The 221,281-nt window shown below is 68.8% G+C and carries 220 protein-coding genes, 2 tRNA genes, 1 pseudogene and 1 riboswitch (2 of these 224 only partly in view); of the genes and pseudogenes, 112 read left to right on the top strand and 111 right to left on the bottom strand.

Annotation, left to right across the window (positions count from 1 at the left end; genetic code table 11):
• The 3 genes from E3U26_RS09055 to E3U26_RS09045 all read right to left on the bottom strand — a co-directional run.
• On the bottom strand, window positions 1–810 hold the 5' portion of the coding sequence (locus E3U26_RS09055; protein WP_072461376.1) for a 3'(2'),5'-bisphosphate nucleotidase CysQ. Its footprint begins 12 nt before the window's first position; the window shows 810 of its 822 coding nt (coding positions 1–810); its start codon is at window positions 808–810; the stop codon falls past the left edge of the window.
• A complete protein-coding gene (locus E3U26_RS09050) occupies window positions 797–2,149 on the bottom strand; it encodes a TldD/PmbA family protein (RefSeq protein WP_499104748.1) in 1,353 nt (450 codons plus the stop codon). The genes E3U26_RS09055 and E3U26_RS09050 overlap by 14 nt, the downstream gene beginning before the upstream one ends.
• Before the next feature lie 97 nt (window positions 2,150–2,246).
• Window positions 2,247–3,815, bottom strand: coding sequence for a DUF2125 domain-containing protein (locus E3U26_RS09045; RefSeq protein WP_243784712.1), 1,569 nt, complete (start codon window positions 3,813–3,815; stop codon window positions 2,247–2,249).
• Window positions 3,816–3,901: 86 nt separating this feature from the next.
• Between E3U26_RS09045 and E3U26_RS09040 the strand changes: the two genes are divergently transcribed.
• Entirely contained in the window at window positions 3,902–4,519 is a 618-nt protein-coding gene (locus E3U26_RS09040) for an enoyl-CoA hydratase/isomerase family protein (protein ID WP_243784717.1), read from the top strand.
• Window positions 4,520–4,579: 60 nt separating this feature from the next.
• On the opposite strand, the gene E3U26_RS09035 is transcribed toward E3U26_RS09040, so the two are convergent.
• From E3U26_RS09035 to ahcY, 3 genes are all read right to left on the bottom strand, one after another.
• Window positions 4,580–4,921 (bottom strand): DUF2853 family protein, encoded by a 342-nt coding sequence (locus E3U26_RS09035; protein ID WP_499104747.1) that lies wholly within the window; start codon window positions 4,919–4,921, stop codon window positions 4,580–4,582.
• Window positions 4,922–5,000: 79 nt separating this feature from the next.
• Window positions 5,001–5,435 (bottom strand): HIT family protein, encoded by a 435-nt coding sequence (locus E3U26_RS09030; RefSeq protein ID WP_243784711.1) that lies wholly within the window; start codon window positions 5,433–5,435, stop codon window positions 5,001–5,003.
• A 58-nt stretch (window positions 5,436–5,493) separates the two neighbouring features.
• Window positions 5,494–6,885: an adenosylhomocysteinase gene (gene ahcY / locus E3U26_RS09025; RefSeq protein ID WP_243784710.1), complete on the bottom strand. Its 1,392-nt coding sequence runs from the start codon at window positions 6,883–6,885 to the stop codon at window positions 5,494–5,496.
• 187 nt (window positions 6,886–7,072) lie between these two features.
• Between ahcY and E3U26_RS09020 the strand changes: the two genes are divergently transcribed.
• The 7 genes from E3U26_RS09020 (at window position 7,073) to E3U26_RS08990 (ending at window position 18,776) form a co-directional block, all read left to right on the top strand.
• Window positions 7,073–7,996 carry a glucokinase gene (locus tag E3U26_RS09020; RefSeq protein ID WP_243784709.1) on the top strand — a complete coding sequence of 308 codons (924 nt, stop codon included), beginning with the start codon at window positions 7,073–7,075 and terminating at the stop codon, window positions 7,994–7,996.
• 91 nt (window positions 7,997–8,087) lie between these two features.
• Window positions 8,088–9,989 carry an autotransporter assembly complex protein TamA gene (locus tag E3U26_RS09015; RefSeq protein ID WP_243784708.1) on the top strand — a complete coding sequence of 634 codons (1,902 nt, stop codon included), beginning with the start codon at window positions 8,088–8,090 and terminating at the stop codon, window positions 9,987–9,989.
• Window positions 9,989–14,494 (top strand): translocation/assembly module TamB domain-containing protein, encoded by a 4,506-nt coding sequence (locus E3U26_RS09010; RefSeq protein ID WP_243784707.1) that lies wholly within the window; start codon window positions 9,989–9,991, stop codon window positions 14,492–14,494. Before E3U26_RS09015 ends, E3U26_RS09010 begins: the two co-directional genes overlap by 1 nt.
• A gap of 117 nt (window positions 14,495–14,611) precedes the next feature.
• Entirely contained in the window at window positions 14,612–15,043 is a 432-nt protein-coding gene (locus E3U26_RS09005; protein ID WP_036751520.1) for a MarR family winged helix-turn-helix transcriptional regulator, read from the top strand.
• Entirely contained in the window at window positions 15,040–16,713 is a 1,674-nt protein-coding gene (locus E3U26_RS09000; RefSeq protein WP_243784706.1) for an efflux MFS transporter permease, read from the top strand. The genes E3U26_RS09005 and E3U26_RS09000 overlap by 4 nt, the downstream gene beginning before the upstream one ends.
• Window positions 16,710–17,792, top strand: coding sequence for an HlyD family secretion protein (locus E3U26_RS08995; protein WP_036751524.1), 1,083 nt, complete (start codon window positions 16,710–16,712; stop codon window positions 17,790–17,792). Before E3U26_RS09000 ends, E3U26_RS08995 begins: the two co-directional genes overlap by 4 nt.
• 105 nt (window positions 17,793–17,897) lie before the next feature.
• Window positions 17,898–18,776: an alpha/beta hydrolase gene (locus tag E3U26_RS08990; RefSeq protein WP_243784705.1), complete on the top strand. Its 879-nt coding sequence runs from the start codon at window positions 17,898–17,900 to the stop codon at window positions 18,774–18,776.
• A gap of 60 nt (window positions 18,777–18,836) precedes the next feature.
• Here E3U26_RS08990 and E3U26_RS08985 read toward each other — a convergent pair whose 3' ends face one another.
• The 3 genes from E3U26_RS08985 to E3U26_RS08975 form a co-directional block, all read right to left on the bottom strand.
• Window positions 18,837–21,539 (bottom strand): DNA translocase FtsK, encoded by a 2,703-nt coding sequence (locus E3U26_RS08985; RefSeq protein WP_243784704.1) that lies wholly within the window; start codon window positions 21,537–21,539, stop codon window positions 18,837–18,839.
• A 3-nt stretch (window positions 21,540–21,542) separates the two neighbouring features.
• The gene (locus E3U26_RS08980) at window positions 21,543–22,736 is read right to left on the bottom strand and encodes an aminotransferase class I/II-fold pyridoxal phosphate-dependent enzyme (protein ID WP_243784703.1); all 1,194 of its coding nucleotides are present in this window, start codon (window positions 22,734–22,736) and stop codon (window positions 21,543–21,545) included.
• A 128-nt stretch (window positions 22,737–22,864) separates the two neighbouring features.
• A complete protein-coding gene (locus E3U26_RS08975; protein ID WP_036751532.1) occupies window positions 22,865–24,190 on the bottom strand; it encodes an amidase in 1,326 nt (441 codons plus the stop codon).
• 132 nt (window positions 24,191–24,322) lie between these two features.
• On the opposite strand from E3U26_RS08975, the gene E3U26_RS08970 reads away from it, so the two are divergent.
• Complete coding sequence (locus E3U26_RS08970) at window positions 24,323–25,546, top strand: UbiH/UbiF/VisC/COQ6 family ubiquinone biosynthesis hydroxylase (protein ID WP_243784701.1); 1,224 nt, start codon at window positions 24,323–24,325, stop codon at window positions 25,544–25,546.
• 89 nt (window positions 25,547–25,635) lie between these two features.
• Window positions 25,636–26,232, top strand: coding sequence for a LolA family protein (locus E3U26_RS08965; RefSeq protein WP_036751537.1), 597 nt, complete (start codon window positions 25,636–25,638; stop codon window positions 26,230–26,232).
• Window positions 26,233–26,246: 14 nt separating this feature from the next.
• On the opposite strand, the gene E3U26_RS08960 is transcribed toward E3U26_RS08965, so the two are convergent.
• From E3U26_RS08960 to E3U26_RS08940, 5 genes are all read right to left on the bottom strand, one after another.
• The gene (locus E3U26_RS08960; protein ID WP_036751539.1) at window positions 26,247–26,825 is read right to left on the bottom strand and encodes a transglycosylase SLT domain-containing protein; all 579 of its coding nucleotides are present in this window, start codon (window positions 26,823–26,825) and stop codon (window positions 26,247–26,249) included.
• A 74-nt stretch (window positions 26,826–26,899) separates the two neighbouring features.
• Window positions 26,900–27,955, bottom strand: a complete 1,056-nt coding sequence (gene modC / locus E3U26_RS08955) for a molybdenum ABC transporter ATP-binding protein (protein WP_116223295.1) — start codon at window positions 27,953–27,955, stop codon at window positions 26,900–26,902.
• On the bottom strand, window positions 27,955–28,671 hold the full coding sequence (modB, locus tag E3U26_RS08950; RefSeq protein WP_036751541.1) for a molybdate ABC transporter permease subunit: 717 nt from the start codon (window positions 28,669–28,671) through the stop codon (window positions 27,955–27,957). The genes modC and modB overlap by 1 nt, the downstream gene beginning before the upstream one ends.
• Window positions 28,668–29,408: a molybdate ABC transporter substrate-binding protein gene (gene modA, locus E3U26_RS08945; RefSeq protein WP_243784699.1), complete on the bottom strand. Its 741-nt coding sequence runs from the start codon at window positions 29,406–29,408 to the stop codon at window positions 28,668–28,670. The genes modB and modA overlap by 4 nt, the downstream gene beginning before the upstream one ends.
• A 66-nt stretch (window positions 29,409–29,474) precedes the next feature.
• Complete coding sequence (locus E3U26_RS08940; RefSeq protein WP_036751642.1) at window positions 29,475–29,831, bottom strand: winged helix-turn-helix domain-containing protein; 357 nt, start codon at window positions 29,829–29,831, stop codon at window positions 29,475–29,477.
• Window positions 29,832–29,937: 106 nt separating this feature from the next.
• Here E3U26_RS08940 and E3U26_RS08935 point away from each other — a divergent pair, with 106 nt between their 5' ends.
• Window positions 29,938–31,119 carry an acetyl-CoA C-acyltransferase family protein gene (locus E3U26_RS08935; protein WP_243784698.1) on the top strand — a complete coding sequence of 394 codons (1,182 nt, stop codon included), beginning with the start codon at window positions 29,938–29,940 and terminating at the stop codon, window positions 31,117–31,119.
• Between the two features lie 402 nt (window positions 31,120–31,521).
• Here the strand turns inward: E3U26_RS08935 and E3U26_RS08930 are convergent, their stop codons facing one another.
• The 6 genes from E3U26_RS08930 to E3U26_RS08905 form a co-directional block, all read right to left on the bottom strand.
• Complete coding sequence (locus E3U26_RS08930; RefSeq protein ID WP_243784697.1) at window positions 31,522–32,136, bottom strand: queuosine precursor transporter; 615 nt, start codon at window positions 32,134–32,136, stop codon at window positions 31,522–31,524.
• A 97-nt stretch (window positions 32,137–32,233) separates the two neighbouring features.
• Window positions 32,234–33,367 carry a serine hydrolase domain-containing protein gene (locus E3U26_RS08925; protein WP_499104745.1) on the bottom strand — a complete coding sequence of 378 codons (1,134 nt, stop codon included), beginning with the start codon at window positions 33,365–33,367 and terminating at the stop codon, window positions 32,234–32,236.
• Entirely contained in the window at window positions 33,364–34,332 is a 969-nt protein-coding gene (locus E3U26_RS08920; RefSeq protein WP_036751549.1) for an esterase-like activity of phytase family protein, read from the bottom strand. Before E3U26_RS08920 ends, E3U26_RS08925 begins: the two co-directional genes overlap by 4 nt.
• Complete coding sequence (gene mepA / locus E3U26_RS08915; protein ID WP_243784695.1) at window positions 34,305–35,177, bottom strand: penicillin-insensitive murein endopeptidase; 873 nt, start codon at window positions 35,175–35,177, stop codon at window positions 34,305–34,307. The genes E3U26_RS08920 and mepA overlap by 28 nt, the downstream gene beginning before the upstream one ends.
• Window positions 35,174–36,532, bottom strand: coding sequence for an MFS transporter (locus tag E3U26_RS08910; protein ID WP_243784694.1), 1,359 nt, complete (start codon window positions 36,530–36,532; stop codon window positions 35,174–35,176). Before E3U26_RS08910 ends, mepA begins: the two co-directional genes overlap by 4 nt.
• Before the next feature lie 67 nt (window positions 36,533–36,599).
• Entirely contained in the window at window positions 36,600–37,172 is a 573-nt protein-coding gene (locus tag E3U26_RS08905) for an acyl-CoA thioesterase (protein ID WP_243784693.1), read from the bottom strand.
• Between the two features lie 142 nt (window positions 37,173–37,314).
• On the opposite strand from E3U26_RS08905, the gene E3U26_RS08900 reads away from it, so the two are divergent.
• On the top strand, window positions 37,315–37,608 hold the full coding sequence (locus E3U26_RS08900; RefSeq protein WP_036751557.1) for a YggT family protein: 294 nt from the start codon (window positions 37,315–37,317) through the stop codon (window positions 37,606–37,608).
• On the top strand, window positions 37,608–39,641 hold the full coding sequence (gene recQ / locus E3U26_RS08895; protein WP_243784692.1) for a DNA helicase RecQ: 2,034 nt from the start codon (window positions 37,608–37,610) through the stop codon (window positions 39,639–39,641). The genes E3U26_RS08900 and recQ overlap by 1 nt, the downstream gene beginning before the upstream one ends.
• 489 nt (window positions 39,642–40,130) lie before the next feature.
• On the opposite strand, the gene E3U26_RS08890 is transcribed toward recQ, so the two are convergent.
• From E3U26_RS08890 to fliF, 7 genes are all read right to left on the bottom strand, one after another.
• The gene (locus E3U26_RS08890) at window positions 40,131–43,226 is read right to left on the bottom strand and encodes an efflux RND transporter permease subunit (protein WP_243784691.1); all 3,096 of its coding nucleotides are present in this window, start codon (window positions 43,224–43,226) and stop codon (window positions 40,131–40,133) included.
• Window positions 43,223–44,323 carry an efflux RND transporter periplasmic adaptor subunit gene (locus E3U26_RS08885; protein WP_499104744.1) on the bottom strand — a complete coding sequence of 367 codons (1,101 nt, stop codon included), beginning with the start codon at window positions 44,321–44,323 and terminating at the stop codon, window positions 43,223–43,225. The genes E3U26_RS08890 and E3U26_RS08885 overlap by 4 nt, the downstream gene beginning before the upstream one ends.
• Window positions 44,320–45,375 (bottom strand): efflux RND transporter periplasmic adaptor subunit, encoded by a 1,056-nt coding sequence (locus E3U26_RS08880; RefSeq protein ID WP_276241772.1) that lies wholly within the window; start codon window positions 45,373–45,375, stop codon window positions 44,320–44,322. Before E3U26_RS08880 ends, E3U26_RS08885 begins: the two co-directional genes overlap by 4 nt.
• Window positions 45,376–45,510: 135 nt before the next feature.
• The gene (gene fliP, locus E3U26_RS08875; RefSeq protein WP_243784688.1) at window positions 45,511–46,239 is read right to left on the bottom strand and encodes a flagellar type III secretion system pore protein FliP; all 729 of its coding nucleotides are present in this window, start codon (window positions 46,237–46,239) and stop codon (window positions 45,511–45,513) included.
• The gene (locus E3U26_RS08870; protein ID WP_036751570.1) at window positions 46,236–46,493 is read right to left on the bottom strand and encodes a FliM/FliN family flagellar motor switch protein; all 258 of its coding nucleotides are present in this window, start codon (window positions 46,491–46,493) and stop codon (window positions 46,236–46,238) included. Before E3U26_RS08870 ends, fliP begins: the two co-directional genes overlap by 4 nt.
• Before the next feature lie 2 nt (window positions 46,494–46,495).
• Window positions 46,496–47,056 carry a hypothetical protein gene (locus E3U26_RS08865; RefSeq protein ID WP_243784687.1) on the bottom strand — a complete coding sequence of 187 codons (561 nt, stop codon included), beginning with the start codon at window positions 47,054–47,056 and terminating at the stop codon, window positions 46,496–46,498.
• Window positions 47,053–48,621 (bottom strand): flagellar basal-body MS-ring/collar protein FliF, encoded by a 1,569-nt coding sequence (gene fliF, locus E3U26_RS08860; RefSeq protein WP_276241773.1) that lies wholly within the window; start codon window positions 48,619–48,621, stop codon window positions 47,053–47,055. Before fliF ends, E3U26_RS08865 begins: the two co-directional genes overlap by 4 nt.
• A 114-nt stretch (window positions 48,622–48,735) precedes the next feature.
• Between fliF and E3U26_RS08855 the strand changes: the two genes are divergently transcribed.
• From E3U26_RS08855 to kynU, 12 genes and pseudogenes are all read left to right on the top strand, one after another.
• A complete protein-coding gene (locus E3U26_RS08855; RefSeq protein WP_243784685.1) occupies window positions 48,736–49,218 on the top strand; it encodes a flagellar basal body-associated FliL family protein in 483 nt (160 codons plus the stop codon).
• Window positions 49,215–49,562 carry a hypothetical protein gene (locus tag E3U26_RS08850; RefSeq protein WP_036751577.1) on the top strand — a complete coding sequence of 116 codons (348 nt, stop codon included), beginning with the start codon at window positions 49,215–49,217 and terminating at the stop codon, window positions 49,560–49,562. Before E3U26_RS08855 ends, E3U26_RS08850 begins: the two co-directional genes overlap by 4 nt.
• Window positions 49,555–50,097 carry a MotE family protein gene (locus E3U26_RS08845; protein WP_243784684.1) on the top strand — a complete coding sequence of 181 codons (543 nt, stop codon included), beginning with the start codon at window positions 49,555–49,557 and terminating at the stop codon, window positions 50,095–50,097. The genes E3U26_RS08850 and E3U26_RS08845 overlap by 8 nt, the downstream gene beginning before the upstream one ends.
• An 8-nt stretch (window positions 50,098–50,105) precedes the next feature.
• Entirely contained in the window at window positions 50,106–50,972 is an 867-nt protein-coding gene (gene motA / locus E3U26_RS08840) for a flagellar motor stator protein MotA (protein ID WP_116223175.1), read from the top strand.
• The gene (locus E3U26_RS08835; protein ID WP_243784683.1) at window positions 50,969–51,250 is read left to right on the top strand and encodes a hypothetical protein; all 282 of its coding nucleotides are present in this window, start codon (window positions 50,969–50,971) and stop codon (window positions 51,248–51,250) included. Before motA ends, E3U26_RS08835 begins: the two co-directional genes overlap by 4 nt.
• Window positions 51,247–53,328, top strand: a complete 2,082-nt coding sequence (locus E3U26_RS08830; protein WP_243784682.1) for a flagellar biosynthesis protein FlhA — start codon at window positions 51,247–51,249, stop codon at window positions 53,326–53,328. Before E3U26_RS08835 ends, E3U26_RS08830 begins: the two co-directional genes overlap by 4 nt.
• Window positions 53,325–53,660: pseudogene (locus E3U26_RS08825) on the top strand (flagellar biosynthetic protein FliR); the annotation flags it as partial. The gene E3U26_RS08830 and the pseudogene E3U26_RS08825, both read left to right, overlap by 4 nt.
• Window positions 53,661–53,742: 82 nt before the next feature.
• On the top strand, window positions 53,743–53,994 hold the full coding sequence (locus E3U26_RS08820; protein WP_425025414.1) for a TetR/AcrR family transcriptional regulator C-terminal domain-containing protein: 252 nt from the start codon (window positions 53,743–53,745) through the stop codon (window positions 53,992–53,994).
• A 120-nt stretch (window positions 53,995–54,114) separates the two neighbouring features.
• Entirely contained in the window at window positions 54,115–54,453 is a 339-nt protein-coding gene (locus tag E3U26_RS08815; protein WP_024842717.1) for a hypothetical protein, read from the top strand.
• 2 nt (window positions 54,454–54,455) lie between these two features.
• Window positions 54,456–54,743, top strand: coding sequence for an I78 family peptidase inhibitor (locus E3U26_RS08810; RefSeq protein WP_243784681.1), 288 nt, complete (start codon window positions 54,456–54,458; stop codon window positions 54,741–54,743).
• Between the two features lie 324 nt (window positions 54,744–55,067).
• A complete protein-coding gene (locus E3U26_RS08805) occupies window positions 55,068–56,117 on the top strand; it encodes a substrate-binding domain-containing protein (RefSeq protein WP_243784680.1) in 1,050 nt (349 codons plus the stop codon).
• Window positions 56,114–57,358 carry a kynureninase gene (gene kynU, locus E3U26_RS08800; RefSeq protein WP_243784679.1) on the top strand — a complete coding sequence of 415 codons (1,245 nt, stop codon included), beginning with the start codon at window positions 56,114–56,116 and terminating at the stop codon, window positions 57,356–57,358. The genes E3U26_RS08805 and kynU overlap by 4 nt, the downstream gene beginning before the upstream one ends.
• Before the next feature lie 31 nt (window positions 57,359–57,389).
• Here the strand turns inward: kynU and E3U26_RS08795 are convergent, their stop codons facing one another.
• Genes E3U26_RS08795 through surE form a run of 3 tightly spaced genes read right to left on the bottom strand, consistent with a single transcriptional unit; the run spans window position 57,390 to window position 60,047 of the window.
• On the bottom strand, window positions 57,390–58,562 hold the full coding sequence (locus tag E3U26_RS08795; protein WP_243784678.1) for a LysM peptidoglycan-binding domain-containing protein: 1,173 nt from the start codon (window positions 58,560–58,562) through the stop codon (window positions 57,390–57,392).
• Between the two features lie 31 nt (window positions 58,563–58,593).
• Window positions 58,594–59,244, bottom strand: a complete 651-nt coding sequence (locus E3U26_RS08790; RefSeq protein WP_243784677.1) for a protein-L-isoaspartate(D-aspartate) O-methyltransferase — start codon at window positions 59,242–59,244, stop codon at window positions 58,594–58,596.
• 8 nt (window positions 59,245–59,252) lie between these two features.
• Window positions 59,253–60,047, bottom strand: coding sequence for a 5'/3'-nucleotidase SurE (gene surE, locus E3U26_RS08785; RefSeq protein WP_243784676.1), 795 nt, complete (start codon window positions 60,045–60,047; stop codon window positions 59,253–59,255).
• 190 nt (window positions 60,048–60,237) lie between these two features.
• Between surE and E3U26_RS08780 the strand changes: the two genes are divergently transcribed.
• Window positions 60,238–61,161, top strand: a complete 924-nt coding sequence (locus E3U26_RS08780; RefSeq protein ID WP_036751604.1) for a sulfite exporter TauE/SafE family protein — start codon at window positions 60,238–60,240, stop codon at window positions 61,159–61,161.
• Window positions 61,158–61,955, top strand: coding sequence for a TIGR02186 family protein (locus E3U26_RS08775; RefSeq protein WP_036751606.1), 798 nt, complete (start codon window positions 61,158–61,160; stop codon window positions 61,953–61,955). The genes E3U26_RS08780 and E3U26_RS08775 overlap by 4 nt, the downstream gene beginning before the upstream one ends.
• Here E3U26_RS08775 and E3U26_RS08770 read toward each other — a convergent pair.
• Genes E3U26_RS08770 through E3U26_RS08750 form a run of 5 tightly spaced genes read right to left on the bottom strand, consistent with a single transcriptional unit; the run spans window position 61,942 to window position 68,266 of the window.
• Window positions 61,942–63,087, bottom strand: coding sequence for a GNAT family N-acetyltransferase (locus E3U26_RS08770; RefSeq protein ID WP_243784675.1), 1,146 nt, complete (start codon window positions 63,085–63,087; stop codon window positions 61,942–61,944). The two genes, E3U26_RS08775 and E3U26_RS08770, sit on opposite strands and share 14 nt — an antisense overlap.
• Window positions 63,088–63,118: 31 nt before the next feature.
• Entirely contained in the window at window positions 63,119–63,874 is a 756-nt protein-coding gene (locus E3U26_RS08765; protein WP_243784674.1) for a glycerophosphodiester phosphodiesterase family protein, read from the bottom strand.
• Window positions 63,874–64,314 (bottom strand): RidA family protein, encoded by a 441-nt coding sequence (locus E3U26_RS08760; protein ID WP_072461421.1) that lies wholly within the window; start codon window positions 64,312–64,314, stop codon window positions 63,874–63,876. Before E3U26_RS08760 ends, E3U26_RS08765 begins: the two co-directional genes overlap by 1 nt.
• Before the next feature lie 9 nt (window positions 64,315–64,323).
• Window positions 64,324–64,776, bottom strand: coding sequence for a YbjN domain-containing protein (locus E3U26_RS08755; RefSeq protein ID WP_036751647.1), 453 nt, complete (start codon window positions 64,774–64,776; stop codon window positions 64,324–64,326).
• A 46-nt stretch (window positions 64,777–64,822) separates the two neighbouring features.
• Window positions 64,823–68,266 carry an AAA family ATPase gene (locus E3U26_RS08750; protein ID WP_276241786.1) on the bottom strand — a complete coding sequence of 1,148 codons (3,444 nt, stop codon included), beginning with the start codon at window positions 68,264–68,266 and terminating at the stop codon, window positions 64,823–64,825.
• 153 nt (window positions 68,267–68,419) lie between these two features.
• On the opposite strand from E3U26_RS08750, the gene E3U26_RS08745 reads away from it, so the two are divergent.
• Together E3U26_RS08745 and E3U26_RS08740 are read left to right on the top strand one after the other, a co-directional pair.
• A complete protein-coding gene (locus E3U26_RS08745; RefSeq protein ID WP_036751614.1) occupies window positions 68,420–68,773 on the top strand; it encodes a CidA/LrgA family protein in 354 nt (117 codons plus the stop codon).
• On the top strand, window positions 68,770–69,486 hold the full coding sequence (locus E3U26_RS08740) for an LrgB family protein (protein WP_036751616.1): 717 nt from the start codon (window positions 68,770–68,772) through the stop codon (window positions 69,484–69,486). The genes E3U26_RS08745 and E3U26_RS08740 overlap by 4 nt, the downstream gene beginning before the upstream one ends.
• Before the next feature lie 63 nt (window positions 69,487–69,549).
• Here E3U26_RS08740 and E3U26_RS08735 read toward each other — a convergent pair whose 3' ends face one another.
• Both E3U26_RS08735 and E3U26_RS08730 read right to left on the bottom strand, forming a co-directional pair.
• The gene (locus E3U26_RS08735) at window positions 69,550–69,975 is read right to left on the bottom strand and encodes a VOC family protein (RefSeq protein WP_036751618.1); all 426 of its coding nucleotides are present in this window, start codon (window positions 69,973–69,975) and stop codon (window positions 69,550–69,552) included.
• A gap of 254 nt (window positions 69,976–70,229) precedes the next feature.
• A complete protein-coding gene (locus tag E3U26_RS08730; RefSeq protein ID WP_024842734.1) occupies window positions 70,230–70,550 on the bottom strand; it encodes a DUF6280 family protein in 321 nt (106 codons plus the stop codon).
• Window positions 70,551–70,896: 346 nt separating this feature from the next.
• Here E3U26_RS08730 and efp point away from each other — a divergent pair, with 346 nt between their 5' ends.
• The 11 genes from efp (at window position 70,897) to E3U26_RS08675 (ending at window position 80,962) form a co-directional block, all read left to right on the top strand.
• Window positions 70,897–71,460, top strand: coding sequence for an elongation factor P (gene efp / locus E3U26_RS08725; protein ID WP_036751620.1), 564 nt, complete (start codon window positions 70,897–70,899; stop codon window positions 71,458–71,460).
• Between the two features lie 106 nt (window positions 71,461–71,566).
• Window positions 71,567–72,316 carry a hypothetical protein gene (locus tag E3U26_RS08720; protein WP_243785013.1) on the top strand — a complete coding sequence of 250 codons (750 nt, stop codon included), beginning with the start codon at window positions 71,567–71,569 and terminating at the stop codon, window positions 72,314–72,316.
• Window positions 72,317–72,355: 39 nt separating this feature from the next.
• A complete protein-coding gene (locus E3U26_RS08715; RefSeq protein WP_346428981.1) occupies window positions 72,356–72,715 on the top strand; it encodes a GNAT family N-acetyltransferase in 360 nt (119 codons plus the stop codon).
• 239 nt (window positions 72,716–72,954) lie between these two features.
• Window positions 72,955–74,019, top strand: a complete 1,065-nt coding sequence (gene chvE / locus E3U26_RS08710) for a multiple monosaccharide ABC transporter substrate-binding protein (protein WP_243785010.1) — start codon at window positions 72,955–72,957, stop codon at window positions 74,017–74,019.
• Between the two features lie 62 nt (window positions 74,020–74,081).
• Window positions 74,082–75,656, top strand: coding sequence for a multiple monosaccharide ABC transporter ATP-binding protein (gene mmsA, locus E3U26_RS08705; RefSeq protein WP_243785009.1), 1,575 nt, complete (start codon window positions 74,082–74,084; stop codon window positions 75,654–75,656).
• Window positions 75,649–76,833 carry a multiple monosaccharide ABC transporter permease gene (mmsB, locus tag E3U26_RS08700; protein ID WP_243785008.1) on the top strand — a complete coding sequence of 395 codons (1,185 nt, stop codon included), beginning with the start codon at window positions 75,649–75,651 and terminating at the stop codon, window positions 76,831–76,833. The genes mmsA and mmsB overlap by 8 nt, the downstream gene beginning before the upstream one ends.
• A 68-nt stretch (window positions 76,834–76,901) precedes the next feature.
• A complete protein-coding gene (locus tag E3U26_RS08695) occupies window positions 76,902–77,747 on the top strand; it encodes a 2-dehydro-3-deoxygalactonokinase (protein WP_279578014.1) in 846 nt (281 codons plus the stop codon).
• Window positions 77,744–78,346 (top strand): 2-dehydro-3-deoxy-6-phosphogalactonate aldolase, encoded by a 603-nt coding sequence (locus tag E3U26_RS08690; RefSeq protein ID WP_243785006.1) that lies wholly within the window; start codon window positions 77,744–77,746, stop codon window positions 78,344–78,346. The genes E3U26_RS08695 and E3U26_RS08690 overlap by 4 nt, the downstream gene beginning before the upstream one ends.
• Window positions 78,343–79,188 (top strand): SMP-30/gluconolactonase/LRE family protein, encoded by an 846-nt coding sequence (locus tag E3U26_RS08685; protein ID WP_243785005.1) that lies wholly within the window; start codon window positions 78,343–78,345, stop codon window positions 79,186–79,188. The genes E3U26_RS08690 and E3U26_RS08685 overlap by 4 nt, the downstream gene beginning before the upstream one ends.
• The gene (locus E3U26_RS08680; protein ID WP_243785004.1) at window positions 79,185–80,195 is read left to right on the top strand and encodes an aldose epimerase family protein; all 1,011 of its coding nucleotides are present in this window, start codon (window positions 79,185–79,187) and stop codon (window positions 80,193–80,195) included. The genes E3U26_RS08685 and E3U26_RS08680 overlap by 4 nt, the downstream gene beginning before the upstream one ends.
• A gap of 44 nt (window positions 80,196–80,239) precedes the next feature.
• The gene (locus tag E3U26_RS08675) at window positions 80,240–80,962 is read left to right on the top strand and encodes a GntR family transcriptional regulator (RefSeq protein WP_036758671.1); all 723 of its coding nucleotides are present in this window, start codon (window positions 80,240–80,242) and stop codon (window positions 80,960–80,962) included.
• A 115-nt stretch (window positions 80,963–81,077) separates the two neighbouring features.
• Here the strand turns inward: E3U26_RS08675 and E3U26_RS08670 are convergent, their stop codons facing one another.
• The 3 genes from E3U26_RS08670 to E3U26_RS08660 all read right to left on the bottom strand — a co-directional run bounded on the left by E3U26_RS08670 (window position 81,078) and on the right by E3U26_RS08660 (window position 84,229).
• Entirely contained in the window at window positions 81,078–81,923 is an 846-nt protein-coding gene (locus E3U26_RS08670; RefSeq protein WP_116223189.1) for an ureidoglycolate lyase, read from the bottom strand.
• 29 nt (window positions 81,924–81,952) lie between these two features.
• Window positions 81,953–82,690: an SDR family oxidoreductase gene (locus E3U26_RS08665; RefSeq protein ID WP_036758666.1), complete on the bottom strand. Its 738-nt coding sequence runs from the start codon at window positions 82,688–82,690 to the stop codon at window positions 81,953–81,955.
• 87 nt (window positions 82,691–82,777) lie between these two features.
• Window positions 82,778–84,229 carry an aldehyde dehydrogenase family protein gene (locus tag E3U26_RS08660; RefSeq protein ID WP_243785002.1) on the bottom strand — a complete coding sequence of 484 codons (1,452 nt, stop codon included), beginning with the start codon at window positions 84,227–84,229 and terminating at the stop codon, window positions 82,778–82,780.
• A gap of 161 nt (window positions 84,230–84,390) precedes the next feature.
• Between E3U26_RS08660 and E3U26_RS08655 the strand changes: the two genes are divergently transcribed.
• The gene (locus E3U26_RS08655; protein ID WP_243785001.1) at window positions 84,391–85,047 is read left to right on the top strand and encodes a peroxiredoxin; all 657 of its coding nucleotides are present in this window, start codon (window positions 84,391–84,393) and stop codon (window positions 85,045–85,047) included.
• A 34-nt stretch (window positions 85,048–85,081) separates the two neighbouring features.
• On the opposite strand, the gene E3U26_RS08650 is transcribed toward E3U26_RS08655, so the two are convergent.
• The 10 genes from E3U26_RS08650 to E3U26_RS08605 form a co-directional block, all read right to left on the bottom strand.
• Window positions 85,082–85,846 (bottom strand): glycosyltransferase family 25 protein, encoded by a 765-nt coding sequence (locus E3U26_RS08650; protein WP_243785000.1) that lies wholly within the window; start codon window positions 85,844–85,846, stop codon window positions 85,082–85,084.
• Between the two features lie 44 nt (window positions 85,847–85,890).
• Entirely contained in the window at window positions 85,891–86,529 is a 639-nt protein-coding gene (locus tag E3U26_RS08645; protein ID WP_499104743.1) for a hypothetical protein, read from the bottom strand.
• A gap of 112 nt (window positions 86,530–86,641) precedes the next feature.
• On the bottom strand, window positions 86,642–87,538 hold the full coding sequence (locus E3U26_RS08640) for a hypothetical protein (protein ID WP_243784998.1): 897 nt from the start codon (window positions 87,536–87,538) through the stop codon (window positions 86,642–86,644).
• Window position 87,539: 1 nt separating this feature from the next.
• A complete protein-coding gene (locus E3U26_RS08635; protein WP_166435619.1) occupies window positions 87,540–88,286 on the bottom strand; it encodes a glycosyltransferase family 25 protein in 747 nt (248 codons plus the stop codon).
• A 78-nt stretch (window positions 88,287–88,364) separates the two neighbouring features.
• Window positions 88,365–90,509, bottom strand: a complete 2,145-nt coding sequence (gene pnp / locus E3U26_RS08630) for a polyribonucleotide nucleotidyltransferase (RefSeq protein ID WP_036758720.1) — start codon at window positions 90,507–90,509, stop codon at window positions 88,365–88,367.
• A gap of 241 nt (window positions 90,510–90,750) precedes the next feature.
• Entirely contained in the window at window positions 90,751–91,341 is a 591-nt protein-coding gene (locus E3U26_RS08625; protein ID WP_499104742.1) for a hypothetical protein, read from the bottom strand.
• Between the two features lie 245 nt (window positions 91,342–91,586).
• Window positions 91,587–91,856, bottom strand: a complete 270-nt coding sequence (gene rpsO / locus E3U26_RS08620; RefSeq protein WP_024842753.1) for a 30S ribosomal protein S15 — start codon at window positions 91,854–91,856, stop codon at window positions 91,587–91,589.
• Window positions 91,857–92,000: 144 nt separating this feature from the next.
• Complete coding sequence (locus tag E3U26_RS08615; protein WP_279578012.1) at window positions 92,001–92,912, bottom strand: calcium-binding protein; 912 nt, start codon at window positions 92,910–92,912, stop codon at window positions 92,001–92,003.
• A gap of 110 nt (window positions 92,913–93,022) precedes the next feature.
• Window positions 93,023–93,676: a YggS family pyridoxal phosphate-dependent enzyme gene (locus E3U26_RS08610; RefSeq protein WP_243784995.1), complete on the bottom strand. Its 654-nt coding sequence runs from the start codon at window positions 93,674–93,676 to the stop codon at window positions 93,023–93,025.
• 70 nt (window positions 93,677–93,746) lie between these two features.
• Entirely contained in the window at window positions 93,747–94,739 is a 993-nt protein-coding gene (locus E3U26_RS08605) for a porin (protein ID WP_243784994.1), read from the bottom strand.
• 305 nt (window positions 94,740–95,044) lie between these two features.
• Between E3U26_RS08605 and E3U26_RS08600 the strand changes: the two genes are divergently transcribed.
• The 5 genes from E3U26_RS08600 to E3U26_RS08580 all read left to right on the top strand — a co-directional run bounded on the left by E3U26_RS08600 (window position 95,045) and on the right by E3U26_RS08580 (window position 100,899).
• Window positions 95,045–95,557, top strand: a complete 513-nt coding sequence (locus tag E3U26_RS08600) for a DUF3576 domain-containing protein (protein ID WP_052096154.1) — start codon at window positions 95,045–95,047, stop codon at window positions 95,555–95,557.
• Between the two features lie 75 nt (window positions 95,558–95,632).
• The gene (gene leuS, locus E3U26_RS08595) at window positions 95,633–98,167 is read left to right on the top strand and encodes a leucine--tRNA ligase (protein WP_276241777.1); all 2,535 of its coding nucleotides are present in this window, start codon (window positions 95,633–95,635) and stop codon (window positions 98,165–98,167) included.
• Entirely contained in the window at window positions 98,154–98,639 is a 486-nt protein-coding gene (lptE, locus tag E3U26_RS08590; protein WP_036758638.1) for an LPS assembly lipoprotein LptE, read from the top strand. Before leuS ends, lptE begins: the two co-directional genes overlap by 14 nt.
• Window positions 98,636–99,664 (top strand): DNA polymerase III subunit delta, encoded by a 1,029-nt coding sequence (holA, locus tag E3U26_RS08585; RefSeq protein WP_036758634.1) that lies wholly within the window; start codon window positions 98,636–98,638, stop codon window positions 99,662–99,664. The genes lptE and holA overlap by 4 nt, the downstream gene beginning before the upstream one ends.
• Window positions 99,665–99,717: 53 nt before the next feature.
• On the top strand, window positions 99,718–100,899 hold the full coding sequence (locus tag E3U26_RS08580) for a TIGR03862 family flavoprotein (RefSeq protein ID WP_499105791.1): 1,182 nt from the start codon (window positions 99,718–99,720) through the stop codon (window positions 100,897–100,899).
• Here the strand turns inward: E3U26_RS08580 and E3U26_RS08575 are convergent.
• A complete protein-coding gene (locus E3U26_RS08575; RefSeq protein ID WP_036758630.1) occupies window positions 100,875–101,462 on the bottom strand; it encodes a glutathione S-transferase family protein in 588 nt (195 codons plus the stop codon). The two genes, E3U26_RS08580 and E3U26_RS08575, sit on opposite strands and share 25 nt — an antisense overlap.
• A 121-nt stretch (window positions 101,463–101,583) precedes the next feature.
• On the opposite strand from E3U26_RS08575, the gene E3U26_RS08570 reads away from it, so the two are divergent.
• The 6 genes from E3U26_RS08570 (at window position 101,584) to E3U26_RS08545 (ending at window position 108,616) form a co-directional block, all read left to right on the top strand.
• Complete coding sequence (locus E3U26_RS08570; RefSeq protein ID WP_036758622.1) at window positions 101,584–102,840, top strand: MFS transporter; 1,257 nt, start codon at window positions 101,584–101,586, stop codon at window positions 102,838–102,840.
• A gap of 76 nt (window positions 102,841–102,916) precedes the next feature.
• On the top strand, window positions 102,917–104,110 hold the full coding sequence (locus E3U26_RS08565; RefSeq protein ID WP_036758620.1) for an MFS transporter: 1,194 nt from the start codon (window positions 102,917–102,919) through the stop codon (window positions 104,108–104,110).
• Window positions 104,103–105,149, top strand: a complete 1,047-nt coding sequence (locus tag E3U26_RS08560) for a glycosyltransferase family 4 protein (RefSeq protein ID WP_036758617.1) — start codon at window positions 104,103–104,105, stop codon at window positions 105,147–105,149. The genes E3U26_RS08565 and E3U26_RS08560 overlap by 8 nt, the downstream gene beginning before the upstream one ends.
• Window positions 105,146–105,760, top strand: coding sequence for a glycosyltransferase family 29 protein (locus tag E3U26_RS08555; RefSeq protein WP_243784990.1), 615 nt, complete (start codon window positions 105,146–105,148; stop codon window positions 105,758–105,760). The genes E3U26_RS08560 and E3U26_RS08555 overlap by 4 nt, the downstream gene beginning before the upstream one ends.
• A 101-nt stretch (window positions 105,761–105,861) precedes the next feature.
• Entirely contained in the window at window positions 105,862–106,884 is a 1,023-nt protein-coding gene (locus E3U26_RS08550; protein WP_114536283.1) for an aspartate-semialdehyde dehydrogenase, read from the top strand.
• Window positions 106,885–106,990: 106 nt separating this feature from the next.
• The gene (locus E3U26_RS08545; RefSeq protein WP_276241779.1) at window positions 106,991–108,616 is read left to right on the top strand and encodes a DUF4139 domain-containing protein; all 1,626 of its coding nucleotides are present in this window, start codon (window positions 106,991–106,993) and stop codon (window positions 108,614–108,616) included.
• A 296-nt stretch (window positions 108,617–108,912) separates the two neighbouring features.
• On the opposite strand, the gene E3U26_RS08540 is transcribed toward E3U26_RS08545, so the two are convergent.
• From E3U26_RS08540 to E3U26_RS08530, 3 genes are all read right to left on the bottom strand, one after another.
• Complete coding sequence (locus tag E3U26_RS08540; protein ID WP_116223204.1) at window positions 108,913–109,578, bottom strand: 5'-methylthioadenosine/S-adenosylhomocysteine nucleosidase; 666 nt, start codon at window positions 109,576–109,578, stop codon at window positions 108,913–108,915.
• A 60-nt stretch (window positions 109,579–109,638) separates the two neighbouring features.
• Window positions 109,639–111,234, bottom strand: coding sequence for a PAS-domain containing protein (locus E3U26_RS08535; protein WP_243784988.1), 1,596 nt, complete (start codon window positions 111,232–111,234; stop codon window positions 109,639–109,641).
• 75 nt (window positions 111,235–111,309) lie between these two features.
• The gene (locus tag E3U26_RS08530; RefSeq protein WP_139293963.1) at window positions 111,310–112,653 is read right to left on the bottom strand and encodes an ActS/PrrB/RegB family redox-sensitive histidine kinase; all 1,344 of its coding nucleotides are present in this window, start codon (window positions 112,651–112,653) and stop codon (window positions 111,310–111,312) included.
• Window positions 112,654–112,742: 89 nt separating this feature from the next.
• Here E3U26_RS08530 and E3U26_RS08525 point away from each other — a divergent pair, with 89 nt between their 5' ends.
• The 3 genes from E3U26_RS08525 (at window position 112,743) to E3U26_RS08515 (ending at window position 114,375) form a co-directional block, all read left to right on the top strand.
• Entirely contained in the window at window positions 112,743–113,384 is a 642-nt protein-coding gene (locus E3U26_RS08525; protein WP_243784987.1) for an SCO family protein, read from the top strand.
• A 52-nt stretch (window positions 113,385–113,436) separates the two neighbouring features.
• The gene (locus E3U26_RS08520) at window positions 113,437–113,985 is read left to right on the top strand and encodes an ActR/PrrA/RegA family redox response regulator transcription factor (protein ID WP_036758606.1); all 549 of its coding nucleotides are present in this window, start codon (window positions 113,437–113,439) and stop codon (window positions 113,983–113,985) included.
• 81 nt (window positions 113,986–114,066) lie between these two features.
• Window positions 114,067–114,375, top strand: coding sequence for an H-NS histone family protein (locus E3U26_RS08515; RefSeq protein WP_036758604.1), 309 nt, complete (start codon window positions 114,067–114,069; stop codon window positions 114,373–114,375).
• A gap of 44 nt (window positions 114,376–114,419) precedes the next feature.
• On the opposite strand, the gene E3U26_RS08510 is transcribed toward E3U26_RS08515, so the two are convergent.
• From E3U26_RS08510 to E3U26_RS08500, 3 genes are all read right to left on the bottom strand, one after another.
• Window positions 114,420–115,028, bottom strand: coding sequence for an HD domain-containing protein (locus tag E3U26_RS08510; protein ID WP_243784986.1), 609 nt, complete (start codon window positions 115,026–115,028; stop codon window positions 114,420–114,422).
• A gap of 147 nt (window positions 115,029–115,175) precedes the next feature.
• Window positions 115,176–115,700, bottom strand: a complete 525-nt coding sequence (gene secB / locus E3U26_RS08505) for a protein-export chaperone SecB (protein WP_243784985.1) — start codon at window positions 115,698–115,700, stop codon at window positions 115,176–115,178.
• Window positions 115,701–115,749: 49 nt separating this feature from the next.
• Window positions 115,750–116,319, bottom strand: a complete 570-nt coding sequence (locus E3U26_RS08500) for an FxsA family protein (protein WP_243784984.1) — start codon at window positions 116,317–116,319, stop codon at window positions 115,750–115,752.
• Between the two features lie 113 nt (window positions 116,320–116,432).
• Between E3U26_RS08500 and E3U26_RS08495 the strand changes: the two genes are divergently transcribed.
• Together E3U26_RS08495 and E3U26_RS08490 are read left to right on the top strand one after the other, a co-directional pair.
• Window positions 116,433–117,089 (top strand): Tim44/TimA family putative adaptor protein, encoded by a 657-nt coding sequence (locus E3U26_RS08495; RefSeq protein ID WP_072462134.1) that lies wholly within the window; start codon window positions 116,433–116,435, stop codon window positions 117,087–117,089.
• A gap of 3 nt (window positions 117,090–117,092) precedes the next feature.
• The gene (locus tag E3U26_RS08490; protein ID WP_072462135.1) at window positions 117,093–117,689 is read left to right on the top strand and encodes a Smr/MutS family protein; all 597 of its coding nucleotides are present in this window, start codon (window positions 117,093–117,095) and stop codon (window positions 117,687–117,689) included.
• Here the strand turns inward: E3U26_RS08490 and E3U26_RS08485 are convergent.
• Genes E3U26_RS08485 through hslU form a run of 3 tightly spaced genes read right to left on the bottom strand, consistent with a single transcriptional unit; the run spans window position 117,686 to window position 120,355 of the window.
• On the bottom strand, window positions 117,686–118,759 hold the full coding sequence (locus E3U26_RS08485; protein WP_243784983.1) for an alpha/beta hydrolase: 1,074 nt from the start codon (window positions 118,757–118,759) through the stop codon (window positions 117,686–117,688). The two genes, E3U26_RS08490 and E3U26_RS08485, sit on opposite strands and share 4 nt — an antisense overlap.
• Before the next feature lie 60 nt (window positions 118,760–118,819).
• Window positions 118,820–118,996, bottom strand: a complete 177-nt coding sequence (locus tag E3U26_RS08480) for a PLD nuclease N-terminal domain-containing protein (RefSeq protein WP_072462136.1) — start codon at window positions 118,994–118,996, stop codon at window positions 118,820–118,822.
• Window positions 118,997–119,050: 54 nt separating this feature from the next.
• Complete coding sequence (gene hslU, locus E3U26_RS08475) at window positions 119,051–120,355, bottom strand: ATP-dependent protease ATPase subunit HslU (protein ID WP_243784982.1); 1,305 nt, start codon at window positions 120,353–120,355, stop codon at window positions 119,051–119,053.
• 129 nt (window positions 120,356–120,484) lie between these two features.
• On the opposite strand from hslU, the gene E3U26_RS08470 reads away from it, so the two are divergent.
• Window positions 120,485–121,102 carry a WYL domain-containing protein gene (locus tag E3U26_RS08470; RefSeq protein WP_116171031.1) on the top strand — a complete coding sequence of 206 codons (618 nt, stop codon included), beginning with the start codon at window positions 120,485–120,487 and terminating at the stop codon, window positions 121,100–121,102.
• A gap of 97 nt (window positions 121,103–121,199) precedes the next feature.
• On the opposite strand, the gene hslV is transcribed toward E3U26_RS08470, so the two are convergent.
• Complete coding sequence (hslV, locus tag E3U26_RS08465) at window positions 121,200–121,754, bottom strand: ATP-dependent protease subunit HslV (protein WP_036758586.1); 555 nt, start codon at window positions 121,752–121,754, stop codon at window positions 121,200–121,202.
• Between the two features lie 103 nt (window positions 121,755–121,857).
• On the opposite strand from hslV, the gene E3U26_RS08460 reads away from it, so the two are divergent.
• Entirely contained in the window at window positions 121,858–122,778 is a 921-nt protein-coding gene (locus E3U26_RS08460) for a hypothetical protein (RefSeq protein WP_243784170.1), read from the top strand.
• 2 nt (window positions 122,779–122,780) lie between these two features.
• Here E3U26_RS08460 and trxA read toward each other — a convergent pair whose 3' ends face one another.
• From trxA to dapB, 6 genes are read right to left on the bottom strand one after another with little or no spacing between them, the layout of a single operon-like run.
• Window positions 122,781–123,104, bottom strand: a complete 324-nt coding sequence (trxA, locus tag E3U26_RS08455; protein ID WP_011749068.1) for a thioredoxin — start codon at window positions 123,102–123,104, stop codon at window positions 122,781–122,783.
• Between the two features lie 52 nt (window positions 123,105–123,156).
• Window positions 123,157–126,531: a double-strand break repair helicase AddA gene (gene addA, locus E3U26_RS08450; protein WP_243784169.1), complete on the bottom strand. Its 3,375-nt coding sequence runs from the start codon at window positions 126,529–126,531 to the stop codon at window positions 123,157–123,159.
• Entirely contained in the window at window positions 126,521–129,463 is a 2,943-nt protein-coding gene (gene addB / locus E3U26_RS08445) for a double-strand break repair protein AddB (RefSeq protein WP_243784168.1), read from the bottom strand. The genes addA and addB overlap by 11 nt, the downstream gene beginning before the upstream one ends.
• On the bottom strand, window positions 129,456–130,127 hold the full coding sequence (locus E3U26_RS08440) for a nucleotidyltransferase family protein (RefSeq protein WP_243784167.1): 672 nt from the start codon (window positions 130,125–130,127) through the stop codon (window positions 129,456–129,458). The genes addB and E3U26_RS08440 overlap by 8 nt, the downstream gene beginning before the upstream one ends.
• Entirely contained in the window at window positions 130,124–131,542 is a 1,419-nt protein-coding gene (tsaE, locus tag E3U26_RS08435) for a tRNA (adenosine(37)-N6)-threonylcarbamoyltransferase complex ATPase subunit type 1 TsaE (RefSeq protein WP_243784166.1), read from the bottom strand. Before tsaE ends, E3U26_RS08440 begins: the two co-directional genes overlap by 4 nt.
• Before the next feature lie 24 nt (window positions 131,543–131,566).
• A complete protein-coding gene (dapB, locus tag E3U26_RS08430; RefSeq protein WP_243784165.1) occupies window positions 131,567–132,373 on the bottom strand; it encodes a 4-hydroxy-tetrahydrodipicolinate reductase in 807 nt (268 codons plus the stop codon).
• A 69-nt stretch (window positions 132,374–132,442) separates the two neighbouring features.
• On the opposite strand from dapB, the gene rbfA reads away from it, so the two are divergent.
• The 3 genes from rbfA to truB are packed head-to-tail and all read left to right on the top strand — an operon-like array spanning window position 132,443 to window position 134,502.
• Complete coding sequence (gene rbfA, locus E3U26_RS08425; protein ID WP_024842789.1) at window positions 132,443–132,859, top strand: 30S ribosome-binding factor RbfA; 417 nt, start codon at window positions 132,443–132,445, stop codon at window positions 132,857–132,859.
• Window positions 132,849–133,604, top strand: coding sequence for a phosphodiester glycosidase family protein (locus E3U26_RS08420; RefSeq protein ID WP_116223216.1), 756 nt, complete (start codon window positions 132,849–132,851; stop codon window positions 133,602–133,604). Before rbfA ends, E3U26_RS08420 begins: the two co-directional genes overlap by 11 nt.
• Window position 133,605: 1 nt before the next feature.
• Window positions 133,606–134,502: a tRNA pseudouridine(55) synthase TruB gene (gene truB / locus E3U26_RS08415; RefSeq protein WP_243784164.1), complete on the top strand. Its 897-nt coding sequence runs from the start codon at window positions 133,606–133,608 to the stop codon at window positions 134,500–134,502.
• 16 nt (window positions 134,503–134,518) lie between these two features.
• Here the strand turns inward: truB and E3U26_RS08410 are convergent, their stop codons facing one another.
• The 9 genes from E3U26_RS08410 to E3U26_RS08370 all read right to left on the bottom strand — a co-directional run bounded on the left by E3U26_RS08410 (window position 134,519) and on the right by E3U26_RS08370 (window position 141,760).
• A complete protein-coding gene (locus E3U26_RS08410) occupies window positions 134,519–135,211 on the bottom strand; it encodes an aspartate/glutamate racemase family protein (RefSeq protein WP_243784163.1) in 693 nt (230 codons plus the stop codon).
• Between the two features lie 124 nt (window positions 135,212–135,335).
• Complete coding sequence (locus tag E3U26_RS08405) at window positions 135,336–136,274, bottom strand: MBL fold metallo-hydrolase (RefSeq protein WP_243784162.1); 939 nt, start codon at window positions 136,272–136,274, stop codon at window positions 135,336–135,338.
• Between the two features lie 71 nt (window positions 136,275–136,345).
• Window positions 136,346–136,993 carry an RluA family pseudouridine synthase gene (locus E3U26_RS08400; RefSeq protein ID WP_036753763.1) on the bottom strand — a complete coding sequence of 216 codons (648 nt, stop codon included), beginning with the start codon at window positions 136,991–136,993 and terminating at the stop codon, window positions 136,346–136,348.
• Window positions 136,990–137,616: a LysE family translocator gene (locus tag E3U26_RS08395; RefSeq protein ID WP_036753760.1), complete on the bottom strand. Its 627-nt coding sequence runs from the start codon at window positions 137,614–137,616 to the stop codon at window positions 136,990–136,992. Before E3U26_RS08395 ends, E3U26_RS08400 begins: the two co-directional genes overlap by 4 nt.
• Before the next feature lie 49 nt (window positions 137,617–137,665).
• Window positions 137,666–138,061, bottom strand: a complete 396-nt coding sequence (locus E3U26_RS08390) for a GFA family protein (protein ID WP_036753757.1) — start codon at window positions 138,059–138,061, stop codon at window positions 137,666–137,668.
• Window positions 137,988–138,491, bottom strand: coding sequence for a free L-methionine (R)-S-oxide reductase MsrC (locus tag E3U26_RS08385; RefSeq protein WP_243784161.1), 504 nt, complete (start codon window positions 138,489–138,491; stop codon window positions 137,988–137,990). The genes E3U26_RS08390 and E3U26_RS08385 overlap by 74 nt, the downstream gene beginning before the upstream one ends.
• Before the next feature lie 382 nt (window positions 138,492–138,873).
• Window positions 138,874–139,695, bottom strand: a complete 822-nt coding sequence (locus E3U26_RS08380; protein ID WP_243784160.1) for an NAD-dependent epimerase/dehydratase family protein — start codon at window positions 139,693–139,695, stop codon at window positions 138,874–138,876.
• Window positions 139,692–140,546, bottom strand: a complete 855-nt coding sequence (locus tag E3U26_RS08375; protein WP_243784159.1) for a glycosyltransferase — start codon at window positions 140,544–140,546, stop codon at window positions 139,692–139,694. The genes E3U26_RS08380 and E3U26_RS08375 overlap by 4 nt, the downstream gene beginning before the upstream one ends.
• Complete coding sequence (locus E3U26_RS08370; protein ID WP_036753747.1) at window positions 140,543–141,760, bottom strand: NAD-dependent epimerase/dehydratase family protein; 1,218 nt, start codon at window positions 141,758–141,760, stop codon at window positions 140,543–140,545. Before E3U26_RS08370 ends, E3U26_RS08375 begins: the two co-directional genes overlap by 4 nt.
• Before the next feature lie 153 nt (window positions 141,761–141,913).
• On the opposite strand from E3U26_RS08370, the gene E3U26_RS08365 reads away from it, so the two are divergent.
• From E3U26_RS08365 to E3U26_RS08340, 6 genes are all read left to right on the top strand, one after another.
• On the top strand, window positions 141,914–142,360 hold the full coding sequence (locus E3U26_RS08365; protein ID WP_024842801.1) for an RrF2 family transcriptional regulator: 447 nt from the start codon (window positions 141,914–141,916) through the stop codon (window positions 142,358–142,360).
• A 155-nt stretch (window positions 142,361–142,515) separates the two neighbouring features.
• Window positions 142,516–143,364: a shikimate dehydrogenase gene (locus tag E3U26_RS08360; protein WP_036753744.1), complete on the top strand. Its 849-nt coding sequence runs from the start codon at window positions 142,516–142,518 to the stop codon at window positions 143,362–143,364.
• Window positions 143,361–143,957, top strand: a complete 597-nt coding sequence (gene coaE, locus E3U26_RS08355) for a dephospho-CoA kinase (RefSeq protein ID WP_116223226.1) — start codon at window positions 143,361–143,363, stop codon at window positions 143,955–143,957. The genes E3U26_RS08360 and coaE overlap by 4 nt, the downstream gene beginning before the upstream one ends.
• Window positions 143,950–144,669 carry a DNA polymerase III subunit epsilon gene (dnaQ, locus tag E3U26_RS08350; RefSeq protein ID WP_036753738.1) on the top strand — a complete coding sequence of 240 codons (720 nt, stop codon included), beginning with the start codon at window positions 143,950–143,952 and terminating at the stop codon, window positions 144,667–144,669. The genes coaE and dnaQ overlap by 8 nt, the downstream gene beginning before the upstream one ends.
• Window positions 144,670–144,745: 76 nt before the next feature.
• Window positions 144,746–145,624: a YihY/virulence factor BrkB family protein gene (locus tag E3U26_RS08345; protein WP_499104741.1), complete on the top strand. Its 879-nt coding sequence runs from the start codon at window positions 144,746–144,748 to the stop codon at window positions 145,622–145,624.
• Window positions 145,625–145,659: 35 nt separating this feature from the next.
• Entirely contained in the window at window positions 145,660–146,052 is a 393-nt protein-coding gene (locus E3U26_RS08340; RefSeq protein WP_243784156.1) for a GFA family protein, read from the top strand.
• A 5-nt stretch (window positions 146,053–146,057) separates the two neighbouring features.
• On the opposite strand, the gene E3U26_RS08335 is transcribed toward E3U26_RS08340, so the two are convergent.
• The 4 genes from E3U26_RS08335 to E3U26_RS08320 all read right to left on the bottom strand — a co-directional run bounded on the left by E3U26_RS08335 (window position 146,058) and on the right by E3U26_RS08320 (window position 149,601).
• A complete protein-coding gene (locus E3U26_RS08335) occupies window positions 146,058–146,690 on the bottom strand; it encodes a LysE family translocator (protein ID WP_072462152.1) in 633 nt (210 codons plus the stop codon).
• 374 nt (window positions 146,691–147,064) lie between these two features.
• A complete protein-coding gene (locus E3U26_RS08330; RefSeq protein WP_243784155.1) occupies window positions 147,065–148,846 on the bottom strand; it encodes a histidine kinase dimerization/phosphoacceptor domain -containing protein in 1,782 nt (593 codons plus the stop codon).
• A 9-nt stretch (window positions 148,847–148,855) separates the two neighbouring features.
• Window positions 148,856–149,449 (bottom strand): RNA polymerase sigma factor, encoded by a 594-nt coding sequence (locus E3U26_RS08325; RefSeq protein WP_036753724.1) that lies wholly within the window; start codon window positions 149,447–149,449, stop codon window positions 148,856–148,858.
• Between the two features lie 5 nt (window positions 149,450–149,454).
• A complete protein-coding gene (locus tag E3U26_RS08320; RefSeq protein WP_019352327.1) occupies window positions 149,455–149,601 on the bottom strand; it encodes a NepR family anti-sigma factor in 147 nt (48 codons plus the stop codon).
• Between the two features lie 93 nt (window positions 149,602–149,694).
• On the opposite strand from E3U26_RS08320, the gene E3U26_RS08315 reads away from it, so the two are divergent.
• Entirely contained in the window at window positions 149,695–150,498 is an 804-nt protein-coding gene (locus tag E3U26_RS08315; protein WP_114536055.1) for a response regulator, read from the top strand.
• A 121-nt stretch (window positions 150,499–150,619) separates the two neighbouring features.
• Here E3U26_RS08315 and E3U26_RS08310 read toward each other — a convergent pair whose 3' ends face one another.
• The 11 genes from E3U26_RS08310 to E3U26_RS08260 form a co-directional block, all read right to left on the bottom strand.
• On the bottom strand, window positions 150,620–151,585 hold the full coding sequence (locus E3U26_RS08310) for an NAD(P)H-dependent flavin oxidoreductase (protein ID WP_116223228.1): 966 nt from the start codon (window positions 151,583–151,585) through the stop codon (window positions 150,620–150,622).
• Window positions 151,586–151,669: 84 nt separating this feature from the next.
• Window positions 151,670–152,725, bottom strand: a complete 1,056-nt coding sequence (locus E3U26_RS08305; RefSeq protein ID WP_036753716.1) for an aldo/keto reductase — start codon at window positions 152,723–152,725, stop codon at window positions 151,670–151,672.
• A gap of 20 nt (window positions 152,726–152,745) precedes the next feature.
• Window positions 152,746–152,841, bottom strand: a tRNA-Sec gene (locus E3U26_RS08300).
• Entirely contained in the window at window positions 152,842–154,773 is a 1,932-nt protein-coding gene (gene selB, locus E3U26_RS08295) for a selenocysteine-specific translation elongation factor (RefSeq protein WP_243784154.1), read from the bottom strand.
• A gap of 19 nt (window positions 154,774–154,792) precedes the next feature.
• Window positions 154,793–155,701, bottom strand: a complete 909-nt coding sequence (fdhE, locus tag E3U26_RS08290) for a formate dehydrogenase accessory protein FdhE (RefSeq protein WP_243784153.1) — start codon at window positions 155,699–155,701, stop codon at window positions 154,793–154,795.
• A gap of 24 nt (window positions 155,702–155,725) precedes the next feature.
• Window positions 155,726–156,412, bottom strand: a complete 687-nt coding sequence (locus E3U26_RS08285) for a formate dehydrogenase subunit gamma (protein ID WP_072462159.1) — start codon at window positions 156,410–156,412, stop codon at window positions 155,726–155,728.
• Window positions 156,412–157,410: a formate dehydrogenase subunit beta gene (gene fdxH, locus E3U26_RS08280; RefSeq protein ID WP_276241780.1), complete on the bottom strand. Its 999-nt coding sequence runs from the start codon at window positions 157,408–157,410 to the stop codon at window positions 156,412–156,414. Before fdxH ends, E3U26_RS08285 begins: the two co-directional genes overlap by 1 nt.
• Window positions 157,407–159,842, bottom strand: a complete 2,436-nt coding sequence (fdnG, locus tag E3U26_RS08275) for a formate dehydrogenase-N subunit alpha (protein WP_240540291.1) — start codon at window positions 159,840–159,842, stop codon at window positions 157,407–157,409. The genes fdxH and fdnG overlap by 4 nt, the downstream gene beginning before the upstream one ends.
• A gap of 48 nt (window positions 159,843–159,890) precedes the next feature.
• Complete coding sequence (locus E3U26_RS08270; RefSeq protein ID WP_084197005.1) at window positions 159,891–160,490, bottom strand: twin-arginine translocation signal domain-containing protein; 600 nt, start codon at window positions 160,488–160,490, stop codon at window positions 159,891–159,893.
• Window positions 160,491–160,642: 152 nt separating this feature from the next.
• Window positions 160,643–161,719 carry an FAD-binding oxidoreductase gene (locus tag E3U26_RS08265; RefSeq protein ID WP_072462161.1) on the bottom strand — a complete coding sequence of 359 codons (1,077 nt, stop codon included), beginning with the start codon at window positions 161,717–161,719 and terminating at the stop codon, window positions 160,643–160,645.
• The gene (locus E3U26_RS08260; RefSeq protein ID WP_036753699.1) at window positions 161,719–162,957 is read right to left on the bottom strand and encodes an aromatic ring-hydroxylating oxygenase subunit alpha; all 1,239 of its coding nucleotides are present in this window, start codon (window positions 162,955–162,957) and stop codon (window positions 161,719–161,721) included. Before E3U26_RS08260 ends, E3U26_RS08265 begins: the two co-directional genes overlap by 1 nt.
• A 568-nt stretch (window positions 162,958–163,525) precedes the next feature.
• Here E3U26_RS08260 and E3U26_RS08255 point away from each other — a divergent pair.
• The 7 genes from E3U26_RS08255 to E3U26_RS08225 all read left to right on the top strand — a co-directional run bounded on the left by E3U26_RS08255 (window position 163,526) and on the right by E3U26_RS08225 (window position 170,746).
• Complete coding sequence (locus E3U26_RS08255) at window positions 163,526–163,972, top strand: CopD family protein (RefSeq protein WP_243784152.1); 447 nt, start codon at window positions 163,526–163,528, stop codon at window positions 163,970–163,972.
• A 123-nt stretch (window positions 163,973–164,095) separates the two neighbouring features.
• Window positions 164,096–165,367, top strand: coding sequence for a transcription termination factor Rho (rho, locus tag E3U26_RS08250; protein ID WP_024842822.1), 1,272 nt, complete (start codon window positions 164,096–164,098; stop codon window positions 165,365–165,367).
• 16 nt (window positions 165,368–165,383) lie between these two features.
• Window positions 165,384–166,640 (top strand): tRNA uridine-5-carboxymethylaminomethyl(34) synthesis GTPase MnmE, encoded by a 1,257-nt coding sequence (mnmE, locus tag E3U26_RS08245; RefSeq protein ID WP_243784151.1) that lies wholly within the window; start codon window positions 165,384–165,386, stop codon window positions 166,638–166,640.
• Between the two features lie 8 nt (window positions 166,641–166,648).
• The gene (gene mnmG, locus E3U26_RS08240) at window positions 166,649–168,508 is read left to right on the top strand and encodes a tRNA uridine-5-carboxymethylaminomethyl(34) synthesis enzyme MnmG (RefSeq protein ID WP_243784150.1); all 1,860 of its coding nucleotides are present in this window, start codon (window positions 166,649–166,651) and stop codon (window positions 168,506–168,508) included.
• On the top strand, window positions 168,508–169,089 hold the full coding sequence (gene rsmG, locus E3U26_RS08235; protein WP_499104740.1) for a 16S rRNA (guanine(527)-N(7))-methyltransferase RsmG: 582 nt from the start codon (window positions 168,508–168,510) through the stop codon (window positions 169,087–169,089). Before mnmG ends, rsmG begins: the two co-directional genes overlap by 1 nt.
• Complete coding sequence (locus E3U26_RS08230) at window positions 169,082–169,858, top strand: ParA family protein (RefSeq protein WP_243784148.1); 777 nt, start codon at window positions 169,082–169,084, stop codon at window positions 169,856–169,858. The genes rsmG and E3U26_RS08230 overlap by 8 nt, the downstream gene beginning before the upstream one ends.
• Before the next feature lie 9 nt (window positions 169,859–169,867).
• The gene (locus E3U26_RS08225) at window positions 169,868–170,746 is read left to right on the top strand and encodes a ParB/RepB/Spo0J family partition protein (RefSeq protein WP_243784147.1); all 879 of its coding nucleotides are present in this window, start codon (window positions 169,868–169,870) and stop codon (window positions 170,744–170,746) included.
• Between the two features lie 107 nt (window positions 170,747–170,853).
• Here the strand turns inward: E3U26_RS08225 and E3U26_RS08220 are convergent, their stop codons facing one another.
• Together E3U26_RS08220 and hrcA are read right to left on the bottom strand one after the other, a co-directional pair.
• A complete protein-coding gene (locus E3U26_RS08220) occupies window positions 170,854–171,396 on the bottom strand; it encodes a nucleotide exchange factor GrpE (protein ID WP_114536069.1) in 543 nt (180 codons plus the stop codon).
• Between the two features lie 7 nt (window positions 171,397–171,403).
• The gene (gene hrcA / locus E3U26_RS08215; RefSeq protein ID WP_036753675.1) at window positions 171,404–172,459 is read right to left on the bottom strand and encodes a heat-inducible transcriptional repressor HrcA; all 1,056 of its coding nucleotides are present in this window, start codon (window positions 172,457–172,459) and stop codon (window positions 171,404–171,406) included.
• Between the two features lie 85 nt (window positions 172,460–172,544).
• Between hrcA and rph the strand changes: the two genes are divergently transcribed.
• The 13 genes from rph (at window position 172,545) to E3U26_RS08150 (ending at window position 183,714) form a co-directional block, all read left to right on the top strand.
• On the top strand, window positions 172,545–173,267 hold the full coding sequence (gene rph, locus E3U26_RS08210; protein WP_036753672.1) for a ribonuclease PH: 723 nt from the start codon (window positions 172,545–172,547) through the stop codon (window positions 173,265–173,267).
• Window positions 173,255–173,860 (top strand): RdgB/HAM1 family non-canonical purine NTP pyrophosphatase, encoded by a 606-nt coding sequence (gene rdgB, locus E3U26_RS08205; protein ID WP_036753669.1) that lies wholly within the window; start codon window positions 173,255–173,257, stop codon window positions 173,858–173,860. The genes rph and rdgB overlap by 13 nt, the downstream gene beginning before the upstream one ends.
• A complete protein-coding gene (locus E3U26_RS08200; RefSeq protein ID WP_214273481.1) occupies window positions 173,853–174,227 on the top strand; it encodes a RidA family protein in 375 nt (124 codons plus the stop codon). The genes rdgB and E3U26_RS08200 overlap by 8 nt, the downstream gene beginning before the upstream one ends.
• Before the next feature lie 8 nt (window positions 174,228–174,235).
• Window positions 174,236–175,429 (top strand): radical SAM family heme chaperone HemW, encoded by a 1,194-nt coding sequence (gene hemW / locus E3U26_RS08195; protein ID WP_243784146.1) that lies wholly within the window; start codon window positions 174,236–174,238, stop codon window positions 175,427–175,429.
• A gap of 1 nt (window position 175,430) precedes the next feature.
• Window positions 175,431–175,784 (top strand): YbaN family protein, encoded by a 354-nt coding sequence (locus E3U26_RS08190; protein ID WP_036753660.1) that lies wholly within the window; start codon window positions 175,431–175,433, stop codon window positions 175,782–175,784.
• Window positions 175,785–175,874: 90 nt separating this feature from the next.
• Complete coding sequence (gene gfa / locus E3U26_RS08185) at window positions 175,875–176,459, top strand: S-(hydroxymethyl)glutathione synthase (protein WP_114536074.1); 585 nt, start codon at window positions 175,875–175,877, stop codon at window positions 176,457–176,459.
• 99 nt (window positions 176,460–176,558) lie between these two features.
• Window positions 176,559–177,686, top strand: coding sequence for an S-(hydroxymethyl)glutathione dehydrogenase/class III alcohol dehydrogenase (locus E3U26_RS08180; protein ID WP_036753653.1), 1,128 nt, complete (start codon window positions 176,559–176,561; stop codon window positions 177,684–177,686).
• Between the two features lie 75 nt (window positions 177,687–177,761).
• Window positions 177,762–178,397 carry an ATP-dependent Clp protease proteolytic subunit gene (locus E3U26_RS08175; protein ID WP_214273483.1) on the top strand — a complete coding sequence of 212 codons (636 nt, stop codon included), beginning with the start codon at window positions 177,762–177,764 and terminating at the stop codon, window positions 178,395–178,397.
• A 398-nt stretch (window positions 178,398–178,795) separates the two neighbouring features.
• The gene (gene fghA / locus E3U26_RS08170; protein WP_036753647.1) at window positions 178,796–179,635 is read left to right on the top strand and encodes an S-formylglutathione hydrolase; all 840 of its coding nucleotides are present in this window, start codon (window positions 178,796–178,798) and stop codon (window positions 179,633–179,635) included.
• Window positions 179,636–179,811: 176 nt separating this feature from the next.
• Entirely contained in the window at window positions 179,812–181,614 is a 1,803-nt protein-coding gene (locus tag E3U26_RS08165) for a methanol/ethanol family PQQ-dependent dehydrogenase (RefSeq protein WP_072462173.1), read from the top strand.
• A gap of 101 nt (window positions 181,615–181,715) precedes the next feature.
• Window positions 181,716–182,378: a c-type cytochrome, methanol metabolism-related gene (locus tag E3U26_RS08160; protein WP_036753643.1), complete on the top strand. Its 663-nt coding sequence runs from the start codon at window positions 181,716–181,718 to the stop codon at window positions 182,376–182,378.
• A complete protein-coding gene (locus E3U26_RS08155) occupies window positions 182,375–183,187 on the top strand; it encodes a substrate-binding domain-containing protein (RefSeq protein ID WP_036753642.1) in 813 nt (270 codons plus the stop codon). The genes E3U26_RS08160 and E3U26_RS08155 overlap by 4 nt, the downstream gene beginning before the upstream one ends.
• On the top strand, window positions 183,184–183,714 hold the full coding sequence (locus tag E3U26_RS08150) for a PQQ-dependent catabolism-associated CXXCW motif protein (RefSeq protein WP_499104739.1): 531 nt from the start codon (window positions 183,184–183,186) through the stop codon (window positions 183,712–183,714). Before E3U26_RS08155 ends, E3U26_RS08150 begins: the two co-directional genes overlap by 4 nt.
• 9 nt (window positions 183,715–183,723) lie before the next feature.
• Here the strand turns inward: E3U26_RS08150 and E3U26_RS08145 are convergent, their stop codons facing one another.
• A complete protein-coding gene (locus E3U26_RS08145) occupies window positions 183,724–184,275 on the bottom strand; it encodes an SRPBCC family protein (RefSeq protein ID WP_499104738.1) in 552 nt (183 codons plus the stop codon).
• Window positions 184,276–184,278: 3 nt separating this feature from the next.
• Entirely contained in the window at window positions 184,279–184,800 is a 522-nt protein-coding gene (locus tag E3U26_RS08140; protein ID WP_036753807.1) for a DUF3280 domain-containing protein, read from the bottom strand.
• A gap of 192 nt (window positions 184,801–184,992) precedes the next feature.
• Between E3U26_RS08140 and E3U26_RS08135 the strand changes: the two genes are divergently transcribed.
• The 7 genes from E3U26_RS08135 (at window position 184,993) to mobA (ending at window position 190,494) form a co-directional block, all read left to right on the top strand.
• Window positions 184,993–186,141: an ABC transporter substrate-binding protein gene (locus E3U26_RS08135; RefSeq protein WP_240540293.1), complete on the top strand. Its 1,149-nt coding sequence runs from the start codon at window positions 184,993–184,995 to the stop codon at window positions 186,139–186,141.
• A gap of 8 nt (window positions 186,142–186,149) precedes the next feature.
• Window positions 186,150–187,121, top strand: a complete 972-nt coding sequence (locus tag E3U26_RS08130; protein WP_036753629.1) for a YVTN family beta-propeller repeat protein — start codon at window positions 186,150–186,152, stop codon at window positions 187,119–187,121.
• A gap of 209 nt (window positions 187,122–187,330) precedes the next feature.
• Window positions 187,331–187,723, top strand: coding sequence for a cupredoxin domain-containing protein (locus E3U26_RS08125; protein ID WP_052095847.1), 393 nt, complete (start codon window positions 187,331–187,333; stop codon window positions 187,721–187,723).
• Between the two features lie 20 nt (window positions 187,724–187,743).
• A complete protein-coding gene (locus E3U26_RS08120) occupies window positions 187,744–188,487 on the top strand; it encodes an ABC transporter ATP-binding protein (RefSeq protein ID WP_243700119.1) in 744 nt (247 codons plus the stop codon).
• Complete coding sequence (locus E3U26_RS08115; protein WP_036753623.1) at window positions 188,484–189,302, top strand: ABC transporter permease; 819 nt, start codon at window positions 188,484–188,486, stop codon at window positions 189,300–189,302. The genes E3U26_RS08120 and E3U26_RS08115 overlap by 4 nt, the downstream gene beginning before the upstream one ends.
• Window positions 189,299–189,895, top strand: coding sequence for a hypothetical protein (locus tag E3U26_RS08110; RefSeq protein ID WP_116223251.1), 597 nt, complete (start codon window positions 189,299–189,301; stop codon window positions 189,893–189,895). Before E3U26_RS08115 ends, E3U26_RS08110 begins: the two co-directional genes overlap by 4 nt.
• On the top strand, window positions 189,892–190,494 hold the full coding sequence (gene mobA / locus E3U26_RS08105; protein WP_036753613.1) for a molybdenum cofactor guanylyltransferase MobA: 603 nt from the start codon (window positions 189,892–189,894) through the stop codon (window positions 190,492–190,494). The genes E3U26_RS08110 and mobA overlap by 4 nt, the downstream gene beginning before the upstream one ends.
• Before the next feature lie 158 nt (window positions 190,495–190,652).
• Here the strand turns inward: mobA and E3U26_RS08100 are convergent, their stop codons facing one another.
• Genes E3U26_RS08100 through thiD form a run of 10 tightly spaced genes read right to left on the bottom strand, consistent with a single transcriptional unit; the run spans window position 190,653 to window position 198,078 of the window.
• Complete coding sequence (locus tag E3U26_RS08100; RefSeq protein ID WP_036753610.1) at window positions 190,653–191,384, bottom strand: ABC transporter permease; 732 nt, start codon at window positions 191,382–191,384, stop codon at window positions 190,653–190,655.
• Window positions 191,381–192,172 (bottom strand): ABC transporter ATP-binding protein, encoded by a 792-nt coding sequence (locus E3U26_RS08095; RefSeq protein WP_072462183.1) that lies wholly within the window; start codon window positions 192,170–192,172, stop codon window positions 191,381–191,383. Before E3U26_RS08095 ends, E3U26_RS08100 begins: the two co-directional genes overlap by 4 nt.
• Window positions 192,169–192,843, bottom strand: a complete 675-nt coding sequence (gene tenA / locus E3U26_RS08090; RefSeq protein ID WP_499104737.1) for a TenA family protein — start codon at window positions 192,841–192,843, stop codon at window positions 192,169–192,171. The genes E3U26_RS08095 and tenA overlap by 4 nt, the downstream gene beginning before the upstream one ends.
• On the bottom strand, window positions 192,840–193,781 hold the full coding sequence (locus tag E3U26_RS08085) for an ABC transporter substrate-binding protein (RefSeq protein ID WP_072462185.1): 942 nt from the start codon (window positions 193,779–193,781) through the stop codon (window positions 192,840–192,842). The genes tenA and E3U26_RS08085 overlap by 4 nt, the downstream gene beginning before the upstream one ends.
• On the bottom strand, window positions 193,778–194,740 hold the full coding sequence (locus E3U26_RS08080; RefSeq protein ID WP_499104736.1) for a ThiF family adenylyltransferase: 963 nt from the start codon (window positions 194,738–194,740) through the stop codon (window positions 193,778–193,780). Before E3U26_RS08080 ends, E3U26_RS08085 begins: the two co-directional genes overlap by 4 nt.
• Window positions 194,737–195,333, bottom strand: coding sequence for a thiamine phosphate synthase (locus tag E3U26_RS08075; protein WP_114536084.1), 597 nt, complete (start codon window positions 195,331–195,333; stop codon window positions 194,737–194,739). The genes E3U26_RS08080 and E3U26_RS08075 overlap by 4 nt, the downstream gene beginning before the upstream one ends.
• Complete coding sequence (locus E3U26_RS08070) at window positions 195,330–196,094, bottom strand: thiazole synthase (protein ID WP_499104734.1); 765 nt, start codon at window positions 196,092–196,094, stop codon at window positions 195,330–195,332. Before E3U26_RS08070 ends, E3U26_RS08075 begins: the two co-directional genes overlap by 4 nt.
• Before the next feature lies 1 nt (window position 196,095).
• On the bottom strand, window positions 196,096–196,293 hold the full coding sequence (gene thiS / locus E3U26_RS08065; RefSeq protein WP_036753591.1) for a sulfur carrier protein ThiS: 198 nt from the start codon (window positions 196,291–196,293) through the stop codon (window positions 196,096–196,098).
• A complete protein-coding gene (locus tag E3U26_RS08060; RefSeq protein WP_499104733.1) occupies window positions 196,277–197,254 on the bottom strand; it encodes a glycine oxidase ThiO in 978 nt (325 codons plus the stop codon). Before E3U26_RS08060 ends, thiS begins: the two co-directional genes overlap by 17 nt.
• Complete coding sequence (thiD, locus tag E3U26_RS08055; RefSeq protein WP_499104732.1) at window positions 197,251–198,078, bottom strand: bifunctional hydroxymethylpyrimidine kinase/phosphomethylpyrimidine kinase; 828 nt, start codon at window positions 198,076–198,078, stop codon at window positions 197,251–197,253. Before thiD ends, E3U26_RS08060 begins: the two co-directional genes overlap by 4 nt.
• Before the next feature lie 67 nt (window positions 198,079–198,145).
• Window positions 198,146–198,249, bottom strand: a riboswitch (TPP riboswitch).
• A 181-nt stretch (window positions 198,250–198,430) separates the two neighbouring features.
• On the opposite strand from thiD, the gene E3U26_RS08050 reads away from it, so the two are divergent.
• On the top strand, window positions 198,431–199,033 hold the full coding sequence (locus E3U26_RS08050; RefSeq protein ID WP_499104731.1) for an HAD family hydrolase: 603 nt from the start codon (window positions 198,431–198,433) through the stop codon (window positions 199,031–199,033).
• Between the two features lie 162 nt (window positions 199,034–199,195).
• Entirely contained in the window at window positions 199,196–200,338 is a 1,143-nt protein-coding gene (locus E3U26_RS08045; protein WP_499104730.1) for an MFS transporter, read from the top strand.
• A 38-nt stretch (window positions 200,339–200,376) separates the two neighbouring features.
• Here E3U26_RS08045 and aroQ read toward each other — a convergent pair whose 3' ends face one another.
• The 3 genes from aroQ to E3U26_RS08030 are packed head-to-tail and all read right to left on the bottom strand — an operon-like array spanning window position 200,377 to window position 203,404.
• On the bottom strand, window positions 200,377–200,811 hold the full coding sequence (gene aroQ, locus E3U26_RS08040; protein ID WP_036753585.1) for a type II 3-dehydroquinate dehydratase: 435 nt from the start codon (window positions 200,809–200,811) through the stop codon (window positions 200,377–200,379).
• Window positions 200,812–200,838: 27 nt separating this feature from the next.
• A complete protein-coding gene (locus tag E3U26_RS08035; RefSeq protein WP_276241785.1) occupies window positions 200,839–201,540 on the bottom strand; it encodes a response regulator transcription factor in 702 nt (233 codons plus the stop codon).
• A complete protein-coding gene (locus E3U26_RS08030) occupies window positions 201,533–203,404 on the bottom strand; it encodes a PAS-domain containing protein (RefSeq protein ID WP_499105790.1) in 1,872 nt (623 codons plus the stop codon). Before E3U26_RS08030 ends, E3U26_RS08035 begins: the two co-directional genes overlap by 8 nt.
• A 121-nt stretch (window positions 203,405–203,525) precedes the next feature.
• Between E3U26_RS08030 and E3U26_RS08025 the strand changes: the two genes are divergently transcribed.
• From E3U26_RS08025 to E3U26_RS07990, 8 genes are all read left to right on the top strand, one after another.
• Entirely contained in the window at window positions 203,526–205,502 is a 1,977-nt protein-coding gene (locus E3U26_RS08025; protein WP_499104729.1) for a long-chain fatty acid--CoA ligase, read from the top strand.
• Window positions 205,503–205,504: 2 nt separating this feature from the next.
• A complete protein-coding gene (locus E3U26_RS08020) occupies window positions 205,505–206,314 on the top strand; it encodes an ABC transporter ATP-binding protein (RefSeq protein ID WP_208021271.1) in 810 nt (269 codons plus the stop codon).
• Window positions 206,315–206,324: 10 nt separating this feature from the next.
• On the top strand, window positions 206,325–207,305 hold the full coding sequence (locus tag E3U26_RS08015) for a branched-chain amino acid ABC transporter permease (protein ID WP_243784131.1): 981 nt from the start codon (window positions 206,325–206,327) through the stop codon (window positions 207,303–207,305).
• A 143-nt stretch (window positions 207,306–207,448) separates the two neighbouring features.
• Entirely contained in the window at window positions 207,449–208,525 is a 1,077-nt protein-coding gene (locus E3U26_RS08010) for a branched-chain amino acid ABC transporter permease (protein WP_036753573.1), read from the top strand.
• A gap of 45 nt (window positions 208,526–208,570) precedes the next feature.
• Complete coding sequence (locus E3U26_RS08005; protein WP_036753572.1) at window positions 208,571–209,851, top strand: ABC transporter substrate-binding protein; 1,281 nt, start codon at window positions 208,571–208,573, stop codon at window positions 209,849–209,851.
• 61 nt (window positions 209,852–209,912) lie between these two features.
• Window positions 209,913–210,737, top strand: coding sequence for an ABC transporter ATP-binding protein (locus E3U26_RS08000; RefSeq protein ID WP_036753571.1), 825 nt, complete (start codon window positions 209,913–209,915; stop codon window positions 210,735–210,737).
• Between the two features lie 18 nt (window positions 210,738–210,755).
• The gene (locus E3U26_RS07995; protein ID WP_499104727.1) at window positions 210,756–211,973 is read left to right on the top strand and encodes a phenylacetate--CoA ligase family protein; all 1,218 of its coding nucleotides are present in this window, start codon (window positions 210,756–210,758) and stop codon (window positions 211,971–211,973) included.
• A 28-nt stretch (window positions 211,974–212,001) separates the two neighbouring features.
• Window positions 212,002–213,723 (top strand): peptidoglycan-binding domain-containing protein, encoded by a 1,722-nt coding sequence (locus E3U26_RS07990; protein ID WP_499104726.1) that lies wholly within the window; start codon window positions 212,002–212,004, stop codon window positions 213,721–213,723.
• 498 nt (window positions 213,724–214,221) lie between these two features.
• Here the strand turns inward: E3U26_RS07990 and ykgO are convergent, their stop codons facing one another.
• Window positions 214,222–214,347, bottom strand: coding sequence for a type B 50S ribosomal protein L36 (gene ykgO / locus E3U26_RS07985; protein ID WP_024842876.1), 126 nt, complete (start codon window positions 214,345–214,347; stop codon window positions 214,222–214,224).
• A gap of 84 nt (window positions 214,348–214,431) precedes the next feature.
• Window positions 214,432–214,506, bottom strand: a tRNA-Val gene (locus tag E3U26_RS07980).
• 183 nt (window positions 214,507–214,689) lie between these two features.
• Between E3U26_RS07980 and E3U26_RS07975 the strand changes: the two genes are divergently transcribed.
• Genes E3U26_RS07975 through E3U26_RS07955 form a run of 5 tightly spaced genes read left to right on the top strand, consistent with a single transcriptional unit; the run spans window position 214,690 to window position 217,824 of the window.
• Window positions 214,690–215,553, top strand: a complete 864-nt coding sequence (locus E3U26_RS07975; protein ID WP_072462201.1) for an N-formylglutamate amidohydrolase — start codon at window positions 214,690–214,692, stop codon at window positions 215,551–215,553.
• Between the two features lie 18 nt (window positions 215,554–215,571).
• Entirely contained in the window at window positions 215,572–216,459 is an 888-nt protein-coding gene (locus E3U26_RS07970; protein WP_036753563.1) for an SPFH domain-containing protein, read from the top strand.
• On the top strand, window positions 216,456–216,728 hold the full coding sequence (locus E3U26_RS07965) for an NfeD family protein (protein WP_072462202.1): 273 nt from the start codon (window positions 216,456–216,458) through the stop codon (window positions 216,726–216,728). The genes E3U26_RS07970 and E3U26_RS07965 overlap by 4 nt, the downstream gene beginning before the upstream one ends.
• Before the next feature lie 20 nt (window positions 216,729–216,748).
• Entirely contained in the window at window positions 216,749–217,144 is a 396-nt protein-coding gene (locus E3U26_RS07960) for an NUDIX hydrolase (RefSeq protein WP_499104724.1), read from the top strand.
• Between the two features lie 50 nt (window positions 217,145–217,194).
• Window positions 217,195–217,824 carry a glutathione S-transferase family protein gene (locus E3U26_RS07955; RefSeq protein WP_036753557.1) on the top strand — a complete coding sequence of 210 codons (630 nt, stop codon included), beginning with the start codon at window positions 217,195–217,197 and terminating at the stop codon, window positions 217,822–217,824.
• On the opposite strand, the gene pyrF is transcribed toward E3U26_RS07955, so the two are convergent.
• Entirely contained in the window at window positions 217,825–218,517 is a 693-nt protein-coding gene (pyrF, locus tag E3U26_RS07950) for an orotidine 5'-phosphate decarboxylase (RefSeq protein WP_499104723.1), read from the bottom strand.
• A 155-nt stretch (window positions 218,518–218,672) separates the two neighbouring features.
• Between pyrF and clpB the strand changes: the two genes are divergently transcribed.
• Window positions 218,673–221,281 carry the 5' portion of an ATP-dependent chaperone ClpB gene (clpB, locus tag E3U26_RS07945; protein WP_036753552.1) on the top strand. It continues 19 nt past the right edge of the window, so 2,609 of the gene's 2,628 nt are visible here — the first part of the coding sequence; the start codon lies at window positions 218,673–218,675; the stop codon falls past the right edge of the window.

Here is a 221,281-nt window from a genome sequence, read left to right as displayed (position 1 = left end):
CGGCGGGGCATCAAGCGGACCACCCGGCAGGACCATCCGCGGGGTCATCGCCGCGATCATCTGGCCGTGCAGGGCGGGCGGCGCCACCACCAGCCCGTCGGTCAGTGGCCGCGCCGCGTTGAAGCGCATCGGCGCGCCGGACAGGTCGCTGGCCACGCAGCCGGCGCGGGCGGCGATCAGGCTGCCGGCGGCCACGTCCCATTCCCAGGCCGGGCGGGTGGACAGCGTGGCGTCGAACTGCCCGTCCGCCACCAGGCACAGCCGCCAGGCCAGCGAGGGGCGGAAGCTGCGCTTGACCGGCGGCGCCACGCCGCGCCAATGGACCGGGTCGAGGCTCGGCTTGCCGGTCAGCACCCGCGCGCCCTCGAACCCCTGCGCCGAAGGCGCGATGGGCTTGCCGTCGCGCAGCGCCGGCCCGTCGGCCGCGGCGGCATAGGTCGTGCGCTGCGCCGGCAGATGCACCACACCCGCCACCACCCGGTCGCCGCGGGTGATCGCTAGCGCATGGGAAAAGCCCACCTGCCCGTCGATAAAGGCGCGGGTGCCGTCGATCGGGTCGATGATGAAGCAATGCTCGGCCTGAAGCCGCGCCGGATCGTCGGCGCTTTCCTCGCTCAGCCAGCCGTAATCGGGACGGGCCGTGCGCAGCAGGCGCTCCAGATGCGCGTTGACGGCCAGGTCGGCCTCTGTCACCGGGCCGGCGCCGCCGGCCTTGTCCCAGACCCGCGGCTCGCGCCGCCAATAGCGCAGCGCGATCTCGCCCGCCTCATGCGCGGCCTGTTCCAGAAGCGCAAGGTCACTCGCCGGCAACGGTCATCCCTTCGACCAGCAGGCTGGGCACGCGCATGGCCCGCCAGTCGGGCAGGTCGCAGGCGGCGGTCAGGCGCAGCAGCATGTCGCGCAGGTTGCCGGCGATGGTGCATTCGTTGACGGCATAGGCGATCTCGCCGTTCTCGACCCAGAAGCCGCCGGCGCCGCGCGAATAATCCCCGGTGGTGCTGTTGATCGAGGCGCCCAGCATCGAGGTCACGACCAGCCCCCGCCCCATCTGGCGGATCAGCTCGTCCCGCGTTTTGTCGCCCGCGGTCAGCTCCAGGTTCGTCACGCCGGGCGAGGGCGGGCTGCCCGCGCCGCGCATGGCATTGGCGGTCGAGTCCATGCCCAGCTTGCGCGCCGTGGCCAGGTCCAGCGTCCAGCCCTGCAAGACGCCGTCGGCCACGATCAGCCGCGGCGCGGTCGCCAGCCCCTCGCCGTCGAACAGGCGCGAGGAGCCATAGCGCAGCCGGTGCGGGTCTTCGCGCAGGTCGAACCCCCTGGGCAGCACCTGTTCCCCCAGCGCATCGCGCAGCCAGCTGGCGCCGCGCGCGACCGAGGCGCCGTTCACCGCCGCGACCAGATGGCCGATCAGCCCCGAGGCGACGCGCTCGTCATAGAGGATCGGGAAGGCGCCGGTGGGCGGCTTGCGCGCGCCGCGCCGGGCGACGGTGCGCTCTCCGGCAAGCCGGCCGATCTCTTCGGGCGCGGGCAGGTCGGCGGCGTGGACGCGGCTTTCGCCGGCCCAGTCGCGCTCCATCCCCAGCCCCTCGCCGGTGATGGCGACGGCGGACAGGCTGTGGCCGCTGCGCCCGTAGCCGGCCGAGAAACCGTTGCTCGCCGCCAGCCACATATGGCGCTGCGAATGGCTGGCGCCGGCGGATTCGATCGTCGAGACGCCCTCGACCGCCAGCGCCGCCGCCTCGGCGCGCAGGGCCAGATCCTGCAAATGCTCGGGCGTGGGCTCGGCATCGTGGTCGTAAAGGTCCAGCCGGGTGCTGTCGATGTCGCGGGCCAGCTGCTCGGGCTCGGCCAGGCCCAGCGTGTCGTCGACCGGCGCCTCGCGCGCCATGGCGACGGCGCGGGCGGCCATTTCCTCGATGGTCCGGGCCGAGCGGTCCGAGGCCGAGACGCAGGCCTGCCGCCCGCCGACCAGCACGCGCAGCCCGATCTCGACCCCCTCGGCGCGCTCGGCATGTTCCAGGTGCCCGGCGCGCACATCGACCGAGACGGCGGCCGCCTCCAGCGCCACGGCATCGGCCTGGTCGGCACCCGCCTTGCGTGCCGCCGCCAGAAGCTGCTGCGCCAAAGCCTCGAGTCGATGGTATTCGGACATGCGGTTCACCTTGGAATGGGACACGGGGGCCGTGGCACCAACGCCCGGCCCCCGCGATGCGATCCGTCAGGGCGCCGGGCGCCGCGCCCCGGAGGGGTTACTTGATCTGCTGGCCGTTGGCAAAGATCGAGCCGTCTTCCTTGAACTCGAGCCTGGTTTCCAGCTTGTCCTCGCCCTCGGCGACCGGCTTGGCGAACATGGCCATCATCATCCGCACGCCCATGATCTGGTCCTCGGGGATCAGGCCCATGGCGCCCAGCTTGTCGATCAGCCCGTTCACGCCCTCGTAGCGGGCATGGACCTCGCCCACGGGGGTGGTCATGTCGCCGCTTTCCGGGGCTTTCAGCGCGCCCTCGGCATTCACCTTGGCGCCAAGCGCGTTCAGCGCGAACTGGTTGATCGCGACCTCGACCGGCTCGAAGGGCTGCGGGTCGGCCTCCGCCGCCTCCATGCCCTCGGCGCCGTCCGCAGTCCCGTCGGCCTCGGCTTCGGCCTCGTCCGAGGCGGGCGCCATGCTGGCCGGGTCGAAGATGTCCTTTGTCACCTTCATCTGCCCGGTCACGTCGATGTCCAGCGAGGCGGGATCGCGCGGCAGCTGGCCCTGCGCGTCGAACAGGTTCCAGATCGCATCGCCCAGCGTCAGCCCGGCCAGCGAATAGGCGAACTTGAAGGGCTGCGCCTGGTCCGACTGCATCACCGGCATCTGCATGTCGAAGCTGCCGCTTTCGATGGCGTAGTTGATCGGGAAGGGCATGTCGCTGCTGGTCAGCTCGAAGCTGCCGGCATCCGAGCCGGCCTGGTAGGTCATGCCGTCCTGCGACAGGCCGAAGCTCAGCTCGAAGCCCTTGCCGTCGTATTTGCCCGCGCCGCTGGTCTCCTGGCCGTCCTCGTCGGTGCCGGCAAAGTCGAAGCTGACGGCCATGGCGCCGGCCTTCAGCACGCCGTCCATGGCAAGCCCGGCCTTCAGCGCGGCGTTCATGTCCTCTTCGATCTTCGTGCCATCGGGCACCGCCATCTCGCCCGAGGTCTCGGCACCGTCGATGCTGCCCTCGAACTTGACCTTGTCGTCCTCTTCCGAGGTCACGTCGCCGCTGAAGGTGATCCGGCCCGACTTCATCGCATAGTCGTATTTCGCCGGCGATCCGGCGACGATATGGAAGGTGCCGGTCGAATCCGCTACGCCCACCTTGATCGGCAGCGGGGTTTCCTTGTCGCCGCTCTTGATCGTGGTCAGGGCGAAATCCATCGTCGGATAGTCGAATTCATGCGTCATGTCCTCGGGCGCGCCCGAGGTGACGATGACGTTGCCGGGAATATCCAGGGTAAAGGGTACGCTATAGCCTTGCCCGTCGGGATCGGTGCCATGCGCCTCGCCGGTCATCTGGTCGGCAAAGACGGTCCTGACCGTTCCGTCGCCGCTTTCGCTCAGCGTGATCCGGGCAACGCTGAAGTCGACCTGGCTTTCGGGCATGCCCCCGTTGATGACGACATCGCTGAGCGTCAGCGTATCGCCGGCCTTGTCGCGATTGCCCTCGGTCACGGTATAACCGAGCGATTGGTAGTAATCGACCCAGGACTGCCACACCTGTTCCGAAGTCACATCGGCCAGCGCCGGGGCAGCCATCGCGGCCAGCGCCAAGGCCGAGCTTGTCAGTCGCAGGTTCATTTCATAACACCTTTTCGGCGAGAATTGCATAAGAAACACCGATCCGGCTTTTGCCACAGCCAGCGCGCGGGTCCAAGGAGGGAATGATGATCACCAGGGAAATCGTCGGCGGGATCGGCCGCATCACCATCGCGCGCCCGGCCAAGGCCAATTCGCTGACCGGCACCATGCTGGCCGAGCTGACCGCCGCTTTCGACGCGCTGGCCGCCGAGCCCGCGCTGCGCGCCGTGATCCTGACCGGCGAGGGCGCGGTGTTTTCCGCCGGGGCCGACCTGGACGAGGCCCGCGCCGGGCTGGCCCTGTCCCCGCAATGGGAGCGGCTGTCGTCCCGCGTCGCCTCGATGCCCTGCCTGACCATCGCCGCGCTGAACGGCACCGCGGCGGGCGGCGCCCTGGGCATGGTGCTGGCCTGCGACCTGCGGCTGGCGGTGCCGGGGGCAAAGATCTTCTATCCGGTCATGCGCCTGGGCTTCCTGCCCCAGCCCAGCGACCCCTTGCGCCTGCGCGCGCTGGTCGGGCCGTCGCGGGCCAAGATGATCCTGATGGCCGGGCAAAAGATCCCGGCCGAAGAGGCGCTGGCCTGGGGCCTGATCGACCGGCTGGTCGCGCCCGAGGCGCTGCTGGACGAGGCCGCGGCGCTGGCCGCCGATGCCTGCGCCGCCGACGCCGCCCATGTCGGCGCGATCAAGCGGATGCTGGATTGACCGCGCCCGGCCGGGGTTCAGCGCCCGGCCGCGGCCTTTCGTGACGTTGCGTCACCGCCGTCAGGCATAGGCCGCCTGTTTGCCGAAATGCGTGCAGAGCATGTAATAGACCACCGCGCGATACTTGTTGCGGTTGGAGCTGCCGTATTTCGCGATCACCTCGTCGATGGCGGCGGAAAGCTCGGGGCCGTCGGGCAGGCCCAGCTTTTTCACCAGGTAGTTGGTCCTGATGCGCTCCAGCTCGGCGTTGTCCGATCCGGCCACGGTTTCCCCGTCGGCGTTGTAGATCGAAGGCCCGCAGCCGATGACCACCTTGGCCAGCAGGTCCATGTCGGGCGCGACGCCCAGCTTGTCCTGCATGTCGGCGGCGTATTTGGCGATCAGATCGTCGCGCTTGCTCATGCGCTGTCCCCCTTCGGATTGGTCCATCCCAGGGGAAAGCCTAGCGCCGGCCTAATAAATATCAACCAAAACCGCGCGTTCAGCCGTCGAAGGCCGGGGCCAGCGCCTGGGCGATGCGGACGCCCTCGTCGGCCGGCAGCTGCGGCGGGGCCGCGAAGCTGCCGATGCCGTCCTTCAGATAGGCCTGCGAGGACACGTCATGCACATGGTGCATCGGCACGACATGCGCATGGGCATGGGCGACATGGATGCCGGTATAGAACAGCGCCACCCGCTCGACAGCGTAAAGCGCCTTCATCTGCCGGGCCAGGCGCTGCGCGCAGCCGGTGATGCGGGTGGCCAGATCCTCGGGCAGATCCTCGAACCAGGGGTAATGCCGCTTGGGGATGACCAGGCAATGGCCGGGACGGATGGGATGCAGGTCCAGGAAGGCCAGGATATGCTCGTCCTCATGGACCCGGTGCGCGGGCAATTCGCCGCGCGCGATGCGGCAGAACAGGCAATCGTCGGACATCTGGCGCCCCCTCCTCCATGATATGCGGCGCGGCCCCGGCGGGACCGCGCCCGTGCGTTCAATAGCGGTAATGTTCGGACTTGAACGGACCCTCGGGGGTCACGCCGATATAGGCGGCCTGCTCTTGCGACAGGGTGGTCAGCTTGACGCCGATCTTGTCCAGATGCAGCCGGGCGACCTTTTCGTCCAGCGCCTTGGGCAGGATATAGACGCCCGGCCGGTATCCCCCCTCCTTGGCCCACAGCTCGATCTGCGCCAGCACCTGGTTGGTGAAGCTGGCCGACATGACGAAGCTGGGATGCCCGGTGGCGTTGCCCAGGTTCAAGAGCCGCCCCTCGGACAACAGGATGATGCGATTGCCCGAGGGCATCTCGATCATGTCCACCTGGTCCTTGATATTGGTCCATTTGTGGTTTTTCAGCGCGGCGACCTGGATCTCGTTGTCGAAATGGCCGATGTTGCCGACGATGGCCATGTCCTTCATCTCGCGCATGTGCTCGATGCGGATCACGTCCTTGTTGCCGGTGGTGGTGATGAAGATGTCGGCGCTGGCGACCACGTCCTCCAGCAGCACCACCTCGAACCCGTCCATCGCGGCCTGCAGCGCGCAGATCGGATCGACCTCGGTCACTTTCACGCGGGCGCCGGCGCCGCGCAGGCTGGCGGCCGAGCCCTTGCCCACGTCGCCATAGCCGCAGACCACGGCGACCTTGCCGGCCATCATCACGTCGGTGGCGCGGCGGATGCCGTCGACCAGCGATTCCTTGCAGCCATACTTGTTGTCGAATTTCGACTTGGTGACGCTGTCGTTCACGTTGATCGCCGGGAAGGGCAAGAGCCCCTTGCGGTGCAGGTCGTAAAGCCGATGCACGCCGGTTGTGGTTTCCTCGCTGACGCCGCGGATCGCGTCGCGCTGGCGGGTGAACCAGCCGGGGCTGGCGGCCAGCCGCTTGCGGATCTGGGCGAACAGCGCCTCTTCCTCTTCGCTGGCCGGCACGTCGATCAGCCCGGTCTCGCCCGCCTCGACCCGCGCGCCCAGCAGCACATACATGGTCGCGTCGCCGCCATCGTCCAGGATCATGTTCGCCGTGCCTTCCGCGAACTGGAAGATCTGGTCGGTATAGGACCAGTATTCCGGCAGCGTCTCGCCCTTGACGGCAAAGACCGGGATGCCGGCCTTGGCGATGGCCGCCGCCGCGTGGTCCTGGGTCGAGAAGATGTTGCACGACGCCCAGCGCACCTCGGCCCCCAGCGCCACCAGCGTCTCGATCAGCACGGCGGTCTGGACGGTCATGTGCAGGCTGCCGGCGATGCGGGCGCCCTTCAGGGGCTTCGCCTCGCCATATTCGGCGCGCAGGGCCATCAGGCCGGGCATCTCGGTCTCGGCGATGTCCAGTTCCTTGCGGCCGTATTCGGCCAGGGCGATGTCGCGGATGATGTAATCGGTCATGGGGCCCTCGCGCCTTTTTCGGTTGGGGCGGCCTTAGCATTCCCCGCGCCTGGCTGCAAACCCAAGGCGCCCCGCGCCGCGGCTTTGCGGCAAAGCCGACCCCGGCCGGAATGTTGGCGCTAGCAGCCCTGCGCGGGATGGCTTAGAAGGGCCCGGACAAGGGGCTGCGCGGCAGAAGGGGGAAGGCATGGCGATCCTGTTGGCGGATGTGGGCGGGACCAATGCGCGGATGGCGCTGGCACGCGGCGGCGCGCTTGCGGCCGACACCATCACCCGGTTTCGCGGCGACGACCATGCCAGCTTCGACGAGGTGGTGACGGCCTTCCTGGGCCAGCAGGGCAGCCCGCAGATCGAGGCGGTCTGCGTCGCCGTCGCCGGCCCGGTCTGGGGCGACGAGGCGCGGCTGACCAATCGCGACTGGAGCTTTTCCACGGCGCGGCTCTGCGCGCTGTCCGGCGCGCCGCGCGCCCGACTGATCAACGACCTGATCGCCCTGGGCTATGCCACGCCGGCGCTGGACGGCGAGGCCGCGGGCTTCCTGCGCGCTGCGCCGCAGGGCACGCTGTCGAACGGGCAGCGGCTGGTGGTGAATGCCGGCACCGGCTTCAACGTCTGCGCGGTCAAGGTGCTGCCGGGCGGCGGCATCGCCTGCCTCGAGGCCGAAGAGGGCCACACCCGCCTGCCGCTTTCCGTGGCCGAACCGCTGGCCGAGGCGCTGGGTGCGGCCGCAAGGGCGATTGATTCGGTCGAGGAACTGTTCGCCGGCCGCGGCCTTGCCCGGCTGCACGCCCTGCGCACGGGCGCGCCGCAGGGCCGGGCCGAGGCCGTGGTCGCCGCCGCGGCCCAGGGCGATGGCGAGGCCGAGAAGACGCTGGCGCTTTATGCCCGCCTGTTCGGACTGCTCTGCCGCGAACTTGCCTTTCGTTTCATGCCGATGGACGGGCTGTTCCTGGCCGGCAGCGTCGCGCGTTCCTGCACCGATCGGTTCGAAATATTCGAGCGCGCCTTCCTGTCCGACCCGCTGATGGCGCGGATTCCGCAGGCGGTTCCGGTCGGCGTGATCCGCGACGACATGGCCGCGTTGCATGGCTGTCTGGCCGCAATCCGCTGAAAATCGCCCCAAAAGGGGCAGCTGCGCTGGATTTTGTTGACGCGCCCTGCAATGCTTGCGGGAAAACCGCCAGAAGCAGGGCAATCAGGCAATGAAAAGCTGGATCAAGGCAGGAACGGCTGCCGCAATCGTGCTTGCAACCGGCGCGGGCATGGTCTGGGCGCAGTCCTCGGGCTCGCCCTCGTCTTCGCCGTCGTCCTCGCCGTTTTCGGGCTGGTTCGGCCGGGGGGGCGGCAACGGCAATTCCCCCGTCGACCTGGATTTCCAGGTGACTGGCGGCGACGACGCCCTGCTGCCGGCGATCCGGCAGACCTCGCTTCTGGTCAGCGCCCAGGACGAGGGGCGGGTGACGGGGCAGGACATGCTGGCCGCCGCGCGCGGCGATTACGCCCGCATTCTGGGGGTGCTTTACGACCAGGGCTATTACTCGGGCATCATCGACATCACCCTGGACGGGGTCGAGGCCGCCGGCATCGCCCCGCTGGACGCGCCCCAGGTGGTGCGCCGGGTGGTGGTCTCGGTCCAGCCCGGCCCGCGCTTTCGCTACAGCCGGGCCGAGATCGCGCCGGTGGCGCCGGGGACCGAGCTGCCGCGCGACTATCGCCGCGGCGAGATCGCCCGCACCGGCGACATGAAGAACGCCGCCACCGCCGGCGTGGCGGGCTGGCGCGACGTGGGCCACGCCAAGGCCGAGGTGGCCGAGACCGAGATCGTCGCCGACCACGCCAGCAACCTGGTGGACAGCCGCATCCGCCTGGCTCCCGGCCCCGAGCTGCGCTTTGGCCAGCTGACCATCCGCGGCCACCAGCGCATGGACCCGCGCCGCCTGCGCAAGATCGCCGGCTTCCCCGAGGGCGAGCGCTTCGACCCCGAGAAGCTCGAGGATGTCAGGAAGCGCCTGCGCCGCTCGGGCGTGTTCTCGGCCATCACCCTGACCGAGGCGGACGGGATCGGCCCCGGCAACACGCTGGACGTGGACCTGCTGGTCACGGAACAAAAGCTGCGCCGGCTGGGTGCGGGCTTCGAATATTCCAACACCGACGGGCTGTCGCTGACCGGCTACTGGATCAACCGCAACCTGTTCCGCGGCGGCGAGCGGCTGCGCGTCGACGCCAGCGTCTCGGACATTGGCGGCGATACCGGGCGCGACTACAGCCTGGGGCTGCGCATCGACCGGCCCGCCACCATCACCGCCGACACTACCGGCTATGTGCTGGCCAAGGTCGAAAGCCTGCAGGAAGAGGATTACGACCTCAAGTCCGGCACCTTCGGCCTGGGCTTCACCTGGATCCCCAGCGACGAGTTGACGGCCGACATCGCCCTGCAATACCGGGCGCTGCGCGTGGACGACGACAGCGGCCGCACCGACTTCCGCCTGTTCGCCCTGCCCACCAGCGTGATCTGGGACAAGCGCGACGAGCCGACCGACGCCAAGCGCGGCTATTGGCTGTCGGGCGGCGTCACCCCCTTCGTCGGCCTGCAGGACGAAACCGGCTCGGGCGCGCAGGTGCTGGCCGAGGGGCGGGTCTATTACAGCTTCGGCACCGACGACCGCTTCACCCTGGCCGGCCGGGCGCGGCTGGGCACCGTGGTCGGCCCCGAGATCCAGGAAACCCCGCGCGACTACCTGTTCTGGTCCGGCGGCGGCGGCACGGTGCGCGGCCATTCCTATGAATCGCTGGGCGTCGAGGTGATCCCCGACGACAGCGGCGGCACGGTGCGCACCGGCGGCATGTCCATCGTCACCCTGACCGCCGAGACCCGCATCCAGGTCCGCGAGCGCATCGGGCTGGCGCTGTTCGCCGATGCCGGCCGGGTCTGGGAGGACAGCGGCTGGTCCGGCGCCAGCGGCTGGCAGGCCGGGGCCGGCGCGGGCATCCGCTATCGCACCCCGGTCGGGCCGCTGCGCTTCGACATCGCCGCCCCGGTCGGCGGCGGCGATGGCGACGACGGCGGGGTGCAGGTCTATATCGGTCTGGGGCAGGCGTTCTGATGCGTGATCTGGCTTATCGTCTTGTTGTCGCCCTCGGCCTTGCGCTGGCCGTCCCGCTGGCCGCGCTGGCGCAGGACAGCGCCGCCGAGATTTCGCAGGAGGTCGAGGACGACCGCGGCTTCATCACCCGCTTCCTGGAGGAAAAGCTGTCCGGCGCCGGTCGGCAGGTGGTGATCGAGGGCTTCCGCGGCGCCCTGTCCTCGCGCGCGACCTTCGACCGCATGACCATCGCCGACGACGACGGCGTCTGGATCACGCTGGAGAACGGCGCCATGCAATGGACCCGCTCGGCCCTGCTGGCGCGGCGGGTCGAGATCAACGAGCTTTCGGCCGAGCGCATCATCCTGCCGCGCCTGCCCGGCACCGGCGAGAGCGCGCCGCAGGCCGAGGCGCGGGAGTTTTCCCTGCCGCAGCTGCCGGTGGGGGTGAACATCGCCCGCATCGCCGTCGACCGGGTTGAGCTGGGCCAGCCGGTGATCGGGCAGGAGGCGGTGATCTCGATCGACGGCTCGATGAACCTGTCGGGCGGCGAGGGCGAGACCAGGCTGACCATCAACCGCGTGGACGGGCCGCGCGGCGAATTCGTCCTGGATACGGGCTTTTCCAACGAAACCCGCGTGCTGCGCCTGGACCTGCGGCTGGACGAGGACCGCAACGGGCTGTTTGCGAACGCGGTCAAGCTGCACGACCGCCCCGCCGTGCGGGCCGAGATCACCGGCGAAGGGCCCATGTCGGACTTCGCCGCCAATATCCAGCTGGCGACCGACGGCCAGCCGCGCGTGACCGGCACCGTCTCGGTCGATGCGGCCGAGCGCGACGGCGCCCCCGGCACCGCCTTCCGCGCCGAGCTGGGCGGCGACGTGGCCGCGCTGGTGCCGCCGCAGCACCGCGCCTTCTTCGGCACGCAGTCGCAGCTTCTGGCCGAGGGCTGGCGCGGGCAGGATGGCCGGCTGGTCGTCCCCTCGCTGCGGCTGGCGACCGAGGCGCTGCGGCTGGACGGCAACCTGGCCACCACCAGCCGGGGCGCGCCGGAAAGCGCGCATCTGACGCTGCTGCTGGGGCAGGATGCGGGGGCTGCGCAGCTGCCGGTGCTGCTGCCCTGGGCCGACCGGCCGACCACGGTGCGCTCGGGCAGCTTGCGGCTGGACTATGACGCCGCGCAGGGCTCGGGCTGGGTGCTGAAGGGCGTGGTGGGCGACATCGTCCGCGACGACATCGCCCTGTCCGAGCTGCGGCTGGACGGGCGCGGCCGCATCACCCTGACCGCCGAGCAGGCGCTGGAAGAGGTGCGCGGCTGGATCGCCTTTGGCATGGACGACCTGGCGCCGACCGATCCGGGCCTGGCGCAGGCCCTGGGCCGGGTGCTGAACGGCGGGCTGAACTTTGCCTTCACCCCCGGCAATGCGCTGCGGCTCTGGGGCATGAACATCAACGGCGAGGATTTCGGCTTCAAGGGCGAGACCACCGTCTCCGGCCTGCGGACCGGGATCACGCTGTCGGGCGACATCACCGCGCAGCACCGCAATGTCGCGCGCTTCTCGACGCTGGCCGGGCGCGAGCTGGGCGGCACCGCCGATGCCCATATCAAGGGCCGCTACGCGCTGCTGGGCAAGGGCTTCGACGTCGAGGCAGAGGTTCTGGGCAACGACATCCGCATCGGCCAGGATCATGCCGACCGCATGCTGGCGGGCCAGTCGCGCATCGAACTCAGCGCCCGGCGCGACACCTCGGGCATCAACCTGCGCAAGCTGGTGGTGAACGCGCGGAACCTGACGGCCGAGGCGCAGGGGCGGCTGGACAGCTATTCCAGCACCCTGACCGCGACCATCGAGATGCCGGACCTGTCGGTCGCCGACCCCGGCATGTCGGGCTCGGTCCGCAGCGAGCTTCGCGCCACCGGCGCGGCGGGCGCGCGCCGCGTGACCCTGACCGGCAAGGCGCAGGATCTTGTCACCGGCATCGCCGAGCTGGACGGCGCGCTAAAGGGCGAAACCGACCTGCTGGTCGAGGCCGCCGAGGCGCAGGGCGGCTTCGAGGTGCAGACCCTCCGCCTGACCAACCCGCAGGTCGATGCCGAAGGCCGGGGCAGCTTCGCCGAAGGGGCGATGGATGCCCGGCTGAACCTGTCCATGCCCGACCTGGCGGTGCTGGGGCGCGGCCTCTCGGGCGGGCTGACCGCCGAGGCGACGGCGGTGGAGCAGGACGGCACCCGCCGGATCGAGCTGACCGGGCGCGGCACCGACCTGCGCCTGGGCCAGCAGGACGTGGACGGGGCGCTGACCGGCGTGACCGACCTGCGGCTTTCGGCCGAGCAACGCGGCGACGAGATCACCGTGCATGATTTCGAGCTGACCAACCAGCAGATGCTGGCCACGGCGCAAGGCCGCATCGCCCCCAGCGGCACCGACATGGAGGGCCGGGCCGAGATCCGCTCGCTGGCCAGCTTCGGCCGCGGCTGGCGCGGCGCGCTGAATGCGCAGGGCAGCTTCAAGGACGACGGCTCGGGCGCGCGGCGGCTGGACGTGACCGGCACCGGCACCGACCTGTCCTTTGGCCAGGCGCAGGTCGACGGCGCGCTGGTGGGCGAGACCCGGCTGGCGCTGCACGGGATCGAGCGCGACGGCGTGTTCACCATCGAGACCGCGACCGTCGAGAACCCGCGCCTGAACCTGGGCGCCGAGGGCCGGGTGGGCCAGGGCGCCACCGACCTGACCGCAACCTTGCGCGCCGACGACCTGCGCTTCCTGGGCCGCGGCTTCCGCGGCGCGGTCAGCGCCTCGGGCCATGTCGTGGACCAGCAGGGCGGCGGGCGTCAGATCACCGCCAACGGCTCGGCCCGCGGGCTGGGCGTCGGCAACCCGCAGGCCGATGCGGTGCTGGCGGGCGAGACCAGCTTCGACCTGGCCGCCGCGCAGCGCCCGGACGGCAGCCTGACCGTCAGCCGGCTGCGCGCCGGCAACGGCCAGTTCAGCATCACCGGCGACGGCAGCCCGACCGAGGGGCTGAACCTCGACGCCCGGCTGAACGACCTGGCCCTGGTGGTGCCGGGCTTTCCCGGCCCGGCGACGGTCGCCGGCACCATCCGCAACACCGGCAGCGCCTATGACGTGAACCTGACCGCCTCGGGGCCGGGCAATACCCAGGCGCGGGTGACGGGCTCGGCGGCGACGGACCTGTCCACCGCCGACATCGCGGTCAGCGGCAGCAGCAATGCCGCCGCCGCCAACCCCTTCCTGCGCACCCGCTCGGTCGAGGGGCCGCTGAGCTTCGATTTGCGCCTGAACGGGCGGCCGGGGCTGGAATCGCTGTCCGGCCGGGTGGCGCTGACCAACGGCCGGCTGGCCGAGCCGCGCTTCGGCCTGGCCGTGGGCAGCCTGAACGCCAATGCCGATTTCAACGCCGGCCGCATCGCGGTCGACCTGCGCGGCGCGGTCGAGGCCGGCGGCCTCATCACCGTCAGCGGCCCGGTCAACCTGGTCGGCGACCGGCAGATGAACCTGGACGTGCAGCTGTCCAACGTGGTGCTGCGCGACCCGAACCTTTACGAGACGCTGGTGAACGGCGCGATCAATGTCGCGGGCACGGTGGGACAGGGGCCGCTGGTCTCGGGCCGCATCGACGTGGGCCATACGGAACTGCGCATCCCCTCGACCGGGCTGGGCGGCGCCAAGGCGATCCCGGACATCATCCACCGTTCGGAACGCCCGCCGCAGCGCCAGACCCGCGCCAAGGCCGGGCTGCTGGAATATCCCAGCGAGGCCTCGCGCCAGGCCGGCATGGCCGCGCCGCCGGCGACGCCGCCGGCCAACCCGGCGCGCTTCGACCTGCTGGTCTCGGCCCCGTCCCAGGTCTTCATCCGCGGCCGCGGCGTCGATGCGGAACTGGGCGGCGAGCTGCGCCTGACCGGCAATGCCCGCCAGCCGATCCCCATCGGCCAGCTGGAGCTGATCCGCGGCCGGGTCGACCTGCTGGGCAAGCGGTTCGACATGACCGAGGGGCTGATCGAGTTGCAGGGCAGCATGATCCCGGTGATCCGGCTGGTGGCCGAGACGGTGCAGGACGACATCACCGCCCGCATCATCATCGACGGCGAGGCACAGGATCCCGAGATCACCTTTGAATCCTCGCCCGAGATGCCGCAGGAAGAGGTGCTGTCGCACCTGCTGTTCGGCCGCGGGCTGGACAATATCAGCGCGCTTCAGGCCGCGCAGCTGGCCAGCGCGGTGGCGACGCTGGCCGGGCGCGGCGGCGAGGGGATCGTCGGGCGGCTGCGCGCCTCGACCGGGCTCGATGACCTGGACCTGGCGACGGACGACGACGGCAACGTCTCGGTCCGGGCGGGGAAATACCTGTCCGAAAACCTCTATACCGACGTGCAGGTCGGCGGCGACGGCAAGACCAAGCTGAACCTGAACCTGGATATTTCCCCGACCCTGACCGCGCGCGGGTCCGTGGACAGCGAGGGCGAAAGCACCGTCGGCCTGTTCTATGAACGCGATTACTGACCCCCTCCGCCCCGCCCGCCACCATGGCGGCGCGGGGCGGCAGCGGGGCCGCCCCTTGCATAACCGGGGCGGATTCATTAGCTTGCTAATGAAATTTGCGGAGCAGCGGGAAAACCCATGCCAGACCGTCCCTTCACGCTTGTGGAATCGCTCATCGAACTGACCCGGACCCTGCGCGCCGCCTTTGAACAGCGCGTCGAGCAATACGGGCTGACCTTTGCCCGCGCCCGGCTGCTGACCACCATCGGCCGCAACGAGGGCGCAAGCCAGGCCCAGCTGGCCGCGATGCTGGGCATCGAGACGCCCACGCTGAAGCGCCTGCTGGACGCGCTGGAGGACCAGGGCCTGGCCGAGCGCCGCCCGATCCCCGAGGACGGCCGCAAATACGCCGTCTACCTGACCGAGGCGGCGCGGATCGAGCCGGTGCTGGGCTTTCGCGCCGAGGTCGATGCCACGCTGGCCCAGGGCATCGCGCCCGAGGATCTGGCGGTGACGCGCCGGACGCTGGCACAAATGGCGCGGAATGCCGAAAGGCTGCGGCAGGCATGAGCCGATCCCAGGCCGCCCCCGCGGCGCCTGCGCCTGCAGCCCCGGCCGCGGCGGGCGCGCCGCCCCCCTTCGTGCCGATGTCCTGGCCGGCCACGCTGGGCTATATCGGCGCCTCGGTCGTCATCGGCCTGACCCAGGGCCTGGCGCAGGGCTTCGTCAGCACCAACATCCCGCAGATCGCCGGAGACCTGGGCGCGACCACCACCCAGGCGACCTGGCTGATGGCGGCCTTCATGATCCCGCGGGCCTCGATGCCGCTGTTGCTGATCAAGATCCGCACCCAGTTCGGCCTGCGCCGCTTTGCCGAGGTGGCGATCCTGGTCTATCTGGCGGTTTCGCTGGCGGCCCTTGCCATCTCGGACCTGCGCTCGGCGGTGGCGGTGCAATTCGTGGCCGGCATGGCCTCGGCGCCGCTGTCCACCTTGGCCTTCATGTATATGCTGGAGCCGCTGCCGCCCCAGTGGAAGATGCGGCTGGGCCTGCCCATGGTGCTGGCCATGGTCGCGACCGGGCCGATGCTGGCGCGGGTGATATCGCCCGCGCTGATGGGGGACCACGGCTGGGACGGGCTGCATTACATGGCCCTGGGGCTGGCGGCGGTGTCGCTGGGGCTGGTCTATGCCCTGCCGCTGACCTCGGCGCCGCGCGTCAAGGTGATCGCCGCCATGGACCTGGTCAGCTGGCTGCTGATCGCCACCGGCTTCGGCGGGCTGACGGTCGGCTTCATCATGGGCTCGATCCATTGGTGGACCGACGTGGCCTGGCTGGGCTGGGTGCTGGCGCTGTCCATCGTGGCGCTGACCCTGGCCGTGGAGATCGAGCTGCACCGCAAGGCGCCGCTGCTGGACATCCGCTGGCTGGCCAGCCCCGCCATGCTGCACCTGACGGCGACGCTGCTGATCTTTCGGCTGGTGCTGTCCGAGCAAAGCGCGGGCGCGCCGCGCATGTTCCAGGTGCTGGGCGTGACGCAGGACCAGCTGGTGCCGCTGTTCGCGATGATCTCGGTGGCCTCGGTGCTGGGCGGGCTGGCGCTGATCCCCTTCATGAAGCCCGAGCGGGTGCCGCTGTTCCACATCATCGCGCTGGTGCTGATCGCCGCCGGCGCCTTCATGGACAGCCATGCCACCATGGACACCCGGCCGGCGCAGATGATGCTGAGCCAGGCGATGATCGCCTTTGCCGGCTCGTTCTTCCTGGCGCCGGCGATGATGCGCGGGCTGCTTTCGGCCCTGGCGCGCGGGCCGAACTACATCCTGTCCTTCGTCATCGTCTTTCTGTCCACGCAATCGCTGGGCGGCGCCATGGGCTCGGGCCTGTTCTCGACCCTGATCAACCACCGCCAGGCCCTGCACCTGCAAGTGCTGCGCGAGGAGCTGACCGCCACCGACCCGCAGACCGCGGCCGAGATCGCGCAGCGCAGCATGGCCCTGGCGCCGCAGATCGCCGATGCCGCGCAGCGCCAGGCGCAGGCGGTGGCGCAGATCGCGCAGGACGCCAGCGCCCAGGCCTATGTCATGGCCTATAACGACGCCTATTTCCTGACCTTCCTGCTGGCGGCGGCGGCGCTTTGCGCGCTGCTGCTGCACCTGTTCCGCGACTGGCTGGTGGCGCGGGGCAAGCCGCCTGCCGCCGATGCCCAGCCCCATCCCGAGCCCGAGCCCGAGACATGACCAGAAACCACCTGATCCCGACCCTGATCGCGCTTGCCGCCGGCCTGGCCGGCCTGCTGATCGTGCTTTACGCTTGGCACCTGCCGCCGTTTCGCCCGGCGCATCCGCAGACCGAGAACGCCTATATCCGCGGCCAGCTGACCACCGTCGCGCCGCAGCTGTCGGGCTATGTCGCGGCGGTCGAGGTGCAGGACTTCCAGCCCGTGGCCCGCGGCCAGGTCATCGCCCGCATCGACGACCGGCAATACCGCCAAAGGCTGGCCCAGGCCCAGGCCATGCTGGAAGGCGCCGAGGCGGCGCTGAAGATCCAGGAACAAAGCGTCCATTCCGCCCAGGCCAGCCTGCAATCGGCCCAGGCGGCGCTTTCCGCGGCGCAGGCGGCGCGGGACACGGCGGCCTCGACCTGGGACCGCGCGCAGGCCCTGCAATCGCGCGGCGTGACGGCGCAAAGCTCGGCCGACCAGTCCGAACTGTCGCTGCGCCAGGCCGAGGCCGCCGTCACCCAGGCCGAAAGCGCCATCGCGGTGGCGCGCGAGAACGTCGCCGGCGCCGAGGTCGGGCTGGCCGCCAAGCGCGCCGAGATCGCCTCGGCCCGCGCGGCGGTGGAGCTGGCGCGGATCGACCTGGACAATACGGTGATCCGCGCGCCCTCGGACGGGCGGCTGGGCCAGGTCGGGGTGCGGCTGGGCCAATATGTCACGGCGGGCACGGCGCTGGTCAGCCATGTCGGCCCCGAGGTCTGGGTCATCGCCAATTTCCGCGAGACCGAGCTGCACGGCATCCGCATCGGCGACCGCGCCACGTTCACCGTGGACGCCATGCGCCACCGCGCCTTCACCGGCCGGGTCGAGGCGTTCTCGCCCGCCACCGCCTCCGAGTTCAGCCTGCTGTCCGCCTCGAACGCCACCGGCAACTTCACCAAGGTCGCGCAGCGCCTGCCGGTGCGCATCGCGATCGACCCTGGGCAAGAGATGGCGGAATACCTGGAGCCGGGCCTGTCGGTGGTGGTGACGGTGGACGAAGGCTCGGGCGCCGACCGCGCGGCCCAGGCCCGGCCGATCATGGGGCACGAGGGCTGATCCAGGGCCTGCGCCGCCGGGCTTGCGCGTCCGGCCTGCGGCGGCTAGGCCGTGCGGGCAAGGGCAAGCCGCTTCCCGCCAGCCCCCCGACGACCGGAGGCGACGATGCAGATCCCCCTTTCCCGGCGCAGCGTCCTTGCGGCATCGCTGGTCGCAATGGCCGGCAGCATGGCGCGGGCGCAGGAACGCCGGCAGCGCGGCCTGGAACCGGCCGAGAAGATCGCCGATCCGCGCGCCAGCCATTTCGACCTTGGCCCGGCAGAGTCGCCCTGGCGCATCTTCCTGGGCCTGCCCTCGGTCGCGGCGCCGCCGGGCGGCTATTCCGCCATCCTGGCGCTGGACGGCAATGCGACCTTCCCGATCCTGTGGCATCTGCGCGAGGAACTGGCGCCCGAAGCGCCGGTGGCGCTGGTCGGCATCGGCTATCCGGTCGAGACCCGCTTCGACCCCACCCGCCGCTGGTTCGACCTGACCTCGCCCGGCAAGCAGGCGGTCCCGGCGAGGCAGGGGCAGCGCGGTCCCGGCGACCGCCCGACCGGCGGGCAGGACGCCCTGCTGGAGATGATCGCGGCGCAGCTTCTGCCCGAACTCGGCCGGCGCCTGCCTCTGGATACGGGCAACCTGACGCTGTTCGGCCATTCGCTGGGCGGGCTCTTCGTGCTGAACGCGCTGTTCACCCGGCCGCGCCTGTTCGCCCGCTATGCCGCCGCCGACCCCTCGACCTGGTGGAACGCCGGCGAGCCGCTGCGCGAGGCCCGCGCCTTTCGCGGCGGCATCCTGGCGGCGGGCGGGCGGCTGGACCCGGCAGTGCCGCTGCTGGTCGCCAATTCCGGGACCGGGGTGCCGCCGATCCTGGCCCCGCTGTCGGGCCTTCCGGGGCTCGACCTGGTCCACCGCCCGCATCCCGATGAAAACCACGGCTCGGTCATCCGCCCCGCCGCACGCGACGCGCTGGCGCTGCACCTGGGCCGGCTGGCGGGCTAGGCCGGCGCATGAAAAAGGCCGGGCGCGACGGCCCGGCCCCGATCCCGATGCGCGGCCCGGCTATACCTCGGGCACCAGAACCTCGCGCTTGCCGACATGGTTCGCCGGGGTGACGACGCCCTGTTCCTCCATCTGCTCGACCAGCCGCGCGGCCTTGTTGTAGCCGATGGCCAGCTTGCGCTGGATGTAGGAGGTCGAGCATTTGCGGTCCTTGGCCACGATGGCGACGGCCATGTCGTAAAGCTCGGCATCGCCGCCCTCGCCCGAGGACAGGCCCAGCACCTGGTCGATGCTGTCGGCGCGCTCCTCGTCCGGGCCCTCGACCACGCCGGACATGTAGCTGGGCGGGCCAAAGGATTTCAGGTGGTTCACCACCTCCTCGACCTCCTCGTCGGAAACGAAGGGCCCGTGGACGCGGGTGATGCGCGAGCCGCCGGCCATGTAGAGCATGTCGCCCTGGCCCAGCAATTGCTCGGCGCCCTGCTCGCCCAGGATGGTGCGGCTGTCGATCTTGGACGTGACCTGGAAGCTGATCCGGGTCGGGAAGTTCGCCTTGATCGTGCCGGTGATGACATCGACCGAGGGGCGCTGCGTCGCCATGATCAGGTGGATGCCGGATGCCCGCGCCATCTGCGCCAGGCGCTGGATGCAGGCCTCGATCTCTTTCCCGGCCACCATCATCAGGTCGGCCATCTCGTCGACGATGACGACGATATAGGGGAAGGTCTCGGGCTGGAATTCCTCGGTCTCGAAGACCGGCTCGCCGGTATCCTCGTCGAAGCCGGTCTGGACGGTGCGCTTGAACATCTCGCCCTTGTCCAGCGCCTCGCGGACGCGGCCGTTATAGCCCTCGATGTTGCGCACGCCCATCTTGGACATGCGGCGATAGCGTTCCTCCATCTCGCCCACGACCCATTTCAGCGCCACGACCGCCTTCTTGGGGTCGGTGACGACCGGGGACAGCAGGTGCGGGATGCCGTCATAGACCGACAGCTCCAGCATCTTGGGGTCGATCATGATGAGCCGGCATTCCTCGGGCGTGAGCTTGTAGAGCAGCGACAGGATCATGGTGTTGATCGCCACCGACTTGCCCGAGCCGGTGGTCCCGGCGATCAGCAGGTGCGGCATCTTGGCCAGGTTGGCCACCACCGGCCCGCCGCCGATGTCCTTGCCCAGCGCCAAGGGCAGCGGCTGGGTGCCGTCGCCATAGGCCTTGGAGGCCAGGATCTCGCGCAGCACCACCTTTTCGCGCCGGGCATTGGGCAGCTCGATGCCGATGACCGAGCGGCCGGGCACGGTCGAGACCCGCGCCGACAGCGCCGACATCGACCGCGCGATGTCGTCGGCCAGCCCGATCACCCGGCTGGCCTTCAGCCCCGGCGCGGGCTCCAGCTCGTAAAGCGTGACCACGGGGCCGGGGCGGACCTCGGTGATCTGGCCCTTGACGCCGTAATCGTCCAGCACCGCCTCCAGCATGCGGGCGTTCTCCATCAGCGCCTCTTGCGACAGCTGGTGGCGCTCGACGGTGGTCGGCGCGGTCAGAAGCGACAGCGGCGGATGCTCGTAATGGCTGGCGGCATCGTCGAAGCGCAGCGCCGGCTGCGCCTCGGATTGCGCCTGGCGCGAGGGGGCGGGCTTCTTGGGCGGCACCACCACGCGCGGCGTCTCGGCGCCGAAGGGCGCGGCGGTGACGGGTTCGGCGAAATCCTCGTCGTCCTCGTCCTCGCCGGCGCGCAGCGGCGGCTCGTGCCGGGCGGGCGCGGCGCGGGCGCCGGTCAGCCGCGCCGTCACCGCCGACAGCAGCCCCTTGCCTTCCGAACGGCCGCCTTCCGAACGGGCGCCTTCGGAACGGCTGCGGATCGCATCGGTGATGCGGGCGCTGACCGCGGCGTTCGAGGGCGGCTCGTCATCCTCGGCATAATGCGTCTCGGGGTCGATCAGCTCGGGCTCGGGCGCGAAGTCGCGATCATCGGCCAGGGGCGCCGGCGCGGGACGCAGGCCCGGCAGGCCGCCGCGGGGCGCTTGCGGCAGGGCGGCGGAACCGGCGTGGCCCGCGCGCTCGCGCCGGGCATCGGCGCGGGTCTTGAGCCCGCGCGCCGCGCCCGAGGACAGCCGCGCCCCGCGATCCATCGCCTGCAGCGCCAGGACGCGGGCGGTGGCCAGCCCCTCGCGCAGGAAGGTGCCGATGGTCGTCAGCTCCTTGCGGTCGAAGCCCAGCACGAAGGCCAGGAAGGCGACGGTGCCGACGGCGGTCAGCAGCGCCAGCAGCTTGATCGCGACCGAAGCCTTCATCGGCATGGCCGACAGCATGCCGCCCATCAGCATGTCGCCCAGATGCCCGCCCAGGCCGAAGCTTTGCGTCCAGTCCGGCGGCGGCGCCATCGAGGTGGCATAGATCGAGACCAGCACCATGGCGATGGGCAGGAAGATGCCGCGCATCAGCCGTTCCTCGCCCCGGTGCAGCATCAGCCGCAGGCCCCAGACCACGGCGCCGACCACCAGGATCCAGGTGCCGTAGCCGGTGATCATGAACAGCGCCGAGGCGACATAGGCGCCGAAGCGGCCCAGGTAGTTCTGCGCCGGCTGGTCGGTCGCCGACATGAAGCTGGGATCGTCGGGGGAATAGCTGACCAGCATCATCGCGATCAGCACGCCCAGGATGACCAGCCCCGCGCCCAGCAGTTCCTTGCCGCGCCGCTCCAGCGCCGCCTGCGTGCTTTGGTCAAACAGCGGATCGCGGTGTTTCGCCTGCCAGCTCGCCATGCGTCAACCCCCTTGATACAAACAATTCTTCAGGCGGTTCAGCGCCGCCTCGGTCTGCTCCGCCGGCGCGACCAGCGCCACGCGGATGAAATTCCGGCCCGGATTGCCGGCCTCGGTGTCGCGGGCCAGATAGGCGCCGGGCAGCACCTGGATGCCCGCCTCGGCCCACAGCTTTTTCGCCGCATCCTCGCCGTCGCCGACGCTTTCGGGCACCGGCAGCCACAGGAAAAAGCCGCCCTGCACCGGCTGATAGCCCGGCACATTGCCCAGCACCCGGTCGGCGATGCGGTATTTCTGCTGGTAAAGTGCGCGGCTGGCCTCGACATGGCCCTCCTCGCCCCAGGCCATGGCGCTGACGCGCTGCACCGGCAGGGGCAGCGGCGCGCCGGCATAGCTGCGCAGCCGCCGCATCTGCGCGATCTGCTGGGGTCCGCCGGCGGCAAAGCCCGAGCGCAGCCCCGGCAGGTTCGAGCGTTTCGACAGCGAGTTGAACATCACCACCCGGTCGGCCAGCCCCATGCGCGTGGCCACCGCCAGCGCGCCGGGCGGCGGCGCGTCGCGCCAGATCTCGGAATAGCACTCGTCGGCGAAAACCAGGAAATCGTGCCGGTCGGCCAGGGCGATCAGTTCCTCGAGATAATCCTCGGAGGCGATGCTGCCCTGCGGATTGGCGGGCGAGCACAGATAGGCCACGGTGGCGCGGTCCAGCACCGCGGCCGGCAGGCCGGCAAAGCGCGGCAGGTGGCCGGTTTCTGCCGTGGCGGGGACGAAGACCGGCTCGGCGCCCACGGCGGCGGCGGCCACGGCATAGACCTGGTAGAACGGGTTCGGCACCAGGATCGCCGGCCGCTGGCCGTTCTTGCGTTCCGGCGCCAGCGCCAGGGCGGCATTGAACAGCCCCTCGCGCGTGCCGTTCAACGCCATGATCCGCTCGGGCGCGACATCCAGCCCGTGCCGGCGGGCAAGCCAGCCCGAGATCGCGGCCAGCAACTCGGCCGTGCCCTCGTTCGAGGGGTATTTGCCGAAATCGGCGATGCTTTCGGCCATGACCGGACCCACGAAATCCGGCAGCGCATGGCGCGGCTCGCCAATGGTCAGGATCAGGGGATCGCCGCCGGGGTCGATGCCCGCAAGCAGCGTCCGCAGGCGCGGAAACGCGTAATCCGGCAGGTTCGAGAACCGCTCGGGAATTGCCATGACTGCCTCTCAGTCGGGGTCGTTGCGCCCCGTTTTGCCGCAAGACTACCGGCAATCCCCCCATGCGTCCAGAGTTTCACCGCCAGATTGCGCCCGTCCGTGCCGGATTTTCCCGGAAAATCCACGCCTCAGCGCAGCGCCGCCTCGGCCGCGGCGGCCGCCACCAGCAGCGCGCGGTCCTGGCCGGCGCGGCCCATCAGCGTGATGCCGCAGGCCGGATGGCCGGTCGGCAGGCTGACCGCCGGCAGGTCCAGCAGGTTGGCGATGCGGGTATTGCGCAGCGTCAGCAGGTTTTCGCGGGCAAAGAACTCTTCCTCGGCCAGCAGCCGGTCCACCGGCGGCGGCAGGATCGGCGCCGTGGGCAGGATCACCGCGTCGAAACCGGCGACCAGCCGCGCCCAATCGGCGCGCAGCCGGCCCAACTCCTCCCAGGCGGCGACGTAATCGGCCGCCAGCACGAACTGGCCGCCGCGAAAGCGCTCCAGGATCGGCGGGTGCATCAGCTCGGGCGCGGCCTCGATCTGCTCGCGCCAGATGCCATAGGCCTCGGGCGCGAACAGCAGCGGCGCCAGCACCATCGCCTCGGCCACGCAAGGCGGCGCGGCATGGGTGATGCGGGCGCCGGCGCGGGCCAGGCGGTTCACCGCATCCTCGAAGCCGGCGACCGGCTCATGCCGCGCCTCGTCGAAGGGCACGCCGTCCAGCACCATCAGCCGCAGCCCGCGCGGGCTGGCATCGGCCAGGTCGGGGGCGGGCTCGCCACGCAGCACGGCGAAAAGCTCGGCGCAATCCTCGACCGTGCGGGCGATGGGACCGGCCACGTCGAAGCGGCGGCACAGCGGCACGATGCCGGCGCCGCTGACCGCCCCCGTGGTCGGCTTGAAGCCCACCAGCCCATTCCAGGCCGCCGGCACCCGGATCGAGCCGCCGGTGTCCGAACCCACCGCCGCCGCCGCCAGCCCCAGCGCCACCGAAACCGCCGCGCCCGAGCTGGAGCCGCCCGGCGCCAGTTCCTGGTCGATGCTGTTGGGCGGCGTCGCCGTGCGCGGGTTCACGCCCAGGCCGGAAAAGGCCAGCTCGGTCATATGCGTCTTGCCCAGGCAGACCAGCCCGTCCAGCGTCGCCCCGGCCAGGATCGCGGCATCCTGCCGGGGCACGCGGCCCTCCAGCAGGCGCGAGCCGGCCTCGGTCGCGATGCCGGCGCTGTCGATATTGTCCTTCCAGCTGATCGCCACCCCGTCCAGCAGCCCGCGGCGCAGCCCGGCGCGGGCGCGGTCATGGGCGGCGATGGCCTCGGCCCGCGCGCGCTCGGGGGTCAGCCGGGCATAGATGCGGTCGCCATAGGGATGGCGGGCCGCGGCGTCCAGATAGGCCTCGGCCTGCTCGACCGGGCTGATGAGCCCGGCCAGGATCGCCCTTCCCTGTTCCGCCGCAGATGCCCTGAGCCAATCCATGCCCTTCCCCCGACCGATCAAATCCAGATACCAAATAATGCACAGGCTATCCCGGCGCGGGCTGGCCCGCAATGCGCTTGGCGGCCGCCATGACGCATGGACATTGCCCGGCCGACGGTCATATTGCGTCCCATGAGGACCGATTTCGACATCCTGATCGCGGGCGGCGGGCTGAACGGCCCGGCCCTTGCCCTGGCCCTGGCCGATGCCGGCCTGTCGGTGGCGGTGGCCGACGCCCGCCCCGCCGATGCTCGCGCCGGCGACGCCTTCGACGGCCGCGCCTATGCGCTGGCGCTGGCCTCGCAGCGGCTGCTGGCCGCGCTGGGGCTGTGGCCCGAGCTGGCGCCGAACGCGCAGGAAATCCGCAAGGTCGAGGCGACGCAGGGCGCGCCGGGCGAAGGCGCCGGCCCCTTCGGGCTGCATTTCGACGGCGCCGAGCTCGAGGAAGGCCGGCTGGGCTACATGCTCGAGGACCGCTTCCTTTACCGCGCGCTTCTGGCCGCGATGCAGGGGCGGGTCACGCATCTGCCCGGCCTGTCCGTCACCGGGCAAGAGGCCGAGGGCGCGGCGATCCGCGCCACCCTGTCGGACGGCCGCAGCATCAGCGCCCGGCTGCTGGTCGGCGCCGACGGGCGGCAATCGGGCGTGGCGGCGCGGGCCGGCATCCGGCGCATCGGCCATGACTATGGCCAGATCGCACTGGTCGCGGCGGTCGATCACGAACTGCCGCACGAAGGCACCGCGCACCAGTATTTCATGCCCACCGGGCCGCTGGCGATCCTGCCGCTGCCGGGCAATCGCAGCTCGATCGTCTGGTCCGAGGCCGAGGCCAGTGCCCGCGCGATCATGGAACTGCCGGATGACGAATTCCTGGCGGTGCTGCGCCCGCGCTTCGGCGATTTCCTGGGCGAGATCCGGCTGGCCGGGCCGCGCTTTTCCTATCCGCTGAACCTGACCCTGGCCGAGCGCTACATCGCCCCGCGGGTGGCACTGGTCGGCGATGCGGCGCATGGCGTGCATCCCATCGCCGGGCAGGGACTGAACCTGGGCCTGCGCGACGTGGCGGTGCTGGCAGAGGTGCTGGTCGCCGCCCGCCGCCGCGGCGAGGACATCGGCGCCGATCTGGTGCTGGCGCGCTATCAGGACTGGCGCCGGCCCGATGCGACGGCGCTGGCGCTTGGCATGGACGGGGTGAACGCGCTGTTTTCCAATGCCAATCCGCTGCTGCGCACCGCGCGCGAGATCGGCATGGGCCTGGTCGATGCCATCCCGCCCCTGCGGCGCGGCTTCATGCGCCAGGCGGCGGGGCTGAGCCTCGAACCGATGCCGCACCTGCTGACCGGGCGGCGGCTTTAGGGAACGCTCACGCCTTCGTCAGCGTTGAGGCGCCGCGCATCCAGCGAACGTGATGTGCAAGTCATTGGAGAATCGGTATCATTCCGCTCATGAAACTGAAGTCGCTCGCCCTTGCGCCCGTCCTGTGCCTGGCCCTGGCCTTTCCCGCCCTGGCCGAGAAGATCCCGCTGAACGAGATCTCGCGCTATCTCAACAGCCTCAAGACCGCCAAGGCGGATTTCACCCAGGTGAATGCCGACGGCTCGATCTCGACCGGGGTGGTCTATATCCAGCGCCCGCAGCGGGTGCGCTTCGAATACAAGGGCGACCGCACGCTGGTCATGGCCTCGGCCGGCAACGTCGCCGTGTTCGACGGCAAGACGCGCGGCGCGCCGCAGCAATACCCGCTGTCCAAGACGCCGCTGTCGCTGATCCTGGCGCCCAACATCGACCTGAGCCGGGCGCGCATGGTCACCGGCTATGCCGAGAAGAAGAACACCACCGTCGTCACCGCGCAGGATCCGCAGCATCCCGAATACGGCAATATCCAGATGGTCTTTACCGCCAATCCGACCCAGCTGCGGCAATGGGTGGTGACCGACGACACCGGCAAGCGGACCACGGTGATCCTGGGCGACATGCAGACTGGGATGAGCTTTCCCGCCTCGACCTTCGCCATCCAGAACGAGATCGCCCGCCGCCAATAGGCGGGCGAACCGGGTCAGCGGCAGGAGGCAAGCTGGCTGCGATAGGCCTCGGACCGGGCCTGGACCTTGCCGGCCACGCCCATCAGCCAGGGCTTCGAATTGTGCGAGCCCCTGGCAAAGCCCGAGCGGCCCTCGTGATAGGCCAGGTATTGCGAGGCGGCGTCCCATTTGGAAATGCCCAGCACCCGCGCCGAATCGTTCATGTACCAGCCCATGAAATCGGTGGCGTCGCGGATATTGTCGCGCCGGGCGCGGCGGTTGCCGGTCTGCTTGCGGTAATCGTCCCAGGTGCTGTCCAGCGCCTGGCTGTAGCCATAGGCCGAGCTTTGCCGGCCGATCGGAATGATGCCCAGCGCATATTGATGCGGCGTGCGGGCATTGCCGATGAATTTCGATTCCTGGTGGATCGTCGCCATCTGCACATGCACCGGCACGCCCCAGCGCCGCTCGGTCGCCTTCATCGCACGCATGTAGGCGGGCCGCTCGGCCGCGATGGCGCAGGCGCTTTCCAGATTGCGCGGCGCCTTGTAGTTCCCGCCCCCTCCGCAAGAGGCCACCAGCCCGACGATGGCGAGCTTGAGAAACCTGTTCATACTGCCCTCATGTTTTTTGCGGGCAGGATAAGCGCAATCCGGGGCGAGGCGCAAATGACAAAGGCTCGACCGTCCTAGCTTGGCAGGACCGAAACCGATTTCACGATGGCGTGGCAGGCGGTTCCCGGCTGCAATTCCAGCGCCTTGACCGAGCGCGGCGTGACCTGCGCAAGCATCCGCTCATGCTGCGCGCCCTGCCCCAGCGCCAGCTGCACCAGCCCGCCCTCGACGCAGGTCACCGTGACCGGCAGCAGATTCAGCGCCGACAGGCCCCGCGGCGCCTCGCGCGCCAGGATCACCTCATGCGCCAGGATGCGCAGCCGCAGCGCCTGCCCCGGCGCCAGGTCCAGTCCGGGCAGCAGCATCGGCCCGCCGGCGGTGGCGACCCGGACCATGCCGTCGGGTTCGCGCGCCTCGACCGTGGCGCGGATCAGCGCCCCCGCCTCGCGCGCGCCCAGCTGCGGGGCCAGTTCGGGATCGGCCAGGATCGCGGCCAGCGGGCCGGAATGGACCACCCGCCCCTGCCGCATCAGCACCACCGTCGTCGCCAATCGCAGCACCTCGGGCACCGAATGGCTGACATAGAGGATCGGCAGCCGGATCTCGTCGCGCAGGCGTTCCAGCCAGGGCATGATCTCGGCCTTGCGCGCCTCGTCCAGCGCCGCCAGCGGCTCGTCCATGACCAGCAGCGCCGGGTCCGACAACAGCGCGCGGCCGATGGCCACGCGCTGGCGCTCGCCGCCCGACAGCGTGCCGGGGCGGCGATGCAGCAGGGGCTCCAGCGCCAGCATCCCGGTGATGCGGTCGAAGTCCCGCGCCGCCCCGCGCCGCCAGCGCGAGGGGTAGCGCAGGTTCGCCGCCACCGTCATATGCGGGAACAGCCGCGCGTCCTGGAACACGCAGCCGATGCGCCGGGCCTGCGGCGAAAGGTTGGTCTTGCCGTCGAACAGCACCCGCCCGTCCAGTGCGATGCGGCCCTGATCGGGGCGCAACAGTCCCGCGATGGCGTTGATCGCCGTGCTCTTGCCGCAGCCCGAGGGGCCGAACAGCGCCGTCACCCCGCCCGGTGCCTGGAAGGCGACATCAAGCGCAAGCCCAGGAAAATCGTGGCGAAAGGCGACCTCCAGCATCAGGCCCGCCCCTCGGCGCGCCCATTCATGCGCGCGGTCATGCGCCAGGCCAGCCATTCCGACACCAGCACCGCCCCCATGGCGATCACCACCGAGACCAGCACCAGCCGCAGCGCCGCTGCATCGCCCGAGGGCACCTGCAACAGCGCATAGATGGCCGAGGGCAGCGTCTGCGTCTGGCCGGGAATGTTCGAGACGAAGGTGATGGTGGCGCCGAACTCGCCCATCGCCTTGGCAAAGCCCAGCGTGGCGCCGGCCAGGATCGCGGGCAGGATCAGGGGCAGCGTCACGGTCACGAAGATCCAGGCCCGCGGCGCGCCCAGCGTGGCGGCCGCCTGTTCAAGCTTGGGGTCCACCGCCTCGAATCCCAGGCGGATGGCGCGCACCATCAGCGGAAAGCTCATGATGCCGCAGGCCAGCGCCGCGCCGGTCCAGCGAAAGGCAAAGACGATGCCCAGCGGTTTCAGCAGGCTGCCCACCGGCCCCTGCGTGCCGAACGTGACCAGCAACAGGTAGCCGGTGACGACCGGCGGCAGGATCAGCGGCAGGTGGACGATGCCGCTCAGCAGCCCATGCCCCGGAAAGCGCCGCCGGGCCAGCAGCCAGGCGACGGCGACGGCCGGCGGCAGGCCGGCCAGCGTGGCGACGGCGGCGACCCGCAGGGACAGCCGCACGGCCTGCCACTCCTGGGGGCCAAGCCAATCGGTCGGGATCATTGCGTGACGGTAAAGCCTTGCGATTCAAAGACCGACCTTGCCGGTTCCTGCGACAGGCTGTCAAGAAAGGCCGCCGCCTGCGGCGTATCGGCCCCCGTCGTCACCGCGGCGGGATAGGTGATCTTTTCATGGCTGTCGACCGGGAAGGTCGCGACCACGCCCACGCCCGGCTCGGCCACGGCATCGCTGCCATAGACGATGCCCAGCGGCGCCTCGCCGGTGGCGACCAGCTTCAGCGCGGCGCGGACGTTGTCGGCCTGGGCCACCTGGCCCTCGACCTGATCCCACAGGCCCAGCGAGGTCAGCGCCTCCTTGCCGTATTGCCCGGCGGGGACGGAATCGACCATCGCCATGGCCAGCTTGCCGTCGCCCAGCAGGCCGGGCAGTTCGGTCACGGGCGCCTCGGCCGGCTTGCCGGTGCCGACCAGCACCAGCGTATTGCCCAGCAGGTCGCGGCGCGTCGCCGGGTCGATGTCGCCCGACTCCTGCACCGCATCCATCCACGAACTCGAGGCCGAGATGAACAGATCCGCCGGCGCGCCCTCCTGGATCTGCTTGGCAAGCTGCGAGCTGCCGGCATAGGAGATCACCACCGTATCGCCATGGCTTTCCTGCCAGGTGGCGGCGATCTCGTCCAGCGCGTCCTTGAGGCTGGCGGCGGCGAAGATGGTGATCTCGTCGGCCTGGGCGGCAGGCGCAAGCGCGATCACGGCGGCGGCAAGGAAAGACAGGCGCATCGGGCGGGTCCATTCGTTGTGTCTGGATGGACATAACCAGCCATTGCCCGTGCTGGCAACCGTTATTTACGCCGAAGCAGATCGCTGCCCCGCACGCAGCCGCCCCAGCTCTGCGGCGCCCTGGTCACGCAGCAGCACCTCCAGCGCGCGGTAGTCGGCCAGCACCTGCCGGCCGCGCTCGGTCAGCTGGGCGCCGCCGCCATGGGCGCCGCCGCGGCTGCTGTCGACCAGGGGTGCGGCAAAATGCGCATTCATCTCTTCGACCAGCGACCAGGCGCGGCGATAGCTCATCCCCATGCGCCGCCCGGCGGCCGAGATCGAGCCCTCGTCGTCGATGGCCTGCAGCAGGTCGGCCTTGCCGCGGCCAAAGGTCAGGCCGGATTCGAAATGCAGGCGCAGGCTGATGCGGGGATCCTGGGTCATGGCCATATTCTGCCGTCTTTCCGCAAGGTCGCAAGGGGGCGGGTCTTTTCGATGTGCTATCGCGGCTCTAGCAGTAACATCATGCCAACGGCAATCGGGGGGAATCATGTCCGACAATGAAATCGTCATCCTGTCCGGGGCGCGCACCGCCATCGGCACCTTCGGCGGCAGCCTGGCCGGCGTGCCGCCGATCCAGCTGGCCGCGACCGCGACCCGCGCCGCGATCGAGCGCGCCGGCATCGGCCCCGAGCGCATCGGCACCGTGGTCTTCGGCCATGTGCTGAACACCGAGCCGCGCGACATGTACCTGTCGCGCGTGGCGATGCTGGAAGCCGGGGTGCCCGACAGCACGCCGGCGATGAACGTGAACCGGCTCTGCGGCTCGGGGGCGCAGGCCATCGTCTCGGCCACGCAGGCGCTGATGCTGGGCGACGCCGATTTCGCCGTGGCGGGCGGCGCGGAATCGATGAGCCGCGCGCCCTATGCCGTGCCCGCCGCGCGCTTCGGCGCCAAGATGGGCGACGTGCAGATGCTGGACATGATGGTCGGCGCGCTGACCTGCCCGATGGGCACCGGCCATATGGGGGTGACGGCGGAAAACGTCGCGCGCGAACATGACATCTCGCGCCAGGCGCAAGACGAATTTGCGCTGGAAAGCCAGAAACGCGCCGCCGCCGCTATCGCCGAGGGCCGCTTCAGGGAGCAGATCGTCCCCATCGAGATCAAGACCCGCAAGGGCGTGGTCGCCTTCGACACCGACGAGCATCCGAAGGCGACCGACCTGGAGAAACTGGCCGGGCTGAAGGCGGTGTTCCAGAAGGACGGCACGGTAACGGCCGGCAATGCCTCGGGCATCAACGACGGCGCGGGGGCGCTGGTGCTGGCGCGGGCCGAAGCGGCGCAAGCGGCGGGCGCCAAGCCGCTGTTCCGCATCCTCGGCCATGCCGTGGCCGGCGTGCGCCCCGAGGTCATGGGCATCGGCCCGGTCCCGGCCGTCGAAGCGCTGCTGAAGCGCACCGGCCTGAAGGCCGGCGATTTCGACGTGATCGAATCGAACGAGGCCTTTGCCGCCCAGGCGCTGGCGGTGAACAAGGGCCTCGGCCTCGACCCCGCCAGGGTGAACCCGAACGGCGGCGCCATCGCCCTGGGCCACCCGGTCGGCGCGACCGGCGCCATCATCACCGTGAAGGCGATGTATGAACTGATGCGCACCGGCGGCAGCAAGGGGCTGATCACCATGTGCATCGGCGGCGGCCAGGGCATCGCGCTGGCCATCGAACGCCTCTGAGCCTGCGTTGACGACCCGGCCCTCAGCTGGGCCGGGTCTTCGGCTGCACTGTCGCATGAGTATTTGGGGAACGAAGAAGCGCAGGCCCGGCTTCTTCGTTCCATAAATACCCGAACTGTCTTTCACGCTTCGCCAAGCATGCCCTGCATACGCGAATGCCGAAGCAGCGGAAAATGGAACGGGCCGCCCCCCCTGGAGAACGGCCCGCGAGATCCACGGAGATGGTCCGGTTAGGGTTGGTGCCCACCGTCCCAGCCAGGGTTTACGACCCTTGGGGCTGCCCTCAGGCCACGGCCCCCCTGACTGTCCCGACACCTCTCTCCAATATCACTCTCGACACTGGACCACCTCCTTTCAATAAGTTGCCTTATGGGGTCCAGCCTGCCACAGAACCTTTAACAGTCAATGAATTTGCGCGCGGCGCTGGATCAAATTTCCGACGACGATGCGGAAGGGCACGAGCGCCAGGACTGCCTGCGCAAGCTTCACCCCGCAGTCGGCCACTGCCAGCGAAACCCACAGCGGCTGGACGGGCCCCTGGCCCAGCAGCGGAACCAGTTCATTTGCCCAGGAAACATCGTCCGCCGGGAAGATCGGCGCCAGCTGCGAGGCAAAGGCGATGCTGAAGAAAACGGCAGTGTCGAGGATCGAACCGGCGACGCTGGCCGCCAGGGGTGGTAGCCACCAGTTGTATTTTCGCAACTGGTTGAAGACCGAGATGTCCATCAGCTGCGCCGAAAGGAAGGCCGCGCCCGAGGCTATGGCGATGCGCAGCGTGGTCTTGTCCAGCCCCGCGGCCACGACCGAGCACAGCACGCCGGTCACGAAGCCGGCATAGACCACCTTGCGCGCGGCGGCCGGGCCATAGACCCGGTTCATGATGTCGGTCACGAGGAAGGCGACCGGATAGGTCAACGCCCCCCAGGTTAGCCAGGAGCCCAGCAGATGCTGGACCAGGATGTTCGAGGCCACCACGACGGCGGCCATGGCGATGACGCCGGGAAGGATACGGGACATGTCTGGTTTTCCGTTTTGGCAAGGTCGCGGAGACTCGGCCCCGTCGGGGCAAGGCCGCATAAGCCCGCCGGGCCCTTCTGTCAACGGGCTTGCGGGTCTATAGCGCGGCCGCAGCGGCGATTTCCACCGCAAAGGCGCCGTTCATCCCCTCGACCGCGGTATTGGTCAGCGCGACCAGGCTGCGGCCGCGCGCGAGATCGACGATCCAGCTGTGGCCGTAGATGCCGCCCCAGCCGAGGCTGCCCTGCGGCAAGCCGATGCCGGCCGCATCCGCGTCGGTGACGACCGCGCCCGCCCAGGCATGGCCCCAGCCGGCACCGCGCAGCGGATGGCGCTGGCGGATGCGGTTGCGCCGGGCCTCGGCGCGCAGGTTCTCGGCCAGGAAAGGGCCGTCGCGCAGGGTTTCCAGCAGCGCCAGCGCTGCCTCGGCCGTCCCTGCCATGCCGCCGCCGCCCGAGGGATAGGCCGAGGGGTCGCGGATGCGCTCGGGCAGGTAGGCATAGCTTTGCTCGGGTTGCAGCGGATTGCGGACACGGGTCGGGCCGCACATCCGCTGCGGCTCGGGGCGGGCATCGGCGTAGTTCGCGGCCAGGTCCACGGCGTCCGGGGCCTGGAAGCCGGCCTCGATGCCCAGGGGGTCCGTCACCAGCCGGGCCATGGCCTCGGGCAGCGGCATGTCGGCCGCGGCCTCGAACACCGCGCCCAACACATCGGTCGCCAGCGAATAGCGCCAGCGCGTGCCCGGCGGCCGGTCCAACGGCACCGAGGCGATGCGGCGCAGGTTCTCGGCCAGCGAGATGCCGCTGTCGCCGATCCCGTCCGAGACCCCGGCGCGGGCATAGGGGCCGTCCGGCGGCTGGTTGAAGCCGTAGTCCAGCCCCGCCAGATGCGACATCAGCTGGTCCACGGTAATCGCGGGGCGGGTGCCGTCGGGCAGGGCGGGGGCGAAATCCGGCAGCCAGCGCGTCACCCGGTCCTCGGGCGACAGCCGGCCCGCCTGCATCAGCCGCAGCGCCGCGACGGTGGTGAAGGGCTTCGAGACCGAGGCATAGCGCAGCCAGGTGCCCTGCCGCATGGGCCGGCCGGCCTCGCGGTCGGCCAGGCCGGCGGCGCGGGCATGGACCAGCCGGCCGCCCTGGGCCAGCAGGACCGCGCAGCCGACGATCCGCCGCTCGGCCAGCGCGCTGTCGACGGCGCGGTCCAGCGCGGCGATGCTGGCGGAAAGGCTCATTCCGCCACCCGGTACTCGACCAGTTCGGTGCGTTGCAGCCAGCCGAAATTATCGTCCGAGATCATGGTGATGCGGATGCCCTGCCCGTCATGCCAGACCGAGATCCCCTCGAGGTTGTCATATTGCAGCGGCCGCGATTCCAGCAGCACCCGTTCGTTCGAGACGCCGCTTTCCGACAGGTCGAAGCGCCTGACGCGGGTGCGGAAGCCCAGGAGGCCCTTGAAGTCGCGCTCCAGCAGGTAGAAGCGCCCGTCCGGGCCGATGTCGGCGCCGACCGCCAGCCAGTCGCCCGAGCGCGGGATCGCGAAGGGCTGGTCCCACTTGCCCTCCCGCCAGCGCCAGACCGGAAAGGGCCGGGTCAGCGCCCCCGACCGCTCGGGCAGGGTCAGCAGCGTGCCGTCGGGCAGGATCGCCAGCGCCTCCAGCGAGGAGTTGCGCTGCATCGCCTTGAACTCGGGCGGCCGGGGCAGGGGCTTGGCCGGGCTGTCGGGCGTGTCGTGGCGGGCGACGCGGGTCAGCCCCTCGAAGCTGATCCAGATCGTGCCGTCGGGGGCGATGGCCAGCCCCTCGCTGTCGCCCTGCCAGCCGGGTTTCAGCGGCTTGCCGGCGCTGTCGCGCAGATGGGCGCGGCCGGCCAGCTCCAGCCCGCGGATGCGGCCCTGCGCATCGCGCTGGACGCTGCCCCAGCGGATGGTGGCGCGGTCGGACAACGCGGTGAAGCGGCTGCCGTCGGCGCTGATCTCGATGCCCGAGAAGCCGCCGAATGTCTCGTCCTCCATCCGCCAGACATAGGTCGCGACATATTCCACCTTCGGCATGGGCGGAGGCGAGGGATCGGCCGCGCAGGCCGATGAGGCCGAGACAAGCAGCAGCGCCAGCGCAAGGCCCGGCAGGCGGCGGGGCCGCCCTGCCGCGCCGCCGGCCGTGCCGCCGCGCCTTAGCGGGCGGTGGCGACGACCTGGCATTGACGGGGCATCTCGCTTAGCCGGAAGCTGCGGGGGTGGCGATAGTTCGGATCGGGCGGCACCGGCTTGACCCGGCTGGGGTCGATGCGGTTCTTGATCCATTCCGCGGCCTCGGCGCAGCCGTCGCCGGGCGGCGGCACGTCCTGCTGCTGGCAGACCGAGCCCGCCGGGCAGGCCAGGCGGACGTGGAAATGATAGTCGTGGCCACCCAGCGGCCGGATCTTGCGCAGATAGCTGCGGTCGCCGGTCTCGGACTGGCACATCGCCAGCTTGGCGACCGGATCGACGAAGATGCGCTCGACCCGCGGGTCGCGGGCGGCGGCGCGCATGATCGCCATGTGACCGCCGCTCCACAGGCCCGAGGGCGCGGTGCCGGCCTTGTTCACCACCGATTGCGACGAGATATTCTCGCGCTGCGCGGCGCTGAGGCGCAGGCTTTGCGGCGGCAGCATCCAGATGTCGGCGTCGAGCCCCGACTGGTGGCTGGCATGGCCCGAGGTCATCGGCCCGCCGCGCGGCTGGCCCATGTCGCCGATGTAAAGCCCCTGCCAGCCGACCTGACGCGCGGCCTGCGACAGGCCGATCAGGAAGCTGACCAGTTCGGGATGGCCCCAGTTGCGGTTCCGGGACAGGCGCATGGCCTGCCAGGTCGGGCCGGATTCCGGCAATTGCATGGCCCCCGAGACGCAGCCCTTGGAATAGAACCCGATCGAGACCGGGGCGCCCCCGGTCGGGCCGGGGACGGCGCCGAAGACGTTGCGGGCCAGCGGGTCGGCCCCGGCGGGCTGGACCAGGCCAAGCCCGGTCAGCGCCAGCACGGCGGCGGTCAGGAATTTGCGGATCACTGCGCGGCCTCTCCTTTTGCTTTGACCCAACCTAGCAGAACCAGCGCCAAAAGGAACATCACGATGAGCGGAGAGATGCCGAGCCGTTGGCTTCCGGTCACATCCGTCATCGTGGCGATCAGCAAGGGTGCCAGGAAAGCCGTCGCCTTGCCCGACAGCGCGTAAAGGCCGAAGGCCTCGGTGGCGCGCTGGGGCGTGGTGTGGCGCACCATCATGGTGCGGCTGGCCGATTGCAGCGCGCCACCCGCGCCGCCGATCAGCGCACCGCAAAGGAAGAACAGCGCATCGGGCAGGCGCGAGCCCTCGGCCAGCGGCAGGCCCAGGATCTGCTGGCGGCTCATGCCGGTGATCAGGATGCAGACCGCGATCAGGACCAGCGTGCAGGCGACGATCACCGGCTTGGGCCCCCAGCGCCGGTCGGCGCGGCCGCCGATCCAGCTGATGACGGCGGCCGAGATGGCGCTGACCACGCCGAAGACCCCGGCCAGGAACACCGGCCAGCCCAGCACCGTGCCAGCATAGACCCCGCCGAAGGCGTAAAGCGCGTTCAGCGCATCGCGCGAGAACATGGACGACACCAGCCAGGCCGCCAGCGAATGCCGGTGCCGCAGGCTGGCCAGCAGCCGGCCCAGCTCTGCCATTGACGCGCCCAGCCGCAGCGGGCGGCGCGGCCCCCGCGTCTCGGGCACCCAAAGCGCAAAGGGGATCATGAAGACCAGATACCACAGCGCGGTGAACGGCCCCACCGCCCGCGTGCCCTCGCGCAGCGCCGGATCAAGCCCCAGCACCGGCGCGATGCCCAGCATGGTGTGCCCGGTCTGCGCATTCTCGGCCAAAAGCAGCAGCACCATCGCCAGCGCGATCACGCCCCCCAGGTAGCCGAAGGCGAAGCCCGAGCCCGAGATGCGGCCGATCTCGCCATGCGGCGCCAGCCCCGGCAGCAGGGCATTGGTGAAGATGGTGGCGAACTCCATGCCGATCAGCCCGATGCCGAAGCAGACGATGGCCAGGTGCAGGTTCGGCTGGTCCGGCATCAGGAACCACAACCCCCAGGAGCCCGCCATGTAGAAGGCGGAAAAGATCCAGACCCAGACCAGCCGGCGCCCGCTGGTGTCGGCGATAGCGCCCAGCACCGGCGCCAGGAGCGCGATGATGACGCCGCAAATGCTCAGCCCGTAGCCCCAGAGCGACTGCGCCGCCGCCCCCGCCGCCTCGGGGGTCATCCCCTGCGCGGCATAGTGTTGGCGGGCGACCTCGGCGTAATAGACCGGGAAGATGAAGGTCAGCAGCAGCGTCGCAAAGGGCTGGCTGGCCCAGTCGAAGAACCACCAGCCCCAGATGCGTTTGCGTTCCATGCCACCCCTCTTGCCCGCCGGTGCTGCCGCCCGTCCCGCAGCCCGCGCGCATAAGGCCCCAGCCGGTTCAGGCTGGCAAGTCTGGATTGCGCTCGTCCGGCAGGATGGGCGGTAGCACCGGCGGCCAGGGCCGCCCGGCATCCGCCGCGATCCAGGCCTGCACCCAGCCCGGCAGTTCCGGGCTTTGCGGGTCGCGCCCGGCCGCCTGCATCAGCCGCGCCGGGGCGACGATGCCCAGGTCCGAGGTGATCGCCCCGCGCAGCAGCATGTGGTTGCAGCACTCGCCCCGCCGCCACATGCTTTGCTCCATGTAAAGGAAGCGCGCGTCCCAGCCCAGCGTGCGCGAGACCATGGTGAAGCGGTCGAAGGCCCTGATCCGGCGGCGATAGCGCACGGTATTGCCGGCGACGGTGATGCCCCAGCGGTTCTGCCGCATGGTGTCGATGATCCCGGTCCTGACCGCCATCGGCAGGCGCCCCAGGTCGTAAAGCGTCAGGGTGCGGCCGTTGTTCAGCTCGATCCAGGGGTCCAGATCCCAGGGCCAGCAGCGATGGGTCGAGACATGCGCCTCCAGCACCCCGATCCGGGGACTGCTGCGGAACTTGAGCATCTCCTTGGCAAAGCGGAGCATGGGATACATGGGCGGCCTCCCTTTGGGACGGCTGCGGGGCTAGCCTTGGGCCGGCGGCGCGTCAATCGGAACGCTGCGGCGGCGATGCTTGCTGCTTGCGCAATGCGGATGCCTGCCTTACCTGTCCGGGGAACAGCCGGAAGGGGATGGAATGGGCACGCTCTACGAAGCCTTGATGCTGATACTCGACGTGGTCTGGTTCGTGATGATCGCCCATATCATCATGTCATGGCTGATCAACTTCCAGGTGCTGAACCTGCGCCAGCCGCTGATCTGGCAGATCTGGAGCGGGCTCAACCGCCTGCTCGAGCCGATCTACGGCCCCGTTCGCTCGATCCTGCCCAATACCGGCGGGCTGGACCTGGCGCCGCTGGTGGTCTTCATCGGCATCATCATCCTGCAGCGCGCGCTTGCCAATAACGCGGCCTGGTTCTACGGCTTCTGATGTCGGCCGCGCCCCTTCTGCGGCAGGTCTTCGGCTTCGATGCCTTCCGGCCGGGGCAGGAAGAGATCGTCGATGCCGTGGCCGCGGGCCGCGACGTGCTGGCGATCATGCCGACCGGCGGGGGCAAGTCGCTGTGCTACCAGCTGCCGGCACTGATGCGGGACGGGCTGACGGTGGTGATCTCGCCGCTGATCGCCCTGATGCGCGACCAGGTGCGGGCGCTGACCGAGGCGGGCGTCGCCGCCGCCGCCCTGACCAGCGGCAACTCGGACGAGGAAAACAGCGAGGTTCTGCGCGCGCTGAACGCGCGCGAGCTGCGGCTGCTCTACATGGCGCCCGAGCGGCTGGCCTCGGGCGCGACCATCCCGATGCTGCGCCGCGCGGGCGTGCAGGCCATCGCCGTGGACGAGGCGCATTGCGTCAGCCAGTGGGGCCATGACTTCCGCCCCGACTACCTGCGCGTGGGCGAGTTGCGCCGGGCGCTGTCCTTGCCGCTGGCCGCCTTCACCGCCACCGCAGATGCGGAAACGCGCGACGAGATCGTCAAGCGCCTGTTCGACGGCGCGCAGCCGCAGATCTTCCTGCGCGGCTTCGACCGGCCGAACATCCACCTGGCCTTCCAGCCCAAGGACGGGCCGCGCCGGCAGATCCTGGATTTCGCCGCCGCCCGCCGCGGCCAGTCGGGCATCGTCTATTGCGGCACCCGCGCCAAGACCGAGACGCTGGCCGGCGCGCTGAACGAGGCCGGCCTTGCCGCCGTCGCCTATCACGGCGGCATGGAGCCCGACCAGCGCCGCGAGGTCGAGATGCGCTTCCAGCGCGAGGACGGGCTGATCGTGGTGGCGACCGTGGCCTTCGGCATGGGCATCGACAAGCCCGACATCCGCTGGGTCGCCCATGCCGACCTGCCGAAGTCGATCGAGGCCTATTACCAGGAAATCGGCCGCGGCGGCCGCGACGGCGCCCCGGCCGAGACGCTGACGCTTTACGGTCCCGACGACATCCGCCTGCGCCGCGGCCAGATCGACGAGGGGCTGGCCCCGCCCGAGCGCAAGGCCGCCGACCACGCCCGGCTGAACGCGCTCTTGGGCCTGGCCGAGGCGACGGGCTGCCGCCGCGTCGCCCTGCTGCGCTATTTCGGCGAAGAGGCCGGGCCCTGCGGCAATTGCGACATCTGCGACAACCCGCCCGAATGCTTCGACGCCACCGAGGCGGCGCAGAAGGTGCTGTCGGCCATCCTGCGCACCGGCCAGACCTATGGCGCGGGCCATGTCATCGACGTGCTGACCGGCACCATGACCGACCGCATCCGCAGCCGGGGCCATGACCGGCTGCCGACCTTTGGCGTCGGGCGCGACATGGCCAAGCCGCAATGGCAGGCGGTGATCCGGCAGATGCTGGGCCACGACCTGATCCGCCCCGACCCGGAACGCCATGGCGGCCTTGCCATCACCGCCGCCGCCCATCCCGTGCTGCGCGGCGAGACGCGCATCACCCTGCGCCGCGACGCCATGGCCCGCGCGCGCCCCGCCGTGGTGGTCCGCGCCTCGGTCGACGAAGAGGACGCGCCGCTGCTGTCCGCGCTCAAGGCCAAGCGCCGCGCGCTGGCCGAGGCGGCGCGGGTGCCGGCCTATGTCATCTTCCCCGACCGCACGCTGATCGAGATGGCGCAGACCCGGCCCCGGACGCTGGACGAGATGGCGCGGGTGAACGGCGTCGGCGCGAAGAAGCTGGAAAGCTATGGCGAGGAATTCCTGCGCGTCATCGCCGGCGAGGTCGCGCCGATGCATCCCGCGCGCCGGGCGCTGGCTGGCCGTGCCTCGGGCGATCTGTTCGACCGGCTGGCCGAGGCGCAGTCCCGGCTGGCGCGCGGCGAGGACGGCACCGAAAAGCCGCTCTCCGTCAGCAACTCCGCCCTGCGCCGCATCGCCGAGGACCGGCCGCGCGAGCTGTCGCGCTATCTGGACGAGGCGCGGCTCGAGCGGTTCGGCACCGCCTTCGCCGCCGAGATCGCCGCCGACCCCGAGGGCTGAGCGGGACCGATGTCTTGTCAGCCACTAGGCGCCGCCTGCCAACAGCGAGGACCGGACGGGACCGTTCCGGTTGGCGCGAATGCCCAGGCGGTTTCGCCGCGGTCGTGATCTTCGGCCCGCCGGTGGGATGATCTTCGCGGCAGCGGCACAGCCAGACGGGCAGCGGCAGCCAGTTCCGTTGTCGCAGGGTCAAAGCCAGGATCCCGCCATGGCTGCGGGAACCTCTTCCCGATTCTCTTGGCCCGGTGGATTCCGGCAGGGACATTGTCGCGACATCCGGGCGATGGGCGACCGTCCTTCCCGGCGGCACACGTCGCGGCCGGGTTCTGACCCGGCCTCCGCAATCCGGCCCCGACGCGGCATCCGCCCATCGGCCCGCCCTACACCACAGGGCGAAGATGGGCTACTGTCGCCGGCCTCACGTCCAGGCACCGCCGCGGACGGCAATCCGCATTGCGCCAGCGGAACCCTTCCCGCCGGCACCGGGCCTTATTCTTGCGCGGCGGCGCGGGCGCGGTCCTCGGGGTCGGGCATCGGGTCGCCCTGGGGCGGTCGAACCCGGAAGACGGCGCAGTAAAGCGCCGGGACGAAGATCAGCGTGACCAGCGTGCCGGCGATGATGCCGCCCATCATCGCGAAGGCCATCGGCCCCCAGAACACCTGCCGCGAGATCGGGATCAGCGCCAGGCTGGCCGCCGCCGCCGTCAGCAGGATCGGGCGGGCGCGGCTGTCCGATGCCTCGAAGACCGCGTCCCATTTCGCGTGCCCCTTGGCGATCAGCTCCTGGATCTCATGCACCAGGATGACCGAGTTGCGGATCAGGATGCCGATCAGCGCCAGGATGCCCAGGATGGCGACGAAGCCCATCGGCACGCCAAAGGGCAACAGTGCCGCGACCACGCCGATCAGCCCCAGCGGAGCCGCGGCAAAGACGATCAGCGACAGCCGGAAGCCCTGCATCTGCACCATGACCAGCGTCGCCATGATCAGCAGCATGATCGGCACCACCGCGGCGATGGGCTGCTGGCTTTCGGCCGAGGTCTCGACCGTGCCGCCGACGACGACCTTGACGCCGGGCGGCAGGCCGGCCTGGAAGCGTGCGACCTTTTCGGCCAGTGCCTCGACCAGCGTGGCGGGCTGGTCCTTGCTGGCGATGGCGGCCTTGACCGTCACCGTCGGCAATCCGTCGCGCTGCATGATCAGCGGCTGCTCGGTATCGTATTCCAGCTTGGCCAGCGAGGCGAGCGGGATCGGCATCCCGGTCGGCGTCGCCAGTTGCAGGTTCTGGATCGATTCCAGCGATTCGCGATCCGCCTGCGAGCCGCGGGCGACGACGTCGATCAGGAAGATGCCGTCGCGCAGCTGGGTGATGGTCCGGCCGTTGAAGGTGCCCGAAAGCGCGCCCGAGATGTCCTCGTTGGTCAGGCCCAGCCGGCGGGCCTGGTCCTGGTTCACCTGCAGCCGCACCACGCGGGCGGGTTCGTTCCAGTCCAGCGCGATGTCGCGCAGCCGCGGCTCGGTCGCCAGCACCGCGGCCAGTTCGCGCGCCGCGTCGCGCGCCTGTTCCGGGTCGGGCGACGAGACGCGGTATTGCACCGGCTTGCCCACCGGCGGCCCGATCTCGAGGTTCTTGACATAGATGTCGGTGCCGACCAGTTCGCGCCCGGCGAATTCGGCCAGCCGCGCCTTGAGCCGGTCGCGCGCCGCCAGATCCGGGGTCTGGATCACGATCTGGCCCATGTAGGGACCGGGCGTGGGCACGTCCATCGACAGGATGAAGCGCGGCGCGCCGCGGCCGACATAGGTGGTCCAGAACTGCGCGTCCGGTTCCTCGGCCAGCATCGCCTCGATCCGGGCCATATCGGCGTCGGTCTTGGCGATCGAGGCATTGGCGCGCTCGGTCACGTCCACGATGATCTCGGTCCGGTCCGAGGTAGGGAAGAACTGCTGCTCGACGAAGCGCATGCCCACGACCGAAACCGCGAACACGGCCAGCGTGATGGCGATGGTCAGCCATTGGTGGCGCATGCCCCACAGGAGCAGGCCGTGGAACTGCCGGCGCAGCCAGGTCGGCCGTTCGGACTTATGCGCCATGGTCGCGGGCAGCATGGTGACGCCCAGCAGCGGCGCGAACAGCACCGCGACGATCCAGCTGACGATCAGCGAGACGGCGATCACCACGAACAGCGAAAAGGTGAACTCGCCCGCCGCCGAGCTGTTCAGCCCGATGGGGATGAAGCCCGCCACCGTGACCAGCGTGCCGGTCAGCATCGGGAAGGCGATGGAGCTCCAGGCATGGCTGGCGGCGCGTTCCAGGCTGTCGCCCACCTCGAGCCGCGAGATCATCGTCTCGATGGCGATCATCGCGTCGTCGACCAGAAGCCCCAGCGCGATGATCAGCGCGCCAAGCGAGATGCGCTGCAGCGTGATGCCATAGATGTCCAGCACGATGAAGGTGATCGCCAGCACCAGGGGAATGGTCAGCGTCACCACCAGCCCGGCGCGCAGGCCCAGGCTGACGAAGCTGACCAGCAGCACGATGGCCACCGCCTCGGCCAGGGCCTGGACGAAATGGCCCACGGCCTCGTTCACCACATGCGGCTGGTCGGCGAACTTGGCCATCTCGATGCCGATGGGCAGGCCGCGGGCCACCTCGGCCATCAGCGCATCGACCTGCTCGCCGAATTCCAGGATATTGCCGCCCTCGCGCATGCCGATCTGAAGGCCGACCGCCTCCTTGCCGTTATAGCGAAACAGCGCGCTCGGCGGGTCTTCGTAGCCGCGCTGCACGGTGGCCACGTCGCCGATGTTGAAGAAGCGGTCGCCGACCCGCAGGTTCACCGCCGCGATCGCGGCCGCGTCGTCGAACTGGCCGCCGACGCGCACCAGCACCTGCTCGGGCCCGGCCTGCACGATGCCCGAGGGCGAGATGGCGTTTTGCAGCGCCAGCGTCTGCACCACCTGGTTGTGGTTCAGCCCCATCGCCGCCAGCCGGGCCGAGGAAAACTCCAGGAAGATCCGTTCCTTGCGCACGCCCAGCAGCAGGGTCTTGCCCGCCATGGGCAGGGCCTGGACCTGCTTGCGGATGTCCTCGACCCGGTCGCGCAGCTCGCGCTGGGTAAAGCCGTCCGAGGTGAAGGCATAGATATTGCCGAAGACGTCGCCGAAATCGTCGTTGAACTGGAAGCCCTGGAACTCCTGCGGAAATTCCGGGCGGATGTCCGACATCATGCTGCGCACGCGCTTCCAGACCTCGGGCACCTGCGGGCCGCGGATCGTCGGGTCCAGCTCCAGGTAGACCACCGACTGCCCCGGCATGGTGACCGAGCGGGTGAACTTCAGCTCGTCGAGTTCCTCGAGCTTGGTCTCGATCCGGGTGGTGACCTGTTCCAGCGTGTCCTCGATGGTGGCGCCGGGCAGCGAGGCGCTGATCACCATGATCTTGATGGTGAAGTTCGGATCCTCCTCGCGGCCCAGGCGCAGATAGCCGAGCGTGCCCGCCACCATCGAGACGATCAGCAGGAACCACACCAGCGAACGGTGATGCAGCGCCCAGTCGGACAGGTTGAAGCCGCCTCTGGTCATGGTGTCACGCCTTGTCCCACGGATTGGCCCTCGGCCAGGGAATGGATGCCGCGGATCACCACCTCCTCGCCTTGGACCAGGCCCGAGGCGACGGTGACGCGTCCGCCGATCGGCGGCCCCAGGGTCTCGATCCGGCGCAGGGCGACGGTGCCCTGGTCGCCGTCGCGGCTGACCACCCAGACATGCTGGGCGCCGTCGCGTTCAAGGATGGCGGCCTGGGGCAGGACCAGCCGCGCGGCGGCGGCGCCGGCGGGACGGGCCCGCACCAGCGCGCCCAGGCGGAAATCGGCATCCTCGCCAAGCGCCAGGTGGATGCGCCGAGTCCGGGTCGCGGCATCCGCCACCGGCTCGATCTGCGAGACCGTCGCCGGCACGATGCGTCCGGGGTCGTTTTCCGTCCAGACCTCATAGGGATCGCCCTGCCCCACGCGCGACAGCACGATGTCCGGCAGGTCGATCACCGCCTCGATGCCGTCCTGGGTGGACAGCCGCAGCACCGGCTCGCCGGCGCTGACCACGGCTCCGGCATTGACGAAAACCGCGCTGATCACCCCGGCGAAAGGGGCGCGCATCTCGGCGAAGCCCTCGGCGTCGCGGGCCTGGATCAGTTCGGATTGCGCCTGCTGCTCGGCGGCCTGCGCCGCGGCCAGCGCGCGTTCGGCCTGTTCCAGCTGCGCGGTCGAGGCGACGTTGCGGCTGGCCAGCGACCGCGTGCGTTCGGCCGTGGCCTGGGCGGTGCGGAGTTCCACCTGCGCCGCCTCGACCGCGGCCTGGGCTGCGCGGACATCGCCCTGCAGGTCGTCGGGATTGAGCTTGGCCAGCACGTCGCCCTGGCGGACGACATCGCCGACATCGACATTGCGCGCGGTCACGCGGCCAAGGGTCTGGAAGCCCAGGGCGACCTCGATCCGCGCGGCGATCACGCCGGGGATGGAATGGCCGGCCGCCTGGGCGTCGCTGACCAGGATGCTGGCCACCGGGCGCGGGGCCGGGACGGTCGCCTCGTCGGGTTTCTGCCAGGGCCACGAGAAAGCGGCCGCGCCGCCGGCAAGCGCGACCAGGACCAGCAGCGCGGACATCAGGGCCTTGCGCATCATTCCCCCTCCACCGCTGCATCCGCGACCACGCGGCCGGGATACAGCATCTGCGACCCGGCCCCGACCACGGTCTGCCCCGGTTCCACCCCGGCGCCCAGGATCACCGTGCCGTTGGCGAAACGCTCGATCCGAACCGGTGCCAGAGAGACGCGATTGTCATCCCCCACCAGCCAGACCGCCGGCTCGCCCTCCACCGAGGTCAGCGCCGTCCAGGGCACGGCGATGCCGCTGCCTGCGGGGAAATGCACCGCGCCCCGCACCGCCGCGCCCAGCAGGCTGGCGGTCGGCGGGGCGTTCTCGATCTCGGCCCGCACCGTGACCGAGCCGGTGGCGGGATCGACCAGCGGCGCGATCTCCGTCACCTGCGCGGTCATGTGCAGGTCGGGAAAATCGATCCCCGTCAGCGTCACCGGCGCGCCGATCGCACCGCGCAGCAGCGGCGTGTCCGGGCTTTGGAACACCGCCTCGCGCCCGGTGGCCGAAGCCAGCGAGATCACCGCCTGCGCCGCCCCGACGATCTGTCCCGGCTCGGCCCGGCGCGCGGTGACGATGGCGTCGCCGGGGGCGCGGATCACCGTATCCTCCAGCGCGCGCTGCGCCTGGCCCAGGGCGGAACGCGCCTGCGCCAGCCCGCCGCTGGCCGCCGACAGGGCCTGGCTTGCCGCGTCAAGCGCGGCGCGCGTGCCCACGCCGCGCTTCAGCATCGCATCGGCGCGCTGCAGCGCCTGGCGGGCCTGGGCCTCGGCCGCCTCGGCCGAGGCGACCGCCGCCTGCGCCACGCGCAACGCCTGTTCCTGCTGCACCGGATCGGTCCGCGCCAGCGGCTGGCCCTGGGTGACGCGATCACCTTCGCGCACCAGCACCTCGATCACGCGGCCGCCCAGCCGGAAGCCGACATCGACGCTGTCCTTGGCATGGACGGTTCCGGTCAGGGCGGCGTCAAAGGTCAGGGCGGCCTTCTCGACCTGCACGAACTCGACCCGCAGGGGGGCCTGGGCCAGGGCCGGCGCCGCCGCGAAAAGCGCCAGGATCAGCGCAAGCAGGCGGGGCATCGCCCTGCCCCCACCTGGCCTGCTGTCCGTTTCCGGTCGGATGTTCAAATTCGCTGCTCCTGAAAATATCGGAACGACATGACCTTGCGGATGCGCCGGCCCCAGGCTGGCCCGGAACGTCCGGCGAACGGTTTGTTATTGATAGCTGCGCACCAGCGCGGCCGCAATCATGCCCCAGCCGTCCACGACGACAAAGAAGGCCAGCTTGAAGGGCAGGGCCACCACGACGGGCGGCACCATCATCATGCCCATCGACATCAGCACGGCCGAAACCACAAGGTCGATGATGAGAAAGGGCAGCGCGACCAGGAAGCCGATCTCGAACGCCCGCTGGATCTCGCTCAGCATGAAGGCGGGGATCAGCACCGACAGCCGGTCGGGCGATGCCTGGGGATCGGGGGCGATCTCGGCCAGGGTGGCCAGCATCTCGGGGTCGGTGCGATGCTCCATGAAGCCGCGGAAGGGCACGATGCCGCGCTGGAACGCCTGTTCGACGCTGATCGCGCCGTCGCGCAGGGGGGCGCCCGCGACCTCCCAGGCCTCGGTCAGCACCGGGCTCATCACGAACCAGGTCAGGAACATGGCCAGGCTGACGATCAGCATGTTCGGCGGCGATTGCTGCAATCCCAGCGACTGGCGCAGGATCGACAGCACCGTCACGATAAAGGGAAAGCAGGTCACCATGATGGCGATCCCCGGCGCCAGCGACAGCGCCGTCATCACCGCCAGAAGGGTGATCGAATGCCGGCCGATGCCGCCGGCCACCGCATCGAGGCCCGCCGCGTCGATCAGCGGCAGATCCTGCGCCACCGCAACTTGCGGCAGCAGCAACGCAGCAACAAGGACAAGGGCAAGCCGGATCACGATACGCTGGCCGGGCCAAGGATGCGGACGCAAAGCCGGTTGCCGGTTTCATCGCCCGAGACCAGTTCCCCCCGCGCGATGACCTTGTCGCCGACGCAGATCTCGACGCCGTCCGACATGTCCTGGTCCAGGGTCAGCACGTCGTCCGGCCGCAGGCGCGACAGCTCGGCGACGGTCAGTTGCGTGCCGCCCAGCCGGATGGTGATTTCCACCTGGATCTGGTCGGTGGCGATAAGGCTGGCAAGATCGTCCATGATCAGTCCTCGGTCTTGATGTCGTCGATGATGGCCTTCAGTTCGGCCCCGGCCGCGGCAGGGTCAAAGAGGATCGTGCCCTGGCCGGCGACCAGCTCGACCATCTCCCGGCCCGGCGGCAGGTTCTCGATCCGAACCTGGGGAAATTGCGCGCGGGCCAGGCAATCGGCCAGGTCCGGGTGCAGGTCTTGCGGGCAACGGACCACCAGCGCGCGGTCCGGCGCATGCTCGATGATGCGCGCCACCTCCTCGGCCAGGGCAAGCCGCAGCCGTTCCCTTTGCGAGCGCGGGCCAAGCAGGTCCACCAGCGCGTGCAGCACCGGCGCCAGCGCCTTGCGGAGATCGGCGCGCAACGCGGCCTCTTTTTCCTGGCCGATCTGCATGTCGCGGCGAAACTCGGCCAGCGCCTGGGTCAGCGCATCCAGGCTGGCCTCGCGTCCCTCGGCCAGGCCCTTTTCATAGCCGCATTGAAAGGCTTCCTCGCGCTCGATCGCGGCGGCCAGCTGCCCGGCATCCGCGGCGCCCGAGGAAAACGAATCAAGCCGAAGCGCGGCAGGTCTCATAGCGCATCCTCACGTTTCTCGATCCAGCCCGACAGGATCTGCAGGCTTTCGTCCTTGCGCGATTTCATCAGTTCCTTGAGCCGCCCGACCGGATCGCCGTCCTCTGCCCCCATGGGCGTGAAGTCGATCTCGGGGACGATGCTGGCCTGGGCCGGCAGGGGGGCCCCCTCGGCCCTGGCGGCCGCCAGCGCCGCCGGCGGCTCTGAGCGGTCCAGCAGGGCGGGCGCCGGATTGCCCGCGGGCCTCGAGCGAAGCAGCGGGCGCAGCAGGAAGGCCGCCAGCGCCAGCGCGAAAAAGCCGACCAGCGCGAGGCGGATCAGCCCGTTCAGGTCCAGCCTGGACAGGAAGCCGCCGGTGCTGGCCAGGGTGCCCGCCTCGGACAGCGAGGCGAAAGCCAGCGATTTCACGGTGATCGCATCGCCCCGCCCCTCGTCGAAGCCGACGGCCGAGGCGACGAGTTCGCGAATCGCCTGAAGCTCGGCCTCTTCGCGCGGCACCAATGCGGTTTCGCCATTGGCCTCGGTCCGGGCGACGCCGTTCACCAGCACGGCGACGGTCAGGCGCCGGGTGGCGCCGGGCTGGCGCGTCACCTCGCGCGTGACCTTGCTGACCTCGAAATTCGAGCGCTGGCGGGTTTCCGACCGCGACGAGCGGCTTTGGTCGCCGGCATTCTCCTGGCCCTCGGGCAGGTTCGAGGCGGCCGTGACCGCGCCCTGCTGCGCATTGCTGCTTTCGTCGGCGCTTTCCTCGCTTTCCTGCGAGATCAGGGCGCGTTCCTGCGGGTCGAAGCGCTGCTCGGTCAGCAGTTCGGATTCGTTGACCACGTCAAGGTGCAGCTCGACGATGGCGTTGCCATGGCCGACATGCGCGGCCAGGATGCGCTCGACATTGCGCTTCATCTCGGCCTCGCGATCCTCGCCGGCGAAATCCTCGCCCGAGGAAATGACGCCGCGTTCGCTGTCGATCACCGCCACCCGGTCCGCCGACATGCCCGGCACGCCCGAGGAAACCAGAAACTTCAGCGCCTTGGCCTGGCTGCGGTTGATCGGCGTGCCGTCGGTCGTCAGCGTGACCGAGGCGGTCGCCTCGGCCTCGCGCCGATAGCCGCGGCCCTGCGGCACCGCCAGGTGCACGCGCGCCGCCTTGACGTTCGGCAGGGCCAGGATGGTGCGCGCCAGCTCGCCCTCCTTGGCGCGCCAATAGGCGGCGTCGAACATCTGCGAGGTGGTGCCGAAGCCCGACATGCCGTCCAGGATTTCATAGCCCTTGCCCCCGGCCGAGGGCAGCCCCTCGCCGGCCAGCATCATGCGCAATTCGTCGCGCCGGCTTTCCGCGACCCAGATCGAATCGCCCCGGATCTGATAGGGGACGCCGGATTTCTCGACCGCGGTCATGACGGCGCCGGATTGCTGCGAATCCAGCCCCGAATACAGCAGCGCCATGCCGGGCCGGCTGGCCAGCCAGGAAAGCCCGGCAATGGCGGCAAAGGTGAACAGGAAGGCAGCCGCCAGCACGGCCCTTTGTCTTGCGCTTCTTTCGCGCCAGTAGTCCTGCAGCTTCAGCAAAACCGTCCCCTTCGAATCGCCGTGATCCTTGTCGCGACCTTCATGGCACGGGGGCGATTAAGAATTGGTTAGCCCGCTGGTGATATCCAGTCCCCGGACGGACGGAGAATCACCATGACCGATGTCGCCGACATCAACGCGGAAGAAAAAACCGGCGGGGGGATCAAGCGCATCCTGCTGCCGCTGGGGCTGGCCCTTGTCCTGGGCGGGGCGGGCTTCGCCTCGACCTGGCTTGGCTTCTGGTCGCCCATGTCGCTTCTGGCGCCCAGGCAGGAAAAGGCGCAGCCCGTGGCCGCGCCGGCCGTGGCTTTCGTCGACATTCCCCAGATCGTGCTGACGCTGGCCGGGCCGCGGGCGCGGACCCTGGTGATGACGGTCAAGATCGAGACCGACCAGAACCGCCGCGCCGAGGTCGAGCACCTGATCCCGCGCCTGCTGGACAGCTTCAACGGCTTTCTCACCGACATAGACCCCGCGGCTTTCGAAAAGCGCGGAATATTGGACATCGTCCGCGACGAGCTGGCGACCCGCGCCGTCTTCGTCCTGGGCAAGGAGGCGTTCACCGATGTCCTCATCACGGAGTTCAGGATCCAATGACGATTGCGCAGCTTTTACAGGTCGTTCTGATCACCTTCACCATCGGGCTGTCGGGATTCTGCTTCATGCTGGCCCGCCGGCTGCGCAAGCTGAACGACCTGGAGACCGGCCTGGGCGGCGCCATCGCCGTCATGACCAGCGAGATCGGCCGGCTGGAGAAATCCATCCTGCTGGCCAAGGCCGAGGCCACCGCCGCCACCCAGGCCCTTGCCGACGAGATCGAGCGCGCCAAGCAGGAACGCGCCTTCTGGATGCTCCAGCAGAAATTCGCCGAGCCCGGCCCGCAGCGGCCGAACCGGCTGCAACGCCGCCGGCGGCGCGAGGGGGCGGTGGCCGATGCGTAAGCCGGTCCTGTCGATCCTGGGCGGCGTGATGATCCTGGCCGCGGCCGGCCAGGCGGCGATGCTGATGGACGGGCTGTCGCGCCTGTCGGCCCATGCCGTGCCGTCCGAGCTGATGGCCGGCTGCACCGATGTCCCCGAAGCGGTGGCCCTGGCTGAGACGCTGCGCGAACGCGCCTTGCGCATCGACCGCTACATGCAGGACATCGAGCGTCGCAAGGCCGAGATCGCCTCGGCCGAAAGGCGGCTGACCGAGCGGCTGGTCGAGCTGCGCAAGCTCAAGCAGCAGATCGCCCAGAACAACCGGGGCCAAAGCCAAGCGCAGACCGAGGACATCACGCGGCTGATCGCGGTCTACGACCAGATGAAGCCGGAACAGGCGGCCATGGTCCTGTCGAACCTGCCGCCGGATTTCGCCGCGCAGATCCTTGCCCGCGTCCAGCCGGAAACCGGCGCACGCATCATGGCCTCGGTCGAGCCGGGCCATGCCGCGGTCCTGACCTCATACATGGGCGCCCTTCGGGCCGCCGGGAAGTAGGTGAACAGATGTTCGGCATGATCGGCATTGTCGTGACCTTCGCGATGGTCTTCGGCGGCTACCTCCTGGCCGGCGGAAAGCTGGGGGTCATCCTGCATTCGCTGCCCTTCGAGATGATGATGATCGGCGGGGCGGCGATCGGCTCGTTCCTGCTGTCCAACGAGACGGTGGTGATCAAGCAGGCGCTGGGCGGCATCGGCCGCTCGCTCAAGGGGCCGCGCTGGCACGAATCCGACGTGCAGGACGTGCTGTGCCTGCTGTTCCAGCTGCTGCGGATCGCCCGCGCCAGCCCGGTCGAGCTGGAAGAGCATATCGAGAACCCCGGCTCCTCGCCGATCTTCCAGGCCTATCCGCGGATCCTGGCCGACGAGCATGTGGTGACGCTGATCGCCGACACCCTGCGCTCGGCCAGCCTGAACTACGACGACCCCTATCAGGTCGAGGAGATGCTTTCGCAGCGCATCGGGCTGATGAACGAGGAAGCCATGCATGCGCCGCATGCGCTGCAGAACATGGCCGACGCCCTGCCGGCGCTGGGAATCGTCGCCGCCGTGCTGGGCGTGATCAAGACCATGAGCTCGATCGACCAGCCGCCCGAGGTGCTGGGCAAGATGATCGGCGGCGCCCTGGTCGGCACCTTCCTGGGCGTGTTCCTGGCCTATGGGCTCGTCGCGCCCTTCGCCCAGCGGCTTGGGGCAGTGACCAGGCAGGACCAGGCCTTCTACGACGTGATCAAGTCGGTGCTGATCGCCGGGCTGCACCAGCATGCGACCAACCTTTGCGTCGAGGTGGGCCGGCAATCCGCGCCCGAACATGTCCGCCCCTCGTTCGGCGATGTCGAGAACGCGCTGCGCGAGCTGAAGAGGGCATCGTGATCGCGGTGCTGATCCTGTCCGCGGCGCTTGCCGCCGGACCCGGCCCGGACGGGGCGTCGACCCGCGACGGCCTGATCCGCGAGGCGACCGACCGGCTGCTTTACGGCGAGCCGCTGCCGGCCGACATGGGCGACAGGCTGATGCGGCTTTCGCCCGCGGACCGGATCGAAGTCCTGATCTTTCTCAGGCGCTCGGGCATGCTGGCCGGCCCGGCCTGGAGCATCGAGCGCCTGCTTGAACCCGCCAGACCCCCCAGCCCCCAGGGAGCCCAGGAATGAGCCTTGCCGAGACATCCGCAACCGGCTGGGCGGCGCGGCCGCTGATCATCACCGGGGTTCTGCTGCTGATCGTGCTGTCCATGGTCATCCCCATGCCGGCGCGGCTGCTGGACCTGGGGATCGCACTGTCCATCGCCAGCGCGACGCTGATCCTGGTGATGGCCTCGCTGGTGGAAAAGCCCACCGATTTCCAGGCCTTCCCGGTCCTGCTGCTGGTCTCGCTGCTGATCCGGCTGTCGCTGAACATCTCGTCGACGCGGCTGATCCTGACCGACGGCCAGAACGGCACCGCCGCGGCGGGCCATGTCATCCAGGCCTTTGCGGAATTCGTCGCCGGCGGCTCGCTCCTGGTCGGGCTGACGGTGTTTGCCGTGATCACGGTGGTGAACTTCATGGTCATCACCAAGGGGTCGGGGCGCATGGCCGAGGTCTCGGCCCGCTTCGCGCTGGATTCGCTGCCCGGCAAGCAGCTGGCCATCGACGGCGACCTGAACTCGGGCGCCATCGACCATGACGAGGCCAAGCGCCGCCGCGCCCGCGAACAGCGCGAGATCAGCTTCTTCGGCTCGCTCGACGGCGCGTCGAAATTCGTCAAGGGCGACGCCATCGCCGGCCTGGTCATCACGCTGATCAACCTGTTCGTCGGCCTGGCCGCGGGCGTGCTTTTGCACGGCATGCCCCTGGGCGAGGCGATGAGCACCTATTCCAAGCTGACCATCGGCGACGGGCTGGTCAGCCAGGTCCCGGCGCTGATCACCTCGATGGCGGCGGCGCTGCTGCTGTCGCGCGGCGGCGCGACCGAGACGACGGCGGACCTTCTGTCGCAGCAATTCCTCAGCAACTGGCAGGTGCCCTTCATCAGCGCGGTCGGGATGCTGGTCATCGGCATGGTGCCCGGCATGCCGACGCTGGTGTTCTTCGGCCTGGCGGCGGTGCTGGGCACGACGGCCTGGTTCATCCGCACCCGCCAGGACAAGGCGGCCCCCAGGGCCGCGCCGGACGAGCCCCGGAACGCCGCACCTGCGCCGACCCGCATCGGCGACGTGCTGGACACCGACGAGATCTGCGTCGAGATCGGTGCGGGGCTGATCGTCAGCGCGCTGGACCCGGCGCGCGGGCTGGGCCAGCGCATCACCAACCTGCGGCTGCATATCGCCCGCGCCTACGGGCTGATCCTGCCCGATGTCCGCATCACCGACGGCACCGGCTTCCAGGACGGCGAATATGTCATCCGGCTGCACGGCGTGGTGCGCGGCAAGGGCGTCCTGCGGCCGCAGGGCGTGCTGGCCTTGGGGGCGGAATCCACGCTCGAGGGGCTTGCGGGCGAAAGCGTGCGCGAGCCGGTCTACGACAGCGCCGCGCGCTGGATCGCCCCGGAATGGCAGGACGAGGCGGCGATCGCCGGCGCCACCGTCGTCACCCCGATGGAGGTTCTGTCCACGCATCTGATGGAGGTGGTCAAGACCAACCTGCCCGCGCTTCTGACCCTGTCCTCGATGCAGCGCATGATCCGCGAGCTGTGCGGCGTTTCGGACGAGCATCGCGCCCAGGCCAACCAGCGCTTCTTCGACAGCATGGTGCCCGACAAGGTGTCGCCCGAGATGCTGCTGGCCGTGCTGCGCGGCCTGCTGGAGGAACGCATCTCGATCCGCAACCTGGTTCTCATCACCGACGCGGTTCACGAATCGCGCAATGCCGCCTCGCCCGAGGCCGTCTATGAACAGGTGCGCAAGCGCCTGCGCGGCCAGATCACCGAACAGTTCCTGGATCAGGACGGCTATCTGGGGTTGCTGCAGCTGCATCCGCAATGGGAGGCCGAGATCGCCCGCGGCGAGGCCGAAGGCGCCAGGGCCGGGGCCAGTGCCGTCCCGCAGATCCAGAAACGCCTGGCCGAGGCCGTCCAGGCCACCCTGGCCGGCCTGTCCCCCGGACTGGAGGTGGTGCTTGCGGTGCCCGATCACCGCAGGCGCCTGGTGCGGATGATGCTGTCCTCGGCCGGGATCGCGACGCCGGTGCTGGGGCTGGACGAGATCGACCCCGCCGCGCAGATCCGGCTGCGCGGCACGGTGGCGCCATGACGCAATTCCTGGCCGATCCGCGCCTGGCGGCCATGCTGGCCACGCTGATGCTGACCTATTGCCGGGTGCAGGCCTGTTTCGCGATGCTGCCGGTCTTTTCCGAACGCGCCCTGCCGGTGCGGGTGCGCGCCGCGCTGGCCATGGCGGTCACGCCCCTTCTGGCGGAAGGCGCGCAGCCCCTTGGGGACATCGGCAGCCTGCTGCACCTGGCCGCCCTGGCCGGGGCCGAGATCCTGACCGGGCTGGTTCTGGGCGGGCTGGTGCGGCTCTTCGCGATGGCGCTGGACATCGCGGCGACGGCCATGGCCGCGACCGCATCGCTGTCGCAGCTGATCGGCGCCGCCAACGAATATTCCCCGCATCCGATCGGCAACCTGATGCACCTGGCGGGCCTCGCCCGAGTCGGGGCCGGCGCTGCTGCGCCAGCAGCTGATCGGCTATCTGGAGCGCTGCATCGAACGCGGCGAATTGCGCATTCCCGACCTGGAACTGGCCGCCGACCAGCTTATCGAGCTGGCCGGGGTCACGATCCACGACCGCGCCCTGTTCCTGGGACCGCAATCGGTGGACAAGGAGCTTCTGCGCAAGGTGAACCGCAGCGCGGTGGCCATGTTCCTGTCCTGCTACGGCAACGGCCGGAACGCGCTGGCCGAGGCGGCCGAATAGGCCGCCGCACCCGCGGTTTCGCGGCAACGCCGTGCCGCAATCGTCAAGGCGCCGCTTCTCATTCCGACGCCGCGCCCTTATGCTGCCGCGCCAGAAATTCCCTTACTGGATGATTGCCCGATGACCCGAGCCCTGATCGCGCTTCTTGCCCTTGCCCCCCTGGCCGCCTGCGCTCCGGCCTATGCGCCGGCCCCCGAGCCGGTTCCGGCCGTCGCGCCGCTGCCGCCCGTGCCGGTGGCCGGCGTCAGCGGGCTGGAATCGCGCGAACCCGACGCCTGCCATGCCAAGAACTATGTCTCGGCCCTGGGCCAGCCCGGCAGCATCATCCCGACCCTGGGCGTGACCCGCGATTATCGCGTCGTCGAATATCGCGGCATCGAGCCGCAGGAATACGATCCGCTGCGCATCGTCTTCCGGCTGGATGCGGCAGGCAATATCTACAATATCGATTGCGGCTGACGATGCGGAGGATCGGGCGTTTCCTGCTGCTGGCGCCGCTTTGCGCGCTGGCAGCCTGTGCCGAGGCCCCGCCGCCGGCGCAGCCGCCGGCACCGCAGGCCGACAGCTGCAACGCGGCGCCGTTCCGGGGCCTGGTCGGCCAGCCGCGCGCGGTGCTGGACAGGATGATCCTGCCCGCCGGCACCCGCATCATCGGCCCGCGCGATGCGGTGACGATGGATTACCGCGCCGACCGGATGAATTTCGAGATCGGCGAGAACGGCCGGATCGCCAAGATCGGCTGTTATTGACACGCATGGCTGTGGCGGGCGGAACCGCCGCGCCCCCATGCGACGCGCTTGCAGCATGACGAAGTCCTGGGCCCCAGGGGCCTTTGGGTCGGAAGAACGCCGCATTCCCTGGCGGCCGGTTCCGCCGGGCCGCGCCTTTCGCGATATGGGCTACGATATGGGGCCGGCCAGCCCGGCTGCGCCGCGCCGGGCTGGACCCAAGGCGCGGCCGATCCGGCGAGGGCCTTGCCGCGCGCCATGCCCAGGATCGCGGCTATGGACCGGCTGGGGCGGATGCTCTAGACCTTTCCGGGGCAAGCAGGCGGCCCAAGGAGGAGCTGGGAATTGGCCACGCTGAAGGATGTCGCGCGGGCCGCCGGGCTGTCGATCACGCAGACCAGCCGGGCGCTGAACGACCATTCCGATGTGAACGAGACGACGCGCAAACGGGTCAAGGCCGTGGCGCGGTCGCTGAACTATCAGGCCAATATCTCGGCGCGCAAGCTGGTGACCGGGCGTTCGGGCATGGTGGCGCTGGTGGTGCCGCAATCGACCAACCTGGCCGAGGACGGGCTGTTCATGGAGGGCGTCGCCGGGCTTTCGGCGCAATTCTCGGGGCGCGGCATGCAATTCGTGCTGCATGTCACCCGCCCGCAAGAGCCGGTCATCGAGGTCTACAAGCGCCTGATCGGCAACGGGGTTCTGGACGGTTTCGTGCTGTTCAGCCCCTCGGACGACGACCCGCGCGCGGCCTTCCTGCGCGACAACGACATCCCCTTCGTGGTGCATGGCCGCATCGGCCCGGCGCCCGACCACGCCTATTTCGACATCGAGAACGAAGGCATCCTGCACCAGATGGCCAGCCACCTGACCGGGCTTGGCCATCGCCGCATCGCGCTGATCAACGGCCGGCCGGGGCTGAGCTTCGCCTCGGCCCGGCTGCGCGGCTATCGCCGGGCGCTGGAGCAGGCCGGCATCGCCTTCGACCCGGCGCTGACCCGGCACGGCGAGATGACCGAGGCGCTGGGGCTGGTCTCGACCGTCGAGATGTTTCGCCAGGGCGACCAGCCCCCGACCGCGATCATCTGCAGCCATGTCCATATCGCCAAGGGCGTCTACAAGGCGCTCGAGGCGCTGGGGCTGGGGATACCCGGCGACGTGTCGGTCATGGCGCATGACGACCACCTGCCGGCGCTGCGGGCCTCGGCCTTCTTCCCGGCGCTCAGCGTGACCAAGGCACCGCTGCGCGACAGCTGGGAGCCGCTGGCCGATTGCCTGGCCGGCCTGCTCGAGGGCCGGCCGCTGAAGGAATTGCAGCGCGTGGGCCCGCATGAGCTGATCATCCGCAACTCGACCGGCCCGGCGCCGGAACCATCCGACAAGGACGAGCCATGACCCTTCCCGACCGTGCCGCGATCGAGGCGATGGACGCGCAGGACCCGCTGCGCCACCTGCGCGACGCCTTCATCCTGTCCCCGGACGAGGTCTATCTGGACGGCAATTCCCTGGGCGTGCCGACCCACGCCGCGCAGGAGGAGCTGCTGCGCGCCGCCCGCGACGAATGGGCCGGCCAGCTGATCCGCAGCTGGAATGGCGCCGGCTGGTTCGACCTGCCGGTCGAGCTGGGCGAGCGCATCGGCCGGCTGGTCGGCGCGGCGCCGGGGCAGGTGGTGGTGGCGGACACCACCTCGGTCAACATCTACAAGGCGCTGCATGCCGCCATGGCGCTGCGGCCGGGGCGCCGCACCATCGTCGCGGAAAGCGGCAGCTTCCCGACCGATCTCTATATCGCCGAGGGCGTCGCCTCGACCCTGCCCGGCGCGCGGCTCCGGCTGGAGGGCGTCGACGGCGCCACCATCGAGGATCTGCTGGATGCCGATGTCGCCGCCGTGCTGGTCAACCATGTGAACTACAAGACCGGCGAATTGCGCGACATGGCGGCCCTGACTGCGCGCATCCAGGCGGCGGGCGCCATCGCCGTCTGGGATCTGTGCCATTCGGCCGGGGCGCTGCCGGTGGAACTGGACGCGGCGGGGGCGGATTTCGCCGTCGGCTGCACCTATAAATACCTGAACGGCGGGCCGGGTTCGCCGGCCTTCGTCTATGTCGCGCACCGGCACCTGGGGCAGGCGCGCCAACCGCTCAGCGGATGGTGGGGCCATGCCCGGCCCTTCGCCTTCGAGACGGGATACGAGGGCGACCCCGGCATCCGCCGCTTTCAATGCGGCACCCAGCCGATCCTGTCGATGCGGGCGCTCAAGGGCGCGCTGGCGATCTGGGACGGGGTGGACATGGGCGTCTTGCGGGCGAAAAGCCTGGCCCTGACCGATCTGTTCATCCGGCTGGTCGAGGCGCGCTGCGCCGGGCTGGGGCTAACGCTGGAAAGCCCGCGCGAACCCGCCCGCCGCGGCAGCCAGGTCGCCTTCGGCCACGACCACGCCTGGCCGGTGATGCAGGCGCTGATCGCGCGCGGGGTGATCGGCGATTTCCGTGCGCCCTCGACGCTGCGCTTCGGCTTTGCGCCGCTCTACCTGCGCCATGTCGACGTGCTGCGCGCGGTCGAGGTGCTGGAGGAGGTGCTGAAAAGCGCAAGCTGGAAAGACCCGCGCTTTGCCCGGCCCGCCGCCGTGACCTGAGGGACGAATGCGCCCCGCGCCGCAGGGCCGCCTAGTTCAGGTATTTCTCGGGATCAACGCTGTCGAAGCCGTTGCGCACCTCGAAATGCACGACGCCCTGGCTGCGGGCCTTGCCCAGCGGGGTGCCGGCGTTGACGGACTGGCCCTTGGTCACGGCGACATCCTCGAGCCCGGCATAGACGGTCATCAGGTTGCCTTCGTGGCGCACGACGATGATCGGCACCTGGTCGGTGTCGCGGGTGATGGCGGCGACGGTGCCGCTGCCGGCGGCCGCAACCGTGCTGCCGGGTGCCGCGGAAATGTCGATGCCGTCGTTCTTGCCCTTCTGGTAGGTGCGGATGATGGCGCCGTTGGCGGGCATGCGGAACTTGCCGCTGCCCGAGGCGGCGGTGCGGGTCTGGCCCAGGTCGGGGCCGGCCGGCTTGTTCACCGCGCTGGCGGCGGGCTGCGTGCGCTCGTTCGGCAGGGGCTCGGCCGAGGATGGCGGCCGGGGCGTCGGGCTTCCGGTTCCGGGCGCGGTGACGACCGCCGTGGCGGGGCGGCTTTGCCCGGCGACGGGGATCAGCAGGCGCTGGCCGGTGCGCAGCGTCATCTGCTGCGTCAGCCCGTTCCACTGGGCCAGGTCGTTGACCGAGACATTGTATTTGCGGGCGATGGACCAGGCCGTCTCGCCGGCGGCGACGACATGCTGGCGGGGCTGGCTGGCGGCCGGCAGGGTCTGCGCCGTCACCGCCCCCGCCGCCCCCGCGGCCGGGGGCACGTTCGGCTGCCGCACGCCCTGCCCGGCAAAGGGATCGCTGACCTGCCCGGTGGACGAGACGACAGGCGCCGCCGCCGGCACCCCGGCGGAAACGCGGCGCGGCAGGGCAACCACCGCGCCGGGGTTCAGCACGGTATTGGCCTCGATGGCGTTGTACCTGGCCAGTTCGGCCGCGTTCAGCCCCAGCCGGGCAGCAATGGTGGCCACCGTATCGCCCTGCCGCGCGATGGCGACCTGGTAGCCGGGATAGGAGATCACGCCTCGCTGGTCCGGCGCCGGACGGGGCTGGGCCCGCGCCGCCGCCCCGGCGGTTTCCAGCCCGCCCCGGCCCCAACGCCGCAGATCGGGGTCGAAATTGCTGAAATCCAGGCCACCCTGCGGCCCGCAGGACGCCAGCGCCACCGCAGCGCCGGCGAGCATCGCCAACTGCCTGATCTTGATCATCTGCCCGTTCCTCACTCTGGACGGCCGGGGGTCATGTCTGTCCCAACCCCTCGACCAGCGGCACGAAGCGCACCTGCCGCAATTCGTCATAGTCAAAGCCGCTTTCGCCGCGCCGCACGCGGATCAGGGTCTGGACCGCATCCGACTGCCCGACCGGCACCACCATGATACCGCCGATCTTCAACTGCGCCAAGAGCGGGCCCGGCGGATCCTCGGCCGCCGCCGTCACCATGATGCGATCGAAGGGCGCCTGCTCGGGCAGCCCGCGCGAGCCGTCGGCGACCAGCGCGGTGATGTTGGGCAGGCCCAGGTGGCGAAACAGCGCCTCGGCCTCGGCCACCAGCCGGCGGTGTCGGTCGATGGTATAGACCCGGCGGCACAAGAGCGACAGCACCGCCGCCTGGTAGCCCGAGCCGGTGCCGATCTCCAGCACCTTGTCGCGCGGCCCGACCTCCAGCGCCTGCGTCATCAGCCCCACGACCGAGGGCTGGCTGATGGTCTGGCCGCAGGGAATGGGCAGCGGCGTGTCGTCATAGGCGCGATCCTCGAAATGGCCGCGCACGAACTCGCCGCGGTCGATGCGCTCCATCGCCTCCAGAACGCGCGGATCCGTGACCCCGCGCTGCCGCAGCGCGAACAGGAAGCGCATCTTGCGTTCGGCGGCCTCGGGATCGTCGCTCATGCCCAGGTTCAGCCCTCCTCCAGCACGCCGCGCAATTCGGCCAGGGTCTTGTGGCAGGTCAGGTCCGGCCGCATCGGCGTCAGAGAGATATAGTCGCGCATATTCGCGTCCACGTCACTCTCCGGCGTGGCCTGCGCGGTCTGCGAGCCGCCCAGCACCCACAGGAACCGGCGCCCGTTCGGGGCGTGATAGGGCTCGACCTCGAAGCGGACGCCCTGGCGGCGGCCCTGGGGCGCGACCCGCGTGCCCTTGACCGAGGCCGCGTCGCAGGGCGGGAAGTTGATGTTGTAGAACAGCCGGAAATCCTGGTCCGAGGTCCAGTCGCCGTAATCCAGCAATTGCCGGATCAGCCGCGGCCCATGCGCCCGCGCCGCCTGGAACGGATCGTCCAGCGCCGCGGTGCGCTGGCCCATGTATTGCGACAGCGCGATGGCGGGCAGACCCTGCAGCGCCGCCTCCATCGCGCCGCCCACGGTGCCGGAATACATCACGTTCTCGCCCGAGTTGTTGCCGCGGTTCACCCCCGACAGCACCAGGTCCGGCGGATTGTCCCGCATCACGTCGGCAATAGCGGCCAGCACGCAATCGGCCGGCGTGCCCTCGGCGGCATAGCGGCGCGGGCCCAGCTCGGCGATCAGCGTCGGGTGGACATAGCTGATGCAATGGGCGACGCCCGATTGCTCGAAGGCGGGGGCGACGGTCCAGACCTCGCCGCCCGGACCGGCGACCTCGGTCGCGATCGCCTCCAGCGTCTCGAGTCCCGGAGCGTTGATGCCGTCGTCGTTGGTAATCAGAATGCGCATGGTCTTCCCTGTCCGGCGGCCGCGCCGGGCCGCTGTCCACGCCGCCCGCGTCCCTTGCCGTTATCTGCCCGTCACATCTGCTTTATCCGCGCCACAGGCTTGCGACAACCCGCCGGAAGGGCCACGGAAGCGTTTGACGCAGGGCTGTTGCCGGGGCAGCATCGGGACAAGGCAATAAGCCGGGCAGGACATGCAGATCTATCTTCCCATCGCCGAAGTGGCGGTCAATGCGCTGGTGCTGATCGGCCTGGGCGGCATCGTCGGGCTGATGTCGGGCCTGTTCGGCGTCGGCGGCGGCTTCCTGATCACGCCGCTCTTGTTCTTCATCGGCATTCCACCGGCCATCGCGGTGGCGACCGGCGCCAACCAGGTCGTCGCCTCGTCCTTTTCCGGCGTACTGGCGCATGTCAAGCGCAAGAGCGTGGATTTCCGCATGGGCTGGGTCTTGCTGGGGGGCGGCCTTGTCGGTTCCTCCGCGGGGGTGCTGCTTTTCAACATGCTGTCGCGGCTGGGCCAGGTCGACCTGGTGGTGCAGCTTTGCTATGTCGTCTTCCTGGGCCTGATCGGCGCGATGATGCTGCAGGAAAGCCTGCGCGCGCTGCACCGCGCACGCCGCAGCGGGCCGATCAAGCCGATGCGCCGCCACCAGCACGGCTGGGTCCACAAATGGCCGCTGAAGATGAAGTTCCGCGCCTCGGGGCTGTACATCAGCGCGATCCCGGTCCTGCTGGTCGGCGCCGCCGTGGGGGTGCTGGGCGCGATCATGGGCGTCGGCGGCGGCTTCATCATGGTGCCGGCGATGATCTACCTGCTGGGGATGCCGACCAAGGTGGTCATCGGCACCTCGCTGTTCCAGATCACCTTCCTGTCGGCCTATACCACGCTGATGCATGCCGTCTCTTCGAACACGGTGGACGTGATGCTGGCGGTGCTGCTGATCGTCGGCGGCGTGACCGGGGCGCAGATCGGCACCCACCTGGGCGCCCGGCTGCGGGCCGAGCAGCTGCGCATCCTGCTGGCGCTTCTGGTGCTGGGGGTCTGCGGCAAGCTGGCGCTGGACCTGTTCCTGCGCCCGGACGAGCTTTATTCGATCACGCCGGGGATATTGCCATGATCCGGCACGCGCTTTTCGCCGCCCTGGCGCCGGTCCTGCTGGCGCTGCCGGCGAATGCGCAGCCGGCCACCCCGCAGCCCCCGCCCGAGCAGATCGTCGCCGGGCTGTCGCGGGACGACGTGGACATCACCACCAGCTTCGACGGTTCCGAGATCATCATCTACGGCGCCATCAAGCGCGAGACGCAGATCCCGGCGGGCGCGCCCCTGGACGTGATCGTCACGCTGGAGGGGCCGGCCCAGGCGCTGACCGTGCGCCACAAGGAACGCCGGCTGGGCATCTGGATCAATACCGGCCGGGTCAGCGTCGGCGCGGCCCCCAGCTTCTACGTGGTGGCGACGACGCGGCCCCTGCACCTGATCCTGCCCACGGCCGAGGACCAGCGCCACCGCATCTCGATCCCGCTGGCGATGCGCGCCTTTGCCGGGCCTATGGAGGTCGAGGATGCCGTGCCCTATACCGAGGCGCTGATCCGCCTGCGGCGCGCGTCCGACCTTTACCGCCAGGACGACGGCGCCGTGCGGCTGGCCGAGCAGACGCTGTTTCGCGCCGATGTCCGCCTGCCCGCCAACCTGGTCGAGGGCGTCTACAGCACCCGCATCTTCCTGTTGCGCGACGGCCGGGTCATCGACACCTTCCGCGCGCCCATCGAGGTGCGCAAGGTCGGGCTGGAACGCTGGCTCTATCGCCTGGCGCTGGAGCAGCCGTTCATCTACGGCATCATGTCGCTGGCCATCGCGGTGGCGGCGGGCTGGGGCGCCTCGGCCGCGTTCCGGCTGGTCAAGCGTCCCTGACCTCGCCGCGGCGGAACGGACCCATCTCGGCCAGGATCGCCATTTCCTGGTCCACGGCCTCGCGTTCGCGTTCCAGGTAATCGGCGATGGCGTCGTGAAAGCCGCGGTCGGCGACCCAATGCAGCGAATGGGTCTGGCTGGGCATGTAGCCGCGCATCAGCTTGTGTTCGCCCTGCGCCCCGGCCTCGACGCGGGACAGGCCATGGGCGATGGCCCAGTCGATGGCCTGATGATAGCACAGTTCGAAATGCAGGAACGGGTGGTCCTCGGTGCAGCCCCAATAGCGGCCGTAAAGCGCGTCGCTGCCGACCAGGTTCAGCGCCCCGGCGACGGGGCGGCCGTCGCGCAGGGCCAGGACCAGCAGGCAGTCGTCGCGCATGGTCCGGTGCAGGATGTCGAAGAAGGCGCGGGTCAGGTAGGGCCGGCCCCATTTGCGCCCGCCGGTATCCTGGTAGAAGATCCAGAAGGCGTCCCAATGCTCGGGCCGGATCTGGTCCCCGGTCAGGCTGCGGATGCTGCCGCCGAAAGCCTGCGCCCGCTCGCGTTCCTTGCGGATCGCCTTGCGCTTGCGCGAGGACAGCTGCGCCAGGAAGTCGTCGAAGCTGGCATAGCCCCGGTTCAGCCAGTGGAACTGCTCGCTGGCGCGGGGCAGGAAGCCGGCCGCCTCGCCCAGCCTCGCCTCGGCCTCGGTGCAGAAGGTGACATGGGCGCCGGACAGGCCCGATTGCTGCGCGAATTGCGCCATGGCCGCCAGCAGCCCGCGCCGCACCGCCGGGCTGGACGCGATCAGCCGCGGCCCGGTGACGGGGGTAAAGGGCACGGCGCATTGCAGCTTGGGGTAATAGCGCCCGCCGGCCCGCGCATAGGCCTGCGCCCAGCCGTGGTCAAAGATGTATTCGCCCTGGCTGTCGGTCTTGACATAGCAGGGCGCGACGCCAGCGACCTGCCCGTCCAGCCGCGCGACCAGGTGGCTTGGGTGCCAGCCCGTCCCCTCGCCGACCGAGCCCGATTGCTCCAGCGCCGACAGGAAGCGATGGGTGGTGAAGGGGTTGGCGCCCGCCCCGCAGCCGTCCCATTCGGCGGCGTCGATCCCGGAAATCGCAGGCAGGACGGAAACGGCAAGCTCGCTCATGGGGGCAACATAGGCGCGGGCGCGGCGATTGTCAGGGCTTGGCGGGCAGGTAATGCTCGAATGTGATGTTGTCGGCGACGCGGCGCGCCTCGGCCTCTTCGGCGGCCGAGCGCACGGTCCAGCACAGCACCGGCACCCCCCGCGCCTTCAGCGCCGTCACCGCCGGATTGGCCAGGTCGCGGCGGTCATGCGAGATGAAGCCGGCCCCCACCCGGTCGAAATCGGCGATGGCGGCCAGATGCGCGCGGGTTTCGGCGTCCAGCATGTCCCAGTCCTCGGCCTCATAGCCGCAGGTGGTCAGCCCCACCGTCACCCCCGGCGCAGCGGCATGGAAGGCTGCGACCGCATGGGGGTTGAAGGACATGACCGCGACCGGGCCGTCATAGCCGGCAAGCAGCCGCGCCACCTCGGCCTGCAACGCGCCCACCTCGGCCGAGGAGCGCAGGCTCTGGTCCTTGATCTCGATCAGCAGCGGCACCCGGCCCGCGACCTCGGCCAGCAGTTCCGAGAGCGTCGGGATATGCTCGGCGGTGCCCATGATGCGCAGCATGGACAGCGCGTCGATGCCCAGGGCGCTGACCAGCCCCTCGGCCCCGGTCAGCCGCGGCAGGTCGTCGTCGTGAAACACCAGCGCCGTGCCGTCCGCGGCGCGCTGGATGTCGCATTCGATGCCGTAGCCCGCGGCGATGGCGGCGCGAAACGCCGCCATGCTGTTTTCCGGCACGCCCGGCCCGTGCAGCCCGCGATGGGCGATGGGCCGGCGCAGGAAATCCGGGTCAAGACCCATCAGGCGAACTCGAAGATCGCCTCGACCTCGACCGCGACGCCGCGCGGCAGGGCCGGGGCCGAGACGGCGGCGCGGGCATGGCGGCCCTTGTCGCCGAAGACCTCGACCATCAGGTTCGAGCAGCCGTTGATCACCTCGGGCTGGTCGGTGAACTCGGGGGTCGAGTTGACGAAGCCGGTCAGCTTGACCACCCGCGCCACCCGGTCCAGCGACCCCAGCGCCGCCCGCGCCTGCGCCAGCAGCGCCAGGCCGCAGCCGCGCGCCGCCTCGGCCCCTTCCTCGACCGCCAGGTCGGCGCCGAGCCGCCCCTTGGCCGGGCTGATCTGGCCCGAGACGAACAGCAGGTTGCCCGTCATCACATAGGGCACGTAGTTCGCGGCCGGCGCGGGCGCGTCGGGCAGCGTGATCCCCAGCTCTGCCAGTTTCGTCTCGATGGACATGCTTTTCTCCTACCAGTCGATGAAGTCGCGGAAATCGCTCAGCACGATGCGCCAGGTATCCAGCGCGTCGTCGAAATTCTTGCGCCCGATGCCGTCGCCTGCAACCCCGATATCCATCTCGATGAAGGGATCGCCGGTTTCGTCCAGCCAGACCTTGCCGAAACGCTTCTCGCGGTTCCAGCGGTTCGCCATGCTCTCGGGCATCGAATCGTCCAGGTCGAACCCGGCCGAGAACTGGATCGCGCCGCAGGTCTTTTCGCATTGGTAGAAGTAGACCTGGAAGCTGGTGCCGTCGATGCGGCTTTCGATCAGCGGATCGCCGGCGCTGTCGGTGGTCAGCTTGGCCGGCAGGCCGAAATCCGTCATCAACAGGCGAATCACCTCGGGATCGCCCATGACCTGCGCCTGTGCCGCGGGCGCCTGGATCAGCGCCGCCAGCACAAGAGGAACCAGGGTTCGCATCATATTCTCCGTTGCGGAAATCGCGCGCTGATTACCGCTTTGCGCGTCAGGCCACCAGAGCCTCCGCGCGCTTCAGATCCACGCTGACCAGCTGGCTGACGCCCTGTTCCACCATGGTCACGCCGAACAGCCGGTCCATGCGCGACATGGTGACGGCATGGTGCGTGATCACAAGAAAGCGGGTCTCGGTCCGCCGCGTCATCTCGTCCATCAGGTCGCAGAAGCGGGTGACGTTGGCGTCGTCCAGCGGCGCGTCCACCTCGTCCAGGACGCAGATCGGCGCGGGGTTGGCCAGGAAGACCGCAAAGATCAGCGCCAGCGCCGTCAGCGTCTGCTCGCCCCCCGAAAGAAGGCTGAGCGTCGAGAGCTTTTTCCCCGGAGGCTGGCACATGATCTCCAGCCCCGCCTCCAGCGGGTCGTCGGATTCAACCAGCACCAGCCGCGCCTCGCCGCCGCCGAAGAGATGCGTGAACAGCGTGGTGAAATTGGCGTTCACCGTGTCGAAGGCGGCCAGCAGCCGCTCGCGCCCCTCGCGGTTCAGGCTGCCGATGCCCTGGCGCAGCTTGCGGATCGCCTCGGTCAGGTCCTCTTTCTCGGTCGCCAGCCGGTCGCGCTCGGTCTCCAGCTCGCGCTTGTCCTCGTCGGCGCGCAGGTTCACCGCGCCCAGCGCGTCGCGGCTCTGGCGCAGGCGGGCGATCTGGTCCTCCAGCGCCTCGGGGGCGATTTCCTCGACCTCGCCCAGGGATTCCAGCAGCGCCTCGGGCGTGGCTTCCAGTTCCTCGTGGATGCGCAGGCGGGCGGCGGTTTCGGCCTGGATCGCCGCCTCGGCGCGGGCCTCGCGGGCGGCGCGGGACTCGCGCGCGTCGGATGCGGCGCGCTCGGCCTCGCGCTCGGCCTCGGCGGCGATGCGCAGCGCCTGGTCGGCGGCGGAGAGCGCGGCACGGGCACGGGCCAGGCGGGCGGCGGCCTGCGCCTCGGCCTCGGTCAGCACGCCGCGGCGCTCGGCCAGGATCTCGGGCTGGGCCTCGGCTTCCTCCAGATCCTCCGCCGCCTGCTCGCGGCGGGCGGCCAGTTCGGCGGCGCGGGTGCCGGCCTGGTCCAGCCGCAGCCGCCAGCCGGATTCCTCCTTGGCGATCTCTTGCAGGCGCTTCACCCGCGCATTGGCCTCGCGCCGCAGCTCGTCCAGCCCGCTGCGCCGGGTCATGGTGGCGATACGCGCCGCCTCGACCCCGGTGCGGGCATGTTCCAGCGCCGCGGCCGCCGCACCGCGGTCGGGCAGCTCGGCCAGCGCCCGCTCGGCCTCGGCCAGCCGGGCACGGGCGTCCAGCGCATCCTCGCGATGCCGGGCCAGTTCGGCGCGGGCGGATTCGGCGCGGCTTTGCGCCATGGCCAGTTCGGATTCGGCACGGGTCACGGCGCGCACGGCGTCCGAGAGCCCGCGCTCGGCCTCGCGCCTTGCGTCGCGGGCGCGCTTCTCGGCCTCGGTCGCGGCCAGGTGGCGGTCGCGCAGCGCCTGATGCGCGGCCTGCGCATCCTCGGCGCGGGCCTGCGCCGCCCCGGCCTGTTCAGCCAGTTCGGCCAGCTGGTTGACCTTTTGCAGATGCAGCGCGGCCGAGGACGCCGCCTCGCCCGCCATCACCCGCATGCCGTCCCAGCGGAACAGGTCGCCCGCCCGCGTGACCAACCGCTGGCCGGGGGCAAGCCGGGCCTGCATCGCCGCGCCCATGGCCGCATCCGCGACCAGCCCGACCTGCGACAGCCGCCGCGCCAGCGCCTCCGGCCCCTCGACATGCGGCGCCAAGGGCTCGACGCCCTCGGGCAGCGCCTGCGGTGCGTCATAGCCCGGCAGCAGGTGCCAGCCCGAGCCATCATCGGCCAGCCCGACGCCCAGGTCGTCGCCCAGCGCCGCGCCAAAGGCGGTCTCATGACCGCGCGCGACCCGCACCAGGTCCAGGATCGAATCGCCGCCCTGCCCGCGTTCCACCAGCCGCTTCAGCGCCGCCATCTCGGCATTCAGCGCCGAGACCTCGCCCTCGGCCTCGGCCCGTGCCGCACGGGCGGCGGATTCCTCGGCCTCCAGCGCGCCGCGGGCTTCCTCGGCTTCGGCCAGCGCTTCTTCGGCGGATTCGACGCGCTCGCGGGCCTCTTCCTGCGCTTCCTCGGCAGCTTCGCGGGCCGCATCGGCCTCGGCGCCGGCATCGGCGGCGCGGGCGGCGGCGGCCTCGGCCTCGGCGGCGGCACGGGTGGCGCGTTCCTGCATCTGGCGCAGGTCGTGGACCAGCCGCTCGGCCGATTGGTGGCGGGCGGCAAGGCGGGCGGATTCGTCGGTCAGCTCGGCCAGCTTGGCCTCGACCTCGCGCAGGGCCTCGGCGGCCTCTTCGGCGGCGGTGCCGGCGGCGTCCAGCCGCTGGTCATGGCCCTGCCCGGCCTTTTCCAGTTCGCGCCTTTCCCATTCCAGCCGCTCGATCACCTCGCCGGCGTCGCGGTTCAGCGCCGATTCCCGCTCGATGTCGCGATCGAGTTGGGCGATGCGCGCCAGCAGGGTCTGGATCGCCTGGCCGGCGCGGGCCTCGGCCTCGTCCAGCGCCTCGCGCTCGACGGTGGCGCGGGACAGGATGGCGCTCGCGACCTGTTCCTCCTCGCGCAGCGGCGGCAGCTTCGCCTCGGCCTCCTCGCGGGCGGCAATGGCGCGGCGGGCCTGGCCCTCGGCATCGGTGGCAGCGCGGATCGCGGCCCGCAGCGCCTCGGCAGTCGCGGCCTTGGCCTGGTCGGCCTCGGCCCAGCGGCGATACAGCAGCACCCCTTCGGCCCGGCGCAGCGCGGCGCCGATCTCGCGATAGCGCGCGGCGGCGCGGGCCTGCCGCGCCAGGCTGGCCGCCTGCGTGGACAGCTGGTCCAGCGTGTCGTCGACCCGCGTCAGGTTCGCCTCGGCCGCGTTCAGCCGCAACTCGGCCTCGTGCCGGCGCTGGTAGAGGCCGGAGATCCCCGCCGCCTCCTCCAGCACGCGCCGCCTTGCCTTGGGCTTGGCGTTGATCAGCTCGGAAATCTGTCCCTGCCGCACCAGCGCCGGCGAATGCGCCCCGGTCGAGGCATCCGCGAACAGCATCTGCACGTCGCGCGCCCGCACTTCCTTGCCGTTGATGCGATAGGCGGAACCGGCGTCGCGGGTGATGCGGCGGGTGATGTCCAGCGAATCCGCGTCGTTCAGCCCGGCGGGGGCAAGGCGGTCCTTGTTGTCGATGGTCAGCGTGACCTCGGCATGGGCGCGGGCGGAACGCCGCGCGGTGCCGGCAAAGATCACGTCCTCCATCCCGTCGCCGCGCATGGCGGTGGGCCGGTTTTCGCCCATGACCCAGCGCAGCGCCTCGAGCAGGTTCGACTTGCCGCAGCCGTTCGGGCCGACCACGCCGGTCAGGCCCTCGTGGATGACCAGGTCGGTCGGGTCCACGAAGCTCTTGAAACCATTGAGGCGCAGGCGGTCGAAACGCAATGCGAAGGGTCCACGAAGATCGTTCAAATCCCCCGGATTCTTCGCCATCGGGCCGCTCAAGTCAACACAAACCCCCAGATATGGCGGGCGCTCGGCGGTTATCCACAAGATTTAAGGGTTCACCACAAGAAATCCGCTGCTAATCTGGCCGGCATGATTCCCGCGCTTGCCATCATCCTGGTCTTCCAGCTCATCGGCGAGGTTGCGACGCGCAGCCTTGGCCTTTTGTTGCCCGGCCCGGTGCTGGGCCTGCTGCTGCTGGTGCTGTCCTGCACGCTGCGCCCGGCGCTGGCCGAGATGCTGCGCCCGGTCGTCACCGGCATCCTGGGCCATCTGTCGTTGTTCTTCGTGCCGGCAGGGGTGGGCGTGGTGGCGCATCTGGGGCAGTTTCGCAGCGACGGGCTGGCGGTGGCGCTGGCACTGACCGTCTCGACCGCGCTCGCCATTGCGGCGGGGGCGCTGGTGTTTCGCGCCGTGGTGCGCTGGACGGGCGGGTCCGAGGAATGACCGACGCGGCGCTGATCTGGAGCTATTTGACCCAAGGGCCGCTTCTGTGGCTGACGGCGACGCTGATCGCCTATTGGCTGGGCGACACCTTCTTTCGCGCCATGGGCCGGCAAAGCTGGGCCAATCCGGTGCTGTGCGCGGTGATCCTGCTGGCTTGCGTGCTGGGGCTGACCGGCACCAGCTACCAGACCTATTTCGAGGGCGCGCAATTCGTGCATTTCATGCTGGGCCCGGCCACGGTGGCGCTGGGAATGCCGCTTTACGACAACCTGCGCCGGGTCAGAAAGGCGGCGCTGCCGCTGGTCGCGGCGCTGCTGGCGGGCTCGGTGACGGCGGTGGTCTCGGCGCTGGCCATCGGCAAGGCTTTCGGGCTGTCCGAGGTGATGCTGGCCAGCCTGGCGCCGAAATCGACCACCGCCCCCGTCGCCATCGGCATCGCCGAGGGCCTGGGCGGCGAGCCCACGATCACCGCCGTCCTGGTGCTGGTCACGGGCATCTTCGGCGCGATCATCGCCACGCCGCTGCTGAACGCGCTGGGGATTCGCGACTGGCGGGCGCGCGGCTTTTCGCTGGGCGTGGCCGCGCATGGCATCGGCACGGCGCGCGCCTTCCAGGTGAACGAGACCGCCGGCGCCTTTGCCGGCATCGGCATGGGGCTGAATGCGGTGCTGACCTCGATCATCGCACCGCTGGCGCTGCGGCTGTTCGGCTAAGAGGGCAAGGAGCTTGAGCCCTTAGCTCCGGCCTAAATTCGGACCAGCGACTCGCAGAGGAAATCAATCCTCTGCCGGAAGCAGTTCCGGGTTCCAGACAATTTCCCACAAGTGCCCGTTTGGGTCGCGGAAATAGCCCGCATAGCCGCCGTAGAACGTGTCCTGCGCGGGTTTGACGATCTCTGCACCTGCCTGTTCCGCAGCGGCCATGATCTGATCAACCTCCTCCCGTCGCCTTACGTTATGGCCGATGGTGAAGGCGGTCGGACTGACGGGCCGCTTCGGCAAGCCGGTATCATGGGAAATGTCGGCCTGGGCCCAGAGCGCCAGTTTCAGCCCGCCAGAGAGATCGAAGAACGCCACCGCGCCATGCTCGAACTCCTGGCCGACGATGCCTTTCGTGGGTAGCCCAAGGCCGTCGCGGTAGAAGGAAAGCGATTGTTCCAGATCGGCAACGCCGAGAGTCAGAACGGAAATCCTGGGTTTCATGCCATGCCCTTTCTATCGACACCTGCACCGCGCAGGCGTCTTGATAGTCTTGGGCCGTTGCCAGCAACGGAAAGACCCGCAGGGCGGGGGCCGGGCCAACCTTCCCGAGCCTAACCTGTTTCAGACGAGCAGATGCTAGGCCGAGGGTTCTGGCCGGTCAAGGTCGGGCATGTCCCGCCAAGCTGACCTTCCCTCGCCGATTCAACGAAAAAGGCCGCCCCGCGGGACGGCCCATCAGCGCGCGACGGGGGCGATTACGCCGCGTCGGCTTCCTCGGCGGCGTGGCGGCGTTCGCTTTCCTCGCGCGACAGCGCGACCGAGGTGCGCACGCCCTTGGCCACGAATTCCATCAGCCCCTTCACGACACGCTCGTTCGGGTCGATGCCGGCGCAGGACAACACCTCGCGCCCATCGCGCGAGCGTGCCCAACGTGCAATCTGATCGGGCCCGTTGCCGTATTTTTTGTCATCGGCGATCGCATCGTCCAGCGCAGCCAGCACAACGGCGGCAAAAAGCTTGCGGGCCCGCTGTCCCTGTTCGAAATTGAAAGCCGAGCCATCCACGAAATCGCGCATCATCATTATCCTGTTTTTCTTGCGGAGCCCCCGCACCTTGGCCCTTGCCAAGGCTGCTGCATCATCTTGCCTCTAGGCGGCGCTGGCCGGCTTAGCCGATCCGTGCCGTGATTCGGTATGCCTCCAGCCGCATGACCGCCATGCACAGGGCGCAAGCCCCGGCAGATACGCAGAATAGCCGCCAAAAGCAACGATCTTGCGACATGCAGAAATGCGATGGCACCCTTGACAACGCATGAAACGCGTTTCGGTTGCCTTGAGGCACGGCAATGGATATAGGTGCCCGCAATCGCGGTTCAACCCCCGAGCCCTGGGCGATTTTCCAATTCTTTCAAGGTGATCCTGAATGGCCAAGATCAATGGCAATGAAATCAAGCCCGGTGTCGTGCTGGACCATGACGGCGGGCTGTGGGCGGCGGTCAAGGTGAACCACGTCAAGCCCGGCAAGGGCGGCGCCTTTGCCCAGGTCGAGCTGAAGAACCTGCGCGACGGGCGCAAGCTGAACGAACGCTTCCGTTCCGAGGACAAGGTCGAGCAGGTGCAGCTGGAGACCAAGGACCAGCAGTTCCTGTACGAATCCGACGGCAAGCTGGTGTTCATGGACAGCGAAACCTTCGAGCAGACCGAGCTTGACGCCGATCTGCTGGGCGAGCGGCGGCCCTTCCTGCAGGACGGCATGGTCGCGGCGGTGGAATATTACGGCGACGAGGCGCTGTCGGTGCGCATCCCGCAGAAGGTGGTCTGCCGCGTGGCCGAGACCGAGCCGGTGCTGAACGGCCAGACCGCCGCGAAAAGCTTCAAGCCGGCGATCCTGGACAACGGGGTGCGCGTCATGATCCCGCCCTTCGTCGGGGTGGACGAGGCCATCGTCGTCAATACCGAGCTTTTCGAGTATTCCGAACGCGCCTGAGCCGGCCGTCGGCCCGTTCCCGCCGCGCGTCACGACGAATATGGCCAAGCGCGCCGCACGGTCATAGGATCGGCGAAAGGGCAATGTCGAACGGCGGTGGGTCGCGATGGCGAAAGGGATCGGAAAGACGGGAAAAGGCCGGGCCGGCAAGGGCAAAGCCCTTCCGCTGCGCCAGGTTCCCGACGCTTCCGACGGGCTGGACGAGGTCCGCGCCGCCATGGGCGAGGCGATCGAGCGGCTTTCCCGGCTCGAGGATGTCATGTGCGAGATGATCCAGGCCGGGCTTGCCCCCACCGTGGGCGGCGGCGAGGGGCTGATCGCCACCGGCCCGCCCAGGGAAATCGCCGAGGCCGAGGTCTCGGCCGCCCTTGCCGCGATCCTGGCCACCACGCCCAGGAGCGCCGAATCGCATACGACAGCCGGCCCGCAGGACGCGGCCGGCACCGCCGGAAGCGCGCCCGTTCCCGGCTATATCTCGCGCCGCATGCTGGTGGAACTGGCGGTCGGCCTGGGCGAAACCCCGCTGCATGCCCGACCCTGCGCCCGGCGGGGGTTGCACCTGGTCGGCGGCGCGCGCCGGGGCACGCCCGTGCCGCTTTACCTGCGGCTTGACCGGCACGTGCGCCTGCCGCTCGACTGCGGCTCGAATTCGCTGGAGATCGAGCGCCGGCTGGGCGGGCGCTGGCACCGCACCGGGCTGCGCGCCATCAAGGACGGCATGGGCGGGATCGGGATCGACATCGCCATGCTGGAACGGCTGGCCGGGCCGTTCTCGCCGGAATTGCGCCGCGCCCTGACGCTGGATTCCCGGCCGCCACCGAATCGCCACGGACCGCCCCGCCCGCAGCCTGGGTGACGGCCAGGCCCCTTGGCCGCAACGTCGCAAGCGCCGGGGATGGACCGGATCGGACCCGCCATGCGTTATGGCGGCAACGAGACGGAGGAAACCATGGTGCAACCGACCATCCATGTCACCCATGAGGATTACGGCAGCTCCGGCCGCTATGCCGTCGCCATGCCCGGAATCGAGGGCGAGGCGGAGTTGACCTGGCATGCCGGGGGGCCCGGCATCATCGTCGCCGACCACACCTATGCGCCCGACGCCATGCGCGGCTCGGGCGCCGCCGCCGCCATGGTGCGGCGGCTGGTTGCGGATGCGCGCGCCCGCGGCGTGCTGATCGTGCCGGCCTGCAGCTATGTGCGCGCCCAGTTCGAGCGAAATCCCGATTGGTCCGACCTCTGCGCCGATGCCTGAAGCCGCCCCGGCCGGCATCTGCATATCAATTGCGGTATGCAAACACACTTTCTGCATGATTGACGGACATATCGGCCGGGTCTAGCCTCGCGGTGGGATGGGTGGTCCGCGACCGCCGCCGCCGCGCGGAATCGTCGCAGGAGCCGGTTTTCCGCGTCCCGCGCAACAAGGGGGAAGCACCGGCTGGCCATGGCCGTGGAGGCGGCCGCCAACCGGGGCAATATCGACAGGGAGGATTTATGCGGAATCTCAGGAAATACGCCCTGGCTCTGGCCTCGGCGGCGGCGCTTTCGCTGCCCGGCCTGGCCGCGGCCGAGGGCATGGTCGGGATCTCGATGCCGACCAAGACCTCGGCGCGCTGGATCGACGACGGCAACAACATGGTCAAGCAGTTCCAGGAGGCGGGCTATCAGACCGACCTGCAATATGCCGACGACGACATCCCCAACCAGCTGGCGCAGATCGAGAACATGATCACCAAGGGCGTGAACGTGCTGGTGATCGCCGCCATCGACGGCACCACGCTGTCGAACGCGCTGGCCAATGCCAAGGCCGCGGACATCAAGGTCATCGCCTATGACCGGCTGATCCGCGACACGCCCGACATCGACTATTACGCCACCTTCGACAACTTCAAGGTCGGGGTCGAGCAGGCGACCACCCTGGTCGACGGGCTCAAGGAACGCTTCCCGGACGAAAAGCCCTGGAACGTGGAACTGTTCGGCGGCAGCCCGGACGACAACAACGCCTATTTCTTCTATGACGGCGCCATGTCGGTGATCCAGCCGCTGATCGACGAAGGCTCGGTGGTGGTCGCCTCGGGGCAGATGGGCATGGACAAGGTGGGCACGCTGCGCTGGGATCCGGCCACGGCCCAGGCGCGCATGGACAACATCCTGTCGGCCAATTACACCGACAAGCAGGTGCATGGGGTGCTGTCGCCCTATGACGGGCTGTCCATCGGCATCCTGTCGTCGCTGAAAGGCGTGGGCTACGGCTCGGGCGACCTGGCCATGCCCATCGTCACCGGCCAGGACGCCGAGATCCAGTCGGTCAAGTCGATCCTGTCCGGCGAGCAATATTCCACCATCTTCAAGGACACGCGCGAACTGGCCCGCGTCACCGTCGGCATGGTCAACGCGATGATGAAGGGCGAGCAGCCCGAGGTGAACGACACCGAAAGCTACGACAACGGCGTCAAGACCGTGCCCTCATACCTGCTGGAGCCGGTGGCCGTGACCGAAAAGAACCTTGCCGAGGTTCTGGTCGGCTCGGGCTATTATACCGAAGACCAGCTGAAGTGACCTTCGCGCGCCGCCGCAGGACTATTGCGGCGGCGCCATCCGCGTGACCGCAGGGGGTGGCCATGGACGCGATTCTGGAAATGCGGGGGATCACCAAGGAATTTCCCGGCGTGAAGGCCCTGGACGACGTCAACATGACCGTCCGGCGCGGCGAGATCCGCGCGCTGGTCGGCGAGAACGGCGCCGGCAAATCCACGCTGATGAAGGTGCTGTCGGGCGTCTATCCGCATGGCAGCTATCAGGGCGAAATCCTCTATGGCGGCCAGCCGATGGCGTTTCGCGACATCAAGGACAGCGAGGCGCAGGGCATCGTCATCATCCACCAGGAACTGGCGCTGGTGCCGCAGATGTCGATCGCCGAGAACATCTTCCTGGGCAACGAGATCGCCCAGCGTGGCGTCATCGACCGGCGCGAGACCAACCGCCGCACCGCCGAGCTGCTGGCGCAGGTCGGCCTGCGTGAAAGCCCGGAAACCAAGGTCGGCGGCCTGGGCATGGGCAAGCAGCAGCTGATCGAGATCGCCAAGGCGCTGTCGAAAAAGGTCGACCTGCTGATCCTGGACGAGCCGACCTCGTCGCTGAACGAGAACGACAGCGACGCGCTGCTGCGCCTGCTTGCCAGTTTCCGCGACCGGGGCATGACGGCGATCCTGATCTCGCACAAGCTCAACGAGATCAGCCAGGTCTGCGACAGCATCACCGTGCTGCGCGACGGCGCGACGGTGGCGCATCACGGCGGCATGGTCGAGGAATCGCGCATCATCCGCGACATGGTCGGCCGCTCGATGAACGACCGCTATCCGCCGCGCCAGCCGAAGGTGGGCGAGGTGGTGATGCAGGTCAGGGACTGGACCGTCGCCGATCCCGCGCGCGAAGGCCGCCTGCTGGTCAAGGGCGCCGGTTTCGAGCTGCGGCGCGGCGAGGTCTTGGGCATCGCCGGGCTGATGGGCGCGGGCCGCACCGAACTGGCGATGAGCCTGTTCGGCCGCTCGATGGGCGAATGGAAATCGGGCGCGGTCACGCTGCACGGCAAGCCGGCCGACCTGTCCACCGTGCCGCGCGCGATCCGCGCCGGGCTGGCCTATGTGACCGAGGACCGCAAGTCGCTGGGCCTGGTGCTGGACGACACCATCCGCCGCAACATCCCGCTGGCGAACCTGGCCGGCATCTCGGTCCGCGGCGTGGTGGACCGCCAGCGCGAGGGGGCGGTGGCGCGCGACTATCGCAGCCGCATCAACATCCGCTCGCCCTCGGTCGAAAGCCGGGCGGTGAACCTGTCGGGCGGCAACCAGCAAAAGGTGGTGCTGGCGAAATGGCTGTTCGCCGAGCCCGAGATCCTGATCCTGGACGAGCCGACGCGCGGCATCGACGTGGGCGCGAAATATGAAATCTACACCATCATCCGCGACCTTGCCGCCGCCGGTAAGTCGATCGTCGTCATCTCGTCGGAAATGCCCGAGCTGCTGGGCATCACCGACCGCATCCTGGTCATGAACGAGGGCCGGCTGGTGGGCGAGATGCCCACGGCCGAGGCCACGCAGGAACGCATCATGCAGGTCATCATCCGCTCGGGCCACGACCTGACCGACGAAACCGTCACCCCCGAGGAAATCGAGGCAGAGGCCGCCCATGTCTGACACGACCACCGAACGCCGCGGCGACACCTTCGGCTTCATCCGCCGCAACATTCGCGAATACGGCATCCTCTTTGCGCTGATCGTCATCATGGCCTTTTTCCAGGTGGTGACGGGCGGCATCCTGTTCCGGCCGGTGAACCTGACCAACCTGTTCCTGCAAAACAGCCATATCGTCATCATGGCGGTCGGCATGCTGCTGGTCATCGTCGCCGGCCATATCGACCTGTCCGTCGGCTCGGTCGCGGCCTTCGTGGGCGCGCTTTCGGCGCTGATGATCGTCCGGCTGGGCCTGCCGATCCCGGTCGTCGTGGTGCTGAGCCTGGCCGCCGGCACGGTGATCGGCGGCATCCAGGGCTATTGGATCGCCTATTGGAAGATCCCCAGCTTCATCGTCACCCTGGCGGGGATGCTGGTGTTTCGCGGCCTGACCATGTGGATCCTGCAAGGCCAGTCGATCGGCCCCTTCCCGCGCGAATTCCAGATGATCGCCTCGGGCTTCATCCCGGACCTCTTCGGCCCCGACAAGCCCAACACGCTGTCGCTGATCCTGGGCTGGGGCGCGGCGCTGGCGATCCTGTGGCTGCAGATCCGCGGCCGCAAGCGGGAAGAGGCGGTGGGCATCGTGGACGAGCCCTTCGCCTTCTTCGCCGCCAAGAACGCGCTGATCTTCCTGGCGCTGGTCTGGATGACCTGGGTACTGGCGAACTTCCGCGGCCTGCCGAATGTCTTCATGGTCATGGCGGTGCTGGTCGCGCTTTACGCCTTTGTGTCCGAGCGCACCACCATCGGCCGGCGCATCTATGCCATCGGCGGCAACGCCAAGGCGGCCAAGCTTTCGGGCATCAATGCCGAGCGGGTGGTGTTCCTGACCTTCATGAACATGGGGATGCTGGCGGCGCTGGCCGGGATCGTGGTCTCGGCCCGGCTGAACTCGGCCACGCCCAAGGCCGGCGTGGGGTTCGAACTTGACGTGATCGCGGCGGTGTTCATCGGCGGCGCCTCGATGGCGGGCGGCGTCGGCACGGTGATCGGCGCGGTGGTCGGCGCCTTCATCATGGGGGTGATGAACAACGGCATGTCGATCCTGGGCATCGGCATCGACTATCAGCAGGTCATCAAGGGGCTGGTGCTGATGGCCGCGGTGATCTTCGACGTCTCGAACAAGAGCAAGGCGTGACGCCCGAACCAACCGCCCCCGGCTGGATCGCCGTCGACTGGGGCACCACAAGGCTGCGCGCCTGGGCCATGCGCGGTACGCGGCCGGTGGACGCCCGCGCCTCGGACCGCGGCATGGGCAAGCTGGCCCCGGCCGGGTTCGAGCCGGCGCTGCTCGACCTGATCGGCGACTGGCTGCCCGCGGCCGGCCGGATGCGCATCATCGCCTGCGGCATGGCCGGCGCCCGCGGCGGCTGGGCCGAGGCCGAATACCGCGCCGTCCCCTGCCCGCCCATCGACCCGCGCCGCGCCATCCGCGCCCCCGCCCGCGACCCGCGGCTGGATGTCCGCATCCTGCCTGGCCTGTCCCAGGCCGAGCCGCCCGACGTCATGCGCGGCGAGGAAACCCAGATCGCCGGTTTCCTGGCCGAAAACCCCGGTTTCGACGGCACGCTCTGCCTGCCCGGCACGCATAGCAAATGGGTGCGCCTGTCGCGGGGCCGGGTCGAGCGTTTCCGCAGCTTCATGACCGGAGAGGTCTTTTCGCTGCTTGCCGGCCAGTCGGTGCTGCGGCTGACCATCGACGCGGCCCGCCCCGACCCCGCGGCCCTGGCCGAAGCCGGGGCCGAGGCGCTGGCCGATCCCCATGCCGCGCAATCCGGGCTGTTTCCCCTGCGCGCCGCCGCCCTGCTGCAGGGGCTGGCGCCGGAACGGGCGGCGGGCCGCCTTTCGGGCCTGCTGATCGGCGCCGAACTGGCCGCGGCGCGCGACTTCTGGCAGGACGGCCCGACCGCGATCATCGGCGCACCCGACCTGGCGCGGCTTTACGAAACCCTGCTGCTGGCGGCCGGCGCGCAGGCATGCCACAAGGACGGCACGGCGCTGGTCCTGGCCGGCCTTGCCGCCGCCAGCCTCGATTTGCCGGAGGACACATGACCCTGCCCATCATCGCCATCCTGCGCGGCCTGACCCCGGCCGAGTCCCTGCCCGTCGCCCGCGCCCTGGTCGATGCCGGCATCGACCGCATCGAGGTGCCGCTGAACTCGCCCGAACCGCTGGAAAGCATCCGGCTGATGACAGGGGGGCTGGCCGGGCAGGCGATCATCGGCGCCGGAACCGTGCTGACGGTGGATGAGGTCGCGCAGGTGGCCGATGCCGGCGGGCGGATGATCGTCTCGCCCAATGCCGATCCGGCGGTGATCGGCGCGACGCGGGCGCGCGGCCTGCAATCCTGGCCCGGCGTCTTCACCGCCACCGAATGCTTCGCCGCCATCGCCGCGGGCGCGACCGGGCTGAAGCTGTTTCCCGCCGACCAGGCCGGCACCGGCACGCTCAGGGCGCTGCGCGCGGTGCTGCCGCGCGACATGCCCGTCTATGCCGTGGGCGGCGCCGGCCCGGCGAATTTCGCCGAATGGCTGAATGCCGGGGCGCAGGGCTTCGGCATCGGCAGCGCGCTCTATCGCCCCGGCGACGGGGCCGAGACGGTCGCGGCCCGCGCGCGCGACATCGTGGCGGCGCTGCGGGCCTGCGCATGAACGCGCGGGTCTTCGACCCCCGCATCTGCGAACTGGGCGAAGGCGCCTTCTGGCATCCCGAACGCGCCCAGCCCTTCTGGTTCGACATCCTCGGCCGCCGGCTTTTGTCGCGGCTGGACGACGGGACCGCGCTGGAATGGCGATTCGACGAGATGGTCTCGGCCGCGGGCTGGATCGACCGCGACCGCCTGCTGATCGCCAGCGAAACCGGGCTGATCCGCTTCGACCTGCGCGACGGCCGCCAGGAGCGGCTGGCCGCGCTGGAAGCCGACCGGCCCGGCAACCGCTCGAACGACGGGCGGGCCGATGCTTTCGGCGGTTTCTGGATCGGCACGATGGAACGCGACGGAAGGGCTGGAAAGGGGGCGATTTATCGCTATCTTGACGGAGAGTTGCGCCTGCTGCGGGGGAACATGTCCATCCCGAATGCGATCTGCTTTTCTCCCGACGGTCGCCTGGCCTATTTCGCCGACACCGCCGCCCAGACCGTCTGGTCGCAAGACCTGGACGCGCGCGGCTGGCCCTGCGCCGAGGCCCGCGTCTTCCTGGACCTGGCCGGGACCGACCAGTTCCCCGACGGCGCCGTCACCGACGCGCAGGGGCGGTTCTGGAACGCGCGCTGGGGCAGCGGCGCGGTCGCCTGCCATGCGCCGGACGGCCGCCTGCTGCGCCGCCTGTCCCTGCCCGCCAGCCAGCCCAGCTGCCCGGCCTTCGGCGGCCCCGGCCTTGCGCAGCTGATCGTGACCAGCGCCGCCGAGGGCCGGCACGGGCCGCAGGACGGCCGGACCTGGCTGCTGGATCCCGACGCCCAGGGCCGGCCGGAACCGCGGGTCCGGGCATGATGCCACGCACATTCGGCCTGCTGCCGGACGGTCGGCCGGTGATGCAGGCGACGATCTCGGGCCATGGGCTGACGGCCTCGGTCATCACGCTGGGGGCCTCGCTCCAGGATCTGCGGCTGGCCGGGATCGGGCATCCGCTGGTGCTGGGCTTTCCGCGGCTCGCGCCCTATCTGGACGAGGGCCGCTATTTCGGCGCGGTGATCGGGCGCTATGCCAACCGCATCGCCCATGGACGCGCGACGCTGGACGGGCCAAGGCTGCAGCTGGACCGCAACCAGGACGGCCGCCACATGCTGCACGGCGGCCACGATGGCTGCGGCACGCGCAACTGGATGCTGGCCGACTGGGACGAAAGCTCGGTGGCGCTGGCCGATCACCTGCCTGCGGGCCACATGGGCTTTCCCGGCGCCATGCTGATCCGCGCGACCTGGTCCATCCTGCCCGGCCCGGTCCTGATGCTGACCATCCTGGCCACCTCGGACGACACCACCTTCTGCAACTTCGCCCAGCACAGCTATTTCAACCTGGATGGCACCGATACCGTGGCCGGCCACCGGCTGACCGTCCCGGCCGAAACCTACCTGCCGGTGGACGAGGACATGATCCCGCTGGGCGCGCCCGCAGCGGTCCAGGGCACGCATCTGGATTTCCGCAATCCCGTCACCCTGGCCGAGCGGCTCAAGGGGCCGCGCATCGACCACAACCTCTGCCTTTCGGACCGGCGCCGCATCGTGCCGCGCAAGGCGGCGGTGCTGCAGGCGGGCGGGCTGATGATGACCCTGCGCTCGACCGAGCCGGGGCTGCAAGTCTATGCCGGCGAACACCTGGCGCCCGGCGCGCCCGGCCTTGGCGGCCGGCCCTATGGCCGCCATGCCGGCATCGCGCTGGAATCGCAGCTCTGGCCGGACGCGCCCAACCATGCCGGCTATCCCTCGGCGCGGCTGGAGGCGGGGCAGCTCTACCGCCAGACCACGGTGATGAGCTTTCACCGCAGCCCCAAAGGTTGACGCAAGGTCCGGTCCCGAACTAATGCGGGTTCCAGGGAGGATTCATGGACCCCGCATCGACCGAAACCCTTTCCGCCACGGGGGGCCCGCCGCCCTTCGCGGCGCAATTGCACGCCCGCCTGCGCCAGCGCATCATCCGCGGCGAGCTGCCGCCCGGCACGCGCCTCTCCGAACAGGAGATCGCCGACCAATGCGCCCTGTCGCGCCAGCCTGTGCGCGAGGCCTTCATCCGCCTCGCCGGCGAGGGCCTGCTCGAGGTGCGGCCGCAGCGCGGCACCTTCGTCACCCGCATCGACATGGAATGGGTGCTGTGTACGCGCTTCATCCGCGAATCGGTCGAGGCCGACACCGTCCGCCTGGCCGCCGCCTGCGCCCCGCCCCAGGATTGCGAGGCCCTGTTCGCCCAGATCGCCCGGCAAGAGGCCGAGGCCGATCCCACCGCGCTGGCCCAGCTGGACGAGGAATTCCACGCCACCCTGGCCGCGATCGCCGGCAAGGCAAGGGTCTGGAGCCACCTGCAGCAGATGAAGATGCATCTCGACCGCGCCCGCCACCTGCTGACGGCGATGACGCCCAAGGACACCATGCTGGCCCAGCACCGCGCCGTGGCCGAGGCCATCGCCGCCCGCGACCCCGACCGGGCCGAGGCCGCCATCCGCCAGCACCTGCGCCGCGTGCTGCTGGACCTGCCCGGCGTGCTGCGGCTGTCGCCCGACTATTTCACCAAGACCGACACGCTGGCGGAAACCCTGGCCGCCGAAAGCTGACGGCCTTCTTCGTTCTCCAAATACCCATTGCGACCGCGCCGCCGGCCGCTGCCTTGCCAGCTTCCGCGCAGCCTCTCCGCTTCACCGTTTCCGAAATACGCGCCCACCCGCGCGGTCAATCGCGGCAGCGCACCCTCTGGCGCTGCTCGCCCAGGCCCTCGATGCCCAGCCGCATGACCTCGCCCCCGCGCAAGAACACCGGCGGCGTCGCGCCCATGCCGACTCCCGGCGGCGTGCCCGTCGTGATCACATCCCCCGGCATCAGCGTCATCAGCCGCGAGCAATAGGCGACGATCTCGGCCACGCCGAAGATCATCGTCGCGGTCGAGCCCTGCTGGCGGCGCAGCCCATCCACCTCCAGCCACAGCTCCAGCGCCTGCGGGTCGGGCACCTCGTCGCGCGTCACCAGCCAGGGGCCGATCGGGCCGAAGGTATCGAAGCCCTTGCCCTTGTCCCAGGTGCCGCCGCGCTCGGCCTGCCATTCGCGCTCGCTCACGTCGTTGACCACGCAATAGCCGGCGACATGGTCCAGCGCCGCCGTCTCGGAAACATGGCTCGCGCGCGAACCGATGACCACGCCCAGCTCGACCTCCCAATCGGTCTTCTGCGCGCCGGGCGGGATCACCACGTCGTCGTCCGGGCCGATGATGCAGCTGGTCCATTTGTTGAACACCACCGGCTCGGCCGGCACCGGCAACCCGGCCTCGGCGGCGTGGTCGGCATAGTTCAGCCCGATGGCGACGAATTTCGGCACCTGGCCCACGCAGGGCCCCAGCCGCGGCTGTCCCGAGACGATGGGCAGCCCATCCAGGTCCAGCGCCGCGATCCCGGCCAGCCCCTCGGGCCCCAGCACCGCGCCGGCGATGTCGGCGACATGGGCCGACAGGTCGCGGATGCGGCCCTCAGCGTCCAGAAGCCCCGGCTTTTCCCGGCCCGGCGGGCCATAGCGCAGCAGTTTCATCCCTAATCCTTTCGCTTGTCCGGGCCCGTTCAGCCGCGCCCGACAAAGGGCATGTTCGTCGCCATCACCGTCATGTGCAGCACATTGGCGCCCTCGGGCAGGCTGGCCATGTGCAGCACCGCCTCGGCCACGTTCGCGGCGTCCATCACCGGCTCGGGCCGGATCGAGCCGTCGGCCTGCGGCGCGCCCTGCGTCGCCACGGCGGCAATCATCTCGGTCGCGGCATTGCCGGCGTCGATCTGGCCGCAGGCGATGCCGAACGGCCGCCCGTCCAGCGCCAGCGTCCGCGTCAGCCCCGTCACCGCGTGCTTCGAGACCGTATAGGGCACCGAGCCGGGGCGCGGCGCCTCGGCCGCGATCGAGCCGTTGTTGATGATCCGCCCGCCCATCGGCTGCTGCCGCCGCATCTGCCGGAAAGCGGCGCGGGCGCACAGGAACATGCCGTCGATGTTCACCCGCGCCACGCCCTGCCACTCCTCCCAGGAAATCTCGTCGATCAGGCGCGAGATCAGGATGGCGCCGGCATTGTTGAACAGCACGTCCAGCCGTCCCCATTGCGCCACCGCGCGGGCAAAGGCGGCATCGACCGCCTCGGGCACCGTCACGTCGCAGGGCAGGACCAGCGCCTGCGGATGGCCGTCCGCGGTCTCGGCCAGCGCCGCCTCGCGCCGGCCGATCAGCCCGACGCGCCAGCCGGCGTCAAGAAACCGCCGCGCGGTCAGCCGGCCGATGCCGCTGCCGCCGCCGGTGATCAGGATGGTCTTCATCTGTCGCGCCCCCTCGGCTTTCGCGGCGCGGATGCTAGCGGCACGGCCCCGCAAGGAAAAGGGCCGCCCGCCAGGCGGCCCCGCACGTCAGGCATCGGGATCCCAGCCGCTGATCTGCTTGCTGTCCATGAACTCCTCCAGCCCCCAGACGCCGCCCTCGCGCGCCCGGCCCGAGGCCTTGACGCCGCCGAAGGCCGAGCCCCTGCCCCGGCCCTGCCCGTTCATCTCGACCATACCGGCGCGCAGCTGCCGCGCCAGCCGGTTGCGCCGTGCGCCGTCGCTGGTCTGGACGTAATTGGTCAGGCCATAGATTGTGTCGTTGGCGATCGCGACCGCCTCTTCCTCGCTGTCGAAGGGGATGATCGACAGCACCGGGCCAAAGATCTCCTGCCGGGCGATGGTCATGTCGTTGGTCACGTCGGCAAAGACCGTCGGGCGAACGAAATAGCCGCGATTGACGCCCTCGGGCAGGCCGGGGCCGCCGGCGACCAGGCGCGCGCCCTCGTCGATGCCCTTCTGGATCAGGTCCTGGATCTTGTCCCATTGCTGCTTGCTGACCACGGGGCCGATATGGCGCCCCGGCTGGTGGGCCGTCGCCACCGCGGTCTCCTCGGCCACCTTGCGGGCCTGCTCGACCGCGGTTTCATAAAAGGACCGCTCGACCAGCATCCGCGTCGGCGCGTTGCAGGACTGGCCGCTGTTGTAGAAGCAATGCCGCGCCCCGCGCGTCACCGCCTTGTCGTCGGCATCGGCAAAGACCAGGTTGGCGCCCTTGCCGCCCAGCTCCAGCGCCACCTTCTTCAGCGTATCGGCGGCCGCCTTGGTGATGGCGATGCCGGCGCGGGTCGAGCCGGTAAAGCTGATCATGTCCACGTCGGGATGCACCGAAAGCTGCGAGCCCACGCCCGCGCCGTCGCCGTTCACCATGTTGTAGACCCCCGGCGGCAGCCCGGCCTCGTCCACGATCTCGGTAAAGACGACCGAGGACAGCGGCGCGATCTCGCTGGGCTTCAGCACCACGGTATCGCCGGCCAGCAGCGCCGGGATCACCTTCAGCGTGACCTGGTTCATCGGCCAGTTCCAGGGCGTGATCAGCCCGACCACGCCGACCGGCTCCCATGCCACCATGCTGGTCGGCGTGTCGGGGCGCAGCGGCCGGATGAACTCGAAATCCCGGAACGCGTCGATGAAGGTCTCGATGTGATAGCTGCCCGCCGCGGCCTGGTCGTTCAGCGACATGTCCTGCGGCGCGCCCATCTCGGCACTGATGGCGGCGGCCATGTCGGGCGCGCGGCGCTTGTAGATTTCCAGGATCTTCTCGACATGGGCCAGCCGCTGGGCCGGGGGCGTCGCCGCCCAGGCCGGGAAGGCCATCTTGGCCGCGGCCACCGCCGCATCGGTGTCGGCCTGGCCGCCCAGGCTGATCACCGCCACCGACTCCTCGGTCGAGGGGTCGATCACCTCCAGGTCGTTGGGTGCGCGCGGCGCAACCCATTCGCCGCCTATGTAGAATTTCCGCTTGTCGGCAAGTCCGCTCATGAGAGCCTCCCTTGATCTGCGATTGGCCCGCAGACTGGCACCCGCAAGACCGGGCTGCAAGCCGCAGCGGCCCTGCGAATTATCACGACTGAACAGATCGAGTTGGACAATCCGCCGCAGATGCCTATCTTGTCGCCGAAGGCCAACCGAAAGGATCTGCAATGTCCCTGCGCATCAACGACACCGCCCCGGATTTCACCGCCAATTCGACCGAGGGCCAGATCAGTTTCCACGACTGGATCGGTGACAGCTATGCGGTTCTTTTCTCGCATCCGCGCGATTTCACCCCGGTCTGCACCACGGAATTCGGCGTGGTGGCGCAGCTGGTGCCCGAGTTCGAGAAGCGCGGCACCAAGGTTCTGGGCGTCTCGGTCGATTCGGCCGAGGACCACGGCAAATGGAAGGCCGACATCGAGAAGGTCGCAGGCGTCCCGGCGAATTTCGCCATCATCGACGACACCGAACTGACGGTGGCCAAGGCCTATGACATGCTGCCGGCCGACTATTACCTGCCGGCCGAGGGCCGTACGCCGCAGCATTCGGCCACGGTGCGCACGGTCTTCATCATCGGGCCGGACAAGAAGGTGCGGCTGACGATGACCTATCCGATGTCGGTCGGCCGCAACTTCGCCGAGATCATCCGCGCGCTGGATGCGGTGCAAAAGACCGACGGCGTGCCGCTGGCCACCCCGGCGAACTGGGAACCGGGCCAGGACGTGATCGTGGCGCTGGCGCTGGACGACGCGGCGGCCGAGGCGAAATACGGCCAGCTGAACAAGGCGCTGCCCTATCTGCGCTTTGCCAAGGATCCGGCCTGATCCTGCAAAGGCCGCGGCACCGCCCGCGGCCTTTCTACCGGCGCGCCAGCCGCCGCTTGTGGCGCCACGCGATCAGCTTGTTGACGATCTGCCGGCGTTGCTTGATCAATCCGTAAAGCGGGTGCCGCCCGCCTGCCGACCGCTTGCCCTTGCCGTCTTCGATCTGGCTTTCCACGCCGGTCGTCGTGACCAGAGACGGCCAGACCGCCAGTCCGCGGTCGTTGCGGGTCAGCCAGTGGCGGAAATGATTGTCCACGCCCGCCGTGATGCGCCGATGGGTGCGGACAAAGGTTTCGGCCCCCTGCCGCGACCAGAGCAGCGCGGTGGCCGTCATCGGAAAGTAATGGGCGCGGGTCAGCTCATGATGCCGACCCGCAACCTCGAACCCCATGACCGGGGTATAGATCTTGTGCTGTCTGGCGCCGAGATTGATCAGATCCCAGTCGCGATCATGCCGGTCCAGCCAGCCCATGAGGATGCGCATCCCCTCGGCAAAGCCAGGCTGCAGCTGCATGTCATCCTCGAACACCAGGCCATATTCGGCGCCGCTGTCCAGAAAGCGCCGCGCACAGTCGAGATGGCTGAGATAGCAGCCGATCTCGCCCCCGCGCAAAGGCCGGCCCATATAGGCCATCGCCCCGGCGGGATCGTAATCGGGAAATTCCTCGACCCGCAGCGCCCTGCCGTCAAAGGCCGGGACGCGCTCGAAGGGCACGCCCGCCTCGTCCAACTGCCGGGAGGCTGAACGAAGCCGCTCGTCCGAGCCGTCCAGGTTGATGAGATAGGCGGGAAGGCGCATCTATCCGCCCCTCGCGACCAAGCAATCCGACAAGCCAAGGACACTCATGTCTCGTCCTCCCACCAACCGGTGCGGTCGCGACGGTGCAGCGCCCGGAGCCGGGCAAAAGCCGTATCGTTGACCTGCATCCGATCATAGACCGTCTTGAGGATCATCCCCGCAGAACCGGCGGCGAAGAAGGGCTCCAGCCGCCAATACATGTTGCGGAGCGTATCGTCGGTGCCGACGGTAAAAACCGACATCCCCTCGAAAAGCGGAACCAGTTCGGTCTGGAGTTCTTCGATCCGCTCCGGCAGCGGCGCCGATGTCTCCGCACCGCGGACATAGCGGTCGGATTCACCGATCTTGACGGTATTGGCCAGAAGCGAGGCCATCATCGCGACCGCGCGGGCCTGCGGATCAGGGCCATGGTCGGCAAAGGTATCCGCCGCCGAGATCAGCCAGCGCAGGTTCAGGTGCCGACACAGAAACTCCGCCTCCTGCGCCCAAAGCGCGGTGAATTGGCCGAGACTTTCGGCCAGCCGCACCTCGCGACGGATCAGAACGATCAGCGTGGCGTGATGCAGCAAAAGCTCCGGGCGGCCCGAAAACTCGCAGCGCAGGTTCGCCAAGTGTCGCTCCAGCGACTTATCCGAGCCGCGGGTCTGCACCGGCTCGCCCGCCTGGACGATCCGCTCGCGCATCGCGACCAGGTCGGGGGCGGCCAAGACATGTCGCCGCGCGCCCCAGCGCTTGCGATGCTGATTGAGCGAAAAGAAGCGCTCTAGCCGGGATTTCCTGCGCCTGACCATTCGCCTATGCCCGCCGCGAGACGATCGCGTCCAGTTGCGGATCGAAACTGAAATCAAGGTTCGCCAGCGCGGCGCGATAGCCAGCGCTCAGGTCGTCGCTTCCGATCTCATCCTTCGGCCGGGCCGAGGCGTTCACATAGGCCTTGAGCCGGCGCGATGCCTGTTTCTGGTCGATGAAGGGCCGGATCTTGCGCTCGAACGGATAGTAGAACAGCCTGTCACGCAGATCGCGGATCTTGGGCCGGGGAGTGCGGGACACCCCGTCATTGAACCATTGGCTCGCCAGCGCCGTTTCGCGAGCGGTGCGGAACCAGGCCAGGCTGAAAAGCACCTGATCCCAGACATTCGGATGCTGGTCGCAAAGCCGCACCCATTCCGCCAGCAACCGGCCTACTGCCTTGGTGGCATTAAAGTAGATCAGCCCCGACATATCCTCCCACCCCGCACGGCGGACGAAAGCCACATCAAAGGGGTTGCCCATCAGAAAGCTGGGCGGCCGCAGGATCGCCGCATCCGCGTCGATCCAGCAGACCGGGCGGCCGCTGTCTTGCCAGGCCGCCTGGATCACCCGCGCCTTGAGCCCGGTATTGGCGACCCATGACCCGCGCGACGCCACCGGCTCGATCCGATGGGGCAGGCCGTGGCGGTCCAGCGATGCGCGCAATTCGGCCGCCAGCGCCTCATATGGCGTATCGGTGGTATAGTAGGACACGAAAAGCGGCGGCTCGCCCTGGGGGGTTTCGTAAAGCGCAATCTCTTGCGTGAGATCGGCCGTGCAGGCCAGATCGACACCGTCCGGGCGGCGCAGATGCGCAATCACCCTGCCCCGCGGGTCCGCCAGCGCCTCTGGCACCGGCCGGAAGGACAGGCCCGCCCCTGCGATATAATCCGAAGGTGTCATGCTAGGAGTCCACGCGGCGCGCCAGCCTGCGCCGAACAAGCCCGCGGTAATAACTTGCCTTAAGGAAACGGGCCGGATTCCTCTTTTCACAGGGCCGCTGCATCTCCGCAACGGTTCGCTCCTGGGCTAGATGCGAAAGCCCCTGTCCCGGAGGGGCATGATGCACGACACGCGGGGCGACCAACCAAGCTCGCGAATCATACAAGTCCACGGGCCAGTCGGACACGAAACTGACCGGGGTCATCGCCTGCAACAGCTCATGCGCCATGTTTCGGGACAGCGTGTAGCCGGTGCAGCCCGATGCCCGTCGCGTCGGACGATACATCAACCACCGACCGGCTTTCCTGCGTTGCCAGGGCAGCGCGCGGCCGGAATAGTGATACAGCAAGGCCAACGTATCGGTCAAATGGTGCCCCGCACGAATGAAGTCGGGAAAGTCCGGCGTCAGGATTGCATCATCCTCAAGCACGAGCGCCCCATCAAGACCCTCGGCCATGATAATCTCGTAAATACGCCGATGCGACAAGGCGCAGGCAAATTCCGAATCCGTCATCGGCCGTTTCAGTCGATCCTGAGCGGCGTCGCGGTCGATCATCGGCAAGTATTCCGGCGGCAGGCCCCGCCGTCCATCGACCCCGTAGACCAGGCGCCATTGCAAGCCGTTTTCGGCAAGCCGGTCCAACAATGGCTGACGACGCGCCTCGTCGCCTGCCAATGTCAATACGAAGATCGGCCAATTCGTCTGCATCGTTGATATCCCGTCCCGCCGAACATGGAGGAGCCCCGGCATTGCCGAGGCTCCAACAGTCGAATCGCGGCGAAAGCCTCAGCCTTCGGCCGATTCCTCTTTCTTCTCGGTGATCTCTTCACCGGTCTCTTGGTCGACCATCTTCATGCCCAGGCGCACCTTGCCGCGGTCGTCGAAGCCCAGCAGCTTGACCTTGACCTCCTGGCCCTCCTTCAGCACCTCGTTGGGGTGGTTCAGGCGCTTGTTGGCGATCTGGCTGACATGCACCAGCCCGTCGCGCTTGCCGAAGAAGTTCACGAAGGCGCCGAAATCGACCAGCTTCACGACCTTGCCGACATAGACCTTGCCCTCTTCCGGCTCGGCCACGATCGAATAGATCATGTCATAGGCCTTCTTGATCGAATCGGCATTGGCCGAGGCGATCTTGATGGTGCCGTCGTCGCTGATGTCGACTTTCGCACCCGAGGTCTCGACGATCTCGCGGATCACCTTGCCGCCCGAGCCGATCACTTCGCGGATCTTGTCGGTCGGGATGGTCATCGTCTCGATGCGCGGGGCATGGGCGCTGAACTCGCGCCGGCCTTCGGACAGCGCCTTGGACATCTCGGCCAGGATGTGCAGCCGGCCGTCCTTGGCCTGGGCCAGCGCCTGCTCCATGATCTCGGGCGTGATGCCCGCGACCTTGATGTCCATCTGCAGGCTGGTGATGCCGTTTTCCGTGCCCGCGACCTTGAAGTCCATGTCGCCCAGGTGGTCCTCGTCGCCCAGGATGTCGGTCAGCACCGCCCAGCGGCCGTCCTCTTCCAGGATCAGGCCCATGGCGACGCCGGCGACCGGCGCCTTCAGCGGCACGCCCGCATCCATCATCGACAGCGAACCGCCGCAGACCGAGGCCATCGAGGACGAGCCGTTCGACTCGGTGATCTCGGAAACCACGCGGATGGTATAGGGGAAGTCGGTCGCGGCCGGCAGAACGGCCTGCAGCGCACGCCAAGCCAGCTTGCCATGGCCGATCTCGCGACGGCCGGGGCTGCCGACGCGGCCCACCTCGCCCACCGAATAGGGCGGGAAGTTGTAGTGCAGCAGGAAGTTCGAGCGGGAATTGCCATGCAGCGCGTCGATGATCTGCTCATCGTCGCCGGTGCCCAGCGTGGTCACGACCAGCGCCTGCGTCTCGCCGCGGGTGAACAGCGACGAGCCATGGGTGCGCGGCAGGAAGCCGACTTCGCAGTCGATGGGCCGCACGGTCTTGTTGTCGCGGCCGTCGATACGCGGGCGGCCGTCGATGATGCCGCCGCGCAGGATGCCCGATTCCAGCTTCTTCAGCGCCGAGCCCAGGTTCGGGTCGAGCCGCTCTTCCTCGGTCAGCCCTTCGAGGATCTTCACCTTCACGGCCTCGATGGTGTCGCGGCGCTCACCCTTGTCGTGGATGGCATAGGCGGCACGCATCTCGGTCTCGCCCAGCGATTTCACGCGGGCGTAAAGCGGGCTGTAATCCGGCGAGGCGAAGGGGAAGGGTTCCTTGGCGGCGGCCTCGGCCAGGTCGATGATCAGGTCGATCACCGGCTGCATCGCCTCGTGGCCAAATTTCACCGCGCCCAGCATCTCGGCCTCGGTCAGCTCATAGGCTTCCGATTCGACCATCATCACCGCGTCGCGGGTGCCGGCGACCACCAGGTCCAGCCGCTGCTCGGGGTTGCCGCGCAGCTGGTCCATGTCCTGCACCTCGGGGTTCAGGACGTATTCGCCATTGGCGAAGCCGACGCGGGCGGCGGCGATCGGGCCCATGAAGGGCACGCCGGAAATCGTCAGCGCGGCCGAGGCGGCGATCATGGCGACGATGTCGGGATCGTTGACCAGATCGTGGCTCAGCACCGTGCACATCACCAGCACTTCATGCTTGAAGCCGGGGGCGAACAGCGGGCGGATCGGACGGTCGATCAGGCGCGCGGTCAGGGTTTCCTTTTCCGAAGGCCGGGCCTCGCGCTTGAAGAAACCGCCGGGGATCTTGCCGGCGGCATAGTATTTTTCCTGGTAATGCACCGTCAGGGGAAAGAAGTCCTGGCCGGGCTTGGGTTCTTTCGCGAAAGTGACGTTGGCCATCACGCTGGTCTCGCCCAGGGTGGCGATGACCGAGCCGTCGGCCTGGCGGGCAACCTTGCCCGTTTCCAGCGTGAGCGTTTCCTGGCCCCACTGGATGGATTTCTTCACTTCATCAAACATCTGGTTTCCTCTGGCGACGCGCCGGCCCTTCCGGTCGCGTCCCGTGTCAAATGGCGGCCCCATTGCCGCCGCCCCTATCCTTCGCATGTGCCCAGGGGCCTGGCGTCACGTCACAGATGGAGACGCCCCATACAGGAAATCAAGGCACATGGAAAGTGGCTTGGCATCCGCCCCGCCCCTGCGAATCGAAGCGGGCGGCGCCCGGTCGGCAGCCGCCCGCCTTGTTCCGCGCATGGGGCGATCAGGCCACGGCCAGCGTTCTGGACGCGGCGGCTTCCTGATCGGCCTTCAGCACCTTCACCGCCTTTTCGGTCCTTTCGGCGGCCGCGTCGGTCGGCCAGGGCCGGGTGCTGAGCGCGGCGACGCGATCGACCATGGTCTGCACGCCCTCCCTGTCCTGGGCCTTGATCGCCCAGGCGCGGGCCAGCGCCTCGGCATCGGGATCGGCGGCTTGGGCCGCGCTTCTGGCCGCGGCTGCGGCTGGGGCCGCAACCTCGTCCGGGGTGGCCGCATCAACCCCGCCGGACGCGGCCGCCGCCTGGGCCGGAGCCTGCGCGGCCAGTACCACGGCGGCCGGCCCCGCTGCCGCCTCCGCCGGATCGGCGCCCCCGGCCGGGGCCTGGGCCGCGGCAGGGGCTGCAGCCTCGGGCACCGGGTGCTTCGCGGCCGCGGCGGCGACAGGGGCCGGTGGTTCATCGGCCGGGGCCGCGCCATCGGCAGAAGCCTGCATCGCTTGGGACGAGAAGTCGAACCGGACCCCGTCGCCATCCTCGGGCTTCACGCCCAGCAGCGATCCGGCCAGTGTATCGACGGCGTTCGAGACAGCCTGCAAGGGCGTCGAACCGGCCCCCGAGGCGGCGGCTGGGGCAGAAGAGGAAATAGGCTTGAAAAGTGAACTGATTACCATCTTACGATCTCCATCTTGAAGACAGCCACAGGATAAAGGCCGCCCGTTAGGAATCCAGAAAGCAATCCGTTGGATTTTAATTGACCGGCCCCACCGCAACGAAAAACGCCCGCAGCCTTTGCTGCGGGCGTTTCCTGCAATCCAAGGGCCGCGGGATCGCGGCCGGCCGGTCAGCGGCGCAGGCCCAGCTTGCCGATCAGGTCGGTATAGCGGGCTTCGTCCTTGCGCTTCAGGTAGTCCAGCAGCTTGCGGCGCTGCGCGACCAGCTTCAGCAGACCACGACGCGAATGGTTGTCCTTCTTGTGGGTCTTGAAATGCTCGGTCAGCGTGGCGATGCGCGACGACAGGATGGCGACCTGCACCTCGGGCGAGCCGGTGTCGCCTTTCTTGGTCGCGAATTCGGTCATCACGCGGTTCTTTTCCTCGACGGTGATCGACATCGGGGTCTCCTTTCAGGATCAAAGGGTTATGGCACAGGCCGGGATGTCGTCCAGCACAGGCCCGTGGAGAGATCCGCCGGAATCGCCCGGTCGGATGCGGGCGTATAGGCAAAATCGGCCGAAAAGGAAAGGGTTTTCTGCGGCTCAGCCGCCCGGTGCGATCCGCGTCAGGGCGATGTCGGCAACCCGCAGCCCTTCGGCCTGCAACACCCGGCCCACCGCCACCCCGTCCACGCGGATCACCGCCGATCCGTCGGTCTCGTGCTCCAGCGCGACCACGGGATCGGCGCCGTCGCCGCGATAGCGCAGCTCGATCCGGTCCAGCTGCCGGTCGAAATCGGCGATGACCGGCAGCGTCTCGCCCGGATCGTCCAGATCCTCGCCCGGCACGTCCAGCAGGAACAGATCCTCGCCCTCGCCACCCTCGGCGAAATCGCCCAGGCCGGGCTGCAGCGTGTCGCGGCCGGCGGCGCCATGCAGCCAGGCCCGCTCGGGCTCGGCCGAGCCGATCAGCAAATCGTCGCCCTCGCCGCCGTCCAGGTCATCCTCGCCGCCGCCGGCGATCAGCGTGTCGTTGCCGGCATTGCCCGAGATCCAGTCGTCGCCGTCGCCCCCGGTCAGCAGGTCGTCCCCCTCGCCACCGAAGATCGTGTCGTTGCCGGGGCCGCCATGCACGGTGTCGTTGCCGCCCTGCCCGGCCAGATAGTCGTCGCCCGCGCCGCCGTCGATGGAATCGTCGCCGCCCGGACCATAGTCGCCGTCGCCATAGATCCAGTCGGTGCCGTCGCCGCCCAGCAGCGTGTCGCTGCCCAGCCCGCCATGCAGGTCGTCGTTGCCGCCAAGGCCGGTCAGCAGGTCGTCGCCATCGCCGCCGGCCAGCCAGTCCGAGCCCTCGCTGCCCTCGGTTGTCAGCCCCTTGGGCCCGTCGCGATCGGATGATTCAGGAAAAGGCGGGTCGTCGGGGTCATGCTCGCCGCCGGGAGTGCGGGCGGTCCCGGTCACATCCACGGCAAGGCCGGCGAATACCAAACTGAGCAGACTACTGATCAACAACATGACGGGAACCCAAGCGAATCACGCGACCCACATTGGCACCTTATCCCGTCGCCGCCCGCCCCGCATCCTTATTGCTAATAAAGGCTTAACGAACCGGGGCGCCCCCGCGGTCAGCCGTAGTCGCGCGCGCCAAAGATGGCGCTGCCGATGCGGACATGGGTCGCGCCCTCGGCGATGGCGGTTTCGAAATCGGCGCTCATCCCCATCGACAGCCCCGCCAACCCGTTCTGTGCGGCAATATCACGCAGGGCGCGGAAATGCGGCACCGGGTCCAGATCCTCGGGCGGGATGCACATCAGCCCGGCGATCGCCAGGTCCAGCGCGCGGCATCGGGCGATGAAGGCGTCGGCCTCGTCCGGCAGGACGCCGGCCTTTTGCGGCTCGGCGCCGGTGTTCACCTGCACGAAAAGCTGCGGGCAGGCCCCGCGCGCCTGCACCTGCCGCGCCAGTTTTTCGGCCAGCGAGGGGCGGTCGAGCGTGTGGATGGCGTCGAAAAGCTCCAGCGCGAGTTTCAGCTTGTTGGTCTGTAGGGGGCCGATCATGTGCAGCTCGATGCCGGGGAAACGCTCGCGCCAGCCGGGCCATTTCCCCGCCGCCTCCTGCACGTAGTTTTCGCCGAAGACGCGATGGCCGGCCGCCAGCACCGCCTCGACCCGGTCGGGGGGCTGCACCTTGCTGACGGCGATCAGCGTGACCGCGCCAGGCGCGCGTCCGGCAGCTTTCTCGGCCGCGGCAATGCGGCGCCTGATGTCATCCAGTTCCATGGCGGCATGATTTCCAAAAGAAAAGAGCGGGCGCAAGGCCCGCTCTTCCTGTTTTCCGTATCCCGTAGGATCAGAACTCGAAGCGCACGCCCATGTCGGCGGTCACGCGCTCTTCGTAGTCGCGCTGGAGCGACGCACCCAGGCGGGCACCGCCCAGGTCGTAGTTCACGCCGATACCGAACGCGTTGTCGGTTTCTTTCGCAGCCCAGTCGCCGTCGTTGTTGGCGATGTAGGCTTCGATGTTGGTGCGGCCGTCAACCAGGGTGTAGTCGCCATAGAGGGCGAAGGTCTGACCATAGTTGTTGGTGGCCGACACCGGACCCGCGTTCACCGCCGAGTCCTCGGCGTTGACATAGTTCAGGCCGATGCGGGCGTTTTCCATGACGGCATAACGGGCGCCGAGGAAGAAGATGTCGTTGCCGTCGATGCCTTCGCCGTTGAACGCGGCAGCGGCCGACAGTTCCAGACGGTCGTTCCAGGTGTAGTCGGCCGACAGCGAGAACTCTTCTTCGTGGTTCGCTTCATTCACGCCCGACTGGTCGGGATCGACATAGGACGCTTGCAGCTCCACGTCGGCCAGGGTGTAGAGGGCGCGGATGCCCACGCGATCAGCTTGGCCGAGGCCATAGCTCTTCGCCGAGTAGGCGAAGAAGTTGCCGGTCACGGCGCTGAAGCCGACCGAACGGTCATAGGAGCCGAGTTCGGTCGCGTAGATCAGGCCGTTCGAGTCGAAGGCGGTGTCGACGTTGCCGACCTCAACGGTGAAGCCCTGGGCGCTGACCCACAGTTTGCCGGGGTTCGAGCCGGTGCCGGTATCGCCCTGGTCCCACTGAAGGCGGAAGCGGGCACCGAAGTCGACGCCCGAATCGGTCGAGGTCGAGGCGTCGATGTTCATCCGCAGGCGGCTGACGATGCGCGCTTCGTTCACGCCGGCGGCGTCTTGAGCAGCAGTGTTTTCGTAGTAGATCACACCGGTCCGGCCGTAGCCCGAGATCGTGACGTCGGCGGCGGCCACGCCCGCGGTCAGGAGCAGCGCGGTGGAGGCGATAAGAGCCTTTTTCATGATGTTTCCCTCTTGTCTCTCTCGTATGCCCCACCCGGTATGCCGGTTTGGGGTATGCCAGTTGTGTCGCGCTTTCCCCCCTGCATTGCAACGGAATCGCATCGGCTTAGCCCGATTCCGACCTGCTGTGATGCACATGGGCCACACCCCGTTGCAACGCCCCCCGCCCCGCCGCGAACGCCCTTACGCGCGCGAGCCATATCCCCTCCGGGACGGGGGATCGCGGGCCAGGGGCGCAGCCTCTCTTGTCGCAAGGGGCGGAATTGCGCTATGGCTCGCGGCAAGGACGATCCGGGGGACATCAGATGACCAGACGCGCCGCACGGCTGACCGCCGCCCTGCTGATCCTGGCGGGGCTTGCCGCCTGTTCGGGGGGCGGCTCGGGCTTGGGTTCGGCAGGCTCGGCCGGATCGGCGACCTCGATGCCGGGCGGCGGGAATCGCCAGGCCCAGCCGCAGACCGTCGAGCGGCGCGAGACGATCTGGGACGTGTTCTCGGACCGGCGCAACCCCAACGACACGGTGGCGGTCAACAAATACCTGTGGAACGCCAGCCTGGACGTGCTGAACTTCCTGCCGATCCAGTCGATCGACCCCTTCACCGGCGTCATCGTCACCGGCTACGGCACCCCGCCGGGCGGCGGGCGGTCCTATCGCGCCACGATCAAGGTCAGCGACCCGGCGCTGGATGCCCGCGCGCTCAAGGTCTCGTTGCAGGGGGCGGGCGGCGCCGCCGTGGCGCCCGATACCGTGCGCGCGGTCGAGGATGCGATCCTGACGCGGGCCCGGCAGCTGCGGGTGCAGGACCGCAACCTCTGATCCCGCCGAGCCCGCTGGACCTGCATCGGGCAAGCGGCTAATACCCTGCGGGCAATCTGTCGCCCGGAGGTTTCCATGCCCTATGATCCCGCAATCAGCGAACCGCGCTGGCAAGAGGCGTGGGAGCAGGCCGATACGTTCCGCGCCGTGCGGGACGAGCGGCCCAAGTATTACGTGCTGGAGATGTTCCCCTATCCCTCGGGGCGCATCCACATGGGCCATGTGCGCAACTACACGATGGGCGACGTCGTGGCCCGCTTCAAGCGCGCGCAGGGCTTTTCCGTGCTGCACCCGATGGGCTGGGACGCCTTCGGCATGCCGGCCGAGAACGCGGCGATGGAGCAGGGCGGCCATCCGCGCGACTGGACCTATGGCAATATCGCCACCATGCGCGGCCAGCTGAAGCCGCTGGGCCTGTCCATCGACTGGAGCCGCGAATTCGCCACCTGCGACGATGCCTATGTCGCCCAGCAGCAGGCGCTGTTCCTGGACATGCTGGAGGCCGGCCTCATCACCCGCAAGTCGGCGCAGGTGAACTGGGATCCGGTCGACATGACGGTGCTGGCCAACGAGCAGGTGATCGACGGCAAGGGCTGGCGATCCGGCGCCACGGTCGAGCGCAAGGAGCTGACTCAGTGGTTCTTCAAGATCTCGGATTACTCGGACGAGCTTTTGTCGGCGCTGGACGGGCTGGAGGGCTGGCCGGAAAAGGTGCGGCTGATGCAGGCCAACTGGATCGGCAAGTCGCGCGGGCTGCAATTCCGCTTTGAAACCGTCGGCCTGCCCCATTTCCCGCAGATCGAGGTCTACACCACCCGGCCCGACACGCTGATGGGCGCCAGCTTCGTGGCGCTGTCGCCGGATCATCCGCTGGTCAAGTCGCTGGCCGCATCCGACCCCAAGGTCGCGGCTTTCGTCGAGGAATGCCGCCGCATCGGCACCACCGAGGAAGCCATCGAGACCGCGCCCAAGATGGGCTTCGACACCGGGCTGACCGTGCGCCACCCGCTGGACCCGGATTGGCAGCTGCCGATCTGGATCGCCAATTTCGTGCTGATGGACTACGGCACCGGCGCCATCTTCGGCAGCCCCGCGCATGACGAGCGCGACCATGAATTCGCCACCAAATACGGCCTGCCGATCCGCGCCACCTTCGGCGAGCGCGGCATGGACCTGGCCGCCGCCGACGCGCTGGTGGCCAAGGCGCCCTATGTGCCGCTGAAATCCGAGACCGTGACCTATGTGCGCGGCTTCGCCGGCGAGGCCGACCAGACCGGCGAGGCCGCGGTCGATGCCGCCATCCTGCACGCCGAGGCCGCCGGCTATGGCGAGGGCGTGACCAAGTTCCGCCTGCGCGACTGGGGCATCTCGCGCCAGCGCTATTGGGGCTGCCCGATCCCGGTGGTGCATTGCGACGCCTGCGGCACCGTGCCCGAGGCCAAGGCGAACCTGCCGGTGCTGCTGCCGCAGGACGTCAGCTTCGAGGTGCCCGGAAACCCGCTGAACCGGCACCCGACCTGGGCCGCGACCACCTGCCCGAAATGCGGCGGCCCGGCCCGGCGCGAGACGGATACCATGGACACCTTCGTCGATTCGTCCTGGTATTACGCCCGCTTCACCGCGCCGCACGCGGCGACGCCGACCGACCGGGCCGAGACCGACTACTGGATGAACGTGGACCAGTATATCGGCGGCATCGAACACGCGATCCTGCACCTGCTCTATTCCCGCTTCTTCGCCCGCGCCATGGTCAGGACCGGCCACCTGCCGGAAGGCGCCAAGGAGCCCTTCGACGCGCTGTTCACCCAGGGCATGGTCACGCATGAGATCTACATGACCCGCGACGAGCGCGGGCGCCCGGTCTATCACCTGCCCGAGGACGTGGTGGACGGCAAGCTGGCCGACGGCACGCCGGTCGAGGTGATTCCCTCGGCCAAGATGTCGAAGTCCAAGAAGAACGTCGTCGATCCGGTGAACATCGTCGAAAGCTTCGGCGCCGATACCGCGCGCTGGTTCATGCTGTCCGACAGCCCGCCCGAGCGCGACGTGGAATGGACCGCCGCCGGGGCCGAGGCCGCGAACCGCTTCCTCGCCCGGGTCTGGCGGCTGGCCGACGAGATCCCCGAGGGCGGGGCCGATCCCGAGCTGACCCGCGCCGCGCATCGCGCCATCGACGAGGTGACGCGCGCCATCGAGGGCTTTGCCTTCAACAAGGCCGTGGCCAAGATCTATGAGCTGGCGAACGCGACGGCCAAGTCGGCCGCGGGCGGCGAAAGCCGGCGCGAGGCGCTGCGCATCCTGGCGCAGCTGATGGCGCCGATGGTGCCGCACCTGGCCGAAGAGGTCTGGGCCAAGGCCGGCGGGCAGGGCATGGTGGTCGATGCCGCCTGGCCCAAGGCGGACCCGGCGATGCTGGTTTCCGACAGCGTGGTGCTGCCGATCCAGATCAACGGCAAGCGCCGGGCCGAGATCGAGGTGCCCAAGGACATGCCCAAGGACCAGATCGAGGCCATCGTGCTGGCCGACGAGACCGTGCAGCGCTTCATGGAGGGTCAGGCGCCGAAGAAGCTGATCGTGGTGCCGGGGCGGATCGTCAATGTCGTGGTCTAGGCGGGCGGTGATCCTGGGCGCGCTGGCCCTGGCCGGCTGCGGCTTTTCCCCGGTCTACGGGCCGGGGGGGACGGGGGGCAAGCTGTTCGGCCAGGTCCGCACCGCCGATCCGCGCACGCCCGACGACTTTGCCTTTGCCGGCCGCATCGCCGAGCGGCTGGGGCCCGATGCGCAGGCGCGCTTCCTGCTCGACTACCGGCTGCGCATCGCCGTGGTGCCGCAGGCGATCACCCCCGACGAGGTGACGACGCGCTATGCACTGAACGGCACCGCCGATTTCACCCTGACCGAGGCCGGCACCGGCCGCGAGGTGACGCGCGGGCAGGTCAGCAGCTTTACCTCCTATTCCACCACCGGCACCACCATCGCCACCATGGCCGCCGAACAGGACGCGCATGAGCGGCTGGCGCGGATGCTGGCCGACCAGGTGGTGACGCGGCTGCTGGCCATCCAGCCCGACGCCGTGCCATGATCCTGAAGGGCGCCGAGATCGGACGCTACCTGGCGCGGCCCGATCCGACGCGCCCGGCGCTGTTGATCCATGGCCAGGACGCGATGCGCGTGGCGCTGAAGCGGGCCGAGGCGGTCAAGGCCCTGGTCGGGGCGGGGGCCGAGGAAGAGATGCGCCTGACCCGCATTCCCGGCGCCGACCTGCGCAAGGATCCGGCGGCGCTGTTGGACGCGGTCAAGGCGGTGGGGTTCTTTCCCGGCCAGCGCGTGGTGCTGGTCGACGACGCGCCGGACGCGGCGGCGCCGGCCATCGCCTCGGCCATCGCGGAATGGAAGCCGGGCGACGCGGTGATCGTGGTCGCGGCGGGCGGATTGAGCAAGTCCTCCGCGCTGCGCAAGCTGTTCGAGCCGCATCCCGCCGCTGTGGCCGCGCCGATCTATGACGACCCGCCCGGCGAGGACGAGGTCGGGCGCTGGCTGAAGGATGCCGGCCTGCGCGAGGTGCCGCGCGACGCCATGCGCGACCTGATGGCGCTGTCGCGGGCGCTCGATCCCGGCGATTTCCGGCAGACGGTGGAAAAGATCGGTCTCTACAAGCATGGCGATGCCGAGCCGCTGACACCGGCCGAGATCGCCGCGCTGGCGCCCGCGACCATCGAGGCCGAGGTGGACGAGCTGATCGACTGCGTGGCCGAGGGCCGCGCGCGCGAATTCGGCGCGCTGATGCGGCGGATCGAGGGACAGGGAACCCTGCCGGTGACGCTGTGCATCGCGGCGCTGCGGCATTTCCGGGCGCTGCACGCGGCGGCCTCGGACCCCGGCGGGCCGGGGGCGGGGCTGGCCCGGCTGCGGCCGCCGGTCTTCGGCCCGCGCCGCGACCGGATGATTCGTCAGGCGCAGGACTGGGGCATGCGGGCGCTGGAGGATGCGATCCACCAGTTGATCGACACCGACCTGGTGCTGCGCTCGTCCTCGCGCGCGCCGGCCATGGCGCTGATGGAGCGGATGCTGTTGCGGCTGTGCATGATGCCGCGGGGCGGGCGGTGAGCGAGGCGGCGGAGGTCGAGGCGCTGGTGATCGGTGCCGGGCCGGCGGGGCTGATGGCGGCCGAGGTGCTGGCCGGGCAGGGCGCGCGGGTGGTGGTGGCCGAGGCCATGCCGACCCCGGCGCGCAAATTCCTGATGGCGGGAAAATCCGGGCTGAACCTGACCAGGGACGAGCCCTGGGCGCTGTTCGTGACGCAATACGGGGGCTCTGCCCCCCGCGCGCCCGACCCCTCGACGGGGTCGGGCGCGCGTCCCCCGGAGTATTTGCAGAACGAAGAAATCGGGCCCGAAGCGGTGATGGCCTGGGCACGCGGGCTGGGGGTGGAGCTGTTCACCGGCTCGACCGGGCGGGTGTTCCCTGTGGGCATGAAGGCCTCGCCATTGCTGCGGGCCTGGCTGGCGCGGCTGGCGGGGCAGGGCGTCGCCTTGCGGACGCGCTGGCGCTGGACCGGCTTTCAGGGCCAGGACTGGTGCTTCGAGGTTCCGGGCGGGGTGGCCTTGCTGCGGCCCCGCGTCGTGGTGCTGGCGCTGGGTGGGGCAAGCTGGCCGCGGCTCGGCTCGGATGCGGCCTGGGTGCCGTGGCTTCGCGACAAGGGCGTGGTGGTGGCGCCGTTCCGGCCGGCGAACATGGGGTTTCGCGTCGCCTGGTCGGCGCAGATGGTGCGGCATTTCGGCCAGGCGGCCAAGGGCGTCGCGCTGCATGTCGGCGATCGCGTCGGCCGCGGCGAATGGGTGGTGACGGCCGAAGGCATCGAGGGCGGCGGCATCTACGAGGTCGCGGCCGCGATGCGCGACGGGGCCGAGGCTTTCGTCGACCTGGCCCCCGATCTCGCGCCCGAGGAACTGGCGCGGCGCCTTGCGCGCGCGCCCTCGAAGCTCTCGGTCGGCAACCGGCTGCGGCGGGTGCTGGGCGATCCGCTGCGCGCGGCGCTGCTGATGGAATGGGGCCGGCCCTTGCCCCTTGAGCCCGAGCGGCTGGCCATGCGCGCCAAGGCGCTGCACCTGCGGCACCAAGGCGCGATGGGCATCGAGCGGGCGATTTCCTCGGCCGGGGGGATCGCCGGCGAAAGCCTGACCGCGGGGCTGGAGCTGAAGGCGCTGCCCGGCGTCTTTGCCGCCGGCGAGATGCTGGACTGGGAGGCGCCGACCGGCGGCTACCTGCTGACCGGCTGCCTGGCCACCGGGCGGCTGGCCGGGCGCGGCGCCGCCGCCTATCTGGCCGCGGCCCGCAGATAGGCCGGGCGGGCGCGCATCATCTCGAGGTAGTCGGTCAGCCGGTGTTCGGTGATCGGGAAGCGCGCGGTCAGCGCCCAGGTCAGGCAATGCGCCAGGATGATGTCGGGCACGGTCATGCGGTCGCCCATCAGGAAGCCCCCCTCGGCGATGCGATGCACCAGGGTGCGCTGGCTGCGCTCGAATTCCCAGCGCAGCGTGTTCTTGATCGCCGCCAGCCGCATCTCTTCGGGCAGCACGAAGCTGTGGCGCGCCGCCAGCCACAGCGCGGCGTCGAATTCATCCAGCACGAATTGCGTCAGGCTGTCCTGGCGCGCCCGGTCCAGCGTGCCCGCCGGATGGGTCAGCGCGCCGTGCTTGTCGGCCAGATAGGTCAGGATCGCGGTGGAATCGGTGACGGGCACGCCGTCCACCACCAGGACCGGCACCTTGCCGGCGGGGTTGAAGGGCCTGACGCCCTCGCTATGCGGGTTGACGGCGACATGTTCATAGGGCTGGCCCAGTTCCTCGAGCATCCACAGCACGCGCATGGCGCGGCTCTTGCCGGTTCCGATCACCTGATACATCCAGTTCCCCGCATGGCGTTGAAACCCAAGGCTAGCGCCGCCGCCCGATTCAGGCAATCGACGCCATTGACGCGGCCCCCGGCCGGGCGCAGGAATTGCAGGCTGCGAGAGGGAGGGCAACATGACCAAGGCAATGCGCGCGCCGCTGTTCACGCCGGTGCTGATCGGCGGCTCGATCATCCTGCTGATCAACTTTGCCCTGCGGGCCAGCTTCGGCGTCTTCCAGATCCCGATCGCGCAGGAATTCGACTGGCCGCGGGCCGAGTTCAGCATGGCCATCGCCATCCAGAACCTGGCCTGGGGCATCGGCCAGCCGATCTTCGGCGCCCTGGCCGAGCGCTGGGGCGACCGCTGGTCGGTCATCATCGGCGCCTTCCTTTACTCCGCCGGGCTGATCCTGACGGCCTATGCGACCGACCCGCTGGCCATGCAGCTGCTGGAGGTCATGGTCGGCTTCGGCATCGCCGGCACCGGCTTCGGCGTCATCCTGGCGGTGATCGGCCGCGCCGCCAGCGACGAGAACCGCAGCCTGGCGCTGGGGATCGGCACCGCCGCCGGCTCGGCCGGGCAGGTCTTCGGCGCGCCCCTGGCCGAGGTGCTGCTGATGCATTACCCGTGGCAGAGCGTCTTCGTCATCTTCGGCGTGATCGTGCTGGCCTGCCTGTTCTTCCTGCCCATGCTGGGCAGCGGCAAGCCCGCCAGCCGCAGCGAGCTGGAAGAAAGCATGGGCTCGGTGCTGAAGCGCGCCTTCACCGACCCGTCCTATCTGATGATCTTTGCCGGCTTCTTTTCCTGCGGCTACCAGCTGGCCTTCATCACCGCGCATTTCCCCGCCATGGTGACCGAGATGTGCGGGCCGATCAGCCCCATGGGCACGCTGGCCAGCATCGGCATCACCACCACCTCGACGCTGGGGGCGGCCGCGATCTCGCTGATCGGGTTGGCGAATATCGCCGGCTCGATCTTTGCCGGCTGGCTGGGCAAGCGCTATACCAAGAAATACCTGCTGGCCGGGATCTATACCCTGCGCACCATCGCCGCCGCCGCCTTCATCCTGATGCCGATCACGCCCACCAGCGTCATCGTCTTTTCGCTGGTGATGGGCGGGCTGTGGCTGGCCACGGTGCCGCTGACCTCGGGGCTGGTCGCCTATATCTACGGGCTGCGCTACATGGGCACGCTTTACGGCTTCGTGTTCCTGAGCCACCAGATCGGCTCGTTCCTGGGCGTGTGGCTGGGCGGCAAGCTCTATGACATCTATGGCGACTACACCATGGTCTGGTGGGTCGGCGTGGGCGTCGGCGCCTTCAGCGCGCTGATCCACCTGCCGGTGCGCGAGGCGCCGGCCCGGCTGGAGGGCGCCGCGAAAACCGCCTGATCCGGCCCGCGGGGGCCATTGCGTCCCGCCGGGCAATCGACAAATCTCGGCCCGGTGCAGCGGAGGGGGACGGTTCATGCGCGCATTGCTGTCGGCGGGGATCATCAGCCTGATCCTGGCCTATACGCTCAGTCAGTTCTACCGCGCCTTCCTGGCCGTGCTGTCGCCGGTCTTGCAGGCAGAGCTGGGGGCAGGGCCCGAGGATCTGGCGATCTCGTCGGGGATGTGGTTCCTGACCTTCGCGCTGATGCAGATCCCCATCGGCGGCGCGCTGGACCGCGCCGGGCCGCGGCGCACGGTGGCCGTGCTGCTGGCGCTGGGGGGCGCGGGCGGGGCGGCGGTCTTTGCCCTGGCGCAGGCGCCCTGGCACCTGCATGTCGCGCTGGCTCTGATGGGGATCGGCTGCGCGCCGGCGCTGATGGGCAGCTATTACATCTTTGCCCGCAACTATCCGGCGGCGCTGTTCGGCACCCTGGCGGGCGCGGTGGTCGGCTTTGGCTCGATGGGCAACATCCTGGGCGCCGCGCCCTTGGTCTGGGCGACCGAGGCCTTCGGCTGGCGCGAGACGCTGTGGGCGCTGGCCGGGGTCACGCTGGCGGTGGCGCTGGCGATCCTGGCCTTTACCCGCGACCCGGAACGGCTGGCGGCCACCGCGCCGCGCGGATCGCTGGCCGAGATCCTGCGGCTGCGGCCGCTATGGTTCATCCTGCCGCTGTTTTCCGTGAACTATGCCGCCTCGGCCGCGATCCGCGGCCTTTGGGCCGGGCCCTACATGGCCGAGGTCCACGGCGCTTCGGACCAGCTGATCGGCTGGGCGACGCTGGCCATGGGCGTGGCCATGGTGGTCGGCAGTTTCCTGGTCGGGCCGGCGACGCGGCTGGTCGGCTCGATCCGGCGGCTGGCGCTGATCGCCAATGCCGCGGGCGTGGCGGTCATGGCCGGGCTGTGGCTGTTTCCGGCCGAGGGCGTGGCGCTGTCGGTGGCGCTGCTGGCGCTGGTCGGGCTGTCGGGCGCGACCTATACCGTGCTGATGGCGCATGGCCGGGCCTTCCTGCCCCCGCACCTGGTGGGGCGGGGCGTCACCTTCCTCAACCTGTTCTCGATCGGCGGGGCCGGGGTGCTGCAATTCACCTCGCGCCCGGTCTATCGCTGGGCCAGCGCCCACGGCACCCCGGCCGAGGCTTACTCGACCCTGTTCCTGTTCTTCCTGATTCCGCTTACGGTGGGGTTCCTGCTGTATTTCCTGACGCCCGAGACCCCCGATGCCTGAGATACCCGCCGACCGGATCGACGTGGTCGCCCCGAACCTGAAACGCCGCCTGTCGGGCGTGACGGCGACCGTGGTGCGGCTGATCCCGGTGCAGGCCGGGATGATCGGCATCGTCGCCACCGGCCCCGGCCTGCCGCCCGGCCTGCCGCATATCCCGCTGGCCCGCGCCGCGCTGCTGCCGCGCGACCGCTGGCGGGTCTGGCACGCCCGGCGGAACACGGAAATGGCGCTGGGGCTGGTGCTGCGGCATGTGCTGCGGCGGCGCTATCGGCTGCTCTTTACCTCGGCCTCGCAGCGCCGGCACAGCCGCTATACGAAATGGCTGATCTCGCGGATGGACGCGCTGGTGGCGACCTCGGCCAGGGGCGCGGCCTATCTGGAGCGTCCGGCCCGCGTGATCCACCACGGCATCGACACCGACGGCTTCGCCCCCCCCGCCGACCGGGCCGCGCTGCGCGCAAGCCTGGGCCTGCCGCCGGACCAGGTGCTGGTCGGCTGCTACGGCCGCATCCGGGCACAAAAGGGCACCGGCGATTTCGTGCAGGCGATGCTGGCCCTGCTGCCCTCGCGCCCCGGCGTAACCGCGCTGGTCATGGGCCGGGCCACGGAAAAGCACCGCGCCTATCTGGCGGACCTGAAGGCGCAGGTGGCCGGGGCGGGCCTGTCCCAGCGCATCCTGTTCCCGCCCGAGGTGCCGGTGGACCGGATGGCGGCATGGTATGGCGCGCTGGACCTGTATGTCGCGCCGCAACGCTGGGAGGGCTTCGGCCTGACCCCGCTCGAGGCCATGTCCTGCGGCGTTCCCGTGGTGGCGACCCGCGTCGGCGCCTTCGAGGAACTGGTCCGGGACGGCGTGACCGGCAGCCTGGTCCCGCCCGAGGACCAGCCCGCCATGCAGGCCGCCGTCGCGCGCTGGCTGGACGACGATGCCGCGCGGCAGGCGGCGGGGCAGGCGGCCCGCGCCCATGTCGCGGCGAACCACGCCATCGAGACCGAGGCCCGCGCCCTGGTCGAGGTCTATCGCGGGCTGCTGTCGTGAACCGGCTCGGCTTCCTGGTCGCCCGCACCCTGCGGGATGAGGGCGCGCTGCAACGTCTCTCGGCGCCGCAATCCGCGCTTCTGGACGATCTGGCGGGCAAGCGTGTCGCGCTGATCGGCAATGCCCGCGCGCTGGCCGAGGCCCGGCACGGCGCGCAGATCGACGCCGCCGACCTGGTGATCCGCATCAATCGCGCGCCGATGCCCTCGGCCGAAAGCCACGGCAGCCGCACCGACTGGCTGGCGCTGGCGGTGCGGCTTTCGGATGCCGACCGCGCCCGCATCGCGCCCGCGCGCCTTTTGTGGATGTCGCCCAAGCGCAAGCGGCTGGACTGGCGCACCGCCTCCAGCCCCGGTTTCTACCTGCACCCGCTGGCGGATTACCGGGCGCTGATGGTGCGGCTGGGCGCCCCGCCCACCACCGGCGCGATGATGATCGACCTGATCGCGCGCTCGCAAATGGCGCGGCTGGAGCTTTACGGCTTCGATTTCTTCGCCTCGCTCTCGCTTTCCGGCCGGCGGACCGCCGAGCAGGTTCCCCATGATTTCAAAGGCGAATCCGAATGGGTGCGGGAACTCATTCTGGCAGATCGCCGGATTCTTCGGTATTAAGACGAAATCCTGCCAGATCAGCGGGCGTTTTGACGAAATCTCGCTTTCCCTTTGCCGCAATACCCCCTATATCGCGGCGTCCTTTGTTGAAGGAGACCCCAATGGGCTACAAGGTCGTTGTCGCCGGCGCCACGGGGAACGTGGGCCGTGAAATGCTGAACATCCTGGCCGAGCGCCAGTTTCCTGCTGATGAGGTTGTCGCTCTGGCTTCGCGCCGGAGCATTGGCACTGAGGTCAGCTATGGCGACAAGACCTTGAAATGCAAGGATATCGAGGGGTTCGACTTCACCGGCTGCGACATCGCGCTGTTCGCCATCGGCTCGGACGCAACCAAGACCTATGCGCCCATCGCCGCCTCGCAGGGCTGCGTGGTGATCGACAACTCGTCGCTTTACCGCTACGACCCCGAGATCCCGCTGGTCGTGCCCGAGGTGAACCCGGACGCGGTCGAGGATTACCGCAACAAGATGATCATCGCGAACCCCAACTGCTCGACCGCGCAGATGGTGGTGGCGCTGAAGCCGCTGCATGACCGTGCCCGCATCAAGCGCGTCGTCGTCTCGACCTACCAATCGGTCTCGGGCGCCGGCAAAGAGGGCATGGACGAGCTGTGGAACCAGACCAAGGGCGTCTATGTTCCGGGCCAGGAAGTCGAGCCGAAGAAGTTCCAAAAGCAGATCGCCTTCAACGTGATCCCGCAGATCGACGTCTTCCTGGACAGCGGCGACACCAAGGAAGAATGGAAGATGGTGGTCGAGACCAAGAAGATCGTCGATCCGGCGATCAAGGTCACGGCGACCTGCGTGCGCGTGCCGGTCTTCGTCGGCCATTCGGAATCGGTGAACATCGAGTTCGAGGATTTCCTGGACGAGGACGAGGCCCGCGACATCCTGCGCGAGGCGCCGGGCGTGCTGGTGATCGACAAGCGCGAGCCGGGCGGCTACTCGACCCCGGTGGAATGCGTGGGCGATTTCGCCACCTTCGTCAGCCGCATCCGCCAGGACGTGACGGTGGAAAACGGCCTGAACATGTGGATCGTCAGCGATAACCTGCGCAAGGGCGCGGCGCTGAACGCGGTGCAGATCGCCGAGCTTCTGGGCAATCGCTGCCTGAAGAAGGGCTGATCCGATACGGATATGTGAGGGCGCCCCCGCGGGTTTCGCGGGGGCGCCCTCTTGCATTTCAGGGCCCCCTCGCGGACCTTGGCCGGGTCATGACAAGGGGGGCCCGATGCGCCATCTGCTGATTTCCACCGCCATCCTGCTGGCCGGCCCCGCCCTGGCCGATCGGATCGAAACCGTGGCCCGCGTCACCGATGTCACCGTCTATCCCTGGGGTGCCGGCGTCACCCGCGAGGCGACGCTGGACCTGCCCGCCGGCGCGCATGAGCTGGTGATCCCCGGCATGCCCGCGGGCATCGACCCCGCCAGCCTGCGCATTGCGGCCGAAGGCGCGGTGATCGGCGCGACCGGCCTCCAGCAGGAACGCGCCTTGCCGGAAACCCCGGCGAAATCCCCCGAATTGCGCGCGGCCGAGGATGAGGTCCGCCGCCTGAAAGCCGCGCTGGCCGAACGCGATGCCGGCGTGGCCGAGATCAAGGCGCGGGCCGAGGCGGCCGAGGACAGCATCGACTTCCTGATGAAGCTGGCCGAATCCGACGCCGCCGGCACCGCCGACATCGCGGCGCTGGCCCGCGTGGTGGGCGAGCAACTGCTGCAGGCCCGCCAGACCGCGATCCGCGCCGGGCTGGAAGCCGAAGCCGCCGATGCCGGCCGCGAGGAGCTGGCCGACGAATTGGCCCGCGCCGAGGCCCGGCTCGAGGCGCTGCGCGACCCGGATGCGGATCGCGGCGCGCTGGTGATCGCCGTGCAGGGACAGGGCCAGCCCGCCCGCATCCGCATCACCAGCCTGACCGACGCGGCCAGCTGGGAGCCGGTCTACGACCTGTCCCTGCAGCGCAAGGAGGGTAGGCTGCGGCTGGATCGCGGCTTGCTGGTGCGGCAGGACACCGGCGAGGACTGGCGCGGCGTGCATCTGGTGCTGTCCACCGCCCGGCCGATGGACCAGTCGGCGCCCAGCGAATTGCAGCCGGACTTCCCCCGCATCGGCGAGTCCGAGGCCAAGCTTTACAGCCGCTCGGCCGCGCCCATGGCCGAAGCCGCCATGGATTCGATGGAACGCGCGATAGCTGCGCCGGCACCCGTGGCCGGCGCGGCCTTGGCGGGGATGGTGGGCGAGACCGTAGTCTACGACTATCCGACGCCGGTGGACATGCGTGCCGGCGCCGATGCGCTGCGCCTGCCGCTGGATTCGCACGAGTTGGCGCCCGAGATCGTCGCCGAGGCGGTGCCGCGACGCGACAACACCGCCTATCTGGTGGCGGATACGGTCAACTCCACCGGGGCGGTGATCCTGCCCGGCGACGCGACCTTTCATGCCGACGGCGCCATGGTCGGGCGCGGCGCGCTGGAACTGACCGCCGCCGGGGACGACATGAAGCTGGGCTTCGGCCCGCTGACCGGCATCAAGCTGGAACGCCGCATCCCCGACGAGATCGAGGGCAATCGCGGGCTGATCTCGAAATCCTCGGAGCGGCGGGAAACCGCGATCCTGCGGCTGCGCAACCTGACGGGCGAGGAATGGCCGCTGCGGGTGATCGACCGCGTGCCGGTCTCGACCCAGGAAAACCTGCGCATCGACTGGTCCGCCGATCCCAGCCCCGACGAGACCGACCCCGAGGGCAAGCGCGGGCTGCTGGTCTGGAACGGCAGCATCGGCGCGGGCGAGGAGCGCATCATCACCCTGACCACCACGCTGCGCTGGCCCGAGGGGCAGGTGCTGGTCGGCGGCGACTAGGCGCCTGGCCCGCCGCCGGCAAGGGGGCGAGGGCTGGTTAAGCCCTTCCCGCTTTCGGTCGACGGGTCGATGATGCGCAACCACGCGATGATCGAGATCGCCGGCGACGATGCCGCAGCCCTTGTCGCCGCGGTTGTGCTGGGCGATGGCGCCATCCCGCAAGGCACTGGCCGGCGCATCTTGCCGCAGGCCGGCTTTGCCCCGATGACGCGCGCCCTGCGACGCGGCAAGGGCACCGGACGGGCTGGACGCGGGCGCGCCCTGCCTCTCGCCGGAGCCGCCAAGGACGGCACCACCTACAGCGCCAGTTCGCCCCGCTCCAGCGCCTCGGCCAGCCGGTCCACGGCCTCGGCCAGGCGCTCATCGACCAGGTGCAGGTAGCGCGTCCAGTCCGAGAGCTGCGCCAGTTCCTCGGCCCCGTCCGAAATGCCGCGCAGCCCGATCAGCGGCAGGTCGAAGCGCTGGCAGGCGCGCAGCACCGCGAAGCTTTCCATATCGACCATCTCGGCGGCGATGGCGTCATAGCCGGCGCCGCTGACGATGCTGGCCCCGGTCGCCAGGCTGGCCGCGGCGATGCCGGGGATCCGCAAGGGCAGCTCGACGCGCACCGGCAGGCCCAGAAGCGGCGTCTCGCCCCTAGCGAAACCCAGGGCCGAGGCATCCATGTCGCGATATTCCAGCGAGGCGACCTGGTAGATGCCCAGTTGCGCCAGCCGGCGCGAACCGGCCGAGCCCAGCGATACCACCAGGTCCGGCAACTCGCCCCGCGCCTGAAGGCCCGAGAGCGCCGCGGTCAGCGCCACCGCCGCCTCGACCGGGCCGACGCCGGTCATCAGCGGCGAAATCCGCGCCCGCAGTTGCGGGCCGTATTCGGCATCCACGGCCATGACGAACAGCACCCGCCGCCCGGCCAGGACATCCGGCCCCGCGGTCACGACCGCCCCCTTGCATCCGCCATCCATGATCCCTTTCCGACAGTTTTCGCAAGGGAAGCGCAGCCGCGTCCGCAGGGCAAGACCCGATCAGCCGGTCAGGGCGCGCTGCATCGCGGCAGATGCCGCGGGCTCGGGCTTGTCGGCGGCGCGCGGCGCCTCGCGCCCCATCGGCAGGGGCGGCACCGGGGCGGCAAAGCTCAGCAGCAGCCGCGCGCCGGACAGGCCGCGCAGCCCCCAGGACAAGAGCCCGCCCGCCGGCCCGGCCATGGCCCCGCGCAGCGGCTCGTCCGGCAGCGCCGCGTTCAGCGCGTCGCGCAGGGCGACCAGGCCGGGGCTTGCGCCGCAGGCCTGGGTCCAGACCTGCACATGGCCCTCCAGTGTGGCGGGCGCCGCCGCGCCCCACAGCTCGGCATAGCGGCGGTTCGAGATCAGCAGCTCGCCATTGGCGGCAAAGACCGCCACCGCATCCTCCAGCGCGTCCAGCACCTCGGCGCCCAGCGACAGGTCGGCGCGGAACTTGCGGGTCAGCGAGATTTCCGAGGTGATGTCCTCGAACAGGAAGGCGACCGCGCCGTCGGGATGCGGCCGGCCGGTCACGCGATAGGTCTGCCCGCCGGGCAGCGACCACATCTCGACATGGTGCCCCGAGGAGGCGGCGGCCTCCAGCGTGTTCATCTGGTTGCGCCAGCTGCGGTAATCCTTGGGCTCCGGCACCATCCGCGCCTCGCGCAGCCGGTCGAGAAAGGCGTAAAGCGTCGGCCGCGCGGTCAGGAAGCCGGTGGCAAGCCCGGTCAGGTCGATCAGCGCCGGGTTGAACAGCTGCAGGTTGCGCTCGCGGTCGAAGATCGCCAGCCCGATGGGCAGGTCGGCAAAGGTCTTGGTCAGGGTCTGGACGAATTCGCGCAACGAGCGTTCGGCCCGCACCGCCGCATCGGCGGGCAGGGCGATGGCCACGGTCTGCCCGCCGATCTCGTGCAGGTGGCAATCATACCAGCGGCTTTGCCCGTCATGGTCGATCTGCATCCGCCGCGCGCCGCCGGGGGCGGCGGGCTGGGCCGGCCGGGCCGACAAGTCGATGATGCGGGGCAGCGGCCAGACCGTCTGCCCCTGGGCCTTGGCCTCGACCAGGTTCAGATAGGCCGAATTGGCCCAAGTGACCTGCCCCTGCAAATCCTGCCGCCAGGCCAGCATAGGCGAATGGTCCATGGCGCTGCGCAGGATTTCCAGCTCCTGCTCCATCGCGTGCAGGGACAGCGAATCGACCAGGATGCCGGCATCCTCGGCCGCGGGGTCGGCAAGCGTCAGCCGCAGCAGCCCTTCACCCAGATCCTCGGCCAGAAGCCGCAGCGGGCTGTGGCCGCCGCGCTCTGTCAGTTCGATCCGCGCGGCGCCGCCCAGGTCGGGCAGCAGCGCGCTGAACTCGGGCAGGCGCATGCCCAGCCATGCGCTGAGCCGCTGCCATTCGCTGTCGCCGGGCAGGCTGGCCAGCAGGGTGCGCGCCGGCACGGTGGCATCGACCAGCGTCCCGTCGCGAAACAGGAAGGCGATCGGTTCAAGCGCACGCTCCAATCCGCGCGCCGCCGGCGCCCCGGCAAGGCCCCGGTCCGCCAGCCGAAGCCACGCCAGCGCCAGCAGGACCGCCAGCCCCGCCGCCGCGAAGGCGATAAGGAATTGCGCAACCATCGAAACATCCCCGCACGATACAGCCACCCACAACTATAGCGGGATAATTTAAGAAGTGGTTAACGCGGCTGGAGATCAGGCCAGAATCTCGGGATTGGGGCCCAGGGGGATACGATCCTGGGCCTCGATCATGTCGCGCGGCCATGTCACCAGGATCTCGGCGCCGCCCTTGGCGCCATTGGCAAAGCGCAGCCGCGCGCCCGAGCGTTCCAGCAGCGCCTTGGCGATGAACAGGCCCAGCCCCATGCCTTCGTAGCTGCGGCCGTCCTCGGCCCGCGGCCGGGTGGTCAGGAAAGGGCTGCCGATGCGGGGCAGCAGCGCGGGGGGAAAGCCCGGCCCGTCGTCGGCAATCCGCACCCACAGGTCGCGGCGGTCGGCGCCGGTCTCGATGGTCACGCGGCGGGCGGCGAAATCGACGGCGTTCTGGATCAGGTTGCGCAGCCCGTGGATCACCGCGGCGTCGCGCTGGACGATCAGCGGCTCGGGCGGGGGCTGGACCATGATCTCGGCGCCGCGGCCGCGGTGGGGGGCGGCGGCCTCGGCCAGCACCTCGGTCAGCGGGGCCGAGCGGATCAGCAGGTCGTCGCGCCCGGCGCTGCCCATGGATTTCAGGATGTCGCGGCAGCGGTCGGCGGACTGGCGCAGCAGGGCCACGTCCTCGGCCAGATCCTCGCGCTCGGGCAGGGCCTCGTCCAGCTCGTCCGCCAGCTCGGCGCTGACCAGCTTGATCGTGGCCAGGGGCGTGCCCAGCTCATGCGCGGCGGCGGCGACCACGCCGCCCAGATGCTGCAGCCTCTGCTCGCGCTCAAGCGCAAGGCGGGCGGCGAACAGCGCGTCCGAGGTGGCGTTGACCTGGGCCGCGACCAGCCGGGCATAGCCGGCAAAGAACACCGCGCCGATCACGATGGCGAACCAGTGGCCGACCAGCAGCGGCTCGCGCAGCGTGACCAGGCCGCCGGCGCCGAAGGTCAGCGGCTGGGCGCAGATCGCCGACAGCGTGACCATCAGGAAGGTCGCGGCCCCCAGCGCCAGCAACTGCCGCGGCGGCAGGGCGGTGGCGGCGACCGTCACCGGCGCCAGCAAAAGCAGGGCGAAAGGGTTCGAGAGCCCGCCGGTCAGCGCCAGCAGCGCCGCCACCTGCCCCAGGTCGAAGCCCAGCTGCCAGGCCGCCTCGCGGGCCGAGATGCGCCGGTCCGGCCGCATCGTCAGCGCCAGGTTCAGCGCCACCGCCAGGCCGATCACCGCCAGCACCGCCGCCAGCGGGAAATCCGCCCCGATCACCAGCGCCGCGCCGACGGCGGCCAGCTGTCCCGCGATCGCCACCCAGCGCAGCAGGATCAGGGTGCGCAGGCGGATCGGCTCGGGCGCGGGCTGGCCGGGCAGCAGGTCGATGCGGTGGGAAACAAGGCCGAGGGGCACGCTGGGACTTCCTGATGGGACGGGCTTTTGCATTGATACCCATGGCCGGATGGGCGATCAATGCGTCCAAGCGGACGGAGACGCGCCTGATGGGCAAAGACGGAACGATCCTGATCCTCGGCAGCCTGGCCGCGGCCCTGGTGCTGGTGACGGGCGGGCTGTGGCTGTCGCGCGGCGCGGCCGATCCCTTTGCCCCCTGTCGCCAGGGCGGGGTGCAGGGCGGGCTGGACAGCCTGGGCGCGCCCTTCGAGCTGACGGACCAGGACGGGCGGCGGGTCAGCGACCGGCAGGCGCTGGCGCAGCCGGCGCTGCTTTATTTCGGCTATACCTATTGCCCGGATGTCTGCCCGCTGGACAGCGCCCGCAATGCCGAGGCAGTGGCGATGCTGGAGGAACGGGGAATGACGGTCACGCCGGTCTTCATTTCCGTCGATCCCAAACGCGACACGCCCGAGGTGCTGGGCGATTTTACCCAGGCCATGCACGAACGGATGATCGGATTGACCGGAACCACGGCCGAGATTGATGCGGTCGCGAAAGCCTGGCGCAACTATTACAAGGTGAATGACCAGGAAGATCCGCAGAACTATCTGGTGGATCACATGACCAATACCTATCTTGTGATTCCCGGCATCGGCACTGTCGAGCTCTTCGGCCGCGAGCTTTCCGCGCAGCAACTTGCGGAACGCACCGCCTGTTTCATTGACGCGGCGTCAGGCAACGGGGTTTGACCGACTGGACAAAACACTCTAATCAACAGTGAACTTTCAAGGGCAAGTGAATATGGCAGAGGATTACCAAATCGGCCCCGACCCCAGCCTGCTGCTGGTCGACGACGACGAGATCTTTCTGAACCGTTTGGCCCGTGCGATGGAAAAACGCGGCTTCTCGGTCGCCCGCGCCGCCTCGGTCGCCGAGGCGCGGACGGCGGTGGCCGAACACCCGCCCGCCTATGCGGTGGTCGATCTGCGGCTCGAGGATGGGAACGGGCTCGATGTGGTGGATGCCCTGCGCGAGGCGCGCGAGGATGCCCGGATCGTCGTGCTGACCGGCTATGGCGCCATCGCGACGGCGGTGGCCGCGGTCAAGATGGGGGCGACGGATTACCTGTCGAAACCGGCGGATGCCGACGACGTGACCCATGCGCTGCTGGCGCGGGGCGACACTTTGCCGCCCCCGCCCGAAACGCCGATGTCCGCCGACCGGGTGCGCTGGGAACATATCCAGCGCGTCTATGAGCAATGCGACCGCAATGTCAGCGAAACGGCGCGCCGGTTGCATATGCACCGGCGGACTCTCCAGCGGATTTTGGCCAAACGCAGCCCGCGTTAATAATCCGGTTCTCAAAAAAGATTGCAATTCATATTGGAATGCAAATAGTGAGAGCATACTGCCAAAACCAAGGATAAAGATATGAGCATAGACCTGGACGCAATGTCCTTGCGGGAACTTCGGGATCTGCGCAACAAGCTCGACCGTGCCATTTCCACCTTCGAGGACCGCCGCAAGCGCGAGGCGCTGGCGGCTGCCGAAAGTGCAGCGCGCGAATTTGGCTTCAACCTTGCCGACCTGACCGTCGCCAAGCAGGCGCGCGGCAAGGTGGCGCCGAAATACGCCAATCCCGCCGATCCCTCGCAGACCTGGACCGGCCGCGGCCGCAAGCCGCGCTGGGTGCAAGAGGCGCTGGATGCCGGCAAGAAACTGGACGCCATGGAAATCTGAGCCCATCGCCCCGCATCCAGGATGCGGGGCTTTTTCGTCCGGGATCACGCTTTGCGGTCGATTTCCGCAATAAGCTGGGTAAAGCGCGATAAAAACGCATTGCGCGTTTCCAGGGGCGGGCGCAGGCGTATTTCCAGCCCCTGCAGCAATTCCGGCCGGGGCGCGGGAAACAGGCGATCCGCCTCGGCCCTGGAAAACCCGGCGATCTGCACGGCCTCCAGCCAGGCCGAGATGCGGTCGGCCCGCTTGATCGCGCGCTTCACCACCGCCGGCAATTGCGCGGGCAGGCCGAAGCGGCGATGGATCGCCGCGGCCAGCCGCGCATCCATTTCCCCGTATTCCCGCCCAAGCGCCGCCTTGACCGGCGAGATCATGTCGCCGATGACATATTCCGGCGCGTCGTGCAGCAGCGCCGCCAGCCGCCAGCGCGGCTCGCAATCGGGGTTGCTGCGGGCGTGGATTTCCTCGACCAGCAGCGAATGCTCGGCCACGCTATAGGCCCAGTCGCCGCGGGTCTGGCCGTTCCAGCGCGCGACGAAGGCAAGGCCATGGGCGATGTCGCCGATCTCGACATCCACGGGGGTCGGGTCCAGAAGATCCAGCCTGCGCCCCGACAGCATCCTCTGCCAGGCCCGTTTCGCGCCTTTCGCCATGCCGCTCTCCGTCTTGTGCCGCGCGAAACTAGCGCCATCGCCGCGGCCGCGCCAGCGCCGCTTGGGCGGGCGCGCCGGGCAAGCAAAAGGCCCGCGACCGGGGGGCCGCGGGCCGATGGGGGCATGCCTCACGCAGAAGTGATCAGCTCAGGACAGCGGCTGGTCGGCCGGCCGCTGGGCCTGCGCCCGGCGCGCGATTTCCTGGCGGTAAAGCGCCACGAAATCCACCGGGTCCATATTGAAGGGCGGGAAGCCGCCGTCACGGGTCATGTCCGACACGATGCGCCGCACGAAGGGGAACAACATGCGCGGGCATTCGATCATCAGGAAGGGGTGCAGCTGGTCCTCGGGCACGCCCTCGACATGGAAGATGCCGCCGTAATCCAGCTCGCACAGGAACAGGGGCGACTTGTCGGCGGCGTTCGCGGATTGCACGCGGAACTTGCTGATCACCTCGTATTGGTGCTCGGTCGGGCGCTTGCGGGCATCCAGGCTGACCTGCACGCTGATTTCCGGCTGCACCTCGCCCGAGGGCAGGCCCTTTTGCGCCACCGCGTTCTCAAAGGACAGGTCACGGATATATTGCGTCAGGATCTGCAGCCGCACGGCCGGCTGCGCTGCATTCTGGGCCTCGGACGCGGCGGCGGCGTCGCTGTTGTTCTCGTCGCTCATGGAAATCTCCTCGGATCTGACGGGGTTCTAGCACCCCGCCGCCCGGCGCTCAATGCCGGGTCCAGCCGGAATTGCCACGCCGCGGAGGCGCCGCGTCGCCCTGGTCGGTCAGCCCTTCGCGCACCGGGCCGGGCGGGTCGTCCTGCACCGAATATTCGCCGTCGATCACCCCGTCCTCGCGCCAGCCGGGGCCACGGCGCAAGCCCGCCGGATCGGCGCCGAAATCGCCCTCGGCGCCATAGCTCTGGCGATAGCTGAAGCCGGTGCCCGTCACCCGCATGCGCGCGGCCATCTGCCGCAGGATCAGGCTGCGCACCGCCGGGATCAGCAGCAAAAGCCCCAGCGTGCTGGTGAACAGGCCCGGCACCACCAGCAGCAGCCCGGCGATCATCACCAGCGCGCCATGCGCCATCGGCCGGGCGGGATCGCGAAAATCCTGCATGGCGCGCTGCACGTCCAGCGCGGCGCGTGCACCCTGGTGGCGCATCACCGCCACGCCGGCCACGGCCGAGGCCAGGACCAGCGCGATGGTGGGCAGGACGCCGATCGCGCCCCCCACCTGGATGAACAGCGCGATCTCGACGATAGGCAGGATCACGAAGGGCAACAGCAGCCACATAACGCCTTTTTCCTCCGGCACTTTCTATTTCCCGGCGCCCAACTGGACTTGGGCCGGTCCTCACCCTACATAAGCATGTGAAAGCGCCGTTACAAAGCTCGTTAGGTCCGTTGATGTCGAACCCCCTGCTGCAACTGCTCGTCCTTGGGGCGATCGCCGTGTTCCTGATCCTGCGCCTGCGCGGGGTTCTTGGCACCCGCGACGGATTCGAGCCGCCGCGCGTCCCCGAAGAGCCGGTCCAGCGCCGCCGCTTCGACGTGATCGACGGCACCGCCGAGGCGGGCGACAGCGACATCACCGACCATGCCGAACCGGGCAGCCCCGCCGCCAAGGCGCTGGCCGAGATGAAGCGGGTCGAGCCCGACTTCGCCGTGGGCCCGTTCCTGTCCGGCGCGAAATCCGCCTATGAGATGATCCTGATGGCCTTCGAACGCGGCGACCTGTCCGAGGTGCGCGGCTTCCTGGCGCCGCCGGTGGCCGAAGCGTTCGAATCGGTGATCGAGGATCGCAAGGCCCGCAACCTGACCACCGAGGCGCAGTTCCTGGGCACCCGCGAAACCGCGCTGGCGGGGGCCGAGTTCACCCCGGCGACCGGCATGGCCGAGCTTTCGGTGCGCTTCGTCGGCGAGATGATCGTCGCCACCCGCGACGCCGACGGCAACGTGGTCGAGGGCGACCCCAAGGCCGCCCGCAAGCAGCGCGACACCTGGACCTTCGCCCGCCGCATGGGTCAGGACGACCCGAACTGGCAGCTGGTCGCCACGGCCTGAACCATGGCACGGCGGCGGGGACTCTCGGCCGAGGACAAGGCCCTGTGGTCCCGCGTCGCCGCGACCGCGGTGCCGATGCACCCTGCCCGCAAGCAGGCGGAGCCCGCGCCTGCGCCCCAGCCGCTGAAAAAGCCGCCCGCCATGCCGCAGGCCGCGCCCCTGCCGCTGGCCGGGCTGCGGATCGGCGGGCAGCCCGGCTCGGGCTCGACCCGGCTGGACCTGTCGCCGCCCCCGCGCGAGGCGCTGCATGCCCAGCCGCTGCGCATGGATCACAAGACGCATCGCCAGATGAACCGCGGCAAGCTTGCCCCCGAGGCGCGCATCGACCTGCACGGCATGACGCTGGCCGTGGCCCAGCCGGTGCTGATCCGCTTCATCCTGCAAGCCAAGGCCGAAGGGCGGCGGCTGGTGCTGGTCATCACCGGCAAGGGGCGCGAAGGCGGGCCGGACGCGCCGCTGCCGGTCAGGCCGGGCGCGCTGCGCCACAACGTGCCGCATTGGCTGCACATGCCGCCCTTGAACGCCGTGGTGCTGCAAGTCCGCCCCGCGCACCGCCGCCATGGCGGCGAGGGCGCCTATTACGTCTACCTGCGCCGCTAGAAAGCCGGCGAGATCACGATCTGCGCCGCCCGCTCGGCATGCAGCGCCGCGCGGGTCAGCGGCCCGACTCCGCCGCCCACGTCCTCGGAAAACACGCTGTTCAGCTCCTGCGCCTGCGCCAGGATGCGCAAGAGCGCGGGCGACGTCGCCACGTTGAAATGCCCGTCCCCGGTCGAGAAGGCACCGACATCGACCAGCATCACCGGCAGGTCCGCCACGGGCCCGGCATCGGTCAGGCTGCCCAGCCGCACCGGCTCGGCCGAGATCAGCGCCGACAGGTTCAGTGCCCGGTCCCGCCCCGAGGTGAAGATGACGAAGGGCTGCGGCAGCCTGCCGATGGCCCGGACCTGGGTGCGAAACACGCCCACGTCGATGTCGGGCGAAAGCAGGACCACCGCGCCGATCCGGTCCAGGGTGCGGCGCTCGCCCGCGATGGCCATCTGGCGCAGGCTTTCCATCAGCAGCAGGGCGCCCATCGAATGCGCGACCAGGATCGCCCTGCCGCCGCCCGCCTGCGCGGCGATCTCGATGCTGCGCTCAAGCCCGTCGCGGGAATAAAGCACGCTGTCGCGATCCGCGGCATAGGCCAGCGGCTGCCCGCGCGACGGCCATGAGAAATGCAAGGGCACGCCCGGCAGGCTCAGGTCGCGCTCGATCTGGGCAAAGCGATGAAGCCCCTCGGCGAAGGTGTTGTTGTAGCCATGCACGAACAGCACAACGTCGCGGTCGCCCGGCGGGCGGGCGGCGACGGCGCGGCGCAGGTCGGCCTGGAAATCCTCGGGCCGGGCAAAGCGGGCATATTCCGAGACCAGGAAGTCCCGCTGCGGATCGGGCCTCGCGCCCTTGCGGGGATAGGTGATGGTGCCGGGCCGCCGCTCGGGCGGGACCGAGACATCGACCCGGCCAAAGCTGACGCCTTCCTGCCGGCTGCCCTCGGGGGTGCGGTTGGTGGCGACATAGATGCGCTCGACATGGCCAAGGCGCGCCGCCTCGGGGGCGACGGTGATCTCGCCGCGCGGCGCGCAGGCCGCCAGCAGCAGCAACAGCGAAACAAGGATCCGCCCCGGCATGTCCCCCGCCCTTTCGTCTTGCGGGCGACAATGCCACCGCGGCGGGGGCAGGGAAAGCCCTCAGCCGTAATTCGCCTTGGGCCCCGCGAACCACCAGATGATGAAGCCCAGCACCGGCAGGATCGCCACCAGCGCGATCCAGATCAGCTTGGTGGTCATGGTCTCGTTGGTGTTGATGATCGAGGCGATGGCCCAGACATCCAGCACGAAGATGATGATGCCGAAAAGATAGTTCATGCGCGTCCCCCGCCGTTGCGTCATTCCACAACGGCGGGAAGGCGCCGGGGTTCCTTACAGCACGTAGCGCGACAGGTCGGTCGAGCGCGCCAGGTCGCCCAGGTGCTTCTCGACGAAGGCCCCGTCCACCACCACCGTCTCGCCCGAGCGGTCCGGCGCGCTGAAGGACAGCTCCTCGAACACCCGCTCCATCACGGTATAAAGCCGCCGCGCGCCGATATTCTCGACCGAGCCGTTCACCTCGGCCGCGATGCGCGCCAGCGCCCGGATGCCATCCTCGGTGAACTGGAGCGTCACGCCCTCGGTCGCCATCAGCGCGGTATATTGCCGGGTCAGGGCGTTGTCGGTCTCGGTCAGGATGCGGACGAAGTCCTCCTCGGTCAGCGCGCGCAGCTCGACCCGGATCGGCAGCCGGCCCTGCAATTCCGGCAAGAGGTCCGAAGGCTTGGCGATGTGGAACGCGCCCGAGGCGATGAACAGGATATGATCCGTCCTGACCGGCCCGTATTTCGTGGAAACCGTGGTGCCCTCGATCAGCGGCAAGAGGTCGCGCTGCACCCCCTCGCGCGAGACATCGCCGCCGCGGGCGTCGGTCCGCGCGGCGACCTTGTCGATCTCGTCGATGAAGACGATGCCGTTCTCCTGCACCGCCTCCAGCGCGGCGGCCTTGACGGCCTCGTCATCCAGCAGCTTGTCGGCCTCTTCCGCGATCAGCAGCTCATAGCTTTCCGCCACCGTCACCTTGCGCCGCACCCGGCGCCCGCCGAATGCCTTCATCAACCCCGACAGGTCCATCATCCCGCCGATGGCACCGGGCTGGCCGGGCATCTCCATCATGCCGAAGGGGCTGGAATTGTCCTGCACCTCCAGCTCGATCACGGTGTCGTCCAGCTCGCCGCGCTTGAGCTTGTCGCGGAACATCTCGCGGGTCTGCTCGCGCGCGCCCTCGCCGGCCAGGGCGGCGACCACGCGCTCCTCGGCGGATTTATGGGCGCGGGCCTTGACCTCCTCGCGCATGCGCTCGCGGGTCTCGATGACGGCGGCATCGGCCAGGTCGCGGATGATCTGCTCGACATCGCGGCCGACATAGCCCACTTCGGTGAACTTGGTCGCCTCGACCTTCAGGAAGGGCGCGCGGGCCAGCTTGGCCAGGCGGCGGCTGATCTCGGTCTTGCCGACGCCGGTCGGGCCGATCATCAGGATGTTCTTGGGATAGACTTCGTCGCGCAGGTCGTCGCCCAGCTGCCGCCGGCGCCAGCGGTTGCGCAGGGCCACGGCCACGGCGCGCTTGGCATCCCTTTGCCCGATGATGAAGCGATCCAGTTCGGAGACGATTTCGCGCGGGGTCAGGTCGGACATTCGGGGCTCCTGTCTCATTTCGGCATCACTTAAAGTCCGCGGGGGGCCGATTCAACCAAGCGGCTGGACCCAAGTCCGAATCCGCGCCAGATCGGCCGCCTTTTTCCCAGGCCAGCAAGGAAGCCGAACATGCGACCGCGTCGCGACCCGCCCGCCGCCCCGATGCTGTCCCGCCGTGCCCTGGCGTCGCGGCTGGCCGCGGCTGCCGCGACGCTGGGCCTGGGCCCGCGCGCGGCCGCGGCGCAGGCGCCCGCCGCGCCGGCGCTCGACCCGGAGCTGCGCGACGCCGCGCTGCGCGGCCTGGCGCTGGCGGATCATCGCGGCGATCCGGTGCATGCCGCCGCCGCCCGCGCGGCGATGGACCGGCTGCAACAGGCCGACCCCGAAGGCGCGCTGCTCCTGCGCCTCTATCGCAAGCTGGACGTGCGCCCCGCCGCCCATTACCGCGAGGACATGCCCCAAGCGGCCGCCGCCGACCTGGCGCTGCTGCATGCGGCGATGCGCGCATGCCGGCCGGTCGCCTTCGGCTATGCCGACCTTGCCGGCAATGAAACGCAGCGAACGGCCCTGCCGCTGGCGCTGGTCCACCCGCCGCAGGGCGTCAAGCTGCTGGCCTGGTGCGAAAAGGCGCAGGACTACCGCCAGTTCTTCGTGCGCGCCATGCAGGGGCTAGCCACCGGCTCCGGCGATTTCCGCCGCGACCGCCTGGCGCTGCTGCAAGGGCTGGCGGCAAAGGAAGGCGCCTGAGCCCGGCGCCTGCCCGCTTTCTCCGTTGCACAAATACCCTGGGGGACGCCCCGCAAGCCCCGTCGAGGGGCTTGCGGGGCGGGGGGCGAAGCCCCCGCTAGCCCAGAACCTCGACCGTCAGGTTGCCGTTGGTATAGACGCAGATATCCGCCGCGATCGCCATGGCCTTGCGCGCCACCGCCTCGGCATCCAGGTCGCCCTCCATCAGCCCGCGCGCCGCGGCCAGGGCGAAATTGCCGCCCGAACCGATGGCGGCCACGTCATGCTCAGGCTCCAGCACGTCGCCGGCCCCCGTCACCACGAAGATGTCGCGCCCGTCGGTCACGATCAGCATGGCCTCCAGATTGCGCAGGTATTTGTCCATGCGCCAGTCCTTGGCCAGGTCGACGCAGGCCCGCGCCAACTGGCCGGGCGCCGCCTCCAGCTTCTTCTCCAGCCGTTCGAGCAGGGTAAAGGCGTCCGCGGTCGAGCCGGCAAAGCCCACCACCACCTCATGCCCGCCGGGGCTCAGCCGGCGCACCTTGCGCGCCGTGCCCTTCATCACCGTCTGGCCGACGCTGACCTGGCCGTCCCCGGCGACGACCACGCGGCCGCCGCGTCGCACCGCCAGGATGGTGGTGCCGTGCCAGCCGGGAAATTTGTCTTCGGACATGCCTCTCTCCGATCTCTCGCCTGCGGGGTCAGATATGGGCCGGCCGGGGCTTTCGCAACCCGCCCCCTTCCGCCACGCCGCGCCAGCCGCTAGCGTGCCGGCCATGACCCACGCCCCCGTCCTGCGCGTCTACCTGGAAGGCTCGATGCTGGAAACGGCGCGGGCGGGCAGCTTCAACTTCATGACCGTGCTGCGCCGGGCGGTCGAGGACGCGGGCTGGCGCGTCGAATGGCACAAGACCGGCGCCGCGGCCCGCATGGCCGCGCCCCTGCGCGACGGCTACGCGCTGTTTCACATGGAGGCGCCGACCCATGCGCGCGCCCTGACCTTTCGCCGCGCCTATCACTACCCGTTCTGGCAGATCGAGCCGGTGCCGCAACGCTGGCGCTTCCAGGTCGCGCAAAGCCGCCACGACCCCGCGGCCATCGACCCCGAACCCGCCCGCGCCTTCGCCGACCGGCTGCGCGCCCGCGTGCTGCCGGGGCCGCCGCCCCGGCGCGGCGATGCGGTGCTGGTGCCGCTGCAAGGCCATATCCGCCGCTGCCGCTCGTTCCAGACCATGAGCCCCATCGAGATGCTCGAGGCGGTCGCCGCCACCGGCCGGCCCACCACCGCCACGCTGCACCCAAGGGAAGGCTACGACGATGCCGACCGCGCGGCGCTGGCCGGGCTGGCGGCGCGCCATCCGAACCTGACCATCGGCGGCGACAGCATGCGGCTCTTGCGTGACTGCGCCTTTGTCGCGACGCAGAACAGCGCTGTGGCCTTCGACGGCTACCTGCTGGGCAAGCCGGCGGTGCTGTTCGCCCAGATCGACTTCCACCACATCGCGCTGAACGTCGCCCAGCTGGGCGCGACCGAGGCGCTGGCGCAGGCCGAAACCCATGCGCCGGATTTCGACCGCTACTTGTTCTGGTTTCTTCAGGAAAAAGCCATCAACGCCACGCGGCCCGAGGCAGGCGCGCGGATCCTGGCGGCGATGCGCCGGGGCGGCTGGCCGATCGGGACCGCCCCCGGCACCTGAAATCAGATGGATTCGTCGATCCAGGCCTTCAGCGCGGCCTTGGGCGCGGCGCCGATCTTGTTCGACACGACCTGGCCGTCCTTGAACAGGAACAGCGCCGGGATGCCGCGCACGCCAAGCGCGGCGGGGCTTTCGGGGTTCTCGTCCACGTTGACCTTGACGATCTTGACCCGACCCTCGTATTCGGCGGCCAGTTCTTCCAGCGAGGGGCCGATCTGGCGGCAAGGCCCGCACCATTCGGCCCAGAAATCGACCACGACCGGGGTCGGGGACTGACGGACTTCGCTGTCGAATTCGGCGTCGGAAACGGCTTGGGTGTTGGCCATCGGGCTCTCCTGCAATGTGCCGGCAGGGCCGGCAGGGCGTATCCGTCAACAGCTAGGCACCGGGGCGGTTGGGGTCAAGGCCCGCCATCACCCGATCCAGCAAGTCGTCGGGCAGCGCCATCAGGCTGCGCGCAGCCGTCCAAAGCACCGCAACCTCGACCCGCGCCTGCGGCCAGATCGACCGCAAAGCCGCGCGATAGGCGGCCATCTGTCGCAGGATGCCCAGCGGCACCGCCTGCGGCGTCCCCGGCACCTCGCGGTTCGACTTGTAGTCCACCGCCAGGATGCGGCCGGGCTCGACCACCAGCCGGTCCACCGCCCCGGTCAGGATGCCGATGCCCGGCACCGGCGCGGCCAGCGCTACCTCGGCCATCACCTCGGCCGCGTCGGAAAGCGCAAAGACCTGCGCCAGGTCCGGCGCCTCGATCACCGCGCGCGCCTCGGCCAGCAGCGCCGCCAGTTCCTCGGGGGCCGGCAGGCCGCCCTCGGCATCGGCCAGCACGTCGCGGGCCAGATCGGGCCATTCGGCGGGATCGCGGCCCGGCAGATGCTCCAGCAGCAGATGCAGCCGCGTGCCGAACAGCATCGCCGCCGCGGCATCGCCTTCGCCGGGCGCGCCGATCACCTTGGCGCCGCCCAGAGCCGTCGCGGCGACGGGGCGCAGCTTTTCGGGCGCGGGGGGCGGGGGCGCGCGCAGCCAGTCCGGCTCGGCCAGCACCGGCCTTTCGGCCGGCACCGCATCCGGCGCGTCCTCGGGCCAGTCGCCAAAGGACAGCCGGCGGATCTCGCCCCCCCAGGGCGCGGGCAGGCGCGCCTGGGCCAGGTCGGAGCGGCCCAGCCCGGCCTCGACCATGGCGTGCCAGCTGTCCTCGCCCTGGCCGGTCTCGCCCGCCGCGGCAACGATCAGCCAGCTTTCGGCGCGGGTCAGGCCGACATAGAGCAGCCGCTTGCGTTCCTGCAGCTGCCGCTCGGTCTGGGCGGCGGCCAGTTCCTCGACCGGATCGGGCCGCTCGCCCTTGCGGCCGCGCCACAGCGCCAGCCCGTCCGGGCCGGGCAGCACCGGCGCCTCGCGCGGGGGCTTGCGCTTGGCGGCGTCGGGCATGATGACGATGGGGCTTTCCAGCCCTTTCGAGCCATGCACGGTCATCACCCGGATCAGCCCCTCGCCATCCCCGGCCGAGCCGGGCTGGCGGCGGACCTCGACATCGTCGCCGGTCAGCCAGACCAGGAAGCCGGTCAGCGAGGGCGTCTCCGAGCTTTCATAGCTCAGCGCCTGCGACAGCAGCTCGTCGATGCCGTCCTGCGCCTCGGGGCCCAGCCGGGCGATCAGCCGCTCGCGCCCGCCATGGCGGATCAGCAGGCGCTGGACCAGGTCATAGGGCCGCATGAAGCCGGTCTGGCCCATCAGGTCGGCCAGCACATCCACCGCATGGCGATGCGTCGATTCCCGCAGCCGCCGCCACAGGTATTCGCCACGCTTGCGCCCGGCGGCGAGGCGATAAAGCTGCTCCTCGGTCAGGCCGAACAGCGGCGAGCGCAGGCAGGCGGCCAGCGACAGGTCGTCCTCGGGCGTGGCCAGCACCGACAAGAGGGCGCCAATGTCCTGCACCGCCATTTCCCCGGCCAGCTTCAGCCGGTCGGCGCCGGCGACGGGCAGGTTCGCCGATTTCAGCGCCGCGATGATCTCGGCAAACAGTTCCGAGCGGCGCTGGACCAGGATCAGCACGTCGCCGGCGCGGATGCGGCGCCGCTGGCCGGTCTTGGCGTCCAGGATCGGCTGGCCCAGCATCTCGTCCACGGCGCGGGCGATGGCGCGGGCCAGCTGCACGGTTTCCGAATTCTCGGCCGGCTGGTCCACCGGGTCGGTCCAGTCGCCGGGCTCGGGCTTGTCGGGCTTGGGGATCGCCGGCCACAGGTCCACCCGGCCCGGCATCCCGGTGCGAAAGGCGCGGTGCTGCGGCGGATCGCCCAGGCCGCGCGCCGCGTCGCCGGCAAAGACCTGGTCGACCAGCGACAGGATCGCGGTCGAGCTGCGGAAGGAATGCCGCAGCTCCAGAACCTGCATCGGGTTCTGCACCGCCTGGAAGGCTTGCGCAAAGCCGGTGCGGCGGGCCTCGAACACCGCGATGTCGGCGCCCTGGAAGCTGTAGATCGACTGCTTGGGGTCGCCCACCACGAACAGGCTGCGGCTGCCGGGCCGCGCGCCCTGGCCGGCGGTGAACTCGTCCGTCAGCCGCTCGATCACCTGCCATTGCGCCGGGCTGGTGTCCTGCGCCTCGTCGACCAGGATATGGTCGATGCCGCCGTCCAGCCGGAACAGCACCCATTGCGCCATGCTGTTTTCCGACAGAAGCCGCGCGGTGCGGTCGATCAGGTCGTCGAAATCCAGGTGGCCATGCGCCGCCTTCTGCGCCCGGTAGCGGGTCAGGAAGCCATGGCCGAAACGGTGCAGCGCCAGCGTGCGCTCGGCATGGGCCAAGGCGATGCGGCGGGGGCGGGCGGATTCGACCCGTTCCATCAGGATCGCCAGGTCGTCGAGCAGGTCGGCGCAGGGGCCGCTGCGCAGCGCCTTGGTCGGGAAGCTGTCGTATTTCGCGGTAAAGGGCTCCTTGGCGCCGGCGCCGGTCAGCAGCACGGATTCGAGGATCGCCAGTTCCGCCAGGCCCGGCTGCGTCCAGTTGCCGGGGCCAAGCTTCGCCGCCGCCTTCTGGTCGGTGGTGCTGCCTTTCAGCAGATGCGGGACCAGCGCGGCGACGACCGTGGCGCCATCGGCGAAGCATTCCGCCAGGAGCGCCCGCATCTCCTCGCCCGGCGCCAGCCCGCAGGCCGCCCAGAGCGCGTCCCCGTCCGCGGGGGCATCGAACCCCCGCAGACCGGCGAGGAAAGCGTCGAGCTTTTCGCCCGAATGCAAGGCCAGCAGGTCTTCCAGCTCGGGCGCATGGTCTCGGGCCATTTCCTCGATGATCTCGGCGCGGATCAGCGCGGCGCTGCGGTCGTCAAGCTCGGTGAAGCCGTGCGGCACGCCGGCCTCGATCGGAAAGCGGCGCAGGACGCCCGCGCAGAAGCTGTGGATGGTCTGGACCTTGAGGCCGCCCGGCGTCTCGATGGCGCGGGCGAACAGCCGGCGCGCGGCGGGCAGGTCGGGGGCGCCCGCCTCGCCCAGCCGCGCCAGTTCCGCGCGCAGCGCCGGTTCGGGCAGCATGGCCCATTGGCCCAGCCGCGCCAGCAGGCGGTTCTGCATCTCGGTCGCCGCGGCCTTGGTATAGGTCAGGCACAGGATGCGCTCGGGCGCGGTCCCGGCCAAGAGCAGCCGCGCCACCCGGTCGGTCAGCACCCGCGTCTTGCCCGAGCCGGCGTTGGCCGTCAGCCAGGTCGAGCGATGCGGGTCCGCCGCCCGCACCTGCGCCAGCGTCGCCTCATCCATCATCGGCGAACCTCTGCGGCTGGGGGATTTCGGTCGTGTCCCATTCGCCATGCCGCGACAGGTGGTCGTAGTCGCTGGCATGGTCGGACCGCTCCATCGCCAGCCGCGCGGTAAAGCCGCGCTCGCCGCCCAGATAGCGGCGGATCAGGGTGACGAAGCCGGCCCAGGTTTCCTCGGCGAAGCCGGGGCTGAACTCGCGCGGCTCGGTCTTTCCCTCGCCGCCCAGCTGGATATAGCTGATGCCCTCGACCTCGGCCGGTCCCAGCGCCTTGAAGGCGCCGTGCCGGACCATGGCGGCCTCCAGCGGCAATTGCTTGTCGAAATGCGCGATCTGCTTGTCCGAGGGCGGCTTGCCGGACTTGTAGTCATAGACATGCACCCGGCCATCCTGCAGCAGATCCAGCCGGTCGGGCCGGGCGATCAGCCGGAAATCCAGGCCGGGGACGCCCTGTTCGCCATATTCCTCGACCAGGATCGGCCGGCCGCGCGCCAGCCTTGCGGCCTCGTCCGCCATCAGCCGGTCGGCGATGCCGGCGATGCGCGCGCGCCAGAACAGCCGGGCCGAGGGCCAGGGCACCTCGGCCTCCAGCACCGCGTCGGCGATGGAAAGCAGCCGCGCCGCCATGACCTGCGGCGCTTCGGGCAGGTCGGGCAGGCCGCGCAGGAAACGGTCCATGATGTGATGCAGCACGTTGCCGCGTTCGGCCGCGTCGGGTTCGGGGCGCAAGGGGTCCAGCGCGCGCAGGCCCAGCACGCGGCGGGCATAGACGGCATAGGGGTCGCGGATCAGCGTCCTGACCTCGGTCACGGACAGTTCGCGCAGCGCCGGCGGCGGCGGGATGGGCGAGGGGCGATGCGCCGGCGCCAGCCGCATCCGCGGCCGGGCCTGCAACTCGGCCAGGTCCAGCCAATGGCGGCCGCGATCCCGCATCGCCGCCAGCGCCTGCGGCCCCTGCTGATCGGGCAGCCCGCCCAGCAGGTTCACCAGCCGGTTCAGCCAGCGCGAGGGGATGGTCTCGGCCTCGGCATCGCGGCGGGCGCGGGTCAGCACCACCCGGCCCGCGCCCACGGCCTGCTGGAAGTCATGCGCGGCCAGGCCCACCTGGCGTTCGGGCAGGGTCAGTCCGGCGGCCAGCCGCATCGGCCGCGACAGCCACGGATCGGGGGGCAGGGCCTGCGGCCAGCCGCCCTCGTTCAGCCCCGACAGGATCACCAAGCCGGCGGCCTCGTCCACCGCCTCGGTGCGGGCCTCGCGCGGGCCGCGAAAGCGGACCAGCGGATGGGCGGCCACGTCCTGCCGCACCGCCTGTCCCTGCAATTCGTCGTAAAGCAGGTCGCAGAACTCGCCCGGCCGCAGGTCGTGGCCCAGATGCGCATGGGCGGCCAGGTGGTCCAGCACCGACCGCGCCAGCCCGCCCGAGGCCTTGGCCCAAAGCTCGGAGGCATCGGCGCTGCCGCCGGGACCGGCGGCCAGATCCTCGGCCAAGGCGCGCAGATCGCGCAGCCGATCCGCCAGGGGACGCGGCGCCCGGTCCTGCGCCAGCGGCACGATGCGGTCCAGCAACTCGGCCAGCCATAGCGCCCAGGGCTTGCTGGAGCCGTCGCCCCGGTCCGCCCAGGCCCGCAGCGCCGCGCCGTCGGGAAAGGCGGGGCCGTTGCGGCGCAGGTGCAGTTCCAGGTCGCGGACATGGCGGTTGTGGTCACGCCGGTAGTCGGGGCCAAGACCCGTCGCCGTCACCGGGTGCTTGAGCAGCACCAGCAGCGCGTCCAGCATCATCTCGGCCCCGAACAGGTCGGCGACATGGCGCAAAAACAGGCCGGGCGCGGTCAGCGGCAAGGGCTGGCCGGCGGAATCGTCGGGGATGATGCCCCAGCGGTCCAGCGCCGATTGCACGCGGCGCGTCAGCATCCGGTCGGCGGCGATCAGCGTCACCGGCTGGCCGCGCTCGACCGCCTCGCGGATGATCAGCGCCACGGCCTCGGCCTCTTGCCCCGGCTGCTCGGCCTCGATCAGGGTCAGGCGTTCGGTCGCGGGGACCAGCGGACCAAGGCGCGGGCCTTCCTCGATCCATTGGTCGGTGACGGGCGCCGGGCGCAGCGCCAGCGAGATCAGCCGGTTGCGCGCCGGGTCGGGGGCGGTGCCGGGCAACCATTCGCCGGGCGACCCGAACTCGACCAGCAGCGGCGCATAGCGCGCCTGCGGGTGATCCTCGGACAGCGCGTCGAGCCCGTCCCAGACCGCCTGCGGCAGGTCGGCGTCGAAGCCCGGCAGCACCACCGCGCCCATCGGCAGCCGGGCGACGGCGCGCATGAAATCCCGCGTCGCGCCATGCGAGCCGGTCGAGCCGGCGACGACCACCGGGCCCTGCGGCAGATCCTCGCCCCGCGCCCAGGCTGCGGCCAGCGCCTGGGCCGCGGCGCGCTGGCGGGCCTCGCGGTCCTGCGGCGGGTCGGACAGGTAATAGCCGGCGGCGATCTTGAGGAAGGCCAGCGCGCGGCCCCAATGCTGGGCATGTTCGCTGGCGTCGATGCGGTCCAGCGCCTGCGCGTCCAGCCCCTCGAGCTGCATCTCGGCCATCAGCGCCGCCAGCGAGGCGGCCAGTTCCGGCACCGATTGCCCCTGCGCCAGGTCGGGATCGGCCCGCAGCGCGGCATCGATCAGGCGGCCCAGCTCCAGCCGGCGCGCCAGCGGCGCCGTGGCCGCGCCGCCGCCCAGGTCGGCGATCAGCCGCAGCCGCGGCAAAAGCAGCGGCCCGCGCCGGATGAAGGCCTGGCGCAGCGCCATCAGCGACTGGCCGGAGTTGGCATAGACCGTGACCCGCGCCATGTCCTGCGGCGGACGGTCCGCCATGCGTCGGACCAGCCCCTCGGCCAGGCCGCCGGCAAAATCGGCGCCGCAGGGCAGGGCGAAGACGCCGTTCTGCCAGTCAGGCATCGAGCAGGCTCTCGGCCAGCGGGATGCAATCGGGCCGGCCCACGTCGCACCATGCGCCGGGATGGACCAGGCCGTAAGCGCGGCCCTCGGCGATCATCAGATCCCAGAGCCGGTTGAGCGAGAACACTTGTTCGGGGATCTCGGCCAGCCGCTCGGGGCGGATGATCTGCACGCCGCCATAGACCAGATCGCCCTTGCGGATCAGCCGGCCGGCAGAGCCAAGGCTGAAATCGCCACCGCCCTGCCGGCCATGCGCCCGGTCCAGCGGCACCAGCATCAGAAGCGCGTCCATGTCCTCGCGCCAAGCGTCCAGCAGCGCGCGGACCGGGTTTGGGCCGGTCCAGACCACATCCGGGTTCATCGTGATCACAGGGCCGGGGCCAAGCAGGGGCAGCGCCTTGCGCAAGCCGCCCCCGGTCTCCAGCAGCAGGTCGGCTTCGTCCGAGACGGCGATGTCCCGCCCGGCGACGTGATCGCGGATCTGCTGGCCCAGGTGGTGGATGTTCACCGCCACCGGCCCGACGCCCGCCTGCCGCCCCAAGGCCAGCGCGCGATCCAGCAGCGTCTGGCCACCGACCGCGATCAGCGGCTTCGGCACCCTGTCGGTCAGCGGTGCCATGCGGGTGCCCTTGCCCGCGGCAAAGATCATCAGCGGCAAGGTCATCCGGCGATGCCCTCGATCACCTCGGGGGTCGGGGCCGGGATGCCCTCCAGCGCCTCGGCCAGCGGCGCCAGGGCCGGATGGGCCAGGTCGCGCTGGATCGCCGCCCAGACGCGCGGCATCATCGCCAGGTAGCGCCGCTTGCCTTCGCGCTGCGCCAGCCGGGTGAAGATGCCCATGATGCGCAGGTTGCGCTGCGCGCCCAAGAGCGCATAGGCAGCGCGAAACCGTGCATCGTCCACCCCGGTCGCGGCGATGTAGCGGGCGATCTGCGCCGCCTCGATCTCGGGGGCGACGTCCCGGCGGGCGTCCTGCAGGGCCGAGACCAGGTCATAGGCCGGATGCACCGCCACCGCGTCCTGGAAATCCAACAGGCCCAGCGGCGCATCGGCCCGCCAGACCACGTTCTCGGCATGGAAATCGCGCAGGCCCAGCACCGGCGGCATGTCGGCGGCCAGTTCGGCATGCAGGTGCTCGATCACCGCGGCGACCTCGGCCCCCTTGCCGGGCGCGCCGGCGGCGGGGGGGTAGTATTCGGCGAAAAGCCCGACCTGATGCGCCAGTTCCGGCCCGTCGAGGCGCGGCACGAAATCCGGCGGCTCGTGGCCATGCAGCTGCACCAGCAGGTCGGTCATGCGGTCATAGATGCGGGGCGCAAGCTCGGGCCGCTGTTCCAGCACGCGGGCGACCAGGTCGTCGCCCAGATCCTCGATCAGCAGCAGGCCCTGCGCCTGGTCGGTGGCCAGGATCTCGGGCGCGTGCAGGTCCAGCGCCCGCAGCCATTGCGTCATGGCGACATAGGGCGCGGTCACGCCGGGCGAGGCATCCATCAGGACCGCGCTGCGCCCGCCATCCTCGACCAGCCGGAAATAGCGCCGCGACGAAGCATCGCCCGCCAACGGCCGGAGCCGCGCCCCGGACCAGCCGGCGCGGTGGATCAGCCGGGCGATGGCGGGCAGGCGGGTCATCAGGCCCCAATGCGGCTCGGAGCCCGCCAGGGTGATGCGGCGCAGGTCGGGCGCGTCTGCCAGGGGCTCCAGCCCCACGGTCAGCGCGCCCTCCAGCGGGCTGCCATGCTCGGGCCATTCGACCAGCACGATGGCCTCGCGCATGGCCTCGTCGAGGCCAAGCTCGGCCAGTTCCTCGGGATGGGTCAGGCGGTAGAGATCGGCATGCCAGATCTCGGTCCCCATCGGGTCGGCATAGGTCTGGACCAGGGTGAAGGTGGGGCTGGGCACCTCTTCGGCCGCCTCGCCCTGGCGGGCGCGGATGAAGGCGCGGGCGAAATGGGTCTTGCCGGCGCCGACCGGCCCCTGCAGCGCCACCACGTCACCCGGTTTCAGGACAGCCGCCATCACCCGCGCCAGGCAGGCGGTCAGGTCGGCATCGGCATCGTCAAGCGTCGCAAGCAGGGTCATGGCGTGAACCTAGACGCTGGAGCCTCAAAGACCAAGCACATCCGCCATGTCGTATTCGCCCGGCCCCTTGTCCTGGCCCCAAAGCGCCGCACGCAGCGCGCCGCGGGCAAAGATGGCGCGATCGGTGGCGACATGGCGCAGCACCACCCGCTCGCCGGCCGTGGCGAAGATCACGTCATGCTCGCCCACGATGTCGCCACCGCGGATGGCGGAAAAGCCGATGGAGCCGGGCGCACGGGCGCCGGTGATGCCTTCGCGCGCGGGGGTGCGCAGTTCGTCCAGGCTGTGGCCGCGCCCGGCGGCGGCGGCCTCGCCCAGCATCAGGGCGGTGCCCGAGGGCGCATCCACCTTGCGGTTGTGATGCGCCTCGACCACCTCGACGTCCCAATCCTCGCCGAGCGCGGCGGCGACCTTGCGGGTCAGGCCGACCAGCAGGTTCACGCCCAGGCTCATGTTGCCGGCGCGGATGATCGGCGCGTGACGGGCGGCGGCACGCAGCTTGTCCAGGTCCGCGGGCTCGAATCCCGTGGTGCCGATCACATGCACGGCGCGGGCCTGCGCGGTCAGCTCGGCAAAGGCCACCGTCGCCGCCGGGGCGGTGAAGTCGATCACCGCCTGCGCCTTGGCGATGGCCTCGACCGCGTCGTCGGTGACGGTGATTCCCAGCGCCGCGCCGCCCATCGCCTCGCCCAGGTCGCGGCCGACCCAGGGGTTGCCCTCGCGCTCGATGGCACCGACAAGACGGGCCTGGTCCGACCCCAGAATGGTGCGCACCAGCATCTGCCCCATGCGGCCCGACGCGCCCGTGATGACGATTCCCGGTTTTTCCATGCTCGATCCCCCGTTTGCGGCATGTCTATCCCGTTGCGGCGCGGGCCGCGACCCCCTACATCTGCGCGCATGGCACAGAACCGCTTTCATTCCGGCACCGGCCCCTCGCAGCGCCAGCTTCGCGTGGGCGAGCTGATCCGCCGCACGCTTTCCGACGTCCTCCTGCGGGGGGATGTCCACGATCCCGACCTGAACCGGCATTCGATCACGGTCGGAGAGGTGCGGACCTCGCCCGACCTCAAGGTCGCGACGGCCTATGTGCTGCCCCTGGGCGGGCAGGGCGCCGAAGAGGCGCTGGCCGCGCTGCGCCGCAACGCGGGCGAGCTGCGCCACCTGGTCGCCAAGGCGATGACGCTGAAATACGCGCCGCAGCTGCGCTTTGTCTTGGACGAGACCTTCGACCGCATGGACGACACCCGCCGGCTCTTGTCCGAGGACCGGGTGCGCCGCGACGTCGAATCGCACCCGGAAGACGATGAAGATTGACCTCAAGCGCCGGCTGGGCCTGGCCCTTGGTGCGCTGATCGCCATAACCCTGCCCGCCATGGCCGGGATCTGCGAAAAGCGCGACTTCGACGGGCAGGGCTATGTCATCTGCACGCTGACGGCCGGGCAGGAGCCGGGGCTGCGGCTGTGGCTGAACGGCCCCGACGGCCGGGTCTTGGGCGATTTCACCGCCGTCCGCCGCACGCTGGCCGAGGGCGAGGTGCTGGGCTTTGCCATGAATGCCGGCATGTATCACCCGGATTTCACCCCGGTCGGGCTTTACGTCAGCGACGGCGTCAGCCAGCACGGGCTGGTGACGGCCGGCGGCGGCGGCAATTTCGGCATGCTGCCGAACGGCGTCTTCTGCACCGGCGGCGCGCGGCCCTATCAGGTGATCGAAAGCCGGGCCTTTGCCAGGGCCGCCCCGGACTGCCGCATCGCCACGCAATCGGGGCCGATGCTGGTCATCGACGGCGCGCTGCATCCGCGTTTCCTGGTGGACAGCGACAGCCGCTATGTCAGGAACGGCGTCGGCGTCTCGCCGGACGGGCAGACGGCATGGTTCGCCATCTCGGACCGGGCGGTGACGTTCCACGAATTCGGCCGGCTGTTCCGCGACGGGCTGGGGGCGCAGGATGCGCTGTATTTCGACGGCTCGATTTCGCGGCTATACGCCCCGAGCCTGGGCCGCGCCGATTTCGGGCGGCGGCTGGGGCCGATCATCGGATATGTAGGACAGAACTAGAATGGCGCGAAAAAAGGGACGCGAGATCCACGGTTGGCTGATCGTGGACAAGCCGGCGGGCATCGGCTCGACCGATGTGGTCAGCAAGGTCCGCTGGGCGCTGGACGCGAAGAAGGCCGGCCATGCCGGGACGCTGGACCCGGATGCGACCGGCGTGCTGGCCGTGGCGCTGGGAGAGGCGACCAAGACCGTGCCGATCCTGGCCGAGGCGCTGAAAGCCTATGACTTCACCATGGCCTGGGGCGCCGAAACCACGAGTGACGACGCCTCGGGCCAGGTGGTCAAAACCAGCGACGCGCGCCCGGACGAGGCGGCGATCCGCGCCGCGCTGCCGGAGTTCACCGGCGAGATCATGCAGGTTCCCCCCGCCGTCTCGGCCGTGCGCGTCGATGGCGCGCGGGCCTATGACCTGGCGCGCGAGGGCGAGGTGGTGGAGCTGGCCGCCCGGCCGCTTTGGGTGGAATCGCTGGAGCTGCTGGGCGCGACCCGCGACAGCGCCGCGCTGCGCATGGTCTGCGGCAAGGGCGGCTATGTGCGCAGCATCGCCCGCGACCTGGGCCGCAAGCTGGGCTGCCTGGGCCATGTCGCGCAGCTGCGCCGCATCTGGTCGGGGCCGTTCGAGGCCGATGACGGCATCGCCTTCGACCGCATCGACCGCGCCAATCAGGCCGAGATCGAGGCGGCGCTGCTGCCCCTGCAAGCCGCGCTGGCCGACCTGCCCGAGATGCAGGCGACCGAGATCGGCGCCACCCGCATTCTGAACGGCAATCCCGGCCAGGTGCTGGGCCATGCCGAATTCGGCGAGGAGGTCTGGGTCAGCCGCAATGGCCGCGCGCTCTGCATCGGCCGCTACATGGGCGGAGAGGTGCAGCCCTCGCGCGTGTTCAACCTGGGCTAGGCGCCCAAGGCGGTCCCTATCCGGCCAGGGCCGCCGTCAGCGCGGCATCGCAATGCACCAACGTGGTGTCGAACACCGGGACGGACACGTTGCCCTGGTCCAGCAGCATGCCCACCTCCGTGCAGCCCAGAATCAGGCAATCAGCGCCCCGCTCGGCCAGGCGGCGGGCGATGGCGACAAAGCGTGACCTGCTGTCCTCGGTCACGATGTCCCGGCACAGTTCCTCATAGATGATCTGATGGGTCTCGGCCCGGTCGGCGGCCACGGGAACCAGGGGACAAAGCCCCGCCGCGGCCAACCTGTCGGTGTAGAATGCCTGCTCCATGGTGAAGGCGGTTGCCATCAGGCCGGGGTTTTTCAGCCCCTTTTGCCGGATGGCCGCGGCGGTCGCGTCCGCGATATGCAGCAGCGGAACAGAGACGCCCGCCATCATCTGATCCGCCAGCTTGTGCATCGTATTCGTGGCCAGGATCAGAAGATCGGCACCGCCGCGTTCCAAGGCCCGTGCCTCGGCGTTCAGAAGTCGGCCGGCCTCGTCCCAGTTCCCCGCGCTTTGCAGCGCCTCGATATTCGCGAAATCCAGCGACCGGATAAGCAGTTCCGGCGAATGCAGGCCCCCAAGGCGCCTGCGGGTCAGCGCGCACAGTTCCCGGTAATAGATCTGGGTCGAGGCGGCGGACATGCCGCCGAGAATGCCGATGGTCTTCATGGATAAGGGCCTCTTCCACTTGGATCGCCCGATCAGATACCTGGCGGCGGAACGTGCCGCAACGGTTTCGGGTCCGGCGATCCGCAGTTCGGCGTGCCGCGTCAGGCGAATGGGTCCAAGCGCCCTATCCCGCAAACTGATAGGTCGCGGGCACGAAGCGATACGACCCTTCGCCGTTCGGGGCGATGAAGCCGAGCGCCGGGAAGGGCATGTGATAGCCGATGAAGGGGATCCTCTCTTCGGCCAGCCGGGCCAGCACCGCCTGGCGCGTGGCCGCGCCCTGGTCCTTGTCCACGTCGAAGCGCACATGCCAGGCCGGGCGCTGCACCGAATAGACATAGTGGTTGAAGCTGTCGCCGGTGATCAGCAGCCGCTGCCCGTCGCTTTCCAGCAGATAGGTGGTATGGCCGGGGGTGTGGCCATGCGCCTGCTCGGCCTTGATGCCGGGCAGGATTTCCTCGGTCCCCTCGATCTGCTGCGCCTTGTCGAGCAGCGGCACCACCTTGGCGGTATAGGCCTCGCTGGGATTGGCCGCCCAATAGTCGTTCTCGGGGCGGGGCAGGATCAGCTGGGCGTTGGGAAAGGCCGGGCTGTCGCCATCCATCAGCCCGCTGACATGGTCGCCATGCATATGGGTCAGCACGACATGGGTCACGTCCTCGGGCTTGACGCCGGCCTGCGCCAGCGAGGCGGCGTTGTTGGCGGGAACCATGCCCGCGTCGAACAGCACCAGCGCATCGGGGGTGCGCACCAGCGTCATGGTATAGGAGCCGCCGCTGCGGTCGGCGGGAATGAAATTCTCGGCACTGAGGCTTTCGAACTCGGCCGGCTCGGCATTCAGGCCGAAGGTCTCGATCGGGTTGTCGCTCATGCCGCCGCCGCCCAGCAGCGTCGTCACCTCGAAGCCGCCCAGCTGGATGGTGTGGGCCCGGCCCGGAAAGGCCGGCGCCTCGCCCGCAGGCGGGGCGGGGGCGGTCTGGGCATGGGCCGGCAGCACCAGCGCCATGGGCAGGGCGCCGCCCAGCATCATGGCACCGCGGCGGGTCATATCGGTCCTGAACATCTCTCCCTCCTCGTTGGTTCTTTTGCAAGCTTACGCGAGGGCGGCGGGTTCGGGCATGAAACCTGCGTGAACTAGAACGGGGCGGGCGCGGTAAAGCCTTGCATCACCCCGGTTTCGGGATGCTTGAAGCGCAGGCTTTCGGCATGCAGCATCAGCCGCGGGAAATCCGCCGCCGCGCCGGTCGCATAAAGCGGATCGCCCAGGATCGGATGGCCCAGCGCGGCCATATGGACGCGCAGCTGGTGGCTGCGGCCGGTGACGGGCATCAGCCGCACCCGCGTCTCGGCATCGCTGGCCTTGACCACCCGCCATTCGGTCTGCGCCGGCCGGCCCTGTTCGTGATCGACCTTTTGCCGCGGGCGATTCGGCCAGTCGACGATCAGCGGCAGGTCCACCGTCCCGGTCTTCGGCTCGAGCCGGCCCCAGAGCCGCGCGACATAGGTCTTTTTCGTGCGCCGGTCCTCGAATTGCTTGGACAGGTGGCGCTGCGCATGCGGCGTCAGGGCAAAGACCATGACGCCCGAGGTGTCCATGTCCAGCCGATGCACCAGCAACACGGTCGGGAAGGCGGCGCGCAGCCGCTCGATCAGGCAATCGGCGCGATCCTCGCCCCGGCCGGGGACCGAAAGCAGGCCCGCCGGCTTCTCGACCACCAGGATCTCGTGATCGGCATGGATCACGCGCGGCTGTTCGTCGGTGGGCTGGTAGAGGAAGCTCATTTCCAGACCAGCCGCAGGGCAAGGCCCGCGAACATCACCGCGGCGATGCGGTTCACGATGCCCAGCCGCTTGCCGATCACATGGCCGGCCAAGCCCCCGACCACGCCGTAACCTATCGTCACCAGCGTGCCCGACAGGGTGAACATCAGCCCCAGCCCCAGGATCTGCTGCCAGACCGGGCCGTATTCCGGCTTGGTGAATTGCGGCAGGAAGGCCAGCAGGAACAGCACCGGCTTGGGGTTGAGCAGGTTCGACAGCGCGCCGCGGCGGATGATGTTCCAGGGCCGGCTGGCGGCACGGGCGCGGGGATCGACCTCGCCCGCGTTCCAGCTTTTCCAGGCCAGGAACAGCAGATAGGCGGCGCCGACATATTTGATCGCGACCAGCGCGCCGGGATGGGCGGCGACCAGCGCGCCAAGGCCCACGGTCGCCATCACCACATGGCAGATCACGCCCAGCCCGACGCCGAAACCGGCCAGCGCGCCCGCACGCGGCCCGTTCTGGATGCCGCAGGCGCTGGCGAAGAACACGTCCTGCCCCGGCGCCAGGTTCAGCACCAATGCCCCGGCCATGAAGGCCAGCAGCTGTTGCAGCGGAAAATTCGCCAAGGTGTCCCAGATCATCGCGCGCCCCCTTTTCCTGCCGCCTAGGACGGGCGGCGCGCGGCGTCAACTATTCGCGCGGGTCTTGCGGCAGCCCGTCGGCGATGTCGTAATAGTCGCCCTTGTCGGCGACGAAGATATGGCCCAGCAGCCGCAGCCCGGTCGGGCTGTCGATGGCGCCCGCCGCCACGTCGATGATGTCCGAGCCGTCGCGCTGCCAGAACAGCGAGCTGCCGCAGTCCGGGCAAAAGCCGCGCCGGGCGAAGTCCGAGGCGCGATACCATCTGGGCTCGCCCTCGATCTCCAGCGAGCTGGGCAGGATCGCCGCCCAGTAATGCCCCGACCAGCGCCGGCACTGGCTGCAATGGCAGGCCTTCAGGTCGTTCGTGGCGTCATGGGTGCCGCGGAACCGGATCGCGCCGCAAAGGCAATGGCCGGTGAACGCGGTCACGTCCGAATGTGTCATCCAGGATCTCCTGCAAGCGGTCGGCATCGTCCTGCGTGAAAGCGTCCGGGCGGTCGCTGTCGATGTCAAGCACGCCGATCAGCCGCTCGCCCTTGCCCACCACCGGGATCACCAGTTCCGAACGGGTCGAGCTGGCGCAGGCGATATGGCCGGGAAACGCCTCGACATCGGGCACCAGCTGGACCTGCCGCGTCCGCGCCGCGGCACCGCAGACCCCGCGCGAGAACGGGATCACCAGGCAGCCGTGGCCGCCCTGGTAGGGGCCGATCTTCAGCATCTCGGGCGCGGTGACGCGATAGAAGCCGGTCCAGTCGAAGCGCGCGTCCGAGTGGTGGATTTCGCAGGCCAGCGTCGCCATCAGCGCGACCTCGTCGGTCTCGCCATGGGTCAGGGCGCGGATGCGGGCGGCAAGGTCGTCGTAATCGGGCATGGCGCCAGACTAGCCCGGCGCGGCGGTCCTGTCACGGGGCTGCCTTCTCAGCCGGGCACGCGCCTATAGCTGCGGGGCCGCACCAGCGGCACCCCGGCGGGGTATCGCCGGCCAACCCCCGCCAGCAGGTCAGAAAGATGCCACAGCCGATCACCAGCGCCAGAACCGCCCAAGGACAGCGGGACGAAGCCGACGGCTCGCAGGGGCATGTCGCCAGGCATGACCAGGACCGAGCGGGCAAGGAAGCAACCGGCCATCATCGCAAAGGACAGGCAGAACGGGATGGAAAGGATCGCATGGGGCAGACCAACCAGAACAGGCCGCGGATTGGTGCAAAGGCACATCTTGCCGCAACCGGCGGGAATCGGTCTGGGAAATTCTGCTATGGTTGCAGGTCGTCCAGGATCGCCGGCAGATCCCGGCGCAGCAGCGCCATGCCGCCCGGCTGCCAGCCCAGCGCCTGCAACCGCGCGCAAAGCGGACGGCGCAGCGCGGCGGCATCGGCGCGCGCGGGCAGGGGCGTGGCGCAGCCGGTCAGGCGGGCGACCTCGGCCAGCAGGTCGCGGCGGTCCAGCACCAGGTCGCTGGCATTGTAGCTGCCAGCCATGGCGGGATCCTCCAGCACCAGCAGCACGGCGCGGGCCAGGTCGGCGCCATGCAGCTCGGTCGCGACGCGGGGGGGCGGGGTGGTGCCGCGCAGGAAATCCCCGATCAGCCCGGCCCATTTCTGCGGCACGCCCGGCCCATAGACCCCGGTCGGGCGCAGGCTGGCGGTCGCGAAATCCGCGCAGGCCATGGCGGCCAGCGCGGCCTCGGCCTCGGCCTTGACCTGGCCGTAAAGGCTGGTCGGGGCCGGGGAAAGCGCGTCGGGCAGCGCCATGCCCTGGGGGTGGCCGTCATGCACGGCGCGCGAGGACAGGAAAACCGCCCGCCCGACGCCCTGGTTCCGCGCCGCCCGGAACAGCATCAGCGAGCCGTCCAGGTTGGCGCGGACGAAGCCCTGCGGATCTTCGCCCTCACCGCCGCGATAGCGGCCGGGGGCATGCTGGAAGGCGGCATGGACCAGCGCGTCGCAGCCGCCCAGCTCAATCGGGTCGCCCAGGCGCCAGCCGGGCAGGGTGGCGACCTCATGTCCCGCCTGCTCCGCGGCGCGGTGTATCCAGCGTCCGACAAGGCCCGAGGCGCCGGTCAGCGCGATCCTCATGCCGCACCGGATGCGCAGCCGGGCGGGGGCGGCAGGTCGCGCGGATCGGGCACCGGCCCGTCGCCGGCATGGGCGCGCCACAGATCGACCAGCGGGCGCAGGGCCTCGGCCTTGGCGTGATCCTGCCAGGGCTTTTCATATTGGTAATGCAGCACGCGGATATCCTGCCAGCGCCACAGCTGCGGCAGGTTCAGCCAGACATATTGCAGCATGTTGTCAAAGACCGGCAGCCCGTGCCAGTCCGGGAAATAGCTTTCCAGAAAGGTCTGGTCGGTGCGGCGCCAGAACCGGCCAGGCTGGTCCAGCCGGGCCAGCATGGCGCGGAAGGTCCGTGCCGAGGGCCGGGCGGTGAAGACGCCCGAGTTCAGGCGGTGGAAATCGGCCAGGCTTTCATAGACATTCGGCGCGGCGGAAAATTCCGGGTAGTCGAACAGCCGGTCGATATTCTGCAGCACGATGGCATCGGCGTCGATGAACACCACGCGGTCGTAATCCAGCTGCCACAGCCGCAGCTTGGCGAAATTGTCCAAGGGCGTGTGGAAGGGCGGCTTTTCGCCCTTGGTGAAGGGCGCGGCGCCGTGCAGCCGGTCGCGGGCGTGCAGCGCGTTGAACCCCTCGGAGGTGGGCAGCAGGTCCACCCGCACCGGGCGCACGTCCAGCGCCCGCAGCGCCTCGACCGCATCCTGCGGCAGGTCGGTGTAAAGCAGGACCAGGTCGGCGCTGGTCCCGGTCCGGCGCAGCGAGCGGAACAGCGCCGCCGCCCCGGTCGCATAGTCGGGATTGGTCGCCAGCGTGACAAAGGCGCGGCCCGACCGCGCCTTGCCCTGGGGGTGAATGCCTTCGGGGGTCACGATACCGAACGCAGCCTCTTGCCTTCGGGATCATGCTCGACCCGCTGGGCGATGTCGCGGGTCCAGGCCGAGACGGCGGGCACGCGCGAGCGGTCGATGCGATGGGCATATCTGCGCGCCACGTCGACCACCTCGGAAAGCAGCCCCTCGGCCAGGGTGATGGGCTTGAGGCCCAGCGCCAGGAACTGGTCGTTCTTGACCACCAGCTCGTTCTCGTCGGCCTCCTTGCGGGGGTTGGGCAGATAGGCGACCTCGGCCCCGGTCATGCGGGCGACCAGCTCGGCCAGGTCGCGGACGCGATGCGTCTCGGTCATCTGGTTGAAGATGCGCACCCGCTCGCCGGCTGGCGGGGCGTCCCGCAGCGCCAGCTCGATGCAGCGCACCGAATCCTGGATGTGGATGAAGGCGCGGGTCTGGCCGCCGGTGCCATGCACGGTCAGCGGATGGCCGATGGCGGCCTGGATCAGGAAGCGGTTCAGCACCGTGCCATAGTCGCCGTCATAGTCGAAGCGGTTGATCAGCTGCTCGTGCCGGCGGGTCTGGTCGGTATGGGTGCCCCAGACGATGCCCTGGTGCAGGTCGGTGATGCGCAGCCCGTCGTTCTGGGCATAGAACTGGAACAGGATCTGATCGAGGCTCTTGGTCATGTGATAGACCGAGCCGGGCCGGGTCGGATACAGGATCTGCTGCGCGCGCGGGCCGGCGGGCGTCTCGATGGAGACGTCCAGATAGCCTTCCGGGATCGGGGCGCCGATGGTGGAATAGCCATAGACCCCCATGGTGCCCAGATGCACCAGATGCGCGTCGATGCCGGTTTCCACCAGCGCCGCCAGCAGGTTGTGCGTGGCGTTGATGTTGTTGTTGACCGTATAGACCTTGTGGCGGTCGGTCTTCATCGAATAGGGCGCGGCGCGCTGTTCGGCGAAATGGATCACCGCGTCGGGGCGATGCTCGGCCAGCCAGGCTTTCAGCCGCTCGTATTCCGTGGCCAGGTTCAGCAGGTGGAAATGGATCCGCCGTCCCGTCTCCTGGTGCCAGATCCGGCAGCGTTCCTGGATCGAATCCATCGGCGTCAGCGACTGCACGCCCAGCTCGGTGTCGATCCAGCGCCGCGACAGGTTGTCCAGGATGTGAATGTCATGGCCCAGATTGGACAGGTGCAGGGCGGTCGGCCAGCCGACGAACCCGTCGCCGCCAAGAACTGCGATGCGCATGAGCTACTCCTTGATGTTGCCCCGCAGAAATGCGCGGTCAATGTGACAAAACGATGACGCTTTGGCGATGGTTCCTGAACAGAAGGCGGGGCGCCCTGCAATTTCTTGCCGAAATCATTGCATGACGGGACGGCGAACACTAAGGATTCCCCTATGATCTCGCAGAAAACGAAATATGCCATCAAGGCGCTGATGGCCCTGGCAGATGAGGTCGCCGCCGGCGGCAATGCCCTGACGATCGAAGAGATCGCGCAGCGTTCCGGCGCGCCCAAGCGTTTTCTGGAACATATCATGCTGGAGCTGCGCAATGCCGGCTATGTCGGCTCGCGCCGCGGCCGGGCCGGCGGCTATGTGCTGATCAAGCGCCCGAACGAGATTTCCATCGGCGAGTTGCTGCGCCAGGTGGACGGACCCATCGCGCCGCTGCCCTGCCTGTCGCGCCGGTCCTATCAGCGCTGCGAGGATTGCACGGACGAGGCGACCTGCCGGCTGCGCCGCATGTTCGGCCAGGTGTTCTGGTCCTATCTGCTGCTGATCGAATCGCTGACGCTGGAGGATCTGGTGGCCGAGGGCGGCCTGCCCGAGATGAGCGTGGTCTGAACGCGACGCCCGGCCGGGGTTGCATTCTTGCCATGGCCCAGGCCGCGAAGGGCGATACGGCTTGACCCCAGGGCAGCCCGATAGCAGTTGTGACATGACATTCGATCCATCCCGATGCCGGGGCGACGCCCCCGAGAAAGCACCGCAGGTCTGCCATGGTTGACAGTTTGCCCGCCCCCAAGCATGCGCCCCTTGCCGGGGTCATCGGCTGGCCCATCGCGCATTCCCGCTCGCCCCGGCTGCACGGGCACTGGCTGCAGCGCTATGGCATCGCCGGCCATTACGTGCCGCTGCCGGTGATGCCCGAGCATCTGGCCGAGGTGCTGCGCGCCATGCCGCACATGGGCTTCGTCGGCGCCAACGTCACCATCCCGCACAAGGAAAGCGTGCTGGCGCTGGCCGATGTCGTCACCGACCGCGCCGCGCTGATCGGGGCGGCGAACACGCTGATCTTCCGCGCCGACGGCAAGATCCATGCCGACAATACCGACGGCTACGGCTTCATCGCCAATATCCGCCAGCACGCGCCGGACTGGATCCCCGGCCTGGGCCCCGCGGCGGTGATCGGCGCGGGCGGCGCGGCGCGGGCCGTGGTCGCCTCGCTGCTGGAAAGCGGGGTGCCCGAGCTGCGCATCGCCAACCGCACCCGCATCCGGGCCGAGCAGATCCGGTCCGAGTTCGGCGCCAAGGTCGTGGTCTATGACTGGGCGCAGGCCGGCAACATGCTGGAAGGCGCGATGACCGTGGTCAACGCCACCTCGATGGGCATGGAGGGCAAGCCGCCGCTGCGGGTGCCCTTGGACGCGCTGTCGCCGGGCACGCTGGTCACCGACCTGGTCTATACGCCGCTGACGACGCCGTTCCTGGCCGAGGCGCAGGCGCGCGGCTGCGAGGTCGTCGACGGGCTGGGCATGCTGCTGCACCAGGCCACGCCTGGCTTCGAGCGCTGGTTCGGCCAGCGCCCCGAGGTCGACGACGAATTGCGCCGGATCGTGCTGGCATGAGCTACCGGCTGGGCCTGACCGGCGGCATCGGCATGGGGAAATCCACCGCCGCGCAGATGTTTCGCGACCTGGGCCATCCGGTCTGGGACGCGGATGCGGCGGTGCATCGGCTTTACGCGCCCGGCGGCGCGGCCGTCGCGCCGGTGGCCGCCGCCTTCCCCGGCGTGCTGCGGGACGGCGGCATCGACCGCGCCGCGCTGCGCGAGGCGCTGGCCGCCGACCCCTCGGGCTTTGCCCGGCTGGAGGCCATCGTGCATCCGCTGGTGGCCGAGGACCGCGCCGGCTTCATCGCCGCGCACAAGGACGCGCCCATCGTGGTGCTGGACATTCCCCTGCTGTTCGAGGGCGGGTCCGAGCGCCAGATGGACGGGGTGGCGGTGGTCTCGGCCCCGCCCGAGGTGCAGCGGGCGCGGGTGCTGGCCCGGCCCGGCATGACCGAGGCGGATTTCCAGATGATCCTGTCGCGGCAGATGCCGGATGCGGAAAAGCGCAAGCGGGCGGATTTCCTGATCCCCTCGGACACGCTGGACGGCGCGCGGGCGGCGATCATGGACATCTGCGCCCGGATCATGGCAGAACGGCCCCATGCGTGAGATCGTCCTTGACACCGAAACCACGGGCTTCGACCCCGATACCGGCGACCGCATCGTCGAGATCGGCGCGATCGAGCTGATGAACCACCTGCCCACCGGGCGCACCTTCCACGTCTATATCAACCCCGAGCGCCCGATGCCGCAGGAGGCGTTCGAGGTGCATGGCCTCGGCGACGACTTCCTGCGCGACAAGCCGAAATTCGCCGAGATCGCGGCGGATTTCGCCGCCTTCATCGGCCAGGACACCCGGCTGGTGATCCACAACGCCAGCTTCGACATGAAATTCCTGAACGCCGAGCTGCGGCTTTGCGGCTTTCCGGTCATGCCCTTCAGCCGCGCGGTCGATACGCTGGAACTGGCGCGCAGCCAGTTCCCCGGCGCGCAGAACTCGCTCGATGCGCTGTGCCGGCGCTTCCGCATCGACAACTCGAACCGCACGCTGCACGGCGCGCTGCTGGACAGCGAGCTTTTGGCCGAGGTCTACCTGGCGCTGCGCGGCGGCCGCCAGCCGGGGCTGGTGCTGGAGACGGGGCCGCTGCACGGCGCCTCGGGTCCGGGCACGGGGGCGCAGGGCGCCGCCGCCCCCAGGGGGCAAAGGCCGCGCCCGCTTGCCCCCCGCATCACCGAGGCCGAGGCCCAGGCCCATGCCGCCTTCGTCGCGAAACTGGGCGAAAAGGCGGTCTGGCTGCGCTATCGGGACGTGAACCACTAGAGGGGCCGGAACCTTTCCCGCGGGGAAGCGGGTTTCCCCGCAGGGCCGGCGACCGAAACGGAAAAGGACGGGAACCTTGATCAGGGATTGGTGGCAGTTCGTCCTGGCGATCTTCGAGCGGATGGACAAGATCCACATGAGCCTGATTGCCGCCGGCGTGGCCTTCTATGCCATGTTCGCGGTCTTTCCGGGAATGGCGGCGCTGTTTGCGCTATGGGGGCTGTGGAACGACCCCGAGGTGATCGAGCAATACGTCCATACGACGGACGGCTTCATCCCGCAAAGCGCCGCGGACATCATCTATGGCCAGATCAGCGCGCTGGTGGCGGCGGGGCGCACGCAGCTGGGCTGGACCACGGCGATTTCCTTCATCATCGCCACCGTCTCGGCGCGGGCGGGGGTGGACGGGCTGATCCGCGGGCTGAACGCGGCCTATGGCGTGCGCTCGCATTCCACGGTCATGGGATTCCTGCTGGCCTATGTGCTGACGCTGGTCATCGTGCTGGTGATCGCGCTGGGGCTGCTTACCATCGTCGTGGTGCCCATCGCCTTCAACTTCCTGCCCGACGTGCCCCTGCGCAACTGGCTGATCGGCGCCCTGCCCTGGATGGCGATCTTCTTCATCGTGCTGGTGGTGATCGGCATCCTGTATCGCTATGGGCCGAACGTGAAGACGCCGCGCACGGCGATCTTCACCTGGGGCTCGGTCTTTGCGGCGCTGGCCTGGGCGGCGGCCTCCTATGGCTTTTCGGCCTACCTGGCCAGCTTCAACAGCTACAACCGCATCTATGGCTCGATCGGCGCGGTGATCGCGCTGCTGATGTGGTTCTACCTGGGCGGCTTCACCGTCATGCTGGGGGCGCTGATCAACGTGGAACTGTCCCGCCGCCGCCGCTTCATCGCCGCCAAGAAGCTGCGGCAGGCGACGCAAAAGGACGCGGGCAAGGCATCGTGAACCGCCCGCCCGCCCGATCCTGAAGGAGGCGCGGCATGGACCGTTTCACCGGCGGCTGCCTGTGCGGCCAGGTCAGAATCACCGCATCCGGGCGCCCCTGGCGGGTCGGCCTGTGCCATTGCCTGGACTGCCGCAAGCATCACGGGGCGCTTTTCCACGCCTCGGCGGTGTTTCCGCAGGACGCGGTGACGATCGAGGGCGAAACCCGCGACTACGCCGGGCGGTTCTTCTGCCCCCGCTGCGGCTCGTCCGTCTTTGCCCGCAGCGGGGATGAGGTCGAGGTGAACCTGGGATCGCTGGATGCCCCGGACCAGCTGGTCCCGACCTATGAGCTGTGGACCATCCGCCGCGAATCCTGGTTGCCGCCGTTTCCGCTTGCCCGGCGATACGAGCGGGATCGGGACGGCCCTGGCCGCCGCGAGGACTAGAGGAGTCAGCGCCGGGTCTCGGCCATCATCCGCAGCGCAAGCCCGGCCAGGACCGTCCCCATCAGCCAGCGCTGCACGACCAGCCAGAACGGCCGGCCCGCCAGGAAGACCGCGATGCTGCCCGCCGCAAGCGCGATGAGCGCGTTCACGCTGACGCTGACGGCGATCTGCGTGGCCCCCAGGGCCAGCGACTGCGCCAGCACGCTGCCCTGGCCGGGCGTCACGAATTGCGGCAGCAAGGACAGGTACATGACCGCGATCTTTGGGTTCAGCAGGTTGGTCACGAACCCCATGGCGAAAAGCCTGCGGGCGCTGTCCCTGGGCAGGTCGCGGACCTGAAAGGCCGAGCGCCCGCCCGGCCTGACCGCCTGCCAGGCCAGGTAAAGCAGATAGGCAGCCCCGGCGAGCCGCAGGGCGTCATAGGCATAGGGCACGGCCATGACCAGGGCCGTGATCCCGAAAGCCGCGCAGAGCATGTAGAAGACGAAGCCCAGCGCGACGCCCCCCAGCGAGATCAGCCCCGCCAGCGGCCCCTGGCAGATCGAGCGCGAGACGAGATAGATCATGTTGGGACCGGGCGTCAGAACCATGCCCAGCGAGATGGCGGCAAAGGCCAGCAGGTTCACAGGATCGGGCATGGCGTTTCCTTCGCGGATGGCAAGGCGCCGCAATCGGCCGACTGCGCCGCAGCCATGACGCTAGCAGCCGGCAGGCCGCGCAGCAATGCCGAGCGTCGGCCGGCAGGCTTTGCCGCCCGCTCGATTCCAACGGATCGCCCTGCGCCGGGGAAAGCCGCCCCTCCAGCTTTCGCCGGTCGGACCGAGGCCACCGGGAAGCGAACCGCCCCTTCTAACAGGCTGCTGAAAAGGGATCTTGAGAGGGCGACGCAGCGGAAATCGTTCCGGATCCAGCTGATATCGGCCCGAAAATGGGGTGTTTTCGGCAAATTTGAAGCGGATTTCCCGGTTCCCCGCCCGCGCTGTCCTGTCGCAAGGACTTTTTCAGCAGCCTGCTAATGCCGCGAGCCCGGCCGCGCGGCCGAGGTCAACACCACCTGCGGCATCTCGGCCCCTTCGCGCTTGTGCAGGTTCTCGACCTGGAAGCGCAGGCGCAGAAGGAAGCGGCCCTCGCCCATCTCCTGCTCGGCCTCGCCTTCCAGCTGGGTGGCGAAGGCCTCGATCAGCTGGCTGCCAAGGCCGGTGCCCTCGGCCAGGCTGCTGGCGCCGATCGAGTTCTCGACCTCCAGCACCGCATGGCCCGGCCCGTCCGCGCGCAGCGAGACGCGCACCCAGGGCTCGGCATTGGGGTCGGAAACGCCGGAATATTTCAGCGCATTGGTGAAAGCCTCGGTCGCCAGCAGGCTCAGCGGCACCGCCTGGTCGGGCATCAGCACCAGGGGCTCCAGCCGGGTGTTGATGCGCAGCCCGGCGCCGGGGCCGACCGAGGCATTGGTCATCTGGTTGATGATGTCGCGGATCAGCCGGTCGGCCTGGACCGAATCCAGATGCTCGGCCTGGTAGAGGTTGCGATAGATCGTCGCCAGCGACGCCACCCGGTCCTGCACCGAACGCAGCACGCGCCGGGCATCGTCATGCTCGATCACCCGGATCTGCATGTTGATGATCGAGGCGATCAATTGCAGGTTGTTCTTGACCCGGTGATGCACCTCTTTCAGCAGCACGGTCTTTTCGTTGACCGCGGCCTCCATCGCCTCTTCGTCGCGGATCAGGATGCGCGCCATGTTGTGGAAGGTCTGGCTCATGTCCTCGATCTCGGCGGGCGCGTCGGCCAGCACCGGCGGCGGGGCCGAGCGGTCGCCGATGGCAAAGCGGCGCATCTGGCTGCGCAGCTCGCGGATATGGCGCAGCACCAGGCGATAGACCGCGAAATAGGCCACGGCCAGCGAGGCGGCCCACAGGATCAGCGGCAGGATCAGCGCCGTGCGCCGGGTGATGTCGATGCCGGTGATGCCGGATTCGGCGCGGTTCCACGACCCCAGCGCATAGACCAGCCCCGGCACCACCGGCACCACGCTGAACACCCGCCGCTCGCCCGAGTTGGAAATGTCGCGGAAGGTCGTCTCGCTGCGCGACAGAAGCGAGGGCAGCGACTTGCCGCGCGGCAGCACCTCGGTGATGTCGCCCGCGCCCTCGCGGTCCGACGAGATCACCTCGCCCTGGTTGTTGAAGGTCAGGATGCGCGCCCCCTCGGTCCCCAGCCCCGAGACATGGGTCGAGCGCAGCAGGTCGTGCGACATCGAGACGGCGATGAAGCCCAGCAGCTCGACCCCGCGGTAAAGCGGCTGGATCACCACCACCACCGCCTTGCCCGTGACCGGCCCGTCGGCGCTGGTCGTGACCAGCGTGCCGGGGCTTTCGCTGAACTGGCGAAAGGCGGATTCGCCGGAAAGGTCGTGCACGCCGCGCACCGAGGAACATTCCGTCACCCCGTCGAGCCGGGTGAAGCCGGCATAGACGAAATTCACCGTGCGCTGGACCAGGCCGCGCATGATGTCGGAACAGGCCTGCGGCCGGTCCATCGTCTCCAGCACCGCCGGGCCCAAGGCGTCGGCGGTGCCGAGCGCGCTTTGCAACAGCGCCCTTTCCCCGGCGGCGGCGGTGGCAGTGCGGCCCAGAAGCGCGATTTCCGAGGATCGCTGGTATTCGCGCGACAGGTGCAGCGTCTGGATGACCGAGATCAGCCCGATGGGCAGGATCGCCACCGACAAGAGCCCGCCCAGCCGAAAGCCGAGGCCCTTGGTGAATTCCAGCTTGTCCAACAGCCGCCGCAGCACGACGCCATCTCAGCGCAGGATCGGCGTGTTCTGCGCCATCACCGCCAGCGTGGCCCGGTCGGTCATCTCCAGCTCCTCGCCCTCTTCCAGGTGCAGAAGCTCGGCCAGCTTGCGCCGGCCGCGATTGGCGCGCGACTTGACGGTGCCGACGGCCACGCCGGTCATCGCCGCCGCTTCCTCGTAGGAAAAGCCCGAGGCGCCCACCAGGATCAGCGCCTCGCGCTGTTCGTCGGGCAATTGCTCGAAGGCGGCGCGGAAATCGTTCAGCGCAAGGCGGCCGTCATGTTCGGGGCGGGTGGCCTGGCGCGCGGCATGGATTCCGTCGGAATCGCTGACCTCGCGCTTGGTCTTGCGGCGGGCGGAATAGAAGGTGTTGCGCAGGATGGTGAACAGCCAGGCGCGCAGGTTGGTGCCGGGCTGGAACTTGTCGATATGCGTCCAGGCCTTGACGATGGTGTCCTGCACCAGGTCGTCGGCCGAGGCCCCCTCGCGGGTCAGCGACAGCGCGAATGCGCGCAGCGCGGGCAGGTGATCGACCAGTTCGTCCCGAGGATCGCCATGGTCCTGGGAACGGGTCGTCCGCGCCGGTTTTCGATCGGTCATCCGGTTCACTCCTGCTCGCGCAATTTGTCGAGCAGTTGCAGGAACCTGTCGGGTATCTGCTGCGTCGCGTCCTGCTCATAGACGCGGCGCAGATTCTCGTCGATCTGCTTTTCTATGGCTGCTCGCCTGCGTTCCTCACGCCTGGTATTCATTTTTTAGTTATTCCCGGTAATCTTGTGCGCACCTTGCCTAACCGTTACCTATCCGATCAGGTTCCGACACACGACGCTTTTTTCGAGGTAGACATGACCGCAGCGGATCTTGCCCAGTCCATCAGCCGGGAACTGCCCTATCTGCGTCGCTATGCGCGCGCGCTGACCGGCAGCCAGACCGCCGGCGACAATTACGCCGCCGCCACGCTGGAGGCGATCCTGACCGATCGCAGCCTGATGGATGGCGAGGACACCCGCATCGGGCTGTTCCGCACCTTCCACGCCATCTGGCAAAGCTCGGGCCAGCCGGTCGAGCTGGAGGCGCAGACCCCGCGCGAGGCCCGCGCCCAGGCGCATCTGCGCGGCCTGACCCCCAATTCGCGCGAGGCGCTGCTTTTGCGCACCATCGAGGAACTGCGCTACGACCAGATCGCGCAGATCATGCAATGCCCGCAGCCCGAGGCCGAGGAGCTGGTGCAGATCGCCCTGAACGAGATGGGCCAGTCGCTGGCCGGAAAAATCATGGTGATCGAGGACGAGACCATCATCGCCATGGACCTGAAGGGCATCGTGCAGGCCATGGGCCACGATGTCACCGGCATCGCCCGCACCCATGCCGCCGCCGTCGACCTGGCGCATCAAAGCCGCCCGGACCTGATCCTGGCCGATATCCAGCTGGCCGACGGCTCGTCCGGGATCGAGGCGGTGAACGAGCTGCTTGCCAGCATGGGCGACATCCCGGTGATCTTCATCACCGCCTTCCCCGAGCGGCTGCTGACCGGCGACCGGCCCGAGCCGGCCTTCCTGATTTCCAAGCCCTATTCCGAGGAACAGGTGCGCTCGGCCGTCAGCCAGGCGATGTTCTTCGCCTCGACCGAGGGGCTGGCGGTGTCCTAACGCACCGCCGCCGCGCCGGCTGGCGCGGTGGGGAGGAGTGCTTGGCAGACGGTGAAAGGCGCGGGCCTTGGCGCCCCGCCGCGCCGTTGCAGGAGTATTTGGGGAACGAAGAAGCCGGGGGTCAGGCGCAGAGGGCGGCGCGGGCTTCGGCATGTTCGCGGGCCAGGCGGTCGATCAGCCGGGCGGCGGGCAGGATTTCGCGCACCGCGCCGATGCCCTGGCCCGAGCCCCAGACCTGGCTCCAGGCCTTGGGCCGCGACGAGGCCTCGGCGAAGTTCATGTCCGACACGTCGCCGCGCTCCAAGCTGGCCGGATCGAGCCCGGCGGCGCGGATCGAGGGCGCGAGGTAATTCCCCGACACCCCGGTGAAGAGCGAGGAGGTGACGACGTCCTCGGCCCCGCAATCCACGATCATGCGCTTGTATTCGGGCTGGGCGTTGGCTTCCTCGGTGGCGATGAAGGGGCTGCCGACATAGGCCAGGTCCGCGCCCATGGCCTGCGCCGCCAGCACCGCGCGGCCGGTGGCGATGGCGCCCGACAGAAGCAGCGGGCCGTCGAACCATTCGCGGATCTCCTGCACCAGGGCAAAGGGCGATTGCGGCCCGGCATGACCGCCGGCGCCCGCCGCGACCGCGATGAGGCCATCGGCGCCCTTTTCGATCGCCTTCTTGGCAAAGCGGTTGTTGATGACGTCATGCAGGGCGATGCCGCCGCAGTCATGGGCCGCCGCGTTCACCTCGGGGCGGGCGCCGAGGCTGGTGATCCAGATCGGCACCCGGTGGCGGTGGCAGATCTCGATGTCGCGTTCCAGCCGCGCGTTCGAGCGGTGCACGATCTGGTTCACCGCGAAGGGGGCGGCCGGCTTGTCGGGATTGGCCTGGTTATGGCGGTCCAGTTCCTCGGCGATGCGGGTCAGCCAGGCGTCGAGCAGCACCGGCTCGCCGTCCTTTTCGCGGGCGTTGAGCGCCGGGAAGCTGCCGACGATCCCGGCCTTGCATTGTGCGATCACCAGTTCGGGCCCCGAGACGATGAACATGGGCGAGGCGACGACGGGGATGCGCAGGTGCGACAGGATCGGGGGCAGCATGAAATCCTCGTGGGGCAGGTGACGCGGGCAGATTGCCCGCGCCGCGCCATGCTGCCAACCCTGCCGTGGCGTCGCGGGGGCGCTTCAGTAGGGCAGCGGGTGGCTGCGGTGCAGCTTGTCGATGCGCTTGAGCGCCTCTGCCGGCAGCCGCAGGTCCAGCCCGGCCAGAAGATGGTCGAGCTGCGAAAGATCGGTCGCGCCGATGATCGGGATCGCGTGGAACGGGCGCTGGCGGGTGAAGGCGATGGCCATGTGGACCGGGTCCAGCCCCAGTTCGGCCGCCAGCCCGTGCCAGGCGGCGACGGCGGCATCGGCGCGGGCAGTGCGCCGCCCGCCCAGGTCGCCCGGTCCCCCGCTGGCGCGATCGGTGGCCGCGCGGCTGCCAGCGGGCTCGGCCCCGCCTTGGTATTTCCCGGTCAGCAGCCCCGCCGCCAGCGGCGAATAGGCCAGCAGCGTCACCCCTTCGTTCACCGCCAGCTCTGCCAGGTCGGTGTCGAAGGCGCGATAGAGCAGCGAATATTCGTTCTGGATGCTGGCCATGCGCGGCGCGCCCATGCGCTCGGCCGTGTCGATCCAGCGCGCCGTGCCCCAGGCCGATTCGTTCGACAGGCCGATGGCACGGACCTTGCCGGCGCGCACCGCCTCGTCCAGGGCGCCCAGCACGTCCTGCATATGCGCCAGCGTCGCGGCGCGGTCCTGTTTCGAGGGGTCGTAGCGCCAGTTCTGGCGAAAGGCATAGCTGCCGCGCACCGGCCAGTGCAGCTGGTAAAGGTCGATGTAATCGGTCCTGAGCCGCCGGAGCGAGGCGTCGATGGTGCGGCGCAGGATGGCGCCGTCGAAGCCCTCGGCCCGCACCTTGTCGCCGGGGCCGGCGGCCTTGGTGGCGATCTGCACCCGGTCGCGGCCGCCGCGCGCGGACAGCCAGTCGCCGACGATTTCCTCGGTCCGGCCCACGGTCTCGCGCCGCACCGGGTTCACCGGGTAAAGCTCGGCCGTGTCGAGGAAGGTGATGCCGGCGGCCAGCGCCCGGTCCATCTGGGCATGGGCCTGGGCCGCGCCCGTCTGGTTGCCGAAGGTCATCGTGCCCAGGCAGACCGCGCTGACCCGAACCTTGCTGCTGCCAAGCACCGTGCTGTCCATTGCCGTCCTTTCGTCGCATCTGGCGGAAGAGAGTGGGAGTCGAACCCACCCGAGACAGGCTCACTGCCCCAACCGGATTTGAAGTCCGGCCGCCCCACCGGGGACGCTTCTCTTCCCTATTCCCGCTCGTCCGACCCGTCCGGCGTGAACAGGTCGACCCGGTGCGGGTTGATGCGACGAAGATCGCCCCGACGCAAGGTCAGACCGAGACGGTCGAAGAAGTCAAGGATCTGGATCGCCACCTTGCGCCCGTTCCGCACCCGGTCGCGAAAGGCCGGGGCCGAGAACCAGCCGTCGGCGCTGGCGGCGGCGAGGTCGCGGATGATGCCGACCATCTCGACCGTGGTGGCGCGGGCAAAGAAATGGTCCTGCGCGATCTGGTCGATGCGGCCCTGGCGCGCGGCCATGCGCAGGATGCGGCGGACCTCGGGTTCCTCGGCACCGAACGCATGGGCAAAGTCGCGCACGCGGGGCGGGCGAAAGCGGTCCTCGCCGGCAAGCTGCGGCAGGATGCGCTCCAGCAGCGCCTCGTCCTCGGGCGCAAGGCGGGGCAGGTGGCCGGGCAGGCGGATGAAGGCGCCGTCCAGCGCGATGCGGCCCGCCGCCGCCTCGGCGCGCAGGAAGGCGGCGAAATCGGGCTTGGGCAGGCGCGGGTCCAGCATGAGCCGCAGCTTTTCCCGCCCGAGCCCCTGGAGATCGGCATTCTCGGCGTGAAAGGCGGCCAGTTCCGCCTGCATCTGCCGGCGCAGCGCCGCCAGCCGGTCGGGGCCAAGCGCCTGCCGCGTGCCGGGGACGATGGCGATGCCCGAGGCGACGATGGCGCGGTCAAGCTGGGCCGGGGCCAGCGCGCGGTCGCGGGCAAAGCCGTCCAGGTCGATCAGCGCCGCGCCTGCCAGCGCGGCCAGCGCATCGGCCGGGTCGGGCAGGGCCATGGCGCGCAGCACCGCCAGGCGCTCGGGCCGGGCGCGGTGGCGGGCGGGGGCGCGCAGGTCGATCAGCCGCCCGCCGCCGATGGTGCGCCGGGCCGAGACGTCGCGCAGGATGAAGCGCTCGCCCAGGGTCGCGGCCAGGGGACGGTCGAGGACGAGCTGCGCCAGCCCCTCCTCGCCCGGTGCCAGCGGCCCTTCCAGCGGCACGATGCGGGCGCCGGTTTCCGCCGCGCCCAGATGCAGGCGGGCGGGAAACCAGGTGGCCAGCGGCTTGGGCTCGGTCCCCAGCACGCGCAGGCTGACGTCGATGCGCTGGGTCGGCGCGTGCAGCGCGGGGTCCATCGCCACGTCGCCGCGATGGATCGCATCGCGCGTCACGCCCTCGCCGGCCAGGTTCAGGGCGCAGCGCTGGCCAGCGAGCCCGGCCTCGGCCTTGCGGTTCTGGGCGTGGACGGCACGCACGCGGGCCGGCAGTCCCGTGGGGCTGAGGACGATCTGGTCGCCCGGCGCGACCCGGCCCGACAGCACCGTGCCGGTGACGACGGTGCCCGTCCCGGCCAGGGTAAAGCTGCGGTCGATGGCCATGCGAAACCGTGCCTCGGCAGCGCGGGCGGCGGTCTGCGCCTCGGCCCGCACCAGCGCGGCGCGCAGGGCGTCGATGCCCGCCCCGGTCAGGGACGAGACCGGAAAGACCGGCGCCCCGGCCAGCCCGGTCGGGGCTAGCAGTTCCGCGATCTGGGCACTCAGGGCGGCAATGCGGGCAGGGGGCGCAAGATCGGACTTGGTCAGCGCGACCATGCCGCGGCTGATGCCCAGCAGGTCGAGGATCGCCAGATGCTCGCGCGTCTGCGGCATGATGCCGTCATCGGCGGCGACGACCAGCAGGGCCAGGTCGATACCGCCGGCCCCGGCCAGCATGGTGTGGACGAATTTCTCGTGCCCCGGCACGTCGACGAAGCCGGTGACGGCGCCGCCGCCCAGGTCGGCATAGGCGAAGCCCAGCTCGATGGTGATGCCGCGGGCCTTTTCCTCGGCCAGCCGGTCGGTCTCGATGCCGGTCAGCGCCCGGACCAGCGCGCTTTTGCCATGGTCGATATGCCCTGCCGTGCCGACGATCATCGCCCGCGCCGCACCGCCGTCAATAACCGGCCAGGAAGGGGTTGAAGCCGCCCCGCTTCCATTCGGTGTCCCGCATCATCAGGTCGAGGCCAAGGCTGGCCACGTCGTCGGCGATGGGCTCCAGCGAGGGGTTGCGGTTCTGATACAGGATCTTGACCCAATGGTCGCATTCGCGGCAGACCTCGGCCTTGACCGTGGCCTCGCCGGTTTCGACCGAGCGATAGCTGATGCCCTTGGTCGAGCCGCAGCAGAGGCATTTTACCCGCACCTCGTTCCACAGGGTCTGGCAGGTGGCGCAGGAACAATAGCGCGCGCCCTCGGCGCCGATGCTTTCGGTCACCAGGCTGGTCGCGGGGCGGCCGCCGCAGGCCGGGCAGATGCCGGTGCGGATCGGCACCAGCTTCTCGGCGTCCAGCGCCGCCGCCTGCATCGCGGCATGGACCTGCAGGGCGGCGGCGGCGAACAGATGCGGGGCCACGCTGTCCTCGGGGATGGTGTCGGCCAGCACGTTGTCGATGACCCAGTCGCGATCCGCGGGCTCGGCCGCCTGCAAGGCCGCCAGCGCCAGCCGCGCAGGCTCGGGCATGTCCAGCGCCGCCAGCCGCCCAAGCAGCAAGGGCAGCGCCTGCGCCAGCCCTTCGCGCATGGCGTTGCGGTCCAGCGGCGGCATGCGGCTGGCGCGGGCCAGTTCGATCCGCTCGGGCAGCAGCGGCAGGGGCGGCGGCAATTCGCGCGCCAGATCGGCCTGCGCCCGGCAAAGCCCGGCCAGGAAACGCAGGTAAGGCGCAAGGTTCGGGCTGTGGCCGGCCAGGAAATCGAACCGCTCGGCGCGAGTCGAGAACAGCGCCGCGGGATCGGGCAGGCGCGCCAGGGGAACCTTGGCGACGCCGCCGATCATCGCGGGATCGGGTTTCAGGGCGGTGGACATGGCTTCCTTTCGGGTCGCTTGCGCCTACTCTGCCGGGCCGCCGCCCTCGCGTCCAGCCACTTCGCGCAGCCATTTGCGATGATGCCGCCAGGCCCAGCCGCCGGTCACGGTGCCGCGGGTCATGGCGCGGATAGTGCCGCGGGTCCAGATCGCCGCATAGACATGCAGGATGAAGGTCAGGATGATCGCGACCGCCGCCACCGCATGCACCAGCACCGCCCAGCGCCGCACCGGGATCGAGACCAGATGCGGGAAATATTCCTGCCAGATCATCACGCCCGAGACGATCAGCACCACGATCAGCACCGACATGGCCCAGAAGACGAATTTCTGCCCGGCATTGTATTTGCCAAGCTCGGGCAGCTTTTCCTCTTCGCCGCGGACGACCTCGCCGATATGGCTGACCCAGGTGCGGTCCTCGGGGCGGGGCAGGTTCAGCCGCCACATCTGCAGGAACAGCAGAAGGAAGCTGAAGAACAGCAGCACGCCCACGAAGGGATGCAGCCAGCGCGTCATCTGCCCGCCGCCGAACAGCCCGGTCAGGAAGTAGAGCGAGGGGTGGAACAGCGCCAGGCCGGACAGCAGCAGCGCGATCAGGCTGGCCGCCGTCACCCAATGGTTCAGCCGGGTGATGCCGCGATAGCGGCTGACCGTCACCGGGCGGCGGCTTTCGATATGGTCGCCCGCTTCGGAGAACATGCGCTTGGCCATCACAGCACCTCCCTTCCCGGCGGAACCGGGGGTTCACGCCCCTCGACCAGTTGCTCGGCATGGGTTTCATCCTCGGTCGAGACCTTGTTGGCGCGCGTCATCAGCCCGTGCAGGACCGAGCCGATGGCCGCGGCGCCGATCACGGCCAGGCCCAGCGTCTTGGTCACGCCCTTCCAGCCCTCGACCACCGGAGAGATGCGCGGCTCTTCCGGCAGGTCGGAGTAAAGCGAGGGCTGGTCGGCATGGTGCAGCACATAGAAGACATGCGTGCCGCCCACCCCCTGCGGGTCGTAGATGCCGGCATTGTCGTAGCCGCGCGACTTCAGGTCGTCGACCCGCGCCTCTGCATGGGCCAGCATGTCCTCCTTGGTCCCGAAGACGATGGCCTGGGTCGGGCAGGCCTTGGCACAGGCCGGCCCCTGGCCCACCGCCACCCGGTCCGAGCAGAGCGTGCATTTGTAGCTGACATGGGTTTTCTGGCTGATGCGCGGGATGTTGAAGGGACAGCCGGTCACGCAATAGCCGCAGCCGATGCAGTTCTCGTGGATGAAATCCACGATGCCGTTCGAATATTGCACGATAGCGCCGGGGGCCGGGCAGGCCTTCAGGCAGCCCGGATCGGCGCAATGCATGCAGCCGTCCTTGCGGATCAGCCATTCGAAATCGCCGGTCTGCGGGTTCTCGTATTCCGAAAACCGCATCAGGGTGAACATGTCGGGCGTCAGGTCGTGCGGGTTCTCGTAGAGGCCGACGTTCTGCTCGATCTCGGGATAGGTGTCGTTCCATTCGGCGCAGGCCGACTGGCACGCCTTGCAGCCGATGCATTTCGACACGTCGATCAGCTTGGCCACCGGCGTCAATTCGCGCGTCGGCGGCGGCAGGTCGGGCGTGGCCGAGGCGCGGACGACGTCGCCCGGCCCCAGGTTGGCCTGCATCGGTTGCACCGGCGGGTTCGAGACCGCGGTGCGCGGGCTGTCGAGGTTCGGATCGGTCGTCATGACACCGCCTCCCCTGTCGCGGGTTCGATATTGACCAGGAACGCCTTGAACTCGGGCGTTTCCACATTGGCATCGCCGACGAATGGCGTCAGGCTGTTCGGGCCGAAGCCCTTGCGCGCCGCGCCCATGAAGCCCCAGTGCAGCGGGATGCCGATGACATGCACCAGCTTGTCGCCGCATTGCATCGGCTTCAGCCGCCCCGTCACCAGCGCCTTGGCCTTGACCTCGCCGCGCTTGGACCAGACCCGGACCCAGCCGCCGCGCCGGATGCCTTTCTCGGCCGCCAGTTCCTCGCTGATCTCGACGAAGAACTCGGGCTGAAGCGCGGCATTGATGCGGTTGTGCTTGGTCCAGTAGTGGAAATGCTCGGTCAGGCGATACGAGGTCGCGGCGATCGGGAACTCTTCGCTGGTGGCGAATTGCTCGGCGTCGCCGACAAAGACCCGCGCCACCGGATTGCCGCGCATCTGCGGGTTGAACACGTTGGCAAGGGGCGATTCGAAGGGCTCCATATGCGTCGGGAACGGCCCGTCGCGCATCATGCCCCGGCTGAACAGGCGCGAGACGCCTTCCTGGTTCATGATGAAGGGACCGACATCGCCGGGCTTCGCCGTGGGGGCGATGTCGGGCACGTCATAGCCGGTCCATTTCTCGCCGTCCCATTCCAGCAGCTTGCGCGAGGGATCCCAGGGCCGGCCCTGCAAATCCGCCGAGGCCCGGTTGTAGAGGATCCGCCGGTTCAGCGGCCAGGAAAAGGTCCAGTTGGGATAGGCGCCGGTCTCGTCGGGGTCGGCATTGTCCCGGCGGGCCATGTTGTTGCCGTCCTCGTTCCAGCAGCCGGAATAGATCCAGCAGGCGCCCATGGTGGTGCCATCGTCGCGATACTGGCTGAAGTTCAGCAGCTGCTTGCCCTTGGCGGTCAGCACCTTGGCCGGGTCGGCGGGGTCGCGCACATCCTCCAGCGCGCGGCCGTTCAGCTCCTTGGCCAGTTCCTCGGGCGTCGGCTCGTCGGGGTCGGCATAGTCCCAGGTCAGGTTCAGGATCGGGTCGGGGAACACCCCGCCTTCGTCCTGGTAGAGCTTTTTCACCCGCAGGAAGATCTGCGCCATGATCCAGGTGTCGTGCCTGGCCTGGCCGGGCGGGGTCGCCGCCGACCAGTGCCATTGCAGCCAGCGGCCCGAGTTGACCAGCGCGCCGTCGTCCTCGGCAAAGCAGGACGAGGGCAGTTCCAGCACCTCGGTCTGGATCGAGGCGGTGTCCACGTCGTTGTGTTCGCCGTGGTTTTCCCAGAAATGCGCGGTTTCGGTCGCCAGCGGGTCCATGACCACCAAGAGCTTCAGCTTGCTCAGCGCCGAGGTCAGCTTGGCCCGGTTCGGGAAGGACAGCAGCGGGTTGAAGCCCTGGCAGAAATAGATGTTGACCTGGCCGGCATCCATCAGCTCGAACATGCGCAGGATGTCATAGGTCGGCACATCCAGCTTGGGCAGGTAGTGATAGGCCCAGTCGTTCTCGGCCGTGGCCGCGTCGCCCCACATGGCCTTCATGAAGCTGACCATGAACTTGGGATAGTTCTGCCAATAGCTGGTCTGCCCCGGCCGCAGCGGGGTAAAGCTGCGGCTGGACATGTAGGTCTGCCAGTCCGGCTCCTTCTCGGTCGGGATGTTCAGGTAGCCGGGGATCAGGTTCGACATCAGCCCGATGTCGGTCAGCCCCTGGATGTTGGAATGACCGCGCAACGCGTTCATCCCGCCGCCCCGGACGCCGATATTGCCCAGGATCAGCTGCAGCATCGCCATGCCGCGGATGTTCTGCGAGCCCTTGGCGTGCTGGGTCCAGCCCAGCGCATACATCGAGGTCATGGTCTTGTCGGGGGCCGAGCATTCGCCGATCATCTCGGCGATCTTCAGGAAGCGGTCGCTGGGCGTGCCGCAGACCTGCTCGACCAGTTCGGGCGTGTAGCGCGAGACATGTTCCCTGAGCAGGTTCCAGACGCAGCGCGGATGCTCTAGCGTCATGTCCACCTGGGCAAAGCCGTCCTCGCCGATGACATAGTCCCAGCTCGACTTGTCATAGTCGCGCTTTTCCGGGTCGTAGCCGGTGAACAGCCCGTCGCTCCAGCCGAATTCGTCCTTCACGATGAAGGCGGCGTTGGTGAAGGCTTTCACATAGTCCCATTGCACCTTGTCGTTCTGGATCATCCAGTTGATCAGGCCCATCAGGAAGGCGATGTCCGAGCCGGGACGGATCGGCGCATAGTAGTCCGCCACCGAGGCCGTGCGGGTAAAGCGCGGGTCCACCACGATCAGCCTGGCGCCGCGATTGGCCTTGGCCTCCGTCACCCATTTGAAGCCGCAGGGATGGGCTTCGGCGGCATTGCCGCCCATGACGACCACGAGGTCGGTGTTCTTGATGTCGGTCCAGGAGTTGGTCATCGCTCCACGGCCAAATGTCGGGCCCAAACTGGACACCGTGGGGCCGTGTCAGACGCGCGCCTGGTTGTCGAATCCGACGATCCCCATGGCGCGGACCGTCTTGTAGGTCAGCCATGCGGTTTCATTGGTGGTGGCCGAGGCCGCCAGATAGCCGGTGGTCGTCCAGCGGTTGACGGGCACCCCGTCGTCGTTGGCCAGCACCATGTTGGCGTCGCGGTCGTCCTTGAGCGCGCGGGCGATCTTGTCCAGCGCCTCTTCCCAGGAAATCTCCTCGAAGCTGGCGGCGCCGGGACGGCGGATGCGCGGCGTGGTCAGCCGCGTCTCGGCATTGACGAAATCCTTCAGCGCCGCGCCCTTCGGGCAAAGCGTGCCGCGGTTGGTCGGATGGTCGGCATCGCCCTCGATATGGACGACCCTGGCCTCTTCGCCGGCCTTCAGGTCGCCGTCGGAATAGATGATGACGCCGCAGGCGACCGAGCAATAGGGACAGGTGTTGCGCGTCTCGGTCGTCGAGGCCAGCTTGAAGGCACGCACATGCGCCTGTTCCGCCGCCTCCGCCCCGCCGAAGCCCATGGCCCCCAGCGATGTCGCCGCGACACCCGCACCCGCCAGTTTCAGGAAACCGCGCCGCGAGAGGTCGATATTCATCGTGCCCTCCTTTTGCCTGTCGAAGAGATAGGTACGGGGTCAGGATCGCGCGGTATGGTAGTTCTGTCAAGCTTGGCACGAAAAAGGCGCGGCCATGGCCGCGCCCCCAAGCTCTTGTTATTTCGTTATGTTTATGCTTGCATAACGAAAGTTCAGACCTCGACCGAGACTGCACCGATCGGATGCGAGCAGCAGGCCAGGATATAGCCCTCCTCGATGTCCTCGTCGGTGATGCCGCCGTTATGGACCATATGCACCTCGCCCGCGGTCTTTCTGATCTTGCAGGTGCCACACAGGCCGAAGGTGCAGCCCGAGGGGATGTTCAGCCCGTTGGCCTTGGCCACCGCCAGCACGGTGTCGGTCTCGGCGCATTTCGCCACCACGCCCGAGCTTTCGAAGGTGATCTGGGCGGCGCTTTCCTCGTCCGGGACCACGTCGTCCAGCACCGGGGCCTCGGCCTCGTTGCGGATCGGCGCGCCGAAGCTTTCCTGGTGATAGCGCTCCATGTCGAAGCCCAGCGCGATCAGCATGTCGCGCACCGCCTGCATGAAGGGCTCGGGTCCGCAGCAGAACACCTCGCGCTCCAGGTAATCCGGCGCCATCAGGCCCAGCATGATCTGGTTCAGCCGGCCGCGATAGCCGTGCCAGGTGCGGAACGGATCGGCCTCCTCGACGGTGAAGCGCAGCTGCAAGCCGGGCACCCGGTCCGCCATGCCTTCCAGCCGCTGGCGGAAGATGATGTCGGCGGGCGCGCGGGCGGCATGGACGAAGACGATGTCCGGCATCTCGCCGGAATCCCAGGCCCAGGTCGTCATCGACATCATCGGCGTGATGCCCGAGCCGGCCGAGATGAACAGGTATTTCGGCGCCTCGTGCCGGACGAAGGAAAAGATCCCCGCCGGGCCAAAGGCCTTGAGCCTCATTCCCGGCCGCAGGTGGTCGATCATCCAGCGCCCGCCGACGCTGCCCGGCTGCGCCTTGACGGTGACCGAGATGGACAGCGGCCGCGACGGGCTGGAGCTGATGGTATAGGTCCGCTGCACGTTGCCGCCCGGCACCGGCAGATCCAGCGTGACGAACTGTCCGGGCTGATAGTCGAACCAGGAACCCGAGGGCGCGCGGAAGGTGAAGGTGGCGGTGTCCGAGGTCTCGGGCACCACCATCGCGCATTCCAGCGGCTCGTCGTCCTTCCACGGGCGGTCGCCGAATGCCTTGACCAGGACCGCCATTATTCGGCCGCCATCGCCGGACGCGGGGACAGGCGGTCCATCATCTGCCGCACATACCAGTCGACGAAATGGATCACGCCCTCCTCCTGGCTGGGGGAATAGGGGCCGGGCTCGTAGGCCGGGGACAGGATGCCCTTCTGGTTCTCCTCGACCACGCGGCGGTCCTCGTCATTGGTCGCCAGCCACACTTCGGTCAGCTTTTGCAGGTCGTAGTCCACGCCCTCGACCGCGTCCTTGTGGACCAGCCATTTCGACGTCACCTCGGTCTCGGTCGGAGAGATCGGCAGCAGGCGGAAGACGATGGCGTGGTCGGGCAGGAAGTGGTTCCAGCTCGACGGGAAGTGATAGAACATCAGGCTGCCGGCGTCGTTCCACGGGATCATGCCCATGCGCCGGTTCACCGCCGCCTTGGTGGACATGGTGAAGCTTTCGGCATTGTTCAGCAGCGGCACGCGGGCAAAGCGCCATTGCATCCCCGGATCGTTCACGAAGCGCGCGGGCAGGCCGGCCTTGTCGCAGCGGTCCCAATGCGACAGGATCTCGGGCGAGGCGGCATTCGGCCCCTCCATCACCGTCATCAGCGGGTTGTCGGAATAGGTCCGGCACAGCGAGGGGTGGCTGCCGCCGCAATGGTAGCACTCGCGGTTGTTCTCGATCACCAGCTTCCAGTTGCCCTTCTCGACGATGGTCGAGGTAAAGGCGACCTTGGCGTTCGACAGGTCGCTGGCGCCGACATAGTCGCGCAGGAAGCCGCCCAGCCGTTCGAAATCCGGCGGGTTGTCGGCCAGGCAGATGAAGACCATGCCGCCCTCGACCCGGCAATGCACCGGCTTGAGGCTGAATTGCGACGGATCGAAGTCGGGGCCCATGTCGCGGGCGAACAGAAGCCTGCCGTCGAGGTCGTAGGTCCATTGGTGATAGGGGCAGACCAGCTTGGGCGAGGTGCCGTTCTGCTTGGGGCACAGCCGCTGGCCGCGGTGGCGGCAGACGTTGTGAAAGGCGCGGATCTGCCCGTCGGCGCCGCGCACGATCACCACCGGATATTCGCCGATCTGCAGGGTGGCGTGGTTGCCGGTCTTGGGGATGTCGCAGGTCGGAATGGCAAAGAGCCATTCGCGATACCACAGATTCTCCAGGTCGGCGTGATAGGCGCCCTCGTCGCAGTAAAGGTCGCGGCTGAGCGAGAAGTTCTTCCGCCGGTTGGCGAGCTGGTCCAGGATTTCAGCTGTGTTCAGCATGGCTTGATTCCGTCACAAAGGGGCATCCTTCGCAAAGCATTGCACCCGTTTTCCCCGCCGTAACTTGCCAAATGCGACGCCCGGATGACGCAAACGAACCTCGGGCGGCTTTGCGTGACCTCCTGTCCGGCCCAAAGCGGCGCGGGACGGGGGCAGGACCGCGATGCGCGCAAGGCATGGGCATAAGCCTGGGGATAAGCCGCGGCGACTCGGGGGGTCGAATCTGTGGAGATTGCGCGGCCTTTTTCCGCCCGTGGATGACCCCGCGGGACAGAGCGGGAACGGATGCTGCTTCTCCACATGTCGATAACCGGGCGGAAACCACCCACAAGCTGTGGAAAAGAAAAATTTTCACAAACTTATCCACAGTCGCCTTTTTCCTATCAGGCTGTTTATATTTGGTTTTTTCGTTAACAAATCGTTAATGATGTTTTTTTCCCCAAGCGGCGTGAGTTGGGGAATGTCGGCGCGGAGCGAAGATTTCCAGTCATCCACAGCCCCAACCACAACATCATCCTTTCTTTATCTTCCTTTATTTTTGATAGAGAGATGGCGCCGGAGGTGTGCCATGAACGATTTCCTGCCCCTTGCTTACCCCTGGATCAAAGCCCTGCATGTCATGGCGGTGCTTTCCTGGATGGCAGGGCTGTTCTATCTGCCGCGGCTGTTCGTCTATCACGCCGAGCGCGGCCATATCGGGCAAGAACCAGTGCAGTCCTTCCAGATCATGGAGGACAAGCTGCTGCGGATGATCATGAATCCGGCGATGATCGTGACCTGGATCGCGGGTCTGGCGCTGGTGCTGACGCCGGGCATCGTGGACTGGACGATGATCTGGCCCTGGACCAAGGCGGCCGGCGTGCTGGGGATGACCTGGTTTCACATGTGGCTGGCCGGCCAGCGCAAGGCGCTGCTACTGGGCCAGGGGCTGAGCGGCCGGCGCTACCGGATGATGAATGAGGTGCCGACGCTGCTGATGGTTGTCATCGTGCTGTCGGTGATCGTGAAATTCTAGAAGAATTGACTCGCGCGCCGATAATGCCTATGTGACCCGCATCCGCCGTCCGGCGGATTTTTCCTGACACAGTTTCTGCGCGGGCCGATCATGCGTCGGACAGCGCGTGCCCATAGGCTAGACATGACCGAAGAACGCCTCAACCTGTCCGATCTCAAGGCCAAGAGCCCGGCCGACCTGCTGGCCATGGCCGAGGAATGGGAGATCGAGAACGCCTCGACCATGCGCAAGGGCGAGATGATGTTCTCGATCCTCAAGGAACATGCCGAGGAAGGCTTCGAAATCGGCGGCGACGGCGTCCTGGAGGTGGTCCAGGACGGCTTCGGCTTCCTGCGCTCGCCCGAGGCGAACTACCTGCCCGGTCCCGACGACATCTACGTCAGCCCCGACATGATCCGCCAGCACAGCCTGCGCACCGGCGACACGGTCGAGGGCGTGATCCGCGCGCCCGGCGAGAACGAGCGCTATTTCGCCCTGACCAAGGTCGAGAAGATCAATTTCGAGAACCCCGAGAAGGCCCGCCACAAGGTCGCCTTCGACAACCTGACGCCGCTTTACCCGAACGAGCGGCTGAAGATGGAAATCGAGGATCCGACCATCAAGGACCGCTCCGCCCGGATCATCGACCTGGTGGCGCCGATCGGCAAGGGCCAGCGTTCGCTGATCGTGGCGCCGCCGCGTACCGGCAAGACGGTGCTGCTGCAGAACATCGCCCATTCGATCGAGAAGAACCATCCCGAATGCTACCTGATCGTGCTGCTGATCGACGAGCGGCCGGAAGAGGTGACGGACATGCAGCGTTCCGTCAAGGGCGAGGTGATTTCCTCGACCTTCGACGAACCGGCCAGCCGCCATGTCGCCGTTTCGGAAATGGTGATCGAAAAAGCCAAGCGCCTGGTCGAACATAAACGAGATGTTGTGATCCTTTTGGACTCGATCACAAGACTTGGTAGGGCCTTCAACACCGTCGTGCCCAGTTCGGGCAAGGTTCTGACCGGCGGCGTCGATGCAAATGCCTTGCAGCGGCCGAAGCGGTTCTTCGGCGCGGCGCGCAACATCGAGGAAGGCGGCTCGCTGACCATCATCGCCACGGCCCTGATCGACACCGGCTCGCGCATGGACGAGGTGATCTTCGAGGAATTCAAGGGCACCGGCAACAGCGAGATCGTGCTGGACCGCAAGGTGGCCGACAAGCGCGTGTTCCCGGCCATGGACATCCTGAAATCCGGCACCCGCAAGGAAGAGCTGCTGGTCGATGCCAAGGATCTGCAAAAGACCTATCTGCTGCGGCGCATCCTGAACCCGATGGGCACCACCGATGCGATCGAATTCCTGATCTCGAAGCTGAAGCAGACCAAGACCAACAGCGAATTCTTCGATTCGATGAACGCCTGACGGCGCGGAGGATGCGGTGGATACGATCTTTGCCGAGGCGACCCCGCCCGGTCGAGGGGGGGTTTCCGTCGTCCGCCTGAGCGGACCGAAGGCGCGTGCGACCCTGGAATCCCTGGCCGGGCCGGTGGCGACGCCGCGCCTGGCGGCCTTGCGGGCGCTGCGGGATGGAGAGGATCTGATCGACCGCGCCCTGGTCCTCTGGTTCGAGGAAGGCCATAGCTTTACCGGCGAGGAAGTGGCCGAGTTGCACCTGCACGGTGCTCCGGTGATCGCCAACCGGCTGGCGCAGGCACTTCTGTCGCGAGGGCTGCGAAGGGCCGAGGCGGGCGAGTTCAGCAAGCGCGCCTTTCTCAACGGCCGCATGGACCTGGCTGAAGCCGAGGGGTTGGCCGATCTGCTGTCCGCCGAGACGGAAGCGCAGCGCAAGCTGGCGATGCGGGCGACAGAAGGCGAGTTGGGGTGCAAAGCCGACGAATTGCGCGCCAAACTGGTTCGCGCCGGAGCCCTGATCGAAGCCAGCATCGATTTCGCGGATGAAGAAGTGCCCGAAGAGGTTCCGGCCGAGGCGCTGGAGCTGATCGCGGCGGTTCGCGCTGATATTCGGCTGATGCTGGCAGGCTATCCCGCCACCGAACGCTTGCGGCAGGGCTATGTGGTGGCGATCGTCGGGCCGCCGAATGCCGGGAAATCGACGCTGCTGAACCGGATCGGCCAGCGCGACATCGCCTTGGTGTCCGAGGTCGCGGGGACGACCCGCGATATCCTGGAACTCCATACCGATCTGCGCGGCTTGCCGGTGACCTTCCTGGATACGGCCGGCTTGCGTGAAAGCAGCGATCCGATCGAGGCCATGGGGGTTGCGCGGGGATTGCAGAGAGCGGCCGAGGCCGACTTGCGTATCCACCTTACGGTCGACGGGATTGCCGATGCGGCGACGGCGGGCGACATCGTTGTCCGCGCCAAGGCCGATCTGGGCCGGGCCGAGGGGATCTCGATCTCCGGGCTGACCGGGGAAGGGGTCGCCGAGCTTCTGGATCTGGTTTATGATCGCTTGCGAGTCAGGGCGGCGGATACCGGGCTGGTCGGACATAAAAGACAGGCGGAAGCCTTGCAGCGCGCCCTGTCGGCCCTGGAGGTCGATCACGACATGGCGCCGGAGTTTCTTGCCGAAGCCTTGCGCCAAGGGGCGCAGGCATTGGCGATGATGGTTGGACGTGTGGGGGCAGAGGATTATCTTGACGAGATCTTCAGTTCCTTCTGCATCGGAAAGTAGGGTTTCACGTGAAACAATACGACGTAATCGTGATTGGTGGAGGTCATGCCGGTGTGGAAGCGGCCATGGCGGCCGCACGCATGGGCGCCGAAACCGCGCTGATAACGCTGAATCAGGACGATATCGGAACGATGTCCTGCAATCCTGCAATCGGCGGGCTGGGCAAAGGCCATCTGGTGCGGGAAATCGACGCGCTCGACGGGGTCATGGGAAGGCTGGCCGATGCTGCAGGCATTCAGTTCCGCTTGCTGAACAGGCGCAAAGGGCCTGCCGTCCAGGGACCGCGCGCGCAGGCCGATCGCAAGCTTTATCGAGCGGCTGCAGCGCGGGCGGTGGCCGAACAAGCCCGCTTGACGCTGGTGCTGGGCGAAGCTGCTGAGTTGCTGCATGAGCGGGCTGTGGTTCATGGCTTGCGTCTGGCCGATGGCACGGAACTGCAGGCACGGCAGGTCATCCTGACCACGGGAACCTTTCTTAACGGGTTGATTCACATAGGCGAGATCACCCGCCCCGCCGGCCGCTGGGGCGGGTCGGCATCGGTGCGGCTCGCGGCGTCGCTTCGCCCGCTCAACCTGCCGCTGGGCAGGCTGAAGACCGGCACGCCTCCGCGCATTCTCCGCAGCAGCATCGACTGGGAAAGCCTGGATGAGCAGCCGGGTGACGACGAGCCGGTGATGTTTTCATACCTGTCCTCCGGCCCGGAGGTGCAGCAGATCAGCTGCGCGATCACCCATACGAACCCGGACACCCACGGCATCATTCGTGACAATCTTGCTCGGTCGGCCATGTATGGCGGCCGGATCGATGGGGTGGGGCCGCGCTATTGCCCTTCGATCGAAGACAAGATCGTCCGGTTTGCCGACAAGAATTCGCACCAGATCTTCCTGGAACCCGAGGGCCTGGACAGCGATCTGGTCTATCCGAACGGCATTTCGACCTCTCTGCCGGAAGAGGTGCAGCTTGCCTATGTCCGCTCGATCCGTGGCCTGGAAGCGGCGGAAATCGTGCAACCCGGCTATGCTGTGGAATATGACTATGTCGATCCGCGTGCGCTGACGCCCACGCTGGAGGCCAAGGCCCTGTCGGGGCTGTTTCTTGCCGGGCAAATCAACGGGACGACCGGCTATGAGGAGGCGGCAGCGCAGGGATTGGTGGCTGGCCTTAACGCCGCATTGAAGGCGCAGGGGCGGGAGAGCCTGCATTTCAGCCGCTCCCAAAGCTATATCGGCGTGATGATCGATGATCTTACCACGCGCGGGGTCAGCGAACCTTATCGCATGTTCACCTCTCGCGCCGAGTTTCGTCTGTCCTTGCGGGCTGACAATGCCGATCAGCGCCTGACCCCGCTGGGGATCGGGATCGGTTGCGTGGGTCACGCCCGCCAGGAGGCGTTCTCTGAAAAGATGCGGCGCTATTCGGCAGCTCGCCGCCGGGCGGAATCCGTCAGCTTCACGCCCACTGAGCTTTCTCGCGCGGGGATCGAAGTGCGGCAAGACGGCGCTCGGCGCAGTCTGTTCGCGCTGCTTGCCCAGCAGGAAATACCGCAGAATCAGGTTCTTGCGCTGGATGAAGAGCTTTCGTCGCACGATCGGGCCACCATTGCCCAACTGGCGGCAGATGCGCTGTATCATCAATACATGGACCGCCAGGGCAAGGATGCCGAGCTGCTGCGCAAGGAGGAATCAGTCGCGATTCCGACCGGGTTCGATTATGACGCACTTTCCGGCCTCTCCAACGAACTCAAGTCCAAGCTGAACAAATATCGCCCCGCGACCCTGGCAGCGGCTGCAAGCATCGAGGGCATGACGCCCGCGGCGCTGACGCTCATCCTTGCCGTGATCCGAACCGGCGAGCGGAAAACGGCTTGATGAGTGTTTCACGTGAAACAGAGCGCCTTGCCGCCTATACGGAATTGCTACGAAAGTGGAACCCGGCCATCAACCTAATTGCGCCGTCCACATTGGACCAGATCGAGACGCGGCATGTCGCAGACAGCCTGCAACTGGCCGAAATGGCCAGAAATGTGTCGGGGAATTGGGTCGACCTTGGCAGCGGCGGCGGTTTTCCCGGTATCGTCGTCGCAATCGTGCGGCCTGACCTGGATCTGACCCTGGTCGAAAGCGATCAGCGCAAGGCTGCTTTCCTGCGCAACGTGGTGCGCGAATTGGCGCTGCCCCGCGCGCGGGTGATATGCAAGCGCATCGAGGCGCTGGATAGGCTTGATGCCGCCAATATCAGCGCAAGGGCCCTTGCCCCGCTTCCGCTGCTCATGGCATATGTAGACCGGCACCTGAGCGCATCGGGAACGGCATGGCTGATGAAAGGCCGAAACTGGCAAGATGAAGTCGCTCAGGCGCGAACCGATTGGAAATTCGAACTAAAGCCCCACCAAAGCGCGACCGATCCTGACGCGGCCATTCTGGAAATCACGGAAATTCGCCATGCATGACACACGCATCATTGCCGTTGCAAACCAGAAGGGCGGGGTGGGAAAGACCACCACGGCGATCAATCTTGGCGCCGCCCTGGCCGAGCAGGGCCAGCGGGTCGCGATCATAGACCTTGATCCGCAGGGAAACGCTTCGACCGGGCTGGGCGTGGCGCTGGAAGATCGGGTTCTGACCTCTTACGACCTGCTGACCGGCGAGCAGGGGTTGGACGAGACGCTGCGCGACACCACCATCGCCAATCTTCGCCTTGTGCCGTCCAATCGCGACCTGGCTTCGGCTGATTTCGAGCTGTCCAATCGTCCCGGACGGACCCAGCTGTTGCGGCGCAAGCTGACGGTTCCTTCGGAGCTGGATTATATCCTGATCGATTGCCCGCCCGCGCTTGGCCTTCTTACCGTCAATGCCATGGTGGCTTCGGACAGCGTGCTGGTGCCGCTGCAAGCCGAATTCTATGCGCTCGAGGGCTTGTCGCAGCTGCTGATGACCGTGCGCGAGGTGCGCCAGACCGCCAATCCCGACCTGCGGATCGAGGGCGTGTTGCTGACCATGGCGGACAATCGCAACAACCTGTCGCAGCAGGTCGAGGCGGATGCGCGCAATACGCTTTCCGGTCTGGTCTATCGCACGGTGATTCCGCGCAACGTCCGGCTGTCCGAGGCGCCGTCCCATGCCATGCCGGTGCTGCAATACGATCCGAGCTCCAAGGGAAGCCACGCTTATCGCGAATTGGCGACCGAGTTCCTGTCCCGTCAACTCGCGACCGCCTGAGGAGGAATCATGGCAGAGAACAAGCTTGAAAAGCGCGGTCTGGGTCGTGGTCTTTCGGCCCTGATGGCCGATGTCGACCTGATTCCGTCCGAACGTCCCGCGCCGCGGCAGATCCTTCCGGTCGAGCAGCTGACCCCGAACCCGGACCAGCCCCGCCGCAGCTTTGCCCCCGAGGCTTTGCAGGAACTGGCCGATTCGCTGAGGACGCGCGGCATGTTGCAGCCGCTGATCGTCCGTCCGCATCCGTCGGATCGCGGCCTTTACCAGATCGTCGCCGGCGAGCGCCGCTGGCGCGCCGCGCAGATCGCCCAGCTTCACGAGGTTCCCGTCATCGTCCGCGAGCTGGACGATACCGAGGTGCTGGAAGTCGCCATCGTCGAGAATATCCAGCGCGCCGACCTGAATGCGATCGAAGAGGCGGCATCCTATCGTCAGCTGATGGACCGGTTCGGCCATACCCAGGAAAAGCTGGCCGAGGCGCTGAACAAAAGCCGCAGCCACATCGCCAACCTGCTGCGCTTGCTGAACCTTCCAGAACAGGTGCAGGCCTGGCTCAAGGAAGGCAAGCTGACGGCCGGGCATGCCCGAGCCCTGATCACCGCCGCGAACCCGGTCGAACTGGCGCGGAAGGTGATCGAAAAGAACCTGTCGGTGCGCGAGACCGAGGATCTGGTCCGTCGCCAAGCCGAAGGCTCCAAGGCGCAGAAGCCCAAGGGCTCCAAGCAGGAAAAGGACGCTGACACCCGCGCGCTGGAAGGCGATCTGACCGCGCATCTGAAGATGAAGGTGGCGATCAACCATGCCGGAGTCGATGGCGGCCAGGTCGTCATCACCTATCGCGACCTGGATCAGCTTGACCGGATTTGCCAGATCCTTGCGGGCAACTGACCACAATATCTGGTATAGGGTGGCAATAATCCCCCTAGACTTGCTATAAAGCCAAGAAAAAACCCCGGAGGCGACTCCGGGGTTTCGCGTTTTTCAGCGCAATCGGTTCAGCTTGCGGGGGTGGAGCTGACGCCCACCTTGGCCGGGCGCAGCAAGCGGTCATGCAGCATGAAGCCGTTGTCCATGACCTGGATGATGTTCCCGGCCATGGTGCCCGGAACCGGGGCCTCGAACATGGCTTCGTGCTGCTGGGGATCGAATTTCTCGCCCAGGGCCGGGGTGATGACCTTGATGCCATGCTTGGCGAAGACGTTGTTCAGCTCGCGCAGGGTCAGCTCGACGCCTTCGATCAGGGCTGCCGCTGCGGCGCGCTGCTCGTCGCCGGCGGCATCCAGCGCGCGGGTCAGGGCGTCATGCACCGGCAGCAGGTCGCGCGCCAGGCGCGAGCCGCCGTATTGCTCGGCGTCGCGGCGATCCTTCTCGGCCCGCTTGCGGGCGTTTTCGGCATCGGCCAGCGCGCGCATGAAGCGGTCGCGGTATTCGTCCCGCTCGGCGATCAGCGCCTCGACCCCGGCCGAGGGTTCGTCATCCGCCGGGGGGTCGATGATCTCCTCATCCAGCGGGCTGCCGTTCGGGTTTTCCTTCGTCATGTCCTCATCATCCTTTCCGGCCCGAAATCAACCGGCCGACAAGCTGCGCAGTATAATCCACGATCGGCACGATGCGGCCATAGTTCAGCCGCGTCGGACCGATGACGCCGACCGCGCCAACAATCTTTCGGTCGGCATTCATATAGGGCGAAACGACGAGAGAGGAACCGGAAAGTGAAAAAAGCTTGTTCTCCGAGCCGATGAAAATGCGCACGCCCTCGCCTTGTTCGGCCAGTTCCAGGAATTCGGCGATGTCGCGCTTGCGTTCCAGGTCGTCGAACAGGCTGCGGATCCGGTCCAGGTCGGCCAGTTCATGCGCCAGAAGATTGGCACGGCCGCGCACGATCAGCCGCGGATCGCTGCTTTCGCCCTCCCACAGCGCCAGGCCCGAGGAAACAAGCGCCGCGGCGATGCTGTCCAGCTTTTGCCGGCTGGCCTGGATTTCCTGCGCGATGCTGCGGCGCAGCTCGGCCAGGGTGCGACCTTCCGCCACGGCATTCAGGAAATTCGCCGCCTCGCGCATGGAGCTGGCGGTATGGCCGGGCGGGGGGGCAAAGACCCGGTTCTCGACCCGGCCGTCGGCAAAGACCAGCACCACCAGCGCGCGGTCCGGGGCCAGGCTGACGAATTCGATGTGCCGGACCGGCGCTTCCTGCTTGGGCATCAGCACCAGCGAGGCGCCCTGGGTCAGGGCCGACAGCGCGGTGCTGATCCGGTCCAGCATGACGCCGGTATTGCCGCTGTCGTCGCCCAGCGTCTCATCGATCATCTCGCGGTCGCTGGCGGCGACCGGCCCGGCCTCCATCAGCCCGTCGACGAACAGTCGCAGCCCCAGCTGCGTGGGCATGCGCCCGGCCGAGATATGCGGGTGGTCCAGCAGGCCCAGCAGTTCCAGGTCCTGCATCACGTTGCGAATCGTCGCGGCGCTGACCCTTTCGGACATCTCGCGGGTCAGCGTGCGCGAGCCGACCGGCTCGCCGGTGGCAAGGTAGGCTTCGACGACCCGGCGAAAGACTTCGCGCGAGCGGTCGTTGAGATCGGAAAGCAGCGCGGTTTCAGGCATCGGCATCCTGTCAGGACGTTCTCGGGTTGCGGTCGGGGGCCTCGGACCTGTATCTGAACGGCAAAACCCCCGAAAGGAATGAAAGATGCGTCCCTCTGGCCGGAATTTAAGTGATATGCGCCCGATTTCAATCGAAACGGGCATCATGCGCCATGCCGAGGGTTCCTGCATGATCTCTTGCGGCGATACCCGCGTGCTCTGCTCGGCCACGATCGAGGAGAAGGCGCCGCCCTTCCTCAAGGGCTCGGGGCAGGGCTGGGTGACGGCGGAATACGGCATGCTGCCGCGGGCGACGAACAGCCGCAACCGGCGCGAGGCGGCGGCGGGCAAGCAGTCCGGCCGCACGCAGGAGATCCAGCGCCTGATCGGCCGCGCGCTGCGTGCCGGGGTGGACCGTCGCGCGCTGGGGGAACGGCAGATCGTCATCGACTGCGACGTGATCCAGGCCGATGGCGGCACCCGCTGCGCCGCGATCACCGGCGGCTGGGTGGCGCTGCGGCTGGCGATGAACCGGCTGTTGAAGGCCGGCATCGTCACCACCGATCCGATCATGGACCATGTCGCCGCGGTGTCCTGCGGCATCTATGCCGGGCAGGCGATCCTGGACCTGGACTATGCCGAGGACAGCGAAGCCGGAACCGACGGCAATTTCATCATGACCGGGGCAGGGCGGCTGATCGAGGTGCAGATGTCGGCCGAGGGCGCGACCTTCTCGCGCCCCGAGATGAACCAGCTGCTCGACCTGGCCGAAGCCGGCGTCGCCGCGCTGGTCCGCGCCCAGACCGAGGCCGTCCAATGCGCCGGCTGACCGAAAGGAAGCTGCTGGTCGCCACCCACAACCGGGGCAAGCTGGACGAGATCCGCGCCATGATGGCCCCGCACGGCATCGAGGTGACGTCGGCCGGCGAGATGGGCCTGCCCGAGCCGGCCGAGACCGAGGACAGTTTCATCGGCAATGCCCGCATCAAGGCCCGCGCCGCCATGCAGGCGACCGGCCTGCCGGTGCTGGCCGACGACAGCGGCATCACCGTGGACGGGCTGGACGGCGCGCCCGGCGTCTATACCGCCGACTGGGCCGAGACCCCGCAGGGCCGCGACTTCATGCAGGCCATGACCCGCACCTGGCGCGAGCTGGACGAGCGCGGCGTCCCCGAGCCGCGCACCGCCCAGTTCCGCGCCACGCTGGTCCTGCTTTGGCCCGATGGTCACGAGGAGATCTTCGAGGGCGTCGCGCCCGGCCGCCTGGTCTGGCCGCCGCGCGGGCAGCAGGGCCATGGCTACGACCCGATCTTCGTGCCCGACGGCCATGACGCGACCTATGCCGAGATGCCGCCCGAACAGAAGAACGCCATCAGCCACCGCGCCCGCGCCTTTCGCAAGCTGGAGACGCTGTTTGCATAGGATCTCGACCGGCTCGCCCTTCGAAACGGCGCTGGGTTACAGCCGCGCGGTGGTGAAGGGGCCGTGGTGCTTCGTCTCGGGCACCACGGGTTACGATTACGCGGCCATGGCCATGCCCGACAGCGCTGCCGACCAGGCGCAGAACGCCTTTGCCACCATCTTCGCCACCCTGGCCGAGGCGGGTTTCACGCCCACCGACATCGTGCGCGTGCAATACACCATCACCGACCCGGCGATCCTGGACGAGATCGCGCCGGTCCTGGGCGAGGCGATGAAGGATGCGTTACCCGCCGCGACCATGGTTGTCGCCGGGCTCATCAGACCCGAAATGAAGGTCGAGATCGAAGTGACAGCCTTTCGGGAGTGACCCAGCCCATGCCAGCCCCTGCCGCCAGCACCGCGCCCGCCCAGGCCCTTGCCGAAGACTGGCGGGCGGGCGGCTTCGGGCTTTACGTGCATTGGCCCTTTTGCGCCGCGAAATGCCCCTATTGCGATTTCAACAGCCATGTCGCGGCCGTGATCGACCAGGGCCGCTGGCTGACCGCCTATCGTCGCGAACTGGCCCGACTGGGCCGGGAAACACCGGGTCGGGTGCTGAACAGCATCTTCTTCGGCGGCGGCACCCCCAGCCTGATGGCGCCCGAGACCGTGGCCGGGGTGATCGAGGCTGCGCGCGCCGAATGGCCCTTTGCCAATGACATCGAGATCACGCTGGAAGCCAACCCGACCAGCGTCGAGACGGGCCGTTTTCGCGCCTATGCCGACGGCGGCGTCAACCGCGTCTCGATGGGGGTGCAGGCGCTCAACGACGACGACCTGCGCCGGCTGGGCCGGATGCATTCGGCGGCCGAGGCCCGCGCCGCCTTCGACACCGCGCGGGATTGTTTCACGCGGGTCAGCTTCGACCTGATCTATGCCCGTCAGGACCAGGACCGCGCGCATTGGCGGCGCGAACTGACCCAGGCGCTCGGCATGGCGGTCGATCACCTCTCGGCCTATCAGCTGACCATCGAGCCGGGCACCGCCTTCGGCGCCCGCCATGCGAAAGGCGGGCTCAGGGGCCTGCCGGACGAGGATCTTTCCGCCGACATGTATCTGGACACGCAGGAGATCTGCGCGGCGGCCGGGATGCCGGCCTATGAGATTTCGAACCACGCCCGGCCGGGCGCGGAAAGCCGGCACAACCTGATCTATTGGCGGCAGGGCGACTGGGCCGCCGTGGGGCCGGGCGCGCACGGCCGCCTGACGCTGCCCTCGGGCCGCTGGGCGACCGAGGCGCACAGGGCGCCGGGCGAATGGCTGGAGGCGGTCGAGGCGCGCGGCGACGGCGAAAGCCAGCGCGAATTGCTGGACTTGCCGGGCCGGGCGCTGGAATATCTGCTGATGGCCATGCGGCTGGTCGAGGGGCTGGAAATTCCGCGCTATCTTGCCCATGGCGCCGAATTGCCGCAGGGACGGCTGATGAATCTGGCCGAACTGGGCCTTATCTCGCTGCGGGGCGACCGGCTGGCGGCGACGGCGGCGGGGCGGCCCGTCCTGAATGCGATCCTGCGTGAACTGGCGGAGTAAGATGCGATACCTGTGGCTCTCGATGGGCTGGCTGACCCTGACGCTGGGAACGATCGGGATTTTCCTGCCGGTCCTGCCCACGGTGCCCTTCCTGCTGCTCGCGGTCTGGGCCTTTGCGCGTTCCTCGCCGCGGCTGGGCGCCCGCATCATGCGCCATCCCCGATTCGGCCCGCCGATCCGCGCCTGGCGCAAGCGCGGCGTCATCGGCCGCAACGCCAAGATCTGGGCGGTGGCCGGCATGACCGCCGGGGTCGCCTGGGCGGTCTGGCTGGGGCTGGACATGCGCTTCATCGCCGTGCAGGTGCTGGCCTGCACCGCCATCGCCGCCTGGCTTGTCACCCGCCCTGAGCTTTGAGCCGCAAGGCAATACAACCTTTTGCCCACTTGTTCCTGCGCGGCCACGGCGCAAACTTCGGCGCATGGCTCTGAGGGGAGGAACTGGAACATGGTGGACACATCGGGGGTGAAGATCCACCCCGCAGTCGACAATGGCATCAAGCCCGCGCAGCCCGGCTTCGCGGGCGGCACGCTGCATTGCAAATGCAGCACCAACCCGGTCCGGGTCGCGATCCGGGCGCAGACCGCGCATAACCATGTCTGCGGCTGCACCAAGTGCTGGAAGCCCGAGGGCGCGATCTTTTCCCAGGTGGCCGTGGTCGGCCGCGATGCGGTAGAGGTGCTGGAGGGCGCCGAGAAGCTGGAGATCGTCAATGCCGAGGCGCCGATCCAGCGCCATCGCTGCCGCGATTGCGGCGTGCATATGTATGGCCGGATCGAGAACCGCGACCATCCCTTCTACGGGCTGGATTTCGTCCATACCGAGCTTTCGGACGAGGATGGCTGGGCGGCGCCGGAATTTGCCGCCTTCGTCAGCTCGATCATCGAATCGGGCGTCGATCCCAGCCGGATGGAGGCGATCCGCGCCCGGCTGCGCGAATTGGGGCTGGAACCCTATGACGCGCTTTCGCCGCCGCTGATGGATGCGATTGCCACCCATATCGCCAAGCGGTCCGGCGCGCTTGCGGCCTGAGCGCCGGCTTGGCCGCGACAATTGCGGGGGTCGGTTTACCGGCCCCCGAAACCATGAGAAAACCGCAGGCCAAGGGCCGTCACCGAAGGAGAAGACAAGATGAGAACCCGTGCCGCCGTCGCGCTGGAAGCCGGCAAGCCGCTGGAGGTCATGGAGGTCAACCTGGAAGGCCCCAAGGCCGGCGAGGTGATGGTCGAGATCAAGGCCACCGGCATCTGCCACACCGACGAATTCACCCTGTCGGGCGCCGATCCCGAGGGGCTCTTCCCCTCGATCCTGGGCCATGAGGGCGCGGGCGTCGTGGTCGAGGTCGGCCCCGGCGTCACCTCGGTCAAGCCGGGCGATCATGTCATCCCGCTCTACACGCCCGAGTGCCGGCAATGCGCGTCCTGCCTGTCGGGCAAGACCAACCTTTGCACCGCGATCCGCGCCACCCAGGGTCAGGGCCTGATGCCGGACGGCACCAGCCGGTTCAGCATGCTCGACGGCACGCCGATCTTTCACTACATGGGCTGCTCGACCTTCTCGAACTACACCGTGCTGCCGGAAATCGCGGTGGCCAAGGTGCGCGAGGACGCCCCCTTCGACAAGATCTGCTACATCGGCTGCGGCGTCACCACCGGCATCGGCGCGGTGATCAACACCGCCAAGGTGGAAATCGGCGCCAAGGCGGTCGTCTTCGGCTTGGGCGGCATCGGTCTGAACGTGCTCCAGGGCCTGCGGCTGGCCGGTGCGGACATGATCATCGGTGTCGACCTGAACGACGACAAGAAGCCGATGGCCGAGCATTTCGGCATGACGCATTTCATCAACCCGAAGAATTGCGACAACGTGGTGCAGGAGATCGTCAACCTGACCAAGACGCCCTTCGACCAGATCGGCGGCGCCGACTACAGCTTCGACTGCACCGGCAACGTCAAGGTGATGCGCGACGCGCTGGAATGCACCCATCGCGGCTGGGGCCAGTCGATCATCATCGGCGTGGCGCCGGCGGGGGCGGAAATCAGCACCCGCCCGTTCCAGCTGGTCACCGGCCGGGTCTGGAAGGGCACGGCCTTCGGCGGCGCCCGCGGCCGCACCGACGTGCCGCAGATCGTCGACTGGTACATGAACGGCAAGATCGAGATCGACCCGATGATCACCCACACCCTGTCGCTGGACGACATCAACAAGGGCTTCGACCTGATGCATGCGGGCGAGTCGATCCGCTCGGTCGTGCTTTACTGATCGTCAAGGGCTGCTTAGGTAAAAGGACGGCGGGGGCGGGCGACCGGCCCCGCCGTCAACATGAAAGGACCGATCATGGCACAGCACATCCGCCTGGACGACGATGACGACGACGAAGACGAGCGCCGCCAGGAGGGCTCGAAGGACGAGGGCCTCGGCCTGCCCGAGGGCGACAAGATCGGCAAGCTCTACTTCAAGTCGCGCACGGTCATCGTCGCCGGGCCGATCACCGACAAGCTGGCGCAGCGCACCGTCGCGCACCTGCTGGCCCTGGCCGAGGACAGCGAAGACCCGATCAACATGCTGATCTCGTCCCCCGGCGGCCATGTCGAATCGGGCGACATGATCCATGACGTGATCAAGTTCATCCGCCCGACCGTGCGCACCATCGGCTCGGGCTGGGTGGCCTCGGCCGGGGCGCTGATCTTCGTCGGCGCGGAGAAGGCAAACCGCTTCTGCCTGCCCAACACTCGCTTCCTGATCCACCAGCCCTCGGGCGGGATCGGCGGCACCTCGACCGACATGATGATCCAGGCCGAGCAGGTGCGGCTGATGCGCGACCGGCTGAACCAGATCTTTGCCGAGGCGACCGGCCAGACCGTCGAGCGGATCGAAAAGGACACCCAGCGCGACTTCTGGCTGAACACGCAAGAGGCGCTGGACTATGGCCTTCTGGGCAAGGTCATCCGCTCGGTGGACGAGCTGAAGTGACGGGCCCGCGTTGATGGCGGGGCGGGACAGCAGGCATGCTGATCCGTCCCGCCTGTCGCCCAGGCCAGCCTGGTCGCGCGGGGCTTTCGCCACGGCGCCGGGCTGGCGGCACGCCCTGCGCGACCGGGTGGATTTCGCCATCGCGGCCTACGGACCCGGCCATGCGCAAGCCCAGGCTGCCAGCCGCCGACATCCGGCAACGTGGCGACGGGCTGCTGTCGGAATTGCGCCCGCGCCCGCGGCGATTTCGCCGTCGCGGCCCTGCCGGCACCGTTCATTCGTGGCAGAAAGCCGGTTTCGATATTGCCGGCCGGCTGCCCGCCGCGTTTCTTCGGCCCCGGCATGGCCCGTGCCGATGCACCGGCGATGTTCCACGACCTGACAAGAGGGATTGAGCCATGAGTCTGGCCTATGAAACCGTATCGGAAAACCGCAGCTTCGGCGGCATCCAGGGCGTCTATCGCCACCAGTCGCAGGCGACCGGCACGCCGATGACCTTTGCCGTCTACCTGCCGCCGCAGGCCGAATACGGCAAGGTGCCGGTGTTGTGGTATCTGTCGGGCCTGACCTGCACGCATGAGAACGCCATGACCAAGGCCGGCGCACAGGAATGGGCGGCGGAATACGGCATCGCGGTGATCTTTCCCGACACCTCGCCGCGCGGCGAGGGCGTGGCCAATGACGAGGCCTACGACCTGGGGCAGGGCGCCGGCTTCTATGTCGATGCGACCCAGGCCCCCTGGGCGCCGCATTTCCGCATGTGGCATTATATCACCCACGAACTGCCGGAACTGGTCTTCGGCAACTTCCCCCTGGACCGCGAGGCGCAGGGCATCACCGGGCATTCCATGGGCGGCCATGGCGCGCTGACCATCGCCATGACCCTGCCCGAGCGCTACAAGTCCGTCTCGGCCTTTTCGCCGATCGCCCATCCCAGCGAATCCGACTGGGGGCGCAAGCAGTTCGCCGCCTATCTGGGCGAGGACCGCAGCGCCTGGGAACGGCACGATTCGACCCTGCTGATGCGCCAGCGCGGCTATCCCGGCGAGGTGCTGATCGACCAGGGCGCCAGCGACCAGTTCCTGGACCTGCTGAAGCCCGAGGCGCTGGCCCATGCCATGGCCGAGCGCCGCCAGCCCGGCACCTTCCGCATGCAGCAGGGCTACGACCACAGCTATTTCTTCGTGCAGACCTTCATGGCGGACCACATCCGCTGGCATGCCGAACGGCTGGGCTAGCTGTCGAAAGCGGCGGCGGGGGGATTGACCCCATACCTATTGCCGAATTTCCCTAATACTTTGGTCTTGTGAGCCTGCCGGCCGCGTTGACGCAAATGCGGCCGGGTCCGAACCTTCCAGCAGAAGGTGCTTGCGCAGGAGGAGCAGCGCGATCACCGGCATGCGGAGGAAAATTCATGAAAACCCTGATGAACGGCGCCTGCCTTGCGCTGCTCATGTCCGGCACGGCGGTGCTGGCCAATGACAGTGTGCTGGCCGAGATCGCCAAGCCCCAGCAATGGGCGATCCAGATGGGCGATTACGCGAACACGCGATATTCGACCCTGGATCAGATCAACAAGGACAACGTCAAGGATTTGCGCGTCGCCTGGACCTTCTCGACCGGGGTGCTGCGCGGGCACGAGGGCTCGCCCCTGGTGATCGGCGACGTGATGTATGTCCACACCCCCTTTCCGAACAAGGTCTTTGCGCTGGACCTGAACGACAACGGCAAGATCCTGTGGCGCTATGAGCCGCAGCAGGATCCGAACGTCATCGCGGTGATGTGCTGCGACACGGTCTATCGCGGCCTTTCCTATGCCGACGGCATGATCCTGCTGGGCCAGGCCGATACGACGGTGGTGGCGCTGGACGCCAAGACCGGCGAGGCGAAATGGTCGACCAAGATCGGCGACCCCGCCATAGGCGAGACGCTGACCGCGACGGTGGTGCCGGTCAAGGACAAGGTCCTGGTCGGCGTCTCGGGCGGCGAATACGGCGTGCGCGGCCGCATGACCGCGCTGAACCTGGCCGACGGGTCCGAGGCGTGGAAAGCCTGGTCCACCGGCCCGGACGAGGAGTTGCTGGTCGATCCCGAAACCACCACCCATCTGGGCAAGCCCATCGGCGCCGACAGCTCGCTCAGCAGCTGGGAGGGCGACCAGTGGAAGATCGGCGGCGGCACGATCTGGGGCTGGTTCTCGTATGACCCGGACCTGAACCTGGTCTATTACGGCACCGGCAACCCCTCGACCTGGAACCCCTCGCAGCGGCCGGGCGACAACAAGTGGTCGATGACCATCATGGCGCGGGATGCCGACACCGGCATGGCCAAGTGGTTCTACCAGATGACGCCGCATGACGAATGGGACTACGACGGCGTCAACGAGATGATCCTGACCAACCAGACCATCGACGGGCAGGAACGCAAGCTGCTGACGCATTTCGACCGCAACGGCCTGGCCTATACGCTCGACCGCGAGACGGGCGAGCTGCTGGTGGCCGAGAAATACGATCCGGTGGTGAACTGGACCACCGGCGTCGACATGGACCCCAATTCAGAGACCTATGGCCGCCCGGCCGTGGTGCCCGAATACTCGACCGCCCAGAACGGCGAGGACGAGAACACCACCGGCGTCTGCCCGGCGGCGCTGGGCACCAAGGACCAGCAGCCGGCGGCCTTCTCGCCCAAGACCAACCTGTTCTATGTCCCGACGAACCATGTCTGCATGGATTACGAGCCCTTCCGGGTGGCCTATACCGCCGGCCAGCCCTATGTCGGCGCCACGCTGTCCATGTATCCCGCGCCGAACAGCCATGGCGGCATGGGCAATTTCATCGCCTGGGACAACACCACCGGCGAGATCAAGTGGTCCATCCCGGAACAGTTCTCGGTCTGGTCGGGCGCCCTGGCGACGGCGGGCGACGTGGTCTTCTACGGCACGCTGGAAGGCTATCTGAAGGCGGTGGACGCACAGACGGGCGAAGAGCTTTACAAGTTCAAGACCCCCTCGGGCATCATCGGCAACGTGATGACCTACGAGCATGGCGGCAAGCAGTATATCGGCATCCTGTCGGGTGTCGGCGGCTGGGCCGGCATCGGCCTTGCGGCGGGCCTGACCAATCCCAACGACGGGCTTGGCGCGGTGGGCGGCTATGCCTCGCTGTCGCAATACACCGAGCTGGGCGGCCAGCTGACCGTGTTCGAACTGCCGGGCTAATACTTTGGTGCCGGAAAGCAAACTGTGACTCGAAACTGGCCGCCCCAGGGATAACCTTGGGGCGAGCCATCATCTTCGGGTGACAGCCAGGGAGGAAATTCATGACCAGCAAGACGACCGCCAGCCTGATGGCGATCGGTGTCGCCTGCATGATCGGCGCACTTACCGGAACGGCCCTTGCGCAATCCGCCGACACGCCCCCGGCCCAGGCCGGGGCAGGCGCTGCCGCCGCCGTCTCGGGCGATGGAGGGCAACAACAGCAACCGGCCGCCGAGGCACCCGCCGGGCAGGAGGCCGGCGGCAAGCAGGCGCTGCCGAACGGCCAGGACATCACCCCCGACCACATGGAGAACGGCCGCTGGTATACGGCCGAGGACATCCCCACCTTCAAGATCGCCGAGGACGGCACGGTGGATTGGGCGACCTTCTCGGGCTATCGCCGCTATTCGGCGGAATGCCATGTCTGCCACGGCCCGGACGGCGAGGGCTCGACCTATGCGCCGGCGCTGAAGAACTCGGTGCTGAATCTTGGCTATTACGATTTCCTGGAAATCGCCGCCTCGGGCAAGCAAGAGGTCAACACGGCCGCCAACCTGGTCATGCCGGCCTTTGGCACCAACAAGAACGTCTGGTGCTATATCGACGACATCTATGCCTATCTGCTGGCGCGGGGGGTGGGCGAGCTGCCGCGCGGCCGCCCCGCCAAGAGAGAGGACAAGTCCGAGGAATTTGTCGCGCAGGAAGATTCCTGCATGAGCGGATGAGACGCGCGCTTGCCCTTGCCGCCCTGCTGGCCTGCGCCGCGCTGCCCGCGCCGGCGCAGGTCGCAGACCTGCGGTCCAAGACCGAGTTCCGGGTCTGCGCCGATCCCGCCGCGGTGCCGATGTCGTCCCAGGACGAGCAGGGTTTCGAGAACCGCATCGCCCGGCTTTTCGCCGACAAGCTGGGCCTGCCGGTGGCCTATACCTGGTTCCCGCAGGGGCCGGGCTTCATCCGCAAGACCCTGCGCGCCGGGCTTTGCGATGTCGTCATCGGCTATGCCCAGGGCGACGAGATGGTGCAGAACACCAACCATTACTATACCTCGGCCTACGGCATCGTGACGCGCCGGGACAGCCCGCTGGCCTCGGTCGAGGTGTTGGAGGATCCGGCGCTTCAGGGCCATCCGATCGGCGTGGTGGCGGGCACGCCGCCGGCGACCAACCTGGCGCGGGCGGGGCTGGCCAAGGACATGCGCGGCTGGGATCTGTTCGTGGATCGCCGGGTCGAGGATCCGGCGGGCGAGATGCTGGCCCAGGTGAAATCGGGCGCGCTGGCGGCCGCGGTGATCTGGGGTCCGCTGGCCGGTCCGCTGGTCAAGCACGATCCCGAACTGCAATTCACGCCCCTGCTCAAGGAAGCCGGCGGGCCGCGCATGTTCTATCGCATCACCATGGGCGTGCGGCTGGACGAGCAGGAATGGAAGCGGCAGCTGAACAGCCTGATCCGCCGCCACCAGGACGAGATCGACGCCATCCTGCGCGATGCCGGCGTGCCGCTGCTGGACGATTACGGCAAGGGCTTGAAACCATGAGACAGGCCTGGGCGGCGCTGGCGGTCGTTGTGGCCGGCGCGGTCCAGGCCCAGGTGCCCGAGCCGCAGGGTTTCCATGGCGAGCCCTATCGGTCTGAAACCCCGGCCACCCTGGCCGGCGCGCAGGTGATCGGCGCGGCCGAGGCGGTGGAACTGCATGCCCGCGGCGTGCCCTTCATCGACGTGCTGCCGCGCACCGCCCGCCCCGAGGGCCTGCCCGAAGACACGCTGTGGAACGCGCCGCCGCACCTGTCCATTCCGGGCGCGACCTGGCTGCACGGCACCGGCTACGAGCGGCTCTCCCCCGTGGAACAGGCGCGGCTGGCCGAGGGGCTGGCGCGCCTGTCGGGCGGCGACAAGGCGGCGCCCTTGGTGATCTTTTGCAAGCGCGACTGCTGGATGAGCTGGAACGCCGCCAAGCGCGCCGTGGCGCTGGGCTATCGCGGCGTGATCTGGTTTCCCGACGGGATCGAGGGCTGGCAGGAACAGGGCGGCGGGCTGGAGCCGGTCAGCCCCGCCACCCCGTAAGCGACCCCGCTATTCGGCCTTGCCGAACCGTTCCGCCAGCGCATCGAGCCCGGCGCGGTAGACGCCGGTCACGGCCTGGATCGCCGCCTCGTCGTTCAGTTCCGGCGGCGGCTCGTTGTTGGGATAGCCGCGATAGAAGCCGCCCTTCCAGTTGACCAGCGCCTTGCCGCCCTCGTCCCGGACGCAAAGCGTCGCGGCATAGTTCGTCACCGGCAGCACCGTCACCTCGACCTCGGTGATGCGATAGGCATAGCAGCGCTTTTCGGGCTGCCATTTCGAAAGAACCTCGGTGATGATCGGATCGCCCGCGTCGGCTTTCAGATGCAGCACGCGGGTGGATGTCTCGGGCTGGTCGGCCGAGCCGTCGCCGGTCAGCTCCAGGCTGGCGATGGCCGGGTGCCAGCTCATGTCGTCGAACCGGCCGATCGCGGCCCAGACCTCGTCCGGGGTGGCATCCAGCTTTTGCTGCATCTCCAGCTTCAGCCGCGGCGGGCCATGCGCCTCGGCCGCGGGGGCCAGGGCCAGGGCCGCACCGATCGACAGGGCCAGCAGTCGGATCATCCGTCATTCCTCCCGAAAGATGATGTTTTTCAACAGGTAGAGATAGCCGCGGCGAAAGCTTTCGTCGGTATTGCCGCGAATGTCGACCACGCCGGCGCGCACCGTGTCGCCGCTGGCGGCATCGCGGACGTAAAGGTTCAGCGACAGGATCAGGTTCGAGACCTTCTGCACCTCGCCCGAGATCGCGTAATGCGCCCCCAGCTCGCGCGCGATGCGGCTGTCGCTGCCGTTCGATTGCGTGAGGTTCTTGATCCCGGCCACCTGCTCGGCCGGCGGCTCCAGCAGGGTGAAGCCGCGGTTGCGCAGATCCTCGGCGATGACCGCCTCGGCCATCTCGATGCGGCGGGTCTCGTCCGCCCGCACGCCGTTGATCGCGCCTTCGGTCGAGGTGTCGATGAAATGCAGGCCGAACCAGGCGGCGCTGTCGGGCGGCGGCGGCGATCCGCGTGCCGGCTGGTCCGCCCCGGCGCCGGATCCGGCCAGGACGACGGCGCAGGCAATCAGGATGAGCCGCGGGAATCCCATGCGCAAAACCATGCCTTCGACCCCCGCGTGCGTCCATAGGACGAAAGTCCCTAAGACTTAGGTATCAGGGGATTTCACCCGGCTGGAACCGGGGCATCTGCCGGGTTGGCGCAGGCGGATTGACCCGGCATGATGCAGGGGGGGAGGACGGCCATGAAAGGCAGAATCATCATACTTTTGGCTGGTTTGTCCATGGCAAATCCAGCCCTTGCGCAAGATGCCGCAGCCTCGCAGACCGTGCGCGCCGCCGTGCTGCGGGTGGACGTGCCCAGCCTGCCGCCCATCTCGCGGCTGGACGCGCCGCCCGAGGATCTGGGCTTTGCCGGCGCGCGGCTGGCGATCGAGGACAACGACACCACCGGCCGCTTCATGAACCAGGATTTCGAGGCGCTGGAGATCACCGCCACGCCCGAATCCGCCCCGGCCGAGATGGACAAGCTGCTGGCCCAGGGCATCCCCTTCATCGTCACGCTGGCCGATGATGCGCAGACGCTGGCCCTGGCCGATCAGGCCGGCGACCGGGCGCTGGTGCTGAATGCGCGGGCGCGCGGCGACGGCCTGCGCGGCAAGGACTGCCGCTTCAACGTGATCCATGCCGCGCCCAGCCACGCCATGCTGGCCGATGCGCTGGCGCAATTCCTGATGTGGAAGCAATGGCCGAACTGGTTCCTGATCGCCGGCAGCCATCCCGAGGACGTGGCGCTGGCCGACGCCTATCGCCGCGCCGCGACCAAGTTCGGCGCCAAGATCGTCGAGGCCCGCACCTATGAGGATACCGGCGGCAGCCGGCGCAGCGACAGCGGCCATGTGCAGGTCCAGCAGCAGATGCCGGTCTTTACCCAGCGCGCGCCGGCCCATGACGTGCTGATCGCGGCGGACGAGAACGGCGTCTTTGCCGACTGGCTGCCCTATGCGACCTGGGATCCGCGGCCGGTCGCCGGTTCGGCCGGGCTGGTGCCGCGCAGCTGGGCGCCCTCGCTCGAGGCCTGGGGGGCGACGCAGTTCCAGAACCGTTTTGAAAAGCTTGCCGGCCGCCCGATCCGCGAGGAGGATTACCAGACCTGGATCGCGCTGCGCATGATCGGCGAGGCGGCGACGCGCACGCAAAGCACCGATCCCGTCGCGCTGAAGGAGTTCATGCTGTCCGAGAATTTCGAGGTCGCGGGCTTCAAGGGGCAAAAGCTGACCCTGCGCGACTGGGACCACCAGCTGCGCCAGCCGATCCTGCTGGCCACCGATTCCGTCACCGCCTCGGTCAGCCCGCAGGACCAGTATCTGCACCAAAGCTCGGCGCTGGACACGCTGGGCTTCGACCGTCCCGAAACCGAATGCAAGTTCTGAGGCCAAAGATGAAAGCTGCAACCGCCATCCTGACCTCGGCCCTGTGCCTGGGTTTCGCCCTGCCCGCCGCCGCCAACCGGGTCTTCGTCAGCAACGAAAAGGGCAATGACGTCACCGTGCTGGACAGCGAGACGCTGGAGGTGATCGGCACCTATCCGGTCGGCGCCCGCCCGCGCGGCATCACCATCAGCCCCGACGGCAAGGAGCTTTACGTCTGCGCCTCGGACGACGACCTGGTGCGGGTCTTCAACCCCGAGACGATGGAGGAAATGCACACGCTGCCTTCCGGGCCGGACCCCGAGCTGTTCGTGCTGCATCCCTCGGGCAACCCGCTTTACATCGCGAACGAGGACGACAACCTCGTGACCGTGGTCGATACCCAGACCCACAAGGTGCTGGCCGAGATCCCGGTCGGCGTCGAGCCCGAGGGCATGGGCGTCAGCCCCGACGGCAAGGTGGTCATCAACACCTCGGAAACCACCAACATGGCGCATTTCATCGACAGCGAAAGCTTCGAGATCTTCGCCAACGTGCTGGTGGATTCGCGGCCGCGCTTTGCCCAGTTCAACGATGCCGGGACCAAGCTTTACGTCAGCTCGGAAATCGGCGGCACGGTCAGCGTGATCGACCCGGCGACCCAGGCGATCACCAGGAAGATCAGCTTCCAGATCCCCGGCGTCCTGCCCGAGGCGATCCAGCCGGTCGGCGTGCGCGTGACCGGCGACGGCAGCAAGGTCTTTGTCGCGCTGGGCCCCGCCAACCGCGTCGCCGTGATCGACGGCGAGACGGACGAGGTCCAGGACTACCTGCTGGTCGGCCAGCGGGTCTGGCAGATGGCCTTTACCCCGGACGAGAAATACCTGTTCACCACCAACGGCAATTCCAACGATGTCTCGGTGATCGACGTGGCGACGCTGAAGGTCGTCAAATCCGTGCCCGTGGGCCAGCAGCCCTGGGGCGTGGTCGTCGCGCCCAACTGATGAGAGTTCAAGAGGGAGGAAGAACCATGACCCGTTTGCTGACCGTCCTGCTGATCATGGCCGGGCTGGCCTTGCCCGCCACGGCGCAGGAGGCCGCGCCCGAAGCCAGCCCCGAGGCCGGCGCCGCCACCGATGGCGCCCCCGCCGCCGAACAGGACGATGATGATGACGACGACGACGATGCCGCAGAAGCAGGCGGCGCCGAGGGCGTGCATGAGGCCGGCTCCAAGTTCGACTTCGGCTTCTCGGGGATCATGGCGCGCGACAACCGCACCGACCTGGCGCCGCTGACGCTGGCCTCGGGCAAGCCGGTGGCGACGGCGGAATACAAGCTGAAGTCGGGCGGCTTCTATCGCCTCGACATCAATGCGGATGGCAGCCAGGAGCTGGCGCTGTCGGGCGGCGACTTCTTCCGCGCGATCTGGGTGAACGAGATTGTCATCAACGACATCGAGATCCGGCCGATGGGCGTGCATTCGCTGGAGTTCGACGATGCCGGCACCGCGACGATCAGCTTCATCGCCATCGTGCCGGGCCGCTATACGCTGTCGATCCCCGGCTCGCAGGGCGAAACCCAGCAGGCGGTGTTCAACATCCAGTAAGCCGAGGCGGGCGGGGGGCCATGCGCGCCCCGCCCCTTTGCCAGATGCCGCAGGACGCGCTTTCCATCCAGCATGTCAGCCACAGCTTCGGCCGCTTTCAGGCGCTGAAGGACGTGTCGCTGACCGTGCCGCGCGGCGGCTTCACCGCGCTTCTGGGCGTGAACGGCGCCGGCAAGACCACGCTCTTCTCGCTGATTACCCGGCTTTACGACAACCGCTCGGGCCGGATCGAGGTGGCGGGGCACGACCTGCGCCGCCAGCCCGGCGCGGCGTTGGCGCGGCTGGGGGTGGTGTTCCAGTCCCGCGCGCTGGATGCCGACCTGACCGTGGCGCAGAACCTGGAATACCACGCCGCGCTGCACGGCATTCCGCGGCGCGAGGCGCGGGCGCGCAGCCTCGAGGTGCTGGCGCAGGTCGAGCTGTCGGACCGGCTGCATGCCAGGGTCTCGGCCCTGTCCGGCGGCCAGCAGCGCCGGGCCGAGATCGCCCGCGCCCTGATCCACCGCCCCGAGATCCTGTTGCTGGACGAGCCCACGGTGGGGCTGGACGTGAAATCCCGCGCCGAGGTGGTGGCGCTGACCCGCGCGCTGGTGCGGGGCGGGGTTTCGGCGCTTTGGGCCACGCATATCCTGGACGAGATCCGCCCCGAGGACGGGCTGGTCATCCTGCACCGGGGCGAGGTGTTGGCCTGCGGCAATGCCGGCGCCATCGGCGGCGACGACCTGACCGCCACCTTCCTGCGCCTGACGGGGGAGGCGGCATGAGCCATCGCCTGACCCCGCGCATGTGGCTGACCGCATTCCTGGGCATCGCCCGGCGCGAGACGCTGCGCTTCGTCAACCAGCGCGGCCGCTTCCTGGCGGCGCTGGTGCGGCCCCTGGTCTGGCTGTTCATCTTTGCCGCCGGGTTCCGCGCCGTTCTGGGCCTGTCGATCACGCCGCCCTACCAGACCTATGTGCTTTACGAGGTCTATGTGACCCCCGGCCTTTGCGCGATGATCCAGCTGTTCAACGGCATGCAAAGCTCGCTCTCGATGGTGCATGACCGCGAGACGGGGGCGATGCGCACCCTGCTGGTCAGCCCGTTCCCGCGCTGGTTCCTGCTGGCGGCCAAGCTGGTCGCGGGGGTGATCGTGTCGATCATCCAGGTCTATGCCTTCCTGGCCATCGCCTGGTTCTGGGACGTGCAGCCGCCCGCCATCGGCTATCTGGCGGTGCTGCCGGCGCTGTTCCTGTCGGGGCTGATGCTGGGGGCGATGGGGCTGTTCCTGTCATCGGCCATCCGCCAGCTGGAAAACTTTGCCGGGGTGATGAATTTCGTCATCTTCCCGATGTTCTTCGCCTCCAGCGCGCTTTACCCGCTGTGGCGGATGAACGAAAGCTCGCCGCTGCTGCATGACATCTGCGCGGCCAATCCCTTCACCCATGCGGTTGAGTTGATCCGCTTTGCCCTTTACGCGCGCTTCGATCTTCTGTCCTTCTTGGTGGTGTCGGGTTGCCTGATCCTGTTCTTTGCAGGGGCCGTGATCATGTATGATCCGGCCAAGGGGCTCTGGGCCCGGCGAAAGGGGGGAGCATGAGATACCTGGTTCTGGCGCTTTGCCTTGTCGCGGGCGCAGGCGCGGCGCAGGCGGAAAGCGGCACCGATCCCGACTGGCCCTGCGTGCAGCGCAAGCAGCCGCACCTGTCGCTGGGCCAGATGTGGTCCGGGCCCGAGCCGGACGAGGCCGTGCGCGACCTGGCCCGCACGCCCGAGATCGCCGCCCTGGCCGACCGGCTGGAGCAGCGCCGCCTGCCGCTGCCCGAGGCCGAGGCCGAGATCGCCGCATTCGCCGAGGGCGCCGACGACCGGCAGCTGACCGCGCTGATGGTGGCGATCTTCGACCGGATCGAGCCGCATCGCACTGCGCTGATCGCCGGCATCGCGCGCTATGGCCACAAGCAGGTCGATCTGGCACAAAGGATCGACGCCCACCGCGCCAGGATGGAAGAGTTGCAAAAGGCCGAACAACCCGATTTCGACGCGATCGACGCCGAGGAGGAACGGCTCGACTGGGACATGCGCATCTTCCAGGACCGCCAGCACGCGCTGACCTATGTCTGCGAGACGCCGGTGATCCTCGAACAGCGGGTCTTTGCGCTGGCCCGCGCCATCGCCGCGGGGCTGGAATGAGCGCGCTGCCCGCCGTCATCCTGGCCGGGGGCCTGTCCACGCGCATGGGCGGGGGCAACAAGGCCTTGCGGATGCTGGCGGGCGAGACGCTGCTGTCGCGGGTGATCGCGCGGCTTTCGCCGCAATGCGGGCGGCTGGCGATCAATGCCAATGGCGAGCCCGAGCAGTTCGCGGAATACGGGCTGCCGGTGATCGCCGACGGCATCGGCGGCTTCGCGGGGCCGCTGGCCGGGGTTCTGGCCGGCATGGAATGGGCGGCGGCCGAGGGGGCCGACAGCGTCGTCAGCGTCAGCGTCGATACGCCCTTCCTGCCCGAGGATCTGGTGCATCGGCTGCGCGAGGCGGCCGGCCGCTCGGGCGTGGCCATCGCCGCCAGTCCGGACGACAGCGGGCAGCTGCGCGACCATCCGACCTGCGCGCTCTGGCCGGTGTCGCTGCGCGGCGAGTTGCACGAGGCGCTGGAATCCGGGCTGCACCGGATCGGCCAGTTCGCGGCTGCGCATGATCCGGGACGGGCGGTGTTCGACAGCCGCCCGCTGGACCCGTTCCTGAACCTGAACACGCCCGAGGATCTGGCCCGCGCCGCGCGCCTGGTCTAGCAGGTTGCTGAAAAAGGATTTTGAGAGGGCGACGCAGCGGAAATCGTTCTGGATCCAGCTGATATCGGCCGAGAATGGGGTGTTTTCGGCAAATTTGAAGCGGATTTCCCGGTTCCCCGCCCACGCTGTCCTGTCGCAAGGACTTTTTCAGCAGCCTGCTAGACGCCGTAGCGGCGCAGCAGCCGGTGCAGCGCGATGGCGACGAGCCGGGCGAAGATCACCGTCATCACCGACAGCACCAGCAGGGCGGCAAAGACCAGGTCGGTCTTCATCCGGCCGTTGGCATGGATCATCAGCGCGCCAAGGCCGCGGGCCCCGCCCACCCATTCGCCGATCACCGCGCCGATGGGCGCATAGACCGCCGCCAGCCGCAGCCCGGTGGCGAGGCTCGGCAGCGCGGCGGGGATGCGCAGGTGGCGCATGATGCGGGTGCGGCCGGCGCCCATCACCTGCGCCAGGTCCAGCGCCGCCTGCGGCGTGCGCATCAGCCCGTCCAGGAAGGCGCTGGCGACCGGGAAGAACACGATCAGCACGGTCATGGCGATCTTGGGCGCCATGCCGAAGCCCAGCCACAAGGTCAGGATCGGCGCCAGGGCAAAGACCGGGATGGTCTGGCTGAAGGTCAGGATCGGCCGCAGCACGCCGGTCAGTTTCTGCGAAAACCCCATCGCCACCGCCAGCGCCGCGCCCAGGGCCGAGCCGAGGGTGAAGCCCAGCACCACCTCGGCCAGGGTGAAGCCGGCATGGCGGGCGATCTCGGCCCGGTTGATCCACAGCGCGTCGGCCACGGCCAAGGGCGAGGGCAGCAGGAAGGGCGGCATGCCGGCCAGCCAGATGACCCCCTGCCAGAGGGCCAGGATAGTGACGACCAGGGCCGCGACGGTTCTCATGCCATCATCCCCCGCATCAGCTCGGCCTGCAGGGCCAGCACCTCGGGCGCGTCATAGGGTCGGGCGGCGCCTTTCGGGCGCGGGTCGGGCCGGGGCCATTCGGTCAGCCCCGTTTCCCGCAACAGCAGGATGCGGTCGCCCAGCCGCGCCGCCTCGGCCGGGTCATGCGTGACCAGCAGCACCGTGCGGTCGTCGAGCAGGCGTGCCGCCAGATCCTGCATCTGCGCCCGCGTGCGCGCGTCGAGCGCCGAGAAGGGCTCGTCGAGCAGCACCAGCGGCCGGTCCTCGAAAAGCGTGCGGGCCAGGGCGGTGCGCTGGCGCTGGCCGCCGGACAGGTTGGCGGGCAGGTGATGGGCGCGGTCTGCCAGGCCCACGGCCTCGATCAGATGGGCCGCGCGGGCTGCAGGGGCGGCCGGGGGCTTTGCCCCCCGCCGGAGCGGCCCCTCGATGGGGCCGCTCCGGCGTCCCCCAGGATATTTGGACACGAAAGAAGCCCCCAGGCTGCCGCGCAACCGGGCGCCCAGGGTGACATTGCCGGTCACGTCGAGCCAGGGGATCAGGCCGGGATCCTGCGCCATCAGGGCGACCGGGCAGTTGCGCACCACCTCGCCCTCGAAGCGCGCGCCGGTTTCCAGCCCGGCGATCAGGCGCAGGATGGTCGATTTGCCGACGCCCGAGGGGCCGAGCAGGCAGGTCCAGCCACCGAGTTCCAGCACCAGCTCCACCGGCGCGAACAGCGGCGCCTCGCCGACCCAGGCGCGTCCGCGGACCGAAGCGGCGGCGGTCATGCGCGGCCAAGCTCCCAGAAGGTGACCTCGAGCCGGGTGGCGGTGGCGAAGCGCTGCGACAGCGCCGTCCAGCGCGGGCTTTCCTGGGGCGCCGCGCCCAGTCGCTTGCGGATGGCGCTGTCCAGCAATTCGCCGGCCGAGACGCAGGCGGCCTGGTATTCGGCGCCGGCATAGGTGTCGATCCATTCGCGATAGGGGGTGTCGGGCGCCGCCTCGGCCTGGAGCCGCAGCCCGATTTCGCCATAGCCCAGCACGCAGGGCATCAGCGCCGCCAGTAGGTCGAGGAAATCGCCCGAATAGCCGGCCTCGAGCACATAGCGGGTATAGGCGATGTTGGTCACCGCCTCTTGCGCATTGGCCAGCACCTCGGGGCCCATGCCGGCGCGGGCGCAGGTCTGGACATGCAGGCCCATTTCGTGATCGAGCAGGGTGTGGACCGTGGCCGAACAGGCCCGCATCTCGTCGAGGTCGCCGGCCTTGACCACCGCCAGCGCCCAGGCGCGCGAGAAGTTCTTCAGGAACAGGTAGTCCTGCACCAGGTAGGTCAGGAAGCAGGATTGCGGCAGCGTGCCGTCGCGCAACCCCTCGACGAAGGCGTGGCGGGTATAGGCGTCCCATTCCGGCTGCGCGTCGGCGCGCCAGGCGGCGAAGGCGTCTCCGTAGCGGTTCATTGTGCCGCCCCCACGTCCAGCGCCAGGTCCGAGACCGGCAGCACGCCGTCCACCAGCCCGGCCTCGTGCAGGAAGGCCTCGAACCGCGCATAGCGGCCCTGGTCCAGCGCCGCCGGCGATTGCGAGAAGCGCGGCAGCGTGTCCTTCCAGGCCTCGGCGTTCAGTTCGTCGCGAAGGTCGGGGGCGGTGGCCGAGAACAGCTCCCATGCCTCGTCGGGGTGGTTGATCATGTATTGCGCGCCGCGTTCGACCGCGTGCAGCAGGCGGCGGGTGCGGTCCAGGTCCAGGTTGGCCGGGTTGGCGACGAAGATCAGCTCGTCATAGGTCGGCACGCCCTGTTCCTCGACGAAGAAGCATTTGCCCTCGGCGCCTTCCAGCCGCATCTGCGTCAGCTCGAAATTGCGATAGGCGCCGATGGTGGCATCGACCTGGCCGGCGATCAGCGCGGGCGAAAGCGACCAGTTCACGTTCACCATCTCGATGTCGTCCATGGTCAGCCCGGCGGTCCCGAGGATCTGGCCGACCAGCGCCTCCTCGACGCCCGAGACGGAATAGCCGATCTTCTTGCCCTTGAGGTCGGCGATCTCTTGCACCGGGCCGTCGGCCTTGACCATCAGGCAGTTCAAGGGCGTCGCGACCAGGGTGCCCACGCGCTTCAGCGGCAGGCCCTCATGCACTTGCAGGTGCAGTTGCGGCTGGTAGCTGATGGCGTAATCGGCCTTGCCGGCGGCGACCAGCTTGGGCGGGTCCGAGGGATCGGCGGGGGCGACGACCTCGACCTCCAGCCCTTCCTCGGCGAAGAAGCCCTTTTCCTGGGCGACGATGATCGGGCCGTGGTCGGGGTTCACGAACCAGTCCAGGATCAGCGTGACCTTGTCCTGGGCCAGCGCCGGCTGGGCCAGGATCGCGAGGGCGGCGGCAAGGGTGAAATGTTTCATCGGTCGTCGTCTCCAAGGGCCAGAAGGGTGATCTCGCCGCTCCAGCGGCGGGCAAGGGCGTCGGCGGCGCGCCAGGAGCGCAGGCCGGAACGGCAGGCCAGCACCACGCGGCCGCCGGGGTCGGGCAGGGGGCCGGTCGCGCCGTAATCGGGCAGGCGCAGCGCGTCCGGGGTGGCCTTGCGCGGGGCCTCGTCCTCGGGGCGCAGGTCGATGACCAGGTCGGCCGGGCGGATTTCCTCGCGGGCGATGAAGCGCGGGCCGGTCGCCTCGGGCGCGGCGTCGAAGCGGAACTGGGTGAAGCGGCCATTGTCGAAGCGGATGAACTCGCCTAGGGGCGAGGGGGCCAGGCCCAGCAGCAGCCGCAGCGCCATCTGCGCCTGGATGCAGCCGAGCATGCCCACCACCGGGCCCAGCACGCCGGCGGTGGCGCAGGTCTGGCCGCTGTCGGGCGGGTCGGGGAACAGCGCGCGCAGGCTGGGCGCGCGCCCGCAGAAGCCCCCGACATAGCCCGCAAGCCCCAGCGCCGAGGCCGAGATCAGCGGCTTGCCCGCCGCCAGGCAGGCGTCGGACAGCGTGTAGCTGGCGGCATAGCTGTCGGCGCAGTCCAGCACCACATCCGCCGCCGCGACCAGCGCGGGGGCGTTCAGCGGGGTCAGGCGCTCCTCCAGCACCTCGACCCGGACCGAGGGGTTCAGCCCGGCCAGGGCCTGCGCCGCGGCGCGGACCTTGGGCTGGCCCAGATCCGCCATGCGGTAAAGCGGCTGGCGGTGCAGGTTCGATTCCTCGACCGTGTCGGGGTCGATCAGGGTGATGCGGCCGATGCCGCTGCCTGCCAGGTATTGCAGCACCGGCACGCCAAGCGCGCCCGCGCCGACCACCAGCGCATGGGCGGCACCGATGCGGTCCTGCCCCTGGGCGCCGACCTCGGGCAGGACCATCTGGCGGGCATAGCGGTTCATGCCGTCACCCGCAGCCATTCGCGGATGCGGCCCTCGGGGTCGGGGTTCAGCGTAATGTCGGTCACGGCCGAGGCCACGTCGGCGCCAGCGGCGAAAGCCTCGAGCGCGCGGTCCGGGGTCACGCCGCCGATGGCGACCAGGGGCGTCGCGCCGACCAGCCGGCGCCATTCGCGGACCCGGTCCAGCCCCTGCTGTTCCCATTTCATCTTCTTCAGGATCGTCGGCCAGACCGGACCCAGCGCGACGTAATCGGGCCTGAGCGCCAGCGCCCGGTCCAGCTCGGCATGGTCGTGGGTCGAAAGGCCCAGCCGCAGCCCCGCCTTGCGGATCGCGGGAATGTCGGCGGTGTCCAGATCCTCTTGCCCCAGGTGGATGAAGTCGCAGCCCAGGTCGATGGCGGCCTGCCAGTGGTCGTTGACGACCAGCGTGGCGCCATGTTCGCGGCAAAGCTCCTGGCACAGCGCCAGTTCGCCCAGCAGCCGGGCGGGCGGCTGGTCCTTGATGCGGATCTGCACCAGCTTCACGCCCAAGGGCAGGGCGCGGCGCAGCCAGTCGCTGTTGTCGAAGATCGGATAGAAGCGCGGCAGTTTCATCCCAGCACCGCCATTCCGAACAGCGGGGTCGAGGGCGCGGCCATGTCCCGCGCCTCGATCGCGCCGGCGGCATGGGCCAGCTGGCCCGCCTCGATCGCCAGCGCCATGGCGCGGGCCATGGCGACCGGATCGCCGGCCTTGGCGACGGCGGTGTTCAGCAGCACGGCGTCATAGCCCAGCTCCATCGCCTGGGCGGCGTGGCTGGGCAGGCCGATGCCGGCATCGACCACCAGCGGCACGTCCGGGAAATGCGCCCGCAGGCTGCGCAAGCCGTAGGGGTTGTTCAGCCCCCGGCCCGAGCCGATGGGCGCGCCCCAGGGCATCAGCACCTGGCAGCCCGCGTCCAGCAGCCGGCCGCAGACCGACAGATCTTCGGTGCAATAGGGAAAGACCTGGAAGCCGTCGTCGGACAGGATGCGCGCCGCCTCGACCAGCGCGATCACGTCGGGGCAAAGCGTGTCGTGGTCGCGGATCACCTCCAGCTTGATCCAGGGCGTCTCGAACAGTTCGCGCGCCATCTGCGCGGTCGTCACCGCCTCGCGCACCGAATGGCAGCCGGCGGTATTGGGCAGGACCGGGATGCCCAGATCCTTGATGAGGTTGTGGAAATCCTGGCCGGCGCCGCCTTCGCGCCGCAGGCTGACGGTGGCGATGCCGGCGCGGGATGCGCGGAACGCCTGCGCCATGATCGCGGGCGAGGGGTATTGCGCCGTCCCCAGCATCAGCGGGCTTTCGACCGCGGTTCCATAAAAGTCCGGCATCTCAGCCCCCCTGCATCGGCGCCACGACTTCCAGCGCGTCGCCATCCTTCAGCGTGGTTTCCGCCCGCGCGGCGGCGGGCAGGAAGGCGCCGTTCAGCGCCGTCGCCACCTTGGCCGCGCCCAGTCCGATCTCGGCCAGCGCGTCCTGCACGGACGGGCCGTTCAGGTCGCGCGCCTCTCCGTTAAGGGTGATCTTCATCCATGAACTCCGGTTTCCGGCCCTTGAGAAGGTAATCGGCGGCCATGCGGGCCACGGCGGGGGCCAGAAGATAGCCGTGGCGGTAAAGGCCGTTTGCGTAAAGCGTGCCGCCGCGCCGGCGCAGGCGGGGCAGGTTGTCCGGGAAGGCCGGGCGCGCATCCGAGCCAAGCTCCAGGATCTCGGCCTCGGCAAAGCCGGGATGCAGGGCATAGGCGGCCGACAGCATCTCGACCGCCGAACGGGCGGTGACGCGATACTTGCCGCCCGTTTCCAGCATGGTGGCGCCGATCATGTAGACGCCATCGCCGCGCGGCACGAGGTACAGCGGGATGCGCGGATGCAGCAGGCGGATGGTGCGGGTCAGGGTCACTTCCGGGCAGCGGATCACCAGCATCTCGCCGCGCACGCCGCGCAGGTCGGCCAGGTCGTCCTTGGCCGCCAAGCCGCGCGCGTCCACCACAAGGCCGGTGGGCGTCCCCTCGGTCTCGATCTGGATGCCGCGTTCCTCCAGCCGGTCGCGCAGCGCCAGCAGGGCGGCGCGCGGGTTCAGGTGCGCCTCGGTCGCGAAATGCAGCCCGCGCGGGAAGCGGCCGGACAGTTCCGGCTCCAGCGCCGCGATCTCGTCGCCGTTCACCGGCTGATGCGCCTCGGTCAGCCGGGCGAAACGGTCCAGTTCCGCCCGGTCGCGCGAGGGCGCCAGAACCAGCGTGCCGCGGCGGATGACCTCGGCCCCGTTCGCCTGCCACCAGTCGGCGGCATCGACGCCCAGGCGCAGCACCACCGGCTCGGCGCTTTCGGCCTCGCAATAAGGGGCGAGCATCCCGCCCGCGCGCCAGCTGCAAGCCTGCGATCCGGGCTTGCCGGCCGGGTCGATGATGCGCGGCAGGGTGCCGCGCTGGGCCAGTTCGGTGGCGATGCAAAGCCCCATCACCCCGGCGCCAAGGATGGTGATCTGGTTCATGCCTGTCTCCAGAGCGCGTGGAAATGATGCACCGGGCCGTGGCCCAGCCCGACCGACAATTCGTCGGCGCGGGCGATGGCGGCCTGCAGCCAGCCATGGGCGCGGGTCATGGCCTGCGCCACCGTCATGCCCTGCGCCAGCCCGGCCGCGATGGCCGAGGAAAGCGAACAGCCGGTGCCATGGGTGTTGGGCGTCTGCTGCCGCGGCGCGGTCAGGACCAGCGGCTCGGGACCGATCAGCAGGTCGGTGCAGCTGTCCTCGGTGGCGTGGCCGCCCTTCATCAGCACGTTGGCGGCGCCCAGGGCGCGCAGCGCTTCGCCCTGCTGGCGCATCTCCTCGGGGGTCGCGGCGGGGGCAAGGTCCAGCAGGCGCGCGGCCTCGGGCAGGTTGGGGGTCAGCACGGTCGCCAGCGGGATCAGCTGCTCGCGCAGCGCCGAGACGGCCTCGTCCGGCAAAAGCGCGTCGCCGGATTTCGCCACCATCACCGGGTCCAGCACCACCGGGACCGGGTTGTCCGCCAGCAGCGCCGCCAGCCGGCCGGCGACGACCGTGATCGCATCCACGCCGCCGACCATGCCGATCTTGACCGCGCGCACGTCCAGGTCGCCGAAGACCGCGTCGATCTGGGCGGCGATCATGGCGGGGCTGACAGGTTCGACCGCGGCGACGGTGCGGGTGTTCTGCGCGGTGATCGCGGTGATGACCGAGGCGCCATAGACGCCCAGCGCCGAAAAGCTTTTCAGATCGGCCTGGATTCCGGCACCGCCGCCGCTGTCCGAGCCGGCGATGGTCAGTGCGATGGGATGGGGCTGCAATCCCGACATGGCCCGCCTTTCGTTTCGGCCGGGCACGCGGACGCTGGGCGGATGGGTGGCGGCCTGGGATTGCGGGCCGCGTCACTCTACCCTTCCCTACGCCGGCATGACCCGGATCAGGTTCGATGGGTCGGTGCCCGGCACCTCTCAGCCCCGTGCGGGGCTCCCCAAGTGTATGAGTCTTCCGCGCGACACTAGGCCCCGGCGCCCCGTATTGCAAGGGCCGCGCGCGGCCGGCCCCTCGCTGTCGCGGATCCGTCGGCCTTGCCGGCTGCATGGCGGGGCACGGGGCGCGGTTTTCGGGCTTTACAGCGCCGGGAATTCCGGCCGATCTGGGCGCGGCGAAATGCGGAACGATGCGATGAAAAGCGTGATCTTCGACCTGGGCGGGGTGCTGATCGACTGGGATCCGGCGCTGGCCTTTGCGGATGTGTTCACCAGCCGGGCCGAGGCCGAGGCCTGGATGGCCCGCATCGACTTTCCCGGCTGGAACCGGATGCAGGACGGCGGGCGCAGCTTTGCCGAGGGGCTTGCCGCCGCCCGTGCCGCCCATGGCGACGAGGCGCGCCACCTGGCCGGCTATCTGGCGGCTTTCCCCGTCACCATCGAAAAGACCGTGCCGGGCAGCTGGGCGATTGCCGAGGCGCTGCTGGCCCGCGGGGTGCCGCTTTATGCGCTGACCAACTGGTCGGCCGAGACCTGGCCCCATGCGCTGGAGCTGCATCCCCGGCTGGGCGGGCTGTTCGCCGACATCCTGGTTTCGGGCCAGGTCGGCGCGCTGAAGCCCGAGCCCGCGATCTTTCGGCTGCTGATGGACCGCAACGGGCTGCGCCCCGAGGACTGCATCTTCATCGACGACAGCCCGGCCAATGTCGAGGGCGCCCGCGCGCTGGGCATCGACGCGATCCGCTTTACCAGCGCCGAGGCGCTGGGCGAGGATCTGGCGCGGCGCGGGGTGGTTTGAAGGGGGCGGCTAGTCCGCAATGCGGGACTAAACTGCCATTGAACGGTGCGAATATTTCATGCATCGCCACAAGGCAGCTTCATCGGGACTGTGATGCCGCAACCAAACCCCGCGCAAACTTCCGCGGCTTTGATCAGACCGGCCATTCCGGCGACGGTCTGGATGCTGGGTATCGTCAGCCTTTTGATGGACGTCTCATCCGAGATGATAAATGCGCTGCTGCCCCTGTATCTGGCCGGAGGGCTCGGGGCGTCGGCCCTGGCCATCGGGTTTATCGAAGGCTTGTCGGTCGCGGTTGCGACCGCCACAAAGTTCCTTTCCGGCGTCCTGTCCGATATCAGCAGGCGGGCGAAGCCCCTGGCGGTGCTGGGCTATGGTCTGGGCGCGTTGTCGCGGTTGATCTTCCCATGGGCGGTGAGCCTGGACCAGATCGTGCTGGCAAAAGCCATGGATCGGGTGGGCAAGGGTATCCGGGGCACCCCGCGGGACGCCATCGTGGCCGCCGTGAGCCCGCCCGAAATTCGCGGGGCAAGCTTCGGCCTGCGCAAGTCGCTCGATACGGTGGGCGGATTCGTTGGCCCGCTGGTCGCGGTCGGCGCAATGATCCTGCTGGCGGGCGATATCCTTTCGGTGTTCTGGATCGCCGCCATTCCTGCCGCGCTCTGCATGGTCGTCCTGGTCTTCTTCGTGAAGGAGCCTGCGGGACGCCATTCGATGAAACGCGGAAGCTTCCGTCTTGTCGACGCGTTCCGGCTCAACCGGGCTGTCTGGGCCGTGATCGGGCTGGCTTCGATCATCATGCTTGCCCGTTTCAGCGAGGCATTCGTACTGCTGAAGGCGCTGGAGGCAGGCTTCACGCCCGCCTGGGTGCCGCTGTCGCTGGTCATCATGCACGCCGCCTATGGTCTGACGGCCTTTCCCGCAGGCAGACTGTCGGACCGGATCGGGACGTCCGGTTTGCTGCTTGGAAGCCTGGGTTTTCTGATCGCTGCCCACCTGACGCTCGCTTATGCCGCGACGGTGTGGGTCTATGTCCTCGGCACGGTGCTCTGGGGGTTGCACATGGGGCTCTCGCAGGGGCTGCTTGGCGCGATGATTGCTGCGGCGACGCCCGAACATCTGAAGGGCAGCGCCTTTGGCACGTTCAATCTCGTGACCGGTGTGGTCGTGCTGGTCGGGAATACCCTGGCCGGATGGCTGTGGCACAGTGCGGGTTCCGCGACGCCTTTTCTCGTCGGGGCCGGGCTGTCGATCCTCGCGATGATCGGCATTGCATCAGGCGCACGCCGATCCAAGATGCCCTGACCGGCAGCTAAGGGCTCAAACCCACCGCCCCAGCCCGCCTATCCCACCAGCTTCGCCACGTGGCGAAGCGCCAGCAGGTAGCCGTGGATGCCCAGGCCGGCGATCACGCCCTCGGCGCGCAGGCTGACATAGGAATGGTGCCGGAAGCTCTCGCGCTTGTGGACGTTCGAGATATGCACCTCGATCACCGGACCGTCGAAGGTGTTCAGCGCATCCAGGATCGCGACCGAGGTGTGGGTGAAGGCCGCCGGGTTGATGACGATGGCCTGGGCCGATCGCCGCGCCTCGTGGATCAGGTCGATGATCGCGCCCTCGTGGTTCGACTGGTGGAAGGCGATCTCCAGACCAAGCTCGGCACCCAGCGCCCGGCAGTCGCGTTCCACGTCGGCCAGCGTGGTGCTGCCATAGATCTCGGGCTGGCGCTGGCCCAGAAGGTTCAGGTTCGGGCCGTTCAGGACATAGACGGTGGGCATGGCGTTCTCCGGCAGATCGGGGGCAATCTAGCCCAGTTCGGCCAGAAAGATATAGCCCGCGCCGTAGATCGTCTTGATCAGGCGCGGGTTCTTGGGATCCTCGCCCAGCTTGGTGCGCAGGCGCGAGATGCGCACGTCCATCGCCCGGTCGAAGCTTTCCCCCGCCGTGCCGCCCAGCGTTTCCAGCATCTGCGCGCGCGAGATCAGCCGGCGCGGGTTGTCCAGGAACAGGCGCAAGACCTCGGCCTCGGCATGGCTGATCGGTGTCTCGGCGCCTTCGGGCGAGGTGAGCGTGTAGCGGTCGAAATCGGCCGACCAGCCGGCAAAGCGGACCTGCTGGCGGCCGGGGCCGGTCTCGCGCTGGGGCTTGCGCAGCCGGGCGCGGATGCGGGCCACGACCTCGGCCGGCTCGAAGGGCTTGATGATGTAGTCGTCGGCGCCAAGCTCCAGCCCGGTCACGCGGTCCTGCACCTGCGCCCGGCCCGAGATGATGATGATCGCCGCGCCGGATTCGCTGGCCAGCCGGTGGACCAGCGCCAGCCCGTCGCGGTCGGGCAGGCCCAGGTCGATCAGGCAGGCATCGGGCTGGATGCGGCGCAGCGCCGCCTCGAACTCGGTGGCGCGGGCGAAGCCTATGGTGCGAAAGCCCGCCTCCTCCAGCGCCGAGGACAGCAGGCGGCGGATTTCGGGCTCGTCGTCGAGAATGGCGATCAGGGGGGCGTCAGTCATCTGTCTCTGCCATGGCCACGGCCAGTTCGGTGTCGCCAAAGGGCTTGGTCAGGACCGGGCAGTCAAGCCCCGATCTGCGCGGATCGCCCAGCGGCAGCGCCGTCATCAGCACCAGCGGCAGGCCGCGGCCCCGCAGATCCGCCCCCGAACCGTCGCCCAGTTGCAGGTCGGAGAGGATCATGGTCAGCCCGGCCAGGTCGGTCAACCCGCGCGCCTCGGCCAGCGAGCCGGCCTCGATCACCGAATGGCCCTGGGCGGTCAGCATCTCGCGGATATGGGCGCGGATGGCGTCGTCATCCTCGACCAGCAGCACCAGTTGCGGGCGGGCGGCGCGCAGCGGCAGGCGGATGGTCACTTGCGCGCCGCCACCCTCGGCATTGCCCAGCCGCAGGGTGCCGCCTGCCAGCTTGATCTGGTCATAGACCATCGACAGGCCGAGGCCGGTGCCCTGGCTGCCCTTGGTGGTGAAGAAGGGCTCGGTCGCGCGCGCCAGCGCCTCGTCGGAAAAGCCGGGGCCGGTATCGGCGACCGCGATCTCCAGCCAGCGGCCGGCGGGCCGGACGGTGACGCCGATGCGCCCGCGGCCCCGCATGGCGTCGCGCGCGTTCAGGATCAGGTTGAGCAGCACGTCCTGAAGCACGCCGGGGTCCAGCATCACCCGCGCCGGCAGATCGCCGATGCGGGTGTCCAGCGTGACGCCCGCGCCCAGCGTCGGCCGGGTCATCGCCGCCAGGTCGTCCAGCATGGCGCGCAGCCCGACCGGCTGCGGCTGGTGTTCGCGCCGGCCGGTCAGCGCCGAGATGCCGTCGAGCAGCCGCACCCCGCGCCGGGCGGCGGCCAGCGTGGCCTGCACGTCCTCAGCCTGTTCGGGCGGCAGTCCGGCGCGGGCCAGCCGGCCCTGAAGGCCCAGGATGATGGTCAGCAGGTTGCCGAAGTCATGCGCCAGCCCCGAGGTCATCTGCGCCGCCACCGCGCGCTTGGCGGCATGGGTCAGCGCCTCGCGCGCCTGCACCTCGGCGGTAACGTCGGTGGACAGGATATAGACGCCGCGCCCGTTCTGGTCGGGGGTCAGCGCGATGCGGATGCGCCGCCCCGAGGGCGGGTGCGTGATCTCGAACACCTGCGGCTGGCCGGCGATGGCGCGGTCCAGGTGCGGGCGGATGCGGGCGAAGGTCTCGGCGCCCAGCACGGTTTCGCATTGGCAGCCGATGATCGAGCGATTCGCGCCGGGAAACACCATCGAGATCTGGTTGTTCGAGAAGGTATAGCGATAGTCGCGATCCATATGCGCGATATGGGCCGGGACCATGGCGGTGACATGGCGGGTGCGGGCCTCGGATTCGGTCAGGATGCGCTTGGCTTCCTCCAGCGCGGCATTGGTCGCGGCCAGGGCGCGGTTCGCGGCCGACAGCCGCTCGGCATTCTCCAGCACCAGTTCTGAGAGTTCCTCGGACCGGGCGCGCAGCAGCGCCTCTTGCCGCTTGATATGGGTGATGTCGGTATAGACCGCGATCCAGCCGCCCTGGCTGAGCGGCGCCCCCTCGACCGAGATCCAGCGGCCGTCGGCGCGCTTTCGTTCCATGTAATGCGGCTGGAAGGTGCGGGCCTGGTCGACGCGCTCGCGAATCGCGGCCTCGGGGTCGTCCTGGGGGCCGTATTCGCCGCGGTGGACCAGGTAGCGGATCGTATCCTGGAAGGTGGCGCCGGTGCGGGTCAGCTCGTCCGGCAGGCCGAACATCGCCTGATAGGGGCGGTTGCAGACCGCCAGCCGCAGGTCGGCGTCGAAGATCGAGATCGCCTGCTGGATCAGGTTCAGCCCCGAGCGGGTCAGTTCGGCGTGCCGGTCGTTCGTGGGCGTGACCATTCCTGGCATTGCGCGGTCCCTGTAACAATTCGTAGGATTCAGGAAAAACTGACGCAAGAATTGCCGCAGTAAGCTGCGATTGCCAGAGGGAAGAGGAGCCCTGACGGCAAGGGGAGGAACCATGCAGAACGCTGAGGCGGCCCAGGCCGGTTTGCAGTCGATTCCAGCGTTGCTGGCGCGCAATGCCGAACGCTTCGGCAACCGGCCCGCCTATCGGGAAAAGGAATTCGGGATCTGGCAAAGCTGGACCTGGGCCGAGGCCGCGGACGAGATTCGCGCCCTGGCGCTGGGCTTCTTGGTGCTGGGCCTGAACCGCGGCGATCACGTCGCCATCATCGGCCGCAACCGCCCGGCGCATTACTGGGCCATGGTCGCGGCGCAGATGTGCGGCGCGGTGCCGGTGCCGCTGTATCAGGACGCGGTGGCCGAGGAGATGGCCTATGTGCTGGACCATTGCGGCGCCCGCTTCGTCGTCTGCGGCGACCAGGAACAGGTGGACAAGGTGCTGGAGGTCGGCGCCCGCGCCCCCTCGGTCGAACATGTGGTCTATACCGACAAGCGCGGGATGCGGAAATACGACCATTCCCGCATGAACGCGCTGGCCGATGTCCAGGCCGAGGGCCGCGCCGCCCAGCAGCGGCTGGGGCACGAACTGGACGCGCGCATCGCCGAACTGGGCTATGACGATACCTGCGTGATGCTGTATACCTCGGGCACCACCGGCAAGCCTAAGGGCGTGGTTCTGTCCAACCGCAACATCATCGAGACCGGCAAGAACACCGCCTCCTTCGACCACCTGACCGCGCGCGAGGAAGTGCTGGCCTATCTGCCCATGGCCTGGGTCGGCGACTTCATCTTTTCGGTCGGGCAGGCCTATTGGGCCGGCTTCACCGTGAACTGCCCCGAGGGCGCGCATACGATGATGACCGACCTGCGCGAGATCGGGCCGACCTATTTCTTCGCCCCGCCCCGCGTCTTCGAAGGCCAGCTGACCTCGGTGATGATCCGCATGGAGGATGCCGGCCGCTTCAAGCGCTGGCTGTTCCGGCATTACATGGAGATCGCCCGCCGCGTCGGCCCGGCGCTTCTGGACGGCAAGCCGGTCGGCGCGCTGGACCGGCTGCGCTACGGCCTGGGCAACCTGCTGGTCTATGGGCCGCTGAAGAACACGCTGGGCTATTCCCGCATCCGCGTCGGCTATACCGCGGGCGAGGCGATCGGGCCCGAGATCTTCGATTTCTACCGTTCGCTGGGCATCAACCTGAAACAGCTCTACGGCCAGACCGAGGCCAGCGTCTTCATCACCCAGCAGCCGGACGGTCAGGTGCGCTCGGACACGGTCGGCGTGCCCTCGCCCGGCGTCGAGCTGAAGATCGCCGAAAGCGGCGAGGTCTTCTATCGCTCGCCCGGCACCTTCGTCGAATATTACAACAATCCCGACAGCACCGCCTCGACCAAGGATGCCGAGGGCTGGGTGGCGACCGGCGACGCCGGCTTCTTCGAGGAGGCGAGCGGGCACCTGCGCATCATCGACCGCGCCAAGGACGTGGGCCGCATGGCCGATGGCCGGATGTTCGCGCCGAAATATGTCGAGAACAAGCTGAAGTTCTATCCGAACATCCTGGAGGCAGTGGTCTTCGGCGCCGGCCGCGACATGTGCACGGCCTTCATCAACATCGACCTGACGGCGGTCGGCAACTGGGCCGAGCGCAACAACATCGCCTATGCCAGCTACCAGGAGCTTGCCGGCCATCCAGAGGTCTATGCGACGATCAAGCAGCATGTCGAGGCGGTGAACGAATCCGTCGCCGCCGACCCGATGCTCTCGGGCTGCCAGATCAGCCGCTTCCTGGTGCTGCACAAGGAACTCGACCCCGACGACGGCGAGATGACGCGCACCCGCAAGGTGCGCCGCAACATCATCGCCGAGAAATATGCCGACCTGATCGAGGCGCTCTATGGCGGCCGCGACACGGTCAGCACCCGCACCGAGGTGACCTACGAGGACGGCCGCAAGGGCGAGATTCGCGCCACGCTGAAGATCGAGGACGCCCGGACCTTCCCGACCCAGACCATGCAGAAGGTGGCCGCGGAATGACCATGCAAGAAGGCTATACCACCGCCGACGGCCGCCAGATCGGCGGGGTGCTGATGGATCTTCGCAACATCACCCTGCGCTTCGGCGGCGTGACGGCGATCAAGGACATCAGCTTCGACATCCGCGAGGGCGAGATCCGCGCCATCATCGGCCCGAACGGCGCCGGGAAATCCTCGATGCTGAACGTGATCTCGGGCTTCTATGTCCCGCAAGAGGGCGAAATCTGGTTCAAGGGCTATCGCCGCGGCCCGATGAAACCCTATGAGGTGGCGCGGCTGGGCATCGCCCGCACCTTCCAGAACATCGCGCTGTTCGACGGCATGTCGGTGCTGGACAACATCATGACCGGGCGGCTGAACATGATGAAGGCGCCGATCTGGAGCCAGGCGCTGTGGTGGGGCCGCGCCGAGCGCGAAGAGGTCGAGAACCGCGAGCAGGTCGAGAAGATCATCGACTTCCTGGAAATCCAGAACATCCGCAAGACGCCGGTCGGCCGGCTGCCTTACGGCTTGAAGAAACGCGTCGAACTGGCCCGCGCGCTGGCGGCCGAGCCGCGGATCCTGCTGCTGGACGAGCCGATGGCCGGCATGAACGTCGAGGAGAAGGAGGACATGTGCCGCTTCATCCTGGACGTGAACGACGAATTCGGCACGACCATCGCGCTGATCGAACATGACATGGGCGTGGTCATGGACCTGTCGGACCGGGTGGTGGTGATGGATTACGGCCGCAAGATCGGCGACGGCACCCCCGACGAGGTGCGCAGCAATCCCGAGGTCATCAGCGCCTATCTTGGCGTGGCGCACGAGTAAGGGGGCGGCGATGGAATTTCTCTACGCAAGCGAAGTCCTGGCGAACGGCCTGATGGCCGGGGTGATGTATTCGCTGGTCGCGCTGGGCTTCGTGCTGATCTACAAGGCCTCGGGCGTCTTCAACTATGCCCAGGGGGTGATGGCGCTCTTCGCCGCCATGACGCTGGTCGGCATCATGGAGGGCCGCGTGCCCTTCGCCCATTTGATCAACGCGGCCTTCGGCGTGCATGTGTCGAGCTTCGGCTGGACGGTGCCGGGACTGTTCGCCATCCTGCTTACCGCGCTGATCATGGTGGGCCTGGCCATCGCCATCGAAAAGCTGGTGCTCAAGCACCTGGTCGGGCAGGAACCGATCATCCTGTTCATGGCCACCATCGGCCTTGCCTGGTTCCTGGAAGGGCTTGGCGACGTGATGTGGGGCGCCGACGTGAAGGTGCTGGACGTGGGCCTGCCGCAAGGCATTTCAGAGACGGTCGAGACGATGACGAACGACTGGCTCGGCTACGGCTTCTTCATCGACCGGCTGGACATCTGGGCGGCGGTGATCGCGGCGGCGCTGGTCGCGGCCCTGGTCGGGTTCTCGCAATATACCAAGCAGGGCAGGGCGATGCGCGCCGTGGCCGACGACCATCAGGCGGCGCTGTCGGTGGGCATCAGCCTGCAGTTCATCTGGATCATGGTCTGGTCGATCGCCGGGTTCGTGGCGCTGGTCGCGGGCATCATGTGGGGCACGAAATCGGGGGTGCAGTTCTCGCTCTCGCTGATCGCGCTCAAGGCGCTGCCGGTGCTGATGCTCGGCGGCTTCACCTCGATCCCCGGCGCCATCGTCGGCGGGCTGATCATCGGCATGGGCGAGAAGCTGTTCGAATATTTCGTCGGCCCTATGGTCGGCGGGGCGACCGAGAACTGGTTCGCCTATGTGCTGGCGCTGATCTTCCTCGTCTTCCGGCCGCAGGGGCTGTTCGGCGAGCGCATCATCGAGCGGGTCTGAGGATGAAAAGATTCTATGCCTCCGGCGGGGATATTGGGACACGAAAGAAGCGCGGAATCTTGCGTTCTTCCGTGGAGAAATATCCCGCGGGGGCGTGGGGGCGCGAAGCCCCCACGGGCAAGGCGTGACGCTGGGAGGAACGGATGTTTTACCGCGAGGCGGGTGATTTCAAGACGAGCTATCGCGACGATGGCCAGACCTTTCCGATCCGGCTGGATCGCTGGGGCTATTACGCGATCCTGGCGGTGGCCTTCCTGGTCGTGCCCTTCGTCATCGACAGCTACTGGGCCAATGCGGTTCTGGTGCCCTTCCTGATCTATGCCATCGCCGCCATCGGGCTGAACATCCTGACCGGCTATGCCGGCCAGGTCAGCCTGGGCACCGGCGGTTTCATGGCGGTGGGCGCCTATGCGGTCTACAAGCTGATGACGAGCTTTCCGGGCGTGCCGATCGTCGTCCATATCGTCCTGGCCGGGGCGATCACCGCCGTCGTCGGCGTGCTTTTCGGCCTGCCCAGCCTGCGCATCAAGGGCTTCTACCTGGCCGTGGCGACGCTGGCCGCGCAGTTCTTCCTGGTCTGGCTCTTCAACAAGGTGCCGTGGTTCTACAACTATTCCGCCTCGGGCCAGATCAACGCGCCCGAGCGCACCATCCTGGGTTGGGCGGTGACCGGGCCCGCCACCACGGCCTCGGCGAAATACCTGATCTGCCTCGTCTTTGCCGTCGTGCTGGCCTGGGTCGCGCGCAACCTGACCCGCGGCAGCGTGGGGCGCAAGTGGATGGCGATCCGCGACATGGACATCGCGGCCGAGATCATCGGGGTGAATCCGCTGACCGCCAAGCTGTCGGCCTTCGCCGTCTCCAGCTTCTTCGTCGGCATCGCGGGGGCGCTGCTGTTCTCGGTCTACCTGGGTGCGGCCGAGGCCAGCGAGGCCTTCGGCATCAACAAGAGCTTCCTGGTGCTGTTCATGATCATCATCGGCGGGCTTGGCAGCATCTTCGGCAGCTTTGCCGGCGCCGCCTTCCTGGTGCTGCTGCCGGTGCTGCTGAAGAATGTGCTGGTGGCGCAGTTCGGGTGGCCCACCGACCTGGCCGCCCACATCGAGCTGATGATCGTCGGCGCGCTGATCGTGTTCTTCCTGATCGTCGAGCCGCATGGGCTGGCGCGGCTCTGGGCGCTGACGAAGGAAAAGCTGCGGCTCTGGCCGTTCCCGCATTAACGACCGGACAACCGGCACAATCAAAACCTTGGGGAGGAGACCAAGATGAAACTGAAGCTTGCAACTGTCGCACTGGGCGCCGTCATGGCGGCGGCGCCGGCCATGGCCGACCTGGTGGTGCCCAACCTCAGCTATCGCACCGGGCCTTATGGTGCGAACGGCACGCAATATGCCGATGGGTTCAACGATTACTTCACGCTGCTCAACGAACGCGACGGCGGCATCGGCGGCGAGAAGATCCAGACCCCGGAATGCGAGACCGCCTATAACACCGAGAAGGGCGTCGAGTGCTACGAGGCGACCAAGGGCTCGGGCGCGCTGGTCTACAACCCGCTGTCCACCGGCATCACCTATCAGCTGATCCCCAAGGTCTCGGCCGACAAGATCCCGCTTTATACCCCCGGCTACGGCCGGACCTCGGCCAAGAACGGCAAGGTCTTCGAATGGGTGTTCAACGCGCCGGCGAACTATTGGGACGGCGCCAGCGTCGCCATCAAGTATCTGCTGGACCAGAACGGCGGCGACCTGAACGGCAAGAAGATCGCGCTGGTCTATCATAACTCGGCCTATGGCAAGGAGCCGATCCGCACCTTGCAGGAACTGTCCAAGAAGCACGGCTTCACCCTGACCGAACTGCCGGTCGACCCGCCCGGCCAGGAACAGAAAAGCCAGTGGCTGCAGATCCGCCGCGACAAGCCCGACTACGTGCTGATGTGGGGCTGGGGCGTGATGAACCAGACCGCCATCCAGGAGGCCGCCAACATCCGCTTCCCGATGGAGAATTTCATCGGCACCTACTGGTCGGGCTCGGAAGTGGACGTGAAGCCGGTGGGCGCCGGCGCCAACGGCTACAAGGCGCTGACCTTCCACGGCGTGGGCATGGACTATCCGATCTACGAGGACATGAAGAAACATGTCATCGATCCGGGCAAGGCCTCGCAGGGCGGGCAATATGTCGGCTCGGTGCTGTATTCGCGTGGCATGTATGCGGCGGTGGTGATCGCCGAGGCGATCGCGAAGGCGCAGGAGCTGGCCGGCACGGCGCAGATCAACGCTACGCAGCTGCGCGACGGGTTCGAGGCGCTGGACATCACGCCTGAACGGCTGGCCGAGCTGGGCCTGCCGGACTTCGGCCCCGAGATCAAGATGACCTGCGACAACCATGGCGGCAGCGGCATGGCGCGCTTGCAGCAATGGGATGCCTCGGCCGGCAAGTGGAGCCTGATCACCGATTTCACCGAGCCGGACCAGGAAGTGCTGGACCCGCTGATCCTCGAGGACAGCGAGGCCTATGCCAAGGAAGCCGGCATCTCGCCGCGCTGCTGAGCCGCTTTTCCCCGGCGGTCCGCCGCCGGGGGCCTTTCACCCGCGCCTGGAGGGAAAGTCCATGTTCGACGCCGCGCCGCAACGCGAGACCCTGCTCGAGGTCAACAATATCGAGGTGATCTACAATCACGTCATCCTGGTGCTGAAGGGCGTCAGCCTGTCGGTGCCCAAGGGCGGCATCACCGCGCTTCTGGGCGGCAATGGCGCGGGCAAGACCACGACGCTGAAGGCGATCTCGAACCTGCTGCATTCCGAGCGCGGCGAAGTCACCAAGGGCGCGATCAGCTATCGCGGCGAGCGGGTGCAGGAGCTGGACCCGGCCAGCCTGGTCAAGAAGGGCGTGATCCAGGTGATGGAGGGGCGCCATTGCTTCGAGCACCTGACCATCGAAGAGAACCTGCTGACCGGCGCCTATACCCGCGGCGACGGGCGCGCCGCCATCGCCCGCGACCTCGAGATGGTCTATTCCTATTTCCCCCGCCTCAAGGAGCGCCGGAAAAGCCAGGCCGGCTATACTTCGGGCGGCGAGCAGCAGATGTGCGCCATGGGCCGCGCGCTGATGTCGCGCCCCGAGATGATCCTGCTGGACGAGCCCTCGATGGGCCTGGCGCCGCAGCTGGTCGAGCAGATCTTCGAGATCGTCAAGGCGGTGAACGAGGGCGAGGGCGTGACCTTTCTCTTGGCCGAGCAGAACACCAATGTCGCGCTGCGCTATGCCCATTACGGCTATATCCTGGAAAGCGGCCGCGTGGTGATGGACGGGCCGGCGGATGCGCTGCGCGAGAACCCGGACGTCAAGGAATTCTATCTCGGCATGTCCGACCAGGGCCGCAAGAGCTTTCGCGACGTGCGGTCCTATCGCCGGCGCAAGCGCTGGCTGGCCTGAGGGCAGAAAGGCACCCCCATGACATTCTATGACAAGCTTGAAACCCGCAGCGCCGACGAGCGGGCCTCGTGGCTGGCGGCCGAATTGCCCGCCGCGGTCGCCCGCGCCCGCACGGCGCCGGGGCTGGCGCGCTTTCTGGGCGATGTCGAGCCCGAGCGGATCGCCACGCGCGAGGCGCTGGCCCGGCTGCCGGTGATCCGCAAGTCCGAACTCTCGGCCGCGCAGAAGGCGTCTCCGCCCTTCGGCGGCTTCACCACCCGGCCGGCGCCGGATTTCGAGAACGTCTTCCAGAGCCCCGGCCCGATCTATGAGCCGGGCCGGCGCGGCGACGACTGGTGGCGGCTGGGCCGCTTCCTGCATGCGGCGGGCGTGGGGCGGGGCGACATCGTCCACAATTGCTTCGGCTATCACCTGACCCCGGCGGGGATGATGTTCGAAAGTGCCGCCCGCGCGGTCGGGGCCGCGACCCTGCCGGCCGGCACCGGCCAGACCGAATTGCAGATCCGCGCCGCCGTCGATATCGGCACCACCGTCTATGCCGGGACGCCGGATTACCTGAAGATCATGCTCGACAAGGCCGGGGAACTGGGCGAGCGGTTGCGCTTCACCCGCGCCGCCGTCTCGGGCGGGGCGCTGTTTCCCAGCCTGCGCCAGGCCTATGCGGATCGCGGCATCGCCACGACGCAATGCTATGCCACCGCCGACCTGGGCCTGATCGCCTATGAATCCCCCGCCATGGAGGGGATGATCGTGGACGAGCGGGTGATCGTCGAGATCGTCCGCCCCGGCACCGGCACCCCGGTCCCGGATGGCGAAGTGGGCGAGGTCGTCGTCACCACGCTGAACCCGGACTATCCGCTGCTGCGCTTTGCCACCGGGGATCTTTCTGCGGTGCTGCCGGGGGCCAGCCCCTGCGGGCGCACCAACATGCGCATCAAGGGCTGGATGGGCCGCGCCGACCAGACCACCAAGATCAAGGGCATGTTCGTGCGCCCCGAGCAGGTGGCGGCGCTGGTCGCCCGCCACCCGGAAATCTCACGCGCTCGTGTTGTCGCGGACCGGTCCGGGGACATGGATGTGATGACGGTGCTGCTGGAAACCGGGGCCGAGGATGCGGCAAGATACGAAGGAACGGTGTTGGATACACTGAAACTTCGCGGCCGGGTGGAACTGGTTGCGCCGGGCTCGCTGCCGAACGACGGCAAGGTGATCGAGGACCGACGCAGCTACGACTGATTCCGGCCCCCCGGAATGAGGTCGCCCGATGCGCATCGCCGTCGTCCTGCTTGCTGCCCTGGTCGGGGCCGTGCCCGCCTGGGCCGAGAATCGCGCCGTCATCATCGGCAATGCCGATTATCGCAGCGCCCCCGACCTGGCAGGCTCGGACACCATGGCCCTGGCGAAGGCGCTGCGCGAGGCGGGCTTCACCACCCAGCAGGGCGTCGACCTGGAGGCGCGGCCGCTGCGCCGGCTGCTCGAGGCGCTGGCCCGTGCCGATGCCGATCCCGGCGCGCACATCGTGGCGCTGAACGGCCGCTTTCTGCATGACGCGGACGAGACCTGGTTCATGGGCACCGATGCCGATGCGCCCGGCCCGGCGGCGGCCGGGGTGCAGGGCGTGCCGCTGTCGCTGGTGATGCGGCTGATGGCGGGGGGCGAGCCGGGCTCGGTGCTGATCCTGGGCACCGATGCGCAGCAGATGCCGCACCGGCCGGGGCTGGAAAACGGCATCGGCGCGCTTCGGCCGCCGGCCGGGGTCTCGGTCGTCACCGGCCCGCCCGAGGCCGGGGCCCGCGCCCTGGCCGGGCTGCTCGGCGGGGCGACGCTGGCCCAGGCCACCGCTGGCCGGGCGCTTTCGCTGCTGCCCGAGGATGCGGGCAACCTGCGCCCGGTGCCATCCCGCAATACCGCCGATGCGCTGGCCGACGACCGCGATGCCTGGGCCGAAGCCGCGGTGGCGGACGGCGCCCCGGCCTACCGCGACTATCTGGCGCGCTATCCGCAAGGGATCTATGCCGCGGATGCGCGCCAACGGCTGGCGCAGATCGGCCGCGCGCCGGGTGTGCGCTATGCCGACCGTGCCGCCTGGAGCCAGGCCGTCGCGGCCGATACGGCAGCAGCCTATGCGACCTATCTGAAAGAGTTTCCCGTCGGACGCCATGCCGGCGCGGCGCGCAAGCGGCTGGCCGAATTGCGCCCCGCCCCGCCGGCAAGGCCCGCATCGCAACCCTCGCCGGCGGTGACGGCCGAACAGGCCCTTTCGCTCGGCCCGGCCGGGCGCGCCGCCATCCAGCGCCAGCTGTCGCGGCTCGGCCGGCAGCCGGGCCCGGCCGACGGCGTCTTCGGCCCGCGCACGCGCCTGGCGATCGCGGCTTGGCAGCGCGCCAACGGGCTGACGGCGACCGGGCACCTGACCGGGCCGCAGGTGCGGATGCTCGCCGCCCAGGCGGAAGGCAGCGCGACCGATACCGCCGCCCAGGACCGCGCCTTCTGGCAGCAAAGCGGCGCGGCCGGCGAAGCCGAGGGGCTGCGCGCCTATCTCGACCGCTATCCCCAGGGCATCCACGCCGAAGCGGCCCGGCGCCAACTGGCCAAGGCTGGCGCCGGCCGCGACACCCCCCAGGGCGACGAGGCGACTTGGCGCTGGGCCCGCCGACAGGGCTCGGCCGCGGCCTACGAGACCTATCTGGAACGCTTCCCGGCCGGCACCCACGCGCCTGCCGCGCGCGACCGCCTGGCCACCCTGCGCGCCGGCATCGAGGCGGCGCGGCGCGAAGAGGCGGGGCTCGGCCTGGCCCCCTCGACCCGCCGCCTGATCGAAGAGCGGCTGCGCATCGCCGGCATGCAGCCGGGCCCGGCCGACGGCGCATTCACCGAGGAAACCCGCGCGGCGCTGCGCCGCTACCAGGCGGCGCGCAATCTGCGCGTCACCGGCTATGTCACCCGGCAGACGGTCTCGGGCCTGCTGGCGGATGTCCTGCGCTAGCCCCGGCGGGACGACGTCTCGGCGTCCTCTTCGTCATGCCGGCGGGGTCTGCATCGCGATGCAGACGCCTCTCAACGCGTGCCAAGCGCGCTGGCAGCGATGATCCCTTTCGTGTTGCTTGTGCCCTCGGCCGCCGCCATCGGCCAGGGCCGCGCCCTTGCGCATGCCGCCTCGCTCGGCTGGGCGCGCGCCGCGCGTGCCGCCTTCCCTGGACCATGGCTTGAAGCCTGCCGCGCCCCGGCACCCCGGCCGCGATTTGCGGGCTCGCCCTGGGCCAGGCCGCTGCGGCGATCCTGCCGGGCCGCTTCGGCCGCCCAAGGATCTCGCCCGAATCCTCGCCGCGCGGCCCTGTCCTGCTTCCGATTTTCTTCCGTGTGGAAATATCCACGGGGGTGTGGGGGCAGTCAGCCCCCACCTGCTGCGCACCAACCGCGCAATGCGAAAACGCCCGCGGCACGGGGCCTGCGGGCGTTCCTCAACTCGGCTGACCGCCGGTTCTCAGCCCTGGCGGGCCTTAAAGCGCGGGTTGGTCTTGTTGATGATGTAGATGCGGCCCTTGCGGCGCACGACTTGGCAGTCACGGTGGCGGCTCTTGAGCGAGCGGAGCGAATTGCGAACCTTCATCGGTCTTCTCCTATCGCGGCGCATCGCTAGGTCGCGCCTTGAAAACGAAATACCCCCGAAAAAGCCTCGGGGGCGCGAAATGAATGGTGGGCGGTACTGGGATCGAACCAGTGGCCACTACGATGTCAACGTAGTGCTCTACCGCTGAGCTAACCGCCCCCCGTCAGGTGATTCTGCCGGCCTGCGCCGCCAGATCGCCTGGATCGGCGTGTCTATAGCCACCTCGCCCAGGGGTTTCAAGCCCTCAATCGACGGCTATTGGCCTTCCTCGAACATGGTTTATAAATCTTCCTGACTCGACCGTCCAGAATGGCGCCCTCTGCGCCGCCGGGGAAAGCCAGGATGACCAGGGAAGAGCCGACTTTCGATCTGATGCGGCCGCAATCGTGGCTGGGCGGGGTGATCTTTGCCTCGCCGCATTCGGGCCGCGCCTATCCCGACTGGTTCCTGGCCGAATCGCGCCTGGACCCGCAGCAGCTGCGCTCGTCCGAGGATGCCTTCGTGGACCGGCTGATCCAGCCGGCGCTGGACCATGGCGCCGTGGTGCTGACCGCGCGGGTGCCGCGCTGCGTGGTGGACCTGAACCGCGGCCCCGAGGAAATCGACCCGCTGGTGGTCTCTGGTGCCACGCCGGCGGTCAGCAATCCGCGCATCATGGCAGGGCTGGGGGTGATTCCCCGCGTCGTCTCGCAGGGGCGCGCCATCCACGACCGGCCGATCCCGCGAGCCGAGGCCGAAAGCCGCATCGCCCGGCTGTGGCATCCCTATCACCGCGCGCTTTCGGCGCTGATCGGCGAGGCGGTGGCGCAGTTCGGCGGCGCCATCCTGATCGACATGCATTCCATGCCGCGCGATGCGCTGACCCATCTGCCGCGCCCGCGCCCCGACATGGTGCTGGGCGACCGCAACGGGGTCTCGGCCGCGCCGCGGATCAGCGCCGGCGTGGCCGAGGCGGTGGCGGCCGAGGGTTTCCGGCTGCGGCGCAACTCGCCCTTTTCCGGCGCTTATATCACCCAGACCTATGGCCGGCCGCGCAACAATGTCCATGTCGTGCAGCTGGAACTGGACCGCTCGCTCTACATGGACGAGGGCCGGATCGAGCCGCGCCCGGACTTCGAGCTGTTCCGCGCCCGTTTCGCCCGCGTCGTCGCCCGGCTGGCGCGGCTGCGCCCGGATGCCAGCGACGCGGCCTTCGCCGCCGAGTGACCAAGGAAAGGAAATGCGATGCCGCCCGAAATCGCCGAGATGATCGGCCAGAACATCGCCCTGATCGTGCTGGCGCTGGTGATCCTGTTCGCCGTCAGCCGCGCCGTCCGCATCGTTCCCCAATCCGAGAAATACGTCGTCGAGCGCTTCGGCCGGCTGCATGCGGTGCTGGGGCCGGGGATCAATTTCATCGTCCCCTTCCTTGACCGGGTGGCGCATCGGATCTCCATCCTGGAACGCCAGCTGCCGACCTCGCGCCAGGATGCGATCACGGCGGACAACGTGCTGGTGCAGGTGGAAACCAGCGTCTTCTATCGCATCATCGAGCCGGAAAAGACGGTCTATCGCATCCGCGACGTGGATGCGGCGATCACCACCACGGTGGCGGGGATCGTGCGCTCGGAAATCGGCACGATGGAGCTGGACCAGGTGCAGTCGAACCGCGCCCCCCTGATCGAGCGCATCCGCGAATCGCTGGCCAATATCGTCGACGACTGGGGCATCGAGGTGACGCGGGCCGAGATCCTGGACGTCAACCTGGACGAGGCGACGCGGGCCGCCATGCTGCAACAGCTGAACGCCGAACGCGCCCGCCGTGCCCAGGTGACCGAGGCCGAGGGCCGCCGCCGTGCCGTGGAGCTGGCGGCCGACGGCGACCTTTATGCCGCCGAGCAGCAGGCCAAGGCCAAGCGCATGCTGGCCGATGCCGAGGCCTATGCCACCGCGGCCATCGCCACCGCGATCCGCGAGGGCGGGATCGAGGCGGCGCAATACCAGGTCGCCATGCGCCAGGTCGAGGTGCTGGCCGAGGTCGGCAAGGGCCAGGGCAAGCAGACGGTGATCGTCCCGGCCTCGGCCGTCGAGGCGCTTGGCGATGCCTTCCGCATGCTGCGGGGTGGCAAATGAGCTGGGCGAACGGCTGGATCTGGATCATCGCGGCGCTGATCCTGGCGGCGGTGGAGCTGGCGCTGCCGGGCTGGTTCTTCCTGGGCCTGGCCGGCGCGGTGCTGCTGATGGGGCTGGCGCTGCTTCTGGGCCTGTGGCCGGGCGGGCTGCCGATGGCGCTGGTGGTCACGGCGGTGCTGACCGGCGTGATCTGGCTGGCGTTGCGGCGCATCTTCGGCGCCAAGCGGGGCGAGGTGCGGCGCTGGACCCGCGACATCAACGACAACTAGGCTTTGCCGGCGCCAAGCTGGTGCTGACCCATGGCGCGGGCCTTTTGACCTGCCTGCGCGACGATTACGACTGGATCCCCTTTCCGGCGCATTGGGACCTGCCCGGCGGCGGGGCCGAGCCGGGCGAGACGCCGGTCGAATGCGCCCTGCGCGAACTGGACGAGGAATTCGGGCTGCGTCTGCCGGAAGGGCGGCTGGCGGGGCGGGCCTTTCCCTCGGTCCTGGACCCTGGCCGTTTGTCCTGGCTGTTTTGCGGCACCATCACCGCGGCCGAGATCGCGGCGATCCGCTTTGGCGACGAGGGGCAGGAATGGCGCATGATGCCGGTTGCCGAATTCGTCGCCCATCCGCGCGCCGTGCCGCATTTTCGCGACCGCGTGCGGCTGGTCCTTGCCGGCGCGGGCTGCGGGATTTGAGAATCGCCCCGCGGCGTGCATGATCGGCCCATCGCAGCAAGGAGGCATCCATGTCCCGCATGCAGCTTTATCGTCGCAACGGCTGGGGCTCGGCCATCGTCGAGGCCCAGCTGGCGCATTACGGGCTGAAGGCCGAGGGGATCGAGGTCGCGGACCTGTTCCTGGACCCGGCCGCCAGGCGCGAACTGATGCGGATCAGCCCGGCAGGGCAGATCCCGGTGCTGATCCTGCCCGACGGCCGGGTCATGTCGGAAAGCGCGGCGATCACGCTGCACCTGGCCGACATGACCGAACGGGACGACCTGGTGCCCGAGGCCGGGGCCGCCGAGCGGCCGCGCTTCCTGCGCTGGCTGATCTTCCTGGTGGCGCAGGTCTATCCCTGCTTCACCTTTGGCGACGATCCGGCGCGGTTCCTGACCGACCCGGCTGCGCAGAAGGAGCTGGGCGAGGCCACCACGGCGCGGTTGCAGGAGCTTTGGACCGCGGTGGAGGGCGTGGTGGGTGCGCCCTGGTTTCTGGGCGAGCGGTTCTCGGCGCTGGACATCTACCTGGCGGCGATGACCAACTGGAAGCCCGGCCCGGAATGGTTCGAGCGCCATGCGCCCAAGGTCTGGTCCATCGCCCGCGCCACGGCGGCGCGGGAGGATCTGGCGCCGGTCATGCAGCGCAATTTCGGCTGATTACGCCCCGGCCAGTTCCGCCTGGATCGCCTGCGCCGCGGCGCGCGGGTCGGCCGCCTGCCAGATCGGCCGGCCGACGACGATATGGTCCGCGCCTTGGGCGATGGCGATGGCCGGCGTCTCGATCCGCTTCTGGTCGCCGGCATCGCTGCCGGCCGGGCGCACGCCGGGGGTGACGATCAGCCGGCCCGCCGCCTCGGGCAGGGCGCGGATCAGCGCTGCCTCGCGCGGGCTGGCGATGACGCCGTCCGCCCCGGCCTCGAAGGCGCGGGCGGCGCGGGTCGCCACGATCTCGGCCACGTCGCCCGGCACGATCAGCCCGGCATCCAGGTCGGCGCGGTCCAGCGAGGTCAGGATGGTCACGGCCAGGATCTTCAGCCCCGAGCCGCTTGCCCCCTGTTTCGCCGCCCTGACCACATGCGGGTCGCCATGCACGGTCAGGAAATCCAGGTCGTATTGCGCGATGCCTTTCACCGCCGCCTCGACCGTGGCGCCGATGTCGAAGAACTTCATGTCCAGGAAGATGCGCTTGCCGTGTTCCTGCTTCAGCTCGTTGGCGAGCGCGAGGCCGCCGCCGGTCAGCATGCCCAGGCCGATCTTGTAGAAGCTGGCGGCATCGCCGATCCTTTCGGCCAGTTCCAGCCCGGCCAGCGCGTTCGGCACGTCCAGCGCCACGATCAGACGGTCGTCCATGTTTTCCCTCGGCCCCTGCGACAAACGGGCCGCTTATAGGCGGGAACCCTCTGTCTTGAAACCCCGTTTGTTCCTGCCCATGTGACTGGCAAGACCCGAGCCGGATCGTGCCAATGCGGGCGATCCAAAGCGGGGGCTGAGGAAAGGATTTTCATATGGATATGGAAAAGTTCACGGAACGGTCGCGGGGCTTCCTGCAGGCGGCCCAGACCATCGCCATCCGCGAGGAAAACCAGCGCGTGATGCCCGAGCATCTGCTCAAGGCGCTGATGGACGACGAGCAGGGCTTTGCCAGCAACCTGATCGCGCGGGCCGGGGGCGATGCCCAGGCCGTGCGCCAGGCCGTCGACCAGGCGGTGGCGAAACAGCCCAAGGTCAGCGGCGGGCAGGGGCAGGTCTATGTCGATCCCTCGCTGGTGCGCGTGCTGGACGAGGCCGAGAAGCTGGCCAAGAAGGCCGGCGACAGTTTCGTCCCGGCCGAGCGGGTGCTGACCGCGCTGGCCGTCGTCAACACCAATGCGCGCGACGCGCTGGCAGCCGGCAAGGTGACGGCCCAGGGGCTGAATTCGGCGATCAACGACATCCGCAAGGGGCGCACGGCCGACACCGCCAGCGCCGAGGACAGCTACGAGGCGCTGTCGAAATACGCCCGCAACCTGACCGAGGCCGCGGCCGAGGGCAAGATCGACCCGATCATCGGCCGGGACGAGGAAATCCGCCGCGCCATGCAGGTGCTGTCGCGGCGCACCAAGAACAACCCGGTGCTGATCGGCGAGCCCGGCGTCGGCAAGACCGCCATCGCCGAGGGGCTGGCGCTGCGCATCGTCGATGGCGACGTGCCCGAATCGCTGCGCAACAAGCAGCTTTGGGCGCTGGACATGGGCGCGCTGATCGCCGGCGCGAAATACCGCGGCGAGTTCGAGGAGCGGCTGAAATCCGTCCTGAAGGAGATCGAGAACGCCGCCGGCGAGGTCGTGCTGTTCATCGACGAGCTGCACGTTCTGGTCGGCGCCGGCAAGACCGACGGCGCCATGGATGCCGCGAACCTGATCAAGCCGGCGCTGGCGCGGGGCGAGTTGCATTGCGTCGGCGCGACCACGCTGGACGAATACCGCAAGTATATCGAAAAGGATGCGGCCCTGGCCCGGCGCTTCCAGCCGGTCATGGTCGAGGAGCCGACGGTCGAGGACACCATCAGCATCCTGCGCGGCATCAAGGAAAAATATGAGCTGCACCACGGCGTCCGTATCTCGGACGCTGCGTTGGTGGCTGCTGCGACGCTGTCGCATCGCTACATCACCGACCGCTTCCTGCCCGACAAGGCCATCGACCTGGTGGACGAGGCCGCGAGCCGGCTGCGCATGGAGGTGGACAGCAAGCCCGAAGAGCTGGACCAGCTGGACCGGCAGATCCTGCAGATGCAGATCGAGGCCGAGGCGCTGAAGAAGGAAGACGACGCCGCCTCCAAGGACCGGCTGGAGAAGCTGGAAAAGCAGCTGTCGGAATTGCAGGAGAAATCCGCCTCGCTGACCGCCCGCTGGCAGGCCGAACGCGACAAGCTGGAAGGCTCGCGCACGCTGAAGGAGCAGCTTGACCGCGCCCGCGCCGAACTGGACCAGGCCAAGCGCGAGGGCAACCTGGCCCGCGCCGGCGAGCTGAGCTATGGTATCATCCCCGGACTCGAGCGGCAGCTGGCCGAGGCCGAGGGCCATAACGACGGCCTGCTGGTCGAGGAGACCGTCCGCCCCGAGCAGATCGCCGAGGTGGTGGAACGCTGGACCGGCATCCCCACCAGCAAGATGCTGGAGGGCGAGCGCGAGAAGCTGTTGAAGATGGAGGACGTGCTGGGCCGCCGCGTCATCGGCCAGTCCGAGGCGGTGACGGCCGTGTCGAACGCCGTGCGGCGGGCGCGGGCCGGGCTGAACGACCCCAAGCGGCCCCTGGGCAGCTTCCTCTTCCTCGGCCCGACCGGCGTCGGCAAGACCGAGCTGACCAAGGCCATCGCCGAATACCTGTTCGACGACGACTCGGCCATGGTCCGCATCGACATGTCCGAGTTCATGGAGAAGCATTCGGTCGCGCGGCTGATCGGCGCGCCCCCCGGCTATGTCGGCTATGACGAGGGCGGCGTGCTGACCGAGGCGGTGCGGCGCCGCCCCTATCAGGTGATCCTGTTCGATGAGGTCGAAAAGGCGCACCCGGACGTGTTCAACGTGCTGCTGCAGGTTCTGGACGACGGCCAGCTGACCGACGGCCAGGGCCGGACGGTGGACTTCAAGCAGACGCTGATCGTGCTGACCTCGAACCTTGGGGCGCAGGCGCTGTCGGCCCTGCCGGAAGGGGCCGATTCGGGCCAGGCGCGGACGCAGGTGATGGACGCGGTCCGGGCGCATTTCCGGCCCGAGTTCCTGAACCGGCTGGACGAGATCGTCATCTTCCACCGGCTGACGCGCGAGAACATGGACGCCATCGTCCGCATCCAGCTTGCGCAGCTGGAGGGTCGGCTGGCCCAGCACAAGATCGGGCTGGACCTGGACGAGGCGGCGCTGAAATGGCTGGCCGACGAAGGCTATGACCCGGTCTTCGGCGCCCGGCCGCTGAAGCGGGTGATGCAGCGCAGCCTGCAGAACCCCCTGGCCGAGATGATCCTGGCCGGCGAGGTTCTGGACGGCCATACCGTCCATGTCACCGCCGGGCCCGAGGGGCTGGTCGTCGGCAACCGCGTCTCCTCGGCCCATCTGGGCTCGGCGGATGAAAGCGGGCC

It is taken from the genome of Paracoccus ferrooxidans, from assembly GCF_029909815.1.
GTDB classification, from domain to species: domain Bacteria; phylum Pseudomonadota; class Alphaproteobacteria; order Rhodobacterales; family Rhodobacteraceae; genus Paracoccus; species Paracoccus versutus.
The sequence above is the reverse complement of the archived record's forward strand: the minus strand, read 5'-3'. Positions and strand labels throughout refer to the sequence as shown.

Excerpts from the sequence above, each read along its gene's own strand:
- E3U26_RS09050 (WP_499104748.1), bottom strand. The coding sequence starts at position 2,149 with ATGTCCGAATACCATCGACTCGAGGCTTTGGCGCAGCAGCTTCTGGCG.
- E3U26_RS09045 (WP_243784712.1), bottom strand. The coding sequence starts at position 3,815 with ATGAACCTGCGACTGACAAGCTCGGCCTTGGCGCTGGCCGCGATGGCT.
- E3U26_RS09040 (WP_243784717.1), top strand. The coding sequence starts at position 3,902 with ATGATCACCAGGGAAATCGTCGGCGGGATCGGCCGCATCACCATCGCG.
- E3U26_RS09035 (WP_499104747.1), bottom strand. The coding sequence starts at position 4,921 with ATGAGCAAGCGCGACGATCTGATCGCCAAATACGCCGCCGACATGCAG.
- E3U26_RS09030 (WP_243784711.1), bottom strand. The coding sequence starts at position 5,435 with ATGTCCGACGATTGCCTGTTCTGCCGCATCGCGCGCGGCGAATTGCCC.
- ahcY (WP_243784710.1), bottom strand. The coding sequence starts at position 6,885 with ATGACCGATTACATCATCCGCGACATCGCCCTGGCCGAATACGGCCGC.
- E3U26_RS09020 (WP_243784709.1), top strand. The coding sequence starts at position 7,073 with ATGGCGATCCTGTTGGCGGATGTGGGCGGGACCAATGCGCGGATGGCG.
- E3U26_RS09015 (WP_243784708.1), top strand. The coding sequence starts at position 8,088 with ATGAAAAGCTGGATCAAGGCAGGAACGGCTGCCGCAATCGTGCTTGCA.
- E3U26_RS09010 (WP_243784707.1), top strand. The coding sequence starts at position 9,989 with ATGCGTGATCTGGCTTATCGTCTTGTTGTCGCCCTCGGCCTTGCGCTG.
- E3U26_RS09005 (WP_036751520.1), top strand. The coding sequence starts at position 14,612 with ATGCCAGACCGTCCCTTCACGCTTGTGGAATCGCTCATCGAACTGACC.
- E3U26_RS09000 (WP_243784706.1), top strand. The coding sequence starts at position 15,040 with ATGAGCCGATCCCAGGCCGCCCCCGCGGCGCCTGCGCCTGCAGCCCCG.
- E3U26_RS08995 (WP_036751524.1), top strand. The coding sequence starts at position 16,710 with ATGACCAGAAACCACCTGATCCCGACCCTGATCGCGCTTGCCGCCGGC.
- E3U26_RS08990 (WP_243784705.1), top strand. The coding sequence starts at position 17,898 with ATGCAGATCCCCCTTTCCCGGCGCAGCGTCCTTGCGGCATCGCTGGTC.
- E3U26_RS08985 (WP_243784704.1), bottom strand. The coding sequence starts at position 21,539 with ATGGCGAGCTGGCAGGCGAAACACCGCGATCCGCTGTTTGACCAAAGC.
- E3U26_RS08980 (WP_243784703.1), bottom strand. The coding sequence starts at position 22,736 with ATGGCAATTCCCGAGCGGTTCTCGAACCTGCCGGATTACGCGTTTCCG.
- E3U26_RS08975 (WP_036751532.1), bottom strand. The coding sequence starts at position 24,190 with ATGGATTGGCTCAGGGCATCTGCGGCGGAACAGGGAAGGGCGATCCTG.
- E3U26_RS08970 (WP_243784701.1), top strand. The coding sequence starts at position 24,323 with ATGAGGACCGATTTCGACATCCTGATCGCGGGCGGCGGGCTGAACGGC.
- E3U26_RS08965 (WP_036751537.1), top strand. The coding sequence starts at position 25,636 with ATGAAACTGAAGTCGCTCGCCCTTGCGCCCGTCCTGTGCCTGGCCCTG.
- E3U26_RS08960 (WP_036751539.1), bottom strand. The coding sequence starts at position 26,825 with ATGAACAGGTTTCTCAAGCTCGCCATCGTCGGGCTGGTGGCCTCTTGC.
- modC (WP_116223295.1), bottom strand. The coding sequence starts at position 27,955 with ATGCTGGAGGTCGCCTTTCGCCACGATTTTCCTGGGCTTGCGCTTGAT.
- modB (WP_036751541.1), bottom strand. The coding sequence starts at position 28,671 with ATGATCCCGACCGATTGGCTTGGCCCCCAGGAGTGGCAGGCCGTGCGG.
- modA (WP_243784699.1), bottom strand. The coding sequence starts at position 29,408 with ATGCGCCTGTCTTTCCTTGCCGCCGCCGTGATCGCGCTTGCGCCTGCC.
- E3U26_RS08940 (WP_036751642.1), bottom strand. The coding sequence starts at position 29,831 with ATGACCCAGGATCCCCGCATCAGCCTGCGCCTGCATTTCGAATCCGGC.
- E3U26_RS08935 (WP_243784698.1), top strand. The coding sequence starts at position 29,938 with ATGTCCGACAATGAAATCGTCATCCTGTCCGGGGCGCGCACCGCCATC.
- E3U26_RS08930 (WP_243784697.1), bottom strand. The coding sequence starts at position 32,136 with ATGTCCCGTATCCTTCCCGGCGTCATCGCCATGGCCGCCGTCGTGGTG.
- E3U26_RS08925 (WP_499104745.1), bottom strand. The coding sequence starts at position 33,367 with ATGAGCCTTTCCGCCAGCATCGCCGCGCTGGACCGCGCCGTCGACAGC.
- E3U26_RS08920 (WP_036751549.1), bottom strand. The coding sequence starts at position 34,332 with ATGCCAGGTCGTCGCCACCGCCCGCTAAGGCGCGGCGGCACGGCCGGC.
- E3U26_RS08910 (WP_243784694.1), bottom strand. The coding sequence starts at position 36,532 with ATGGAACGCAAACGCATCTGGGGCTGGTGGTTCTTCGACTGGGCCAGC.
- E3U26_RS08905 (WP_243784693.1), bottom strand. The coding sequence starts at position 37,172 with ATGTATCCCATGCTCCGCTTTGCCAAGGAGATGCTCAAGTTCCGCAGC.
- E3U26_RS08900 (WP_036751557.1), top strand. The coding sequence starts at position 37,315 with ATGGGCACGCTCTACGAAGCCTTGATGCTGATACTCGACGTGGTCTGG.
- recQ (WP_243784692.1), top strand. The coding sequence starts at position 37,608 with ATGTCGGCCGCGCCCCTTCTGCGGCAGGTCTTCGGCTTCGATGCCTTC.
- E3U26_RS08890 (WP_243784691.1), bottom strand. The coding sequence starts at position 43,226 with ATGACCAGAGGCGGCTTCAACCTGTCCGACTGGGCGCTGCATCACCGT.
- E3U26_RS08885 (WP_499104744.1), bottom strand. The coding sequence starts at position 44,323 with ATGATGCGCAAGGCCCTGATGTCCGCGCTGCTGGTCCTGGTCGCGCTT.
- E3U26_RS08880 (WP_276241772.1), bottom strand. The coding sequence starts at position 45,375 with ATGCCCCGCCTGCTTGCGCTGATCCTGGCGCTTTTCGCGGCGGCGCCG.
- E3U26_RS08870 (WP_036751570.1), bottom strand. The coding sequence starts at position 46,493 with ATGGACGATCTTGCCAGCCTTATCGCCACCGACCAGATCCAGGTGGAA.
- E3U26_RS08865 (WP_243784687.1), bottom strand. The coding sequence starts at position 47,056 with ATGAGACCTGCCGCGCTTCGGCTTGATTCGTTTTCCTCGGGCGCCGCG.
- E3U26_RS08855 (WP_243784685.1), top strand. The coding sequence starts at position 48,736 with ATGACCGATGTCGCCGACATCAACGCGGAAGAAAAAACCGGCGGGGGG.
- E3U26_RS08850 (WP_036751577.1), top strand. The coding sequence starts at position 49,215 with ATGACGATTGCGCAGCTTTTACAGGTCGTTCTGATCACCTTCACCATC.
- E3U26_RS08845 (WP_243784684.1), top strand. The coding sequence starts at position 49,555 with ATGCGTAAGCCGGTCCTGTCGATCCTGGGCGGCGTGATGATCCTGGCC.
- motA (WP_116223175.1), top strand. The coding sequence starts at position 50,106 with ATGTTCGGCATGATCGGCATTGTCGTGACCTTCGCGATGGTCTTCGGC.
- E3U26_RS08830 (WP_243784682.1), top strand. The coding sequence starts at position 51,247 with ATGAGCCTTGCCGAGACATCCGCAACCGGCTGGGCGGCGCGGCCGCTG.
- E3U26_RS08815 (WP_024842717.1), top strand. The coding sequence starts at position 54,115 with ATGACCCGAGCCCTGATCGCGCTTCTTGCCCTTGCCCCCCTGGCCGCC.
- E3U26_RS08810 (WP_243784681.1), top strand. The coding sequence starts at position 54,456 with ATGCGGAGGATCGGGCGTTTCCTGCTGCTGGCGCCGCTTTGCGCGCTG.
- kynU (WP_243784679.1), top strand. The coding sequence starts at position 56,114 with ATGACCCTTCCCGACCGTGCCGCGATCGAGGCGATGGACGCGCAGGAC.
- E3U26_RS08795 (WP_243784678.1), bottom strand. The coding sequence starts at position 58,562 with ATGATCAAGATCAGGCAGTTGGCGATGCTCGCCGGCGCTGCGGTGGCG.
- E3U26_RS08790 (WP_243784677.1), bottom strand. The coding sequence starts at position 59,244 with ATGAGCGACGATCCCGAGGCCGCCGAACGCAAGATGCGCTTCCTGTTC.
- surE (WP_243784676.1), bottom strand. The coding sequence starts at position 60,047 with ATGCGCATTCTGATTACCAACGACGACGGCATCAACGCTCCGGGACTC.
- E3U26_RS08780 (WP_036751604.1), top strand. The coding sequence starts at position 60,238 with ATGCAGATCTATCTTCCCATCGCCGAAGTGGCGGTCAATGCGCTGGTG.
- E3U26_RS08775 (WP_036751606.1), top strand. The coding sequence starts at position 61,158 with ATGATCCGGCACGCGCTTTTCGCCGCCCTGGCGCCGGTCCTGCTGGCG.
- E3U26_RS08770 (WP_243784675.1), bottom strand. The coding sequence starts at position 63,087 with ATGAGCGAGCTTGCCGTTTCCGTCCTGCCTGCGATTTCCGGGATCGAC.
- E3U26_RS08765 (WP_243784674.1), bottom strand. The coding sequence starts at position 63,874 with ATGGGTCTTGACCCGGATTTCCTGCGCCGGCCCATCGCCCATCGCGGG.
- E3U26_RS08760 (WP_072461421.1), bottom strand. The coding sequence starts at position 64,314 with ATGTCCATCGAGACGAAACTGGCAGAGCTGGGGATCACGCTGCCCGAC.
- E3U26_RS08755 (WP_036751647.1), bottom strand. The coding sequence starts at position 64,776 with ATGCGAACCCTGGTTCCTCTTGTGCTGGCGGCGCTGATCCAGGCGCCC.
- E3U26_RS08745 (WP_036751614.1), top strand. The coding sequence starts at position 68,420 with ATGATTCCCGCGCTTGCCATCATCCTGGTCTTCCAGCTCATCGGCGAG.
- E3U26_RS08740 (WP_036751616.1), top strand. The coding sequence starts at position 68,770 with ATGACCGACGCGGCGCTGATCTGGAGCTATTTGACCCAAGGGCCGCTT.
- E3U26_RS08735 (WP_036751618.1), bottom strand. The coding sequence starts at position 69,975 with ATGAAACCCAGGATTTCCGTTCTGACTCTCGGCGTTGCCGATCTGGAA.
- E3U26_RS08730 (WP_024842734.1), bottom strand. The coding sequence starts at position 70,550 with ATGCGCGATTTCGTGGATGGCTCGGCTTTCAATTTCGAACAGGGACAG.
- efp (WP_036751620.1), top strand. The coding sequence starts at position 70,897 with ATGGCCAAGATCAATGGCAATGAAATCAAGCCCGGTGTCGTGCTGGAC.
- E3U26_RS08720 (WP_243785013.1), top strand. The coding sequence starts at position 71,567 with ATGGCGAAAGGGATCGGAAAGACGGGAAAAGGCCGGGCCGGCAAGGGC.
- E3U26_RS08715 (WP_346428981.1), top strand. The coding sequence starts at position 72,356 with ATGGACCGGATCGGACCCGCCATGCGTTATGGCGGCAACGAGACGGAG.
- chvE (WP_243785010.1), top strand. The coding sequence starts at position 72,955 with ATGCGGAATCTCAGGAAATACGCCCTGGCTCTGGCCTCGGCGGCGGCG.
- mmsA (WP_243785009.1), top strand. The coding sequence starts at position 74,082 with ATGGACGCGATTCTGGAAATGCGGGGGATCACCAAGGAATTTCCCGGC.
- mmsB (WP_243785008.1), top strand. The coding sequence starts at position 75,649 with ATGTCTGACACGACCACCGAACGCCGCGGCGACACCTTCGGCTTCATC.
- E3U26_RS08695 (WP_279578014.1), top strand. The coding sequence starts at position 76,902 with ATGCGCGGTACGCGGCCGGTGGACGCCCGCGCCTCGGACCGCGGCATG.
- E3U26_RS08690 (WP_243785006.1), top strand. The coding sequence starts at position 77,744 with ATGACCCTGCCCATCATCGCCATCCTGCGCGGCCTGACCCCGGCCGAG.
- E3U26_RS08685 (WP_243785005.1), top strand. The coding sequence starts at position 78,343 with ATGAACGCGCGGGTCTTCGACCCCCGCATCTGCGAACTGGGCGAAGGC.
- E3U26_RS08680 (WP_243785004.1), top strand. The coding sequence starts at position 79,185 with ATGATGCCACGCACATTCGGCCTGCTGCCGGACGGTCGGCCGGTGATG.
- E3U26_RS08675 (WP_036758671.1), top strand. The coding sequence starts at position 80,240 with ATGGACCCCGCATCGACCGAAACCCTTTCCGCCACGGGGGGCCCGCCG.
- E3U26_RS08670 (WP_116223189.1), bottom strand. The coding sequence starts at position 81,923 with ATGAAACTGCTGCGCTATGGCCCGCCGGGCCGGGAAAAGCCGGGGCTT.
- E3U26_RS08665 (WP_036758666.1), bottom strand. The coding sequence starts at position 82,690 with ATGAAGACCATCCTGATCACCGGCGGCGGCAGCGGCATCGGCCGGCTG.
- E3U26_RS08660 (WP_243785002.1), bottom strand. The coding sequence starts at position 84,229 with ATGAGCGGACTTGCCGACAAGCGGAAATTCTACATAGGCGGCGAATGG.
- E3U26_RS08655 (WP_243785001.1), top strand. The coding sequence starts at position 84,391 with ATGTCCCTGCGCATCAACGACACCGCCCCGGATTTCACCGCCAATTCG.
- E3U26_RS08650 (WP_243785000.1), bottom strand. The coding sequence starts at position 85,846 with ATGCGCCTTCCCGCCTATCTCATCAACCTGGACGGCTCGGACGAGCGG.
- E3U26_RS08645 (WP_499104743.1), bottom strand. The coding sequence starts at position 86,529 with ATGCGCGAGCGGATCGTCCAGGCGGGCGAGCCGGTGCAGACCCGCGGC.
- E3U26_RS08640 (WP_243784998.1), bottom strand. The coding sequence starts at position 87,538 with ATGACACCTTCGGATTATATCGCAGGGGCGGGCCTGTCCTTCCGGCCG.
- E3U26_RS08635 (WP_166435619.1), bottom strand. The coding sequence starts at position 88,286 with ATGCAGACGAATTGGCCGATCTTCGTATTGACATTGGCAGGCGACGAG.
- pnp (WP_036758720.1), bottom strand. The coding sequence starts at position 90,509 with ATGTTTGATGAAGTGAAGAAATCCATCCAGTGGGGCCAGGAAACGCTC.
- rpsO (WP_024842753.1), bottom strand. The coding sequence starts at position 91,856 with ATGTCGATCACCGTCGAGGAAAAGAACCGCGTGATGACCGAATTCGCG.
- E3U26_RS08615 (WP_279578012.1), bottom strand. The coding sequence starts at position 92,912 with ATGTTGTTGATCAGTAGTCTGCTCAGTTTGGTATTCGCCGGCCTTGCC.
- E3U26_RS08610 (WP_243784995.1), bottom strand. The coding sequence starts at position 93,676 with ATGGAACTGGATGACATCAGGCGCCGCATTGCCGCGGCCGAGAAAGCT.
- E3U26_RS08605 (WP_243784994.1), bottom strand. The coding sequence starts at position 94,739 with ATGAAAAAGGCTCTTATCGCCTCCACCGCGCTGCTCCTGACCGCGGGC.
- E3U26_RS08600 (WP_052096154.1), top strand. The coding sequence starts at position 95,045 with ATGACCAGACGCGCCGCACGGCTGACCGCCGCCCTGCTGATCCTGGCG.
- leuS (WP_276241777.1), top strand. The coding sequence starts at position 95,633 with ATGCCCTATGATCCCGCAATCAGCGAACCGCGCTGGCAAGAGGCGTGG.
- lptE (WP_036758638.1), top strand. The coding sequence starts at position 98,154 with ATGTCGTGGTCTAGGCGGGCGGTGATCCTGGGCGCGCTGGCCCTGGCC.
- holA (WP_036758634.1), top strand. The coding sequence starts at position 98,636 with ATGATCCTGAAGGGCGCCGAGATCGGACGCTACCTGGCGCGGCCCGAT.
- E3U26_RS08580 (WP_499105791.1), top strand. The coding sequence starts at position 99,718 with ATGGCGGCCGAGGTGCTGGCCGGGCAGGGCGCGCGGGTGGTGGTGGCC.
- E3U26_RS08575 (WP_036758630.1), bottom strand. The coding sequence starts at position 101,462 with ATGTATCAGGTGATCGGAACCGGCAAGAGCCGCGCCATGCGCGTGCTG.
- E3U26_RS08570 (WP_036758622.1), top strand. The coding sequence starts at position 101,584 with ATGACCAAGGCAATGCGCGCGCCGCTGTTCACGCCGGTGCTGATCGGC.
- E3U26_RS08565 (WP_036758620.1), top strand. The coding sequence starts at position 102,917 with ATGCGCGCATTGCTGTCGGCGGGGATCATCAGCCTGATCCTGGCCTAT.
- E3U26_RS08560 (WP_036758617.1), top strand. The coding sequence starts at position 104,103 with ATGCCTGAGATACCCGCCGACCGGATCGACGTGGTCGCCCCGAACCTG.
- E3U26_RS08550 (WP_114536283.1), top strand. The coding sequence starts at position 105,862 with ATGGGCTACAAGGTCGTTGTCGCCGGCGCCACGGGGAACGTGGGCCGT.
- E3U26_RS08545 (WP_276241779.1), top strand. The coding sequence starts at position 106,991 with ATGCGCCATCTGCTGATTTCCACCGCCATCCTGCTGGCCGGCCCCGCC.
- E3U26_RS08540 (WP_116223204.1), bottom strand. The coding sequence starts at position 109,578 with ATGGATGGCGGATGCAAGGGGGCGGTCGTGACCGCGGGGCCGGATGTC.
- E3U26_RS08535 (WP_243784988.1), bottom strand. The coding sequence starts at position 111,234 with ATGGTTGCGCAATTCCTTATCGCCTTCGCGGCGGCGGGGCTGGCGGTC.
- E3U26_RS08525 (WP_243784987.1), top strand. The coding sequence starts at position 112,743 with ATGGGCAAAGACGGAACGATCCTGATCCTCGGCAGCCTGGCCGCGGCC.
- E3U26_RS08520 (WP_036758606.1), top strand. The coding sequence starts at position 113,437 with ATGGCAGAGGATTACCAAATCGGCCCCGACCCCAGCCTGCTGCTGGTC.
- E3U26_RS08515 (WP_036758604.1), top strand. The coding sequence starts at position 114,067 with ATGAGCATAGACCTGGACGCAATGTCCTTGCGGGAACTTCGGGATCTG.
- E3U26_RS08510 (WP_243784986.1), bottom strand. The coding sequence starts at position 115,028 with ATGGCGAAAGGCGCGAAACGGGCCTGGCAGAGGATGCTGTCGGGGCGC.
- secB (WP_243784985.1), bottom strand. The coding sequence starts at position 115,700 with ATGAGCGACGAGAACAACAGCGACGCCGCCGCCGCGTCCGAGGCCCAG.
- E3U26_RS08500 (WP_243784984.1), bottom strand. The coding sequence starts at position 116,319 with ATGTGGCTGCTGTTGCCCTTCGTGATCCTGCCTATCGTCGAGATCGCG.
- E3U26_RS08495 (WP_072462134.1), top strand. The coding sequence starts at position 116,433 with ATGTCGAACCCCCTGCTGCAACTGCTCGTCCTTGGGGCGATCGCCGTG.
- E3U26_RS08490 (WP_072462135.1), top strand. The coding sequence starts at position 117,093 with ATGGCACGGCGGCGGGGACTCTCGGCCGAGGACAAGGCCCTGTGGTCC.
- E3U26_RS08485 (WP_243784983.1), bottom strand. The coding sequence starts at position 118,759 with ATGCCGGGGCGGATCCTTGTTTCGCTGTTGCTGCTGCTGGCGGCCTGC.
- E3U26_RS08480 (WP_072462136.1), bottom strand. The coding sequence starts at position 118,996 with ATGAACTATCTTTTCGGCATCATCATCTTCGTGCTGGATGTCTGGGCC.
- hslU (WP_243784982.1), bottom strand. The coding sequence starts at position 120,355 with ATGTCCGACCTGACCCCGCGCGAAATCGTCTCCGAACTGGATCGCTTC.
- E3U26_RS08470 (WP_116171031.1), top strand. The coding sequence starts at position 120,485 with ATGCGACCGCGTCGCGACCCGCCCGCCGCCCCGATGCTGTCCCGCCGT.
- hslV (WP_036758586.1), bottom strand. The coding sequence starts at position 121,754 with ATGTCCGAAGACAAATTTCCCGGCTGGCACGGCACCACCATCCTGGCG.
- E3U26_RS08460 (WP_243784170.1), top strand. The coding sequence starts at position 121,858 with ATGACCCACGCCCCCGTCCTGCGCGTCTACCTGGAAGGCTCGATGCTG.
- trxA (WP_011749068.1), bottom strand. The coding sequence starts at position 123,104 with ATGGCCAACACCCAAGCCGTTTCCGACGCCGAATTCGACAGCGAAGTC.
- addA (WP_243784169.1), bottom strand. The coding sequence starts at position 126,531 with ATGATGGATGAGGCGACGCTGGCGCAGGTGCGGGCGGCGGACCCGCAT.
- addB (WP_243784168.1), bottom strand. The coding sequence starts at position 129,463 with ATGCCTGACTGGCAGAACGGCGTCTTCGCCCTGCCCTGCGGCGCCGAT.
- E3U26_RS08440 (WP_243784167.1), bottom strand. The coding sequence starts at position 130,127 with ATGACCTTGCCGCTGATGATCTTTGCCGCGGGCAAGGGCACCCGCATG.
- tsaE (WP_243784166.1), bottom strand. The coding sequence starts at position 131,542 with ATGACCCTGCTTGCGACGCTTGACGATGCCGATGCCGACCTGACCGCC.
- dapB (WP_243784165.1), bottom strand. The coding sequence starts at position 132,373 with ATGGAAAAACCGGGAATCGTCATCACGGGCGCGTCGGGCCGCATGGGG.
- rbfA (WP_024842789.1), top strand. The coding sequence starts at position 132,443 with ATGGCACAGAACCGCTTTCATTCCGGCACCGGCCCCTCGCAGCGCCAG.
- E3U26_RS08420 (WP_116223216.1), top strand. The coding sequence starts at position 132,849 with ATGAAGATTGACCTCAAGCGCCGGCTGGGCCTGGCCCTTGGTGCGCTG.
- truB (WP_243784164.1), top strand. The coding sequence starts at position 133,606 with ATGGCGCGAAAAAAGGGACGCGAGATCCACGGTTGGCTGATCGTGGAC.
- E3U26_RS08410 (WP_243784163.1), bottom strand. The coding sequence starts at position 135,211 with ATGAAGACCATCGGCATTCTCGGCGGCATGTCCGCCGCCTCGACCCAG.
- E3U26_RS08405 (WP_243784162.1), bottom strand. The coding sequence starts at position 136,274 with ATGTTCAGGACCGATATGACCCGCCGCGGTGCCATGATGCTGGGCGGC.
- E3U26_RS08400 (WP_036753763.1), bottom strand. The coding sequence starts at position 136,993 with ATGAGCTTCCTCTACCAGCCCACCGACGAACAGCCGCGCGTGATCCAT.
- E3U26_RS08395 (WP_036753760.1), bottom strand. The coding sequence starts at position 137,616 with ATGATCTGGGACACCTTGGCGAATTTTCCGCTGCAACAGCTGCTGGCC.
- E3U26_RS08390 (WP_036753757.1), bottom strand. The coding sequence starts at position 138,061 with ATGACACATTCGGACGTGACCGCGTTCACCGGCCATTGCCTTTGCGGC.
- E3U26_RS08385 (WP_243784161.1), bottom strand. The coding sequence starts at position 138,491 with ATGCCCGATTACGACGACCTTGCCGCCCGCATCCGCGCCCTGACCCAT.
- E3U26_RS08380 (WP_243784160.1), bottom strand. The coding sequence starts at position 139,695 with ATGAGGATCGCGCTGACCGGCGCCTCGGGCCTTGTCGGACGCTGGATA.
- E3U26_RS08370 (WP_036753747.1), bottom strand. The coding sequence starts at position 141,760 with ATGCGCATCGCAGTTCTTGGCGGCGACGGGTTCGTCGGCTGGCCGACC.
- E3U26_RS08365 (WP_024842801.1), top strand. The coding sequence starts at position 141,914 with ATGATCTCGCAGAAAACGAAATATGCCATCAAGGCGCTGATGGCCCTG.
- E3U26_RS08360 (WP_036753744.1), top strand. The coding sequence starts at position 142,516 with ATGGTTGACAGTTTGCCCGCCCCCAAGCATGCGCCCCTTGCCGGGGTC.
- coaE (WP_116223226.1), top strand. The coding sequence starts at position 143,361 with ATGAGCTACCGGCTGGGCCTGACCGGCGGCATCGGCATGGGGAAATCC.
- dnaQ (WP_036753738.1), top strand. The coding sequence starts at position 143,950 with ATGCGTGAGATCGTCCTTGACACCGAAACCACGGGCTTCGACCCCGAT.
- E3U26_RS08340 (WP_243784156.1), top strand. The coding sequence starts at position 145,660 with ATGGACCGTTTCACCGGCGGCTGCCTGTGCGGCCAGGTCAGAATCACC.
- E3U26_RS08335 (WP_072462152.1), bottom strand. The coding sequence starts at position 146,690 with ATGCCCGATCCTGTGAACCTGCTGGCCTTTGCCGCCATCTCGCTGGGC.
- E3U26_RS08325 (WP_036753724.1), bottom strand. The coding sequence starts at position 149,449 with ATGACCGATCGAAAACCGGCGCGGACGACCCGTTCCCAGGACCATGGC.
- E3U26_RS08320 (WP_019352327.1), bottom strand. The coding sequence starts at position 149,601 with ATGAATACCAGGCGTGAGGAACGCAGGCGAGCAGCCATAGAAAAGCAG.
- E3U26_RS08315 (WP_114536055.1), top strand. The coding sequence starts at position 149,695 with ATGACCGCAGCGGATCTTGCCCAGTCCATCAGCCGGGAACTGCCCTAT.
- E3U26_RS08310 (WP_116223228.1), bottom strand. The coding sequence starts at position 151,585 with ATGCTGCCCCCGATCCTGTCGCACCTGCGCATCCCCGTCGTCGCCTCG.
- E3U26_RS08305 (WP_036753716.1), bottom strand. The coding sequence starts at position 152,725 with ATGGACAGCACGGTGCTTGGCAGCAGCAAGGTTCGGGTCAGCGCGGTC.
- selB (WP_243784154.1), bottom strand. The coding sequence starts at position 154,773 with ATGATCGTCGGCACGGCAGGGCATATCGACCATGGCAAAAGCGCGCTG.
- fdhE (WP_243784153.1), bottom strand. The coding sequence starts at position 155,701 with ATGTCCACCGCCCTGAAACCCGATCCCGCGATGATCGGCGGCGTCGCC.
- E3U26_RS08285 (WP_072462159.1), bottom strand. The coding sequence starts at position 156,412 with ATGGCCAAGCGCATGTTCTCCGAAGCGGGCGACCATATCGAAAGCCGC.
- fdxH (WP_276241780.1), bottom strand. The coding sequence starts at position 157,410 with ATGACGACCGATCCGAACCTCGACAGCCCGCGCACCGCGGTCTCGAAC.
- fdnG (WP_240540291.1), bottom strand. The coding sequence starts at position 159,842 with ATGACCAACTCCTGGACCGACATCAAGAACACCGACCTCGTGGTCGTC.
- E3U26_RS08270 (WP_084197005.1), bottom strand. The coding sequence starts at position 160,490 with ATGAATATCGACCTCTCGCGGCGCGGTTTCCTGAAACTGGCGGGTGCG.
- E3U26_RS08265 (WP_072462161.1), bottom strand. The coding sequence starts at position 161,719 with ATGGCGGTCCTGGTCAAGGCATTCGGCGACCGCCCGTGGAAGGACGAC.
- E3U26_RS08260 (WP_036753699.1), bottom strand. The coding sequence starts at position 162,957 with ATGCTGAACACAGCTGAAATCCTGGACCAGCTCGCCAACCGGCGGAAG.
- E3U26_RS08255 (WP_243784152.1), top strand. The coding sequence starts at position 163,526 with ATGAACGATTTCCTGCCCCTTGCTTACCCCTGGATCAAAGCCCTGCAT.
- rho (WP_024842822.1), top strand. The coding sequence starts at position 164,096 with ATGACCGAAGAACGCCTCAACCTGTCCGATCTCAAGGCCAAGAGCCCG.
- rsmG (WP_499104740.1), top strand. The coding sequence starts at position 168,508 with ATGAGTGTTTCACGTGAAACAGAGCGCCTTGCCGCCTATACGGAATTG.
- E3U26_RS08230 (WP_243784148.1), top strand. The coding sequence starts at position 169,082 with ATGCATGACACACGCATCATTGCCGTTGCAAACCAGAAGGGCGGGGTG.
- E3U26_RS08225 (WP_243784147.1), top strand. The coding sequence starts at position 169,868 with ATGGCAGAGAACAAGCTTGAAAAGCGCGGTCTGGGTCGTGGTCTTTCG.
- E3U26_RS08220 (WP_114536069.1), bottom strand. The coding sequence starts at position 171,396 with ATGACGAAGGAAAACCCGAACGGCAGCCCGCTGGATGAGGAGATCATC.
- hrcA (WP_036753675.1), bottom strand. The coding sequence starts at position 172,459 with ATGCCTGAAACCGCGCTGCTTTCCGATCTCAACGACCGCTCGCGCGAA.
- rph (WP_036753672.1), top strand. The coding sequence starts at position 172,545 with ATGCGTCCCTCTGGCCGGAATTTAAGTGATATGCGCCCGATTTCAATC.
- rdgB (WP_036753669.1), top strand. The coding sequence starts at position 173,255 with ATGCGCCGGCTGACCGAAAGGAAGCTGCTGGTCGCCACCCACAACCGG.
- hemW (WP_243784146.1), top strand. The coding sequence starts at position 174,236 with ATGCCAGCCCCTGCCGCCAGCACCGCGCCCGCCCAGGCCCTTGCCGAA.
- E3U26_RS08190 (WP_036753660.1), top strand. The coding sequence starts at position 175,431 with ATGCGATACCTGTGGCTCTCGATGGGCTGGCTGACCCTGACGCTGGGA.
- gfa (WP_114536074.1), top strand. The coding sequence starts at position 175,875 with ATGGTGGACACATCGGGGGTGAAGATCCACCCCGCAGTCGACAATGGC.
- E3U26_RS08180 (WP_036753653.1), top strand. The coding sequence starts at position 176,559 with ATGAGAACCCGTGCCGCCGTCGCGCTGGAAGCCGGCAAGCCGCTGGAG.
- E3U26_RS08175 (WP_214273483.1), top strand. The coding sequence starts at position 177,762 with ATGGCACAGCACATCCGCCTGGACGACGATGACGACGACGAAGACGAG.
- fghA (WP_036753647.1), top strand. The coding sequence starts at position 178,796 with ATGAGTCTGGCCTATGAAACCGTATCGGAAAACCGCAGCTTCGGCGGC.
- E3U26_RS08165 (WP_072462173.1), top strand. The coding sequence starts at position 179,812 with ATGAAAACCCTGATGAACGGCGCCTGCCTTGCGCTGCTCATGTCCGGC.
- E3U26_RS08160 (WP_036753643.1), top strand. The coding sequence starts at position 181,716 with ATGACCAGCAAGACGACCGCCAGCCTGATGGCGATCGGTGTCGCCTGC.
- E3U26_RS08155 (WP_036753642.1), top strand. The coding sequence starts at position 182,375 with ATGAGACGCGCGCTTGCCCTTGCCGCCCTGCTGGCCTGCGCCGCGCTG.
- E3U26_RS08150 (WP_499104739.1), top strand. The coding sequence starts at position 183,184 with ATGAGACAGGCCTGGGCGGCGCTGGCGGTCGTTGTGGCCGGCGCGGTC.
- E3U26_RS08145 (WP_499104738.1), bottom strand. The coding sequence starts at position 184,275 with ATGATCCGACTGCTGGCCCTGTCGATCGGTGCGGCCCTGGCCCTGGCC.
- E3U26_RS08140 (WP_036753807.1), bottom strand. The coding sequence starts at position 184,800 with ATGGGATTCCCGCGGCTCATCCTGATTGCCTGCGCCGTCGTCCTGGCC.
- E3U26_RS08135 (WP_240540293.1), top strand. The coding sequence starts at position 184,993 with ATGGCAAATCCAGCCCTTGCGCAAGATGCCGCAGCCTCGCAGACCGTG.
- E3U26_RS08130 (WP_036753629.1), top strand. The coding sequence starts at position 186,150 with ATGAAAGCTGCAACCGCCATCCTGACCTCGGCCCTGTGCCTGGGTTTC.
- E3U26_RS08120 (WP_243700119.1), top strand. The coding sequence starts at position 187,744 with ATGCGCGCCCCGCCCCTTTGCCAGATGCCGCAGGACGCGCTTTCCATC.
- E3U26_RS08115 (WP_036753623.1), top strand. The coding sequence starts at position 188,484 with ATGAGCCATCGCCTGACCCCGCGCATGTGGCTGACCGCATTCCTGGGC.
- E3U26_RS08110 (WP_116223251.1), top strand. The coding sequence starts at position 189,299 with ATGAGATACCTGGTTCTGGCGCTTTGCCTTGTCGCGGGCGCAGGCGCG.
- mobA (WP_036753613.1), top strand. The coding sequence starts at position 189,892 with ATGAGCGCGCTGCCCGCCGTCATCCTGGCCGGGGGCCTGTCCACGCGC.
- E3U26_RS08100 (WP_036753610.1), bottom strand. The coding sequence starts at position 191,384 with ATGAGAACCGTCGCGGCCCTGGTCGTCACTATCCTGGCCCTCTGGCAG.
- E3U26_RS08095 (WP_072462183.1), bottom strand. The coding sequence starts at position 192,172 with ATGACCGCCGCCGCTTCGGTCCGCGGACGCGCCTGGGTCGGCGAGGCG.
- tenA (WP_499104737.1), bottom strand. The coding sequence starts at position 192,843 with ATGAACCGCTACGGAGACGCCTTCGCCGCCTGGCGCGCCGACGCGCAG.
- E3U26_RS08085 (WP_072462185.1), bottom strand. The coding sequence starts at position 193,781 with ATGAAACATTTCACCCTTGCCGCCGCCCTCGCGATCCTGGCCCAGCCG.
- E3U26_RS08080 (WP_499104736.1), bottom strand. The coding sequence starts at position 194,740 with ATGAACCGCTATGCCCGCCAGATGGTCCTGCCCGAGGTCGGCGCCCAG.
- E3U26_RS08075 (WP_114536084.1), bottom strand. The coding sequence starts at position 195,333 with ATGAAACTGCCGCGCTTCTATCCGATCTTCGACAACAGCGACTGGCTG.
- E3U26_RS08070 (WP_499104734.1), bottom strand. The coding sequence starts at position 196,094 with ATGCCGGACTTTTATGGAACCGCGGTCGAAAGCCCGCTGATGCTGGGG.
- thiS (WP_036753591.1), bottom strand. The coding sequence starts at position 196,293 with ATGAAGATCACCCTTAACGGAGAGGCGCGCGACCTGAACGGCCCGTCC.
- E3U26_RS08060 (WP_499104733.1), bottom strand. The coding sequence starts at position 197,254 with ATGAACCAGATCACCATCCTTGGCGCCGGGGTGATGGGGCTTTGCATC.
- thiD (WP_499104732.1), bottom strand. The coding sequence starts at position 198,078 with ATGTCGGGATTGCAGCCCCATCCCATCGCACTGACCATCGCCGGCTCG.
- E3U26_RS08050 (WP_499104731.1), top strand. The coding sequence starts at position 198,431 with ATGAAAAGCGTGATCTTCGACCTGGGCGGGGTGCTGATCGACTGGGAT.
- E3U26_RS08045 (WP_499104730.1), top strand. The coding sequence starts at position 199,196 with ATGCTGGGTATCGTCAGCCTTTTGATGGACGTCTCATCCGAGATGATA.
- aroQ (WP_036753585.1), bottom strand. The coding sequence starts at position 200,811 with ATGCCCACCGTCTATGTCCTGAACGGCCCGAACCTGAACCTTCTGGGC.
- E3U26_RS08035 (WP_276241785.1), bottom strand. The coding sequence starts at position 201,540 with ATGACTGACGCCCCCCTGATCGCCATTCTCGACGACGAGCCCGAAATC.
- E3U26_RS08030 (WP_499105790.1), bottom strand. The coding sequence starts at position 203,404 with ATGGTCACGCCCACGAACGACCGGCACGCCGAACTGACCCGCTCGGGG.
- E3U26_RS08025 (WP_499104729.1), top strand. The coding sequence starts at position 203,526 with ATGCAGAACGCTGAGGCGGCCCAGGCCGGTTTGCAGTCGATTCCAGCG.
- E3U26_RS08020 (WP_208021271.1), top strand. The coding sequence starts at position 205,505 with ATGCAAGAAGGCTATACCACCGCCGACGGCCGCCAGATCGGCGGGGTG.
- E3U26_RS08015 (WP_243784131.1), top strand. The coding sequence starts at position 206,325 with ATGGAATTTCTCTACGCAAGCGAAGTCCTGGCGAACGGCCTGATGGCC.
- E3U26_RS08010 (WP_036753573.1), top strand. The coding sequence starts at position 207,449 with ATGTTTTACCGCGAGGCGGGTGATTTCAAGACGAGCTATCGCGACGAT.
- E3U26_RS08005 (WP_036753572.1), top strand. The coding sequence starts at position 208,571 with ATGAAACTGAAGCTTGCAACTGTCGCACTGGGCGCCGTCATGGCGGCG.
- E3U26_RS08000 (WP_036753571.1), top strand. The coding sequence starts at position 209,913 with ATGTTCGACGCCGCGCCGCAACGCGAGACCCTGCTCGAGGTCAACAAT.
- E3U26_RS07995 (WP_499104727.1), top strand. The coding sequence starts at position 210,756 with ATGACATTCTATGACAAGCTTGAAACCCGCAGCGCCGACGAGCGGGCC.
- E3U26_RS07990 (WP_499104726.1), top strand. The coding sequence starts at position 212,002 with ATGCGCATCGCCGTCGTCCTGCTTGCTGCCCTGGTCGGGGCCGTGCCC.
- ykgO (WP_024842876.1), bottom strand. The coding sequence starts at position 214,347 with ATGAAGGTTCGCAATTCGCTCCGCTCGCTCAAGAGCCGCCACCGTGAC.
- E3U26_RS07975 (WP_072462201.1), top strand. The coding sequence starts at position 214,690 with ATGACCAGGGAAGAGCCGACTTTCGATCTGATGCGGCCGCAATCGTGG.
- E3U26_RS07970 (WP_036753563.1), top strand. The coding sequence starts at position 215,572 with ATGCCGCCCGAAATCGCCGAGATGATCGGCCAGAACATCGCCCTGATC.
- E3U26_RS07965 (WP_072462202.1), top strand. The coding sequence starts at position 216,456 with ATGAGCTGGGCGAACGGCTGGATCTGGATCATCGCGGCGCTGATCCTG.
- E3U26_RS07955 (WP_036753557.1), top strand. The coding sequence starts at position 217,195 with ATGTCCCGCATGCAGCTTTATCGTCGCAACGGCTGGGGCTCGGCCATC.
- pyrF (WP_499104723.1), bottom strand. The coding sequence starts at position 218,517 with ATGGACGACCGTCTGATCGTGGCGCTGGACGTGCCGAACGCGCTGGCC.